This is a genomic window from Bartonella sp. B12(2025), from assembly GCF_053795135.1.
Genome location: NZ_CP200031.1, coordinates 1,157,501 through 1,388,186, shown reverse-complemented (window position 1 = coordinate 1,388,186; position 230,686 = coordinate 1,157,501). Strand labels below are relative to the sequence as shown.

204 protein-coding genes, 3 tRNA genes, 1 other RNA gene and 8 pseudogenes (1 of these 216 only partly in view) are annotated in these 230,686 nt (G+C 39.8%); 123 read left to right on the top strand and 93 right to left on the bottom strand.

Annotated elements, in window-relative coordinates:
- Positions 1-314 precede the first annotated feature (314 nt).
- The 4 genes from V3564_RS06200 to V3564_RS06185 all read left to right on the top strand — a co-directional run bounded on the left by V3564_RS06200 (position 315) and on the right by V3564_RS06185 (position 6,496).
- Positions 315-959 carry a hypothetical protein gene (locus V3564_RS06200; RefSeq protein ID WP_455480701.1) on the top strand — a complete coding sequence of 215 codons (645 nt, stop codon included), beginning with the start codon at positions 315-317 and terminating at the stop codon, positions 957-959.
- Positions 960-2,070: 1,111 nt separating this feature from the next.
- Positions 2,071-5,781, top strand: a complete 3,711-nt coding sequence (traA, locus tag V3564_RS06195; protein WP_455480700.1) for a Ti-type conjugative transfer relaxase TraA — start codon at positions 2,071-2,073, stop codon at positions 5,779-5,781.
- A gap of 59 nt (positions 5,782-5,840) precedes the next feature.
- On the top strand, positions 5,841-6,182 hold the full coding sequence (locus tag V3564_RS06190) for a type II toxin-antitoxin system RelE/ParE family toxin (protein WP_455480699.1): 342 nt from the start codon (positions 5,841-5,843) through the stop codon (positions 6,180-6,182).
- On the top strand, positions 6,182-6,496 hold the full coding sequence (locus V3564_RS06185; RefSeq protein ID WP_455480698.1) for a helix-turn-helix domain-containing protein: 315 nt from the start codon (positions 6,182-6,184) through the stop codon (positions 6,494-6,496). Before V3564_RS06190 ends, V3564_RS06185 begins: the two co-directional genes overlap by 1 nt.
- A 140-nt stretch (positions 6,497-6,636) precedes the next feature.
- Here V3564_RS06185 and virB11 (V3564_RS06180) read toward each other — a convergent pair whose 3' ends face one another.
- The 6 genes from virB11 (V3564_RS06180) to V3564_RS06155 are packed head-to-tail and all read right to left on the bottom strand — an operon-like array spanning position 6,637 to position 11,952.
- Positions 6,637-7,719: a P-type DNA transfer ATPase VirB11 gene (virB11, locus tag V3564_RS06180; protein ID WP_455480697.1), complete on the bottom strand. Its 1,083-nt coding sequence runs from the start codon at positions 7,717-7,719 to the stop codon at positions 6,637-6,639.
- 38 nt (positions 7,720-7,757) lie between these two features.
- Positions 7,758-8,201 (bottom strand): EexN family lipoprotein, encoded by a 444-nt coding sequence (locus V3564_RS06175; RefSeq protein ID WP_455480696.1) that lies wholly within the window; start codon positions 8,199-8,201, stop codon positions 7,758-7,760.
- 28 nt (positions 8,202-8,229) lie between these two features.
- Positions 8,230-8,955 (bottom strand): type IV secretion system protein, encoded by a 726-nt coding sequence (locus V3564_RS06170; RefSeq protein WP_455480695.1) that lies wholly within the window; start codon positions 8,953-8,955, stop codon positions 8,230-8,232.
- Positions 8,952-11,312, bottom strand: coding sequence for a VirB4 family type IV secretion/conjugal transfer ATPase (locus tag V3564_RS06165; protein ID WP_455480694.1), 2,361 nt, complete (start codon positions 11,310-11,312; stop codon positions 8,952-8,954). The genes V3564_RS06170 and V3564_RS06165 overlap by 4 nt, the downstream gene beginning before the upstream one ends.
- On the bottom strand, positions 11,309-11,635 hold the full coding sequence (locus tag V3564_RS06160; RefSeq protein ID WP_455480693.1) for a type IV secretion system protein VirB3: 327 nt from the start codon (positions 11,633-11,635) through the stop codon (positions 11,309-11,311). The genes V3564_RS06165 and V3564_RS06160 overlap by 4 nt, the downstream gene beginning before the upstream one ends.
- Positions 11,636-11,661: 26 nt before the next feature.
- Positions 11,662-11,952 (bottom strand): TrbC/VirB2 family protein, encoded by a 291-nt coding sequence (locus tag V3564_RS06155; RefSeq protein ID WP_455481471.1) that lies wholly within the window; start codon positions 11,950-11,952, stop codon positions 11,662-11,664.
- Between the two features lie 42 nt (positions 11,953-11,994).
- Between V3564_RS06155 and V3564_RS06150 the strand changes: the two genes are divergently transcribed.
- The 3 genes from V3564_RS06150 to V3564_RS06140 all read left to right on the top strand — a co-directional run bounded on the left by V3564_RS06150 (position 11,995) and on the right by V3564_RS06140 (position 13,284).
- Entirely contained in the window at positions 11,995-12,624 is a 630-nt protein-coding gene (locus tag V3564_RS06150) for a type IV secretion system protein (protein WP_455480692.1), read from the top strand.
- On the top strand, positions 12,563-12,859 hold the full coding sequence (locus tag V3564_RS06145; RefSeq protein WP_455480691.1) for an EexN family lipoprotein: 297 nt from the start codon (positions 12,563-12,565) through the stop codon (positions 12,857-12,859). The genes V3564_RS06150 and V3564_RS06145 overlap by 62 nt, the downstream gene beginning before the upstream one ends.
- A gap of 152 nt (positions 12,860-13,011) precedes the next feature.
- On the top strand, positions 13,012-13,284 hold the full coding sequence (locus V3564_RS06140; protein ID WP_455480690.1) for a hypothetical protein: 273 nt from the start codon (positions 13,012-13,014) through the stop codon (positions 13,282-13,284).
- A gap of 101 nt (positions 13,285-13,385) precedes the next feature.
- Here V3564_RS06140 and V3564_RS06135 read toward each other — a convergent pair.
- Positions 13,386-13,460 (bottom strand) — tRNA-Gly (locus tag V3564_RS06135).
- 194 nt (positions 13,461-13,654) lie between these two features.
- Here V3564_RS06135 and V3564_RS06130 point away from each other — a divergent pair.
- From V3564_RS06130 to V3564_RS06095, 8 genes and pseudogenes are all read left to right on the top strand, one after another.
- On the top strand, positions 13,655-13,897 hold the full coding sequence (locus tag V3564_RS06130) for a hypothetical protein (RefSeq protein ID WP_455480689.1): 243 nt from the start codon (positions 13,655-13,657) through the stop codon (positions 13,895-13,897).
- Positions 13,898-14,129: 232 nt separating this feature from the next.
- Positions 14,130-15,013 (top strand): annotated as a pseudogene (locus tag V3564_RS06125) (ABC transporter permease).
- 58 nt (positions 15,014-15,071) lie between these two features.
- Positions 15,072-15,197 (top strand): ATP-binding cassette domain-containing protein, encoded by a 126-nt coding sequence (locus tag V3564_RS06120; protein ID WP_455481470.1) that lies wholly within the window; start codon positions 15,072-15,074, stop codon positions 15,195-15,197.
- Positions 15,198-15,357: 160 nt separating this feature from the next.
- Positions 15,358-15,801 (top strand): hypothetical protein, encoded by a 444-nt coding sequence (locus V3564_RS06115; protein WP_455480688.1) that lies wholly within the window; start codon positions 15,358-15,360, stop codon positions 15,799-15,801.
- Positions 15,802-15,805: 4 nt separating this feature from the next.
- Positions 15,806-16,846 (top strand): DNA polymerase III subunit delta, encoded by a 1,041-nt coding sequence (gene holA, locus V3564_RS06110; RefSeq protein ID WP_455480687.1) that lies wholly within the window; start codon positions 15,806-15,808, stop codon positions 16,844-16,846.
- Positions 16,847-17,699: 853 nt separating this feature from the next.
- On the top strand, positions 17,700-18,632 hold the full coding sequence (locus V3564_RS06105; protein WP_455480686.1) for a prephenate/arogenate dehydrogenase family protein: 933 nt from the start codon (positions 17,700-17,702) through the stop codon (positions 18,630-18,632).
- 417 nt (positions 18,633-19,049) lie between these two features.
- On the top strand, positions 19,050-19,904 hold the full coding sequence (locus tag V3564_RS06100) for a YihY/virulence factor BrkB family protein (protein WP_455480685.1): 855 nt from the start codon (positions 19,050-19,052) through the stop codon (positions 19,902-19,904).
- Positions 19,905-19,914: 10 nt separating this feature from the next.
- On the top strand, positions 19,915-20,412 hold the full coding sequence (locus V3564_RS06095; protein ID WP_455480684.1) for a YaiI/YqxD family protein: 498 nt from the start codon (positions 19,915-19,917) through the stop codon (positions 20,410-20,412).
- Positions 20,413-20,414: 2 nt separating this feature from the next.
- On the opposite strand, the gene V3564_RS06090 is transcribed toward V3564_RS06095, so the two are convergent.
- Entirely contained in the window at positions 20,415-21,095 is a 681-nt protein-coding gene (locus V3564_RS06090) for a TlpA family protein disulfide reductase (protein WP_455480683.1), read from the bottom strand.
- A gap of 77 nt (positions 21,096-21,172) precedes the next feature.
- On the opposite strand from V3564_RS06090, the pseudogene argH reads away from it, so the two are divergent.
- The 5 genes and pseudogenes from argH (at position 21,173) to V3564_RS06065 (ending at position 27,601) form a co-directional block, all read left to right on the top strand.
- Positions 21,173-22,495 (top strand): annotated as a pseudogene (argH, locus tag V3564_RS06085) (argininosuccinate lyase).
- A 93-nt stretch (positions 22,496-22,588) separates the two neighbouring features.
- Positions 22,589-22,768, top strand: coding sequence for an LPS translocon maturation chaperone LptM (gene lptM, locus V3564_RS06080; protein WP_455480682.1), 180 nt, complete (start codon positions 22,589-22,591; stop codon positions 22,766-22,768).
- A 9-nt stretch (positions 22,769-22,777) separates the two neighbouring features.
- Entirely contained in the window at positions 22,778-24,052 is a 1,275-nt protein-coding gene (gene lysA, locus V3564_RS06075; protein ID WP_455480681.1) for a diaminopimelate decarboxylase, read from the top strand.
- A 116-nt stretch (positions 24,053-24,168) separates the two neighbouring features.
- Positions 24,169-26,577 carry a TIGR02302 family protein gene (locus tag V3564_RS06070; protein ID WP_455480680.1) on the top strand — a complete coding sequence of 803 codons (2,409 nt, stop codon included), beginning with the start codon at positions 24,169-24,171 and terminating at the stop codon, positions 26,575-26,577.
- 232 nt (positions 26,578-26,809) lie between these two features.
- Positions 26,810-27,601, top strand: a complete 792-nt coding sequence (locus V3564_RS06065; RefSeq protein WP_455480679.1) for a class I SAM-dependent methyltransferase — start codon at positions 26,810-26,812, stop codon at positions 27,599-27,601.
- 43 nt (positions 27,602-27,644) lie between these two features.
- Here the strand turns inward: V3564_RS06065 and V3564_RS06060 are convergent.
- Positions 27,645-28,331, bottom strand: a pseudogene (locus V3564_RS06060) (response regulator transcription factor).
- A gap of 48 nt (positions 28,332-28,379) precedes the next feature.
- Here V3564_RS06060 and V3564_RS06055 point away from each other — a divergent pair.
- The gene (locus V3564_RS06055; RefSeq protein WP_455480678.1) at positions 28,380-28,943 is read left to right on the top strand and encodes a L,D-transpeptidase family protein; all 564 of its coding nucleotides are present in this window, start codon (positions 28,380-28,382) and stop codon (positions 28,941-28,943) included.
- On the opposite strand, the gene V3564_RS06050 is transcribed toward V3564_RS06055, so the two are convergent.
- Entirely contained in the window at positions 28,935-29,369 is a 435-nt protein-coding gene (locus V3564_RS06050) for an EVE domain-containing protein (RefSeq protein WP_455480677.1), read from the bottom strand. The genes V3564_RS06055 and V3564_RS06050 overlap by 9 nt on opposite strands.
- 460 nt (positions 29,370-29,829) lie before the next feature.
- Positions 29,830-30,924, bottom strand: coding sequence for a tRNA (adenosine(37)-N6)-threonylcarbamoyltransferase complex transferase subunit TsaD (gene tsaD, locus V3564_RS06045; protein ID WP_455480676.1), 1,095 nt, complete (start codon positions 30,922-30,924; stop codon positions 29,830-29,832).
- Between the two features lie 382 nt (positions 30,925-31,306).
- Here tsaD and V3564_RS06040 point away from each other — a divergent pair, with 382 nt between their 5' ends.
- The 4 genes and pseudogenes from V3564_RS06040 to V3564_RS06025 form a co-directional block, all read left to right on the top strand.
- Positions 31,307-32,479, top strand: coding sequence for a COG4223 family protein (locus V3564_RS06040; protein WP_455480675.1), 1,173 nt, complete (start codon positions 31,307-31,309; stop codon positions 32,477-32,479).
- A gap of 11 nt (positions 32,480-32,490) precedes the next feature.
- A complete protein-coding gene (locus V3564_RS06035) occupies positions 32,491-34,056 on the top strand; it encodes a heme biosynthesis HemY N-terminal domain-containing protein (RefSeq protein ID WP_455480674.1) in 1,566 nt (521 codons plus the stop codon).
- 74 nt (positions 34,057-34,130) lie between these two features.
- A complete protein-coding gene (locus tag V3564_RS06030) occupies positions 34,131-34,883 on the top strand; it encodes a glutamine amidotransferase (protein ID WP_455480673.1) in 753 nt (250 codons plus the stop codon).
- Positions 34,884-34,925: 42 nt separating this feature from the next.
- Positions 34,926-35,350 (top strand): annotated as a pseudogene (locus V3564_RS06025) (DUF2125 domain-containing protein); the annotation flags it as partial.
- 17 nt (positions 35,351-35,367) lie between these two features.
- Here the strand turns inward: V3564_RS06025 and V3564_RS06020 are convergent.
- Positions 35,368-40,056, bottom strand: a complete 4,689-nt coding sequence (locus V3564_RS06020; RefSeq protein ID WP_455481469.1) for an NAD-glutamate dehydrogenase — start codon at positions 40,054-40,056, stop codon at positions 35,368-35,370.
- 258 nt (positions 40,057-40,314) lie between these two features.
- Here V3564_RS06020 and V3564_RS06015 point away from each other — a divergent pair, with 258 nt between their 5' ends.
- From V3564_RS06015 to rpsP, 4 genes and pseudogenes are all read left to right on the top strand, one after another.
- Complete coding sequence (locus V3564_RS06015; RefSeq protein WP_455480672.1) at positions 40,315-40,971, top strand: carbonic anhydrase; 657 nt, start codon at positions 40,315-40,317, stop codon at positions 40,969-40,971.
- 216 nt (positions 40,972-41,187) lie between these two features.
- Positions 41,188-42,753 carry a signal recognition particle protein gene (gene ffh, locus V3564_RS06010; RefSeq protein ID WP_455480671.1) on the top strand — a complete coding sequence of 522 codons (1,566 nt, stop codon included), beginning with the start codon at positions 41,188-41,190 and terminating at the stop codon, positions 42,751-42,753.
- Between the two features lie 20 nt (positions 42,754-42,773).
- Positions 42,774-43,111: pseudogene (locus tag V3564_RS06005) on the top strand (chorismate mutase).
- A gap of 10 nt (positions 43,112-43,121) precedes the next feature.
- Entirely contained in the window at positions 43,122-43,487 is a 366-nt protein-coding gene (gene rpsP / locus V3564_RS06000) for a 30S ribosomal protein S16 (protein ID WP_455480670.1), read from the top strand.
- Positions 43,488-43,618: 131 nt separating this feature from the next.
- On the opposite strand, the gene V3564_RS05995 is transcribed toward rpsP, so the two are convergent.
- Positions 43,619-43,834 carry a DUF1674 domain-containing protein gene (locus V3564_RS05995; RefSeq protein WP_455480669.1) on the bottom strand — a complete coding sequence of 72 codons (216 nt, stop codon included), beginning with the start codon at positions 43,832-43,834 and terminating at the stop codon, positions 43,619-43,621.
- 84 nt (positions 43,835-43,918) lie between these two features.
- Between V3564_RS05995 and htpX the strand changes: the two genes are divergently transcribed.
- The 4 genes from htpX to purH all read left to right on the top strand — a co-directional run bounded on the left by htpX (position 43,919) and on the right by purH (position 49,916).
- Positions 43,919-44,965, top strand: a complete 1,047-nt coding sequence (htpX, locus tag V3564_RS05990; RefSeq protein ID WP_455480668.1) for a zinc metalloprotease HtpX — start codon at positions 43,919-43,921, stop codon at positions 44,963-44,965.
- A gap of 35 nt (positions 44,966-45,000) precedes the next feature.
- Positions 45,001-46,368 (top strand): RsmB/NOP family class I SAM-dependent RNA methyltransferase, encoded by a 1,368-nt coding sequence (locus V3564_RS05985; RefSeq protein WP_455480667.1) that lies wholly within the window; start codon positions 45,001-45,003, stop codon positions 46,366-46,368.
- 46 nt (positions 46,369-46,414) lie between these two features.
- Positions 46,415-48,142: a heparinase II/III family protein gene (locus V3564_RS05980; RefSeq protein ID WP_455480666.1), complete on the top strand. Its 1,728-nt coding sequence runs from the start codon at positions 46,415-46,417 to the stop codon at positions 48,140-48,142.
- Positions 48,143-48,299: 157 nt separating this feature from the next.
- On the top strand, positions 48,300-49,916 hold the full coding sequence (gene purH, locus V3564_RS05975; RefSeq protein ID WP_455480665.1) for a bifunctional phosphoribosylaminoimidazolecarboxamide formyltransferase/IMP cyclohydrolase: 1,617 nt from the start codon (positions 48,300-48,302) through the stop codon (positions 49,914-49,916).
- A 586-nt stretch (positions 49,917-50,502) separates the two neighbouring features.
- Here purH and V3564_RS05970 read toward each other — a convergent pair.
- On the bottom strand, positions 50,503-51,291 hold the full coding sequence (locus V3564_RS05970; RefSeq protein ID WP_455480664.1) for an SURF1 family protein: 789 nt from the start codon (positions 51,289-51,291) through the stop codon (positions 50,503-50,505).
- Positions 51,292-51,569: 278 nt separating this feature from the next.
- On the opposite strand from V3564_RS05970, the gene rpmB reads away from it, so the two are divergent.
- Both rpmB and V3564_RS05960 read left to right on the top strand, forming a co-directional pair.
- Positions 51,570-51,863 carry a 50S ribosomal protein L28 gene (rpmB, locus tag V3564_RS05965; protein WP_455480663.1) on the top strand — a complete coding sequence of 98 codons (294 nt, stop codon included), beginning with the start codon at positions 51,570-51,572 and terminating at the stop codon, positions 51,861-51,863.
- A gap of 120 nt (positions 51,864-51,983) precedes the next feature.
- Positions 51,984-52,670 (top strand): VUT family protein, encoded by a 687-nt coding sequence (locus V3564_RS05960; RefSeq protein WP_455480662.1) that lies wholly within the window; start codon positions 51,984-51,986, stop codon positions 52,668-52,670.
- Between the two features lie 107 nt (positions 52,671-52,777).
- Here the strand turns inward: V3564_RS05960 and cobT are convergent, their stop codons facing one another.
- From cobT to V3564_RS05945, 3 genes are all read right to left on the bottom strand, one after another.
- Positions 52,778-54,691 (bottom strand): cobaltochelatase subunit CobT, encoded by a 1,914-nt coding sequence (cobT, locus tag V3564_RS05955; protein WP_455480661.1) that lies wholly within the window; start codon positions 54,689-54,691, stop codon positions 52,778-52,780.
- A 14-nt stretch (positions 54,692-54,705) separates the two neighbouring features.
- Entirely contained in the window at positions 54,706-55,692 is a 987-nt protein-coding gene (gene cobS / locus V3564_RS05950) for a cobaltochelatase subunit CobS (RefSeq protein ID WP_455480660.1), read from the bottom strand.
- Positions 55,693-55,882: 190 nt separating this feature from the next.
- Positions 55,883-56,503, bottom strand: a complete 621-nt coding sequence (locus V3564_RS05945; protein WP_455480659.1) for a J domain-containing protein — start codon at positions 56,501-56,503, stop codon at positions 55,883-55,885.
- A 123-nt stretch (positions 56,504-56,626) separates the two neighbouring features.
- Here V3564_RS05945 and V3564_RS05940 point away from each other — a divergent pair, with 123 nt between their 5' ends.
- A complete protein-coding gene (locus V3564_RS05940) occupies positions 56,627-56,905 on the top strand; it encodes a BolA family protein (RefSeq protein WP_455480658.1) in 279 nt (92 codons plus the stop codon).
- Positions 56,906-56,929: 24 nt separating this feature from the next.
- Here the strand turns inward: V3564_RS05940 and V3564_RS05935 are convergent, their stop codons facing one another.
- Positions 56,930-57,898: a tyrosine recombinase XerC gene (locus V3564_RS05935; RefSeq protein WP_455480657.1), complete on the bottom strand. Its 969-nt coding sequence runs from the start codon at positions 57,896-57,898 to the stop codon at positions 56,930-56,932.
- A 3-nt stretch (positions 57,899-57,901) separates the two neighbouring features.
- Entirely contained in the window at positions 57,902-58,729 is an 828-nt protein-coding gene (locus V3564_RS05930; protein ID WP_455480656.1) for a SapC family protein, read from the bottom strand.
- Between the two features lie 130 nt (positions 58,730-58,859).
- Between V3564_RS05930 and rimM the strand changes: the two genes are divergently transcribed.
- The 7 genes from rimM (at position 58,860) to V3564_RS05895 (ending at position 64,954) form a co-directional block, all read left to right on the top strand.
- Positions 58,860-59,417 (top strand): ribosome maturation factor RimM, encoded by a 558-nt coding sequence (gene rimM / locus V3564_RS05925; RefSeq protein ID WP_455480655.1) that lies wholly within the window; start codon positions 58,860-58,862, stop codon positions 59,415-59,417.
- Between the two features lie 252 nt (positions 59,418-59,669).
- Positions 59,670-60,368: a tRNA (guanosine(37)-N1)-methyltransferase TrmD gene (trmD, locus tag V3564_RS05920; protein ID WP_455480654.1), complete on the top strand. Its 699-nt coding sequence runs from the start codon at positions 59,670-59,672 to the stop codon at positions 60,366-60,368.
- Between the two features lie 206 nt (positions 60,369-60,574).
- Positions 60,575-61,015, top strand: a complete 441-nt coding sequence (gene rplS / locus V3564_RS05915) for a 50S ribosomal protein L19 (RefSeq protein ID WP_455480653.1) — start codon at positions 60,575-60,577, stop codon at positions 61,013-61,015.
- A gap of 488 nt (positions 61,016-61,503) precedes the next feature.
- Positions 61,504-61,905: a succinate dehydrogenase, cytochrome b556 subunit gene (gene sdhC, locus V3564_RS05910; RefSeq protein ID WP_455480652.1), complete on the top strand. Its 402-nt coding sequence runs from the start codon at positions 61,504-61,506 to the stop codon at positions 61,903-61,905.
- A gap of 18 nt (positions 61,906-61,923) precedes the next feature.
- On the top strand, positions 61,924-62,310 hold the full coding sequence (gene sdhD, locus V3564_RS05905) for a succinate dehydrogenase, hydrophobic membrane anchor protein (RefSeq protein ID WP_455480651.1): 387 nt from the start codon (positions 61,924-61,926) through the stop codon (positions 62,308-62,310).
- A gap of 5 nt (positions 62,311-62,315) precedes the next feature.
- A complete protein-coding gene (gene sdhA / locus V3564_RS05900) occupies positions 62,316-64,160 on the top strand; it encodes a succinate dehydrogenase flavoprotein subunit (RefSeq protein ID WP_455480650.1) in 1,845 nt (614 codons plus the stop codon).
- 14 nt (positions 64,161-64,174) lie between these two features.
- A complete protein-coding gene (locus V3564_RS05895; RefSeq protein ID WP_455480649.1) occupies positions 64,175-64,954 on the top strand; it encodes a succinate dehydrogenase iron-sulfur subunit in 780 nt (259 codons plus the stop codon).
- Between the two features lie 1,386 nt (positions 64,955-66,340).
- Here V3564_RS05895 and virB11 (V3564_RS05890) read toward each other — a convergent pair.
- The 20 genes from virB11 (V3564_RS05890) to V3564_RS05795 form a co-directional block, all read right to left on the bottom strand.
- Positions 66,341-67,405: a P-type DNA transfer ATPase VirB11 gene (virB11, locus tag V3564_RS05890; RefSeq protein WP_455480648.1), complete on the bottom strand. Its 1,065-nt coding sequence runs from the start codon at positions 67,403-67,405 to the stop codon at positions 66,341-66,343.
- Positions 67,377-68,534, bottom strand: coding sequence for a type IV secretion system protein VirB10 (virB10, locus tag V3564_RS05885; protein WP_455481468.1), 1,158 nt, complete (start codon positions 68,532-68,534; stop codon positions 67,377-67,379). The genes virB11 (V3564_RS05890) and virB10 overlap by 29 nt, the downstream gene beginning before the upstream one ends.
- The gene (gene virB9, locus V3564_RS05880) at positions 68,534-69,340 is read right to left on the bottom strand and encodes a P-type conjugative transfer protein VirB9 (RefSeq protein WP_455480647.1); all 807 of its coding nucleotides are present in this window, start codon (positions 69,338-69,340) and stop codon (positions 68,534-68,536) included. The genes virB10 and virB9 overlap by 1 nt, the downstream gene beginning before the upstream one ends.
- Before the next feature lie 14 nt (positions 69,341-69,354).
- Complete coding sequence (locus V3564_RS05875; protein ID WP_455480646.1) at positions 69,355-70,053, bottom strand: virB8 family protein; 699 nt, start codon at positions 70,051-70,053, stop codon at positions 69,355-69,357.
- Entirely contained in the window at positions 70,050-70,193 is a 144-nt protein-coding gene (locus V3564_RS05870) for a TrwH protein (protein WP_455480643.1), read from the bottom strand. The genes V3564_RS05875 and V3564_RS05870 overlap by 4 nt, the downstream gene beginning before the upstream one ends.
- A gap of 174 nt (positions 70,194-70,367) precedes the next feature.
- The gene (locus V3564_RS05865; protein ID WP_455480645.1) at positions 70,368-71,240 is read right to left on the bottom strand and encodes a type IV secretion system protein; all 873 of its coding nucleotides are present in this window, start codon (positions 71,238-71,240) and stop codon (positions 70,368-70,370) included.
- A 156-nt stretch (positions 71,241-71,396) separates the two neighbouring features.
- Positions 71,397-72,032, bottom strand: coding sequence for a type IV secretion system protein (locus V3564_RS05860; protein ID WP_455480644.1), 636 nt, complete (start codon positions 72,030-72,032; stop codon positions 71,397-71,399).
- A complete protein-coding gene (locus V3564_RS05855) occupies positions 72,029-72,172 on the bottom strand; it encodes a TrwH protein (protein ID WP_455480643.1) in 144 nt (47 codons plus the stop codon). The genes V3564_RS05860 and V3564_RS05855 overlap by 4 nt, the downstream gene beginning before the upstream one ends.
- Positions 72,173-72,346: 174 nt before the next feature.
- The gene (locus V3564_RS05850) at positions 72,347-73,219 is read right to left on the bottom strand and encodes a type IV secretion system protein (protein ID WP_455480642.1); all 873 of its coding nucleotides are present in this window, start codon (positions 73,217-73,219) and stop codon (positions 72,347-72,349) included.
- Positions 73,220-73,362: 143 nt separating this feature from the next.
- Positions 73,363-74,118 carry a type IV secretion system protein gene (locus tag V3564_RS05845; protein ID WP_455480641.1) on the bottom strand — a complete coding sequence of 252 codons (756 nt, stop codon included), beginning with the start codon at positions 74,116-74,118 and terminating at the stop codon, positions 73,363-73,365.
- Positions 74,115-76,586, bottom strand: a complete 2,472-nt coding sequence (locus tag V3564_RS05840; RefSeq protein ID WP_455480640.1) for a VirB4 family type IV secretion/conjugal transfer ATPase — start codon at positions 76,584-76,586, stop codon at positions 74,115-74,117. The genes V3564_RS05845 and V3564_RS05840 overlap by 4 nt, the downstream gene beginning before the upstream one ends.
- A 2-nt stretch (positions 76,587-76,588) precedes the next feature.
- Complete coding sequence (locus V3564_RS05835; protein WP_455480639.1) at positions 76,589-76,897, bottom strand: type IV secretion system protein VirB3; 309 nt, start codon at positions 76,895-76,897, stop codon at positions 76,589-76,591.
- A gap of 12 nt (positions 76,898-76,909) precedes the next feature.
- A complete protein-coding gene (locus tag V3564_RS05830; protein WP_455481467.1) occupies positions 76,910-77,230 on the bottom strand; it encodes a conjugal transfer protein in 321 nt (106 codons plus the stop codon).
- 137 nt (positions 77,231-77,367) lie between these two features.
- On the bottom strand, positions 77,368-77,688 hold the full coding sequence (trwL, locus tag V3564_RS05825; protein ID WP_455480638.1) for a VirB2 family type IV secretion system major pilin TrwL: 321 nt from the start codon (positions 77,686-77,688) through the stop codon (positions 77,368-77,370).
- Between the two features lie 151 nt (positions 77,689-77,839).
- Positions 77,840-78,151 (bottom strand): VirB2 family type IV secretion system major pilin TrwL, encoded by a 312-nt coding sequence (trwL, locus tag V3564_RS05820; RefSeq protein ID WP_455480637.1) that lies wholly within the window; start codon positions 78,149-78,151, stop codon positions 77,840-77,842.
- 151 nt (positions 78,152-78,302) lie between these two features.
- A complete protein-coding gene (gene trwL, locus V3564_RS05815) occupies positions 78,303-78,611 on the bottom strand; it encodes a VirB2 family type IV secretion system major pilin TrwL (RefSeq protein WP_455480636.1) in 309 nt (102 codons plus the stop codon).
- Between the two features lie 153 nt (positions 78,612-78,764).
- Positions 78,765-79,082, bottom strand: coding sequence for a VirB2 family type IV secretion system major pilin TrwL (trwL, locus tag V3564_RS05810; protein ID WP_455480635.1), 318 nt, complete (start codon positions 79,080-79,082; stop codon positions 78,765-78,767).
- Positions 79,045-79,344, bottom strand: coding sequence for a KorA family transcriptional regulator (gene korA / locus V3564_RS05805; RefSeq protein ID WP_455480634.1), 300 nt, complete (start codon positions 79,342-79,344; stop codon positions 79,045-79,047). Before korA ends, trwL (V3564_RS05810) begins: the two co-directional genes overlap by 38 nt.
- A 122-nt stretch (positions 79,345-79,466) precedes the next feature.
- On the bottom strand, positions 79,467-80,120 hold the full coding sequence (locus V3564_RS05800) for a trwN protein (RefSeq protein ID WP_455480633.1): 654 nt from the start codon (positions 80,118-80,120) through the stop codon (positions 79,467-79,469).
- Complete coding sequence (locus V3564_RS05795) at positions 80,117-80,761, bottom strand: hypothetical protein (protein ID WP_455480632.1); 645 nt, start codon at positions 80,759-80,761, stop codon at positions 80,117-80,119. Before V3564_RS05795 ends, V3564_RS05800 begins: the two co-directional genes overlap by 4 nt.
- A 127-nt stretch (positions 80,762-80,888) precedes the next feature.
- On the opposite strand from V3564_RS05795, the gene V3564_RS05790 reads away from it, so the two are divergent.
- Positions 80,889-81,176, top strand: coding sequence for an H-NS histone family protein (locus V3564_RS05790; RefSeq protein ID WP_455480631.1), 288 nt, complete (start codon positions 80,889-80,891; stop codon positions 81,174-81,176).
- A gap of 669 nt (positions 81,177-81,845) precedes the next feature.
- Here the strand turns inward: V3564_RS05790 and V3564_RS05785 are convergent.
- Positions 81,846-83,129, bottom strand: a complete 1,284-nt coding sequence (locus tag V3564_RS05785) for a ubiquinone biosynthesis hydroxylase (RefSeq protein ID WP_455481466.1) — start codon at positions 83,127-83,129, stop codon at positions 81,846-81,848.
- Positions 83,130-83,607: 478 nt separating this feature from the next.
- On the opposite strand from V3564_RS05785, the gene V3564_RS05780 reads away from it, so the two are divergent.
- From V3564_RS05780 to V3564_RS05755, 6 genes are all read left to right on the top strand, one after another.
- Complete coding sequence (locus tag V3564_RS05780; RefSeq protein ID WP_455480630.1) at positions 83,608-86,058, top strand: DNA translocase FtsK 4TM domain-containing protein; 2,451 nt, start codon at positions 83,608-83,610, stop codon at positions 86,056-86,058.
- A 112-nt stretch (positions 86,059-86,170) separates the two neighbouring features.
- Entirely contained in the window at positions 86,171-86,779 is a 609-nt protein-coding gene (locus tag V3564_RS05775; protein WP_455480629.1) for a LolA family protein, read from the top strand.
- Positions 86,780-86,809: 30 nt separating this feature from the next.
- Complete coding sequence (locus V3564_RS05770; RefSeq protein WP_455480628.1) at positions 86,810-87,619, top strand: exodeoxyribonuclease III; 810 nt, start codon at positions 86,810-86,812, stop codon at positions 87,617-87,619.
- A 64-nt stretch (positions 87,620-87,683) separates the two neighbouring features.
- A complete protein-coding gene (locus V3564_RS05765) occupies positions 87,684-89,168 on the top strand; it encodes an efflux transporter outer membrane subunit (RefSeq protein WP_455480627.1) in 1,485 nt (494 codons plus the stop codon).
- A complete protein-coding gene (locus tag V3564_RS05760) occupies positions 89,165-90,391 on the top strand; it encodes an efflux RND transporter periplasmic adaptor subunit (protein ID WP_455480626.1) in 1,227 nt (408 codons plus the stop codon). Before V3564_RS05765 ends, V3564_RS05760 begins: the two co-directional genes overlap by 4 nt.
- Before the next feature lie 3 nt (positions 90,392-90,394).
- Positions 90,395-92,377 (top strand): MacB family efflux pump subunit, encoded by a 1,983-nt coding sequence (locus V3564_RS05755; RefSeq protein ID WP_455480625.1) that lies wholly within the window; start codon positions 90,395-90,397, stop codon positions 92,375-92,377.
- A gap of 1,013 nt (positions 92,378-93,390) precedes the next feature.
- On the opposite strand, the gene V3564_RS05750 is transcribed toward V3564_RS05755, so the two are convergent.
- From V3564_RS05750 to V3564_RS05730, 5 genes are all read right to left on the bottom strand, one after another.
- The gene (locus tag V3564_RS05750; protein ID WP_455480624.1) at positions 93,391-94,062 is read right to left on the bottom strand and encodes a YdcF family protein; all 672 of its coding nucleotides are present in this window, start codon (positions 94,060-94,062) and stop codon (positions 93,391-93,393) included.
- 4 nt (positions 94,063-94,066) lie between these two features.
- Positions 94,067-95,020 (bottom strand): cell division protein FtsX, encoded by a 954-nt coding sequence (locus tag V3564_RS05745; protein ID WP_455480623.1) that lies wholly within the window; start codon positions 95,018-95,020, stop codon positions 94,067-94,069.
- Positions 95,013-95,672, bottom strand: a complete 660-nt coding sequence (gene ftsE, locus V3564_RS05740; RefSeq protein ID WP_455480622.1) for a cell division ATP-binding protein FtsE — start codon at positions 95,670-95,672, stop codon at positions 95,013-95,015. Before ftsE ends, V3564_RS05745 begins: the two co-directional genes overlap by 8 nt.
- 509 nt (positions 95,673-96,181) lie before the next feature.
- On the bottom strand, positions 96,182-98,140 hold the full coding sequence (acs, locus tag V3564_RS05735; RefSeq protein WP_455480621.1) for an acetate--CoA ligase: 1,959 nt from the start codon (positions 98,138-98,140) through the stop codon (positions 96,182-96,184).
- Between the two features lie 233 nt (positions 98,141-98,373).
- The gene (locus V3564_RS05730) at positions 98,374-99,066 is read right to left on the bottom strand and encodes a YggS family pyridoxal phosphate-dependent enzyme (RefSeq protein ID WP_455480620.1); all 693 of its coding nucleotides are present in this window, start codon (positions 99,064-99,066) and stop codon (positions 98,374-98,376) included.
- 152 nt (positions 99,067-99,218) lie between these two features.
- Here V3564_RS05730 and leuS point away from each other — a divergent pair, with 152 nt between their 5' ends.
- Both leuS and lptE read left to right on the top strand, forming a co-directional pair.
- Positions 99,219-101,861: a leucine--tRNA ligase gene (gene leuS, locus V3564_RS05725; protein WP_455481465.1), complete on the top strand. Its 2,643-nt coding sequence runs from the start codon at positions 99,219-99,221 to the stop codon at positions 101,859-101,861.
- The gene (gene lptE, locus V3564_RS05720) at positions 101,848-102,438 is read left to right on the top strand and encodes an LPS assembly lipoprotein LptE (RefSeq protein WP_455480619.1); all 591 of its coding nucleotides are present in this window, start codon (positions 101,848-101,850) and stop codon (positions 102,436-102,438) included. Before leuS ends, lptE begins: the two co-directional genes overlap by 14 nt.
- On the opposite strand, the gene fsa is transcribed toward lptE, so the two are convergent.
- Positions 102,435-103,088, bottom strand: coding sequence for a fructose-6-phosphate aldolase (gene fsa, locus V3564_RS05715; RefSeq protein ID WP_455480618.1), 654 nt, complete (start codon positions 103,086-103,088; stop codon positions 102,435-102,437). The two genes, lptE and fsa, sit on opposite strands and share 4 nt — an antisense overlap.
- Positions 103,089-103,602: 514 nt before the next feature.
- On the opposite strand from fsa, the gene V3564_RS05710 reads away from it, so the two are divergent.
- The 8 genes from V3564_RS05710 (at position 103,603) to V3564_RS05675 (ending at position 114,162) form a co-directional block, all read left to right on the top strand.
- Complete coding sequence (locus tag V3564_RS05710; protein WP_455480617.1) at positions 103,603-105,813, top strand: primosomal protein N'; 2,211 nt, start codon at positions 103,603-103,605, stop codon at positions 105,811-105,813.
- Positions 105,814-106,350: 537 nt separating this feature from the next.
- Positions 106,351-106,935, top strand: a complete 585-nt coding sequence (gene atpH / locus V3564_RS05705) for an ATP synthase F1 subunit delta (RefSeq protein WP_455480616.1) — start codon at positions 106,351-106,353, stop codon at positions 106,933-106,935.
- Positions 106,935-108,470, top strand: coding sequence for a F0F1 ATP synthase subunit alpha (gene atpA / locus V3564_RS05700; protein ID WP_455480615.1), 1,536 nt, complete (start codon positions 106,935-106,937; stop codon positions 108,468-108,470). Before atpH ends, atpA begins: the two co-directional genes overlap by 1 nt.
- A gap of 20 nt (positions 108,471-108,490) precedes the next feature.
- Entirely contained in the window at positions 108,491-109,384 is an 894-nt protein-coding gene (locus V3564_RS05695) for a F0F1 ATP synthase subunit gamma (RefSeq protein WP_455480614.1), read from the top strand.
- A gap of 19 nt (positions 109,385-109,403) precedes the next feature.
- A complete protein-coding gene (atpD, locus tag V3564_RS05690; RefSeq protein ID WP_455480613.1) occupies positions 109,404-110,996 on the top strand; it encodes a F0F1 ATP synthase subunit beta in 1,593 nt (530 codons plus the stop codon).
- A gap of 60 nt (positions 110,997-111,056) precedes the next feature.
- Positions 111,057-111,473, top strand: coding sequence for an ATP synthase F1 subunit epsilon (gene atpC, locus V3564_RS05685; RefSeq protein WP_455480612.1), 417 nt, complete (start codon positions 111,057-111,059; stop codon positions 111,471-111,473).
- A gap of 23 nt (positions 111,474-111,496) precedes the next feature.
- Entirely contained in the window at positions 111,497-113,158 is a 1,662-nt protein-coding gene (locus V3564_RS05680) for an MFS transporter (RefSeq protein ID WP_455480611.1), read from the top strand.
- Positions 113,155-114,162 carry an HlyD family secretion protein gene (locus V3564_RS05675; RefSeq protein ID WP_455480610.1) on the top strand — a complete coding sequence of 336 codons (1,008 nt, stop codon included), beginning with the start codon at positions 113,155-113,157 and terminating at the stop codon, positions 114,160-114,162. The genes V3564_RS05680 and V3564_RS05675 overlap by 4 nt, the downstream gene beginning before the upstream one ends.
- A gap of 486 nt (positions 114,163-114,648) precedes the next feature.
- Here the strand turns inward: V3564_RS05675 and V3564_RS05670 are convergent, their stop codons facing one another.
- Entirely contained in the window at positions 114,649-114,939 is a 291-nt protein-coding gene (locus V3564_RS05670) for a hypothetical protein (protein ID WP_455480609.1), read from the bottom strand.
- 243 nt (positions 114,940-115,182) lie between these two features.
- On the opposite strand from V3564_RS05670, the gene ispG reads away from it, so the two are divergent.
- Complete coding sequence (gene ispG, locus V3564_RS05665) at positions 115,183-116,424, top strand: flavodoxin-dependent (E)-4-hydroxy-3-methylbut-2-enyl-diphosphate synthase (RefSeq protein WP_455480608.1); 1,242 nt, start codon at positions 115,183-115,185, stop codon at positions 116,422-116,424.
- 92 nt (positions 116,425-116,516) lie between these two features.
- Here ispG and V3564_RS05660 read toward each other — a convergent pair whose 3' ends face one another.
- Entirely contained in the window at positions 116,517-117,419 is a 903-nt protein-coding gene (locus V3564_RS05660; protein ID WP_455480607.1) for a polyprenyl synthetase family protein, read from the bottom strand.
- Between the two features lie 297 nt (positions 117,420-117,716).
- Between V3564_RS05660 and rpmF the strand changes: the two genes are divergently transcribed.
- On the top strand, positions 117,717-117,896 hold the full coding sequence (gene rpmF, locus V3564_RS05655) for a 50S ribosomal protein L32 (RefSeq protein WP_455480606.1): 180 nt from the start codon (positions 117,717-117,719) through the stop codon (positions 117,894-117,896).
- A 513-nt stretch (positions 117,897-118,409) separates the two neighbouring features.
- Here the strand turns inward: rpmF and V3564_RS05650 are convergent.
- The 3 genes from V3564_RS05650 to V3564_RS05640 form a co-directional block, all read right to left on the bottom strand.
- Entirely contained in the window at positions 118,410-118,994 is a 585-nt protein-coding gene (locus V3564_RS05650) for a CarD family transcriptional regulator (protein ID WP_455480605.1), read from the bottom strand.
- Positions 118,995-119,300: 306 nt separating this feature from the next.
- On the bottom strand, positions 119,301-119,639 hold the full coding sequence (gene fdxA / locus V3564_RS05645; protein ID WP_455480604.1) for a ferredoxin FdxA: 339 nt from the start codon (positions 119,637-119,639) through the stop codon (positions 119,301-119,303).
- Between the two features lie 21 nt (positions 119,640-119,660).
- Positions 119,661-121,226: a hypothetical protein gene (locus V3564_RS05640; RefSeq protein ID WP_455480603.1), complete on the bottom strand. Its 1,566-nt coding sequence runs from the start codon at positions 121,224-121,226 to the stop codon at positions 119,661-119,663.
- Between the two features lie 546 nt (positions 121,227-121,772).
- On the opposite strand from V3564_RS05640, the gene V3564_RS05635 reads away from it, so the two are divergent.
- Entirely contained in the window at positions 121,773-122,684 is a 912-nt protein-coding gene (locus tag V3564_RS05635) for an RNA polymerase factor sigma-32 (RefSeq protein WP_455480602.1), read from the top strand.
- A gap of 184 nt (positions 122,685-122,868) precedes the next feature.
- On the opposite strand, the pseudogene V3564_RS05630 reads toward V3564_RS05635, so the two are convergent.
- Positions 122,869-124,320 (bottom strand): annotated as a pseudogene (locus V3564_RS05630) (M48 family metalloprotease); the annotation flags it as partial.
- A gap of 221 nt (positions 124,321-124,541) precedes the next feature.
- Between V3564_RS05630 and V3564_RS05625 the strand changes: the two are divergent.
- Genes V3564_RS05625 through V3564_RS05615 form a run of 3 tightly spaced genes read left to right on the top strand, consistent with a single transcriptional unit; the run spans position 124,542 to position 127,489 of the window.
- On the top strand, positions 124,542-125,222 hold the full coding sequence (locus V3564_RS05625) for a thiamine diphosphokinase (RefSeq protein WP_455480601.1): 681 nt from the start codon (positions 124,542-124,544) through the stop codon (positions 125,220-125,222).
- A 45-nt stretch (positions 125,223-125,267) separates the two neighbouring features.
- A complete protein-coding gene (locus V3564_RS05620; protein ID WP_455480600.1) occupies positions 125,268-125,666 on the top strand; it encodes a hypothetical protein in 399 nt (132 codons plus the stop codon).
- Positions 125,666-127,489, top strand: a complete 1,824-nt coding sequence (locus V3564_RS05615) for an ABC-F family ATP-binding cassette domain-containing protein (RefSeq protein WP_455480599.1) — start codon at positions 125,666-125,668, stop codon at positions 127,487-127,489. The genes V3564_RS05620 and V3564_RS05615 overlap by 1 nt, the downstream gene beginning before the upstream one ends.
- 6 nt (positions 127,490-127,495) lie before the next feature.
- Here the strand turns inward: V3564_RS05615 and V3564_RS05610 are convergent, their stop codons facing one another.
- The gene (locus V3564_RS05610) at positions 127,496-127,753 is read right to left on the bottom strand and encodes a DUF2312 domain-containing protein (protein ID WP_455480598.1); all 258 of its coding nucleotides are present in this window, start codon (positions 127,751-127,753) and stop codon (positions 127,496-127,498) included.
- Between the two features lie 234 nt (positions 127,754-127,987).
- Here V3564_RS05610 and V3564_RS05605 point away from each other — a divergent pair, with 234 nt between their 5' ends.
- Complete coding sequence (locus V3564_RS05605; protein ID WP_455480597.1) at positions 127,988-128,521, top strand: DUF1036 domain-containing protein; 534 nt, start codon at positions 127,988-127,990, stop codon at positions 128,519-128,521.
- Positions 128,518-129,954, top strand: a complete 1,437-nt coding sequence (gene pyk, locus V3564_RS05600; protein ID WP_455480596.1) for a pyruvate kinase — start codon at positions 128,518-128,520, stop codon at positions 129,952-129,954. Before V3564_RS05605 ends, pyk begins: the two co-directional genes overlap by 4 nt.
- 724 nt (positions 129,955-130,678) lie before the next feature.
- On the opposite strand, the gene V3564_RS05595 is transcribed toward pyk, so the two are convergent.
- Positions 130,679-131,056, bottom strand: a complete 378-nt coding sequence (locus V3564_RS05595; protein WP_455480595.1) for a cell division protein ZapA — start codon at positions 131,054-131,056, stop codon at positions 130,679-130,681.
- Between the two features lie 12 nt (positions 131,057-131,068).
- Positions 131,069-131,344, bottom strand: coding sequence for a DUF4164 domain-containing protein (locus V3564_RS05590; RefSeq protein ID WP_455480594.1), 276 nt, complete (start codon positions 131,342-131,344; stop codon positions 131,069-131,071).
- Between the two features lie 327 nt (positions 131,345-131,671).
- On the opposite strand from V3564_RS05590, the gene tkt reads away from it, so the two are divergent.
- The 5 genes and pseudogenes from tkt to V3564_RS05565 all read left to right on the top strand — a co-directional run.
- Positions 131,672-133,678, top strand: coding sequence for a transketolase (gene tkt, locus V3564_RS05585; protein WP_455480593.1), 2,007 nt, complete (start codon positions 131,672-131,674; stop codon positions 133,676-133,678).
- 168 nt (positions 133,679-133,846) lie between these two features.
- On the top strand, positions 133,847-134,854 hold the full coding sequence (gene gap, locus V3564_RS05580; RefSeq protein WP_455480592.1) for a type I glyceraldehyde-3-phosphate dehydrogenase: 1,008 nt from the start codon (positions 133,847-133,849) through the stop codon (positions 134,852-134,854).
- Positions 134,855-135,193: 339 nt separating this feature from the next.
- Positions 135,194-136,387 (top strand): phosphoglycerate kinase, encoded by a 1,194-nt coding sequence (locus V3564_RS05575; RefSeq protein WP_455480591.1) that lies wholly within the window; start codon positions 135,194-135,196, stop codon positions 136,385-136,387.
- 103 nt (positions 136,388-136,490) lie between these two features.
- Positions 136,491-137,522 (top strand): class I fructose-bisphosphate aldolase, encoded by a 1,032-nt coding sequence (locus V3564_RS05570; protein WP_455480590.1) that lies wholly within the window; start codon positions 136,491-136,493, stop codon positions 137,520-137,522.
- A 25-nt stretch (positions 137,523-137,547) separates the two neighbouring features.
- Positions 137,548-137,855: pseudogene (locus V3564_RS05565) on the top strand (class I fructose-bisphosphate aldolase); the annotation flags it as partial.
- 1,400 nt (positions 137,856-139,255) lie between these two features.
- On the opposite strand, the gene rpmE reads toward V3564_RS05565, so the two are convergent.
- Complete coding sequence (gene rpmE / locus V3564_RS05560; protein WP_455480589.1) at positions 139,256-139,477, bottom strand: 50S ribosomal protein L31; 222 nt, start codon at positions 139,475-139,477, stop codon at positions 139,256-139,258.
- Between the two features lie 189 nt (positions 139,478-139,666).
- Between rpmE and V3564_RS05555 the strand changes: the two genes are divergently transcribed.
- Positions 139,667-141,457, top strand: coding sequence for an ABC transporter transmembrane domain-containing protein (locus tag V3564_RS05555; RefSeq protein ID WP_455480588.1), 1,791 nt, complete (start codon positions 139,667-139,669; stop codon positions 141,455-141,457).
- A 278-nt stretch (positions 141,458-141,735) separates the two neighbouring features.
- Here V3564_RS05555 and V3564_RS05550 read toward each other — a convergent pair whose 3' ends face one another.
- The 4 genes from V3564_RS05550 to V3564_RS05535 all read right to left on the bottom strand — a co-directional run bounded on the left by V3564_RS05550 (position 141,736) and on the right by V3564_RS05535 (position 145,170).
- Positions 141,736-142,527 carry an inositol monophosphatase family protein gene (locus V3564_RS05550; RefSeq protein ID WP_455480587.1) on the bottom strand — a complete coding sequence of 264 codons (792 nt, stop codon included), beginning with the start codon at positions 142,525-142,527 and terminating at the stop codon, positions 141,736-141,738.
- A 15-nt stretch (positions 142,528-142,542) separates the two neighbouring features.
- On the bottom strand, positions 142,543-143,115 hold the full coding sequence (gene efp, locus V3564_RS05545; RefSeq protein WP_455480586.1) for an elongation factor P: 573 nt from the start codon (positions 143,113-143,115) through the stop codon (positions 142,543-142,545).
- A gap of 326 nt (positions 143,116-143,441) precedes the next feature.
- Complete coding sequence (locus V3564_RS05540; RefSeq protein ID WP_455480585.1) at positions 143,442-144,491, bottom strand: tetratricopeptide repeat protein; 1,050 nt, start codon at positions 144,489-144,491, stop codon at positions 143,442-143,444.
- A gap of 22 nt (positions 144,492-144,513) precedes the next feature.
- Positions 144,514-145,170 (bottom strand): thiamine phosphate synthase, encoded by a 657-nt coding sequence (locus V3564_RS05535; protein ID WP_455480584.1) that lies wholly within the window; start codon positions 145,168-145,170, stop codon positions 144,514-144,516.
- A 95-nt stretch (positions 145,171-145,265) separates the two neighbouring features.
- On the opposite strand from V3564_RS05535, the gene opgC reads away from it, so the two are divergent.
- From opgC to tolB, 11 genes are all read left to right on the top strand, one after another.
- Positions 145,266-145,493, top strand: coding sequence for an OpgC domain-containing protein (gene opgC, locus V3564_RS05530; protein WP_455481464.1), 228 nt, complete (start codon positions 145,266-145,268; stop codon positions 145,491-145,493).
- A gap of 595 nt (positions 145,494-146,088) precedes the next feature.
- Positions 146,089-146,241, top strand: coding sequence for a hypothetical protein (locus V3564_RS05525; RefSeq protein WP_455480583.1), 153 nt, complete (start codon positions 146,089-146,091; stop codon positions 146,239-146,241).
- Between the two features lie 315 nt (positions 146,242-146,556).
- Complete coding sequence (locus tag V3564_RS05520) at positions 146,557-147,075, top strand: DUF1465 family protein (protein WP_455480582.1); 519 nt, start codon at positions 146,557-146,559, stop codon at positions 147,073-147,075.
- Positions 147,076-147,217: 142 nt separating this feature from the next.
- The gene (gene ruvC / locus V3564_RS05515; protein ID WP_455480581.1) at positions 147,218-147,736 is read left to right on the top strand and encodes a crossover junction endodeoxyribonuclease RuvC; all 519 of its coding nucleotides are present in this window, start codon (positions 147,218-147,220) and stop codon (positions 147,734-147,736) included.
- Positions 147,733-148,347: a Holliday junction branch migration protein RuvA gene (gene ruvA, locus V3564_RS05510; RefSeq protein WP_455480580.1), complete on the top strand. Its 615-nt coding sequence runs from the start codon at positions 147,733-147,735 to the stop codon at positions 148,345-148,347. The genes ruvC and ruvA overlap by 4 nt, the downstream gene beginning before the upstream one ends.
- A 12-nt stretch (positions 148,348-148,359) precedes the next feature.
- The gene (gene ruvB / locus V3564_RS05505; RefSeq protein ID WP_455480579.1) at positions 148,360-149,454 is read left to right on the top strand and encodes a Holliday junction branch migration DNA helicase RuvB; all 1,095 of its coding nucleotides are present in this window, start codon (positions 148,360-148,362) and stop codon (positions 149,452-149,454) included.
- 194 nt (positions 149,455-149,648) lie between these two features.
- Entirely contained in the window at positions 149,649-150,089 is a 441-nt protein-coding gene (ybgC, locus tag V3564_RS05500) for a tol-pal system-associated acyl-CoA thioesterase (RefSeq protein ID WP_455480578.1), read from the top strand.
- A 143-nt stretch (positions 150,090-150,232) separates the two neighbouring features.
- Positions 150,233-150,946, top strand: coding sequence for a protein TolQ (gene tolQ / locus V3564_RS05495; RefSeq protein WP_455480577.1), 714 nt, complete (start codon positions 150,233-150,235; stop codon positions 150,944-150,946).
- A gap of 13 nt (positions 150,947-150,959) precedes the next feature.
- On the top strand, positions 150,960-151,415 hold the full coding sequence (locus V3564_RS05490; protein ID WP_455480576.1) for an ExbD/TolR family protein: 456 nt from the start codon (positions 150,960-150,962) through the stop codon (positions 151,413-151,415).
- 77 nt (positions 151,416-151,492) lie between these two features.
- Positions 151,493-152,626, top strand: coding sequence for a cell envelope biogenesis protein TolA (locus V3564_RS05485; protein WP_455480575.1), 1,134 nt, complete (start codon positions 151,493-151,495; stop codon positions 152,624-152,626).
- 40 nt (positions 152,627-152,666) lie between these two features.
- Complete coding sequence (tolB, locus tag V3564_RS05480; protein WP_455480574.1) at positions 152,667-153,989, top strand: Tol-Pal system beta propeller repeat protein TolB; 1,323 nt, start codon at positions 152,667-152,669, stop codon at positions 153,987-153,989.
- 386 nt (positions 153,990-154,375) lie between these two features.
- Here tolB and V3564_RS05475 read toward each other — a convergent pair whose 3' ends face one another.
- Positions 154,376-155,122 (bottom strand): YebC/PmpR family DNA-binding transcriptional regulator, encoded by a 747-nt coding sequence (locus tag V3564_RS05475; protein ID WP_455480573.1) that lies wholly within the window; start codon positions 155,120-155,122, stop codon positions 154,376-154,378.
- A gap of 362 nt (positions 155,123-155,484) precedes the next feature.
- Here V3564_RS05475 and V3564_RS05470 point away from each other — a divergent pair, with 362 nt between their 5' ends.
- Together V3564_RS05470 and pal are read left to right on the top strand one after the other, a co-directional pair.
- Complete coding sequence (locus V3564_RS05470; protein ID WP_455480572.1) at positions 155,485-156,177, top strand: DUF1013 domain-containing protein; 693 nt, start codon at positions 155,485-155,487, stop codon at positions 156,175-156,177.
- Positions 156,178-156,385: 208 nt separating this feature from the next.
- Positions 156,386-156,907 (top strand): peptidoglycan-associated lipoprotein Pal, encoded by a 522-nt coding sequence (gene pal, locus V3564_RS05465; RefSeq protein ID WP_455480571.1) that lies wholly within the window; start codon positions 156,386-156,388, stop codon positions 156,905-156,907.
- A 153-nt stretch (positions 156,908-157,060) separates the two neighbouring features.
- Here pal and V3564_RS05460 read toward each other — a convergent pair whose 3' ends face one another.
- The gene (locus tag V3564_RS05460) at positions 157,061-157,525 is read right to left on the bottom strand and encodes a hypothetical protein (RefSeq protein ID WP_455481463.1); all 465 of its coding nucleotides are present in this window, start codon (positions 157,523-157,525) and stop codon (positions 157,061-157,063) included.
- Between the two features lie 744 nt (positions 157,526-158,269).
- Here V3564_RS05460 and tilS point away from each other — a divergent pair.
- The 3 genes from tilS (at position 158,270) to glmM (ending at position 163,813) form a co-directional block, all read left to right on the top strand.
- Entirely contained in the window at positions 158,270-159,700 is a 1,431-nt protein-coding gene (tilS, locus tag V3564_RS05455) for a tRNA lysidine(34) synthetase TilS (protein ID WP_455480570.1), read from the top strand.
- Between the two features lie 114 nt (positions 159,701-159,814).
- Positions 159,815-161,971, top strand: coding sequence for an ATP-dependent zinc metalloprotease FtsH (ftsH, locus tag V3564_RS05450; protein ID WP_455480569.1), 2,157 nt, complete (start codon positions 159,815-159,817; stop codon positions 161,969-161,971).
- 459 nt (positions 161,972-162,430) lie between these two features.
- Positions 162,431-163,813, top strand: coding sequence for a phosphoglucosamine mutase (gene glmM / locus V3564_RS05445; protein ID WP_455480568.1), 1,383 nt, complete (start codon positions 162,431-162,433; stop codon positions 163,811-163,813).
- Positions 163,814-164,296: 483 nt separating this feature from the next.
- Here the strand turns inward: glmM and V3564_RS05440 are convergent, their stop codons facing one another.
- Together V3564_RS05440 and V3564_RS05435 are read right to left on the bottom strand one after the other, a co-directional pair.
- The gene (locus V3564_RS05440; RefSeq protein ID WP_455480567.1) at positions 164,297-164,740 is read right to left on the bottom strand and encodes a hypothetical protein; all 444 of its coding nucleotides are present in this window, start codon (positions 164,738-164,740) and stop codon (positions 164,297-164,299) included.
- Positions 164,741-164,743: 3 nt separating this feature from the next.
- Entirely contained in the window at positions 164,744-165,070 is a 327-nt protein-coding gene (locus tag V3564_RS05435; RefSeq protein WP_455480566.1) for a DUF883 family protein, read from the bottom strand.
- Between the two features lie 775 nt (positions 165,071-165,845).
- Here V3564_RS05435 and V3564_RS05430 point away from each other — a divergent pair.
- The 3 genes and pseudogenes from V3564_RS05430 to V3564_RS05420 all read left to right on the top strand — a co-directional run.
- Positions 165,846-166,709 (top strand): MotA/TolQ/ExbB proton channel family protein, encoded by an 864-nt coding sequence (locus tag V3564_RS05430; protein ID WP_455480565.1) that lies wholly within the window; start codon positions 165,846-165,848, stop codon positions 166,707-166,709.
- Positions 166,706-167,233: a biopolymer transporter ExbD gene (locus tag V3564_RS05425; protein WP_455480564.1), complete on the top strand. Its 528-nt coding sequence runs from the start codon at positions 166,706-166,708 to the stop codon at positions 167,231-167,233. Before V3564_RS05430 ends, V3564_RS05425 begins: the two co-directional genes overlap by 4 nt.
- 49 nt (positions 167,234-167,282) lie before the next feature.
- Positions 167,283-167,657, top strand: a pseudogene (locus V3564_RS05420) (biopolymer transporter ExbD); the annotation flags it as partial.
- Between the two features lie 54 nt (positions 167,658-167,711).
- On the opposite strand, the gene dut reads toward V3564_RS05420, so the two are convergent.
- From dut to V3564_RS05400, 4 genes are all read right to left on the bottom strand, one after another.
- Positions 167,712-168,272, bottom strand: coding sequence for a dUTP diphosphatase (dut, locus tag V3564_RS05415; protein ID WP_455480563.1), 561 nt, complete (start codon positions 168,270-168,272; stop codon positions 167,712-167,714).
- A gap of 128 nt (positions 168,273-168,400) precedes the next feature.
- Positions 168,401-169,210, bottom strand: a complete 810-nt coding sequence (locus V3564_RS05410) for a VIT1/CCC1 transporter family protein (RefSeq protein ID WP_455480562.1) — start codon at positions 169,208-169,210, stop codon at positions 168,401-168,403.
- A 1,478-nt stretch (positions 169,211-170,688) separates the two neighbouring features.
- Positions 170,689-171,261, bottom strand: coding sequence for a disulfide bond formation protein B (locus tag V3564_RS05405; RefSeq protein ID WP_455480561.1), 573 nt, complete (start codon positions 171,259-171,261; stop codon positions 170,689-170,691).
- 12 nt (positions 171,262-171,273) lie between these two features.
- On the bottom strand, positions 171,274-171,882 hold the full coding sequence (locus V3564_RS05400) for a YqaA family protein (RefSeq protein WP_455480560.1): 609 nt from the start codon (positions 171,880-171,882) through the stop codon (positions 171,274-171,276).
- A 171-nt stretch (positions 171,883-172,053) separates the two neighbouring features.
- Between V3564_RS05400 and V3564_RS05395 the strand changes: the two genes are divergently transcribed.
- A tRNA-Leu gene (locus tag V3564_RS05395) sits at positions 172,054-172,138 on the top strand.
- A 945-nt stretch (positions 172,139-173,083) separates the two neighbouring features.
- Here V3564_RS05395 and V3564_RS05390 read toward each other — a convergent pair.
- The 4 genes from V3564_RS05390 to V3564_RS05375 are packed head-to-tail and all read right to left on the bottom strand — an operon-like array spanning position 173,084 to position 174,317.
- Positions 173,084-173,302, bottom strand: a complete 219-nt coding sequence (locus V3564_RS05390) for a hypothetical protein (RefSeq protein ID WP_455480559.1) — start codon at positions 173,300-173,302, stop codon at positions 173,084-173,086.
- Positions 173,283-173,498, bottom strand: a complete 216-nt coding sequence (locus tag V3564_RS05385; protein ID WP_455480558.1) for a hypothetical protein — start codon at positions 173,496-173,498, stop codon at positions 173,283-173,285. Before V3564_RS05385 ends, V3564_RS05390 begins: the two co-directional genes overlap by 20 nt.
- Positions 173,431-173,658 (bottom strand): hypothetical protein, encoded by a 228-nt coding sequence (locus V3564_RS05380; protein ID WP_455480557.1) that lies wholly within the window; start codon positions 173,656-173,658, stop codon positions 173,431-173,433. Before V3564_RS05380 ends, V3564_RS05385 begins: the two co-directional genes overlap by 68 nt.
- Positions 173,655-174,317: a lysozyme gene (locus tag V3564_RS05375; RefSeq protein WP_455480556.1), complete on the bottom strand. Its 663-nt coding sequence runs from the start codon at positions 174,315-174,317 to the stop codon at positions 173,655-173,657. The genes V3564_RS05380 and V3564_RS05375 overlap by 4 nt, the downstream gene beginning before the upstream one ends.
- 118 nt (positions 174,318-174,435) lie before the next feature.
- Here V3564_RS05375 and V3564_RS05370 point away from each other — a divergent pair, with 118 nt between their 5' ends.
- Positions 174,436-174,561, top strand: a complete 126-nt coding sequence (locus tag V3564_RS05370) for a hypothetical protein (protein ID WP_455480555.1) — start codon at positions 174,436-174,438, stop codon at positions 174,559-174,561.
- A gap of 354 nt (positions 174,562-174,915) precedes the next feature.
- Here the strand turns inward: V3564_RS05370 and V3564_RS05365 are convergent, their stop codons facing one another.
- Positions 174,916-175,794, bottom strand: coding sequence for a YopJ/AvrA family T3SS effector serine/threonine acetyltransferase (locus V3564_RS05365; RefSeq protein ID WP_455480554.1), 879 nt, complete (start codon positions 175,792-175,794; stop codon positions 174,916-174,918).
- Between the two features lie 1,476 nt (positions 175,795-177,270).
- Positions 177,271-177,816, bottom strand: coding sequence for a hypothetical protein (locus tag V3564_RS05360; protein WP_455480553.1), 546 nt, complete (start codon positions 177,814-177,816; stop codon positions 177,271-177,273).
- Positions 177,817-178,934: 1,118 nt separating this feature from the next.
- On the opposite strand from V3564_RS05360, the gene V3564_RS05355 reads away from it, so the two are divergent.
- Positions 178,935-179,168: a hypothetical protein gene (locus V3564_RS05355; protein ID WP_455480552.1), complete on the top strand. Its 234-nt coding sequence runs from the start codon at positions 178,935-178,937 to the stop codon at positions 179,166-179,168.
- 558 nt (positions 179,169-179,726) lie between these two features.
- Here the strand turns inward: V3564_RS05355 and V3564_RS05350 are convergent.
- The 4 genes from V3564_RS05350 to V3564_RS05335 form a co-directional block, all read right to left on the bottom strand.
- On the bottom strand, positions 179,727-180,074 hold the full coding sequence (locus V3564_RS05350; RefSeq protein WP_455480551.1) for a hypothetical protein: 348 nt from the start codon (positions 180,072-180,074) through the stop codon (positions 179,727-179,729).
- Positions 180,075-181,475: 1,401 nt separating this feature from the next.
- The gene (locus V3564_RS05345) at positions 181,476-182,090 is read right to left on the bottom strand and encodes a hypothetical protein (protein ID WP_455480550.1); all 615 of its coding nucleotides are present in this window, start codon (positions 182,088-182,090) and stop codon (positions 181,476-181,478) included.
- A 50-nt stretch (positions 182,091-182,140) separates the two neighbouring features.
- Positions 182,141-184,099 carry a toprim domain-containing protein gene (locus V3564_RS05340; RefSeq protein WP_455480549.1) on the bottom strand — a complete coding sequence of 653 codons (1,959 nt, stop codon included), beginning with the start codon at positions 184,097-184,099 and terminating at the stop codon, positions 182,141-182,143.
- A 1-nt stretch (position 184,100) separates the two neighbouring features.
- A complete protein-coding gene (locus tag V3564_RS05335; protein ID WP_455480548.1) occupies positions 184,101-185,138 on the bottom strand; it encodes a YdaU family protein in 1,038 nt (345 codons plus the stop codon).
- 477 nt (positions 185,139-185,615) lie between these two features.
- Between V3564_RS05335 and V3564_RS05330 the strand changes: the two genes are divergently transcribed.
- From V3564_RS05330 to V3564_RS05315, 4 genes are all read left to right on the top strand, one after another.
- On the top strand, positions 185,616-185,933 hold the full coding sequence (locus V3564_RS05330; protein WP_455480547.1) for an XRE family transcriptional regulator: 318 nt from the start codon (positions 185,616-185,618) through the stop codon (positions 185,931-185,933).
- Positions 185,934-186,245: 312 nt separating this feature from the next.
- The gene (locus V3564_RS05325; RefSeq protein WP_455480546.1) at positions 186,246-186,635 is read left to right on the top strand and encodes a hypothetical protein; all 390 of its coding nucleotides are present in this window, start codon (positions 186,246-186,248) and stop codon (positions 186,633-186,635) included.
- A gap of 6 nt (positions 186,636-186,641) precedes the next feature.
- Positions 186,642-186,839 (top strand): hypothetical protein, encoded by a 198-nt coding sequence (locus V3564_RS05320; RefSeq protein WP_455480545.1) that lies wholly within the window; start codon positions 186,642-186,644, stop codon positions 186,837-186,839.
- A gap of 619 nt (positions 186,840-187,458) precedes the next feature.
- Positions 187,459-188,235, top strand: a complete 777-nt coding sequence (locus V3564_RS05315; RefSeq protein WP_455480544.1) for a lambda exonuclease family protein — start codon at positions 187,459-187,461, stop codon at positions 188,233-188,235.
- A 109-nt stretch (positions 188,236-188,344) separates the two neighbouring features.
- On the opposite strand, the gene V3564_RS05310 is transcribed toward V3564_RS05315, so the two are convergent.
- Positions 188,345-188,419, bottom strand: a tRNA-Thr gene (locus V3564_RS05310).
- A 162-nt stretch (positions 188,420-188,581) separates the two neighbouring features.
- Between V3564_RS05310 and V3564_RS05305 the strand changes: the two genes are divergently transcribed.
- Together V3564_RS05305 and murA are read left to right on the top strand one after the other, a co-directional pair.
- The gene (locus tag V3564_RS05305) at positions 188,582-188,734 is read left to right on the top strand and encodes a hypothetical protein (RefSeq protein ID WP_455480543.1); all 153 of its coding nucleotides are present in this window, start codon (positions 188,582-188,584) and stop codon (positions 188,732-188,734) included.
- A gap of 145 nt (positions 188,735-188,879) precedes the next feature.
- Positions 188,880-190,175 (top strand): UDP-N-acetylglucosamine 1-carboxyvinyltransferase, encoded by a 1,296-nt coding sequence (gene murA, locus V3564_RS05300; protein WP_455480542.1) that lies wholly within the window; start codon positions 188,880-188,882, stop codon positions 190,173-190,175.
- 139 nt (positions 190,176-190,314) lie between these two features.
- On the opposite strand, the gene V3564_RS05295 is transcribed toward murA, so the two are convergent.
- The 7 genes from V3564_RS05295 to purE all read right to left on the bottom strand — a co-directional run bounded on the left by V3564_RS05295 (position 190,315) and on the right by purE (position 196,575).
- A complete protein-coding gene (locus V3564_RS05295; RefSeq protein ID WP_455480541.1) occupies positions 190,315-191,136 on the bottom strand; it encodes a TIGR00282 family metallophosphoesterase in 822 nt (273 codons plus the stop codon).
- Between the two features lie 18 nt (positions 191,137-191,154).
- Positions 191,155-191,763, bottom strand: coding sequence for a 5-formyltetrahydrofolate cyclo-ligase (locus tag V3564_RS05290; protein ID WP_455480540.1), 609 nt, complete (start codon positions 191,761-191,763; stop codon positions 191,155-191,157).
- 147 nt (positions 191,764-191,910) lie between these two features.
- Positions 191,911-192,071: non-coding RNA, 6S RNA (gene ssrS, locus V3564_RS05285), on the bottom strand.
- A 113-nt stretch (positions 192,072-192,184) separates the two neighbouring features.
- Positions 192,185-192,955: a tetratricopeptide repeat protein gene (locus tag V3564_RS05280; RefSeq protein WP_455480539.1), complete on the bottom strand. Its 771-nt coding sequence runs from the start codon at positions 192,953-192,955 to the stop codon at positions 192,185-192,187.
- Positions 192,956-193,059: 104 nt separating this feature from the next.
- Positions 193,060-193,185, bottom strand: coding sequence for a type B 50S ribosomal protein L36 (gene ykgO / locus V3564_RS05275; RefSeq protein WP_455481462.1), 126 nt, complete (start codon positions 193,183-193,185; stop codon positions 193,060-193,062).
- Between the two features lie 1,700 nt (positions 193,186-194,885).
- The gene (locus tag V3564_RS05270) at positions 194,886-196,076 is read right to left on the bottom strand and encodes a 5-(carboxyamino)imidazole ribonucleotide synthase (RefSeq protein WP_455480538.1); all 1,191 of its coding nucleotides are present in this window, start codon (positions 196,074-196,076) and stop codon (positions 194,886-194,888) included.
- Between the two features lies 1 nt (position 196,077).
- On the bottom strand, positions 196,078-196,575 hold the full coding sequence (purE, locus tag V3564_RS05265) for a 5-(carboxyamino)imidazole ribonucleotide mutase (protein ID WP_455480537.1): 498 nt from the start codon (positions 196,573-196,575) through the stop codon (positions 196,078-196,080).
- 974 nt (positions 196,576-197,549) lie between these two features.
- On the opposite strand from purE, the gene V3564_RS05260 reads away from it, so the two are divergent.
- The 5 genes from V3564_RS05260 (at position 197,550) to yacG (ending at position 201,265) form a co-directional block, all read left to right on the top strand.
- Positions 197,550-197,702, top strand: a complete 153-nt coding sequence (locus V3564_RS05260; protein WP_455480536.1) for a DUF5993 family protein — start codon at positions 197,550-197,552, stop codon at positions 197,700-197,702.
- A gap of 10 nt (positions 197,703-197,712) precedes the next feature.
- The gene (locus tag V3564_RS05255; protein ID WP_455480535.1) at positions 197,713-198,294 is read left to right on the top strand and encodes a disulfide bond formation protein B; all 582 of its coding nucleotides are present in this window, start codon (positions 197,713-197,715) and stop codon (positions 198,292-198,294) included.
- 1,539 nt (positions 198,295-199,833) lie between these two features.
- Positions 199,834-200,052: a translation initiation factor IF-1 gene (gene infA, locus V3564_RS05250; protein WP_004857577.1), complete on the top strand. Its 219-nt coding sequence runs from the start codon at positions 199,834-199,836 to the stop codon at positions 200,050-200,052.
- A gap of 180 nt (positions 200,053-200,232) precedes the next feature.
- The gene (locus V3564_RS05245; RefSeq protein ID WP_455480534.1) at positions 200,233-200,931 is read left to right on the top strand and encodes a Maf family nucleotide pyrophosphatase; all 699 of its coding nucleotides are present in this window, start codon (positions 200,233-200,235) and stop codon (positions 200,929-200,931) included.
- A 25-nt stretch (positions 200,932-200,956) separates the two neighbouring features.
- On the top strand, positions 200,957-201,265 hold the full coding sequence (gene yacG / locus V3564_RS05240; protein WP_455480533.1) for a DNA gyrase inhibitor YacG: 309 nt from the start codon (positions 200,957-200,959) through the stop codon (positions 201,263-201,265).
- 529 nt (positions 201,266-201,794) lie between these two features.
- Here yacG and V3564_RS05235 read toward each other — a convergent pair.
- Positions 201,795-201,923, bottom strand: a complete 129-nt coding sequence (locus V3564_RS05235) for a hypothetical protein (protein ID WP_455480532.1) — start codon at positions 201,921-201,923, stop codon at positions 201,795-201,797.
- A 1,073-nt stretch (positions 201,924-202,996) separates the two neighbouring features.
- Here V3564_RS05235 and clpB point away from each other — a divergent pair.
- The 12 genes from clpB (at position 202,997) to V3564_RS05175 (ending at position 220,237) form a co-directional block, all read left to right on the top strand.
- Positions 202,997-205,576, top strand: coding sequence for an ATP-dependent chaperone ClpB (gene clpB, locus V3564_RS05230; RefSeq protein ID WP_455480531.1), 2,580 nt, complete (start codon positions 202,997-202,999; stop codon positions 205,574-205,576).
- An 880-nt stretch (positions 205,577-206,456) separates the two neighbouring features.
- The gene (locus tag V3564_RS05225) at positions 206,457-206,774 is read left to right on the top strand and encodes a hypothetical protein (protein WP_455481461.1); all 318 of its coding nucleotides are present in this window, start codon (positions 206,457-206,459) and stop codon (positions 206,772-206,774) included.
- Positions 206,775-206,796: 22 nt separating this feature from the next.
- Complete coding sequence (locus V3564_RS05220) at positions 206,797-208,122, top strand: PBSX family phage terminase large subunit (RefSeq protein ID WP_455480530.1); 1,326 nt, start codon at positions 206,797-206,799, stop codon at positions 208,120-208,122.
- Positions 208,122-209,975: a portal protein gene (locus tag V3564_RS05215; RefSeq protein WP_455480529.1), complete on the top strand. Its 1,854-nt coding sequence runs from the start codon at positions 208,122-208,124 to the stop codon at positions 209,973-209,975. Before V3564_RS05220 ends, V3564_RS05215 begins: the two co-directional genes overlap by 1 nt.
- Positions 209,976-210,029: 54 nt before the next feature.
- Positions 210,030-210,830: a hypothetical protein gene (locus V3564_RS05210; protein WP_455480528.1), complete on the top strand. Its 801-nt coding sequence runs from the start codon at positions 210,030-210,032 to the stop codon at positions 210,828-210,830.
- A 367-nt stretch (positions 210,831-211,197) separates the two neighbouring features.
- Positions 211,198-212,316: a N4-gp56 family major capsid protein gene (locus V3564_RS05205; protein WP_455480527.1), complete on the top strand. Its 1,119-nt coding sequence runs from the start codon at positions 211,198-211,200 to the stop codon at positions 212,314-212,316.
- A 98-nt stretch (positions 212,317-212,414) separates the two neighbouring features.
- On the top strand, positions 212,415-213,110 hold the full coding sequence (locus V3564_RS05200; protein ID WP_455480526.1) for a phage adaptor protein: 696 nt from the start codon (positions 212,415-212,417) through the stop codon (positions 213,108-213,110).
- On the top strand, positions 213,111-214,574 hold the full coding sequence (locus V3564_RS05195; RefSeq protein ID WP_455480525.1) for a hypothetical protein: 1,464 nt from the start codon (positions 213,111-213,113) through the stop codon (positions 214,572-214,574).
- Positions 214,575-214,759: 185 nt separating this feature from the next.
- The gene (locus V3564_RS05190) at positions 214,760-215,218 is read left to right on the top strand and encodes a hypothetical protein (RefSeq protein WP_455480524.1); all 459 of its coding nucleotides are present in this window, start codon (positions 214,760-214,762) and stop codon (positions 215,216-215,218) included.
- Entirely contained in the window at positions 215,215-216,339 is a 1,125-nt protein-coding gene (locus tag V3564_RS05185) for a tail fiber domain-containing protein (RefSeq protein WP_455480523.1), read from the top strand. Before V3564_RS05190 ends, V3564_RS05185 begins: the two co-directional genes overlap by 4 nt.
- Before the next feature lie 682 nt (positions 216,340-217,021).
- Positions 217,022-217,267 carry a hypothetical protein gene (locus V3564_RS05180; protein ID WP_455480522.1) on the top strand — a complete coding sequence of 82 codons (246 nt, stop codon included), beginning with the start codon at positions 217,022-217,024 and terminating at the stop codon, positions 217,265-217,267.
- A 2,526-nt stretch (positions 217,268-219,793) separates the two neighbouring features.
- A complete protein-coding gene (locus tag V3564_RS05175) occupies positions 219,794-220,237 on the top strand; it encodes a hypothetical protein (RefSeq protein WP_455480521.1) in 444 nt (147 codons plus the stop codon).
- Between the two features lie 564 nt (positions 220,238-220,801).
- On the opposite strand, the gene fdhE is transcribed toward V3564_RS05175, so the two are convergent.
- Positions 220,802-221,746: a formate dehydrogenase accessory protein FdhE domain-containing protein gene (gene fdhE, locus V3564_RS05170; RefSeq protein WP_455480520.1), complete on the bottom strand. Its 945-nt coding sequence runs from the start codon at positions 221,744-221,746 to the stop codon at positions 220,802-220,804.
- 788 nt (positions 221,747-222,534) lie between these two features.
- Here fdhE and V3564_RS05165 point away from each other — a divergent pair.
- On the top strand, positions 222,535-223,251 hold the full coding sequence (locus V3564_RS05165) for a DUF4167 domain-containing protein (protein WP_455480519.1): 717 nt from the start codon (positions 222,535-222,537) through the stop codon (positions 223,249-223,251).
- A gap of 43 nt (positions 223,252-223,294) precedes the next feature.
- Here the strand turns inward: V3564_RS05165 and V3564_RS05160 are convergent, their stop codons facing one another.
- From V3564_RS05160 to V3564_RS05145, 4 genes are all read right to left on the bottom strand, one after another.
- Positions 223,295-223,744 (bottom strand): hypothetical protein, encoded by a 450-nt coding sequence (locus V3564_RS05160; RefSeq protein WP_455481460.1) that lies wholly within the window; start codon positions 223,742-223,744, stop codon positions 223,295-223,297.
- Between the two features lie 49 nt (positions 223,745-223,793).
- Positions 223,794-224,159, bottom strand: coding sequence for a hypothetical protein (locus V3564_RS05155; protein WP_455480518.1), 366 nt, complete (start codon positions 224,157-224,159; stop codon positions 223,794-223,796).
- Positions 224,160-224,402: 243 nt separating this feature from the next.
- Entirely contained in the window at positions 224,403-225,416 is a 1,014-nt protein-coding gene (locus V3564_RS05150) for a sensor histidine kinase (protein WP_455480517.1), read from the bottom strand.
- 20 nt (positions 225,417-225,436) lie between these two features.
- Positions 225,437-226,231 (bottom strand): response regulator, encoded by a 795-nt coding sequence (locus V3564_RS05145; protein WP_455480516.1) that lies wholly within the window; start codon positions 226,229-226,231, stop codon positions 225,437-225,439.
- Between the two features lie 168 nt (positions 226,232-226,399).
- On the opposite strand from V3564_RS05145, the gene V3564_RS05140 reads away from it, so the two are divergent.
- The 3 genes from V3564_RS05140 to V3564_RS05130 all read left to right on the top strand — a co-directional run bounded on the left by V3564_RS05140 (position 226,400) and on the right by V3564_RS05130 (position 228,814).
- Positions 226,400-226,603: a NepR family anti-sigma factor gene (locus V3564_RS05140; protein WP_455480515.1), complete on the top strand. Its 204-nt coding sequence runs from the start codon at positions 226,400-226,402 to the stop codon at positions 226,601-226,603.
- Between the two features lie 7 nt (positions 226,604-226,610).
- The gene (locus V3564_RS05135; protein ID WP_455480514.1) at positions 226,611-227,165 is read left to right on the top strand and encodes an RNA polymerase sigma factor; all 555 of its coding nucleotides are present in this window, start codon (positions 226,611-226,613) and stop codon (positions 227,163-227,165) included.
- A 224-nt stretch (positions 227,166-227,389) separates the two neighbouring features.
- On the top strand, positions 227,390-228,814 hold the full coding sequence (locus tag V3564_RS05130) for a sensor histidine kinase (RefSeq protein WP_455480513.1): 1,425 nt from the start codon (positions 227,390-227,392) through the stop codon (positions 228,812-228,814).
- Positions 228,815-229,208: 394 nt separating this feature from the next.
- Here the strand turns inward: V3564_RS05130 and V3564_RS05125 are convergent, their stop codons facing one another.
- On the bottom strand, positions 229,209-230,686 hold the 3' portion of the coding sequence (locus V3564_RS05125) for a M23 family metallopeptidase (RefSeq protein WP_455480512.1). The gene runs 511 nt beyond the window's last position; only the last 1,478 of its 1,989 coding nucleotides appear in the window; its start codon lies beyond the right edge, outside the window — the gene reads right to left on this strand; the stop codon is at positions 229,209-229,211.

Below are 230,686 nucleotides of genomic sequence, written 5' to 3'. Positions count from 1 at the left end.
TGGAACATGTTGAAGAGCATCTAATATTTTAATTGTTCCTTAGATAATAAAGTACAATTAATCTCACAAATTATACCATCTGAGATTACAGACGATTTAAAAAGTTACTGGCTGATGAATGTCAATGTAAATTGCACGTTACTTTTCACTTTATTAGAACAGATATTAAATTTGTTAATTGTCAAGATTATCGCCGGTTTTGAAGTAATATGATGCACGGTTTTTTCATTCTGTATTACGCAACAGTGCTGCTTGAATTTGATTGCAAATGCGTATGCGTATAGTTATGTACAGCGTTTAAATAGGAAGGGACTTTGAAGAAGCGTTTTTTATCATCGGAACGGAGTATTGGATATACGCAAAATTTATATCGTGCTCGAGAAACTGTTACAAATCAAGTAAATGTTTTAGTGTTAGGTGCTATAGGTGGCTGTTCATCGGAGATGTTTACGCTTCTAATGGCGCTATCATTTGTATTAGGACTTTTTGCGGATATTCCCACAGGTATTTTGGCTGATAACATTAAACACAGTAAAACATTTATCTTAGGTATGTTTTGTGTTGCGATAGCACCAATACTTTTGTTACTCTCAATTCTCAGCGAATTTCCAGATCAAGTTGTTATTTTTATTGTTGTAGTGAATGCTATTTTATTAAGTGGCGGTAACAGCATATTATCAGGAGCTTATGAAGCTTATATTTTTGGTATGTTAGAAAGATTACAACCTGATTATGTAAGATCAGCGTTTAAGTTAATAGGGACATCGCAATTACAAAAATTTGGGGCTTATCTTCTCTTGCTTATACCATCTATGACTATAACTGTAGCGCTTATTTTAGAGCGACTTTATTCATTAGGCTACTTAAATCTCTGTGTTCTCCCTATTATTTCTTTATGGCTTTTATGGTACGCAATTATTCCAGAAAAAAGTCCCAACTTGGATAGTAAAAAAGTGTAGAAAAAAGCTCTCAAGCTAAGTTTGTCTTTTCATTAATACCTTTTATCTTTTTACTTGCTTTGTATCAAATTATAATCATTCATGCTAACGCGTACACATTGGTATCTACGGCGCGAATAGCTTCACTTCATTCTATGAAGACTTCTGAATTTTTAATGCTTCTTTTTGCCTCATCCAGTTTTTCTATCGGATATGCTGTTAAAGCACGAATTGGTAATCTACTTGTGAAAAAATACCTTTTGAGAGATTGCTTTATATACTTCCTGCTGCGGCAGCTTTTTTAGCTTTCTTTTGCTGGGTTTTAGTGCTCAACACGGGAGAATTTGTACCCCTTTTTCTATTTGGAATATTTTTTAGGTTGCTGTATTCTACGGCGCAGGAATTAGTTATGAGTTATATTTTTGAGCATCTTCCTAATAATTTTAGAGCAACAGTACTTAGCGTCGCTAGGACTTTTTCAGTAGGAGGATATGCTATTTTACAATATTATTGCAACGCCGATACGTCAAAGTTTTCGCGTCTGCGTTTCATGTTTAAGCCATATTACGAGGAAATTTAGTGAAAATATATATTTGATAATAATAGGAGATAATACGGAAATTCAATGTAATGGTTAAAAATATAATTTTACTACTGATAAGCTTAGTGAAATTGTTTCAGCCATTATCGGTGACAAAGTAGTGGTTGTTTCGGTAAATGGAATGATAATAGATAATAATGAAGTAAATAATTGGACAGTTAATTCTGATGACAGTGCTCTTATCATTAAACCAATGTAAGGTAGATAGTTTAGTTATCCTGTAGTTTTATAATTTTAGCTGAATTTATATTTATCTATTTTAAATTTAAAGAGGGGGAGATATAACATTGAATAATTTTTCTTGGTTAGAATGTGGAGCTACTGGCCATTATGATAAACAAATTCTACTCTCACAAATAGGAAAAGAAGGGTAGGAGCAACTTTTGCATCAAAGGTACTGATATTGTGCAGGGGGAGTGGGATCTCCTGTCATTGCTTATCTATTTTTATGTTTATCAAAAAGTATTGCAAATAACAATAATATTTATTGCGCATTCATGCGCTCCTGAAAAAGTCTTTTAAAAAAGACTTTTGAAGGCGCGTTTACAAGCTAAAATAATTGGTTCTGGAAAGTCTGCAATTTCTGCTGCTGCTTATCGCCATAGAACAAGGATGTTTGATGAATTAGAAGGATCTCATACGCATAGGTATGATAAAGATAAAGACCTTGTTCATTCAGAAATTAATATTCCAGAAGGTTCTTCAAAGTGGGTTACACAACAACTTAGTTATTTTAATACAATTGATAAAAAGAGTGAATGGTTGTGGAACACTGTACAGAATAATGAACGTGTAAATGGTCAGTTGGCAAGAGAAATAGTTATAGCGTTGCCATTAGAGCTATCACGAGATCAAAATATTTCTCTTGTACGAGATTTTATAAATGATAATTTTTCATCACGTGGTCTTGTTTCTGATTGGGTTTATCATGATAAGCAAGGAAATCCACATGTCCATATTATGCACACTTTACGTCCTATTGTAGAAAATGGTTTTGGGCCAAAGAAAATAGCTGTCTTAAATGAAGATGGAACAGTGAAAAAAACTCTTGTTACTATTCACGATAAAGAAGGTAATGCGATAAAAAAAGAAGAGCGGATTGTTTATGAAAATGTCATAGGCAGTAAAGACGCATTGAAGGATTTACGTAAATCGTGGGGTGAGATTGCTACAAGACATCTTGCCATTGCTGGTCATGATATAAAAGTAGATATGCGCTCTTACAAAGATCGTGGTTTATCAATAGAGCCAACCATTCATTTGGGTCAATCTGCTCACGCAATGAGAAAAAAAGGTCTTGTAAGCAGTGCAGTACAAGCCAATGAAAAAATAAAGCAGAAATCTGTAGAGAGAATTAGAGAAAATCCCGACGAAGTATTGAAATTGATTTCATTCGAAAAATCGACATTTAGTCGTCGTGATCTTGCTAAAATAATTAATCGATATGTTGATAATGTAAATGATTTTAATAATATTATGGCGCGTTTAGAGCAAAGTGAGAATCTTGTAAAAATTAAAGATCACTCTCATCCTCATAAAGTGATTTATTCAACAAAAGAAATTATAAAAACTGAATATGATATGATGCGTAGTGTTGTTTCTTTATCTCAAACGAAAGGACATGGCGTTCATTCTAAAAAAGTTTTATCCGCAATAAAATCTGTTGAAAATAAAGATAGTAAGCATTCCTTCAAATTTGCAGAGGAGCAAATATTAGCGGTTCAGCATATTACAGACGATAAGGGTATTGCAGCGGTTGTTGGTTATGCTGGTGCTGGAAAATCAACTCTCCTTGAAGCTGCCAATGTCGCTTGGATTAATGATGGTAAACGCGTATTTGGTGCTGCTCTTGCAGGTAAAGCTGCGGAAGGACTCGAGAAATCTTCTGGGATAAAAAGTAGAACTCTTGCTGCTTGGGAGTTGTCGTGGAAAAATAAAAAAGATCAACTCCGTGTTGGGGATGTTTTTGTCATTGATGAAGCAGGTATGGTTTCTTCAAAGCAGCTTTCCCATTTTGTCCAAAAAGTTGAAAAATCAGGAGCTAAAGTTGTTCTTGTTGGCGATCACATGCAGTTACAACCGATTGAGGCGGGAGCGGCTTTTCGTGCTGTTCTCGATAATATAGGTTATGTTGAGCTCTCTGGTATAAGAAGACAAAAAGACGAATGGGGGCAGGAAGCTTCACGTCAGTTTGCTCGTAGTCAAGTGAAAGAAGCTTTAGAAAAATATAAAGAGAGGGGGTTTATTCATGAGACTAAAACACATGGGCAAGCGATAAGCACTATTGTTAAAGATTGGATGGATAAGCGGAGAATAATAGAAAAGAAATCTATAGAAGAAGGAAAATCTTTAAAGGGCGATGAATTGCTTATTCTTGCCCATACGAATGCAGCTGTTAAAAAATTGAATGAAGAAATCCGAACAGCACTTAAAGATGCTGATTTACTCAAGTCAGAAGATGTGGCAGGTGTAACAAATTTTGATACTATGAGGGGGCAACGGGAATTTGCTGTTAATGACCGGATTATCTTTCTTGAAAATGCTCAGTTTGAGGAAAAGCATGCACCAAAATTGGGAAAACAAAAAGTTAAAAACGGTATGTTGGGTACTGTTTTATCAGTACAGAATGAAAGAGGAAAGCCTCTTTTAAGAGTGCGTCTTGACTCTGGCCAAGAAGTTGTTTTTTCCAATCAAACGTATCAAAATGTTGATTATGGATATGCGGCTACTATTCATAAAAGTCAGGGTGTGACCGTTGATAATGTTTTTGTTTTAGCTTCACCTTCTATGGATCAGCATCTTTCTTATGTTGCAATGTCTCGACATAGAGATCAATCTCATCTTTATGTATCCGAAGAAGATTTTAAAAATGTGCGCTTACATGAACACAAGCAAGTTAAAGGTACCATCATTGGTGAACTTGTCGAAGCAGGGTATACTTCCTTTAATGAAAATACAAAAAACAAAATACCCTATGCCGATATAGCAACACCACGTGGAATTGAGCGTGTTTATGGTGTGAATTTACCTTCTTCTATAGATGGTTCTCATATTGAGCTTGGTGATAAGATATCTCTTCGTCAAGAAAAAGAGACCGTTGTTGTTAATAATAAAGAAGTCAAAAGAAACATTTTTAGTGTTAATTTAATAGAACGCGGTGATCCTTCTCTTGGTGGTGGTATCAAGCAATTTGAGCATGCAAATACATATGAAAAACTGGTAGCAGCTCTTTCCAGATCTGGTGTTAAAACAACAACGTTTGATTTTACTGAATCTCCTGATTATCGGGATTATATTGCTCAATTTACAGAAAGCAGAGGGATTGATGTTTCTAGAAGTGTTGGGGAGAGAATTTCCTCTTACATTGAGACAAATAAAGAATGGCTGCAAAAACAGAAAGAAAAGATTGAAACCCTTTGGGAGAGAGCAAAGACAGCTTTTAGCAAACTTGAAAAAGAAGAGCTAAAAGTTGAGCAATCACAAGGTGTTCTAAATGTAACTTCAAAGGCAACAGAACAAGCTCCTTACCTCGCTGCTTATAGGGATACTTCTAATTTAGAACAGAAGGCGCTAAATGCTCTTAGAAATGAAAAATCTTACGTTGAGACTTTTAAAGAATTAAATGATCGGTTGAAGTCTATCTATAAAAACCCCCAGGTTGCAGCACTTAAGATTGAGCAAACGATTTTAGCAGGAAAGGGTGATAAATTACCCGATATTTTAGATAAAGCACCTAATAAAGCTGGCGAACTACGTGGATCAGATCGTCTCCTAGATCGGTTAAAGACAGCAGGAAAGGAACGTAAAGCTGCGCTTTATGATGTTCCTCTTGCAATCTCTACGATTAAAAAGCTTCAATCCTTTTATAAAAATTCTTATGAACAACATATGGACAGGCTTACACGCGAGCGTGAGCAATTAAAAGTTGTTGTGCCTTCTCTCTCTCAAGAAGCTGTCACTTATATGAAAAATGTTGAAGCTGGCCGCGCTACTTATTCAACTATACCAGAGAACATTAACAAAGAATTTTTGAATCTCCAAAGTGCTTTAGATAAGCGTTTTGGGCAAGATGCCATTCATAAGCAGGATTTTGACTTGTCAAAAGCAATATCACAAAAACAGTCTCAGGATAAAAAGCTTATGCACGAGTTTCAAACGGCTATAAAATTTCTACAACAGAGACATACCCAAGAGCAAAACAATGCGATAGCGCATAAAAAGTCAAAAGACGTCACGCGGTAATTAAGGGTGATTTATATTTTTGCTTGACAATATACGGGATACCCGTATATTTAAAGTGTATGCAAACGGTCATTGAAACAACGGCTTATCTAACCTCTGCAAAAGATGAAGGTATATCGTCTGATGAGCTCTTTGATATAGTCTCTTTTATTGCCGCTAATCCAGATGCCGGTGATCTTATGCAAGGTACAGGCGGTGCTAGGAAAGTTCGGTTTCCGACAAAACATAAAGGTAAAAGTGGCGGATATAGGATTATTACTTTTTTTGGTGGTCAAGATATTCCGGTTTTTCTTTTAGATGTTTACAGTAAATCGTCTCAAGGAAATTTGACAAAGGCTGAAAGAAATGAGCTTAAAGGAATTTTAACCGCGCTCTTAAATGAATATCGAAAGGAAAAATAATGGAGAAGGAAGGTAAAGCAGGATCGCGTATATTACAAGGTGCACGTGAAGCTCTTTCCTATGCTAAAGGTGAAGCTGATATCACAAAATTTGGCATTCATATTCCTGCAAACGTTGATGTGAAAAAAATTAGAAAAAATATTGGTTTGACACAAACACAATTTGCGGCACGGTTTGGCTTTTCTGTAGGTCGTATTCGTGATTGGGAACAAGGTCGATATTCTATCGATATGCCTTCTCGGATATTGCTTTCTGTTATTGAAAATGAACCAGAAGCTGTAAACCGCGCTCTTAAGAAGGCTTTATCGGCATGAGGAGGTTTTGATATGTTGAGTGAAGAAGAAATTAAGAATCGTTGCCGCAATGCTAATAATTTACAAAATTAGTGGTAATCAATTGCGATTTGAGCGTACGGGAACGCATTCGGATTTGTTTAATTAACTTCAATCACTTTTTAGAAGGTATCTCGACGCTTAAAAGGATCATAATAAATTTCTGTCACACGAAATTTTCCTTCAATGCGCTTACATTGGATAATGACATCAATCATAGAAATTAATAAGCCACGGATATCATCACGCGCTAAACTACTCCCACCATCACTTTCTTTCACAAGAAGTGTCATTTGTTCAAATGCTGCTAAAGGAGATGAAGCATGAACCGTTGTGATTGATCCTGGGTGGCCAGAATTGACATTGCGGATATAATAAAAAGCTGTACCATCACGCAACTCTTGTAAAAGTATTCTATCTGGCCGCATACGTAATCCAGATTCAAGTAGCTCTTTAGCTCCCGTTTTTGCTAGCCCTTGATTATCTTTCGAATAAAAAAGTTGTACTTTGTTTAAATGAGGAACGACGAGCTCTGGGGTATCTTCAATGGTTAAAATTCGTTCATGTTCGGGAATTTTCGCAATCAAAGCTTTAGAGAGTGTTGTTTTACCAGAGCCGGTTTTGCCAGATATTAAAATATTTTGTTGTGTAATAACTGCTTTTTCTAAAAAATTACAAAAATCTTTGGCCGCAAACAAATCTATTAATTCTTTATCGGTGTCAACAAGCTCGGCCAGCCGTTTTGTCATTTGTTCAATAGGTGTAAAACTGACATTTTTTGTAATGGAAAACAAATGGTTTTCGTGTAAACTTTCAAGAGAAAAAGCTCGTGATGAAGGTTTACGAATTGTCATGCTTATCGTACCTTGTGCAACAGCGGGGGGCATAACAATTTGTATACGCTCGTTATTTGGAAGTGTTGCTGAGAGAACTGGACTTTCTACACTAATCTTCTGTGGAGCGTGTGTTGCTAATGTTATAATGATGGCAAGTTTTACAGTTGTTGCCATAAATTCCCACATTGGCATAGAAGAACGGCCGTAAATCGTATTGTATCCCAGAAAAATTATGTAGAGCGTGCAAGATGCAGTAAGAGGACCAGATAAACCATTTGAAATATAGTCAATGGTGTTATCCATTATCTTTGTAAGAGGCTGCATTAAAGCGGCTTCGGTTTTAGCAAAAAAGTCTGTATTTTCTAGCATTATTATACATTCACTGGATCAAATTTTTGGGACTATGGTTATTTTCTACCAAAGGTTTCTGCTTGTATTTTTTTGACTCTTTCGATTGTTTCTTGCATCTTTTTTTTACGTTCTTCTTCTATTTCTTTTGCTTTTTGTTTCATTTTGATTAGCCATTTTTCATGTCTAGCTTTTTCTTCAGCTTCTTGTTTGGCTCTCTCTTCTTCGGCTTTTTTGCGTCTTTCTTCTGCTGTTCTACGCCATTCTTCTTCTTCTTTACGAGCTCTCTCTTGCGCTTGTTTTCTGCGTTCTACATCGATTTGATGTTGTGCCACTCGGACATTTTCACAGTTTTTCGAATGTCCTGTCCATCCACATCTGACAATCCATTCTTCACGTAATTTTTCATCTTTTTTAAAATTGGCTACGCTATAGGTTTTTTCGCATCCAGCAGCGATAATTCCGGTGCAAAGAAGCAAAGTTGTTATAGTGATTTTTTTCATGAGTTTTCCCCTCTTTTTGCTTTACACTTTAATTGCCTAACAGTTGTCTTGCATAATCTTTGTATCGCGCGTTAAATTCTTCTCTCTCGCGGATTTGTGCAGCTTTTTCTTGCGCTTGTTGAATCATGGCGGCTGCTTGCATTTGTAGGAGTTGTGCTTGCAATTCTGCTTGCACAGTTGATAATTGTGTTTGAACGTCCTGGACTTGAGCAGCCGTTTTAGCATTTTTAAGTTTTTCAGAGAGCTTTTTAACCGTTTTTTTGATTTCAACGGCCTCTTTGTAAACCGATTCACCTAATGCTGCTTGCCCTACATTACGATTATGCAGTTTTTCGACTTCTTGCTGGTAAAAAGCATCGACTGCTGCTTTTGATCCCGCACCGCCTGATGGCTCTTTGTAGAGGAGTTTTTCTGTCCATTTTCCAGTATTTCCACCGCTACCGCTACTGCCACCGGTGCCATCTATGGATTGTTGAAAATGATTAAAATCAGAAGGCAAAGCGGAATTATTACCTTGTTTATTGAACATTTCTTGTAAAGTAGACAAATCAGTGGCGCCGTTTAAGGAACCATATAATTTTTTCATTTCATTAATTTGTCCCTTTAATTGCTCAAGCTGCTGTTTCCCTTGTTTTAATTGGTCTATCATTTTGGCAACAGTTGCGGCATCAAATGTAGGTATTACTGCAAGTGCATTTGTGTTTAATCCAAAAGAAATTGCACAAAGAGCCGTTGCTAATAAAAACTTTTTCATTGTTTTGATCTTTCTTGAAAAAGGGGTAACCATTTTTCTGGAGTTTCACCGACTTCACCAATAATGGTTTCTAGTAATTCAATATTCTTAGTTGTACCGCTTAAGATAGCTATTTCGTCATCAAATCCACGTAAATTCAGTTCTGCAACAACAGAACTTTGTCCTTGCTTGATGAGAAAACGTCGTGACTCTCTGGTTAATTCTGTTTGTATAAGATTAAATTCTCTGTCTGATAATTTAAAACCTTCCACATAATCAGAATGGTTTCCTTTTTGGTTCGGAAAATAAATCTGTGTTGGGCATTGTTCTATAATGGTATGTGCAATTGTCGAGTTGATTGCATCTTTGGGTGATTGCGTAGCGAACAACATCAAACCATTTTGTTTACGGATTGTTTTGAGCCTATCTTGTGCAAAGGCTTTAAAAGAATCGTCTTCTAATACTTTCCAGAATTCGTCAATGACAATGATAATGCGACGTCCGTCAATGAGGGAGAGTATTCGATGAAAGAGATACATCATTAGTGGAGGACGAATTTCGTCATTGTCCAAAAAATCAGTCATATCATAACCAATAAATTTTGCATCAATGCCAATATCGTCATTAGGATTATCAAAAACCCACCCTAATGTATTATCTTTACACCACTTTTCTAAACGCCCGGATATGCCTTCTTTATGGGTAGCATCGAAAAACATTTGTAAGGCGGAGATTGTACGTTGTTCTTTAGGTAACAAGGCGAGTTGTTCAACAGCAGCAGAAATATCTTGCTTTTCTGTTTCACTAATTTTTTGATCCTCAGAAGAGACAAGTTTTGTAATCCATTGCCGCAAGAATACTTTATCTGCCGGATTATTATAATCCAAGCCTTTAAGTGGCGCTATTCCTGTTGGTTTCCCATTTTTTAGTGGCATATATTTGCCGCCGCCCGCTCTTACAAAGAGTTCAGCTCCACGATCTTTATCAAAAAAAATCATATTGGGATTATGTTTTTGAAGTTGTGCTAAAAGAAAATTGACAATAACGGTTTTACCAGAACCAGATGGACCGCAAACAAAAGTGTTGCCTAAATCACCAAAATGAAAATTGAAATAGAAGGGTGAGCCGGCAGATGTTTTCATTAAAGCCACTGCGGGGCCCCATTCGTTACCATCTATTTTCCCCACTGGAAATGAATGAAAAGGGGAAAGTGCTGCATAGTTACGACTTGTAATTGCACCAGAGCGTGTGCGATAGGCATAATTTCCAGGAAGCTGTGCCCACCAAGCCGCTGCAAGCCCAAGATCTTCACGTGCAATAATAGCACCACCATCTGTAAGACAAGAACGAGCTTTGGCAAGATTATCCGTAAGCTCTTGTGGGGTATCAGCAAAAACTGCTAATGATAAATGATGTTCTCCTAAAACAAAACGATTTGATTCAAGGTCATCAAGCGCATCATCAAGTTCTATAATTTGTGATCCGGCGCGGTCTCCGGCATTGACCATTTGGTTTTGTTTACGTCCCATAATTTGTTTGGCAATATTTTTGCTTTTGAAGACAAAAGATTGGGTAAAAATAAATTCAAAGGGAAGTGTTAACAGACCATCTGTCATGCCTAATTTTGTTTTTGCTGGATATTCTTTCCAACCAAGCATTCCTGCAAATCGTTGTCCGGCCTCGTAGCGTATTTCTATGATTTCTTTCCCAAAAATAAGACGATCTGAATAGACAGCGGATGCTATTGTGCCCCATGTAAGCGGTATACGTTCACGGCGGCCACCAACCAGTTGGTGAATAAATTCACTTTGTTCAGAAAAAATATTTCCGTCATATTCATAAAGGCTAAGCCTTTTTGCGCCGTAACGCTCTAAATTTTGAATAAGATCTGTTGTGATGTTTTCAAGTTTACGAATGGATTCTTTATCAACTTCTGTCTTTGTTTTTTTTGCTTGTCCCAAACGCTTAAAAAAATCAGCTAATTTATCAGCTTTATCAACGTGGGGATTCCATATGATGGAAAGATAAAGATCGTTACGATACAGTTCCTGAGAGATCATTCTTTCACGGTATTTGTCATCTAATTGTTTGGCAAATGTTGATCTAAAAGTGCCATCCGGATAAACTGTTTCACGCTTTCTGATAATATGACTGTAAATTGCTATGCGTTCATCAGCGATGTTTTTAAACAGGTTATTTAACTGTTCGTGAAGCACGTTTAAATCAATAATGTCAGCGGTCTCAAAATTAATACCTTCAAGAGCAATGACAGTCATAAGCGCGCGTGAATCTAGTGCGATGACGTGTTTATTTACATGGCGTACATAAGGTATGATGGATTCTGGCAGTTTTTCATTCTTGTAATGATTTTTTTTCATTTTAATTCCTCATAATCGCGGATTAACCGCAACGGAGAAAGACTTGCTCCACCCCATAAATGAGAATTTCTGGCAAAAATGCGTGTTTTTTGCCATGCAAGAAGGATACGAACTTTATTATGATCGTGTTTAAGAATTTCCTTAATGATGAAATGTGCGATAATACCGAAGGTGATATAGAAAATATTACTTGTTATAATAAACAATATAAGCGTTGCCATAGCGTTTAAGCCCATAGCTTCTACTGGCACACCTGCAATCATTGCAGGGCGGGTACACGCAAGAAATAAAGTATCTTCTATTAGCTTATCGCGCTTTTCCATAACTTTTAAATGCTGGAATAAGGAAGTTATGAGGAAAGCGCTGTAACAATTTGTGGTGCACCAAAAACAATGCCAATACCAACACAAACAAAGAAGGTTTTACGCAATTCTATATAACCGGCAATCCATGCAATACCAACACCGGCAACTGAAATTGTTGCAATAGCTTTTGCAATAGGTCCTGTTAAAGCATTTACTATTTGGTCAAGAGAGCTTTCAATTGTTCCGAAGCTTTGCGCATATGCTGGATCGCTTAATACTATAAATGCACAAAAAAAATGGCTCACTACAATGCTTATGCTTCTTATTGCATTTATAGTATTAAGCGATCCAATATATGTGCAAAGTTTCTTAATGAAATGAAAAAACTATATGGTTCCTTAAACGGCGCCACTGATTTGTCCGCTTTACAAGAAATGTTCAATAAACAAGGTAATAATTTCACTTTATCTTCTGATTTTAATCATTTTGAACAATCGATAGATGGCACCGGTAGCGGTGGAAATACTGGAAAATGGACAGAAAAACTCTTCTACAAAGAGCCATCAAGCGGTGCGGGATCAAAAGCAGCAGTTGATGCTTTTTACCAGCAAGAAGTCGAAAAACTGCATAATCGTAATGTAGGGCAAGCAGCATTAGGTGAATCGGTTTACAAAGAGGCTGTTGAAATCAAAAAAGCGGTTAAAAAGCTCTCTGAAAAACTTAAAAATGCCAAAACGGCTGCTCAAGTCCAAGACGTTCAAACACAATTATCAACTGTGCAAGCAGAATTGCAAGCACAACTCCTACAAATGCAAGCCGCTGCCATGATTCAGAAAGCGCAAGAAAAAGCTGCACAAATCTGCGCTAGAGAAGAATTTAATGCGCGATACAAAGATTATGCGAGACAACTGCTATGCAAGCGCAAAACAAAGAGAGGGAAAAATCATGAACAAAACCACCATAACAACTTTGCTTCTTTGCACCGGAATTATCGCTGCTGGGTGTGAAAAAACCTATAGCGTAGCCAACTTTAAAAAAGATGAAAAATTACGTGAAGAATGGATTGTCAGATGTGGATGGACAGGACATTCGAAAAACTGTGAAAATGTCCGAGTGGCACAACATCAAATCGATGTAGAACGCAGAAAACAAGCGCAAGAAAGAGCTCGTAAAGAAGAAGAACTTAAACAAATAGAAGAAATGAGAGCTAAACGAATAGCAAAAGAACAAGCTTACCACTAAAAATGGGAGAGAGAAGCTGAGAAACGAGAAAAAGAAGCAGAAGAAAGATGGAAAAAAAGCTGCAAGAACTCACCGAGAAAGTCGAAAAAACACAGTCACAGCTATTTAATCAAGAGTAATCATATTCCCAAAACGTAATCAAGTGAATATATATGATGCTAGAAAATGCTGATGCACACGTTTTTGATGCAGCAAATCAAAACACTGGATGGATTGAAATAGGAATGTTTATTGTTAACTGGGCAGCTGGTATTATTTGCATAGCTATTATTGCTATATTTTGCACGGTTGGTTTTATCGTCTCAATGTTAGCACAACTTGGCTTATTTCTTGTTATATCGTTAGGACCACTGTTTAAAGGAAAGTCTGCACTTTTAGAAATTACAGAAAAAGGAGCTTTTAAAGTTCCTTTGAAGACCCCTTAAAAAAACTGTGAAAAAAATGAATTGGTGCAAAACAAGGTAGCAAATAGTGCAAAACGAGGCGGCAAGCTACAAATAGCTGGTTAATAAATGCAAAACACCTATGGAGCGGGCGATGGGATTCGAACCCACGACCCCAACCTTGGCAAGGTTGTGCTCTACCCCTGAGCTACACCCGCTCACCGATTCGAAACATATTTTGCTTCAGATATTGCTTGTATGGCGTAGGCTTTTGAGAATTGCAACAAAAAAATAACATTTTAGTTTGATTTATTTTGCTGATGTTTCAAAAGAGGAAATAAAGATTGATTTTAAGAGTCTCCCTTTAAATAAATTGCCTTCTACGATTATTACAAATGTGGGGGGAGTGACGATGTTTAGAGTAGTCAGTTTGTATGTTGATGTTACAGCTATTTTTACAATGAATAGCTTTGCAAAGCCAACGGAGAAAGTTAAAGTGGCAATCACGCGAATTATGTTGCATCGTGCTGCGGATATAGTTCGCAAAGGGGTAGGGGATGTTATCGAAGAAAATGGCTATAAAATGGTGAAAATTTCGAGCGCCTTTTTTATCAGTACAGAGCAATATTTCTACAGCAATGCAGGTTGCACGTAATTTTATTGGTGATAAACCTGATGTGATTGTTACAATTAGCACATCTTCAGCACAAGTAGTGCTTGTGGTAGCAAAACAATTCTTATTGTTTTTGCTACAATTTTTGATCCTACCGGAGCCAAAATAATGTTTGTGAGCGGTTATTGAATGCGCGACAAAGATTCTCAGTAGATTTCCATTAATATGGCGTTGCTACAATAAAAGTGCGTTAAATTTTCATGAGGATCTTTGGATGAGTGTATTTACGTTTTCTGGTGCTATAGAATTAGGCGGCCTTAATTTATGCGTTTGTTGAACTTGGAGTTATTTTTCATTTCGCGTTTTATATTTTCCTGATTTAAACTGTAGGTGATTTATTTTGTCTTGGATCATCGGTGTATGATATCTTGGTTCTTCCAGGTATGTCATTATGGCACGCGCTTTTTGTATGGTATAATGACATGTTCATTAACAGCTTTGCTGAATTTACATGTTGGCATTTAAAACCTCTTAGCTTCAATTTTAACAATGTCAGTTACTTTATACAATTAATCTTCGTATTATGAGGATTATAAAAGGCTCTAATGTTAATTTGGCACTGGCTGATACTGCTTTAACACTCTCGTATAATCTGTTCGGTTTGCCTGATATTTTTGTGCATTCTCTTTTTGATGGTACGGTATTACTGGTCTGTGGCATTTTTTATTTGGTGCTTTTGAGAAAGTAAAACATGTCTTGCTGTAAGAATTGATGTTGATTCACAAATAGCTACGGCGCAAGAGATTCATATGTTAGCGTTGATTTATTTGGTATGGATTTTTCAAATGCGTGTGTTGTACTTGGTGGTTCTCTTTATATTCAAACGGTGATTGTTATTGATATATCGGTGGAGCTGGTATGATTGTTGTCGGTTCGGCGGCACTTAGTTATCGGTGGAACTTTATTTTGTATGTGCAATATTTTTGGATTATTGTCAGTTGTCTTGTGGAATCTGTGCTTTACTGCGTTACAGTGCAATTTGCGTTTGAGGGAAATAGGACTGGTACTGATATGTCGGCAGATTTTCAGTTAAACATGGTACTTTTAGTTGTTTCAATCCTTATATCACGGCAATTGGGAAGGCATAAACGTGATTGAGTTTTCTCATGTCGGGGTTGCTTTTAAATCGCAGATGCTTTTGGAAAAATAAGTTTTAATTGATATTAACCTCAAGGTTTATAGGGACAGTTTTTTTGCGATTATTGGTTTAAATGGCGCTGGTAGATCAATTTTGCTCTATGTTTTATCAGGCGCAACTCTCCTTAAAGATGTCAAGTGGTGATAATGGACAAAATGTTTCTCGACAATTGATGAGCAAGTGAGCTGGGAGAGTTGCTTGTATTTTTTAGGATTTGTTAATGGAAAGCTGCGGGTCTTTAACAATTGAGTGAAATTTTGCTCTTGTAGTTTTTCGGGAGCGTTATCGTGGTTTATATTCAGCCTTGAATCATGAGAAACGGCAATTTTTTCAAAATGAAATTGTCCAACTAGACATTGGTCTTGAAGCGTGTATCCATAATTCATGGACAGTTTGTCAGGTGAACAGTGTCAAGCAGTTTGCCTTATGGTGGATGGCTACTTTAGTGCATGTGGATGTTTTATTGTTTGATGAATGTACCTCAACATTAGATTCAGGAATGGCTGGTTTTGTGATGCGGTTGATCGAAAAAATTGTTGAAGAGAAAAGATTAACAGCTATTATGGTGACACATTCTGTGTGTCAAGCTTTTGATCACGGAGATTGGATACTGATGTTACATGCTGAAAAAGTGATTTTAGATATGTGTCAAGAAGAACGTAAATTTTTAAATGTAAATGATTTAATTGGCATGTTTCAAAAAGTTTGCGAGAAAGCTCTTGATTATGATGAACTTTTAATGGATTAATATTTTGGCTCAGAAAAAAGCGCATGAAGTTGATCATTTTTTGACGCATTTTTCGCGTTCTTTTCCTATTGTTCTCATTTACGGTTCAGATCGCGGTCTTGTTTGTGAACGTGCGCAACGCTTTGCTAAGCTTACACAGATAGCGATAGAGGATCCATTTTCAACTATTCGTTTGGATGCAGCTGAGATTGATAAAGACCCTGCCCGTTTGGAAAATGAAGCGCGCACTTTATCGCTTTTTGGGGGAGATCGTTTGATATGGATCTCTAATGGTGCGAACCAAAAAGGTTTTCTTAAAGCCTTGAAGCTTTTAATTGAGGAACCACCAGAAGCGTGTTTTATTCTCATTGAAGCAGGAGATTTGAAAAAAGGAACAGGGCTGCGCAATGTTGTGGAAACGACAGCAAAAGCGATGGCTCTTCCTTGTTTTGCAGATGACGCTCGTTCTCTTGATGGTCTGATTGATGAGGTTTTAGGTGATTTTAAGAAGACTCTTTCTTTAGATGCGCGCAAGTGGTTGCACGAAAGTTTGGGAGGGGATCGTCTTGTATCACGGAGTGAATTGGAGAAGCTTTGTCTTTACGCTTCGGATGTTCATATTAGTCTGGAAGATGTGAAAGTTATTGTGAGCAATGTGAGTGCTCTTTCTCTGGATGAAGTGATAGATGCTCTTTTGTTGGGTGATGTACGAGGTTTTGAGACTCATTTTAGCCAACATGCAACGTTGCATGGTACACTTTTTTTTATTTTGAGTACGGCACAAAGGCATTTTCAACAATTGCAGCTTTTGCGTTATCAAGTTGAGGTTGAAGGGAAATCTCCTTTTACAGTGATTGCTCAGGCACGGCCACCGATTTTTTTTCAACGGAAAAGAACGGTTGAGCAAGCTTTAAAATATTGGAAGTTAGAACATATTTCCTACGCAATGGAAAGAATTCAGAGTGCTGTTTTAGACAGCCGTAAAAACCCACTTTTAGGAGAAGCTATCATTCGCCAAGCTTTGCTGGGACTTACAATTATTGCGCGGCGCCAAATGGCTGCTTAAAATATTTAATTGTATTTGTGAAAGTCTATTTTAAGACCTTGAAAATTTTATAAAATGAATTTTTCTCTCAAGATTTATTTGTTTTTTGAAAGAGCAAGGTGGTGGTCTTCAAAAGGTAGAAGTGACGTAGTTTGTATCTATCATTTTTGTAATCTGTTATGATAAAAGCGAGAGACCTATGGAAAGAAAGTTTTTTGTTTTTATGAGCTTTGATAAAAGGTGAATGCTGTTTTTATCAGCGAATTTATCTAACAATAAGGATGTTAAAGGTATTATTGTTTTAAAACCTTCTTGTTTGCAGAGCCAGTTTACCTCATATGGATTTGATTTATAAAATCGTGGGAAGAAAAAATTCTTTTAGAATCACAGTATCTTTTTGCACGATTTGTTTAGTGGAATTTTCAACATTCGAAAAACTTGTGTTATTTATTGCTGCCGTAAGGCTTTGCACGGTATAACTCAAGCACTTTATGGAGAAGTAACATCTGCTTATATTTCAGGGGAGCTTTTTGAAATAAAATCGGTGATGTTTTGTGCAGAACGGTTATTCTTATTGCTCAAGAATTTGAAAGAGAGCATTTGTATTTTGTGCCGTGATGCATGCTTGTGAGCAATGAATTTACGGGTTTTATGGTTTGATATTATATTGTCTGTTATTAATCTTTTGGTGTATTTTCAGGTAAAAATGATCTGTTAGTGGTTTGTACAGGTGATTATTGGGTGATTCGTAACTTTATTATTTATTCTTTTTTCGGTTGTAGTTTTTAAAATGTTTGATACATAAACCTTGAACAAACAGATGAACAAATTGTAGCTTTGTTGCCGTTTTCCAAGAGTCTTTAAAAGGTGAAAGATGCTCCATATTCAGTTTGACAAAATAACACTTATTGGGATCGGTCTTATTGGCTCTTCTTTAGCAAGAGTGATTAAAAAGAAAAATCTCGCAGCTCAAATTTCTATTGCAACGCGTCGGCAAGAAACATTGAAAAGAGCGCGCGAATTGGAACTTGGGGATTTTTATACAACGAATAATGCAGAAGCTGTTGAAGGAGCAGATTTAGTTGTTATTTCTGTTCCTGTTGGGGCGAGTGCGGAGGTAGCAAAGACTATTCGTGATCATTTAAAGCCAGGGGCGATTGTGAGTGATGTTGGCTCTACAAAAGCATTGGTTATTGAAGAAATGGCGCCTTTATTGCCAAAAACGGTTCACTTTATTCCTGGTCATCCGATTGCAGGAACAGAATATTCAGGACCGGATGCCGGTTTTGCTGATTTGTTTCTGAAACGCTGGTGTATTTTAACGCCTTTTGCTGAAAGTGATGCTGTGGCTATAGCGCAATTGACAGCGTTTTGGGAAGCTTGTGGTGCACGTGTTGAAAAAATGGATCCTAAGCGTCATGATCTTGTTTTGGCTGTTGTCTCGCATTTGCCGCATTTGATTGCGTACAATATGGTTGGGACAGCTAGTGATTTAGAGAAGGTGACCAATTCAGAAGTGATTTCTTATTCAGCTTCAGGCTTTCGTGATTTTACCCGTTTGGCCTCTTCTGATCCTGTTATGTGGCGGGATATTTGTTTGCATAATAAGAATGCTATCTTGGAAATGCTGAGCCATTTTAATGAAGGTCTTGCGTATTTAGAGCGCGCAATCCATCAGGGAGATGGGGATGCACTGTTTAATTTTTTTACGCGCACACGGGCAGTGCGGAGCAGCATTATTGCTGCTGGACAGGAAATTGATGTACCTGATTTTGGACGCCATGTGGTTCGTAAAGAGAATATATAAAGTAATGATATTGTTTATCTTGAATTCGCGGCGAGATTTTTTTGTGAACAACCCTGTGTGTATTTGTGTTTAATTAATCTCCAGGGGTGATGAGAGGACTTTCTTCAAGATGGGTATGTCCATGTTTGTGTATGCAATGAGGGTTTGTCGTTGTTTTGTTATGGGTAATGGTGAGGATAAAGGTTGTAGTGATTGTATACACGATATTGTGAGGCGATTATGCTGCGACACTCTAATCGTTTTAGATCATTGACGAGATCCATTAATGCATCTTTTGTGGTCTGATATAAATTGATTGCACTTGATTATAATTGTTCTTGCTTTTTGTAAAAAAATATTTTGTTTATAAAGTATATATAAGCTTTTTATAATTTATTTTTCTTTTGAAGAAAGGTTTTTTAAAGAAAGTATTAAACTTTGATAAAAAATGTATTTAGATATAGTTATCGTATTCTTGTAAATGCAGTAAGCCATTATTTGCGTGATAATGGAAATGCTTTTGCGAGTCATATTGCATTGTCGGGGCTTTTGTCGTTTTTTCCTTTTTTCATTTTTGGAACTTCTCTTGCTAGTTTTCTCGGGGCTTATACGTACACACCGCAAAAAATCAAAGCGCTCATACAGTTATTGCCGGATGCGATTGCAGAGCCTTTGTCTCAGGAGATTATCAATGTTTTAACCACTCAGCGAAAAGGTCTACTAACGATTTCTATTGTTGGAGCAGCATATTTCGCCTCTAATGGGGTGGAAGCTTTGCGTACGGCCTTGAATAAGGCTTATCGCGTTGTTGATCGTCGTAGTTTGTTATTTTGTCGTTTGCAAAGCTTATTTTTTGTGATCATTGGAGCAATCGGTCTTGTGGTGCTTAGCTTTTCATTAATTGTGGTGCCTTTGTTGATTAAAATTATGCGAAATCATTCTTCTTTCATTACTGAATATATTGGAGTAGTTCGTTTATGGCACTATGCAATTGTATTGGTTGTTCTCTTCATAAGTCTTTTAATTGCTCATAGATGGTTACCGGCTGGGCAGCGCAGATTTATAGATATTTTGCCAGGAATTTTGGCGACAATCTTCCTGTGGTGTGTGGCTTCCATTGCCTTTGCTCAATATCTCGCAATGTTTGATTACATTTCTACCTATGCAGGGTTAGCGTCTATCATGGTTGCCATTATTTTTCTTTACATGTTGAGTGCGATTTTTATTTTTGGAGGTGAAATTAACGCGGCAATCATGTTTTATCGCGATCATTTACAACATTCAAATGAATGAAAGAATTTGCATGTTGAGTGAAAGTAAAGATACGGATGCACGAACAAAACCTGTCATCACTTTGTTGGTTGATGCTGATGCTTGTCCTGTAAAGCCTGAAATTTATCGTGTTATGAGCCGTTATCAGATAAAAACGTTTATTGTGGCAAATCGTTTTTTGGTTCTTCCGGATGAAGTGCTTCTTGAAATGGTTGTTGTCGCTGAAGGGCCTGATTGCGCAGATAATTGGATTGTAGAGCATGTATATGAGGCTAGTATCGTTATCACAAGTGATATACTTTTAGCGGCACGTGTTGTACAGGCTGGAGGAGGGTGTCTTTCACCGACAGGACGCGTTTTTGATACAGGTTCAATTGGTCAAGCTTTAGCGATGCGCAACCTTATGGAAGATTTGCGAAGACAAGGCAATATGACAGGAGGTCCACGTCCTTTTTGTCGCAAAGACCGTTCTATTTTTTTGTCGGCACTGAATTTAGCTATACAGCGTTTAAAAAGACGTGGTTATTAGGCCTATTGTGTTTCTTTAATAACAGCTTTTATGAGTGCTTTGGCATCATCATTGGCCCATGGAGCCGAACCATTGAATGAAGCAATGAGATGGCCATTTTTATCGATCAAAAATGTGATAGGCAATCCTACAGCGAGTCCTTGTTTTCTAAGGTTGTTGAAAATATTCATTGTTTTATCGCGGTAGTAGTCTAGATTATCGGCATGAGCATCATGTAAAAGTTTCTGAATTTTTTCAGGAGAAGCAGTGGCATCGATATTAATAGCCATGACATCGAAGTTTTCTCCACCCATTTCACGTTTTAACTGCCCAAATTCTGGAATTTCTGTGCGGCACGCTATACACCAAGTGGCCCACAAATTGATAAGCATTGGTTTTCCAGTAAATTCAGCAAGTGTATGGTCTTTACCTTCAATATCCTTAAAAGAAAGTTTGGTCATATCATAGGGAGTATCGGCGAATCGCATGTGGGTAAAAAAGCCTTTAGCTGCTTTTCTTATTGCTGCCATTTTTTCTTCTTGTGTTTTGCCGGCATTTCTTTCTTGTGCTGTTGCCACTGAAATAAAATTAGAAAAGAGGGACTCTTTTTTGTTATGTTGACTTATTATTGCGTATAAACTCAAAGCAATAAAAGATGTGATGAAAAGCTGTGTTTTTTTACTGATAAGAGTTTGAGAAATCATAATTTTTGTCCTTTTAATAGGGCTTTGTGGGTATGATGAATAAGAAGTTTAACAATCAAATATGGGGTGGTTAGTTTATAGCAGGACTTTTTGCAATTATGGAAGAAATTAACGCTTCAATTGATTTTGATCAGAAACCTTATTGGCAAGATATTGAAGGCTCACTTTCTTGTGCAAATATGGTAGCGCAAATAAAGGTCATTTTACAATCAGATTATGAAAAAATTATTCATTGTTTAAACTTATTCATTAAAAAATTGAGGCGGTACATTTATTTTTTCACGAAAGCTTGAAGATATTCATATGAGTATTGAAGTGTGGCTGAGTAAATTGATTTTCCCTGTGGTCGGATGTTTGCATATGGTGCAGTGCGTTCACACGATGATAAAGTTGCCGTTAATTTTCGTTTGTGGATGTATCAGACCTTGCAGAGAATGGCGCAAGCTTTGTTGATAAAGCACATTGCTTGCTCGAGCAGAACAACGTGTGTCGATACTTTTATGCTCTAGCTTTACGCATTTACAATTGGTACAGCTTGTAACATTTGGTTATTATATGATGGCTTCTATTGAAATGTTTGGTCGAGATTTATTACGGATGTGTAATGTGGTTGAGCGAATGCATGAATTGCCTTTAGAGGTCGTAGCTTTGGCAGGAGAAAGCTTTCCGATTGGTTGTTTTATGACAGCAGAATCATGAGGTTTTCGAGAACCGACATGTAATTCGATTGATAGTGTTTCTGATTGTGATTTTGTGTTGGAATTTTTAAGCGCTGGTACTTCTTATGTAAGGCGTTTTTCGCATTTAGCCGAAGAAATTGTTCTTGTTTCAGATGAATAATTTCATTTTATTCGTTTATCGAGCGCTTTTCTCACCAGTTTGTCCATGATGCTGTAAGAGAGAAATTCCAATGCTGTGGAACTTATACATGCCAAAATAGAGCAAATGGATGATGCCTTGATTGGGTTGTTAACAGTGATGAAAGGGGATTTCCTTGCTTATTCAAAAGAGATGCAGGAAGATAAAGAATATGTGTTTGATGAGGCTTTTGTTTAGAATTATCGCTGGTAGCAATGACAGGGATTATTGGTGATCTTGAAGTCAATAAAGAAGCTATGAAACAAATAGCTGATTCTGGTTATGCAACTGCAACTGATTTTGCCAATTAGCATGTGCGTGAATTAAAGCCTCCTTTTTGTGAAGCACACCATATTACGGAGTGTGCTGTAGCTTGGCAGAAAAAGAAAAAATAGTGTGGTTTAAATAATTTGTTATTTGTTGAGCTTTAAACGATATGTCTAGATATCAATGCGGCACTTTTTGATTTTTTGACAGTTGAAAAGTCAGTTAAAAGCCGTAAAAGCTTTTGTGACACGGCGCTTTTAGAAGTACTTTATTAAATTGCCTATTGAAAAAACGCCTTGTAACTGTCTGAATAGCTTGATTGTAAATCCAAAAAATGAAAAAAACATCGATAAGAGAGAGAAGGGCATATGAAAATCATTTTAAAGAATTTAACAATTGTCCTTTTGGGATGTGTTGTTATCGTTGGGTGTGGGCGTAAAGGGCCATTGGAGATGCCTTCTTCAAGTTTGGAAAAGCCTGAGCAAAAGACATCTGTTTCCAAAAGTAAAGAAGATAAATCTTTTGTTCTTGATCGTTTGATACAGTAGGAAGAAAGTATGCATTTTTTTCCCTATTATAAAGGCATACTCCACGCTGAAGGCTTTTCGCTTTCTACTCTTGCGCAGGATGTGGGAACACCTTTTTATTGCTATTCAGCTAATGCATTGATTACACGTTTTAAAGACTATCAAAATGCATTTCAAGGGATACCCAGCTTGATTGCTTATGCGGTCAAAGCCAATTCCAATCAAGCAGTTTTACAGCTTTTAGCAGCAAATGGATCAGGAGCTGATGTTGTTTCAGAGGGTGAGTTGCGGCGCGCGCTTGCTGTTGGTATTCCTGCGCATCGTATTGTTTATTCTGGTGTTGGTAAAACAGTGAGAGAGATAGATTTTGCCCTTGCTCAAGATATTTATTGTTTTAATGTTGAATCAGAGCCAGAACTTGAACAATTGTCGCAACGTGCTGTTGCACTTTCAAAAACAGCACGTGTTTCACTGCGCATTAATCCAGATGTTGATGCAAAGACTCATAAGAAGATTACAACCGGAAAGTCTGAAAATAAATTCGGTATTCCATTGTTGTTCGCAAGAGAGGCTTATAAAAAAGCCGCTTGTTTACCTGGGCTGCATGTTTGCGGTATCGATATGCATATTGGTAGTCAGATTTGTGATTTAAAACCGTTTGAGGAAGCATTCCTTATCATCGCAGATTTTGTGCGTCAGTTATGGAATGATGGTTATACGATAACGCATATAGATATTGGTGGTGGGCTTGGTATTGCATACGGTTATGAAGAACATGCTGTATCCTCTATTTTTGATTATGCAGCGCTCGTAAAGAAGCATATTGCACCTTTAGGGATCAATATTATCGTGGAACCAGGGCGTAGCATTGTTGGCGAAGCTGGTGTATTGGTGACATCTGTTCTCTATTTAAAAAAGGGAGAAGGGCGGAATTTTGTGATTGTTGATGCAGCGATGAATGATTTTATACGCCCAACGCTTTATGATGCTTGGCAGAATGTGGTACTTGTAAAACAAGCACCAGCAGATGCATCGCTCATTCGGGTAGATATTGTTGGTTCAGTTTGTGAAACAGGCGATTATTTAGCATTAGATCGCTGTGTGCCAATCTTGGCACCAGGTGATCTCTTGGCGATTACGGGGGCAGGTGCTTACGGTGCAGTGATGGCGAACACCTATAATAGCCGACTTTTGATACCAGAAGTTCTTGTTCAGGATACACGTTATGCGGTCATTCGTCCACGTCTTGATTATGAGCAATTGATAGGGAATGATCATGTTCCAGACTGGATTGAGCGTTCTTAAGTGTTTTTGGTCTTATTTTTACTAAACTTTGATGAAACAATTTATTTTCTGGAGATTGTCTTGTATGGGTTCTATGATTTCAACTCATTACTATAAAAGGGGACAAGTGCTTGTCTATGAGAAATGAAAACATCAAAAGTTTTGCAATAATAAAGCTTTTGTATGTACGCATTTTTATGTGGTTTATCCTCTTTTTTGAGCGGATATGGGTACGGTTGCTGCCGTTTTTCCTAGTTCTCAGTCTTTTTTGTTCGCTTAGTTGGTTGGGTATTTTTGGCATTTTGGGTTATTGGCCACATTTGCTCTTACTTGGGCTTATGCTTTTTTTTTCTGTGGGGAGTTTGTTTTTTCTTGTCGGTTTTCGATTTCCCACAACTAGGGATGTTAATCAGCGTCTTGAACGAGTAAACGGCCTTAAAAATCAGCCTTTAAGCGTTCAAACAGATCGTTTATGCCCCGAAAATGATAAAGATTTCAGTGCGGTTGTTTGGCGTGAACATCAACGTCGCATGGCAAAACAATTATACAATTTAAAAACCGGGTTTGCTTATCCTAATAGTGCGGTTTGTGATCCTCTGGCTCTGAGAACTTTATGTATTCTCTTTTTTGTGTGTGCTTTTAGTTTTTCTTTTGGTCCTTTAGGGGGGCGTTTAGCAGATGCGTTTGATTTACGTCCTATAGTCGATGAAACATCAATGCGGGTTGATGCTTGGGTAATACCACCTACTTATACTGGTGTTGCACCTATTTATTTAACAAAAAGTGAGAAAACACAGCTGGAAGTTCCTGAAGGGAGTGACGTGGTTGTACGCGTTGTTAATGGCTCCGGCATTAAAGTAACGGCAATATCCGAAGAGGATGCACACGAAGTTTTGTTTTCAAAGAAAAATGAAAAAACAACTTTGAATGATCCAATCGTTCAGTTTGAAACACACTTAGAACATTCAATAAATTTGTTTGTATCATCACGTCATAAGCAACACCAGTGGCATTTGCAGATGATTAAAGATAAAGTACCGACAATTCATTGGTTGGAAAAACCAGGGCGGATTTTGACTGGTTCCTTAGAACTTCAGTATGAGTTGGATGATGACTATGGAGTGACAAAGGCTTTCGTTGAAATAGAGCCTTTTTTTAATCAGCAAAAGAGCACTCCTTCTCTTTATAAGGCACCTGAAATAAAGCTTCTTTTACCACGTGGTGGAAAGGGTAAAATGCGGACGGTACAAGATGTATCAGCTCATCCATGGGCTGGCTCGGAAGTCAAAATTACTTTGTTGGCAGAAGATGGTGCGGGGCAGCAAGGCCGTAGCAAAACTTTTGTCATGACGTTGCCACAGCGTGTTTTTTCGAATCCTGTTGCGCGTGCAGTGAGTGAATTGCGTCGTTTACTAGCTCTTGATGCTTCTGCGCAAGAGCATGTGCTCGATATGCTTTCTGCTTTGCTTGTGCGTCCAGAAGAAGGGCTTCAAAATGTCACACATTTTCTTGTTCTACAGAGTGCATGGACAAGGCTTTCTATGGCAGAAACAGAGGATGATTTGTATGGTGTGGTCGATTATTTATGGCAAATTGCTTTGGGTATTGAAGGCAATCAGTCTGAATCTGTTCAGAAAAATTTAAAACAAGCACAAGCTGCTTTACGTGATGCACTTCGTTATGGTGCTCCAGCTGTAGAAATTGAACGGCTTATAGCAGATTTACGTCAAGCTATGGATGAGTATATTCGTGCTTTGTCTGAAAAAGCACAAGATGATAGCAATCTTATTAGTCGTCCCAATCTTTCAGAAGATTCATTACAAAAAAAGTTGAATTTAATTGAAGAAATGGCCAAGATGGGCTCCTCTTTAGCAGCTGAGCAGCTCTTAGCTGAAGTTGAACAGACTCTTGATCATTTGCAAGTTCAAAAAGGCAATCAAGGTGGAGAGCAGAACCAGTCCGCACAAATGAAAGAAAAAATGGATCAGCTTGGAGATTTGATGCGTCGTCAGCAAGAAGTTCTCAATGAAACACATCAATTAGAAATGGAACAACAACGTGGAGAAAATGCACCAGAAAAGAAAAGAAAATCTTTAAAAAAACGCCAGGCGGAGTTACAGTCTGAATTATCAATATTAGAAAAAGAATTGTCAGCGCAAGGTTTTGAACCGAATAGCGCATTCAAAAAAGCAGAAGAGAAAATGAATTCTGCAGAAGATGCTCTTGAGCACGGAAACAATCAAATATCTATACAAAATCAGTCAGATGCTTTAGAATCTTTACGGCAAGGTGCGCAAAATGTTTTAGAAAAAATGCGTGCAATGCTTAAAGAAGCTGGAGACAATCAGAATGCTGCTTCGGGTTCTGAAGATCCATTAGGACGTCCACTTTCTTCAACAGTGGATCAAGAAGGTGCGATTATACCACAAGAAAGTGATCAAATGCGTGCACGGCAGATTTTGGAAGAAATTCGCACACGTCTTGGTAAAGAACATATTCCAGAAGCAGAAAAAAATTATCTTGAGAGGCTGCTTCATTTTAATTAACCGCTGTGTTTTTCTTTTAACTGATGTCAAAAGAAACGCGCTGGAAGCCTTAATAGGGCGCAAAGTTCAAAGATAAAGAACATGATCAAAGTGCTTGTAAAGGAGTGATCATAAAAATTTTCTGTACGGCTTTTTCGTCATTTGGGTTTAAAATATGAAATATTAAAGTTTTTCCCATTGCGGAGAAAAGGTAAAAGTCCATATAAGTGGGGTATATGAGAACCTGTGATGTTTGAAGTTTTTTTCTACACGGTATGTTGAGTTGGATATAGTCACACTGAAAGATTTTTACATTTCTACACTTGGGGTGCGCGTGCAGGGGACACTGTGTGACCAATTAAATTTATGGTGGCCTGATCTTACTGATAAACGGGTTATGGGGTTTGGGTATGCGCTTCCTTACCTTTCTGCGTTACGTACACGTGCGCAACAATGTTTCGCTTTTATGCCTGCGGCTCAAGGTGCTTCGCCTTGGCCTTGTGCTGAGAAAGTTGCTACAGCACTTGTTTTTGAAGAAGATTTGCCGCTTCCCGATGCTTCGGTCGATTGTATTTTATTGGTACATGCACTTGAATATACAGAAAATTCACGTGAAACCCTGAATGAAATATGGCGAGTTTTAGCTCCCAATGGCAGCTTGATAGTTATTGTTCCTAATCGCTCTGGCTTTTGGGCACGCAATGGTTGCACACCTTTTGGTTACGGTGAACCTTATAGTCGGCAACAGATCGCTCGTTTGTTTGAAAAAACAAATTTCATTTCTGGGCCAGTGCAAGAAATTGTATATTATGCACCTTCTTCAGGTTATGCTTCGCGCTTATTCTCATTTTTTTATGAGCCGTTTGCACGCCATCTTTTGCCTTGTTTTGGTGGACTTTTAATGTGTCAGGCGCAGAAACGTGTTTATCAAGGCTTGCTTGTACAGCGTCGTCAATCTCGGCGTGTTTTTATTCCTGCATTATCGCCACAAATTTGTGAGAGCTTTGTTTCATCTCGGACGCATTTTATTGCAGAAAAAGATTGAGGGTATCAAAATTGTTTTTGGATCAGTCAATGTCAAAGAGGCTTTAAGGGTTTAAACAATAGCTGCTTTGATCAGGAGTGAGAATTTGTGTATTGGAGGTCTTTTTTGTTTTTTTCTGTAAACGGTAGAGATAGGTCTCTAATGTATGGGTGATACTATTTTCATTATAATTCCAAATTTATTCTAGCAGTATTTCACGGGGTACAATTTTATCATTAGTGTAACAGAGGTACTTAAGAATTGTCGCCTCTTTTTCTGTGAGGCGTGTTTTGTTAATCAATAAAGAGTTTTTATCCGAATTTAAAAGTATAGGGATTGACGTCAAACTGCATCGTCATTTTGCTCATATTGGTGCAATTGGGCGCGAATGCGTGCCAATAGCGCTGCAAAGTGGAAGGTTTTGTTACAGAAACATTGGCGCTTACTTCAAGATCCAAAATGGTATCGCAGTCTGTATCATGATTCGTGATCATGGTAATGGGAGTACAAAACTCTTGAGTGTATAATTTTTGAACGGCTTTGCGGCTATCAATTCAGAAAATTCAATATCAAAAATGGCTAGATTAACACTTTCTTCTTAGATATTGTAATTCCTACTTTAGCCATTTTCGCTTGGAATATTTCAAATTCTTTATACATTTTGCAATTGTTCTGGCAAAGTAGGGTACAGATCATCATCTTCTGCAACGATTAAAGGGTATAGCGTTTCATTTTTTTCTTTATAAAATATGCTGATGCTATGATTTGTGGAGAGTGGTTTCATGAAAAATGAGATTTCATGCAAAGAAAATTAAAAAAGAAAGCTTCTAAAAAACAAACTTTTGTCGCTTCTATGGTCGTTCGTCAACAAGTAGGTAATTGCGCGCGAGGTATTTTGCGCGTTGGTCAGAATCATTTTCTTTGTGCTCTAGGGCGGAGCGGTATTTCTGCTTTTAAGCGTGAAGGAGATGGCGCAACGCCTTTAGCACATATGCGCTGTTTAGGAGGATTTCACGGTAATTCTTATTGTTCCTTTCCACGCTCTGCTTTGTCTTTTCGTCGCATTCGAGTGCAAGATGGTTGGTGTGATGCAAGTGGTGATGCCAATTATAACCGTTTGGTGTGTCTTCCTTATAGCAACCGTGCTGAAAAAATGCATCGTGAAGATGGGCTTTATGCAATTGTTTTAGTTTTGGATTGGAATATTACAGAACGAAAAATGGCAAGAGGGAGTGCTATATTTATGCATTTAGCACGAAAGAATTATGCGCCAACAGAGGGATGTATTGCGCTTGCCCGCCGTGATATGGAGCGTCTCTTGCCGCACATTAACCGACGGACAAAAATTATTGTTTTAAGATGAAAGCATTTCTATTTTAAGGTTGCCCATCAAACAGACTTCTCTCCATTCATCTTCTGTCACGGGTTGTACTGATAAGCGACTAGCGTTGACCAGCACCATATTTCCCAATTTTGGATTTGCTTTGATCTGCTTTAATGAAACAGGCGTTGGTATATCACAGAGTGCACGGATATCCACACATTCCCAGCGTGGATCAAGAGTTGTAGAATCATGATGTGCTTCAGCACATACTTCTACAATGCCTACGATTTCTAATCCTTTATTTGAGTGATAAAAAAAGCCTTTATCACCATATTTCATGGCGCGCATATTATTACGAGCCTGATAATTACGTACACCATCCCACTGTTCACCATTAGAACCTTTTTGTTTTTGCATATCCCATGACCATTTATGGGGTTCAGATTTAAAAAGCCAATAAGCCATGAGATCTCCTTTTTTATGAGCTGTGATGTATTGCACAAGTTATATCTTTATAGCATCATCCAGTACAATTTTTAAAATGGGATAAAGAGTGCACGTTATCGATTTGTTTCTTCTTTTTTAGAAGTAATCGAATTATGGTAGAAAAATGAGCCATATTTTTTACCTGTTTTTATAGGGTGCATGAAGATATCTTTCCTGCATTTTCTTCTCGGAGGAAGGTGTGTGCGCGGATTGAAGAATAGGCTTAAAGGGAACCGTTCATCATGGGCAGTTTAGTCATTTTTTTGACTTTGGTCTAGAAAGGTCAGTCAATATAATCGCGTTGATTTGAAAAAAACGATGCAAGAAAATTGGTTCCAAAAAGCTCAAATACTACAATGATAAGAGCAACAGGTAAAATGTTAAATGACAAGGGTTCATATTGTGCTTCGTGGATAACATAAGCGTCAATCTATTTTTCTTATGCTTTTGTTCCACGGCGCCCCATCCCGATCAAGGGGGTAGATTTTTCATCCAATGGCCAGCGTGAGCGAGGAGCAATATCAAGGGAGCTTATTTCCCCCCGTGCGAGCTTTTGTGCACCGGCAAAAGCAATCATTGCAGCGTTATCAGTACACAAAGAAAGAGGGGGAGCTATAAATTCAAAACTATGTTGATGTGCAAGTTGTTGCAGTGTAGATCGAATAGCTTGGTTGGCGGCAACTCCACCCGCGACAACTAAAGCAGGAGGTCGACATCCCTGATAATAAGATAAGGGATATTGGTGGATAAAGTTTTGCAACGCTAAATCAACGCGATCACGCACTGTATCGGTAACTGCTTCTTGAAAACTTGCTGCAATGTCAGCAACATCGCTTTCTGTAAGAGGCGCCATGGCTGTCGCCACTTGCCGAACGGCAGTTTTGAGGCCAGAAAAAGAAAAATCTAATCGTTTCTCACCTTTTAAAGGTCGTGGAAGAGGGATCCGATTTTTATCGCCCAATAAAGCCGCTTTTTCAAGTGCTGGGCCGCCAGGATAAGGAAGGCCTAAGAGTTTTGCTGTTTTATCAAAAGCTTCCCCTAATGCATCATCAATGGTGGTTCCTAAACGCTGATAGTTGCCTAGTCCGTGAACAAGAATTGTTTGTGTATGGCCGCCTGAAACCAACAACAGTAAATAAGGAAAATTGACATTATGTGTTAGCACGGCTGTTAAAGCATGGCCTTCCAGATGATTTATGGCAATAAAAGGTTTTCCAGTGGCAAGAGAGAGTGCTTTTGCACTCATGACGCCTACCAACAGTCCTCCTATCAAACCAGGACCACTGGTGGCTGCAATGCCATCAATATCTCTTAATTTTGTGTTCGCTTCTGTAAGTGCTTTGGAAATCAAACTATCGAGAATTTCAACATGAGCACGAGCAGCAATTTCAGGAACAACACCACCGTAAGGTGCATGATGATCGATTTGGCTCCAAACAATATTGGAAAGAATTCGGCTGTTTTCTTCCTTGTTGTATTCAACAACAGCAGCAGCAGTTTCATCGCAACTTGTTTCTATTCCCAACAGGCGCATTTCAAACAAAACCTTATATTGAAGATTCTTTATCTATGTGAGTACCATGAACAGGTAAAGATACAAAGAAACTTCTCTTGGAGTTGATTTTTCTATGAAAAAGTGCATTTTAGCGCTTTCTCTGAATATAACGGCGATATTAACTAAAAATTAAGCTGTGTTTTTCAGTATAAAATGCTTATGTATTTTTAAAAGCTTGTTTATTAAAGTATATAATTATAAATATTTCTGATAAAGATCCCGTATTGAAATTTGATGAAATTATACTTTTTAGAAAAGAATGTAAAAAAAGATATAATATTCCAGAACAGCTTTATTTTTAAAACTTTTTTCATTTCATTATTTTATCTTTAAAGGCAAATTGTGCACAAAAGTGACTAAGATGGCAGATTCTTCAAAACCAAAAGCTAAGCAACATTATGCGAAGATTCGTCGTAAAAAGCCAGTGATTGAACATGAAGTTATGGATTCAGAGCAAATAACGCAAAACTTTGTAGAAGCAGATACAATGGAGAAGAAAAGCATACCAAGGAAGAATATGTCTGGCTTTACTTGGCTTTTCTTGCCTATTTCAGGAATTTTTGGTGGTCTCATTACCTTAGGTCTTTTGATGGGGCTTCAATGGACGGGTTTTTTTTCTTCTTTTTTGGTGGGCAATCACGATGGAGGAGAAAAAGCTTTGCAGATTGCTGAGACAGCAAAAAGTCAAGGTGAAAAAACAGGGAAGCAATTAGAGCGTGTGCTTCAAGAAATTGATGCATTGAAAACAGAGTTTTCTTCTTTTTCATCACAACAGGTTGAAACAGCTCAAAATGATGAAACATCGCAAAAGGAAAGCAGAAAAACTTTTGTAGCTCTAGAGGAAAAAGTGAAGGATCTTGAAGAGGCTGTGCAAGCTTTAGTTGGTGTATCAAAAGAGATAGAAACAGCTTTGTCTGTTGGACAAAGCAATGCAAATGACCTTTCTGTATTAAAGCAACGGTTAGAAATTATGCAGGAAGAAATTTCTGCTAAACATACTGAGAAAAAAGAAATAAATACTGCACTATTTACTGCAATCAGTTCGCTGAAAAACGCTGTAGAGCGTGGTGGATCTTATAGCAATGAATTAAAGCTGTTACAGCAATTATCGCCTTCAATTGATGGACTTGATTTGTTGCAAAAGACAGCCACTTTAGGTCTTCCAAGTTCAGCGCAACTTTCAGCTGACTTTGCTCGTATTGCAGATGCAATCGTTGGGACGCAAAACATTGTTACCTCAGATGCTGGTTTTTTTGAACGGATTTTAGCATGGATAAAAGGTCTCATTGTTTCGCGGCCTATTGGAAATGTTGAAGGTATGACGCTAGGAGCGATTGCGGCGCGGATGGAAGTTGCTATTCAAGCGGGGGATTACGAAAAAGCTTTAAGCGAATGGCAAACATTGCCCCAAAGTGCAAAAGATGTTTCGGTGCATTTTGTGCATAAACTTGAAACACACATTGCTGTCTATCATTTTCTGCAGCAGTTGCTGATGTCTGTGCAACAAGGATCTTTTAAGGCAACAAAGATGTAAATAGGCTCAAGATGATACGTGTTTTGATTTATATTTTTGTTGTATGTGCGCTCGGTTTAGTTTTCGGGTGGTTCGCTAATCACAATGGTGTTTTTGTCCTAACATTTTTGAACTTTAGGTTTTCTGCTTCATTGCTCACAGTGTTAAGCGTGCTTATTTTATTTTTCGCAACGCTGGTGCTTTTATGGTGGCTTTTGTGTGTAATTTTTTCTATACCTAGAACTCTTTCTAATTATTTTTATAAACGTCATAAAAAGCGCGCTTATAAAGCCCTTTCACAGGGGATTCTTGCAGTTTTTGCGGGCGATGGTGTTTTGGCGCAACAAATGGAGGCTCAAGTTGTAAAATATCTTGCAGACCAACATGAACCGTTGGTGAAACTCTTACAAGCTCAAATTTTGTCTTTGCAAAATGATTCAGTCCGCGCCATTAGTCTTTATGAAGAGATGAGAAAAGAAACACCAACAAAATTGGCGGGGCTTTACGGTTTGTTTCGTGAAGCTATGAAGAGCAAAGCTTATGAAGCAGCGCAGCAATACGCAGAAGAAGCGTTGGCCTTATCACCAACACTTTTGTGGGCTCATCAAGCTGCGCTTGAACAGCTCAGTAGGAGCGGACAGTGGGACAAAGCACTTGCTATTTTTGAACGTGCGCAAAAAGCTTTACCACGTGGTGTCCGTTCAACTGCAGAGCGCCAACATATACAGGCTTTGCTGTTAAGTGGGCAAGCTCTTCATTTGTTTGAGACACATCCTGCAGAAGCACGTGCAGCCATTTTGAAAGCACATAAATTGGCGCCTGATTTTGTTCCAATAACAGTCATTGCTGCTGATGTTCTTTATAAATTAAATGAAATGCGTAAAGCTGATAAAATGATTATTGCAGCTTGGCAGAAAGAACCTCATCCTGATTTAGGAGCGCTTTATCTTGAAAGAGAAGAAGGAGCCGTTGGGCGATTGAAAAAGGCTAAAACACTTGCTTCTTATAATAAAGACACATTTGAATCAGCTTTTCTTATTGCTAAAGCTGCTTTGGATGCTGGTGAAACGGTATTAGCAAGGGAACAGGCTCAAAAAGCACTTCACTATCATCCACGGGAGAGTGTCTATTTATTGTTGGCAGATATTGAAGAGGTACAGGGGAATAATCAGGGAGCAGTACGTCAATGGCTTTCTTTGGCACTTCGTGCCGAACGCGATCCAGTGTGGATGTGTGACGGTACCATTTTTCCTGCTTGGGCAGCGGTTTCTCCAATAAGTGGACGTTTGGGTTGCTTTGAGTGGAAAGCGCCTCCCAGCAGCTCTCCTCTCACATTAGAGGCTGCCAATATTACTGTGTCGAAAAAACAAGATAAAGAAGATATTGTGGGAAAAAGTGCTGGTGTTGAAGATAAGGCGCTTGAAGAATTACCTCCTGTAGAGGACTCTCTTTTGCATAATGCGCAGATGGAAAAACAAGATACAAAGGAACAAGATGCCAAGGCATTCAACCAAATCCGCTTAAACGTTGATGATCCAGGAGTTAAAACAGAAGAGGAGGAGGCACCTTTGTCGAAAAAAAAATTTCGTTTGTTTTAAAAAAGAGAGTTGTAGTGAATATTGTGCGTAAAAATTATTCTCTTAATTTTGTTGCAGATGTGATTGGTTAAAAAATGTTTTTAATACAAAGGTGTTTTGGCAAAAAGCAAAGAAATAGCAAACCAAGAATTGCGGTCGTTATTCATCGTCGATCTATATATACTGGTCATTTGGGAAAATTTTTGCAACAAAGTGGTTTTGTTCTTGATATTTATCGCCCTATTTTTGGTCAGAAGCTTCCCGATACATTGGCGCATTATACTGGTGTTGTCATTTTAGGGGGATCGATGAGCGTGAATGATAAGGATGCGTATATTCGTGAGGAAATTGATTGGATTTCTTTGGTACTGAAAGAGAATAAGCCGTTTTTGGGTATTTGTCTTGGAGCACAAATGTTAGCGCGAAACCTGGGAGGGCGTGTTGCTACAAGAAGTGATGGAACTGTTGAAGTTGGCTGGTATCCATTGGAAGCGACCTTGCAAGGAAAGGCATTGATGAATTGGCCAGAAATGGTCTACCATTTTCATGATGAAGGTATTTATGATTTACCTAAAGAGGCAGTGCTTTTAGCAACAGGTCAGACATATCCTACACAAGCTTTCCGTTATGGAGATAGTGCATGGGGCTTGCAATTTCATGCTGAATTCACGCGTGCTATGATGCGGCGTTTAGTGGTTCACTCAGCATACAAATTGACTGAAAAAGGTGCTCAACCCGCTTCTGCACATTTGAAAGGTCGTTTAATTTATGATCAAGCTTTGAAACAATGGTTTGAAAATGCATTGCAACAGATTTTTGTGTACCCGTTACACACGTGTGAGAGTTAAGAATTTTGACCATCATCATGAGATAAAAAAGTTTTAATGTTATCTATGTTTTTTATACCTTACTTTGTTTATTTTCCAAAAGTTAATGGAAAATTGACATGAACTTTTAATGATGTATCTCATCTGTTTGAAAATAGAGGAAACAGTTGGAAACAGCATTTGTATGGGAAAAGCGGTGTTTAAAAACGTGGCGAATTTATTTTTCATACAGGTAGTATATTGCGTGTCAGTGAGCCTTTTCCCTTTGATGATGAAGAATATTTGAACTTGTTTTTGTTCAGCATAAGAGGTTTCTTACGACTATGCAGGGCTTGTTTTTCAAGCAAGCTAAAAATCTTCAAGCTTTGTTTTTTATTTTGAGCGTTATGCCTAAAAATGCAGACAGCCACCCTATTTTACCCTTGTTGATTATTCATGAGTGGGTAAAATTAGGGTGTTTAAAACTTGGCCGTCTTGCACCACTTTAAGTCTGAAAGACCGTATTTTAAAGTTGTGCAATCATACCTGCTGCAAAGGTAAAGCGAGAAATATTGAGATCGTTTTCAATGAGGGCAGCAATACGATTTGTTACATTGTGAATTTTATCTTCTTGTGTTTTACTCCAAGCTGCAAATGGATCATTTTTTTCTCCATAATTTTTCAGCACTTTCATAACAATTTTCCGTAAGCTTTCAGCAATATTTTCTTTTGCTTGGCTTAAGGCCATACTATCATAATAATCAAGTACAGGAATTGTTCGACTTGCTTCATTAATACGGTTTATACGAATGATTTGAGCAAGTGAGAAATAGATCTCTGCGGTTTTAATAAGATCGCTGTCGGTTTGTTTTGCAATCAAAGAAATATCACAAATTATTGGAGCAGCTTCTAAGAGAGCCAATTGTTTTGCTAGAACTTTTGGCGCCCCTTCTTCATTATAATGTACCTCTTTTTCTTTAATTTTTTGATTAATATCTTTATCATTAGATTGTGTAAGCAGTTTTTCGATCACATTACGGGCTTGCTTCATTGTTTTCACAAGTTCTTCTAATGGAACAGAAAGATCCATATTACGCAAACCCCAATTGGCTGCCTCAAAAAGCATCGTAGTAATGGCTGCATAGAATTTGTTTTGGACAAGACCGGGGATCTTATTATCGAGCTTATCAATCTGATCAGACAATTTGGGTATTTCAAAACCATCGCACAGTGTGATGAAAACGCGAACAATATTTTCAACCTTTTGTTCTGTTGCATCTTGTAGTCGATTAACAAAAATAGGCCCTCCACGATTTACAACCTCGTTGGCAATGAGGGTTGCGATAATATTGCGACGCAATTGATGGTTAATAACTTCTTTTTCAAATCTTTCTTGAATTTGAGTTGGGAAATAGTGCAACAAGATTGAATCAAAATAGCGATCATCAACAATGGGGCTGTGAACGATTTCTTCTTTCAGGACTAATTTAGCATATGCCAAAATAACGGCAAGCTCTGGACGTATAAGACCTTGACCTTGCGCTATTCTTTGTCGCAAAACTTGTTCGTCAGGAAGAATTTCAACTCTACGATCCAGAAGTTTTTTCTGTTCAAAATCATGCATAAAGCGTATTTGATAAGGCAAATCAGCAACGCTTTGGCTTTCAGCTAAGGAAAGAGCAAGTGGTTGCAAATAATTGTTGCGCAGGACTAATTGTTCAACCTGTGGAGTCATTTTTTTCAAGAGTTCATTGCGTGCTTCGCGGGTAAGTGTTTTTGCATGAAGTGCTGATGCGAGAACAATTTTGATATTGACCTCGACATCTGAACAATTAACACCTGCGGAGTTATCAATGGCGTCCGTATTGCATCGTCCACCGTTTAAGACATATTCAATTCGACCGCGTTGTGTAACGCCAAGATTAGCCCCTTCACCAATAACTTTTGCACGAACTTGTTCACCAGTAATGCGTAGTGCATCATTCGCACGATCTCCTACTTGTGCATCAGTTTCTGTTGTTGCACGGATATAAGTGCCAATGCCGCCAAACCATAAAAGATCAACAGGTGCTTTGAGAATAGCAGAGATAATTTCAAAGGGTGTTCCCGTTTGTTTTTCAAAGCCAATGGCTTGTGCTGCTTCGGGTGAGAGAGTGATGGTTTTCGCTGTGCGCGAGAAAATACCACCGCCTTTTGATAATTTTGTGTGATCGTAATCCTGCCAGCTTGAACGAGGAAGTTGAAAGAGGCGCATACGTTCTGCGTAACTTTCAGCTATGTTTGGATCTGGGTCGATAAAGATATCACGGTGATCAAAGGCAGCGATAAGTTTTGTTTGTTTGGAGAGTAACATTCCATTACCAAAAACATCGCCAGACATATCACCAACGCCGACGCAGGTGAAGGGGATTGTTTGAATATCGTGATTAAACGATTCTCGAAAATGTCTTTTAACCGCTTCCCACGCGCCTTTGGCTGTAATCCCAATGGCTTTGTGATCATAGCCTGCTGAGCCTCCAGAGGCAAAAGCATCATCGAGCCAAAAATGGTTTTCTTGGCTGATTGCGTTGGCAGTGTCAGAAAAGGTTGCAGTACCTTTGTCTGCAGCGACAACAAAATAAGGATCATCGCCATCATGGCGGATGATATTGTCAGGTGCGCTTACTTTTTCATTTACTAGATTATCAGTAATGGAAAGCAAGGCTGTGATAAAGTCTGTATAAGCTTGTCGTGCGGCTTCTACCACAACGGCTCGGTCATTGGTTTGGGGGAGGCGATGAGGATAGAATCCACCTTTTGCACCGACGGGAACGATAACTGCATTTTTGACCTGTTGTGCTTTGACGAGGTCAAGTACTTCAGTACGATAATCCAATGCACGGTCAGACCAACGAATTCCACCGCGGGCAATAGAACCAAAGCGTAAATGAACGCCCTCAACTTCTGGTCCGTAAACAAAAATTTCTCGATAAGGACGTGGTTCCGGTAAACCTTCAATTTGGCGTGGATCTAATTTTGTTGCTAAAATACGCCGTGGACTACCATCTTGAAGAGGGGTAAAGGCATTGGTTCGTAAAGTTGCATTGATGAGATTGCGATAACGGCGTAAGATGAGGTCATCATCTAAACCAAGCACCTTTTGCAATTTTTCTTCAATGCGTTGGTGAATGATTTGTTGGTTTTTTTCTCTCTCTTTTTCCGTATGGCTTTGATGGAATTTTAAATGAAACAAAGCATAAAGATCTTTGGTAATATCAGGATAAGAATTTAAAGTTTGAGCAACACGCCCTTGTGAATAAGGAATTCCAGCTTGTTGGAGATACCGTCCATAACAGCGTAAAATGACAATTTCACGCCAATCAAGTTGTGCTGTTTGGGTTAAGGCATTAAAAGCATCATTGTCAGCATTCTGAGCCCAAGTGGCTTCAAATGTTTCAGCGTGCTTTTGACCGGTCTTATCGAAATCGATATAAAGTTGGAAGGCGCTTTCGAGTTGCATATCATGAAGATACACAGACTGTCCGTTGCCATCTGGTAATTCAAGTGTTTGTTCAGCAATGACTCGAAACCCCATATTTTCAAGAAGCGGAACACGTTTGGAAAGAGCTAGTGCTTTATGGCGGTGAAAGAGCCGGAGAGAAATTATTCGTTTTTCTTTATTATGCGAGTGATAAAAAGTAACGAAAAGCGGCTTTTTATCATTAAGACTTAAAATATGCCCGGCATCTTCAATGGCGTCTTCAGTTGAAAATAAGTCACGATAGCTGTTAGGGAATTGGCTGGCCAAACGCGTTTGTTGCTCTGTTGTTTTGCGGGTAAGAGCTATGCTTTGAACACTATCTTCCCAACTTCGTGCTATGAAACGCACATGTTGTTCAAGCGTGGTGCGCTCGATAAAAGGAGCACTTTCGCTCCCTTTGCGATGGATGATATAATAGACACGTGTAAGGGTACTTTCCAAAAACAGCGGATAGGACTCAAAAAAATCACCTTTATAGAGTTCAACAAAATACTCACCAACTTTTTCGCGAATGTTGCTGCTGTATTGGTCACGGGGTACATAGACAAGTATAGAAACAAAGCGCCCAAAAGAATCGGTATGGGCAAGCACTCGCAAACGTGGACGTTCGTCTAATTGCATGATAAGTTTTGCATTTTCTGTCAATGTATCAATGTCGGAACGAAACATTTCGTCTCTTGGATAGGTTTCTAAAACACTGATGAGCGCTTTTCCAGAATAGTCAGTACGATTGTGTCCAAGGCGTTGAATAATGATTTTGGCTTTTTCTTTTAAGAAAGGGATTTGCAAAATAGAGCGTGTGTAAGCTGAGGAGGTAAACAACCCTACAATGCGTAACTCTCCACGTAGCAAACCTTCTTTATCAAAGATTTTAAGACCAATATAATCGAGCCAAACAGGACGGTGAACTTTTGAGCGACTATTAGCTTTTGTCACAATCAGCAGATTATCACTTTCCATAAAGGATAAGATTTCTTTTGGTGGTTCTTCTACGCGTGCATCGCCAATAATACGAATAGAGGCATCGGTCAGAATACCCAGTTCAGTACCGCTAGCTCTAAAAGCTTTTGTAGGCTCTTGGTCTTTTATGAAATCATAAGTACGCATGCCAAGAAAGATGAAATTATCGCTCATTAACCAATTGAGAAACTCAATGGCTTTTTCACCTTCTTGTTTATAATTTGATGGGAGACTGGTTTGATAGGTGTGGATATGCTTTTCAACTTCTTTAAGCATAGGTTTCCAGTTTTGCACAGCGGCATTGACCTGTTCAAGAACTAAGGTGAGTTCGTCTTTGAGCTTTTGTATCTGCTGTTCGTTTAATGGCTCAATATGAATTTGTACTAAGCTTATGCGTTGTCCGGAAGCACAATCAAGGATGGGATGGGCAATTAAATAAATGTGATTCTTGTGCTGATTGAAGACATTTAAAACAGAATCAAGAAGGAAAGGTTTGTTATCGTTGACGAGCGTAATAACGGTTATGGGCCTGTTATCGCGGGTCAAGTTTTGTTCAAAGCAGATGGTGCTTTTTCCTGTTTTATGGAGATTAAGAGCATCAATGGCGGTGGTTGCAGCTTTTTGAAGTTCTTTATTTTCATAACAGGCAATATCTTCTTTATCGGTATGAACAAAAAGAATTTGCTCTATTTCATCTTTTTTGCTTTTTATTTCTAGTGCTTTTTGTTGTAACACAATAATCTTCCCTTTATTGTTTTTAGGCTCTTTGTCTTCATAGGCACAAGCCATTATTATATGCAATATTTGCAGTGTAGCACCTTCTCCCTAAAGAGAATAGTTATTTATTTGGATGAGATAAACTTGTTTTTTCTATTTTGCAGTAATAATTTGCTTATTCTAAGGAAATAGCTTGCGTTAATAAAAGGATATTTTTAATAATTTTGGATGTTAATGGTCTGTTCTTTAAATGTACAAAATGAAAGTAAATAGAGAATGACACATTTGCCAGAAAGACTTTTAAGTGGTTATCAATCCTTTATAAAAAATCATTTTTCATATAAAATTGCACATTATCAGCAATTGGCAATTGAAGGACAGAAACCTGAAGTTTTGGTTATTGCTTGCTGTGATTCGCGGGCAGTACCAGAAACGATTTTTGATGCTAAGCCAGGTGAAATTTTTACTTTACGCAACGTGGCAAATTTAGTTCCCCCTTTTTCTCCTGATAACCAATATCATGCAACATCAGCAGCTATTGAATATGCCGTGCAATTGCTTGAGGTTAAGCATATCGTTGTTTTTGGTCATGCTTATTGTGGGGGGGTGAATACTGTTCTTAGGGAAACGTGTAAGTCTTTATCGTCAAATGATTTTATTGGTCAATGGATCAGCCTCTTGACATCAGATGCGGAAACAGTTGTTGGCAATAAATCGCTGACCGTGCCAGAGCAGCAGATCGCATTAGAGCAACTTTCTATTCGTCATTCGTTGAGGAATTTAGAGACATTTCCGTGGATAAAGGCACGCAAAGATCGGGGTGTTCTGACATTACACGGGGTTTGGTTTGATATTTCAAGCGGTGAATTATGGAGTATGGAACAGGAAACAGGTTGTTTTGTGCGTGTTGAGGTCGGGAGTTTTAAAATGTAACGTTTGCTATCTTTTAAGGTATTGAATGATAAACCTTGACAAAGTAGGGGTTTTATTGTTTGAAAGAATGTGCTTTCAGTGACAAAATTAACTTGGAGCCACCGACTGAGACCCCAGTGTAAGGGTATAAAGAGATCTCGGAGGTCAACATCCGACGGCGCGATGCGTTCTCGGATGCCATTTTGGTTTGTTTGTTATGCAGCAATGAGGTAGATAATGTTTGAATCCTTACAAGATCGGCTTGGCTCTATACTTTCTCATTTGACAGGGCGTGGAGCTTTATCGAATCAGGATGTAGAAGCGGCACTGCGCGAAATTCGTCGCGCTTTATTGGAAGCCGATGTTGCACTTAATGTCGCGCGTTCTTTTACCGATAGGGTTCGTGAAAAAGCTGTTGGAGCCGCAATTGTTAAATCAATTAAACCTGGCCAGATGGTTGTTAAAATTGTTCATGACGAGCTAGTTAATGTCCTTGGAAATGAAGGCGTTCTGAGTGATTTAAATGCACCGGCACCTGTTGTTATTATGATGATTGGTTTGCAAGGTTCCGGAAAAACAACGACAACAGCAAAGCTTGCAAAGCGTTTAACCGACAAAAGTAATAAAAAAGTTCTCATGGCGTCATTAGATACACGCCGTCCTGCAGCACAGGAACAACTACGTCAATTAGGAGAGCAGGCAGAACTTGCAAGTTTGCCTATTATTGCGGGTCAGTCTCCCGTTGATATCGCGTCACGTGCGGTACAGGCAGCCAAATTAGGTGGTTATGACGTGCTGCTTCTTGATACGGCAGGTCGTAACCATATTGATGAAGCTTTGATGCTTGAATTGGCTGAAATTAAAGCTTGTTCTCTTCCTCATGAAATTATGTTAGTTGCTGATAGTCTTACTGGGCAAGACGCTGTTCACCTTGCACGTTCTTTCGATGAGCGTGTGGGAATTACAGGAATTATTTTAACACGTATGGATAGTGACGGCCGCGGTGGTGCGGCTCTTTCAATGCGTGCTGTTACGGGGAAGCCGATTAAAGCTATTGGAGTCGGTGAAAAAATAGATGCTTTGGAAGAGTTTCATCCCCGTCGCATTGCCGATCGTATTCTCGGGATGGGCGATATTGTTTCTTTGGTTGAAAAAGCTGCTGAAACGATGGATCATGAGAAAGCTGCGGCTTTTGCAAAAAAGATGCAGGCTGGAAAATTTGATCTGAATGATCTTGCAGAACAATTACAGAAGATGAAAAAGCTTGGGGGTATGGGCGGTCTCATGGGAATGTTGCCGGGTTTGGGTAAGGTAAAAGATCAGATTGCTGCTGCAGGGCTTGATGATCGTTTATTTAATCGTCAATTGGCTATTATTTCGTCAATGACGCCCCTAGAGCGTGCTAATCCTGAGCTTTTGAAACATAGCCGTAAACAGCGGATTGCTAAGGGCTCTGGTACAACTGCTGCTGATATTAATAAGCTTTTGAAAATGCATCGGCAAATGGCTGATATGGTAAAAGCTATAGGAGGTAAGGGGAAAAGAGGTTTGATGGAAAAAATGTTTGGAGGGGGTGGTTCTAAGATGGGGCTTGGTGGTATGGGAGCTGTTAGAGGTTCTGGAGCTCTGCCCGATTTATCGGGGTTTGATCCAAAGCAGTTATCAACACTTCAAAAGCAGATTGAAAGTGGTAATGGAGGAAAGGTTTTACCTGGTCTTCCAGGGCATGGACTTACATTTCCTGGTCTTTCCAATGGTATTGCGGATAAGGGAAAATTTCCTCAGCGTTCCAAGAAAAAATAAGGTGCAAAGAGGAAGAGAGTATGGTGCAGGAAAAAGTATTGGATGAATTGATGCATTTACGAGCATCGATTGATAATTTTGATGCAACGTTGGTTCATATTTTGGCAGAGCGTTTTCGTTGTACAAAGGCAATTGGGTATTTAAAAGCCCGTTATGACTTACCTGCAGTTGATCCTCTGCGTGAGCAGCGTCAAATAGCGCGGTTGCGGCAATTGGCTACAGATAGTCATCTTGATCCTGACTTTGCTGAAAGATTTTTGAGGTTTGTTATTAAAGAGGTTGTGCATCAGCATGAAGTGATTGCTGAAGAGAAAAAATAAAGCAAATCAATTTAAACGAAAGCCAGAACTGGCAATAGGAGATAAAATATGGCATTAAAAATTCGTTTGTCCCGTGGAGGTTCAAAAAAACGTCCTTACTATCATATTGTTATTGCGGATGTTCGTAGTCCGCGCGATGGACGGTTTCTTGAACGTGTTGGTGCATGGGATCCAATGTTGCCTAAAGATGGACCGCGTGTAAAACTTGACGAAGAACGGATCCAATATTGGCTTAGTCAAGGTGCTCAGCCAACAGACCGCGTTTTACGGTTTTTAGATGCGGCTGGCTTAAAAAAGCGTCCAACCCGTAATAATCCACGCAAAGGGGAACCTGGCAAAAAGGCACAAGAACGTATAGCTGCAGCAAAACAAGCTGCTGAAGAAGCGGCCGCTTTAGTATCAGAAGAAACATGATTGCTCTTAAAAAGAGTCAATTATGCTTTTAAAAGCTTCTATAGAGAAAAGTCATTACATCCGTTTTTGACAAATAAAATGGATTTTCTTTAAAAGGGTATCTGATTTCTTTTAAAGTTAACGTTTGTCTTTTAGAAATCAATGGCGCGGCCTTTAATTTCCCAGTCTCCGTAACGTGAAGGGTCTTTGCCGCCGCGTCCACCATTTTCTAAAGGTTTTTCTTCATTTATTTCATGTTTACGTCTTTCTTCAGCTTCGTTTAAGGCGCGTTGTGCTGCAGGAGAGAGGGATTGCTGTTTATTGGCAATTGCATTTTTTTTGCTTATTTTCTCATCTTTTTTATCCATTTTACACCTATTCCATTGAAGAAGCAGAAAGAGAACCCCATCATATAACATTGATTGTATTTTATCATGGAGTTTTTTTGAATAATGAACATCATGCGTACGGCAATGCTTTTGGCTTTTATGACTGCTCTTTTTATGGGGGTTGGTTATCTTGTTGGAGGGGGCGGTGGCATGATCATTGCACTTTTGATGGCAAGTGGTTTTAATTTTTTTTCTTATTGGAATTCGGATAAAATCGTTTTACGCATATATGGTGCGCGTGAAGTTGATCAGCATTCGTCACCGGTTTATTATAAGATTGTAAGTAATCTCGCTCAAAAAGCTTCTCTTCCCCAACCAAAAGTTTACGTTATTGATAGTGCGCAGCCAAATGCTTTTGCTACGGGACGTAATCCTCAAAATGCAGCTGTTGCTGCGAGTACCGGATTGTTAAAGCAGTTGAATACAGAGGAAATTGCTGGAGTTATGGCACATGAGCTAGCACATATTGAGCACCGTGATACGTTGACGATGACTCTAACATCAACGATTGCTGGGGCGATTTCTATGCTTGGTAATTTCGCTTTTTTTATGGGGGGAAGGCGTAATTCTTCAGAACATTCTCATGGTATGGGGGGAATTGGGGGTATTATTGCTCTGCTTGTGGCTCCTTTTGCGGCTATGCTTGTGCAAATGGCTATTAGCCGTACGCGTGAATATGCTGCTGATCGTCGGGGGGCTGAAATATGTGGTAACCCTTTATGGCTAGCTTCGGCGTTGCGTAAAATTGCAGATAGTGGATCTAGGGTGTACAATGAAGAAGCAGAGCATAATCCAGCAACAGCACATATGTTTATTATCAATCCCTTGAGTGGTGAAGGAGCTGATAGCCTTTTTTCTACGCATCCGGCGACTGCAAATCGCATTGCTGCTCTTTGTCGGCAAGCGGAAGAGATGAATGGAAAAATGGTCAAAAGCATGGGATGGAATGAAGAGAGTGGTTTGCATGAAAAGAGCAGAGGTCTAGATTATGGAGATCTAGACCGTAGTGCTCAAAGTGTGGCAGGGAATCAAGAAACTGGTGCTGTTCAGCGCGTTACAAAACGCCCTTCCTGGCTTCGTTATGAAGATTCAAAAAAGTCTCGATCATAGAGCTCTTAAGGGAAAAAAGGCATAAAGGTGTTGTTTTGAAACACAAAAAAGTGGGGCGTGTGTCCGAAAAGAGTGTTCCGGGATTAGGCGTTCGGCAGTTGTGTGTTCGTCTTTTAGGAGCGGTGCTTAATAAGCGCGCGTCTCTTTCGGGCTTAACGGATAATGAACATGGGCATCCACAATATTTAGGGCTTTCACAGCGGGATCGTTCATTGTGCCGAGCCATTTTGGCAGCAGCATTGCGTCATCGGGAGCAGATTGCAGCTGCTTTATCACGCTTTTTAACGTGTCCTTTGCCTCCGCAAGCATTTTCACTTCAACATCTTTTGCATATCAGTGTAGCACAAATTCTTTATCTTGATATTCCCGATCATGCTACGATTGATTTAGCCGTGCGTTTGGCTAAACTTGATTCCCGTATGCGTCGTTTTTCGGGGGTAGTGAATGCTCTTTTACGCAATGTTGCACGTGATGCGGTATTTTTACGTCAAAAAGCTCCCAGCATTGAAGGGATTCCGGTATGGTTCAGCCAGCTTTTAGTGTCAACTTATGGAATAGAAAAGGCTGAACAGATTTTAGCAGTTCAAAGTGTTGAGCCTCCACTCGATTTGACAGTTAAATCTGATAGTTCTGGATGGGCTAAACGGCTTGGGGGTGTCGTTTTGTCCAATGGTTCTGTTCGGTTGAGTCGCTTGGATTGTTCCGTTTCTGATTTACCAGGCTATGCAGAAGGAGCTTGGTGGGTTCAAGATTTTGCTGCAGCTTTGCCTGCTTGTTTACTTGGGAATATTCAGGGCAAAAATGTTGCTGATCTTTGTGCGAGTCCTGGGGGGAAAACTGCACAATTGGCTTTGCAAGGGGCTGATGTGACAGCAATTGATATGTCTGCTAATAGGGTAAAGCGTTTAAAGGCAAATATGGAGCGGCTTCATTTTTCAGTTCGCACTTGGCAAGGGGATGTGAGAAATTTTTATCCCGAACAACTTTTTGATGCTGTTCTTCTTGATGCTCCTTGTTCTTCTACAGGAACGATACGTCGTCATCCGGATATTTTATGGACGAAATCGATGGACGATATCGTCAAATTAGCAGCATTACAATATGATTTACTTTGCGTGGCAATTGCTTTGGTAAAGAAGGGTGGACGCATTATTTTTTCCAATTGTTCATTGGCAAGAGAAGAAGGGGAAGATCTCATTGAAAAAATTTTATCAGCACGCAGTGATATTATTTTAGAGCCTATTTGTACAGAAGAAATGAGCGCTATGGCGCATTTGCTTTCTGTTAAGGGGACTTTGCGTACAACGCCTGCAGATTTCTGTTGTGAAAATTTTAACGCCGAAAGAAATGTGTTTTTGGGAATGGATGGTTTTTTTGCAGCGCGTTTCCGGAAAGTGGCTTAATTAATGATTCATTTACTAAAATGGTCGAAATTGTGCTCGATTCAGCATGTATGGAGACGAGATTGTGGCGGTTGCGGTAAAAGATCCTCAGGTAAAGGCGGCGGCCTTTATATATATGGCACACAAATTTATACGGCGTTTATGGGTTGGACCACTGTTTTGTTGGCGGTTTTCTGGGTTCCGTCCCCATAAAATTTTAGCGCATCCCATTGATTTGTATTTAGCTGATCCAGTGATGGCACATGAGTTTTATCATGGTCGTTTTGCTTTTGCGGGTCATACTGTTCATTCTGGTGCTGTTTCTCCCTTTTCATTGGTTTCACCAACGCCGGAATGGGAAGCAGCTCTTCATGATTTCCATTGGTTGCGACATATGGCAGCAGCAGAGAGTGATTTAGCTACGGCACATGCGCGCGCGCTCTTAGAAGATTGGCTTGACCATAGCGGCAAGAAGGTAAAAGGGCTTCCTTGGAGTGGGCCAGTTGTAGCACGGCGTTTGATTTCGTGGATTTGTCATTCAAAAATGTTGTTGCAAGGGGCAAGTGAGCGGTTTGAAAAGCGCTTTTTGCGTGCACTTGGTTTCCAATTTCGTTATTTGCGTGTCGCCATTGGCAGTATGGAAAACAATGATCAGCGTTTACAAGCTGCAGCAGCTTTGACATTCGCATCTCTTGCTTTACCTGTTTCTGCAGCAATTAAGAAAAAGGTGCAAACCCTTCTCATTGAGGAGCTGTCGCGTCAGATCTTGGTTGATGGTGGCCATATTTCGCGTAGTCCTGTGCTCTTGCTCAATTTGTTATCGGATTTATTGTCTTTACGTCATCTTTTTATGCACAGCAATGAAACGGCACCGCGTGTTTTGATTGATTCTGTTGAGCGTATGTTGCCAGCTTTACGATTTTTTATTCATGAGGATAAAACATTAGCGCATTTTAATGGGGTCGGCCCCCTTGTATCTGAACGTTTATCGACACTTTTAAAACTTGATGAAACAGTGGGGCATCCTTTTAGTTATGCACGTTATTCAGGGTTTCAGCGTTTACATGCCAATCAAACCACGGTGCTTGCAGATACAGGAAAATTTCCACCACGCTCCGTTGCAGAGCATGCTTGTTCGGGGTGTTTGTCTTTTGAAATGTCTTCACATGGAAGTCGCTTTATCATAAATACGGGTGTTAATCCTTATGGGCGTGAGGAGTATCGACATTTAGGGCGTGTCACCGCAGCACATTCAACAGCGACGATTAATGATTGTTCGGTGGGCACTTTTTATAAAAAAAAGAAAAGTGGTGCTTCATTTTTGCTTGAAGGGCCAACGGATGTTAAAGTGTCCCGTATAGAGGATTCAGAGAAAATTGGTTTTATTGCGAGCCATAACGGTTATGTGCGGCCTTTTAATCTTGTTCATGAGCGCGGTCTCATTTTAGCGACAAATGGAGCAATGATTGAGGGTTTTGATCGCTTTTTTACGTCAAAAAAAGGGTTTTCAAAGAGACATAAGGTAGCTCAAAATGAACAAAATAATGTTGCCGTTCGGTTTCATCTTCATCCGCAAGTTGAAGTTAATTATGATGGTAAGCGTGTGCGTTTAGCCGTAGGGGATGGGCAAGTGTGGTATTTTGTATCACCGGATACTGATATTTATCTTGAAGATTCGATTGATTTTACTGGATTAACAGGTCCACAACGCACACGACAGATTGTTTTATATTTTCGCCCTGCATTTCAAGAAAAAGTGCGTTGGCGCTTTGTTCGCCGTCAGTTAGAACAATGACTTTTTTCTTTATAATACGGACAAAGATAGAATTATTCTTTGTGTGTTAAAAAAAGACATCCTATCCTTTGAGTGTATTTTGATAAAGACGTGTGCTATTGAACGCATAAGTTTATTTTACTTGGATTTTAACCATTTTATTTTTAGGATTCCTGTTATGGGGGTTGTTGCGAAAAATTTTTCTATACCGGATCTTTGTCGGGTTCGTCGTGTTCTTTTCTCTGTGTCTGATAAAACAGGCGTGGTCGCTTTTGCACAAGCGCTTCATGCTTATGGTATTGAATTGATTTCGACAGGAGGAACGGCAAAAATATTAATGGCTGCTGGTTTGCCAGTGAAAGATGTTGCTGAAGTTACTGGATTTCCGGAAATAATGGATGGGCGCGTCAAAACGCTCCATCCCTTGGTTCATGGTGCTTTATTAGCTGTAAGACAAGATCCTAGTCATGTGGATGCTATGGAGAAGCATGGCATAAATGGAATTGATCTTCTGGTTGTGAATCTTTATCCCTTTGAAGAGACTTCCCAGTCTGAGTCTGATAGACAAACAATTATTGAAAATATTGATATTGGTGGACCAGCAATGATTCGCGCCGCAGCGAAGAATCATGCTTATACTGGCGTTGTAACAGCGGCTAGTGATTACGATATGGTTCTCGCTGAATTGAAGCAGCATGAGGGGTGTTTAAGCTTTTTTATGCGACGTCAGTTAGCAATGCGTGCTTATGCGTATACGGCTGCTTATGATTCGGCGATAGCAGCGTGGTTCGCACAGGATTTACAAATTAAAACGCCGTCTTGGCAGAGTTTTTCTGGTCATCTTAAAAGTGTTATGCGCTATGGGGAAAATCCACATCAACAGGCGGCATTTTATCGAAATAGTGATAAACGTTTTGGTGTTGCAACAGCAAAACTTTTGCAAGGTAAAGCACTCTCTTATAACAACATGAATGATACAGATGCGGCTTTTGAACTTGTGGCAGAATTTGATCCCCAAAAAACCGCTGCTGTTGCTCTTCTTAAACATGCTAATCCTTGCGGTGTTGCAGAAGGGCGAAGTTTGAAGGAGGCTTATTTAAAGGCTCTTATGTGTGATAATGTTTCAGCATTTGGTGGAATTATTGCTTTAAATCAACCTCTTGATGAAGAGTGTGCTGAAGAGATTATTAAAATTTTTACGGAAGTGATTATCGCTCCTGATGCGACAGAAGCAGCACGTGCAGTCATTGCACAGAAAAAAAATCTTCGTTTGTTGATCACTGGTGGTTTACCTGATCCCCGTTGTGGAGGGCTTATTGCTAAAACGCTTGCGGGGGGAATCTTAGTGCAGTCGCGTGATAATATGGTTGTTGATGATCTTAAACTGCAAGTGGTGACAAAGCGGGCACCAAATCAAGATGAAATGCGGGATCTTCAATTTGCTTTTCGTGTTGTGAAACACATTAAGTCAAATGCTATTGTTTATGCAAAAAATAGCGCAACAGTTGGGATTGGTGCAGGCCAGATGAGTCGCATTGATTCAGCTAAAATCGCTGCACGTAAAGCTGAAGAAAGTGCACAAAGAGCGGGCTTAACAGATGTTCCTACTAAAGGATCTGTGGTTGCATCAGATGCATTTTTTCCTTTTTCAGACGGTTTACTAGCTGCTGCTGAAGCTGGTGCAACAGCGATTATTCAACCGGGAGGATCAATACGTGATGAAGAAGTTATTGCCGCAGCTGATGCGCAAGGGTTAGCCATGGTTTTTACAGGTGTACGGCATTTTCGCCATTAAATGTTTTAATTTTTGTAGTTGATCTTCTTAGACAAAATGAATTTTAAATGAGCTTCTCGTATTTCAGATGCGTGTTGTCTATGCAACTATACTGCAATTCTCTTTTGTAATTTGCTCTATCTTGTATTCTCAAGGATGTAAGATAAGGTTTTGAGAAAAGATGTGAATATTCTATGTTCTTATAGTTCCTGATACTTTTATCATCGTATAATGAATGTGTTAACTTATTTTTCGAAATATAAACCAAATGCTTGATATTAATTGTGGTGATACTGATTCAATTGCGTAGCACTGCTTTCTTAAGTCTTGTTAATTTTTATAGGTACTTAACGGTGTATTTTATTATTGTTCATCATCTGATGTTTGATTGTACGGGGGGGTTGTTGCAGGTTTACAAGTCTCGTGATGGGATCGGGTATGTTCTCATATCTTTTAGTAAGGCTGTTGTTGCTATTGCATTTAGAAAGACAAGTGTAAAATGTGTCGTATTTTCAGCATGATAGCTTTATAATTCTTTGTTATGAAAATAGGTTCTTTAGTAAAAGTGCCCAAGAGCTTGTTTCTGGGTATAGAGTGTTTGTGTGTCTTATTCAGTTTTTTGCCATAGCAAAAAAAGAGAGGCACCTAGGACGCCAACAGCTAAAACAAACCACGTGATAGCATAAACAAGATGATTGTTTCGAAAATGTATAACAGTTAAGCCCGTGATAGGAAAATTTTCCTGCGTAGCTGTTTCTTTCCCGGCATCAATAAAATAAGGAGCGACAGTGGATAGGCCAAGCTTTTGTGCCATAGTGGGAAGATCGCGTGCGTACCATAGGTCGTGATCGGGATTATTTTTGCGTGGAAAAAAACCATTTTTTTCGCTCATGCGTAATAGACCTACAATCGTAGTTTGCTCTGTGTTCTTAGTAGAATGTTGATGAGATATATCGTTCGTGTGTGACTGTTCTGAGTATTGAAAGTGACGGCGTGCATCCATGGGGATAAAACCACGATTCACAAAGGTCAGTGTGTTATCGGCTGTTTGTAGGGGAGTCAAAACCCAGTAGCCACTGGTATTTTGAGCGACAGCAGTAACAAAAATGTTTTTATCTTTTAGCAGTTTTCCCGTAATGATGACAGGTCGATATTCATCTTTCTCAAAAGTTATATGTTTCCATTGATTTTTGGGGGGGGCTTTGATGGGAGGCAAATGAATACGTTGATTAGCACTTGTGATGAGATTCGTTTTCCAGTTTAATCGTTGTATTTGCCAGACACCTAGTGCGCTGAAGACGAGAAAAGCACAGACACATAAAGTGCTGAACAGAATAGAAGAAAGATTGATGCGTTTGTGTTGGAGCTCTGTCGCGGGATTATGTGTTTTTCTCATGATTAACGCTTCCTTTTATACAGTGAGCATTCTTTTAGCATGGGGTGTATTAAAAAAAAACATTTTGCATACCATATCATCCCTTATTACGGGAAAAGATTAAGAAAATTAGCTAGCAAGGGATGCAAAAAGCTTTACAAAAGACTTGACCTTTTATTATCGACACCCTATTAGGAACATAACTTCTCAATAATGCCCGTTCAAGGCAGTGTTTTGCGTCCATTCTGTTTTGTGGGTATTGGGATTTAAGAGTTTCTTAGAGTTTAAAGGTAAAGTTTATGTCTCGTGCTTGCGAATTGACAGGAAAAACCGTTCTTTATGGCAATAATGTTAGCCATGCGAACAATAAAACCCGTCGTCGTTTTTTACCAAATCTTTGCAATGTGACATTGATTTCGGAAGTATTGCAGCAAAGTTATCGCTTACGCGTTTCAGCAAATGCTTTGCGTTCTGTTGAGCACCGTGGTGGACTTGATAGCTTTTTGGTCAAAGCTGATGATAAAGAATTGTCGCAACGTGCACGTTTGTTAAAACGCCAAATCGTTAATAAAAAAGCTGAGCAAGCAGCGTAGTAATTGTTTTTGTTTGTGAAAAGCAAGATCATCTGTTCATCATTTTAGAGGCATGCTGTTTTGGGGCTTTTAACTTTTTGATCACTGTAGTTTATTGGTTTTGTTACCAAGGTGAAAAAAATGTTCTCAGCATGCGGTTTTGTATCAGCACAGCAAAAGAGAAAATATATTGTTTTTTCTAGTTTTGCGATGTGTCTTGCTGTAACCACTTCTAATATTTTGGTTCAGTATCCCATCGATTGGTTTGGTTTGAATGAGCTCCTGACTTATGGAGCTTTTACGTATCCGATAGCTTTTCTGATCAATGATTTGACCAATCGTTTTTATGGTCCAGCTGCAGCAAGGTGTGTGGTTTATGCTGGTTTTTTTGCTGGTTTTTTTGTTTCTTGGATATTGGTTACGCCGCGGCTTGCAATAGCTTCTAGCTCGGCCTTCTTATTTGGGCAGATCCTCGATATTGCCGTTTTTAGTCCTTTGAGGCGTAAAGCATGGTGGAAGGCGCCTTTAGCTGCAGCGTTGGTCAGTTCGGCTTTAGATACGGTTGTGTTCTTTGCGCTTGCTTTTTCTAGCTCTTTTGCCTTTATCGACCAAATGGCAGGTTATGTTAATAATTCACTTACCGAGAGTACTGTTTTCTTTGGACTCGAGGTTCCAGTTTGGCTCTCGCTTGCTTTTGGCGATTTTTCGGTAAAAATAATTATGAGCCTGTGCATGCTGATTCCCTATGGAACAATCCTCAGAAATTTGAAGCTTCCTCTTTATCAAAGCAGTTCAAAAGGCAATACATCTTTGATTTGTGATAAGTAAGAATATTTATCCTCTTGTACTTTTAACATAAAGAAGGATTTTTATCGTGCTCCGTGAGAGCGGCATGTTTGCTTACAAGGTTTATTATATAACCTCAAGCTGTTGATTTAGGGAGCTTGTTCTAAAAATCCTTTACAAGAATGAGGTTTTTTATCACTAAAAAGCGCTGCTAATTGTTTTGTTACAGCGTTGGCTAGTTCTTCGGCGTTCATAATTGTTACAGCACGTTGATAATAGCGCGTGACGTCATGACCGATTCCAATGGCAATGAGTTCTATAGGCGAATGTGTTTGGATTTCTTGAATCACCGCGCGTAAATGTTTTTCAAGATAATGGCTGGAATTAACAGAAAGTGTCGAATCGTCAACAGGCGCTCCATCCGAAATAACCATGAGAATACGACGTTGTTCACGCCGTGATAAAAGACGCTTATGTGCCCAAATCAGTGCTTCGCCATCGATATTTTCTTTCAGCAATCCTTCCTGCAACATTAAACCTAAATTGCGCCGTGCTCGACGCCATGTTGTGTCGGCTCTTTTATAGATGATATGACATAAATCATTAAGGCGTCCAGGATTATTAGGTTTATGTTGGTTGAGCCATTTTTCGCGTGATTTTCCTCCTTTCCAAGTTTTAGTGGTAAAGCCTAAAATTTCAACTTTTACTCCACAACGTTCAAGAGTTTGTGCTAAAATATCCGCACAACTTGCCGCAACAGTGATCGGTCGCCCTCGCATTGATCCTGAATTATCTATGAGTAATGAAACAACAGTGTCCCGAAATTTGGTATTGCTTTCCATTTTAAAAGAAAGTGGTTGCATTGGATCAATAATAAGGCGTGTAAGTCGTGCTGTATCGAGATATCCTTCCTCAAGATCAAACTTCCAACTACGATTTTGTTGTGCCATAAGGCGGCGTTGTAGGCGATTTGCTAAGCGTCCTACGATGCTTTGGAGGTGATTGATTTTCTTATCAAGACAATGACGCAAGTGATCCAACTCACTTTCAGAACAGAAATCTGTCGCTTCCAAAACTTCGTCAAATTGACGGGTAAAAACCTTATAACCATCAAGTCCCTCCATTTGTTCTGAAATAGCGAGAAGACGTTTAGGGTTATTTATTTTTTTTTGCCAATGGCTCTCTTGTTCTTCTTCGGTTTTATTATTGTTGTTTGATTGAGTTGCTTGCGTTTTTCCTTTGTCTTGCACATCGCTTTCTTGTTTGGTTGTTGTTTGTTTTTCACTTTGGGAGTGTTTTTCGTTATTGCTTTCTTCTTCTGCTTGGTTGGTAGGTTTGCATCCGTTTTTAAGTTTTTTCTTGTTTACACTGTCAGAAATTTCTTCTAGTTGCACTGACATTTTTAGTGCAACTAGCATTCGACGAACAATCCGTGCAAAAGCATGCTGATTATGAATATGATGTGTCAGTTCATTTAGTTCTGCTGCGGCTTTTTGTTCGATTGAGTGACGCCAGAGCTCCAATACATGTTCAGCTTCTTTTGGGGGAGGGCGCTCTGTTATTTTTTCACGCAATAAAAGCGCAATCGCTTCTTGGAGGGGAGCTTCACTTTGGGTGCTAATCTTATGATAATTGGCTTTTTGATATTTATTGGCGAGCATTATATCAAGATTTTGTGCAATTCCATCCATGGCTAAAGTGCCGATTGCTTCAACCCGTGTTTGCTCAAGAGCATCAAATATGGCGCGTGCTTCTGATTCTACTGGAGCATATTGCGTGTGAATACGGCTATCATGCCATGCTTTGCGTAGAGCCATAGAATCGCCTAATCCGCGGGTGATAGCTATGTCTTTATTTGTTGTGCGGTGTGGTAGTTTCGGTAAATGTGCGTAATTTTCGTTCAGGGATGGTTTGTTGTGACTAAAGGAAACTTCAAGGTTGCGCGTACCAGCAATTGCGCGAATACAGGTGGAAATAGCTTTCTTAAAGGCTTCAGCATCAAGAGAGGTGGTGAGAGAGTCGTGTGTTAGATTTTGGTTGGTATCGCCAGCTTTTGCGGCCATGGTTGGTGTATTCCTTAAGGCAAGGCACGCTGTGCAAACGATTCTGGAAGCTCTTGTCCAAAAGCACGTTGGTAAAATTCTGCGACAGTGGAACGTTCGAGTTCATCACATTTGTTGAGAAAGGTTAACCGAAAGGCAAATCCAACATTTTTAAAAATTGTGGCATTTTCTGCCCAAGTGATGACAGTGCGTGGGCTCATGACCGTTGAAAGATCACCATTGATAAAAGATTGCCGTACCATATCAGCAACATGCACCATTTGTGAAATTGTTTTTTTCCCTTCGGTTGTCTGAAAAGATTTAACTTTTGAACAAACGATATCAACCTCTTTATCATGAGGTAAATAATTTAATATTGTCACAATGGACCAGCGATCCATTTGAGCTTGATTAATTTGCTGTGTGCCATGGTAAAGCCCTGTTGTATCACCAAGACCAACGGTGTTTGCAGTTGCAAAAAGACGAAATGCTGGATGAGGAGCGATGACACGACTTTGATCAAGCAAGCTTAGTTGTCCAGAGGCTTCAAGGACGCGTTGGATGACAAACATAACATCAGAACGACCTGCATCATATTCATCGAAAACAAGAGCAATATTGTTTTGATAAGTCCATGGCAAAATGCCTTCTTTAAATTCAGTGATTTGTAATCCATCTTTTAAAATAATAGCATCTTTTCCGACGAGATCAATGCGGCTGACATGACTGTCGAGGTTAATTCGGATACAAGGCCAGTTGAGGCGTGCAGCAACTTGTTCAATATGTGTAGATTTTCCAGTGCCGTGATAGCCGGAGATCATGACACGGCGGTTAAATGCAAAACCTGCTAAAATCGCTAAAGTTGTTTGCAGATCGAAAATATAATCAGGATCTATATCGGGAACGTGGGGGCTTTTTGTGCTAAAAGCAGGTACTTTCATATCTGTATCAATATTGAACAGATCACTAGCACAGAGTGTGATATCGGGTATATTTTCGACTGTAAACTTTGTTTTTGTCATTATTTTTCTGGAAGAGAAAGGACACTATTTATTTTATTCAGTAAAAAACGGTACAAGAGTTAGAGTACTTATGCAATGGTTTACAATGAGAATTTTGGATATGAAAGAGTTCCTTTACTGCATGTTCCATAATGTCTTGTGAAAACAATAATAGTTTGTACGAAAGTAGATTTGTATGGGCAGGGATTCCTTAGCATAGACCAGATTTTTTTAACAAATTATAAGCGTGCAAAACATCGCGAAAACGCTCTTCTGAAGAACGATTGCCACCATTGGAATCAGGATGGTGTTTTTTTACCAGCTCTTTATATTTTGTTTTGATATCTTCAGCGGAAGCATTCGCTTGTAATCCCAATGTATCAAAAGCTTTGGCTTCTAAGGGTTTTAATTTTCGTGAGAAATTGTTAGTTGAATGACGTTGGGTAAACATCGTAAATGGATCGCGCATACGATTTTGATAGGCAGCTGTGCCAGAACGAATTTTAGCATAATCAGTAGCTGTTTTTTTCGACACGCCATTACTAAGATCTGTAGGCCATGTTGGGCGATGTCCTGTAAGGGCATCTTTTTGGAACTTTGCGACATCTTTATCGCTAAGACCAGAGAAATAATTAAAATTTTTATTATAGGCACGCACATGATCAATGCAAAAGTGCAGATATTGCCCTTCGTGATTTCGTCCTGCTGGAGCCTTATGAGTTCCTGCTTTTTCACAGCCTTCCCATTGACATTGTTGTGCCTGTGGTTCAGCCCGTTGTTTTTTATTGGAGCTGATTCGAATTGAGTCGAATAATTTAGATGTTATTGCCATATGTTTTGTTTATGCAAAATCGATCGATTTGACAAGAATTGACTTTTGAAAAATTTATTTTCACACTGTGTTTGGTAATAAAAAAGGCTCATTGCATTATTTATTTTGTGAAGGAACAAAAAAATGTCTACTGCAATTCAAACAACGATCAAGATAAAGCTGCGGGATGCTTTTTGTCCGCAAAAGCTTGAGGTAATTAATGAGAGTCATCTTCATGCTGGGCATCGTCATGATGAGCACGCTTTTGACGGTAAAGGAGAAACGCATTTTCGGGTAAAAATTCTGTCTTCTTCTTTTGCAGGCATGACGCGCGTGGAGATACATCGAGCAATTTATCAAGTTTTGCAGAAAGAATTAGCAACCTGTGTTCATGCTTTAGCGCTTGAGGTTGCATCTGTTTAGTTTCCCTTTTCGTTCAAAAATTTTTCAAGAACGAGGGTGCGCTTTTTGATAAACTTCTAATAAGCGGTCTGTGTCAACATGGGTATAGACTTGTGTAGTAGATAAACAGGCGTGCCCAAGAAGTTCTTGAATAGTGCGCAAATCGCCTCCACGCGATAAAAGATGGGTGGCAAAAGAATGGCGCAGTGTATGGGGGGTAGCAGTTTCTGGTAAACCAAGAGATGTGCGTAAGTTGCGAACGGCTCGTTGAATAATGGCTGGCTGTAAAGGGCCACCTCGGGCACCGCGGAACATTGGTTTGTTATCATCTAAAGGATATGGGCAGCATTTTAGATAATTCTGTACGGTTTCGTAAACAACTTTGATGAGGGGGACAAGGCGCGTTTTCCCTCCCTTTCCGATCACGAATAAACTTTTTTTTTCGGGATCAGCAAATTGTTCTGGTGTGAGTGCTAGGGCTTCTGATATTCGCATTCCACAGCCATAGAGGAGCACTAAAACAGCAGCGTCACGGGCGGTGATCCATGGTTCATTTTCCTGTTGATTTTCTTGTTTGACTAAATGCAGTGCTGATTTTATCGCTAAAGGCTTTGGAAGCGATTTTGGTTGTTTTGGGGTTCGGATAAGTTTAGCAGCAGGGATGTTGACAATCCCTTCGCGAGATAAGTAGCTGAAAAAAGAGCGCAAACCTGCCATTCCTCGGCTTAAAGAGCGAGCACTTATATTGCGTGCGCGGCGATAAGCCAAATAAGCACGCAAGTCAATAACACGCAAACTGGCGAGATCACTAAAGGTTGGCTCGTGTCCTAAATGTTGACAAAGAAAAGACAAAAATTGCCGTGTATCACGTTCATAGGCTTGTGCTGTTTGCACGGCCATACGACGTGTTTGCAAAAGATTATCCAGCCAGTTTTTTCTTGCGGCTAAAATGGCATGATCTGCTGGGATGAGAAGGATATTTTTATCTTTTCTCGTGTCATCTTTTATGGACATTGCTTAATTGAGAGTCTCTTTCTTCTTTTTTGTAGGTTTTTCATCTTTAGAGCGATCATTCTTGTTTTGCGGTTGTTCTTCACGGTCAGCGAGCTGCTTTTCACCTTTTAGGGAAAGTATTTTTAAAAGATTATTCGTTGACATAAGATGTGCAAAGATTAACCCTAAAAAGCCATTTTTATGGAGTTTAGCCAGCTGGTGTGCGGATAATTTATTCAATTTTTCTCCATCGACAATCCAGAAATGTTCTAATTGCGCTGAGAGACCTTGGTCGTTTTTCACATTGATTGACTTTTGGCTTAGAAGATCCATCTCTACAAGAGTGTCAATAAATTCAGCTGTTTTTTCCATAGCGATTTTAAAGCTTTCAAGAAAGCGAATACGCTCTTCCATAAAAGGAGAAACAGATCCATCGGAATTAAAAAGTTCTGTGCCTGTAATCTCATTAAACATGCCTGATTGTTGATCAAAGCAAACAGAAAGCTCTTTTTCATTTTTAATTTGCGCAAGAACAAAAGGATAGCGACGGACAAAAGCTGGAATATAAGTATTTGTTTTCCAATTTTCATCAGAGGCGATATAGTCATTTTCGTCGTTAGAAAGACCTACAAGAGCAGCGGATGTATAGTGCCGTTTCTTTTGTTCATCTTCTGCGGACATAAACAAAATGGGATAGTCTAGAGCAGCTTGAAAATATTCACTACTTGCTAAAGGAATCCAGTGAGTATCTTTTGCGAAAGACATATTACTTGGAGGAGAAAATTTTAGATTTTTATGAAAAACTTTGTTGATTGGGGTAATATCTTTGTAAAATAGCATAACATTTGCCATAAGACTTCTCCTTATTGAATTTGTTTTTGTTACCAAGAAAAGCCTTTTTTGAAGATTTTTGGTATGGCAACAAGATTAAATAGAAAATTACAAGATTGAAAGCTTCGTTTTTAAGAGATAATACTTGTGCATGGAGTATAGTAAAGAAAAGCTTAAAAATAAAGTCTATCTTGCCACTATTGGTTTGCCTCATGGCATAAAAGGGGATGTTTTTGTTAAGGTCTTAAGTGCGGAACCACAGCGTTTAAAAAGTTACGGTACTCTTTATGACGATATGGGGCGTTCTTATAAAATTGTAACCCTTCGTGTGCAGAAAAATAACGCAATTGTGCGTTTTAAAGGGATTGATGATCGCAATGCTGCTGAGAACTTAAAAGGGATTCGCCTTTATGTTGCCCGTAATCAATTGTTGGATGATTTGGCTGAGGATGAATTTTATCAAGTCGATTTAATTGGGCTTCGTGTCCAGAATTGTGTTGGTAAAATCTTAGGGGAGGTGAGTGGTTTTTTTAATTTTGGGGCTGGTGATTTGCTTGAGATGCGTTTGAATACGCGCAAAACAGTGCTTATTCCCTTTAGCAAGGCAGCAGTGCCAGAAATTTGTATTGCTTCTGGTTTTCTTGTTGTTGATCCAGTGGCCGCTGGTTTAAGTGATATGGAAGAAGATGATACAGAAAAAATGGCTTGAACCAAAAAATGAAGCGGAAAGCGAAGGAGTGCGAGAAGAAGTTTCCAAGCACGTATGTTGGTAATTTATCTTGAAATGTTTTTTAGGTTTTTGGGTTATTCTTTAGCAGGGCAAGCTTTAGAGTTAGGGATATGAACGTTGGGTGCAGAGCAGATTCGTGATTTTATTTTGGATAAAATAGTATTGATGATACCGCCGGTTGGTGCTGATTTGGTAAGAATTGGGCTCAGAAAATGAGGATGAAAGAATAAAATGAAGTTTCAGGCGCGTATTTTAACACTTTATCCTGAAATGTTTCCTGGATTTTTGGGTTATTCTTTAGCAGGGCAAGCTTTAGAGAGAGGAATATGGGCGCTGGATGCAGTGCAAATTAGAAACTTTGCTTTGGATAAGCACCATAGCGTTGATGATACTCCAGCTGGTGGAGGAGCAGGTATGGTGATGCGGGCGGATGTGTTAGCGGCTGCACTTGATAGTTTTCCGCATGATTCGCCAAGGTTGTTGATGAGTCCGCGTGGGCGGCTTTTTAACCAAACTTATGCGCGCTCTTTGGCGCGTGAATCGGGAGTGACATTGGTTTGTGGACGTTTTGAAGGCGTAGATGAGCGGATAATAGAAGCGCGGAAGTTGGAAGAAGTATCTATTGGTGATTATATTCTTTCAGGGGGGGAAGCTGCTGCGTTGGTTCTCTTGGATACTGTTATACGTCTTCTTCCTGGAGTTATGGGCAATGAGGATTCTGGAAAGTATGAAAGTTTTGAGAATGATTTGCTGGAACACCCTCAGTACACACGTCCCTCTCTTTTCGAAGGACGGAGTATTCCGCCAGTGTTGACATCGGGTCATCACAAAGCTATTGCGGATTGGCGTCAACAGCAGTCCGAGCTGTTAACACGTCAACGTCGCCCTGATCTTTATGCCCGTTATGATAAAAATCGTCAGAAAACTTGATTCATGTTGTAAGGTGGTGTATTGCATGGCTCTCTTTTAGAGAGTTTTTCTGTAAAGGGTTTTCTGTAATTCCAAAATTAAGGAATGGTGTATTCGCTCCTGTGTAGAACATAGCCTAAAGAAGTTCTTTTCTTTTTGTGAGAAGGTTTTTTCGGCAAGAGTTGAGCGCTCTGACTGTTCGATAAAGAACACGAAGGATAAAAGAAATGAATATTATCGCGCAGCTTGAGGCTGAACAATGTGCAAAAATTGAAGCAAAACGCCAACTGCCAGCCTTTCAGCCAGGGGATACAGTACGTGTTATGGTGCGTGTGACAGAAGGTACGCGCACACGTGTTCAAGCATATGAAGGAGTTTGTATCGCACGTTCAGGTGGTGGGTTGAATGAAACTTTTACAGTGCGCAAGATTTCTTATGGCGAAGGTGTTGAACGTGTATTTCCGATTTATTCTCCTTTGATTGAAGGTGTTGAGCTTGTGCGTCGAGGTAAAGTGCGCCGTGCAAAACTCTATTATCTTCGTAGTTTGAGAGGTAAGGCTGCGCGTATTGCTGAAAAAAGAGATTACCGGAAAAAAGGTGAAAAAATTGCTGAGAGAGCACAAGCAACAGCTGTTAGTGCGGATGCCACAACGCAAATCGCTGAATAAATACTGCATCTGCTAGAATTTATAAAAAGCGGCTTTCTCGTCATTTCCGTGATTCGTGTTTGCAGCTAAAGAGGTAGCTTTGAGTGTGCATAAAAATATTGAGCTTCTCAAGTCTGCGTTTTTTCTCTTAAATCATGATTGAAATTTAGAATCTCAGAGGGCATGTTACTTGTTCAGAAGCGGGGATAAACACTTGAAGAAGGTATGTTTATATTTGAGAAAAAATGTTAGACCTTTGACGTGAGGGTGAAATTGTATTAGATTAAGGGCGAATTTTACGGTTCGTGTCTGTGGGACAATCGGTTTTTTTTATGCGCGACCTTTAATCCGTTATTTGAGATGACCGACCTGTGAGTATTGGCTCGTTAGATGCCGAATTAAGTGGGAATGATAATGTACTTAAATAAAAACAATGATAGAGCTGGTTGTTTTGTACGAGTCTTTTCACTTATGATGCGGTTGCAGTTAAAGTCAGGTCAGGATATTTTATGACAGAGAAAATTAGGATAAAAGAGCGCCCTCGTTCTCCTCATGTGAGTATTTACCGTTGGTCTATCACTATGGCGATGTCAATTGGGCACCGTATCACTGGGATAGCTCTTTATTTCGGAATGGTCTTTCTCGCTATTTGGTTAATTTCAGTTGCTTGTGGGGCTGAGACGTATAGAGTAGTTCATGAGATTTATGGTTCTTTTCCTGGGCTTTGTGTCTTGTTTCTCTATACGCTTGCTGGAGTTCATTACATGGTTGGTGGTATTCGCCACATTGTTTGGGATATGAATCCTTGCCTTTTGGATAAAAAAAAGGCAACAGTAACGGCTTGGGCGACAGTTTTTATTTCTCTTATTATTACTTTTATAATTTGGATTATTGGATATAGTATTGTCTAGCTGGGGGTGGAAAGAGATATGAAAAAGGATTTTCGAACAGAGCTTGGGAAAGTGCGCGGACTTGGGAGTGCACATGAAGGAACAGAGCATTTTTGGCTAGAGCGTTTGACAAGTTTCATTAATTTGCCGTTTTTTGTTTTTTTTATTGTTCTCATTCTTTCACTTGTTGGAAATGATTATAGCGTTGTGCGTGCACGGCTTTCACATCCTTTTGTTAGTATTTTAATGGGATTGCTAACTTTTTCAGTCCTTTATCATATGAAACTTGAAATGCAAGTTGTTATTGAAGACTATATTCGGCATGAAAGTATGCGGATATTACTTTTAGCGTTGAATGTTTTATTTTGTTATGTTCTTGGTGGTGTAATCATTTTTTCTCTTTTGAAAATTGCATTAGGGGTTTAAATAATATGATGGGTACTGGATCGTCTCTGGGTGCTAGAGTAGGTAAGGCCCCTTATCGCTATGTGGATCACAAATTTGATGTTGTTGTTGTTGGAGCGGGTGGTGCTGGTTTGCGTGCAACACTTGGTATGGCCGAACAAGGGTTAAAGACAGCGTGTATCACAAAAGTTTTTCCAACTCGGTCGCATACGGTTGCGGCACAGGGTGGCATTGCAGCGTCACTTTCTAATATGGGGCCTGACAATTGGCAATGGCATTTATACGATACGGTAAAGGGGTCTGATTGGTTGGGTGACACCGATGCAATGGAATATTTGGTACGTAATGCACCTGCCGCTGTGTACGAGTTGGAACATTATGGAGTTCCTTTTTCGCGTACGCAAGAAGGAAAAATTTATCAACGGCCTTTTGGAGGACATACGACAGAGTTTGGTGAAGGTCCTCCTGTCCAACGTACTTGTGCAGCGGCAGATCGTACGGGGCATGCGATCTTGCATACCCTTTATGGGCAGAGCTTAAAACATAATGCGCAGTTTTTTATTGAATATTTTGCGCTTGATTTAATCATGACTGATGGTGTGTGCACGGGTGTTGTGGCATGGAACCTCGATGATGGCACGATACACCGTTTTTCTGCTAAGATGGTTGTGCTTGCTACTGGGGGATATGGACGTGCCTACTTTTCGGCGACATCAGCCCACACTTGTACGGGCGATGGTGGTGGAATGGTTGCACGTGCTGGATTGCCGCTTCAGGATATGGAATTTGTTCAATTTCATCCTACAGGTATTTATGGTTCTGGCTGTTTAATCACAGAAGGTGCACGCGGTGAAGGAGGATATTTGGTCAATTCTGAGGGCGAACGCTTTATGGAGCGATATGCGCCTTCCTTTAAAGATTTGGCTTCGCGTGATCTTGTTTCGCGTTGTATAACGCTTGAAATTCGTGAAGGACGCGGTGTTGGTCCGAGAAAGGACCATATCCATTTGGTTCTCAATCATATTGATCCCGCTATATTGCACGAGCGTTTGCCGGGGATTTCTGAATCAGCACGGATTTTTGCAGGGGTTGATGTGACGAAAGAACCTATCCCTATCCTTCCAACTGTTCATTATAATATGGGCGGTATTCCTACCAATTACTACGGGGAAGTTCTCAATCCAATGGCCGATTCACCTGATCGTGTTCAACCAGGTTTGATGGCGGTGGGTGAAGCAGGATGTGCTTCTGTTCATGGTGCTAATCGTTTGGGATCAAATTCATTAATTGATCTTGTTGTGTTTGGCCGTGCTGCTGCTATTCGTGCCGGTGAGGTGATTGATCGAGATACAGAAATTCCTCCTCTTAATGAGGTTGCTGTTGACGAAATTATGGCTCGTTTTGATCGTTTACGCTTTGCTCAAGGGGCGACACCAACGGCTATATTGCGTGAAAAAATGCAACGCACTATGCAGGAAGATGCTGCTGTCTTCCGTACAGAAGATTCTTTACAACAAGGATGTCAGCGGATAAGCCAAATCTGGGATGAATTGTCAGATATTAAAGTAACAGATCGTTCGCTGATATGGAATTCTGATTTGGTTGAAACATTAGAGCTTGAGAATTTGATGGCCAATGCAATCATGACTGTTTATTCTGCAGAAGCACGTTTAGAAAGTCGGGGGGCTCATGCACGTGAAGATTATCCAGAGCGTGACGATAAAAATTGGCGTAAACATACGCTTTCGCATTTGTCAAAAGATGGTAAGGTGACATTATCGTATCGGCCTGTTCATCTTGATCCGTTAACAGCTGAAGCAGATGGCGGTATCGACTTAAAGCGCATTGCTCCTAAAAAACGTGTTTATTAAGGGGAGAATGAATTATGGTACAAATTAAGCTTCCCAAAAATTCGCAAGTGAAAGCTGGAAAAGTTTGGCCTAAGCCTGAAGGTGCTACGCAACTGACAGAGTTTCACGTTTACCGTTGGTCACCGGATGATGAGGAAAATCCACATCTGGATACCTATTATGTAGATCGTTCCGCTTGTGGTCCGATGATTCTTGATGGGCTTTTATTCATTAAAAATCATATTGATCCAACTTTGACACTTCGCCGATCATGCCGTGAAGGTATTTGTGGTTCATGTGCGATGAACATTGATGGGACTAATACGCTGGCTTGTACCAAAGGTATGGATGATGTAAAGCATCCAATTAAGGTATATCCTTTGCCTTCCATGCCGATAGTTAAAGATTTGGTTCCTGATTTAAAGCGCTTTTATGCGCAACATCGTGTGATTGAACCTTGGTTGCAAACCATTTCGCCTGAACCTGCAAAAGAGTGGTTACAAAGTTACTCTGATCGCCAAAAAATCGATGGCCTTTATGAGTGTATTTTGTGTGCATGTTGTCAAACATCCTGTCCAAGTTATTGGTGGAATGGCGATCGTTATTTGGGGCCAGCTATTTTGCTCCAAGCTTATCGTTGGATTGCTGATTCACGTGATGAGATGTGTGGTGAGCGTCTTGATAATTTGGAAGATCCTTTTCGCCTTTATCGGTGCCATACGATTATGAATTGTGCGCAGACTTGTCCAAAGGGATTAAATCCAGCTAAGGCAATTGCTGAGATTAAAAAACTCATGGTTGAACGTCGCCTTTAAAAACTTACCAGTTGATGAAGGTAACGTGAGAGACGAGAGATTATACATGAGTTTGCGCTCTTTGAGGATGACGCACGGGGCTCAATCTATAAAAGCTTATTGGCTTTTTATGAGAATTTAAAAATCGCTATCATTGCCTTTTAAAAAAGGATATCTAACCTTTTGGGCAAAATGGATGCTTCATTGAGAAAATGTGTTTTGAATATGAATAACACGCTGCAATAGATTGGTGTTGCCTAGAAGAATACAATCGTCATGAAAATTATACTTAGTTCTGATGAAACTTCATAGGCACTAACTTTGTATTCTTTCACATTTATCTATGAAAAATAGAAACTTTTGCTATAGCTTGGTTTTTCGTTTTGTCATTGAACTCTATTGTTTCTTGTATAAAAGCGCGAAAAACTTGTTTTAGCGACAGAAAGTGCTCGCTTATTTTTCAACATGAAAGAGAAAACTTGATAGCAATTATCAATGAAACATAACCAACCACTGTTTGTTGTTTGCATTGTTCATGATAAGGTAATTAAGAAGCTTTTTGTTTTATTGCTTTCATTTTCTCACAATCTTTTAGCGGGATATAGGTTGTGTATGATTTTAGAATAAAAGCTTATACGCCAATCGTTTCGATGATTAGAAAGTGATCTGAAGCACTGCAAAATTATGCTAAAAAAGAAGCCATAAAATGGGGTGAGTTTGCGTTAAGAGGTAGCAGAATTGGTTTCAAGATATTTTCAGATGCAAGTTTGGTTTGCTACAAAAAAGTAGGTTGTAAGGAAGATTTCAGTGGCAATTGCCCGTAATTACGCGATAACGAGGCTAGAATGTATTATGCTGTTACGCTATCCATTACCGAATTGGAATATGATTTGTTGATGCTATATTGGAATTTATAATGCAGTAAACTGTCTGTTTTGGTAGAAGTATAAGGTTTTTTGGTTCAAAAAATATGGCGTTGATGCTTAGCAAATGGAACGTAGAATTTTGAACGATAAGTCTGTCTTTATGACGACAATTGTTTATGGTTGTTGAGTGCGAGTATTTCATAGAGCTTTCGTTGATATGCGAATTGAAAGCTGTTCTTTTTGCTGAACTATTTATTTTGTAATGATTTTTCTTCTTTTGCATAAAATGTACACTTCTAAAAAATAAATGAAAAAACTATCAAAGATAATAAAATTGTATACGATAAGAATCTTGTGCGTGATTTTGTTTTTCTGTGGAGTTGTTATCATCAACCTTTCATCTTTTCTGTTGTAAGAGCATGAAAAGCTCACAGAAAAACAAGAGGGGGAGGAAACTTGTTTCAAAAGGTTAAATAAAAAATTATGATAGATTGTTACGGCTGTTGTTATCTGTAGGATCCTATTGAGAGAAGAGTCTCACTTAAACTATCTTCGATTTAGAGAAAATTGGATCGTAAAAGACTTCAGAGAGCTTTCGATCCTTGAAGAATAATACCACATCCACTGTAGTATAAAGTACCGTTTTTATCATTTTTAGGTCGAGTTGACGGCCAATTTCTGATCTTTTGATCAGCGTGGCACATCGTTCGAATGTTTGCAAAGCACTGTTAGCGTGTGTTGTTGTAATTGATCCAGGATGCCCAGTGTTTAATGAGTTAAGATATTCCCACGCTTCGTTGCCACGCAGTTCTGCAAGAAAAATGCGGTCAGGTGACTGACGCATACAGGCGTCTAGGCACTCATCAGCAGAAACACGACCTGCACTGTTGCCATAAAGCATATGTACATGGTTAGGATGATTCGGTAGAAAAAGTTCATGAACATCTTCAATCGTGATAATGCGTTCTTCTACCGGCACCTTTTCAATTAAAGAGCGAGCGAATGTCGTTTTACCTGATCCTGTTTTGCCTGCGATAATGATATTGCGTTTGTGAAGTACGCATTCTGTCAAAAATTCGAGGATTTTCCCCTCACGTTTGAGCCTCAGGAGTTGAACTTCAAACGACTCCAACCGCGTGAAATCCTGCTTTGATAACAGGCTATTTGCTTCTTTTTCCGAAAGCTTATTGAAACTTACATCAGTAAAATCATCAAATGCACCTTCCTCGTTGAGTTTTTCTAGCGTTTTAACCGTGAGAGAATGCTTACGAATCATAACGGATAGTGCGCCATCGATGACAGCTGGTGTTTGTATAATTGTGGCACGTTGTCCACCGGGCAGTAGCACATAATTAATGCTTTTGGGAGCCATGCCATTATAAACGATAATGGCTGTGATAAGTGTCTGCAAAAAAGAGGTTGTTAACTCTGGTACACTATGTACTTGCCAACCCTTGAAACTTTTTGTCCACACTTCACAGGGGCGGCAGATTGATAATTCAGTAACTTTGGAATCTTCTAAAAAACGGTCAAGCGGCTGCAGAAGCTGCGCAACTGCTTGATCTTTCTGTATTCGATTAGCGTGTAACGAGGCTGTAAACATCACTGAAATCCAGATCTCGAGCAACCAAGATATTCACTCGCTCACCTTGGTTTTTGTAAAGTGTTGGCGCAATGTTTATTGAGTTTTGAAGAACGTCTGTCACCACCGACTCAGCATTTTGCACATTTTGAGATTGTACCTTTTCCTTATTTCCATGATTAATTTTGCTTTTCACCCATTCTCCCAAATCACTGATTATGCTAATCATGATTGCACCACCGAACCGTTGCCAAAAATGTGTATCGATCCAACCATCGATACCAGCTTCACCAAGAGGGCCAGTGCCGGGTGAATCAAGATTGACGATAACACCAGTAGGCGTTTCAATACGCGACCATTGTACGAAAACGCGCGTTTGTCCTTGTTGTATGCCGCTTTGGTAAAAACCCACAACTTTAGAACCACGATCCAGCAAAACAACACGACCGCTTGTAGAATAAACATCACGCGTTAAATGGCATGTCGTCATTCCTGGTTGTGTTGTGACAATTTTTGTTTCCAATGCGCAATCTATCTGCGTTCCCTGCGTAATTAAGAGATCACGATTAATAAGTTGGAGTGCACGTGATTGACCTAAGCGTATAGGCTGAAGCTGATCGAATAATATGCCGCTATTTCTATCTTCAAGTGTATTATTTCTTGAATGTTCTGTAGAGCTTTCGCTCGTGCTACCGTTGTTCAGACCAGAGTTGAACATACGTTTGCGTGCTAATTCTTCAGAATCTTTGATCAAATGTGGAGGAATCGTTGTTTGAAGAAGCTTAGCCAAGGCTGGTGGAATCTCCAATGCTTGCTCCTCTGTTTGTGTTGGCTTTTCCGCTTCTTCTACAACTTTTGGTTCTTCTATAATCCGAGGGGTATAGCTCGGTATAATTTGCTGCACTGTTTGTTGAGGCTTTTCTTCATCAATTTCTACGGCATTACGCATTTTTAAAGCTTTCCAAGTCAAAGCAATTGGTACCGCTATTATGACAATGAGGCCTACCATTAACAATGCACGTGCACCAGGAATTGTTGGACGGCGTTCTAAACCTAGTTCGGAGCTACCATACGCACCTTCAATACGCCTTTGTTCGGTATAGTCCAGTTTTTCGCTTGTGTTAATCTCATCTCCTTTCTGATTGTCGAACATCATTTGTCTCCTTTATTAATGCGATGAACCACCGAAGATACTGTTCCAGTTGTGTTTGGTACACCATTAGGGTCATAGGCTTCATTGAAAACAGCCAAAGCGCGTTTTCCAAGCCGTATGAGCCACTTGGGATTGACCTTATGAACGGCGATAATATCATTGGCACTGCCTACAACAGTACGCGGTATTAAGCTTTCATTGCCTTCGGCATCCACTACGTAAATTGATGGCATATCCACGTTGGCAGAAAATTTGAAATAGGTGATACGTCCATTGTCCCAAGCGTTTATTGGAGCAATATCTTGGTTACCGCTCATGGTGTATTTGAGATTATAACCCTTCACGCCTTGGTGAAAACCACGTTCAATGGCAAGGCTTTGGTCATTTTCCTCTAGCTTTTGGGTATTTGTATCTGGATAATGGAAAGCTAATTCGTAGGTAGCTCCAGCACGGTCATTTCGAAAGAGTAGTCGGAATTTGTAGCTACGTTTGTCGGTTACAATGATGAGATTCGTATTGGCAAGTTCTGCTTTTGGTTTAATAAAGATATGCCGTCCCTTATGTGCAAAAGCATATGCATCTGAATCACCAAAGGCATGGGTAATATACTGTTCTCCTTCTTCAAGGATAATATGCGTTGCCACACCGAGAACAGTTTCAATTTGAACTACATCAGCCACGTTATACGTTACATAGCGAATGCGGTGATCATATTGTGAACTGGATGGGATTTTAAGCGCTTGCACGGGTACTGTATAAAAAGAGGAAAACAAGGATAGTAAGGCAACGAACGCAAGTTTTTTCATAATAATTCAATTCCTTAATTATTCAACAGTATTTCCGGGTCAGCACGGTAACTTGTAACTTGGAAACCAAGGGGGTTAAGCAATCGATCAGATGATTTCATTGGTGCACCGACATAGGTGTAGCCAATTGTTGCGATTTGGTGTTGTTTTATTCCAACTGCGCCGCTGCTGTCATGTTGTTGCGTTGTAAAACGCACCGTCGCCTGACCACGTCCATTCGACTGGATTGATCGTACTTTAACTGTGATGCGTGCTTTGTTGGAAAGCACTTTGTCACGCGCATTTTCACCCTCATAAATTTTATAAAATTCCTGTTGAACAGTCGGTGCACTTAAAAGTGCCGCAGTGTCATAATTCAGCTGAATGGTGTCATAGTCGTAAGTTTCACGGTTAAGTACATATTGATTGAGCCAGTATCTGTCTACGACTTCACCATAGCTGGTTTCATGTTCACGCATTACAGAGATAACATCGACTGCGCCAGTTGTGTTATCAACGCGTAGTACTAAGGGAGTGGGAGCTGGTTGGGAAAAGCCAACAACACCGCATATCATGCCGAATAAGCCAAAAATGCCAACAGCACCTGCCACACGCCATGCTGTTCTGCGCGACTTTACGAATTCATTGATGAGCTCACGTTCCAAACCTCGGCTCTCTTCATAATAATTGTTGAGTCGTTCGGCTTTTACTGGTTTAGCTTGTTTCTTTATCATGTTGCGCCTCGCTGAATTTCGGCAGGAATTGTTTTATTAATGGGTACACGGTTCCAATTATTTGGTTGTTTAAGTTTTGGTTCCGATGCGCAAGCCGATAAAAGACCCGTAATCAAAATTGTAAAAATGATAAATTTCATTTTAACACTCCTCTTTTTCGACTATAAAATTTTGTCTAACACTTTTTTATCGATATTTCAATTTTGATTATAAAATATATTGTTTTTTACTTGCCTTTATTTTCTTAATTTAACTTTTACGGAAATATTCAGTTGCAGTACGGGTACCTTTATTGGGTGATCGAGATATTTTGGTTATTTGACTGTACGACTGCTTCGAACAGCTGTATTTAGTCTCCATAAATGCCCGAATGTAACGCCTTTTGCCAAAGCATTGGCAATTTTTGACATTTTGCACAACAGTACAATGGAAATAATGGATAAGATGAGGGCACCACCAAGCGAATAACCCACGTTCTGTTTTCCATCGAATTTCAGGTCGGTCATATAATTTGCAAAGATATTCATCATCAGACTAAACACGGTGGCTAGGAGTATAAGGAGAATTATATAGCTCAAGATTTGAGTTATCCATTGTTCGAAAAAGCGATAGGTTGGCTGCCAGAGCAATGTAACGATAAAGAATGGTCCGAGCCCGACGAGAAGGACAAGTGCGATTTTTGTTAGCAGAATGAATGCACCACCGACTGCAGCTAGGAAGCTTGTTGCGAGCAAGATGAGGATACCAAAGAGGCCATAAAGGAGCCCCTCGCCTTCCCAAAAGGCAGCTTCTTCAAAAGCTTCGCTTACGAAGTCGAAACCTCTTTCAGCGACTTTGTCAACCAGAGTGACTAATTGCTTGCTGTTTGGTGGGTTGTTCATCAGTGCACTTAGCAAGTTGTAAGGTGTTTCTATTATCAAACTTGCAATTTCGTTTTGGTAAAGTCCTGCGGACAGTGCAATTGAAGTAATAATACTCACTTGTAGACAACGGCTCAGAAAGCCAGAGACTGGCATGTCTACTGCACCACGAATGATGAGCCATCCGTATATGATGAAAGCAATGGTAAGGCCGATTGAGACGATGGGTGTAATGATAGTAATTGCTTTTAAGGAAACATCCGTGACATATGCTTTTGTTGCCTGATCAATGTGATTGAAAAGCTGCGTAAACATTTTGAAGTCCATGGCATTCCTCTTTAACGAATACTTGGTTTTCCATTACCTTGGAACATAGACGCGTGTTGTGTGCTTCATTTGCATCTATGCAATCCACCATAAATACTTGTGTTGAAGTTGTTTTGAGGTGGGTGATGTTGGTATAAAATGCTTCATCTTACACACCTACCGTATAGCTGGCATTTTTGTATTTTTTTTCTGAAGAATTTGCACATTGCGCTTACGTTTTAGCCGGTCGATAAGTACTTTCTCAGTGTTGCGTAGATATGAGACCATTTGCAGTTTTGTTGCTTCATTCTGGATCATAGCTAGCATACCCTTCATACGCACTTGTAATTCAGCAATGCCTTTTAAATCTTTCATTTTTTCAATATCAGTTAATATTCTTGAAATTTGTTCAAAACGACTTTCCGTTTCCTTAAAAGTCTGCAAAGCTACGACTTTATCTATGACTGCTGCATATTGACTGCGTTCATCAATAGATTCACGCGCATCCTCCATGGAAGATTCATAAAGGCTATTTTCATTTCTTATGATTTGGCCAAATAACTTGGGGATCTGTTGGGCAATTTCTGTTTGTTTATCCTGGTCATAGATGTATTGTGGATTTGGGAATAGTAAATCTCCACCTTGCTTCGGCATTGAGGTTGCTGTTCGACTACCCGTTATAGAATCATGTATTTTTTCTGTTAGTGTTAAAATATTTCCTTCTTCAGGACTAGCCATTTCCTCTGAACTTCTTGCTAAATTTAGCGTTGCAAAAATTGCGCTTATTATGACTATAATACTTAATTTTCTCATGTTGCGCCTCGCTGAATTTCGGCAGGAATTGTTTTATTAATGGGTACACGGTTCCAATTATTTGGTTGTTTAAGTTTTGGTTCCGATGCGCAAGCCGATAAAAGACCCGTAATCAAAATTGTAAAAATGATAAATTTCATTTTAACACTCCTCTTTTTCGACTATAAAATTTTGTCTAACACTTTTTTATCGATATTTCAATTTTGATTATAAAATATATTGTTTTTTACTTGCCTTTATTTTCTTAATTTAACTTTTACGGAAATATTCAGTTGCAGTACGGGTACCTTTATTGGGTGATCGAGATATTTTGGTTATTTGACTGTACGACTGCTTCGAACAGCTGTATTTAGTCTCCATAAATGCCCGAATGTAACGCCTTTTGCCAAAGCATTGGCAATTTTTGACATTTTGCACAACAGTACAATGGAAATAATGGATAAGATGAGGGCACCACCAAGCGAATAACCCACGTTCTGTTTTCCATCGAATTTCAGGTCGGTCATATAATTTGCAAAGATATTCATCATCAGACTAAACACGGTGGCTAGGAGTATAAGGAGAATTATATAGCTCAAGATTTGAGTTATCCATTGTTCGAAAAAGCGATAGGTTGGCTGCCAGAGCAATGTAACGATAAAGAATGGTCCGAGCCCGACGAGAAGGACAAGTGCGATTTTTGTTAGCAGAATGAATGCACCACCGACTGCAGCTAGGAAGCTTGTTGCGAGCAAGATGAGGATACCAAAGAGGCCATAAAGGAGCCCCTCGCCTTCCCAAAAGGCAGCTTCTTCAAAAGCTTCGCTTACGAAGTCGAAACCTCTTTCAGCGACTTTGTCAACCAGAGTGACTAATTGCTTGCTGTTTGGTGGGTTGTTCATCAGTGCACTTAGCAAGTTGTAAGGTGTTTCTATTATCAAACTTGCAATTTCGTTTTGGTAAAGTCCTGCGGACAGTGCAATTGAAGTAATAATACTCACTTGTAGACAACGGCTCAGAAAGCCAGAGACTGGCATGTCTACTGCACCACGAATGATGAGCCATCCGTATATGATGAAAGCAATGGTAAGGCCGATTGAGACGATGGGTGTAATGATAGTAATTGCTTTTAAGGAAACATCCGTGACATACATTTTTGTTGCCTGATCAATGTGATCGAAAAGCTGCGTAAACATTTTGAAGTCCATGGCATTCCTCTTTAACGAATACTTGGTTTTCCATTACCTTGGAACATAGATGCGTGTTGTGTGCTTCATTTGCATTTATGCAATCCACCATAAATACTTGTGTTGAAGTTGTTTTGAGGTGGGTGATGTTGGTATAAAATGCTTCATCTTATAGACCTTATTGGAGGCATTTCTTTATTTTTACTGCTAAGAATTCTCATATTGCGCTTTTGCTTTTGTTGGTTAATAAGTGCCTGTTCTGCATTACGCGAATGCGCTACCATTTGCAGTTTTGTTGCTTCATTCTGGATCATAGCTAGCATGCCCTTTATGCGTGCCTGCAATTCTGCAATACCTTTTAGATCGGCTGTTGTATTTATTTGTTTCACTAATTCTGAAATTTGTTTAAAACGATTTTCTGTTTCTTGAAAAGTTTGTAAGCTTACAGCTTTATCAACAGCGGCTGCATGTTGAAGGCGTTTGTCGATAGAATCACGAGACTCACGGACAGAAGTAGGAATTTCTTCTTCTTGTAAAATATTTGTAAGGGATGCAGATATAGTTGGATGGGTGCTTTTATTGTAGACTAATTGTGGATTTTTGAGAAAAAAACTGCTGTGATCTGTTTGTACAGCTCCAAGTTTCTTAGTACCAAAATTTCGATTCTCTGTTATAGATTTGTGTATTTTTTCTGTTTGCTCAAGCTGTTTTTTTACTAAACTGATGAGCTCTACATAGTGTTGTGGTGGAGAAGGTTTTTTGGGTGGTGTTTTTTTGGGTGGTGTTCCCCAAGAGAACCAATTAGATAGAGGCGGGACCGATCGCTCCAAATCTGCTGCTCCCGCTCCTAAAAAAGCCATTGTTTGGCTCGGTGTTCCTAAAGTTATTGCTATTGCTATTGAGATGATTTGCTTTTTCATGTTGTTCTCCTCTCAGTTTTTACATGTTGTAAAAAAACTGGCAACCATACTGCCGGATCATCACCTACTTCAGAGATAATGTTTTCGGCTAACTCTGCGTTGTCAGGTGTACCTGATAACACCAAGAGTTCGTCACTAAAGTCATGCTCGATGGTTTTTCCATCGACTACTACATGGAATTTACCGAGATTTAGCTCTGCAAGTGCGGATTGGTCACCCTGCTTGATAAGGAATTTATGACTAAACTCACCAAGTCCTTTGACCAGTTCAAATTCAGCATCTGTTAGTTTAAAGCCTGCTGTATAATCTTCATAATTTGCTTTGGGATTGGCTAGAAAAATATAGGTTGCGCATTGCTGAATAAGTGTTTTGGCAATATTGCTTTCTAGGGCATCGCTAGGTTCTTGCGTGGCATAAACAAAAATACCATTTTGTTTACGGATAGTTTTTTGTTTGTTCTTTGCCAAATCCTCAAAGTACGGGTCTTGCAAAGGCTTCCAAAATTCATCAAAGATATACATAAACCGTTGTCCACTGATCATTCCCTCTGTGCGGTAGAGCAAATACATCATCACCGGAGTACGAGTCTCTGTGTTATCTAGGAATTCAGTAATATCAAAGCCGTAAATTTGATGTGTTGAGAGGTCAAGTGCATCATTGGGATTATCAAATAACCACCCATAATCACCACCTTCGCACCATTTTATCAAGCGAGCGTGAACAGATGGACGTGCATTATAATCATTTAAGTGTGGATTTGGTAAAAACTGCACCAGAAAAGATAAGCGGCGTAGTGACTTGTCAATGTTGCTACTCATAATCGATATGACGGCTTGGTTAATTTCCTCTTCGTCGTGGTGCGTGACTTCACCACCAGCTTCCACCAATTTTTTAACAAATTGTTTCAGAAAAATCAGATTGTCTTGTGTGGGAGGAAGTTGAAACGGGTTAAAACCACTTGGCTTACCAGCTTTGAATGACAGATATTGACCACCCATCGCCCGAATGGCAATTTCCATCCCACGATCTTTATCAAAAACAACGGTTGTCGGTTTGAATTTTTGCGCTTGCGCTAACAGAAATCCTAACAATACAGTTTTACCAGAACCAGATTGCCCGATGAGTGCGGTATTCCCAAGTAATCGCTTGTTCGTTGAGTCTTCTTCAAGTTTGGAAGCATGAAAATTGAAATAAAGTGGTGTTTTACTTACTGTTTTAAGAATTGTGACCGCTGGCCCCCATGGATTTCCAACTGGTTTGCCTGACATAAAGTTATGAAAGGACGAGAATGACAAAAAGTTCAGTGATGTAATTGGCGCGGGACGTGGTCGCCATTTCCAATTTCCAGGAAGCTGTGCCCAATAACCAGCCTCTATAGCTAAATCTACAGGTTTTGGTAACACTGCAACATCCAACATAGCTGCACTTGCTTTTGCCATATGGTCGCGGATCTGTTGAACTGTGTCACCATAGATAGTCAATGTACAATGATGCTCACCCATGACAAAATGCCCACTTATAAGCTGATTAAGGGCTTCGTCAATTTGCTCAATTTGGCTTGTTGCCACATCACGAGCATCGATAAGATTACGCTGATGCCGCTGTAAATAATCCTTTGCTGCATGTCGTGAGAGTACAGAAAAGCTCTGTGTCAACACGAATTCAAAATCACTTTCTAGCAAAATATTGAATTGGCCTGGTTTAGTTGTTGCGTCGTATTCCTTAATTTCCAGCATTCCAAATCGACGTATTCCACTGGTTGTACGCAATTCGCCAAAAGCACCCCATTTTGAGAAAAAAGGTCGATTAACAGATATATAATCAGAAAAACGGTCGTGACAGATCGGCATAGGTCGATATTCACCGTTGACCAGCATTCCAAGAAACTCAAGCGCAGAAGAATAAGCATGGCCATTTTTTTCATAAGCACCAAGAAGTTCTGCACCATAACGTTTAAACGATTGACTTAAAGTACGGTTGATATCATTGAGAGCTTTTATACACGATTCCTGCCGCATTTTTTTTTGATCGAGGGTTTCGCGTTCATGCTGAGAAAAGAAGGACATAATTTTATCAGCTACCGGTTGAAAAACAACAGTCAGATATAGGTCATTGACCATCAGATTATAACCAGCAAAGCTTTGTCGATATTTTTCATCAAGCTGATAGCAAAACATTTTATCAAATGTTGAATCGGGATATTCATACACACGGCGGCGCACAATATGAGTCCACAGTGATAGGTTGGCTGATGCAACACCGCGTAGGGTGTTGTTTAGCTCTTTCGTCCACTGAAAAATATCTTCTTCTGAAGCACTTTGATGCGAACGTCCGTCAATCTTCCAGACCGATAAATATTCTGCGTTTTTGGTAGAAATAATCGTATCTGTGACATGGTGTGAATAGGGTATAAACAGGCTTACTGGTGTCTCTGATGCGAGGCGCTTGCTGCTCTCAACAGCTATCATGGTTATCTCCTTTTGCGGTAGTTAGAGGGACTGTAACTTGATGCGCCCCAAAAGCCCTTGTTGTGATTGCGGAATTTGGTATCAATCCACAACCACCAGATCCGGAATGCCTTATCATCATTTTTGGTGACTTGTGCCATAATGAACCATAATGGTGGTGCGATGATCCATAAAAAGATATTTATCGTCATAGCAATAACGGCAACACTCATAACCATCACCATGAGCGGGATCATGGGCACTCCCCAAATTGTTGGAACACGGGTTGCTCCCTTGAATAAAGGAAATGCTTCATGTCTTTGTGGTTTCATAGGCTACTCCGGTTAGTCAACATGAAATAATATATGGCTAATGTAGAATGCCGCACCAGCGATGATGGTACTGAATGCCCACCGTGTAAATGTCGTCTTTGCAATGATACGACACATATAAATGATCAATAGAAATACAAGAATGAAAGCAGCAATAATGGGAACAATTGTACCTAGCCCGTAGTGCATACCTGTTAGAACATCTACATCCTTAATTGTTTTTTTGGCATATACAGATTGAGTTTTTAAAAATATGATTGCAGTTACAAAAGCAATACTCACCTTGCTACAAATCTGGGATTGAGAAGTATTTGATTGTTTCACACTTTTCATCCTCATTATGATTGAATTTGTCATAAAAAAACCCCTCCTTACAGTGTTAAATAAAAACATTATTAGCGTGCATTTAATTACCGGATACGAAGTTTGTCTTTGAAGAAAAAGAAAATATTGTGCTCTATAACTTTTAATCAGCCTCCATTCTTACTAAACAACAAAGTGGTTATTTCGAATGCTGAACCGGCAATGACAACACCAATTGCCCACCGTAAAAATGTGCTCTTTTCGATAAAGCGTCCAGCATAACTGACTGCTAGGCATAAAAGTATAATGGTAGCAGCAATGGGAACAATTTTTGTTAGCCCACTTTTTAGTTCATTTAGAGCCCCCTCAGCCTTCTTCAGGCCTTGAGCATATGCAGGAGGATTGTTTATAAAAAAGATGGTTATAGCTGCAGTAGTTGTGATGATACTGTTGCTAATTTTTGATTGAAAAGCGTTTAACTGTTTCATAATTATTTGCCTGATGAAAATTAATTTTGTTAAAAGTAAATTATTTCTATGTAGTAAAAGTGATGCAATCACCGATCTTTTTAAATTGCTAAATGTGTATTTTATAAAATTTAATAAGAATGTTTTGTGTTATATAGCCTCATACTTAGCTTCAAGGCTTCCCGAATAACATGTAGGCAATTTCAGCTGCTGAACCAGCAATGACAACACCAATTGCCCACCGTAAAAATGTGCTCTTTTCGATAAAGCGTCCAGCATAACTGACTGCTAGGCATAAAAGTATAACAGTAGCAGCAATGGGAACAATTTTCATTAGTCCTTCTTTTGCTTCTTTTAAAACCCCTTCAGCCTTCTTTAGGCCTTGAGCATATGCAGGATTGTTTATAAAAAAGATAGTTATAACTGCAGTAGTTGTGATGATATCGTTGCTAATTTTTGATTGAAAAGTGTTCAACTGCTTCATAATTATTTGCCTGATGAAAATTAACTTTGTTAAAAGTAAATTATTTTTACGTAGTAAAAGTGACGCAATCACCAATCTGCTTAAATTGCTAAATGTATATTTTGTGGAACTTAATAAGAATGCTTTGTGTTATATAACCTCATAATTAGTTTCAAGCTTGTCCGAATAACATGTTGGCAATTTCGGCTGCTGAACCAGCGATGATGACACCAATCGCCCATCGTATAAATGTGCTTTTTTCGATAAAGCGCCCTGCATAACTAACTGCTAAGCACAAAAGTATAACGGTGGCGGCAATAGGAATAATAGTTTTCAGACTATCCCGCAGCTTCTCTAGAACGCTTTTAGCTCGATCCAAGCCATCGGCGTAGGCAGGATAAGTCATAAAAAACATAGTCACAGTTGCACTGGTCGTGATGATTTTATCATTAATTTTCAGGATAGCATTTAAGTATTTCATGTCTTTACATCTCCGCAATGCTCTAAGTTATAAATAAAACTTCTCTTTTGCAGCATAAATAACGTTCTCACGGATAGGTTTAAAATCATCGAAATGTGAATCTTCTTTTTACATAAAGAGAACATTTTACGCTGTGTAATCTCATAATTAATTTCAAGGTTTTCCGAATAACATGTTGGCAATTTCGAATGCTGAACCGGCAATGATGACACCAATTGCCCATCGTACAAATGTACTTTTTTCGATAAAGCGCCCTGCATAACTAACTGCTAAGCACAAAAGTATGATGGTGGCAGCAATAGGAATAATTACATTTAATTGCGTTCGCACATTTTCTAGAACGGTTTTGACTCTTTCCAAACCTTTTGCTTGGCTATATACAGGATAAGTCATAAAAAATATCACTATAGACGCCCTAGTTGTAATGATCTTATTATGAACTTTTGTTTGAATAATATTGAATTGTTTCATGTTGCTTTTCCTGATTAAGACTAAAACTTCCGCAAACAACTCCTCTTTCATGAAGAAATTTAAAGAGATATTTCGGATTAGCCCAAGTCCTTAATTTCCCTCTCTGCGTAAGAAGCGTATACTTGTTTGGTTTGCCGGTTATTGGATCATCTGCAACAAACGTAAAATACCATTCTCTCTCTGAGTGCATCACGATTGTAATTTCACGTGCTGCCTTTTGATTAAATGCTATATCAACGCTGCTTTGCTCTATCATTTTCATTATTTTGCCCTCAATTAGAATAGATTCTGTCCAATCTTACTAATTAGAGCTTTATATTTTCTTATCTACCTTTCATCACTATATCTTATCAAAATTGTAGTTCTAATTTGTAAATACAGTAATCATCGTTCCTGTTGTTTTTCCAATGAAGAGGAATCTTCTATTGTAAAAGCATCACGGAGATCACTTGATGTGTGCGTAAATGCATCAACAAGTTCTTCAGAAGAAACGAACTCTTCCTTAATTGTTTGTTCTGACTCTCTTTTGTGAAGCTGTACAGGCTTTTGCGATTCTTCATATACAAATGCAGGAGCTTTTACTCCAACATGTGAAGAGACTTTCTGCATAGAAGCATTGATAAAACCATTTCTAAAACTTTCTGCGTCGTAAAAATTCAGCACAGTTCGCAATGCAGTCTGTTCAGAATTGCACTTCAACATCGCTCTTTTATAGCAGTGCGTTAAAGTGGGTTGCACAACTCTAAAATTTTTGCAAATATCGAACACATCAGAGAAAGACATGCCAAACAAATTCAGATTGTCGACACTAGTTTGTCTCAAAAATACATCAAAATTATGTTCACTTTGTTCAAATTGTTTAGTTATTGCAATTTCTTTTTTCAATGTGGACAGTTGATGCGATAACTTATGATTATCATTCACACTTGTGCCATCAATATTGCCCTGTAGTCCTTGCATGATGACAGCTGAAAGTGTTGTAGAGTATGTAGCTGGTGTGCATGTGGCAGCGAGCATTATGAAATTTGAAACAGTCATAAGCAATACACCTGATGATAAAAAACTCTATTAGCGTGAGCATAAATTCTGTGTGGTTTTTCTGATTGCTGCCATACTGTATTCTTATGAATCCGCGAAGTAAGATTGTTCAGCTCAGAATATTCCTTGCGACCACAAACTTGACCTCTTCCGAAAACATTTTTAACATATACTAATATCCGATTAGTCAAATAAATGTGTAAGACAGACCCGAATACATTACGCCAACCAATACCACTATGGTCATCATATTCGTGGAAAGAGAGGTTGTTTTCAAATGATAACCGTTTTTGGGATTCTATTGAGGTTGATTGTTTTGCATAACTTTCTGATTGTCTTAATCTTTCTGGAGAGCACTGTGAAACAAAAAACCGTTGTATGTGAGGGTATTGCTTAGTGTTAAAATAAACTGCATTACCATTATGCGTGGAGGGCTTGTTCTTTATCACGTATTGCCATAGTTTATAGACTGGTGACTTATATTCACTTTCGACCGCTGGTTCATGAGAGCTAAATGGTTCATGAGAGCCAAAGAGTTGGAATGAAGCCTGCATACTTCGCTTACCAATTCCAGTGATTGAACTGAAAAAGGATACGGCTGTGACAACTGAAACAAAAATAAACAATTCTCCACAGTTCAAAGAACATCTCCGTCAAAGTGATATATTCATCGTAATTTTAATTTCGATAATAAATAGACAGAAATTGTCTATAATTATGTTCAAAATATGACAAAGCACAATTCTTTTTTGCAAGGGGAGTAATAAGGTGAATGATCTCAAAAACATGAATTTTGATGAGCTACAAGAGATGCGTGTCAAAATCGATGTGGAATTGAAAAAACGGCAAGCAAAAGAGAAGCAGAATGCACGGCGAAAAATTCTTGAAATTGCTAGTGCACATGGAATTGATATAGCTGATCTTGTGTACAAGGAGCGCCATTACAGAAATCCCAATAACCAATGGGAATTATGGAATGGACGTGGACGTAGACCTAAGTGGATTAAAGAATGGTTGGAGAATGGTTATACGCTTGAAGAGCTAGAAGTAACATGACACATATGCAACATTGCAAGGTGTGAGGATATCAAGAGATATGAACTCAAGTAGTGCGCTCTTTTCGGTAATTCGATGTATAAAAGTTCTAAACTAATGCGTCAAAGGGTTGAGTGCTCGAATAAAACATAGGAAACACGAACGAGTTCATTTAAGTGTAAAAAGTATATTACTGTACGCATGCCCTTATGTTTTTGATAATCTATAGAATAATAGCGTGATATTTTTATGGATTTTTTTCTGATCTTTCTCTTGTAAGATTATGTACGCTAGGTATCAGTTTTATTTTTTATCTGTCGTATGGTTGAGATTAGAGAGTGTTTTGAAAAATAAAATTTCTCTACGACTGATATTGGTTTTGATATGTTTTTATGAAATGTTTTGAAGTGTTTGTTATCAAAGTTCGCGATGTGCACCGATGAATAAAGAGCGCATTGAAAACGAAAAGGTTTGGCAATTTTTAAACGTCTGTCTATTTTCTGTGATGTGTGTGTGTGAGGGAAGGTTGCACGCATAATTCATCAAAGGCTGTGGTGATAGGTTGCGGGTAACTTCATTGTATCATAATAGGATTTTCTTAAGACATTGATATTTCCAAAAAAGAGCTTATCTTTATAAAAGAGAGCTTGTATCCATAAATTACAAAAAGTGAAATGGTACGACTTTTTCTCAAAGTGGGAGTCCGTGTAGCAGACGTGGGGCATTAGGAGTAAGACCGGCAGCTTCTTGAATGAAATATTTTTTTATTTTTGGTGCCTGATTAACAATGCCGAGGCCGGTATTGCGGAGCATGCGCAAGAAGAGATTATCATTAGAAAATAGTTGATTAAGCCAGTCATTACTCAAAGCCATTCGTACAACTTCAAAACGTCTCCAGCTTTGATAGCGTTCGAGGGCAGTAAGGGATCCAATATCAAGACCCAATCGCGCTGTTTCAATAATAACTTCAGCGAGTGCAGCGCTATCGCGTAATCCTAAATTGAGTCCTTGTCCAGCAATGGGGTGGATTGTGTGGGCAGCATCTCCAACGAGAACAAAACGAGGTTTAATGCATTGACGTGTTAAAGAAAGGCTCAAGGGAAAAGCTTGACGTTGGCCATTCCAAGAGAGTTTTCCAAGCTGATGACCAATGCGTTTTTCGAGTTCTGTTTCAAAAATAAGAGGATCAGCTTTGAGATAATATTGCGCAGTTTTATGGTGTTCATTCCATACAATGGCGGATCGGTTGCCTTGAAGAGGGAGAAGAGCGAAAGGTCCGGTAGGTAAGAAATGTTGAGTTGCTTGGCCATGATGGGGCTTTTCGTGTTCAATCGTGCATATGATTGCTGTTTGTTTGTAAGCGTGAGAAAAGTTTTTAAGGCCTGCCTTTTCACGTAATTTCGAATGTGCTCCGTCGGCTGCAATAAGTAACTTTGTTTGCCAAATTTCTTCATTGCTTAAAGTGACAGTTGTATGTTGGTCTTCTTGTTGATCAAAATCAACGACACGCATATTTGTAATGACAGGGATATGTAGATCTTTTACACGCTTTTTTAAAGCACTGATGAGCTTTGCATGTTCTACCATAGCAGCAAAGGGCTCGTTTGGGGTAACATCTCCTTCAAAGGTTAAAAGAGTTGGTTTGACAGGATCATTTGTATATGCATCCGTGATAACCATTGAATGAATGGGTTGGGCATGGGGTTTTATATGTTTCCAACATTGCAATTGTTTTAACATACGAATAGAAGCAGCAGCAAGGGCGAGTGTTCGTATATTGGAAGCGGGAATATCTTCTTGAGGAGTAGCATCAACGATATTGATTTTCAGATCAGGTGCTGCTTGCTTGAGCGCTATTGCTAGTGTTAGTCCGACAACTGCGCCTCCTGCAATAAGGAGATCGCATTGTTTTATGCTTTTATTGGTGCTTGTCTTTCTATTGGGTTTTACATTTTTATTGGGATAAGAATACACAACGCTGCGTTCCATTGTTCGTGGTTTGTTTGCTCTTAAACGAAAAGGATATTTTTCTTTAATATTACCTTTTACACAATATTTAACTTTCTCTCTTCTCTAAAGGATGAAGCTTCCTCTAGCGTTGGTTCATAAACAGGGAGACTTCTCTCTGTTGATTCCTATTGCTGATCACTTACGTGTTTCACTGCATAGGTTCTTTGGGTAAGTTCTGCCCTGAACCTCTACTCAATTTCACTATTCTATACTTGGTTGATGCAAAAGAAAACTGAAATCAGATATAGAGGATATTATTGTATTTTAAATTATACATGAATGTGCCTTATGTCATCGTTTTGAAGAACAATGTTTTATGACACTACAGGTAAGGAAATTGTTGTGGTTGTGATGGTTAAAACTGTATTAACATTTTTATGTTATAATTTTATTACTCTTTAAACTATGAAGTACGCAGAGTTTTTATATTTGGGATTGATGGATGCATCGAAGTTCTTCGCCTTATGATTTTTTAGAAACGCCAACCTCTCAAGGTTCGTGGCTTATTGAGATGTTTTTGCGCCAGATTGGTGTTTTCATTGGGCTTGGGCTTTTGGGCTTCATTGTTTTTTGTGTTTTTGCTTTGGCAACTTGGAATGTTGTAGATCCCTCATTAACGCATGCAAGTACAAATGAGATTACAAACATTATGGGATGGCCAGGTGCAATTTTTTCAGATTTTGTTATGCAATTTTTTGGTCTGGCAAGTCTTTGTGTTTTGTTGTCGCCATTATTCTGGTCATTTCTTTTGCTGGCACAAAAGGATATCCATAATTTGATGTTTCGCCTTGTTTTATGGGTGATATCGACGATTTGTTTTCTCGTTTCTTTTGCTCTTATGACTCCTATTATTCCTTTTACGTATTGGCCATTACCAATGGGTTTGGGAGGGGTTTTGGGGGATAAAATTTTAAGTGCTGCTCATTTAATCTTTCCTGTCTTTCTTTCTCCATTTCAGAATGTGCTCTTGGGAATTGCTCTTGCGTTTTTAAGTTTTTTTATGGCCGCTTTTGCTGGTAATGTTGTGTGGCGATGCCAAACAAATAAAAGAGAGGCAAAAAATAACCAAAAGGCCGCAACAGAAATTTTGGATTCGGTTTTCGATGTGCCAGAAGATATAGAAGATACAGAAGATGCTGCGGATGAAGTGCAGCACGGTTTTTTTGTTACGACTTGTGGAGCAGTTTTGCATCTTTTGTATTTTTTACAAGCACAGTTTTTTCGTTGTTTTTCGTCAAGCCGTCAGTCTGAAAAACAGGAAAAGTCATTTGATCGGATTGAACCAGTTTTCTTTGACGAAAGAGTAAAAGGTAAGGGTTCTCAAACTAAGGCATCTGTTTCTCCTATTAAAGGCCGTGTTTTTAAGCCTTTAATGGCTTCTTCAAAAGAAGGTTTTCTTCTTCCACTTTTGGATTATCTTTCAGTTTCTCCACCGGCTGTAAGGGATGCAAAACTTTCTCCTGCTGCCTTACAAGAAAACTCTCATGAACTTGAGGGTGTTTTATCGGATTTTGGGGTTAAAGGAAAAATTATTGATGCGCGCCCTGGTCCGGTGGTAACTTTGTACGAATTTGAGCCTGCTGCTGGCATTAAGTCTTCCCGTGTTATAGGTTTAGCAGATGATATTGCACGCTCGATGCGTGCGATTTCAGTGCGTGTTGCTGTGGTTCCAGGACGCAATGTGATAGGGATAGAATTACCTAATGCAACGCGTGAGATGGTTTATTTGCGGGAAATTTTGCAGGCACAGGAATTTGTAGATAGCAAAGCAAAACTGGGGCTTGCTTTGGGCAAGACAATAGGGGGTGAAACGGTTATCACGGATTTGGCAAAAATGCCGCATCTTTTGGTAGCAGGTACAACAGGATCGGGAAAATCTGTCGCCATTAATACCATGATTTTGTCGCTTCTTTATCGGATGACACCTGAACAATGTCGCTTAATTATGGTGGATCCGAAAATGCTTGAACTTTCGGTTTATGATGGCATTCCACATTTGTTAACACCAGTGGTAACAGATCCCAAAAAAGCAATAATTGCTCTTAAGTGGGCTGTTCGTGAAATGGAAGAACGCTACAGCAAAATGTCAAAAGTTGGTGTCCGCAATATTGATGGGTTTAATGCGCGTCTCAAGGAGGCAGAAAGTCAGGGTGAGACAATGACGCGTACAGTTCAAGTTGGATTTGATCATGAGACTGGAGAGCCCCTTTATGAGACGGAAACACTCGATTTAAATCCCATGCCTTATATCGTTGTTATTATTGATGAAATGGCGGACTTAATGATGGTCGCTGGTAAAGACATTGAAGGAGCAGTTCAACGTTTAGCACAAATGGCGCGTGCTGCCGGTATTCACGTGATTATGGCTACTCAGCGTCCTTCGGTGGATGTGATTACGGGAACGATTAAAGCCAATTTCCCCACACGTATTTCTTTTTCTGTGAGTTCAAAAATCGATAGTCGAACAATTCTTGGTGAGCAGGGAGCTGAGCAATTGTTGGGGCAAGGAGATATGCTCTTCATGATGGGAGGAGGGCGTATCCAGCGTGTTCATGGGCCCTTTGTGGCTGATGAAGAAGTTGAGCAAGTTGTGGCACATCTCAAAACGCAAGCACGGCCTGATTATTTGGAAACCATTACGCAAGAAATTGCAGAGCATGGTGCTGATGTTTCTTTGACTACCCCTTCAGCAGATGATCCTTACAGTCAAGCTGTTGCAGTTGTTCTTCGTGATCGTAAGGTTTCAACTTCTTACATTCAACGCCGTTTAGGCATTGGCTATAACCGTGCTGCTTCGCTGGTTGAGCGTATGGAAGAAGAAGGCATCATTAGTCCAGCTAACCATGCGGGTAAACGAGAAATTTTGGTGCCTGATGAAGAAGAATTCTTTTGAGAGAAAAATCTTTTGATAGTTTTTTCAAACAATAACCTTTAAAGGAAGATATTCATTTATCATTTGCTGCTCTATATTTAAAATAAAGATTGGATTGCTTGGGAGCATTTTTATGAGAGCGTTTTTTTTCCTGTGGAGAAGAGTATTTGGTTGTGCTGGGATTATTGTCTTTTTATGCATGGCCTTTCCTGCTTTTTCGCAATCGTCTAAACAAGTGGCACAAGCGCAGAATATTGCCAATCACTTAGCAGCGATTAAAACAATGACAGGTGATTTTATTCAATTTAGTCCAAAGGGAAAAATCACTGAGGGAACATTTTATTTAGAGCGTCCAGGAAAAATTCGTTTTATTTACAAAAAAGTACCTCTACAAATCATTGCAGATGGTCAATTCGTAGGGATTAACAATCGCGCGTTGAATACTTGGAGTTTCTCGCCGCTTTTTCAGACGCCGATGAAGTTTCTGTTGGCTAATAAAATTGATATATCATCTGGGCGTTTATTGGCACTTCGTGAAGATCCAGGGGCGGTGACAATTATCTTGCGTGATAAAAGCATTGGCAGAGGAAAAATAAGAATGGTTTTTGATTCTAAAAGCTATGCCTTGCGCCAATGGACAATTGTTGATCAACAGAATTTAGAAACTACTGTTCAAATCATGAATGTGCGGATGGGGGTGCGATTTGCTGATGGTATGTTCACACTTCCTTCAAAGAAATAGTGCGGTATTATACCATTGGAATTGAAACAGATGTTTTTTCGTATTGCTACTTGGAATATTAATTCTGTCCGTTTGCGTCTTGCGCAGATTTTTCAGTATTTGGATATATTTTCTGCAGATGTTTTATGCTTACAAGAGACAAAATGTCCAGATGCTTTATTTCCACGTGAGGCTTTTGAAGCAGCGGGTTATAAGCATATCGCATTGAGTGGACAAAAATCTTACAATGGGGTGGCGATTGTTTCGCGTTTGCCTTTTAAAAGTGTTGAAAAGCGTTGCTTTTGTCAAAAGCAAGATTGTCGTTACATTTCGGTGATTGTTGAAGCTTATGGCAGGGGAATACGGATTCATAATTTTTACATTCCCGCTGGAGGTGATGTGCCGGATGCTGATGTGAATGAAAAATTCCGTCATAAACTTGATTTTCTGGAAGAAATGTCTTCTATCCAAGCTTATCAGGGAGATGGTCTCTCTTCTCTTTTGGTAGGTGATTTGAATATTGCTCCTTTGCCAGATGATGTTTGGTCTCATCAACAACTGTTAAAGGTTGTGAGCCATACACCAATTGAAACCGAACGTTTACAAGCTTTATGTTGTCAAGGTGGGTGGGTTGATCTGATGCGTATGTATTTTCCTGTTCCTACCAAACTTTATACATGGTGGAGTTATCGTGCACGTGATTGGGCACTTGCTGATCGTGGGCGGCGTCTTGATCATATTTGGTCTTCTCCAGATCTAGCTCCTTTTGTTGCAGATCTTTCAATTTTTCGCAATTCACGGGGGTGGAAGCAACCTTCAGATCATGTCCCGGTACAAACTGTATTTGATTTTTCACGCTAAGTTTGAAATAAGAAATTACTAATAAAATATTAATAAGTTGATTCTGAAAATTGCGGGAGAGTGGATGCAGATCAAAGATCTAAAGCAGAGTGGTTCGAATAGCTTATTTTACAGTGTTTTTTTATGTTTTTTTATGTTGTCAGGATGTATGGTTGGTCCCAATTATCATAAGACATCCTTTCGTGTTCCGTTAGTTTGGGGACAACAATCTGCACAGATGCTCGAGCATTCGGTTGAGCTTGCAGGATGGTGGCGGCGTTTAAATGATCCTATTTTAAATGAGTTGATAAATTACGCGATTTCTGGAAATAATAATGTTGCTATTGCGAAAGCGCGGGTTCGCGAAGCGCGTGCTGGTGTCGGGCAAGTTGTAGGATCTCTTTTGCCAAGTATGTCAAGTTCAATTTCAGGAACTCGTAGTGGTTCTGGGAAATCTGATGCTTTTTTAAGCCAATATCGTAGTGGTTTTGATGCGAGCTGGGAGCTTGATTTTTTTGGTGGACATAAACGAGCGGTTGAAGCAGCGCATTATGGTCTTGAGGCGGCAGTAGAAGATATGCGCGCTACAATGGTGACGTTGTTAGGAGATGTTGCAACAAATTATGTTCAAATGCGTGGTTGGCAACAAAAATTGTTTCTTGTACAGGAAATTGCTTCATCACAACGTAAAACTTTTGATTTGGTGCGTGCCAAATTAATGGCTGGTGATGCTTCAGAGCTTGATGTTTCAAATGCGCAAGCGCAGATGGCGAATACAGAAGCGGACATATCACAGATGGAAGCTAATGTGGAAATGAGCATTCATCGTCTTTCCGTCTTAACCGGTTATGTGCCTGCAGCTTTGAGGAATCTCTTGCAAAAAAGTGCAAAGGGAGCAAAGATTCCACAACCACAATGGCCAATATCAACAGGAATTCCGGCTGATATTTTATTAACACGTCCAGATTTACGACGAGCAGAGCGCCAATATGCACAAGCTACAGCGCGGATTGGTCAGCGTGAAGCAGATCGCTATCCATCACTTACTTTAACCGGTAATATTTCGACAGGGGCAACAGCAGTTGACCAGTTATGGAAAAATTCAACGATTGGGTGGTCTTTTGGACCCAGTCTTCGTTTTCCCTTTTTTAATGGAGGTCAGATCGCGGCTTCTGTTGCGGTAGCACGTGCGCAGCGTGATCAAGCTTTTATTACTTATCGTGCTGCTGTGTTGGGAGCTTTAGAGGATGTAGAAAATGCGCTTGTAAGATTGAATAAAGAACAACAGCGTTTAGAAAAGCTTATCGTTGCGAATACAGCTGCTCTGCATTCCTTAAAACTTTCACGAAGCCTTTTTGAAAATGGAAATACCAGCTTCCTTGAATTGTTAAGTGCTAATCGTTCTTATTATTCTGCGCAAATGGCGCTTAAGGATAGCCGTATTTCTTTGGTTACTCAGTATATTGCGCTGATGAAAGCGTTGGGTGGTGGCTGGGATGGCGTCGTTGATGTGTCACGTCCGGAAGTAGTCGATAGCGCAACTCGTTTGCGTACAAAGGTAAAGCAATGAAAACAAGTTTCATCAAAAACTTCATTACAAAACGCAAAAAACTTTCTTTATTTTTAACTGCTGTATTCCTTCTTATTTTTTTGTTATGGGTGCGGTCTGTTTTTTTTGGAACACCAGCGCCGCTTTATATGACAGCGGTGGTGAAGCGTGGTGATATCGAGGAAAGTGTTTTGGCTTCTGGCCTTGTGCGTCCTTATCGGTTAGTTGCTGTTGGTGCACGTGCAACAGGACGTGTAGTGTCAATGCGCGTTTTCCCCGGTAGTATCGTGAAAGAAGGGGATCTCTTAGCAGAAATTGATCCTACAGATCAAGAAAACGATCTGAAAAGAAAAAAAGCAGCATTGTCCCACCATTATGCGAGCTTGAAAGAACAAGAAGCCTATCTCGCTCTTGCACAGAAAAACTTAGAGCGTCAGAAACAAATGATCAAAATACATGCGACTGCACAGTCTAACCTAGATGATGCTACAACACAGGTGAAAATACGCGAAGCGCAAATTGTTCAGCTTCGAGAGCAAATTACACAAGCACAAATTGATGTGGAAAGTGCAGAGGTCAATTTAGGATATACGCGGGTGACCGCTCCTTCAGCGGGAACAGTTTTAGCAACGGTTGTAGAAAAAGGGCAGAATGTTAATGCTGTTCAATCGGCACCAACAATTGTTATTTTGGGTGATTTGTCAAAAATGACTGTCAAAGCACAAATTTCAGAAGCTGATGTTCTTAAGGTTCAAGCTGGACAACCCCTTTATTTTACAGTTTTGGGTGATTCACAGCGTCGTTATGAAGGAACTTTAGAAAGGGTAGAGCCTGCTCCTGAATCAATCCGTTCTGATGTAAGTATTAATCCCGGTATGATAGGAGGCTCTAACTCTTTAATGACATCGGCTATCTATTATAATGGGATTGTGCATGTCGATAATAAAGATAACTTTCTGCGAACTTATATGACCGCTCAAGTTCATATTATTTTAGGGCGTGCTCAAAATGTTTTGTTGGTTCCAAGTGATGCTTTACGTGATGAAACAAAAGAGCGTAAAGCATGGGTTTCTCTTTTGGTGGGGAAAAATAAAGTGGTTGCAAAACAAGTGACTGTTGGGCTCAATAACAAAGTTATGGCAGAGATTGTTTCAGGGCTTCATGAGGGTGATGTGGTTATTACCGGTTCGCGCGACGGGACGATGCCAGATGTGCCTGACGAACACAGCGAAGATGAGAGCTAAAGCATGAAAGCAGAGCAAGAAGATGCTATCCTCATTTTGGAAAATATCGTGCGCAAGTTTCCTGCGGGAGAGACATTTGTCACTGTTTTGAAAGGTATCAATCTTACTATTAAACGTGGTGAAATGGTAGCAATTGTGGGAGCTTCCGGTTCAGGAAAATCCACGTTGATGAATATTTTAGGCTGTCTTGACCGAGCAAGTTCTGGTCGTTATTGGATTTCAGGGAAAGAAACAGCTTCTTTTTCTGCTGATGAATTATCAGCTTTGCGGCGCAATCATTTTGGATTTATTTTTCAGCGCTATCATTTGCTGAGTGAATTGACAGCGCTTGGCAATGTTGAAATTCCAGCTATTTATGCCGGATATGCACCGGAAAAACGAAAAAAACGTGCTCAAGATCTTTTAACACGCTTAGGTATGGGGGATAGGATAAATCATCGTCCAAACCAACTTTCAGGCGGTCAGCAACAACGTGTGTCAATTGCACGTGCTCTCATGAATAATGCGGAGGTTATCCTTGCTGATGAGCCAACCGGTGCATTAGACAAACAGAGTGGCCAAGAAGTGTTGCGTATTTTGGATGAGCTTCATCAAGAAGGGCGCACAATTATCATGGTAACGCACGATATGCAGGTGGCTAAAAGAGCAGATCGTATTATCGAAATTAGTGATGGAGAGATTATTGCTGATAATGGGTTAAAAGTTAAAAAAACAAAGACGAAAGGCCAATCTTTTCATGGAGAACAAAGTCTAAAAAATGAACAACCACTTGGTTTTTTTCGTTCTTTTACCGAGCGATTTCGTGAGGCATTTGTTATGGCGTTATTGGCAATGAATGCGCACCGAATGCGGACTTTTTTAACGATGCTTGGAGTGATTATCGGTATCGCTGCGATTATTGCAATGGTTGCTTTGGGGAATGGTACACGAGAAAAAATCTTAGAAAATTTTAAAAGTTTGGGTTCTAATACATTGACAATTTTGCCTGGAAAAAGCTTTTCTGATCCACAATCAGAGAAAATAACCAGCTTGGTTGAAGCTGATGCAGAGGCTCTTTCCGGATTGCCCTATGTTTCTGGTGTAACACCTCAGATTTCAGCAAATTCTACGGTACGTTTTGGTGCAATTGAGGCCAATGCTGTGATTGCAGGGGTGGGAGAACAATTCTTTCAGACACAAGGACTCAATGCTGTTCAAGGAAGCTTGTTTGATCAGAAAAGTGTGCATGATCGAGCAGTTGATTTAGTGATCGAAAAAGAGGCGCTTTCTGTTCTTTTCCCCCATAGTCATGAGAGTCCACTTGGGAAAGTGGTGCATGTTGGAAAGGTTCCAGCACGTATTGTTGGTGTGGTAGATCCGCAACACACTGGGGGCACATCGAATACGTTGCAAATTTATTTGCCTTATACAACCGTACAAACGCGTTTTCTTGGAACAACGCAGGTTCGTGCAATTACGGTTAAGGTTGCTGATGGTGTTGATTCAAATTTGGCGGAGACTATGGTACGGCGTTTTTTAATTATGCGCCATGGTAAAGAGGATTTTTTCATTAGAAATTCTCAGCTATTTCGTGATCGTATCATGGAAAGCACACATATTTTAACGCTTTTAGTGTCTTCAATTGCAGCTATTTCGCTGATCGTTGGAGGTATCGGAGTGATGAATATTATGCTGGTTACTGTTTCGGAGCGGATCAATGAAATTGGGGTGCGTATGGCAGTTGGTGCACGTCAGAGTGATATTTTGCAGCAATTTTTAATTGAAGCAATTTTAGTTTGTATCATTGGGGGTAGTTTGGGAATTCTGTTTGGACTTTCTATTGGTGGTTTGTTTTTTCTCTTTAATGCACCTATCTATCTGATTTACACAACTGATTCGATTATCATATCTCTTACTTTTTCGACTCTCATCGGGATATGTTTTGGCTTTTCGCCAGCGCGACAAGCTTCACGGCTTGACCCCTTTGTTGCTCTTTCGCGTGATTAAGCTTCGACAATTATGGAGAATGTGGTTGTTGTTGCGTGTTCATGCTGGATGTAGGATTGACCAAGAAGGAAAGACTGTGTGGAATGCATGCTTCAATAAAACAGCTTGTAAGCATGGCAGGTGAAGTAGATGTTTTTTCTGCTCTTTATTGCGGTGATTGAAAAGTGTAAGAAGCGACCTCCACAAAGTTCCTATACAAGGGGCATTTGTACTCTTTAACGGCAAATATTCGTTACAAACTTCCTTTGATGAAGAAGACTTTATAGTAAGATACTTTCTCTTTTAATGATTTCAGCAATCGAGCGATCCTTATAAAACAGCATCTGGCAAATCATCATAATTGTTAGCGTAAAATCCCTTAAATCTTTTTATTGTATCGTCTAAAGGGATGTGTTTGTTGGGAGGGTATCATGAAGAGCATACATATCTTAATTCTTGTCGTGTTTTTGATTTGCAGTCATTGCAATGATTATAGGCGGTACAGCTAATATAAAGTTTGTATCAATAGAAAAGATTGTGAAGAGAATATTCAATTTTATAAGTCTATTCCACAAGAAGTTTATCATCTTTAGAAAGTTTATGTATTCTAAGAATAGTCATAATATTTTATGTAAAATGATTTGAATATGACAAGCAACAATACAGACTCTTCATCTACGATTAATAGGTTCAATATAGGTGAGAAGAATCAAGAGGCTTGCAGCATACTCTCCCTTTTCGGTAATTGAATGCAAAAGAATTGTTTTTATTTTCAAATTTGAGAAACTGTCGTAGGCGAAATTTATACGGGGGGTGTTATTTTTGTTTTGGGCAACAATTTTAAATTTTTGTACGAAAATTAATCTGAGTGGAAAATGATTCAGACTCAAACGGATTGGTATGAAGAGGGTACGGTTTTAGTGATAACTATCGTGTAAAAAGAAGTTTATTGTGTCTGTGATCTAAAATGCTGTATGAATACAGTTTATAGAGTGAAGAGCTGGGGAAGATTTTTAGAAAACCAGTTGTGCAGCTTAGAATGCGGTTCTTATGTACACTTCGATAGTTTTGACATATTGGAATATAAGAATGCGTATTTGATTGATCTGTTGTATTGTGCTTTTAATTTTGCTCTTTTTAACAGGATAGGCGATGAAATTGATGTCAGGCCTTAAATATTTAAGTTCACGCAAAGAGCGCCATATGTGGTAATCGTGGGTAACGATATAAACTGTTTGATAGTGATGTTTTTTGATCCAAGCTGCGCTTTCTTTGGCGTTTCCTTTTGTATTAATCGCTTTACCGATGTCAACGCAACATGCAAAAAGCTGTGGACTAATATGCATGCTGTGCATGAAACTTTTCAGATTTGTTGTCGTGTTTACCCCGCTGATTAAGAGTCGTAACCCAAGCCCCTGCTGTAAGAGATTTAACCCTGTCTCTATTCGGTTTTCTCCCCCTGTAAGAACGATGATTGCATCAGCTTTCGGCAAAGGATTTGGTGGTTGAAGCTGTTCGGTTTTTTCAGAAAAAACAACGAAACTGGCACAAAAGATGAGAATGATTATTAAAAGAGCAAGTGTTGTCGGTGGAAAATAGCTAAACAAGCAGCGTGAATACCATGGATTGTATACGGTATACTTTTTCAGGGGATGCTCTAGATTATCGTGCGTCAATGATTTGGGACTATATGAGTCGTGAGTCATAAAATTAAAATAAGCCGTTTTCGCATTGGTCGATTTTTTTAAGTTGTGTTAGAATAGTTATCCGGTTTGTAAGCATGGTAAGAAAAGAAACGAAAAAAATAAGGCCAATGATTTTTCCGTAAGGGATGGAACTTATAGAAAAATGTCCAAATAAAGCAGTTACTTGGCTAGTTTCCACTCTCCCTAGGTTGTAGTTTGTCCAAAAGACAAAAGCAGCGAATAGGAATGTGCTTGTAACACCGCCGTATAATGCACCGCGTAGTGCAGTTTTAAAAAAATGCCAGTCAAATTGTCGCGCAATGAAAAAAGTTTCAGTTCCGAGGAAATATAAGACATTGATAATATGTGCATTCTCTGCCAGTGCATTGCATGTGGCAAAGATAATCGTGAGTATCAGTGAACCTAGAACCAATGTTAAAATTGCAAAACCAATGAAAACAGTTGTGTGTGCCATTGTTGCAAGACGGTTTATCCAAACACGGTGACTATCAAACTGACTTCCTGGAATTTTTGTTTTTATTGCATGATTGATTGCACGAAAATTGATTTTTTCATTCTCTTTCAATGTTACGATGATTAGTCGGGGAAGTGGCAATTCACTTAAATCTAAACCTGTTCCAAGCCATGGTTCGAGCAACTTTTCAGTGGCGTTTTTGTCAATAATCGTAGCATCTTTTACACCAGGAAATGTTTTAACTAATTTAACTGCATCATGGAGGGCTGTTTCGATATCAATATTTTCAATGGGGCGTATTTGAATCGTTGCTTCATAGCTAATTTGATTGCTCCAACTGTTAGCAGCATGCTGTATTAAATCAACACCGATTAATGTGAGGTTTGAGAGAAATGTCATAATAGCAATCACTGCAACTAGTGCTTGTCCAGAAATGTTGCCGCTGGGAATAATAGCAGTAGTGTTTTTTTGATCGCTTGTAAAAATTGGGAAAGACTTATTCATGAATTGTCATCCGTCCATTATGGAGAAGCATCCGCCGTGCTACAACTTGTTCCATCAGTGCAATATCATGGGTGGCAATGATAACAGCTGTTCCAAAACGGTTTAATTCAATAAACAAGCGTAGCAAACGTTTTGCCAAAGGTGGATCAACGTTTCCTGTCGGTTCATCGGCAAGAAGGATTTCAGGTTGATCAATGAGCGCACGTGCAATAGCTGCTCTTTGTTTTTCCCCACCAGAAAGGACTGGTGGTAAAACATGAATATGATCACCAAGGCCTACCCAACAAAGAAGATCTTCAACTTCACTGCGATAAGTTGCTTCTTCTTGCCCCTTAATACGTAAAGGCAAAGAGACATTTTCATAAGTGGTCATGTGGTCGAGTAAACGAAAATCTTGGAAGACGATACCGATACGTTGTCGTAGTGCGGGGAGTTCCTGTCGTTTAAGTAATGCTGTATCGTTTCCAAATAAATCAATATGACCGCGGGTTGGTTTGAGCGCCAAAAACATAAGACGCATTAATGATGTTTTCCCTGCTCCAGAGGCGCCAGTGAGAAATTGAAATGATCCGGGAGGAATATGAAAGCTAATATCACGCAGAACCTCAGGGCCCATTCCATAGCGCAGACCGACGTTTTCAAAATGAATCACTTTTCGTTCCCACTTTTGCTTTTATATTGCATCATTATAAAGACCTTTGCTTTCATTGCTTTAGGCTCTTGTTAGCTTCATACTTCATAGTTCTCAATAATTTTTATCGTTTCCAGTTTATTATTGAGAAGTATTATCTGTAAAAATACTATCAATTCTTGCATTTCTCTTTTTACCTATATTTATGATTTTAGCAGGAATTCCAAGGTGTTTCTAGAAGAAACATGAGAACTACTATGTCTGTTTTTTTGCTCAGCAGTGATTTTTCTCGTTTAGCGGTTAGCAAAGATACTTTGTACTTATTGCTTTGGTACTTGTTAGAATTCATACTCCATAGTTTTAAAGATTTTAGCTGCAATCATTTTTTGTTTGTTATTGAGAAATAGTGTCTGTTTTCAGAAACATTAAAAGTCTCCTTGATTGTTACGTTCCCCTTTTTACTTTCACCGATGATTTTAACGGAAATGCTAGGATAACAGAAAGGCTAAAGCTATTGTTAATGTTTTGTGTTAAGTAGTAGTTTCTTTATTTTGGCGATTGGCAATCAGATCATCAATGACTTGTGGTTCGGCAAGGGTTGAAATATCTCCTAGATTATCAAAATTGTTTTCGGCGATTTTTCGCAAAATACGTCTCATAATTTTTCCCGATCGTGTTTTTGGTAACTGAGGGGCAAATTGAACTTTATCCAATATGGCAATAGATCCTATTTCCTTTCTGACATGTTGAATGAGGTCTTTCTGCAACTTTTCATTTGGCGTTGTGCCTTCCATTAAGGTGACAAAACTGTAAATTCCCTGTCCTTTAATGGGATGAGGATAACCAACAACGGCCGCTTCTGAAACAGTGGGATGAGAAACAAGTGCTGATTCAATTTCAGCTGTTCCTAGCCTGTGTCCAGAGACATTGAGAATGTCATCAACCCGCCCTGTAATCCAATAATAGCCATCACTATCGCGTTTACAACCGTCGCCTGTAAAATATTTCCCTTTATAGATAGAAAAATAGGTTTGAATAAAGCGCTCATGATCATTATAGAGTGTGCGCATTTGTCCAGGCCATGAATCTACGATACAGAGATTGCCTTCTGCTTCACCTTCCAGAATATTTCCTTGGTTATCAATGAGTTGAGGTTGAATACCAAAAAAAGGGCGTGTGGCTGATCCTGCTTTGAGTTGTGTTGCACCGGGTAGAGGCGTAATCATATGCCCCCCTGTTTCTGTTTGCCACCATGTATCGAGAATGGGGCAGCGATTGTTTCCAACTGTATGATAAAACCACTCCCATGCTTCTGGATTAATAGGTTCGCCCACGGTACCTAAAAGACGCAAGGATGTTCTTTCAGAGTGCTCAACAAATGAATTTCCTGCACCCATTAACGCGCGAATAGCTGTTGGTGCGGTGTAGAGCGTATTGACTTTGTGTTTATCGACAATTTCCCAGAATCTGCCATGATTGGGAAAGGTTGGTGTCCCTTCAAACATTAAAGTGGTAGCACCGTTGCATAAAGGTCCATAAATCAAGTAAGAATGACCAGTAATCCAGCCAATATCAGCAGTACACCAGTAAATTTCATCAGGATGATAATCAAAAACATATTGGTGTGTCATAGATGCATACACAAGATAGCCACCTGTTGTATGCAAAACACCTTTTGGTTTTCCTGTTGAGCCAGAGGTATAAAGAATAAAAAGTGGCTCTTCAGCGTTCATCTTTTCTGCTGGACAATCTGTTTTGGTATGAGCTATTTCCTCATGGTACCAAAAATCACGTCCTTTGACCCAATTAATTGTTCCACAGGTACGCCGTATGACCATGACTTGATCCACATGCACGTTGTGGTGGGCTGCTATGTTAATAGCATGGTCAACATTGTCTTTTAAGTTAATCTGTTTTCCTCCACGCAAGCCTTGATCGGCAGTAATGACAAAGGTTGATTCGCAATCAATAATGCGTCCTGCTATTGCTTCAGCAGAAAAGCCAGCAAAGATAACCGAATGAACAGCGCCAATGCGGGCGCAGGCGAGCATGGCATAGGCTGCTTCGGGGATCATCGGTAGGTAAATGGTAACCTTGTCACCTTTTTTTACGCCGTGGTTCTTTAAGATATTGGCAAAACGACAAACATATTCATAAAGCGCATTATAAGTTATCTTTTTATCATGATAGGGGTTATCTCCTTCCCAAATCAGTGCAATGTTGTCACCACGGGTTTTTAAATGGCGATCAATGCAATTATAGGCGACATTTGTTATTCCATCCTCGTACCATTGAATTGATACATCTCCGTCGAAAGAAGTATTTTTTACTTTTGTATAAGGTTTAAACCATTCAATACGTTGCCCATGTTTTGCCCAGAAGGTTTCTGGATCATGGATGCTTTCTTGATACCACTGTTTATAGGTATCTTCATTGATAAAGACATTTTTTTTGATATCAATTGGTACTGGATAGATTTTTTCAGACATATTCCCCTCCCTTGAGTTTATTGTTTGGAAAAATTAACCACTGTACTTTTATTTTTGGGACAAAACTCCGCAGTAGGTCTCTGCTCAAATTAAAAGCTTTATTTTTAGATTTAGAATATACTATATAGATCAGAGCGGCAATTTTTAAAATTTTATACAGGTTATCTTTCAAAGAAGCATTTTACTGCTGTTTTTGATGCTTAAATGCAGTACTTTCATTCATTAAAATTGGATCAAGCGGAATGTTTTCTAAACAGAGCTGAGCCAATGCGAAGAATGTTAGAGCCAAATTGAAGAGCAATTTTGAAGTCGCTGGACATTCCCATAGAAAGTTTTTGAAGACCGGCTTTTTTTGCAAGTTTTGCTAAAAGGGCAAAATAGGGACCAGGGTTTTCCTCTACTGGCGGGATCGCCATAAGACCGATAATGTTGAGTCCATATTGATTTTTGCATTGGGTGACAAAAGGGATCACCTCTTGCGGTGCAAGGCCGCTTTTTTGCGGTTCTAACCCGATATTAACTTGAACATAGCAGGGAAGATGTCTTTTTTGTTTCTGCATTTCTTTAGCTAAATATTTAGCTATTTTTTCGCGATCAATCGTTTGAATGACATCAAAAAGTTTGACAGCTTGTTCTGTTTTGTTGGATTGTAAAGGACCGATAAGATGAAGTTCAATGGGATCAAATTGTTGACGCAAGCTAGGCCATTTTGCAGCTGCTTCTTGCACACGGCTTTCGGCAAAAAGAGACTGGCCTGCTTGCAAAAGAGGAATAATGTTGTCTGCAGATACAGTTTTTGAAACAGCTAGAAGTTGAACCTCTTCTAAGGAACGATGCGTTTCTTGACATATTTCAGCAATGTCTTTTTGAATATTTTTCCACGCTTCAATAGAGGACATATCAGGAGCGGTATAGAATGTGTTCATATATTTGCATTCTTTCTGTTTTTTTCAGGAATGGAGCAATGATTTGTAAAAACTTTGTAAAAGAGTTACTGAAAATGTTGACGGTGGGCTTAATCCATGGTGAAGCATAATACAAGTTTTTGGTTCAATTTTATTTAAAGAGTATAATGGGAATGACGATTGAACGTTATAATGTAAGCGAACGCTATAATCCACGTGCCCGAGAACAAGAATGGCAAGCGATTTGGGATGAAAAGAAAACTTTTCAGACAGTTCAAGAGGATCGGCGTGAAAAATATTATGTTTTAGAGATGTTTCCCTATCCTTCTGGGCGTATTCACATGGGGCATGTGCGCAATTATGCGATGGGGGATGTTGTTGCACGCTATAAACGTGCAAAGGGGTTTAATGTGCTTCATCCCATGGGGTGGGATGCTTTTGGTATGCCAGCTGAAAATGCAGCTATGCAAAATAAAGTGCACCCAAAAACGTGGACCTATCAAAATATTGCAGTTATGCGCGGGCAATTAAAGCGCTTAGGGTTTTCTCTGGATTGGTCGCGCGAATTTGCAACTTGTGATGTAGACTATTACCACCGTCAACAAATGCTGTTCCTTGACTTTTATGAAAAAGGGTTGGTTACGCGCAAAGTGGCTAAGGTCAATTGGGATCCTGTTGATCAGACTGTTTTGGCAAATGAGCAGGTTGTTGATGGGCGTGGTTGGCGCTCTGGTGCATTGATTGAGCAGCGTGAATTGACGCAGTGGTTTTTCAAAATTAGTGATTTTAGTGAAGATTTATTGGCAGGGCTTGAAAAACTTGAACAGTGGCCAGAAAAAGTCCGCATTATGCAAAAAAACTGGATTGGAAAGTCACGAGGCTTGTTGATTCGTTGGGCTTTAGAGACAGTAGAGGTGACCAATGATGTTTATGAGGCGTTTAATGAAGTTGTCTGTTACTCAACGCGACCTGATACGCTCTTTGGAGCTTCTTTTTTGGCGCTGTCTGTCGATCATCCCATCGCGCAAGCTTTAGCGCAAAAGGATAAAGCGCTTGGTGCTTTTATCGAAAATTGTCTATGTGGTGGAGTGACAACTGAAGCACTTGAAACTGCTGAAAAACAAGGGTTTCGCACATCGTTTTTGGCTGTTCACCCTTTTGATAAAACAGTGCGTATTCCCGTTTATATCGCCAATTTTGTTCTCATGGATTATGGAACAGGCGCTATTTTTGGTTGTCCTGCCCATGATCAAAGAGATCTAGATTTTGCACGCAAATATGATCTTCCAGTGCGACCAGTGGTGTTACCAGAGGGAACTGATGCCAAGGATTTTATGATCGCTGAAACGGCTTATACTGGTGATGGGGTGATGATAAATTCAGGATTTTTGGATGGTTTAACACCGCAACAAGCTTTTGAAGCTGCGGCAGACTGTCTTGAGAAACAAGTGCTCCATGGCCAGCCTCAGGGAAAAAAGACAGTGCAATTTCGACTACGCGATTGGGGGGTTTCGCGTCAACGTTATTGGGGATGTCCGATTCCTATGATCCATTGTGCTGCCTGTGGGGTGGTTCCTGTGCCGCGCGCTGATTTGCCTGTTGTGCTACCTGATGATGTGACTTTTGATCTGCCTGGCAATCCTCTTGTACGTCATAAAACATGGCAAACAGTTGTCTGTCCTTCTTGTGGACAGCCTGCTAAACGCGAAACTGATACAATGGATACATTTGTTGACTCTTCTTGGTATTATGCGCGTTTTACTGCACCTTGGGTACAAGAACCAGTCGACCAAAAGGCAATAACTGAATGGTTGCCTGTGCAACAATATATTGGTGGAATTGAACATGCAATTTTACATCTTCTCTACGCGCGCTTTTTTATGCGTGCCATGAAATTGATCGGCCATGTAACTCTTGATGAACCCTTTAAGGGGCTTTTTACCCAAGGTATGGTTGTTCATGAAACCTATCGGGATGATCAGGGGTGGGTTTCGCCAGAAGAAATTTCGATTGTTGAAAAGGATGGAAAACGTCGAGCTTATAAATTAACCGATCAAAGTGAAGTGACGATTGGTTTGATTGAAAAAATGTCAAAATCAAAAAAGAATGTTGTTGATCCTGATGATATTATTGCATCCTATGGAGCCGATACCGTGCGCTGGTTTGTTTTGTCGGATTCTCCTCCTGAGCGGGATGTCATCTGGACAGAATCTGGTGTTGAGGGAGCATATCGTTTTGTACAGCGTGTTTGGCGCTGTGTAGCTTTGAGTGCTCCGATTTTAAGGGATGTGGTACCTTGTGCAGGGCATCAGGGTGCTGCTTTGAAACTCTCAAAAGCAGCGCATCGCGTGCTTTGCGCCGTGGAAGATGATTTGGAAAAATTTGCGTTTAATCGGGCGATTGCACGCCTTTATGAATTCTTGAATATTTTGGCGCCATTGTTGAACAAGGTAGCAAGTGTTGAGGATGAAATGAAGGCAGCTTTACGTCAGGCAATGGATTTTTTCCTTGCTATGATTGCACCTGTGATGCCTCATTTAGCAGAAGAATGTCATGCTGCTTTAGGAGGAGAAAATCTGATTTGTGAGCTTCCTTGGCCTGTTTATGATTCCGCATTAATCATTGAAGAGTGTTATACTTTGCCAGTACAGATTAATGGTAAAAAGCGCGGTGAGGTGACTGTTGCAGCAACAGCAAGTAAAGAGATGATTGAAGAAGCTGTTTTAGCTCTTGATTTTGTACAGGCGAATCTGGTCGAAAAATCTGTAAAAAAAATGATTATTGTTCCACAAAGGATTGTGAATGTTGTTCTTTAAAACTGTTGTTCCTTTGGTTTTAGCTGGTTTGTCCATACTTTTATGTGGGTGCAAAGTTGAACCCCTTTATCGTCAAGTGTCGCAGATTTCGACGACAGGGAATGCAGTAGATGCTATTTCTTATGGTCGGTCTTCGGACAAAAATTCTTTGGGGCTGACTGAAAAGCTTGCATCCATTATCGTTGAAGAGCCTTCAGATCGTTTTGGTCAAATGGTGCGCAACCGTTTGTTGTTTCTTCTGTATGGAAATGGGAGTAAACCTTCCGCTTCAGCTTATCAATTGGCATTGCAGACATCCACGTTTACAAAGGAATCTATGCAGATAGAGGTTGGTCTCGATAAAAATGGAAGTGGGCGGAATTCCGTTGGAACTGTGGTAAGCAAAGCTTTCTATGTCTTAAGGGATATGAAAGATACTCCTGTTGCCAAAGGAATGAGAACAGTGAATGTATCTTTTGAACGTCCTCGTCAGGAATATGCAACGACACAAGCAGAAGAAAATGCGCAAAAGCGCGCAGCTGAAGAGTTAGCTGAACAAATTTTTATGTTGCTTTCAAAAGACCTTTCAAAACATTAAGCGATATTTTGTCCGGTTTTTTTCCAATCATCGAGGAATATTTGCAAGCCTTTATCGGTTAAAGGATGCTTGATTAGTGCTTTTAAAGTTGCTGGTGGAACAGTTGCAACATCTGCACCGCTTAGTGCTGCTTCTTTGACATGATTGACGGTGCGGATTGACGCTGCCAAAATTTGTGTTTCAAAACCATAATTGTCATAAATTGTACGAATTTCATGAAGCAGTTGACTGCCATCCACTCCACAGTCGTCGATTCTTCCAACAAACGGTGAAACAAATGTTGCTCCTGCTTTGGCTGCCAATAAAGCTTGAGTGGCAGAAAAACAAAGTGTGAGATTTGTTTTTACTCCTCGTTGTGTCAGGGCTTTACATGCTTTCAGTCCGTCAAATGTTAAAGGAAGTTTGATGCAAATATTGTCGGCAATTTTTTCTAAGATAGCCGCTTCTTCCATGATATTGTAAAATTCTGTTGCTGCAACTTCGACAGAAACGGGACCATTGACAATGTTACAAATTTCTTTTGTAACATCAAAAATATTGCATCCTGATTTCAAAATGAGGGAAGGGTTTGTAGTAACACCATCGACAAGACCAAAATTTTGTAATTCTCTGATTTCGTCAATATTGGCGCTGTCCACAAAAAACTTCATGTCCAATCTCCTTGTTTTTTAGCTCTTTGATTCAAAGTCTTTAATGTTTCATCCTGTTTTTGTTATGCGCTATTGTTTATCGCAAAAGCAAGAGAAAGGATATGATAAGTTGAGACATAAATTGGGAATGGGGCAAAATGTGTGAAGGGTTTGTTTATAGTGCTAGCGCTTACGGTGTTCGTATTAAATTCATTTTGAAAATGCTTATCGTTGGCAAAGAAATTGATATGAAAGATTCGGTACAAAAATAAAACAAATGTAACAGAAAAAAATGTTTCGACTTTAGTGCTTCTTTTTGTTGCTGATACTTATCGTTATGAAGCACTATCTGCTAAAAGAGATGTAGCGCTTTTGTTTGTGTTTTAGTTATGAGGCGCGTTGAAAAGAATCATTATTGATAAGGTATTATCGGTAGGGGTGGAAAGATAAACTACGCAAAGGATTCTTCAAAACAGTGTTAAAAGATAAGCTGTAGAGATGTTCTATAAAAGGTTCGTATAAAAGTTGGTATAAAATGAAGCCAAAAGTGACAGAGAAAAAGATTGTTTCAGTATTAGTGCCTCTTCCTGTTGCTCATGCTTATAGTTATGTGGTTCCATCTTCTATGGAGGTTGAAGTTGGTTCTTTTGTTCGTGTTCCAGTGATGGGACGCAAAGTTTGTGGTCTTGTGGTGGACGTTGGAGAGCAGACAGCAAAGGATGGGCAAAGTTCTGTAGCTGTGGCGCATGAAAAATTACGCTCTATCCTCTCTGTTTTTGATTGCCCACCATTAAAGACAGAGATGATTACATTCTTGCGTTTTGTTAGTCAGTATACGATGACTCCTTTTGGTCTCATTGCACGGTTGGTTTTGTGTGTGCCGGCTGCTTTAGAACCGGAAGCACAGATGCCAGGGTTGCAGTATTGTGGGGGGGATGTAAGACGTTTAACACCAGCGCGATTACGGGTTTTGGAATTGGCACGCGATGGTAGGGTTTGGACACGTTCTGGTCTTGCGCATGCGGCAGAAACTTCTGTTTCCGTTGTTGAAGGGTTAAAATCGCTTGGGGTTTTTAAGGATGTTATGATACCTGCTCCTGCTCTTGTTGCGATGCCTGATCCTGATTTTTGTCCCCCCGTATTAGAGGGAACGCAGAATGAAGCAGCAGCATTGTTACGAGAAGGTGTGTTATCTTCTCAGTTTCAAGTTTTTTTGCTTGATGGTGTTACTGGTTCAGGAAAGACGGAAGTTTATTTTGAAGCGGTTTCTCAAGCGCTCATGTGTGGCAAGCAGGTTTTGATTTTATTGCCAGAAATTGCTTTAACACAGCAATTCTTAGATCGTTTTCATGCGCGCTTTGGAGCATCGGCGGCAGAGTGGCATTCAGATTTGGCACCGCGTCGTCGGGAACGTGTGTGGCGGCAAGTTGCAGAAGGACGAGTGCGGGTTGTGGCTGGAGCACGCTCGGCGCTTTTTCTCCCTTTTCATGAGCTTGGATTGATTGTTGTCGATGAAGAACATGATGGTGCTTATAAACAGGAAGAGCGCATTTTTTATCATGCGCGTGATATGGCGGTTGCACGGGCTTCTTTCGAGCATTTCCCTGTTATTTTATCCTCAGCGACACCGTCGATTGAAAGTCAGGCTAATGTTTTAAGAGGTCGTTATCAAAAGGTGCATTTGCCATCGCGTTTTAAAGAAGCAGCACTTCCACAGTTGCGGGTGGTTGATATGCGTCAAGGGGAAGTGCAAAAAGGGCGTTTTATTTCTTCTGCTCTTGAACATGCTTTGATACAAACACTCGAGAAAGGTGAACAGGCACTCCTTTTTCTCAATCGCCGTGGTTATGCGCCTTTAACTTTGTGTCGAGTTTGTGGATATCGTTTTCATTGTAGAGACTGTTCAAGTTGGTTGGTTGAGCATCGTTTGCAAGGGCAACTTAAATGTCATCATTGTGGGTATTCTCAGTCTCTTCCGGAAGCATGCCCTGAATGTGGGACTTTAGACCATCTCGTGGCTTGCGGACCCGGAGTAGAAAGGATTGCAGAGGAAACACGGGAGCTTTTTCCACAGGCGCGATTGTTGATTCTCTCAACTGATTTAAAAGGTGGGGTTCGTCAGTTGCGAAGTGAATTGCAAGCAATTGCAAATGGTGATGTTGATATTGTGATTGGAACACAGTTAGCCGCTAAGGGGCATCATTTTCCTGAGTTGTCCTTAGTAGGTGTGATTGATGCAGATCTTAGCCTTGCGAATGGTGATTTACGTGCGAGTGAGCGTACCTTTCAACTTTTGTCTCAGGTTACCGGAAGAGCAGGGCGTATGGGGTTAGAAAGTTTAGGATTATTGCAAACCTATCAGCCCGATCATCCAGTGATACAAGCCTTGCTTTCGCAACAACGTGAGGATTTTTATACGCATGAGATTGCCATGCGTCAGCATTATCATCTTCCACCTTATGGACGATTTGCCTCTTTGATTGTGTCTTCAGAAAAACGTCAAGCAGCAGAACATTATGCACGTGCGTTGCGCCAAGTTACACCACGGGAGAAAAATATTTCATTGATGGGACCAGCAGAAGCACCGTTGGCTCTTATTCGGGGGCGTTATCGTTTTCGGCTTTTGCTGCAAGGGCAACGTTCTTTCGATATACAAGGGTTTATTCGTGCGATGCTTGCAAGTGCGCCAAAAATTCCTTCTTCAGTTCGACTACAGATCGATATTGATCCGCAAAGCTTTCTCTGAAAGCAAAGCGATATAACGTGGAGGCTATTTGTTTAAAAGACGCTTTATTAAAAGAAGGATAATTTTAAGAAAAAATGACATTTTTTTCTTTTAAGGAGCACATCCGTTATTATCATTTGCTTAGAAACTTGAAATAATACATTTTTCTGTAGCGTTTTTTGGCAAAAGAGCATTTTCAGAAGAATGTCCTATTTTAAAATTGAAGAAGATCATTTTTCTTTTGGTTTCAGACAGTTTATGGAGCAAAAAGGCATTTGAAAAATCTGTTAGGGGATGTCAAAAAGAGACACAAAAAACTGTGGTGTTAAGCAGTATATTTTCAAAAAAAATTCCTTTTTTAAAAATATTTTGAATATTTTATTTAAAATTTTCAGAAAGCATCGATTTGGAGTATTGCGAGTCGGTAATGTCTATGCTAGAAAATCGGAAAGTTCTTTGTTCTGAGTTTTAAGAAGAAGATTCTTAGAATTTGGGATGTCTGATCCATTTCATCTGATAATTATCAGAGAGTCGCTCAAGGGAAAGAGGCGGTATTTCGTGTCGGATTCATTTTCTCTTATACCGCTGCCACTGGTAGATCAGCGCTATGCACAAGCGCTTTTTGATTTTGTTCAAGAAGCAGAGGTCGTTGAAAAGGTTGAAAAGGCAGTGGGGTCTTTTTTGCTTGTATTGGATCAAAATGAAGACTTAAAACGCTTTGTACAGAGCCCATTCTTTCCAGTAAAAGAGCAAGTTAAGGTGATGCATTCTGTTTGCGAGAGCATCAGATTTGCTGATAAGGGCGCTGGTCAGATTGTTTGTGATTTTTTGCGTGTTATCGCAGTAAACCGTCGGCTTTGTGCTGTGTTTGGTATTTTACATGCTTTTCAGCGTCGTGTTGCTTTATCTCGTAGGGAAATTTCAGCGCAGATTGTTTCTGCCTGTCCATTGCGTTCTGATCAGGAACAAGAGTTGCGCGTGGCTTTGGAAGGTATCGTTGGGGGAAAAGTTTTGCTGCACATCCTTGTTGATCCAACAATTCTTGGTGGATTGATCGTTCGTGTGGGATCGTCTCAGATTGATGCGTCTCTTGCAACAAAATTATCTTCGCTTAAGCTTGCATTGAAAAAAGAGGTCAGCTGATGGATATTAGACCATCTGAAATTTCAAAAATTCTAAAAGAGCAAATCAAGAACTTTGACCAAAAGGCTGAAGTTTCAGAAGTTGGTTGGGTATTATCTGTGGGTGATGGTATCGCCCGCGTTTATGGTTTGGATAATGTTCAAGCAGGTGAAATGGTTTCCTTTTCAAATGGCGTGCGTGGTATGGCCTTGAATTTGGAGATCGATAATGTCGGTGTTGTGATTTTTGGGTCAGATCGTGATATTCGTGAAGGCGATTGTGTTAAGCGATTAGGCGCTATCGTGGATGTTCCTGTGGGGCCAGCTTTGCTTGGGCGTGTTGTTGATGCTCTTGGAAATCCTATAGATGGTAAAGGACCTATTAAGGCAACAGAGCGTCGTCGTGTTGATGTCAAGGCTCCAGGAATTATTCCGCGTCAGTCAGTGCATGAGCCAATGTCGACTGGGTTAAAATCTATTGATGCGCTCATCCCCATTGGACGTGGACAGCGTGAGTTGGTGATCGGAGATCGTCAAACGGGGAAAACAGCGATTTTGCTCGATACATTTTTAAATCAGAAGCCGTTTCACGAAAATGGTGCGGGACGGGAACAGGACAAAGTGTATTGTATTTATGTCGCTATTGGTCAAAAACGTTCAACGGTGGCGCAATTCGTTAAAGTTTTGGAAGAACAGGGGGCTCTTGAGTATTCAATTATTGTCGCGGCTACAGCTTCTGATCCTGCTCCACTACAATTTATCGCTCCTCTTGCAGGTTGTGCAATGGGGGAATATTTCCGTGACAATGGTCAGCATGCTTTGATCGGTTATGATGATCTTTCAAAACAGGCTGTTGCTTATCGTCAGATGTCTCTTTTGCTTCGTCGCCCTCCTGGTCGTGAAGCTTATCCTGGTGATGTTTTCTATCTTCATTCTCGTCTTTTAGAGCGGGCTGCAAAGTTGAATGCTGAAAATGGTTCCGGATCTTTGACAGCTTTGCCAGTCATTGAAACACAGGCGAATGATGTTTCTGCTTATATTCCTACAAATGTGATTTCGATCACCGATGGGCAAATTTTCCTGGAAACTAATTTGTTTTATCAGGGAATTCGTCCTGCTGTGAATGTTGGTCTTTCTGTTTCGCGTGTTGGTTCAGCTGCGCAAATTAAGGCGATGAAGCAGGTTGCTGGTTCTATCAAAGGTGAATTAGCACAATATCGAGAAATGGCCGCTTTTGCACAATTCGGTTCGGATTTAGATGCTTCAACGCAGCGCCTTTTAAATCGTGGTGAACGTTTGACAGAGCTTTTAAAGCAGCCACAATTTTCTCCATTGAAAACAGAAGAACAGGTTGTTGTTATTTTTGCGGGTGTGAACGGTTATCTTGATTCCTTGGCTGTTTCTGATGTCACTCGGTTTGAACAAGGGCTTTTAACTCTCCTACGTAGTAGCCAGCAAGATCTTTTGAAGGCAATTGCTGACAAAAAACAGATAACCGATGATATCAAGAATAAGTTGATTGCTGTTCTTAATACTTACGCGAAAAATTTTTCGTGACGAATTGATGGAATGCTCGAATGGCATCACTAAAGGATCTTAGAGACCGTATTGCCTCGGTTAAGGCAACACAGAAGATTACCAAAGCCATGCAAATGGTTGCGGCGGCGAGGTTGCATCGTGCGCAAGAGGTCGCGCAGTCCGCGCGTCCTTATGCCGAGCGGATGGATGCTATTTTAACCAGTGTTGCTGCTGATGTTGATACAGTTGATGCGCCTCCTCTTATGCGTGGTACTGGTCGAGATGATGTGCATCTTTTGGTTGTGTGTACTGCGGAGCGCGGTTTGTGCGGTGCGTTCAATGTGCAGATTGCTCGTCGTGCACGCGAACAGATTAAGACGCTTCTTTCTGCCGGTAAAGCCGTTAAAATTTTAACCGTAGGCAAAAAGGGAGCAGATATTTTATCGCGTGATTATAAAGCTTTGATGGTTGATCACATTGATTTGCATTCTGTAAAGCGGATTGGTTTTGCAGAGGCGGCGATGATTAGCCAACGGATCATTGATTTATTCAATGAGGGGCTCTTCGATGTGTGCACCCTGTTTTACTCTGAATTTGTTTCAGTAATTAATCAGCGTCCAACAGCTTTTGGCTTGATCCCAATGGCTTCTTTTGGAGGGATTATTGGAAAAACAGATAAAAGCGGAGATCTACAATCGATTGTTTATGATTACGAGCCTGATGCAGCTTCTCTTTTGGATGCGCTTGTACTGCGCAATCTTTCTGTGCAAATTTTTCGGGCTTTGCTTGAAAATGTTGCTGGTGAGATGGGTGCGAAGATGACTGCTATGGACAATGCATCGCGCAATGCAGGTGAAATGATTAATAAATTGACCGTAGCTTATAATCGCCAGCGTCAGGCACAAATCACGACGGAATTGATCGAAATTATTGCGGGCGCTGAAGCGCTTTAAATTGAAAAGGTAAGGATTGATGGTAAAAGCAGTGACGTCAAGCAAGGAAGCCACAAAAGTTGAGAAAAAGAAATCAGCTGCTCGTTCAGGTGTGAAAAAAGTCGCCTCGAAATTTCAAGCTGCCGTAAAGAATTCTTCTAATCCTGTTCGTACTTCTCGTAAAGACACGCGTGAAAAAAAGGCAGTTGGTGAGATCAAACAGGTTATTGGTGCTGTTGTTGATGTGCAGTTTGAAGGTGAGTTGCCAAATATTCTCAATGCATTAGAAACAGAGAATTTAGGCAGTCGATTGGTTTTAGAAGTTGCTCAGCATTTGGGTGAAAATACAGTGCGCACGATCGCCATGGATACGACGGATGGTCTTATCCGTGGTCAAAAGGTTTTTGATACAGGAACACAGATCAGTGTTCCTGTTGGAGAGGCAACGCTTGGGCGTATTATGAATGTGATTGGAGAGCCAGTTGACAATGTTGGACCAATTGCAGCAACTAAAATGCGTTCCATTCACCAAGAGGCCCCTGAATATGTTGAGCAATCAACAGTGTCAGAAATTCTTGTCACTGGTATTAAAGTCGTTGATTTGTTAGCGCCTTATTCTAAAGGTGGTAAGATTGGCTTGTTTGGTGGTGCTGGGGTTGGTAAAACCGTTCTCATTATGGAGCTTATTAACAATATTGCAAAAGCGCATGGTGGGTATTCCGTGTTTGCTGGCGTTGGAGAACGTACACGTGAAGGAAATGATCTCTATTATGAAATGATCGAAAGCCGTGTGAATGTGAATCCAAAAGATAATAATGGTTCAACGGAAGGATCAAAATGTGCGCTCGTTTATGGGCAAATGAATGAGCCACCAGGAGCGCGTGCACGTGTTGCTCTTTCAGGATTGACTATTGCAGAAAGTTTCCGTGATGAAGGCCAGGATGTCCTTTTTTTCGTGGATAATATTTTCCGTTTTACGCAAGCAGGAGCAGAAGTTTCAGCTCTTTTAGGGCGTATCCCTTCTGCTGTGGGTTATCAGCCAACTTTGGCAACGGACATGGGCGCTTTGCAAGAGCGTATTACCAGCACGAAAACAGGGTCTATTACCTCTGTCCAGGCTATTTACGTTCCTGCTGATGACTTGACTGACCCAGCGCCTGCGACATCTTTTGCTCACTTGGATGCAACAACGGTTCTTTCGCGTTCAATTGCTGAAAAGGGTATTTATCCAGCAGTTGATCCACTCGATTCTTTCTCACGCATGTTGGATCCATTGGTTGTAGGTGAAGAGCATTATACGGTTGCTTGTCAAGTTCAAACCATTTTGCAACGTTATAGAGCTCTACAGGATATCATTGCTATTCTTGGAATGGATGAACTTTCTGAAGATGATAAGTTGCTGGTGGGGCGGGCGCGTAAAATTGAACGTTTCCTTTCGCAACCTTTCCATGTCGCTGAAGCTTTTACTGGTTCACCTGGGAAACTCGTACCTTTGGAAGACACAATCAAAGGCTTTAAAGGTCTTTGTGCTGGCGATTATGATGATTTGCCGGAAGCGGCTTTTTATATGGTTGGTTCGATTGATGAAGCCATTGAAAAAGGAAAGCGTCTCATTGCAGAGGCTTCTTCATAAGAAGAAATCTGTAATGAATGCTTGTTGTAAAGAGAACAACCAAGCCTCGTGGAGATTTTTGTGGAAAACGATAGAGAAGAGCATTTTTTGTTTGAGCTTGTGTCACCTGAAAAAATTGTGTTTTCAGAGAAGGTGATATCTGTTGTTCTTCCTTCAGCGTCAGGTGCTCTAACAGTTATGGCGTATCACGCGCCTTTAATTGCAGGTATTGTGTTGGGGAGTGTGCGCGTTCGCACCTCTGCAGGGGAAAAGTTGTTTGCTGTCTGTGGAGGTGTTGCTAATATTACCCTTTCAGGATGCTCTCTTTTGGCAGAGAGAGTTGTTGCTGTTGAGCATCTTTCTTTTGAGGTGTTGGAACAAAAGATTTTGCAAGTTCGAGCAACATTAGAGGGGGATTCAAGTGATGAGGAGAATCATAAGGTAGAAGAATTTTTTCATCAGTTGACAGCTATTGATGCTGTGTTGACAGAGGCATAACGGATTATACAGGAAAAGGCGACATGAGCGGAAGAAAGAGTACGGTTGTGTCTGCTAAAAGAGGAGGGAAGCCTTTTCCTCATCCTGGTGTTGTCTTTGCAGGGCCTTTGCCAAAATGCTTTGTTTATATTTTTGCCTCTTTTATTTTGCAATGGGCTTATGGTTTAGGAGCCAATGTTGTTCAATCTAACATTTTCCATCTTACGGGTGACTTTCACGCAACTCTGACGGAAACTACATGGTTAGTTGCTGCCTATATGGCACCAAATGTAAGCGTTGCGATCATGTTGATCAAGATCCGCTACCAGTTTGGGCTTCGTGCTTTTGCTGAATTATCAATCCTTGGTTTCGTTTTGGTTTGTGTTTTGCAGTTATTTGTGACGGATTTGCGTTCCGCTCTGATCATTCGCTTTTTTGCTGGTATTGCCGCGGCACCTTTGGCTTCACTTGCGCTTCTTTATATGATGGAGGCTTTTGCACCAGCAAAGAAGTTTACCATTGGTCTTAGTTTGAATTATATGAATGCAGCTTTAGCAGCACCCTTATCACGCTTGATTTCGCCTGATTTGTTGGAAAGTGGTGGTTTTTCGAGTCTTTCAGCGATGGAAATGGGGTTGGTTCTTATCAGTTTGGGATGTATCTATGCTCTTCCACTGACTCCTGTTGTGCGCAGCAAGGTTATTCAGAAGTTAGATTGGGTGAGTTACGGTTTGATTGCACTTGGTCTTGGACTCAATGCAATGATTATGTCTGTTGGCACATTGTATTGGTGGTATGAAGCACCGTGGATTGGTTGGGGGCTTGCGCTCGCTGTTTTTTCTTTGACCATTGCGACTATTCTTGAACTTAATAGAGAAAAACCGCTGATTGATTTACGTTGGCTTTTCAGTAAAGAAATGGTACAATCCGTTTTTATTTTATTTGTTTTTCACGTTTTTTTATTAGAGCGATCAAGTTTAGCAGCAGGCTTTTTTCATCTTATGGGTTTGTTAAATCGTGAGATGATGCCTATGCATTTTGCTGTTGTATTGGGCACCTTTTTAGGGGGAGCGGTTTGTGTCTTTTTTTTACGTGCTGGGCGTGAGGATTATTTTTATCTTTTATCTTTAGGTTGTTTGGCGCTCGGAACTTATTTAGATAGTTATGCAAGCCATTTAACGAGTCCGCGAGATATGATGTTGAGTCAAGGGCTGGTGAGCTTTAGTTATGCACTTTTTTTGCCACCTGCTCTTTTCAAGGGATTTGTTATAGCTGGTGAGCGAGGACCACGTTACGTTTTAAGTTTTATTGCTATTTTTCTGTTGACGCAAGTGACGGGGGGGTTAATGGGTTCGGCTTTTTTTGGCAGTCTTCAAATTTTTTTCGCCCATAAGAATTTTGAGTCCTTAACACAAGGTATTGCTGTCACAGATCCCCTTATTTCAGGTGGGGGGAGTACCCTATTTTCATCCTCTTATGCTGTTTCTGCTCCTGATGTTTTGGGGAGTGAGCAAGCTGTGTCTAGACTGATTGAGAAGTTAAAATTAATGGCAAATATTTTTGCTTATGATGATGTTTTTCGTCTTTATTTTTATATTGCAACGGTTGTATTTGCTATTTTTCTTGCCAAAATACTTTTAAAATCACGCTTTTGGGGTGCATTCGAAAAACGGAGCTCTATCATGGAAGAGGAGTGCAAAAAATGATAAAAGCATTACGATCAAAAGCGACGATTGTTGCATTCCTGTCAGGTGTTACGGGTGTTTTGCTGATTTTATGGGCTTGGAAGCTTCCTCCTTTTGTCAGTACCATTCAAGTAACCGATAATGCTTCAATTAAGGGCAATGTTACCCTAGTCAGTTCACAGATCTCTGGGGTGATTTCACGGATTTATGTTCAAGATTATCAAAGAGTTGAAAAGGGAATGCTGTTATTTGAACTCGATGATTCTCTCTTTCGCCAACAGCTTGCACGGGCACAGGCTGTTTTAGATTCAAAAAATGCAAAACTTGCAAGTACTAAGTTGCAGGCTCAGATTTTACAGGGAGAAATTAATACAGCAGAAGCAGAATTGGCGCGTTCGCGAGCATTTTCCAATGTTATTCCTGGAAGCAGGAAGCTAAACTTTAGTGATGCTTCGAGTTCTGTTTCTCGTCCTCTTTCGCAATTATTAGCAGCCCTTGAAACAAAACGTCAATTGCAAAAACAATTGGATCTTGAACGGCAAAATTTACAGTCAGAGGTTGCAGGAGCAAAAGTTGGTGTTGAATTGGCTAAGCTCAATCTGGATCATACTAAGATTTTATCTCCTAGAACAGGCTATGTTGGGTTGGTTGGTGCACGGGTAGGACAATATGTTTCGCCTGGTACGCAGTTGGTGTCGGTCATTTCTGATGATATTTGGATTATTGCCAATTATAAGGAAACGCAACTTTTTCAGATGCGTGTTGGACAACCTGTTATTTTTTCTGTTGATGCATTGAACAATAAGAAATTAACGGGGCGTGTGGTTCGTTTTGCACCTGCGACAGGTTCAGAATTTTCATTGTTAAAAACGGATACTACAATTGGCAACTTCATTAAAATTGCGCAACGTGTTTCGGTGCGTATTGCTTTGGATCCTGGTCAGGAGGGGGCAGAAAAGCTGATTCCTGGTATGTCTGTGGTTACGTATGTGGACACTTCACAGCGTGCTGTTTCTGGAGGTTAAAACTTTGGGTTTTTTGAATTTTATTTTTATGCCCTTTACTTATAGCAAGTGGGTATTCACTTTAGAAGATTTCATTTGGTTTGTTATGATGCACTTCTTTAAACTCTTATTTGCAGTGTCGTAAGGCAAAGCATTGTCCTTTAGTACCTTGATATAAGGCATATTCATGCATATTAAAGACACAATGTCGTTTATGTCTACTTTCAGTCTTCTTTTGCATAAACCAAGGATAAGATAGTAAAGGAAGATTTTCAGGCATGACTTGGAGAGCCTATGAAATGAACTATATAAGTGGTCAGCAGTAGGAATCTATAGAGAGAAGTTGGTTTGTTTATAAATAAGTACTAGAGGAGGATTCGTCCTTTAGGGCGTGAAGAAATCGTTTTTAAACTGAAATGGTTATGGTGTTTTGTAGCATTTTAAAAGCTATAGAAGAATGCCCGCTTTGAGTCGGGCATTATAAAGAGGCTGGTTGTTGGTGTGTTATTAATTTTTGCGTATCAGCAAGAAACCAGCTAAAGCTATTCCTGCGGTTAATGCAATGGTTGTTTTAGGATTCTCTTTTACTTTTTTTTTCAATTCTGTAGCATGCTCATTGAGGTGGTAAAGCGCGTGACAGCCTTTTTGTTTCCATGTATCAAGTATATTAGAGAGATTATCAAAGCTGTTGTTATCATGAAAACGCCAATGGTTGTTCACTGGTACGAGTTCATTTTTTAATTGCGCAATGCGTTTTTTAATTTTAGCATTTTTTGAATGAGGCGAAAATAGACACATTTGTTAACTCCTTGATGTTTACATTATACTACGTGAAGACAGTTGAAGTTGTGTTTGGGGCTTTTGTATAACGGCTTGAAGATTAAAAGGTTGCATCGATTGCGTTCCTTAGTGGCCAATGGGAAAAGCCAAAAGTTGTTACTCGATGAGATAATTCTCTTTAATTTATTTTTTTTTGAATTGTGCTTTTATTTTGCCAAAATTATGTTTGAAAATGCAAATTTTGAAAATTTGAGGATGTTAATGAGCACAGCATGTTATTTCTCTAAACCTTTTGAACGTCGTTGGTCTGTTCCTGTTGCGGTGGGCGGTGTAATGGTCGGTGGTAATAACCCGATAGTTGTTCAGTCAATGACAAATACTGATACTGCCGATGTTGATGCAACAGCTGAACAAATTGCTGCCCTTTGGCGAGCCGGTTCGGAACTGGTTCGGATAACCGTTGATCGTGATGAAGCCGCTGCTGCCGTACCCAAAATACAGGAGCGATTAGAACAGTTAGGCGTTGTTGTGCCAGTGGTAGGGGATTTCCATTATATTGGCCATAAACTTTTAGCAGAAAATCCTGCATGCGCTGAGGTGCTTGCAAAATATCGAATCAATCCTGGAAACGTTGGTTTTGGCGTAAAAAAGGATCGTCAGTTTGCGGAAATTATTGAGATTGCCTGTCGGTATAATAAACCTATTCGCATTGGTGTGAATTGGGGATCCCTTGATAATGTATTGTTAACACGGCTTATGGATGAGAATGCTAAGCAGGAAAAACCTTTATCTGTCATTGAAGTGATGCGGGAAGCTGTCGTTCAGTCGGCTCTTCATTCGGCTATTTGGGCTGAAGAGTTAGGATTAGGACGTGATAAAATTATTCTTTCTGCTAAAGTGAGTGATGTACAAGATCTCATTGCTGTTTACATTGCCTTGGCAGAGCGTTGTGATTATGCGCTCCATTTAGGATTGACAGAAGCAGGTATGGGAACGAAGGGTATTGTTGCTTCTTCGGTGTCTATGGGTATTTTATTACAGCAAGGGATTGGAGATACGATCCGTATTTCATTAACACCTGAACCTGGGGGAGATAGGACACGAGAAGTGAGAGTTTCTCAAGAGCTTTTGCAAGTTATGGGATTCCGACAATTTTTACCTGTTGTTACGGCTTGTCCTGGATGTGGTCGTACGACCTCGACAGTTTTTCAGCAATTAGCGCAAAAAATTGAAATGAATTTATACAAAAATATGCCTGTATGGCGTAAAAAATACCCTGGTGTTGAAGGGTTGAAGGTTGCGGTTATGGGTTGCATCGTCAATGGACCAGGAGAATCAAAACATGCTGATATTGGGATTTCGTTGCCTGGAATGGGTGAAAATCCAGCGGCTCCCGTTTTTATTGAGGGCAAAAAGGTGAAAACTTTGCGTGGCAACCATATTGCTGAAGAATTTGAATCTCTTCTAAGTGATTATATTCATACACGCTTTGGGCAAGGTTGAAACAAGTCATTGAATAGGGCTGAAACAAGGTAACCCCTTTGTTTTTAGCCCTTTTTGCTTTGTGTTTTGCTGCTGGTGTAGCAGGTGAACTTTTAATTTTTGCGTGTTGCACTAAAGAGAGTTGCTTGTTGGAGCAGTTTTGCTTTGGCACCAAAAGGGCGTAAAAGTGTTTCTGCTTTAGCGATGAGCTCGTCTCGTTTTTTTTGCGTTTCTTGAATGCCATAAAGACGAACAAAAGTGGCTTTTTGTGTCGTTTCATCTTTACCAGCAGTTTTTCCCAAAGCTTCGGTACTGGCGGTCACATCCAGAAGATCATCCGTCAATTGAAATGCTAAACCAAGATATGTTCCAAAAGTGGCAAGTTTTTCTGTTAATTCTTTAGGAGCATTGCCGATGATTGCTCCTGCTTGGCAAGCAAAGCTTATAAGGGCGGCTGTTTTCATTCGTTGTAGGGTGATGATGTGGGCGCTATCTTGCGATTTTTTTTCCGCTTCAAGGTCAAGCATTTGACCGCCTAGCATTCCACCAAGTCCTGCGGATTGTGCAAGGGTTGTAATCAGCTTTATTCTGGTGTCAAAAGGGAGTGCACAGGCTTTATGTGCAATGATTTCAAAGGCAAGAGTCAAGAGAGCGTTGCCTGCTAGAATTGCTGTTGCTTCATCGAATGCTATGTGGACGGTGGGTTTTCCGCGTCGAAGTGTGTCGTTATCCATAGCAGGAAGATCATCGTGAATGAGCGAATAACAGTGGACACATTCTAAGGCACACGCGATATCAAGAGAGTGTTCAGCAGGAACATTAAAAAGTGCTGCACTTTGAATAACAAGAAAAGGCCGCAGGCGTTTTCCACCATTCAGTACACCATGACGCATGGCTTTAATCAAGATTTCAGGACGAGCAATTTCGCCATTTTGGACTTGAGCACTTAACAGTGTATCAAGTCGCTTTTCAATAGCGTGGGCATGTTTCGCAAGAAGGGTGGTAAATTCGTGCATTCTTGCTTCCTTTGTTCTTTGCAAAATAAAATCTTGGAATTTACAAGATAGAGGCTGTCGCTTTTTCTTGTTTTAGTCGATCTGCATAGGTTTTTATTAAAAAATCAATTTTTTTTGATGCTTATACCCACTATATGCGGGAGTTCTCGTTAAAGCTAAACAAAAAATTAAATGAAAGTCTAGCCAAAAGGTTATATTCAGTGTATAAGTTTGTAAAATTTTATGGTGTTTTTGATAGAAGCATTGTCATTTTTTGGCATTGCTTTTTCTGTTTTAGTGGATTCGGAGTATCTTTTTATGGCTGTACCTAAACGAAAAACCTCTCCATCGAAGCGGGGTATGCGCCGTTCGGCTGATGCCCTCAAGGTACCAACTTATATCGAGGATAAAAATTCTGGTGAACTGCGTCGCCCTCATCATATTGATTTGAAAACAGGGATGTATCGCGGACGTTCAATTTTGGTGCCGAAGGATTGAGAGTTTTATCTTTTTACTAAATGGTAAATTCATTTGATTCGTAGAAAAGTGCGTGCATGGGCAGGATATGCTTTTCGGTTATTCTCTTAACAGAGGGTATCGGGGTGTGGGTTTTTCCCTAGTTATGCGGTGGGTTTTCTTATACTTGTTATCGTGACAGATAACTCGAGCGATTGTGTGTGCGCTTTTTTTGGAGTATGTTGTGTGCGGGTTCGGTAAAAGTTCTCTGTCTGTGTCGATGAAATAAGCTTGGTAGCGGAATCATTTTCCTCAATATATTCTTAGGATGTATTCGATAGAGAGAGCTAAAGGAAGATTACAATATCAATTTTGTTACGAGATGCGAGATTGCAATGCCACTTATAACCCTGTTCAGTTCTGTAAATATACTATTGGATGGGAAACTTTGACAGTTTTCCTTTCAAATGTTCTTCTGTCTATGAAGGTTCATAGATAAAAAAACCAGCTATGTGCTGGTTTTGTTTTTATTATAAAAATATCTTGGCCTATTTATTATGCAGCGTAGACAGCTTTACTGTTTGCGTTTGTTTCATCTCTCTCAGCGTTAAATTCACGCTTTGACTTGTTTGAGAGGTGCATCTCTATGAGATTGACAGCTTCTGTTTCAGAAAGACTATTAATAACAGCAATTTCGCGAGCCATTCTGTCAAGTGCAGCGATATAAAGCTGACGCTCAGAATAAGATTGTTCGGGCTGTAGATTTGAGCGAAAAAGGTCACGCACCACTTCAGCAATACAAATAAGATCTCCAGAATTTATTTTAGCATCATATTCTTGAGCGCGGCGTGACCACATGGTTCGTTTAATTCGTGCTTTTCCGTGCAAGGTTTTTAATGCGCGTTCAACAGAATCAACAGCGGATAATTTGCGCATTCCAACGGAAAGGGCTTTAGCAATTGGCACTTTGACATCCATTTTATCTTTTGCAAAATGAATGACAAAAAGTTTTAATTTATGTCCTGCAACTTCTTGATCTTCAATCGCTATAATCTGCCCTACTCCATGGGTAGGATAGACGATATATTCAGAGGTTGCAAATCCTTTAGCGCTGGAAAACGTTCCGTGTTGGGATGCCATATTTTACTTTACTCCCTTTATGATCAACAAATATATCGGAAAACAGGCTATAAACCTGAACGCTGAGTGTTCTTTAACCAAGTATATTATACCAATTGAGTGAGCATAAAAGTTGAGTACTTTTAAATCCAACAAAAACTTATTGCTTTATAAAAGAAAGCAAAGAAAAATACCTAGAAAGATGATCATGTTAAAATAATATTAACATCAAAATTCAAAATAATCAATCAGTTCGCTCAGGAATTTTCATTTTTACAAGGGAATGCTCTCAATTTTTGAAGGGATGTTATGTGCGTTGCATTGTTATTATTCACCGCTTCCTGAATTTTCTGAGAAATACTTTTCTAATTTATTTGGAACGCCATCCATTTCTTTTGCTTGAGGAAGAGGATCTTTTCGGGTGGTCAAATTAGGCCATTTGTTTGCATAATGAAGATTAAGCTCTAACCATTTTTCTAGATCTGGCTCTGTATCAGGTTTAATGGCTTCCGCTGGGCATTCTGGTTCGCAGACACCACAATCAATGCATTCATCTGGATGAATGACGAGCATATTTTCACCTTCGTAAAAACAATCAACAGGGCAAACTTCAACGCAATCAGTATATTTACAATGAATGCAGTTGTCGGTTACTACATAGGCCAAGATCGAACTCCATTTGTTATTTTAATGATCTTTAGAGGGAAGTGTATGTGTGTCTTTATTGTTTGTAAGTTGATCGCGTAGCGCAGCTAATTTTGCAAAGGGTGAATGAGGATTAAAACGTTTTTCTTTTTGAAATGATTTATTGTTTGTACGTTTGGTGTGGGGGGTATTGGATTTATAAGAATGTTTTGTGTGTGATGTGGACTTTTGAGAGGTATTTTCATTTGTGCTTGCCCCTTTTTCAAAAGTCTTTTTTGGTTTACTTTGCCACCTATGTCCAGATTTATCACGTTTTTTTTGTGTGTTATGGTGAAATTGATGGTTATAATGCCAGAGCAAAACAATTTTATCTTCTGCTGCAACGCGCTTTTTCTTGACAAAATCGCCAACAGGTTCAGCTGCATGTAAACAATTTGTAGTATTGGGTTGTATTTTAACACAAGTGGGCAAAGCGCCTTTTGCTTCTTGTGTTGTTTCCAAGGGTTTCATTGTTTGCCATTGATCGCCAACACATTCTGCTGCGGGAATACCTTGTTCTGGTGTACATGTAAGGGAAGAGGCTTTGTTTTGAAGGAGTTTTTGTTCAAGAGCAGCACTACTATAGGGGTGTGATCGATAGCCAAGTCCTTTTAGAATTTTTTCCATATCTGTTCCATTGGCTCCAAGAATAGACATCATTGTTGGAGTCACAAAGAAACTTTTGCCATCATAGGCCCCATCGGGTTTGGGTTCATTTCCTTGTTTCCAATGAAGTGCGGAGCGGATCAAGTTCGCAAGACGTTCTAAAATATCAATGCGTACAGCACGCTGCCCTAAGATTTGATAGCCAGCCAATTGATAAAATTGGCGATTATATGTAGGGTCAACAGCCAAGGAGGTCTGTCCAGCAGACAAAGCCGCAAAAATTTTATCAAAACCAGTTTGGTCATGCCCCTCATTTTGAAGGTTCCACAGCAATGTAATGGCTTGAACCGGAGCTGGTTTAAGCATTCCTGCAACATAGATATGGAAAGCTCCAAAACGCACACCTAGCCGTCGTAGCACTGCACGTGATTCTTGATTAAGATTTTTGACAACTTCGGCTATTTCTCGACGCGGTAAAATTCCTAAAGAGTTGACCAGTTGTGAGGCAAGACTGCTTGTTGAATCCGTTAAGTTATCGGCATTGCGCAGATCAAACAGTGGTTTTAGGGTCGTTTCGAAATGAAAAGTAACAAAACGTTCTAGTCGTTTTACTACATTATCACGGGCTTCTCCCGTTAATTGTGTATCTGCTAAAACAATGAGTTTGGGTTTTAAAAAATCCTCTGTTGCAACAAGTTGCCCCACGGGTTGACCAATCCAGCGCACAATTCCATCAGAACTGAGTGTAAAATCTCCATTGGCAGAAGCACAAAAACGTGTTGCACGTTTGGAAAAGGCAAGAATTAAACTTTCATTATCTGCTAAGTTTTGTGTGCCAGCTGCTTGATCGGTATTGTTCTTGTCGGCGTAAAAACGAAAACCTTCAAACTTTCCACTTTCGTGTTTTTCAATCAGAACACCATCCTGAAGAGTATCATTCTGTTGAACAATCTTGCTATCCATGATTATTTTCTTTCTTAGTGCTACACTGGTAAAAAGTCTATTTTCGAAAATTCCATTAATTCCATTATTGTGCTGCTTCTTTAACACGTTTGTTGCATTTGCTTCAATCACTCTTGTTGTTTTTTGACGCTTCTTTTATCACTTTAATTGTTGGTATTCCTTGTTATCTGTTTTGGATGCTTTGTGCGTGTTATTTACACGTGTTGGTTGTATTGTGAAGCTGGAAGAATAAAATAAACCCTTCACTAAAAGGTAGGTAAGTCAATAATTAAACAAAGCAGCATTTGTTTTGTCATGAAACTATGAAGAACAAGCTTTCTCGAGCATTTCTTGCCGGTGAAGGGCATCTTGCATAGCCGTTTTGTAGGTGAAGCTGTATCTCATGACAATAAGTTTTACGATTACAAGAAAAAAACAATTGCGATTATAAAAATACACGTTAAAGTAGTGTTTACGTAAATAAACAACTTTTACGTTCTTTTTTGAGAAAGAACGACGATGTGGTTGGCAAATCAATTTTTATAATTTTAATCGCAAGGGGCTATTATGGGTAATCTTTCAAATGCCGTTTATAAAAGCAGTAAAAATTATAGCGATGCAGACAAAAGCTTGGGGCGTGATATGATGCGTTCTGCTATGCAAGCACCTTATCTTGAACGACAAAAAGAGCATGATTTGGCTTTGCGATGGAAAGATAAACGTGATGATGCTGCTATGCATCAAATTGCAGCTGCTCATATGCGCTTGGTGATTGCGATTGCGAACCGTTTTAAACGTTTCAAAATGCCGTTGGGGGATCTGGTACAAGAAGGTTATGTGGGACTGCTGGAAGCCGCTGCGCGTTTTGAGCCCGATCGGGAGGTGCGTTTTTCGACTTATGCAACATGGTGGATACGTGCTTCTATTCAAGATTATATCCTACGAAATTGGTCTATCGTTCGAGGAGGAACCAGTTCTTCACAAAAAGCGCTTTTCTTTAATCTTCGGCGTTTGCGGGCGAAATTAGTGCAAAATAATAGTGCTCTAACAAAACAAGATATCTTTCGCACAATCGCTGAAAAACTTGGCGTTTCAGTTCGTGATGTTGAAACGATGGATTTTCGTTTTTCTAGTTCTGATAACTCTTTGAGCGTTTCTGTTTCTGAGAACAGCGATAATTCTGTTGCAAAAATGGATGTTCTTGTGGATGAGAACCCTCTTCCTGATGCTTTAATTGAGCAGGTGATTGATGGTCAACGGCGCACACAATGGCTTTACGATGCGTTACAAATTCTTAATGAACGGGAGCTTGAAATTATTCGTTTCCGTCGCTTGAATGAAGAGGGAGCAACTTTAGAAGTTTTGGGGGAAAAGTTGGGAATCTCAAAGGAGCGGGTGCGCCAAATTGAAGCACGGGCTTTGCAAAAACTGCGCTCTGCATTGCTTACGGTTCATCCAGAAGATGCCTATGATATATAAGAAGTTGAAGGTTTCTCGAAAAATAAACCTGGAGTAGGGTGAGAAATTGGGGAATGTGTGAAAGCACGGTGAAGTTGCTTTCAAAAGTTAATAAGATCTGTGCGGGAAATGCTTTAGAGTGCAGGGGATAATGAAGGGGGTGGGGTGGAATCAAAAGTGCAGAAAATTACGGAGAAAGCTGGATCTACTCTGTAATAATTTTAACGTCTGTACCTGCGCGTAAAATTTGGGTTGGTGAGAGCGCATTGAGAATGCGAAAGAGTTTTTCTTTATGCGTTGTATTTTGCATTTTATTTGCAAGGGTTTCAACGCTTTCTCCTTGTTTAACGCGCACAACACGGATTCTCAGGGGTTTAAACTTTTTTAACTGTGATGGTGAAAGGGGATGAAAGCTTTGTACCGTTCTTTGGGCAATCGCTTCAAAATTTTGAGAACCATGTGGGCCTGCAGTAAGGAAACGAAAAACATGTTTGTTGAATAGAATGACAACCACATCAAATTGCCACTTTTCATTGGCCGCATAGGCGTGAGCTCCAGGCAGACCTTGAATCGTGATTGGGCGGATAGATGATTCGTCCAGTCCTACAATCCATCCGCTTTTCAAATAATCACGCGCAGATATTTCATCTGGACGGGAAACAGCATCAAAACGAATAGCAATTTCACCTGGCCCACTGGCCCAAACAGTGTGCACTGAATTTTCTATTGTGAAATTGTTAGGAACGGAAAAAGTTATGCGCAATTGCGGGTGAATAAATTGGTTCCCTCGCACAAACCCTGTGTGAGAGCTTCCTCCAAAAATCATACCATCAATGCTTTTGAGAAAAGAGTTACGATCGGTGTTTCCAATGTTAACTGTACTGATTTTATGTGCTTTTTCTATGGCAAGCCGAATCCGTTGCGGAGTGGTTGGATGTGTTGCTAAAAAGTCTAAGGAGGCATTTTGGGTGCCCGAGATATTACGAAAAACGTTATAGGCTGCCATTGATTGGAGAAAACGCGAGGAAGAAAACGGATCATATCCTGCTTTTTTGAGCATTTCGAGTGCAATAGAATCGGCTTGTAGTTCCTGATTGCGTGAAAATTGTGCGAGTTTTTGCTTGTCTTCAATGGGGTTGTGAAGTTTTCTTCCGGCGTGCGAGAGAAGATGTGATGACATGTGATTTGTCATCTTTAATTCGGCTTCTTTTTGCAGGCGTAAAATGCCGTGATTGGCAGTAATATGAGCCATTTCATGAGCTAAAATTGCTGCGACTTCTGAAGAATCATTGGCCAATGCTAGCATGCCACGGGTTATGTAGATAAAGCCATTTGGGTGAGCAAATGCATTGACTTTTTGTGAGTTTAAAATTGTTACAGAATAGGTTTTGTGAGAATTTTGTGACGCAACAGTTAGTTTATGTACAATATTCGCTAACAGACGTTCAAGTTTTGCGTCATGATATGCGCCGCCATATATTTGTAAAATACGAGAGTGTTGTAAAGCGCTTAATGCGACATAAATATCATTTTTGCTGGCATGTTTGATTGTTCCAGAAGAAGCTATCTCATTTTGGGAAAAACGTGTATGACAAGCTGAAAGGAGAAGCATTAAGCTGATGAGAGTTGCTCTATACATTTTGATGCAAAAAAGAAATATTTGTTAAAAAAATCTAGTGTTTTTAATCATTGTGCCCCCCCTCGTTTTTTTGCTGCATTTCGACGAATTTTATTCGTATCTTTGTACGCGCTTTTTACAACGAGGAAGTTTTTTAGAAAGGATTCTTTTGGCTATATCACGGTTATTGTTTATAAAAAATGGCTATTTTTATAAAAGGATGCTATTAAGAGGAGACATTGTGAAAGGTATAATGTGGCATGACGACATTTACAATATTGTTAAACGGAGATATTTGTATCACAGATCGTTTGCGTAATCAAACTCGCAACAGCCGGGTGATTGCTGCCGATGGTGGAATGCGTCATGCAGAAGCGCTAGATGTGATGCCTGAGTTGTGGTTGGGGGATTTCGATTCATCTGATCAGGCTTTAGTACATAAATATAGTAATGTTCCGCGTGAGGTTTTTCCCTCTGATAAAGATATGACCGATTGTGCTCTGGCATGTGAGAAAGCTCTGCAAAAAGGCGCTAAGCAGCTTATTTTGTGTGGTACTTTTGGAGGTGAAAGAAGCGATCATGGTCTTTCTCATATGACACAAGCACTGCTGATGGCCGAAAAAGGCATCTCAGTGCTGTTAACGAGCGGTTTTGAGGAAGGGTGGCCGGTTTTGCCAAAGCCTTTTTCGTGTGATTTACCTGATGGTTGTTTGTTTAGTATTATCGGTTTTTCTGATTTACAAGGCTTAACCTTATCAGGTGTAAAATGGCCTCTTGATGATAAAAACATATCATTTGGATCTTCTTTGACACTTTCTAACCGTATTTGTGGAACCTTTTCTTGCCATTTAGGTTCTGGAAAAGCTATATTGTTGGCGTTTTTACCTATTCCACCAAGCTCTTCTGGTATATTCGAACATGGCAGAGAGAGGATAGAGTGATTAAGTGCTGGCATGAATTTGATCTTGAGAAGGAAAGGTTTTTATATGTTAAAATCAATTTTGAAAGTGGCCGTTGTTTCAGCCGTTGGTTTAAGTTCGGTGGCTTGTTCTGTTAATGATCAACGCGTTGCGCGTTATGGTGTTGGGGGAGCAGCATTGGGCGCTTTGGCAGGAACCGCAATTGCTGGAGGTTCTCCTGAAGCGGCGCTTACTGGTGCAGCAGTTGGCGCTGTTGCAGGGTCAGTAACAGGTGTTGCTGTAAATCAGAAAAAACAGCAGAAAAAAATTGCTGCTCAGCACTCATCGTTGTGCACGTATCGTACCCGTAGTGGTCGAATTTACCAAGCCCCTTGTACTCAAAAAATGCGGACGCCACAATTATGCACTTACCGTGATGGAAGAGGTGTAATGTATCAGGCACCTTGTCATCGATACGTTCGTTAATGGCGGTACCGCTTCTGCGGCTTGACCGCATTTTCCTAACCTTTGGAACAACTCCGTTGCTCAACCAAGCTTGCTTATCGGTTGAGCAAGGAGCGCGTATCGCGCTGGTGGGTCGTAATGGTTGTGGAAAATCAACATTGTTAAAAATTGCCGCTGGAATGATAGAGCCAAGTGGTGGGGAAATTTTTTGCCACCCTCGGGTCACCGTTCGTTATGTTTCACAAAACCCTGATTGTTCAGGCTTTGAAAATATTCAAGCTTATATAGAAGCTGGTCTGGACGATGCGCCTGATGTGCAATGGATAAACACACTTTTGGCAAATCTTGGTTTCTCAGGAACTGAAAAGTTAGCGACGCTTTCAGGTGGTGAAAAGCGGCGCGTTTCATTATTACGAGCTATTGCGGCAAAACCAGATATTCTTCTCTTAGATGAACCAACCAATCATCTTGATTTACCAACCATTGAATGGTTGGAAGGTGTTTTATGTTCTTTGCGTTCAGCGATTGTGGTGATTTCGCATGATCGGCGATTTTTAGAAAATGTCACGTGTTCAACAGTATGGCTTGATCGTGGTACAACCAAAAGACTGGAAATGTGTTTCTCGAAATTTGAGAAATGGCGTGATAAGGCGCTTGAAGAAGAAGCGCGAGATCAGCACAAATTGGGGCGACAAATTACGCGTGAAGAACAATGGTTACGCTATGGGGTGACGGCTCGGCGTAAACGTAATGTGCGTCGTTTGTCGGCGTTAAAAGAACTACGACAGCTTCATAAAACTTATAAGGGGCCATCTGGGAGTGCGCTTTTGGCAGCTGCAAAAAGTCATGATTCTGGGCAATTGGTGCTTGAAGCGAAGCGAATTTCAAAATCTTATGGTGAGCGTGTTATTGTGAAAGATTTCTCTTTACGCGTTCAGCGTGGTGATAGGATCGGTTTGGTTGGTCCTAATGGTATCGGAAAGACAACTTTGCTTTCTATTCTAATCGGGCAGGAAACAGTCGACAGTGGTACGGTAAAGCATGGATATAACCTATCTATGGCACTTCTCGATCAACAGCGTACTGTAAATGGAGAAGAAACTTTAGCGCATTATTTAACCAGTGGTAGAGGAGATACTCTTCTGATAAATGGGCAGGAGCGGCATGTTGTTTCTTATATGAAAGACTTTTTGTTTTTGCCTGAACAAGCACGTACACCACTTAAGGAATTCTCAGGTGGAGAAAGAGCTCGCCTTATGCTTGCTCGCCTTCTTTCGCGTCCTGCAAATTTTTTGATTCTTGATGAACCGACCAATGATTTGGATATGGAAACATTGGATTTGTTGCAAGAGTTTATTGCCGATTTTTCTGGAACAGTGTTGCTGGTTAGCCATGACAGAGACTTTTTAGATCGAACTGTGACCCATATGTTGGCACCCCAAGGCGATGGTCATTGGATTGTGTATGCTGGCGGTTATAGCGATATGATGACACAAAACAAGCAAGCTGCACTGTTACAACGTAAAGAGTCACCAAAGCCTCGTGCGCGGGAGCGTACAAAAAATACTTCATCATGCAAAAAAACAACATCATATAAATTGTCTTACAAACAAGTTTATGCGCTAGAAAAGCTGCCAGAACAAATTGCTACGTTGCAAAACGAAATTAAAAAAATTGAGCAAGAACTTTCTGATCCAGCACTGTATTGCTGTGATAAAAATCGTTTCGAGCGTTTATCGGCAGCACTGGAAGAGAAGAGAAATGCTTGCACGCAAAAAGAAGAAGAATGGTTGGAACTTGAACTTTTACGTGAAGAGAGAGAAAAAGACACGGGTTCGTGCTAACGCTTGCTAACTCATGCCAAGTGCATTTTTATAAAGTTGAATGATTGCTTCTTCTTCCATTCGTTCATGATCTTCTTTTTTACGCAACCGTATAATGCTTCGAACGGCTTTACTATCAAAACCAGAGCCTTTAAGTTCGGCGTAAACCTCCTTAATATCATCGGAAATGGTTTTTTTCTCTTCTTCTAGCCGTTCGATACGTTCGATAAAAGCACGTAATTGGTTTACAGATATAGCGTTTGTTTGATCGGTTACAGTATTCATTGTATTTTTCTCCGGATTATCTGTTTTAAGCTCTTTTTTTGATGATAAATTTCTGTTGAAGAAAGCCTGAAAAATAAAAAGTCAATCAGACTGTACACTTTCTTTACAAACTGACTTTAAATATTTTGTAAAAGTTTAAAATATGTGCATTGATAAAAAAACTATCAGAAGCAGAAAAGAATAAAAATGTATTTATATAGATTTGAAAGCTTTTTAAAAAAAGAAAAGGGATGTATGTTTTGTTTTGATGGTTTCCGTTTGAAAGGAAGTTTTGTGATTGCCAAAAAACAGCAATGGATGTTTCAGAGAGGATTAAGGGTTTTTCTCTTGAGCGTTTTGCTCTTGTTTTCGTTTGTTATTTTTGCAAAGGCTGACTTTAGGGTTTGTAATACGACTCAACAGCCCGTTGGTGTCGCTCTTGGTTATCGTACGCTTTCGGGTTGGGTGAGCGAAGGGTGGTGGGTGGTACCAGTGACAGGGTGTAAAACCTTAATCGAGGGGCCACTTTCTTCGCGGTTTTATTATTTTTATGCGGAGGGAGCACAGAAAAAAGGAACCTGGTCAGGTTCTATAACCATGTGTGTGCAAGATAGCCAATTTGTCATTCAAGGGGTTCATGATTGTTTCCCCCGTGGGTATCAAAAGGCTGCGTTTAAGGAAATTGATACAGGCAATCAAACCAGTTGGATGGTACAATTAACGGATATGCCTTTATTCAACGATTCGGCTGTACACTCTCCCCCTCTTTCAGGAGATTCTCTATTGTGAAGCGTGCACGTAAAGTAAAAATTATCGCCACTCTTGGCCCTTCTTCTTTTTCCATTTCAATGATTAAAAAGCTTTTTATGGCGGGAACGGATGTTTTTCGTATTAATATGAGTCACACTGACTGTGCAACGATGTGTGATTTGGTAAAGCACATCCGGGATGTTGAAAAAATTGTTCGTCGTCCAATCGGTATTTTAGTGGATCTACAGGGACCAAAATTGCGTGTTGGTCGTTTTGCTAAAGGTCAAGAGGATTTGCGTGTTGGGCAAAGGTTTACATTAGACGATCGTGATGTACCTGGCGATGCACAGCGTGTTTTTTTTCCACACGGGGATGTATTAGCAGCTGTTAAACCAGGAGATCGCCTGTTGATTGATGATGGAAAGCTGGAACTACGTGTTGAAGTGTGTGATGGTCATTCTGTTCATTGTTGTGTAGTTGCTGGAACTCGTATTTCTGATCGAAAAGGAGTGAGTTTTCCCGATACGGTTTTGCCTTTTGATTCGATGACGCCAAAAGATAAAGCTGATCTTCAGGCTCTTTTGGAACAGCCTGTTGATTGGGTCGCACTTTCTTTTATCCAACGTCCGGAAGATATTATGGCGGTGCGTCGGTTGACAAAAAACAAAGTGTCTTTGATGGCTAAAATCGAAAAGCCTCAAGCCTTGGAGCACATAGATAAGATTATTGATGTTTCCGATGGTATTATGATTGCACGGGGAGATCTCGGTGTGGAAATGCCGTTAGAAAGGCTTCCTGCACTTCAGATAGAGCTGATAAAATCCTGCCGTTTAGCGGGAAAGCCTGTTGTGGTGGCTACACAAATGCTCGAGTCAATGATTACATCTTCTGTTCCGACACGCGCAGAGGTGTCTGATGTCGCTACGGCAGTTTATGCTGGGAGTGATGCTGTAATGTTGTCTGCTGAATCCGCATCTGGTCTTTATCCTGAAGAAGCCGTACTTATGATGGATCGGATTGCTCGGCAAACCGAACAAGATCGCACTTATGCAGCGATAGTTGGGGCGCATCATGCCACACCAGAGTCAACGGGAACCGATGCGATTTCTCTTGCAGCACGGCAGATTGCCGAAACACTTCAATTAGCGGCCATCGTTGCTTATACCGCTTCAGGCACAACAGGGGTGCGTGCATCGCGTGAACGTCCAAACAGGCCTATTATTGCGTTATCGCCCATCGTGGAAACAGCACGGCGCTTGGCTTTAGTTTGGGGATTGCATTGTGTGGTTACAGAAGATGCGCGGGATTTGGAGGATATGGTTGATCGTGCGGCAGCAATTGCTTTTCAAGAAGGCTTTTGTTGTGGAGGGGATCGATTCCTTGTGACAGCAGGCGTCCCACTTGGCACGCCTGGTGCTACGAACTTATTGCGAATTGCCTCTGTTTCTCAAGATGGGAAAAAAGGCGTTTGAATGTTTGTGCGCAATGCTCTTTTCTTTTTCTGTTCTGGGGAAGTCGTGTACGCGCAGAAGTCTTTGATGTACGTACAGCGGTTTATGTTGGGGCAATGCTGTAATGTTGTCTGCTGAACTCGAGGCTTGTCTTTATCCTGAAGAAGCTGTGCTTATGCTTATGATGAACCGGAGTATTTTAATTGAGATGTTTGTGGCAAACTGCTCTTTGATTTCTTCTTAGATATTTTTCATATAGCTGTCTCTATTATACGATCAATACATTGATTTATAATGATAGTTTATTACTTATTCAACTTGAATAAGAACCAAGCATATAGGAATATTTTCTCATTTCAAATCCTTGTATTCAGAATCGAAAAAACATTTATTTATGTGCTATAAGAGGAGTTGGCGTGTAAATAAAAACTGTTTGAAAAAGGAGTCGATATGCCTCTAATAAATCGTCTAAATGCACGAGCCGTCGCAATATGGAAGTAGATGAATAAAATGATGCTGCTGGTTTATTCATTTATAAGTGTTAAAAATAGCAGTGTCTAACAGGTCTTGCATGATACCATCGGGGAGACACTTTTAATGTGGTGACAGCAATTCATGTGGAACACGAGCACAGCTTTGTTCTTGGAACACTTCGTTTGTTTAGTGTTGCAATTTATGCGATTTTTTACAGTTGTACTGGTCTTTAAAAATTATATTGCTGGTTGGTTTAGGAACTGATGTGCATTTATGAATTTTCCTGTTCTTGAATATTAATATTATTTTGCTCATCTTTGAGCAATTGATTGGTGAGCTTTTCAATTCGTTCAGTTGTGTCTCGCATGATTTTCTCCATGGTGCGATCTCTTTCATTGTGTAGTCGTAAAAGAGTCTCGTAGTCTTCTTGTAATTTTTTATTTTCTCGTTTTATTTCTTCCATTTCATCGATAACCATAATTCCGGCCATAACCGATAAGCGATGGTCACCAATTTCACCAAAATTTTTCTTCAAATGTGCGATATATTTATCTAATTGAGCTGCAAGCTCAATTAAATGATGCTCTTGTCCTTCATCACAAGCCATGCGATAAACTTTACCATCAATTGTAACGGAAACAGTTTCCATACATTCAAACCTTTATCTATCAATTACAACACGAATTGTTTCCATTGCTTTAATCAAACGTTTGGAAACTTCTTTATTCACCATCTCTAGCCGCTCGACGTGGGCTTCGGCTTTGTCAAGCGCTTGGGCAAGATGGCTACGATCAGCATTTATTCGTTGGATCTCTTCTTCCCATTCGTTATTTTTATCAATCACGGCATTGCGGTTTATAATGGTGATCTCTAAAGTTCTTAGTGCTTTTTCTAGTTGTTCTAAAGCGTGTGGTAGAACCGTAGTCTCTTGGTTCATGATGCTTTTATCCTTTGGGTGACTGTATCCTTTATCAGTTTTTTATAGAAAAGCGAATCACTCGTTTTCTTTTCTTGCGTGAATTTTATTTTTAAGTATGTAAAACATTTTAGCAAGCAAAGCAGGGAATACATGTTAATTAAAAGCTGGATTTTTTGAGAGTATTGGCATAAAGGATGTGTGGGGAGAGTGTTATTAATTTTTCCTTAAGCGATAGCAAGAAGTTTTACGCTAACGATTTAAAAAATTGAAAAGTATTTCTCAAAAAATTAAGAGAATACAGGAGAAGCAACAAAATAACGTGTTTAAAGAGATGGTCTATCATTCATGACAAATACTGAACAACAGAATCGGATGGCTAATGCTATCCGTTTTCTTGCTATTGATGCAATTGAAAAAGCAAACTCTGGTCATCCTGGTTTGCCAATGGGGGCAGCTGATATTGCAACCGTTCTTTATACAAAGTTCCTTGCTCATGATCCCAAAAATCCTCGTTGGCCCAACCGTGATCGCTTTGTGTTGTCGGCTGGGCATGGGTCTATGTTGCTTTATGCCTTACTATATCTCTCTGGTTATGAAGATATCTGCCTTGAGGATCTCAAAAATTTCCGCCAAATAGGGTCAAAACTTGCTGGACATCCAGAATATGGGCACGCTGCAGGAATCGAAACAACCACTGGACCTCTTGGACAGGGGTTGGCCAATGCTGTGGGGATGGCTCTTGGTGAGCGCTTGCAAAATGCGCGTTTTGGCGATCTCATCAATCATTATACTTATGCGTTGGTCGGGGATGGGTGTCTCATGGAGGGGCTTTCCCAAGAAGCTATTTCCCTTGCTGGGCATTTAAAACTCAATAAGCTTATTGTGTTGTGGGACGATAATAATATTTCCATTGATGGAGAGATTTCTCTCGCTGACAGTACAGATCAGATGGCGCGTTTTAAAGCGTCTGGTTGGGATACGCACAAAGTTGATGGGCATAGCCAAACAGCAATTGCACGAGCCATTGAGGCGGCACGAGATTCCGATAAACCAACTTTGATCGCTTGTAAAACAACGATTGGTTTTGGAGCACCCAATAAAGCAGGAACTAATAAAGTCCATGGAGCCGCTTTAGGAGCACGAGAAGTTGCTGAAACTCGTATCGCCTTAGAGTGGGATGCTGAGCCTTTCGTTATTCCAGCTGATATTCTTGATGATTGGCGCTTGGCTGGTTTGAATGCTGCTAAAAAACGGCAAAAATGGGAAGAAAAACTGGCAGATCTTCCTATGTCAGAGCGGGTGGAGTTTGAAAGGTTGATGCGGGGTGATCTCCTAGGTGGATTTGATGGCGCTATTGATGCTTATAAACAGCAACTCATCAAAGAGCGTCCTTTTGTTGCTACGCGCAAAGCTTCTGAAATGGCTCTGGAAGTTATCAATGAAGCCGTTATTGAGACCCTTGGTGGTTCTGCCGACTTAACCGGATCCAATAATACAAAAAGCAGCCAGATGAAAAGTATCACTGCTGAAGATTTTTCAGGGCGTTATCTGCATTATGGAGTTCGCGAACATGCGATGGGAGCTGTAATGAATGGTCTTGCCCTTTATGGGGGCTTTATTCCTTATGGGGGAACCTTTTTATGCTTTTCTGACTATATGCGTCCTGCAATGCGTTTGTCTTCTCTGATGGGATTGCGCGTAATTTATGTCATGACCCATGATTCCATTGGTCTTGGTGAGGATGGTCCCACGCATCAACCAGTGGAGCATTTGGCTTCCTTACGTGCACTTCCTAATCATCTTGTTTTCCGCCCTGCTGACGCTATGGAGACAGTTGAATGTTGGCAATTGGCTTTGAAAGCACGCACGACACCTTCCACTTTGGCTTTGAGTCGACAAAATTTACCGCTTTTGCGTCAAGAGTATGAAGAAGAAAACCTTTGTATGCTCGGTGCTTATGAATTACTAACGGCCAGTGATGATGCTCAAGTTACTCTGTTTTCTTCCGGTTCAGAATTGCAAATTGCGGTAAAAGCACATGCGGTGTTAGAAGAAAATGGCATCCCAACGCGTGTGGTTTCCGTGCCTTGTTTTGAACTCTTTGCACAGCAATCTCCTTCGTATCAGTGTGCTCTCATTGGGAATGCACCAATTAAAATTGCCATTGAAGCTGCTGTTCGGCAAGGATGGGATCGTTTTATTGGCTGTGATGGTGTGTTTATTGGCATGGACGGGTTTGGTGCGAGTGGGACGATTGATGCGCTTTATGCACATTTCGGTATCACTTGTGAGAATGTGCTCGCTACTGTTGAAAGAGAGTTTGCAAAAATCCATAAGGGACATGTGAAATGACTGTGTGTGTTGCGGTTGATGAGTTTTGTCATATTGGGTGCAATGTTTTGTGCACCATTGTGGAAAGTGGACGATAAGATATTGAGGTTTTAGCAGTTAATGATTTGGGATTAGTGAAAACGAATACCCATTTATTGCGCTACAAAAGATCGATGAGGAAAATGTGAAATGACTGTTCGCGTTGCAATTAATGGGTTTGGCCGTATTGGGCGCAATGTTTTGCGCGCCATTGTGGAAAGTGGGCGACAAGATATTGAGGTTGTGGCGATTAATGATTTGGGATCGGTAGAAACAAACGCTCATTTATTGCGCTATGATTCAGTCCATGGACGTTTCCCCAGTACTGTTAAAGTTGTTGGTGATGCCATTGATGTCGGGTATGGTTTGATAAAGGTATACGCAGAGCGTGATCCGGCACAATTGCCTTGGAAAGCTTTGGATATCGATATTGCTTTGGAGTGTACAGGTCTTTTTACTGCGCGTGACAAAGCAAGTGCTCACTTGGATGCAGGGGCAAAGCGTGTTCTTGTTTCTGCACCTTCTGAAGGCGCAGATTTCACTGTGGTTTATGGGGTTAATCATCAGTTTTTGAATAAAGAGCATCGGGTTGTTTCTAATGCTTCTTGTACAACCAATTGTTTGGCGCCTGTTGCGCAAGTTTTGCACAATACGGTTGGAATTGAAAATGGTTTTATGACAACGATCCATTCTTATACGGGTGATCAACCTGTATTGGATACGATGCATCGTGACCTTTATCGTGCACGTGCAGCAGCTCTTTCTATGATTCCTACATCAACAGGGGCAGCGAAGGCTGTGGGGTTGGTCTTGCCAGAATTAAAGGGGTTGCTTGATGGCGTGTCGATACGCGTTCCAACTCCGAATGTTTCCGTTGTTGATTTGACATTTACCGCTAAGCGTTCCACAACGGTTGAAGAAATTAACACGGCTATTTGCACTGCTGCACGGGGTTCGCTTAAGGGAATTTTGGACTATACAGAGGAAAAGCTTGTGAGCTGTGATTTTAATCATAATCTGCATTCAGCCATTTTCCATAATGATCAAACCAAGGTGATCGATGGCAAGCTCTGTCGTGTTCTGGTTTGGTATGATAATGAGTGGGGTTTTTCAAACCGCATGGGTGATACGGCTGTGGCTTTTGCTAAGACAATATAAAAAGAGAGAATCTTTGGATCTTCTTTTTGTTTTTATAACAGAAAACAAAGTGCATTCTTTTTGAAAAAAAATGTGGTGAAGGTTGTTGCTTGTGCGTGAGAGAGAAGAGGCTGTCTTAAGTGATAGAGAGTACCTTCTGTTTTGGTTTGGTAATAGAATGTGTCTTTTTTTAACCGCATGAAAGAGCAAGGTTTAAAAGAGTGAGCCTTTGAATAAGACAAAGTTTGAAAAAACACAGAGAAGGGTCTTTTTGCGTAAAAGCGAGGAAAAGATTGAGTAGAGAGAAAGTGAAACAGGTGCGTTTTTATTTGAAACAACAGAAAGTGAAGAGGGGCAGTGATGGGTTTTCGTACACTTGATGATGTTGATGTTGCGGGGAAACGTGTTCTTGTGCGGGTCGATTTTAACGTTCCAATGGAACAAGGGAAGCTCTGCGATGAGACGCGTCTTAAACGACATAAAGAGACACTTGTTGAACTGCAAAGGCGTGGTGCTAAGCTTATTCTTCTTTCCCATTGTGGTCGACCAAAGGGACAGGTGGAGCCAGAATTTTCGCTGCACCCTGTTGTGCAAGTGCTGGAAAAAATAATCAACCAGCCAGTGGCTTTTGCATCAGATTGTATCGGGGAAGCAGCGCAGATAGCGGTTGAAGCGTTGCAAAACGGTGATGTTTTACTGCTTGAAAATATTCGTTTTCACCCAGGTGAAGAGAAGAATGATTGTCATTTTGTTGAGGCCTTAGCTCATAATGGGGATCTTTATGTCAATGATGCTTTCTCAGTTTCTCATCGTGCCCATGCTTCTGTGGAGGGAATAACGCACTTATTGCCTTCCTATGCAGGGCGTTCTTTGCAGCGTGAGTTGCAGGCATTAGAAAAAGGACTTGGCAATCCAACACACCCAGTGGTTGCTATTGTTGGAGGTGCGAAGGTTTCCAGTAAGCTTTTTGTGCTCAATAATTTGGTTGAAAAGGTTGATCACTTGGTGATTGGCGGGGGTATGGCCAACAGTTTTTTAGCAGCGCAAGGCGTCCATGTTGGAAAGTCACTGTGTGAATATGCGCTAATGGAAACGGTAAAAAAAGTTATTGAAAAAGCGCAAGAGTGCCAATGTGCGCTTCTGCTCCCTGTGGATGTGATCGTTGGATTTCGCTTTGAAAAAGATGCGCCGCATCATCTTTATAATGTTAGAGATATTCCAGAGGATGGGATGATTCTGGATATTGGTACGCGTTCTATTGAATATATCAATGCTGTGATTAATGAAGCTGCTACCCTTGTGTGGAATGGACCCCTTGGTGTTTTTGAGATGCCTCCTTTTGATCGAGGAACAATTGCAGTTGCACGCCATGCAGCAGAATGTAGTTTGACAGGGAAATTGGTTTCAATTGCTGGAGGGGGAGATACGGCTTTTGCACTTAACAAAGCTGGTGTTACCAATGATTTTACGTATCTTTCGACAGCAGGAGGCGCTTTTTTAGAATGGATGGAAGGTAAAGTGCTTCCTGGTATTTTCGCCCTCATGCAGGCTTAAAAAATTTATTTGAAAGAAGTTTAAAGAAAAGCTGTATTCGTGTTGTTATGTAAGGTGTGTTACTCACTTTTGGAAGTTAAGACAGGATAAAGAGGAACTTTTTATGAATGAACGTCTTGAAGATATAGCACTTGTTCTGGTGAGTGCAGGTAAGGGTATTTTGGCAGCAGATGAAAGTACTGCAACGATTGGAAAGCGTTTTGAAAGTATTGGTGTTGAATGCAACGAGGATAATCGGCGTGCCTATCGTGAAATGCTTTTTTCTGCAAAAGAAGCCATGGAAAGTGCTATCTCTGGTGTTATCTTATTTGATGAAACCATTCGCCAAAAAGCATCTAACGGGCAAATGTTGATGGATCTTATTCGTGATGCGGGTGCTTTTCCAGGTATTAAAGTCGATACCGGTGCCAAACCATTGGCAGCTTTTCCTCAAGAAACGATTACAGAAGGTTTGGACGGACTGCGTGAGCGTTTGAAAGATTATTATGCTTTGGGAGCACGTTTTGCTAAATGGCGTGCGGTGATTGCGATTGATGCACACACTCTACCAACGAGAGGGGCAATAAATCAAAATGCACAAGCTCTCGCGCGCTATGCCGCTTTGTGTCAAGAAGCAGGGATTGTACCGATTGTTGAACCGGAAGTACTAATGGATGGGCCATCGCGCCAGCATTCACTTATGCGCTGCTTTGAGGTCACACAAGCTGTTTTACACACAGTATTTAAAGAATTGTTTGAAGCGCGTGTTCTTCTCGAAGGCATGATTTTAAAGCCCAATATGGTGATCGATGGCAAGGATGCCAGGAATGCTTCACTGGAAGAAGTGGCTGAAAAAACAGTTCAGGCTCTTAAACGAACCGTTCCTGCTGCTGTTCCAGGAATTGCTTTTCTTTCTGGAGGGCAATCCGATGAAGAAGCAACGGCTCATTTGTCTGCTATGAATACTTTGGGAGCACTGCCTTGGAAATTAACCTTTTCTTATGGGCGAGCGTTGCAAGCGGCTGCCTTGAAGGCATGGGGTGGAAAAGAGGAAAATATTGCCGTTGCACAAAAAGCTTTTTGTCATCGTGCAAGGATGAACCATCTTGCCGCTTTGGGACAGTGGACAAAAGACCAAGAAAAATCGTGTGCTTAAAGAACAGAAAATTTCGTCCAATATGGGCCGCCAGCATTCATTTATGCGCTGCTTTGAGGTCAAACAAGCTGTTTTATACACAGTATTTAAAGAATTGTTTGAAGCGCGAATTCTTTTCGAAGGCATGATTATTAAAGCTCAATATGGTGATCGATGGCAAGGATGCCAGGAATGCCACTGGAAGAAGTGGCTGAAAAAACAGTTCAGGTTCTTAAACGAACCGTTCCTGCTGCTGTTCCAGGAATTGCTTTTCTTTCTGGAGGGCAATTCGATGAAGAAGCAACGGCTCATTTGTCTGCTATGAATGCTTTGGGAGAATTGCCTTGGAGACTTAATAGGCGGGCGTTGTGAGTGTCTGCCTTAAAGACATTGACTTTTCATTATAAATGATAAATTTATGTTGCTTCAAAGAGTTTAAGATCACTGCTTTTTCTTTTTTGTACATACTTTCCTGTAATCAATAAAAAGCACTCAATTGCAAGTTAAAGGCTGGAGTTGTAGGAGCAGCATGCGGCTTATGGATCGTGTGCGTGCTAAGAGCAAGTAGGGGCAAGTATTTGAAAGTTACAAAGGATGGGAGCTTGGTTTGTCTTTACATATATCTGTCATTCGTGAGGATAGTGGGGCTTCATGGATTTCATTTAGATTCATTCATGAGCGATGCCGTAAGATAGATAGGATTAAGAGCCTATAAAGAAATATCTCTTAAGTTTTCCTGAAAATCTTCTTATTCTGTTATGCGGTCTTGTTTTGTGTATGGGTAAAAATATTTACACAAAAGCAATAGTTCTCTGTTTTCTGGAGAAAATTTCCTGAAAATTTTAAAAACAATCGCTATTTTGTGCTGATTTTTAAACTGGTCAAGGGCTTTGAGGCTTTGACATGGGTGTGAATGCTCTTACAATGGTACTCAATGGCGCAGGCGCACAAAATATCCGTTGAACTAACAAGACAGTTTATGTAGCAGAAAAGACAGTGAAGACAATGTCAATTGATGATAGAATGGCGCACAGAATTGTCTTCTTTTTCCACTTTATGTGACAGTGAGTACCGTCGTTTTCACTTTTATGGAAGTATAAGTCAGTTCCATCATCCTATTTATCTGCTTTCTAATGTTGTGGTTGCTCTTGCATTTGGAAAATTCTCATAGAGGGGTATGTTCTATTCATTATAAAGCTGCTTTTCAGGTTATACACAAAATCCTTTATGAGCTTGTTACGGAATAGTTTTTTCTGATTTCTCATAAGTGTATTTGAGTAACGAAATATGGCAGTATAAAGGAAGTTAATTCAATATAATTAATGGTGATTTATTTTAAAATTAATGTGTTGTTATTTAACAGCGTGGCTGTATTTCTTTTAAAAAATATAAATTTGCCCAAAAATTAAAGCGCTTTTTGTGTTCAAACGATATTTGTGAAATGCATGTGTGTAGTCAAGAGCAATTTAGGTTGATGAGTTATTGTGCGCTATAAATGGAATCCAACACTAGACAGGTGTTACTTTCTTTTCTTTTTGTATAATCACTGTTTATATAAGTATAATCGTTCTACATTGTTTTCAACATGCAAAAAGCCCCGTCAAAAGCGAGGCATCTTATTCGCAGTCTCTAAGGTATTTTTCATGAAAGCTTTTAAAGTGCGTTTCTTTCTTAGCTCCAAACAGGCTAATCGCTTTCAATGTACAATAACTTTGCTAGAAATTTTTTCGCAATTCGCAATCAGAAGTAGGCTTTTACATGCCAAGATTACCAAAACGATTTTTAAATTTAGAAACACGACCACCGCGATCCACGAGTGTTTGAGATCCACCCGTCCACGCTGGATGGGTTCTTGGGTCGATATCCAGATTAAGGACATCCCCTTCTTTTCCCCAAGTGGAGCGCGTCGTATACTTGGTACCATCCGTCATAACAACGGTAATTCTGTGATAGTTGGGATGAATATTCGCTTTCATGCGTCAAACCTTTTACGTATATAGAATGAAATGGCACTTGCTTTGTTTTTAAAGTGCGCTTCCTTTGTCTTTGTTGATAAATTGATTAAAACATCATTTTTATAACTGAGCACGTATCAAAAAACAAGTCTTCATGATACATCATGACATCAAGTATTATAGATAACCTAATACAGTGAGCAAAACTCTATGAATCTTTTCAATCGTTCAGAAAAATCTGCAAAGTCTTCTACTACAAAGCCTTCATTCTCTTTGTTTACAACTTTTAGCCCTTATCTTGTGCGCTATTGCTGGTTGTTTGTCTTTGCCTTTCTTGCGTTGCTTCTCGCTTCTTTTGTTACGTTGGCTTTACCCATTGCTATTCGTCAAATGCTTGATCATGGTTTTTCTGCTTCAAGTCATGGCAATATTAATTTTTACTTCGGTATTTTATTTATATTAGCCTTGCTTCTTGCGCTTGCTTCAGCCTGCCGTTATTACTGTGTTATCACCTTGGGAGAACGGATTGTTGCCGATTTACGGCGTGATGTTTTTGTGCATATTATGCAGCTTTCTCCTGCTTTTTTCGATAAATCACATTCTGGTGAACTTGTTTCACGGTTATTAACAGATACAACGCAAATAAAATTGGCCGTTGGCTCGACCGCCTCTACGGCTTTACGTCATTTGATTGTGGTGATCGGAGCAATCGTGATGATGGTTATTACCAATGCCAAATTATCCTTTCTTGTTTTGCTTGCTATCCCCTTTGTTGCTATTCCGTTAGTTGTCTTTGGGCGCAAGGTTCGTACACGTACACGCGCTGCGCAAGATCGTTTAGCAGATGCCAATGCTTTAGCAACGGAAAAGGTAAGCGCTATTCGCACTGTACAAGCTTTTACCGCTGAAAAACTTGTTTCTGCACGTTTTTCACAATTGATAGAACGAGCTTTCCAAACAGCACGTGCTTCCGTGAAGCTCCGTTCCTTTTTTACGGGTTTTGCAATTTTTCTAGTTTTCAGCAGTGTGGTCGCTGTTTTATGGATTGGGTCTCAAGATGTTTTGAATAAAACCATGACTGGTGGAGAATTAGGTCAATTCGTTCTCTATGCAGTTTTTGGAGCTTCAACCTTTGCACAATTATCGGAACTGGGGGCAGAGTTAATACAAGCAGCAGGCGCTGCTGAACGGCTCGCTGAATTGTTGCAAGAACAGCCTGCTATTTTAGCTCCAAAAGCTCCCTCACCATTGGCTAAACCTGTCCAAGGTGCGATTGTTTTTGACAAAGTTGATTTTACTTACCCTTCTAGGCCAAAGGAAGAAATTTTGCGCTCTCTTTCCTTTTCTGTCAATGCGGGTGAAACTGTTGCTTTTGTTGGCGCTTCAGGTGCAGGGAAAAGCACCATTTTTTCTTTGATTCTTCGTTTTTATGATCCGACAAGTGGTCAAATTCGGTTTGATGGCACTGAAATAAATCGCCTTTCTCTTAAAGATTTACGCAGTTCAATTTCTTATGTTCCGCAAGATGTTGCTATTTTTGATGGTACGTTACGTGATAATATTATTTTTGGTACCGAAAATATCAATGAAGAGCAAATCATTGCTGCAGCTAAAACAGCTAACGCACTTGAATTTATTGAAGCTTTACCAAATGGCTTGGATACGGAAGTAGGAGAGCGCGGTACCATGCTTTCTGGCGGACAAAAACAACGCATCGGTATTGCACGTGCGATTTTAAGAAATGCTCCCTTGTTACTGCTTGATGAAGCAACGTCAGCCTTAGATGCAAACAGTGAAAAATTGGTGCAAGAAGCCTTAGAAGGACTGATGCAAAATCGAACAACACTGGTGATTGCTCACCGTTTAGCAACGGTTTTAAAAGCAAATCGCATTTTCGTGATGGATAAAGGTGCCCTTGTTGAAGAAGGAACACATACCGAACTCATCGCAAAAAACGGAGTTTATGCTTACTTAGCTAAACTGCAATTTTCACTGGAGTAAGCATGCGTCATAACGAGCAGCATTTTTCTGGTTCCTTGTCGTTTGTCTAAGAAAACACAAAATACCACTTCTACATTACCTTTTTTAAAAGAGTATTTCTTTTGAGTTTTTAATGTCTTTTTGAGGGTTTTTCTCATTGGATGCATGTGCTCAATGTAAAGCCAGTTATGGTATTTTTTACGAAACATCCGCATCATGACCAGTTTATTGTTGCTGGTTTAAAGGAAGTCGATAGTAGTGCTCTCCCTATTTCCTTTAGAGAATATTTCTTTTGAGGTTTAAATGCCTTTTTTGAGAGTTCTTTCTAATTTGACGCGAATGTGTTCATTGCCAGCGATGATATTTTTTTTGCAAAATATATTGTTACCGCCTTCTTTATCCGTAACAAAACCACCAGCTTCACGAACCATTAGCATTCCAGCAGCCATATCCCAAATTTGCAGATTATTTTCCCAAAATCCATCTGTTCTTCCAGCAGAAACATAAGCCAGATCCAGAGCCGCGGCTCCAAAACGGCGAAGTCCAGCAACTTCAGCCATCACATTGCGCAGTTCGATAAGATATGCTCCATGATTGGGACGACCCAAATGGGGCATGCCCGTTGCAATGACACAATCTTCTAATTTTCGTCGTGCAGAAACGCGACAGCGCCGGTCATTAAAGAAAGCACCACCACCGCGTTCAGCGGTAAACAGCTCATCACCAACGGGATTATAAATCACACCAGCAACGATTTTTCCTTGGCTTTCCAAGGCAATGGAAACAGCAAAAAAAGGAATGCCGTGGAGAAAATTTGTTGTGCCATCCAGAGGATCGACAATGAAACGATGCTGTGAATCTTCCCCAATAATTTCCTCAGACTCTTCCATCAGAAAACCAAATTTTGGTCGCGCTTTGCTCAATTCATTGAAAATAATTTTTTCAGCTTTGCGGTCTGCTTGGCTTACGTAATTTGCTGGTCCTTTCAAAGATACCTGCAAATTTTGTACTTCACCGTAATCACGTACTAGTGAGCGTCCAGCTTTCATTGCGGCTTGCACCATGACATTCATGATCGCAGAATGGGCCATCTTTTATTCCTTTATTTATCCTTTATCATTTGCACGGCGCAAATAAATCAACTCGTTGGTATCAACAATGACACGTTCACCAGCATTAATAAAAGGTGGCACAAGAATACGAATACCATTTTCAAGCATTGCAGGCTTATAAGAGGCTGTGACTGTTTGCCCTTTGAGTGCAGGGTCAGCCTCAACAATCATCACGCTAACTTGATCGGGAAGTGATATGCCGATTGGCTTTTCTTGATAAAGTTCAACGGTTACAGTCATCCCATCTTGTAGAAAAGCAGCGCGTTCACCTACAAAATCCTTTTGCAGTTCAAGTTGTTCATAGGATTGCGAATCCATAAAGACCAAAGCATCACCTTGTTGATAAAGAAAAGTAAAATCCTTTTGTTCAAGGCGTACTCTTTCAACTGTTTCGGCAGCACGAAATCGTTCATTGAGTTTTGTATTATCGATCAAATTTTTCATTTCGACTTGATTAAATGCGCCGCCTTTGCCCGGTTTTACGGCATTACATTTAACAGCTACCCACAAGCTTCCTTGATGCTCGATTACATTACCAGGGCGAATTTCATTGCCATTAATTTTCATTGTTTATATCCAATTCCATTTCTGAAAAAAGAGCTCTCTTTTTATCCTTACGGCAATCTTTTTCGTTGTCTTTACGGCAAGCTCTTTTGTTGTTTTGTGGCAAGCTCTTTTGTTGTTTTTATGGTGAGCCCCTCTTGTTTTTTTATCTTTATAGAGGGAAAATCCTAGAAAGTACTTCCCAAAAAGAGCTTCTATGTATTCTTACTTTTCAGTTTTTTGCAAGACCATAAAAACAGCTAAGACGCAAGCCCTTTAAAAATTTGCACAAAGATTTTTGTAAGAATTTATCTATTTGAAGTGAAGAATATTATTTTTTCAAGCATTTCTTAGAAAACAGGAAGGAGCTTTGTTGCTTCTTTGCGTGCACTTTCCAATTGTGCATTGTCCATACCTTGGAGCATTATTTCAAGATCAAGTGCTTGCACTTTTGCTTTCTTTGCAAGCATATACCATGCCGCTGCCATTATCGTATTGCCTTTTGTCCCTATCCCATCGCGATAAAGTCTTGCAAGAGAAATTTGTGCTGGTGGGATCATGTTGAGGGCATTGGTAAGAAGCAAATAAAAAGCACGTTGAAAATCAGTTTCTCCCCCACGGCCTTGCACAAGCCATTGTGCTAAAAGAATTTGAGCCATAGGATGTTTATTTTGGGCAGCAACTTCCATAAGTTTGCGTGCATTCACGTCATCCTTTGGCCGTGTTAATGTTCCCAAAGAAAGAATTTTTGCAGCAGCAAAAGCAGCTTCAGAATCACCAAGGGTAGCGCCTTTTAAAAACCATTTTAATGCTTGTTCTATCGCTTTATTTTCACGGCTTGGTGAAGTAACGCCTGCAAGAACTTGCTTTTCACGTGAAGCTTTATAAAGAATCAATTGTCCATAATGAAAATAGGCTTCTTTCACTCCAGCTTCTACAGCTTTTCGAATAAACTTTTCACCAAGTTCCTTATTTTGTTTGATAAAATTGCCGTCCAGCAACATAAAACCATAGTATAATTGTGCTTGTGGTTCGCCTTGTTTTGCTGCGCGCCCAAACCACAAAGCGGCGCGCGCGCCGTCAAGAGGAACAGCAGATCCTTCCATATAAATTCGGGCAACCAGAGTTTGTGCAAAAGGATCGTTTCGTTCAGCACGCCTGAGCGCTTCACGAAAGGCTTTCAAATAATAGCCTTGGACATAATAGTCATAAGCTTGATCGTATTGTCCAGCTTGTAAGGGGTGAAAAGGTTCTTCAGTTTTTGAAGTTTTTTGAATAGTATTAAGAGACTTTTCAAAGTTTAAAGATTCTTCGGTGGTTTCAGCAGAGTTTGCAATAGTTACAACGCTTGCAAACAAAATCACTCCCACGATAAGCAGCTTAATGCTTCTTTTGATCATGGATATTCCCTCTTCATCACGGCTAAGGATTTTTACATTTTTCTTTCATCATTTCAAGCAAAACCAAAGGATTGTCGTGTGCAAAAATAATTTCTTCGACAGCAATAAATTCACAGGTGGTTTTTAATATTTCATCAAAGGTTGCAAAATCGCTTCCCGCTTGAACAATGGCGGGGATTTCCATAATCTCTGCCCACCATTGTGCTAATTGGATATTGCGAGGGTGAGCGTGCGGTTTTTTATCAGCACCTAATTTTCCAAATAATAGATAATCGACGCCTGCTTCCCCTGCAATCATTGCACAATGACGATTACGCAAATTTCCAAAACCTATTATTTTTTGGTTTTTTTTCTGATTTTCGAAGTGCTCGAGAGCATTAAGATCACCCTCTACATGCAAACCATCAGCCTTTATTCGTCCAGCAATTCGGCTGTCACCAGCGATGAGAAGGGCGGCATTATTACGTTGAATATCTTCCACGTAGATTTGCGCTTGTTTTTGTAAAAAAAACGCATCATCCTTTGAACCCTGAGAATCATAGAGGATAACGCATACAAAAGACTTTGTTTGCAAGATTTGGCGCAAAAAGGTGGGCTGTAAGATACGCCGAACATCTAATGTCAAAACCAATTGAGGAAAAAGGTGGGGGTCAATTGATTTACTTTTTTGTTTTGTCATACAAAATCCTTGATTCTTAAAAATTAAAGATTCATCCTATTGTGTGTTTTTTGCTAAAGTAAACGGCTGTTTTTGTGACTTGTAGAGATCCATTTATGGGGTATCAGTGTGTTTTCAGCCATAATACGCATTCTTTTCATTGTGATATACGTATTAATGTTTTTTGTTCCTTAGCCTTATTGACGATTTTCATCAACCATATTCCCAGAATTTTATATGAAGTTATAACACATAAAAACTTTGGTTTTTCTGATTTAGCAGAAATATTTGTTTTACTTTTGGTGATTTTTCTTTGGCTGCGCTTTCATGCGTGGTTACATTAAGAGTCTTTTACTTTGTATTGTACACAAACTTTGGCAGAGAGCTTTTCAGCTTTATGAGGCATTTCACTACTTTTGCAACTTGAAGTCTTTTTAGGTGCTTTTTTATTGTGGCGTACAGAAAAAGTTTTATCGACGAACAATGTGGGCTTCTTTTTCACATAGCCTTTCACTTCATCGCATTTTCTAGCATCTTAAGTTTTAGACATTAATCGGGGTATAAGAATATTTTCCCGCCTTGTATTGTTTTGGTGCTTTTGTGCCTTTTGCACTTGATGGAAGTTGTAAACAAAAAAGCTATTTTTTTTGGTTTGTTCATACTGTACTTCAGCAGATTTTATGAAATTGCTTCACCTTCTTATCTTTTACAGAGGCAGTGATTTTTGAATCCTTTGTCTTGGCAATTCTATCATAAGGTTTGATCAGAACTTTATTCTTAAACAAAGAAAACAATTATCTTTCAGTATTTTTTGATTTTTTTCAGTAGGTTACCTTTTGTTTTCGCTATTATGGGTTTGCTTAAACTGGTGGGGGCATTGGGGGGTGGTGGCTTGGCCGGTCTTGCCCATTCATTAACTTTAATAAAACCTTTTTAAGTTTGCCGCATCTACTCCATATTGTTGCGTTATTATCGCTAATCCTTTGCTTGCACAATTTGTTTCGTGTCTCCAAGCGATATCTTTTAGCAATTTTAGGAGAATACAGTTTACCCGTCTTTGTAATGGAGATTGTTTTTGCGATATTTGGATAAATTTTAAAAACAGTGATGACAGGAATGCTTTTTTCCGATAGCTTATTAACCATAAGTGGTATGGCTATGCAGTTTGGGTCGCCATTATTGTGAAAAATGTCGATCCCTTCAGCAGTTTTCTCTGAGGAAACCTGCGAAGTTTATAAGAGCGTGCTTTTGAGATATTAACTTTAGCGTAAGAAGCTCGTTGCGCAAAAGTTTTGAAAGGGGTACTCAATACTTAAAAAAGCATTCTACACAGCAACAAAAGAAACTTTTAAACTCTCACTTCGTTAAATGTTTATAATTTTGTGCTGATATTTGGAGTATAAAAGCGTGAGCGCATATAAACGTCCATATGATGAACCCATTATCATGATTGAGCATAATGCTTTTGAAAATGCCTTTAATCGCCTCTATGAAGAAACGATGATGCTGATTGAAAAAACAGCAGCTTACATTGATACAGAAGGCAAATTAGCTGTACGCTCTCTTCCAGCAGAGGTTTCTGCACTCTATGCGAAAGAAGCGATGTATTTAAGTACACGGCTTATGCAAATCGCTTCTCAACTTCTCCTTATTCGTGCAGAACGTGAAGGAGAAATGTCACCAGAGCAAATACAAAAAGAAATTGCAAAAGTATCGCTTCATACACCGACGCTGAAACTAAAAAGTGCTCATTGGCAAGAGTTTCCAGAAGTTTTCCGCGACTTTGTCGTCCGTTCACTTCGTCTAGAAGCGCGTATGCAGTATATGCGCTATGGTAGAGAAGACGGATCTTCCTATATCTTAGAAGAGGACAATCCGGTGGGCAAACAAATCGAATTGCTTAAGATAGCGTTTAGACGTTCTTAGAAAATTTTGTATCTTGTTTCGTTTTCATTCTGTTGTATGTTTGCTTTCTTAAAACGCATTCTGATTAATGCCTTCTGTTTCCTCTGTTTTCTTTGCTGTGTGGCCTCTGTTCAAATGCGGAAAAAATGTATAGACTTATTTTATGGCAGAGGCGATTCGTATTATAGGCATTGATCCCGGACTACGGCACACAGGATGGGGCATTGTCGATCTCTCGGGGAATCGCCTTCAATTCATTGCAGCAGGGACACTTTCTTCTGATACACGATGCGACCTTGCTTCCAGACTCTGCCAGCTTTATAAAGGACTTTCAGAGATTGTGCATCAATTTATGCCCCATGAAGCTGCTGTGGAACATGTGTTTGTCAACAAAAGTGCTACGGCAACTTTAAAACTTGGTCAAGCGCGTGCTATTGCACTGCTTGTTCCAGCGCAAGCAAAGCTTCCAGTTTTTGAATATGCTCCAAATAAAGTCAAAAAATCGGTTATTGGTGTTGGCCATGGCGCTAAAGAACAAATTCATATGATGGTAAAAATTTTGCTTCCACGTGCTGAATTTGATAGCAGTGATGCAGCCGATGCGCTTGCGCTTGCGCTTTGCCATAGTACACATCGCAGCAGTAGCATCAACGGATCTTATCATTCAAAGGTTCTGGTATGATTGGCAAATTAAAAGGTATCCTTGAACACATCTTTGATGATCATATACTTATTGATGTTCAGGGTGTGGGCTATGTTGTTTTTGTGTCAAATCGGTTGCGTTCTTCTTTACCAGCTCTTGGTGAGAGTATTAGCCTCTTTATTGAAACACACGTTCGTGAAGATTTCATTCGCCTTTTTGGTTTTGCTACAAGAGTTGAACAAGAGTGGTTTTGCTTGCTGCAAAATGTTCCTAGTGTGGGTGCAAAGGTTGCTTTGGCAATTTTGGGCACTTTATCGCCGGATGAATTATCACAAGCAATTGCATTAAGCGACATTGCAATGATTAGCCGTGCTCCGGGTGTTGGTAAAAAAGTCAGTGAAAGAATTGTAAGTGAACTTAAAAGAAAAGTACCATCCTTTCACGAAAATGCAACCTATAGTGCTCCCCCCCATTTGGAGATGACAAATCAGCCAATTAATGATGCGCTCTCTGCTTTGATAAAACTCGGTTTTGAACGTGATCAAGCGGCCAAGGCTCTTGCTTTAGCGATGAATGCTCTTGAAGGGGAAACCGTTTCCTCTGCATTGCTTATTCGCTATAGTCTTAAATTGCTTTCTTCTTCCACTTAGCACAAGGTAACAATGAATAAAGATGAAGACAAACGCCTTCTTGGCAGTATTTCCCTTCCAAACGATCCTGATCGTTCCTTAAGACCACAAGTACTTGATGACTTTATTGGTCAAGAAGCAGCACGCGCAAATTTGAAAATATTTATCGAAGCGGCAAAAGCACGTCAAGAAGCGCTCGACCACGTTTTGTTTGTGGGACCACCCGGTTTGGGAAAAACGACGCTATCACAGATTATGGCTAAGGAACTAGGCGTTAATTTTCGCTCTACCTCAGGGCCGGTTATTGCCAAAGCGGGAGATTTAGCGGCTCTCTTAACCAATCTAGAAGAACGCGATGTCCTTTTTATTGATGAAATTCACCGTTTAAATCCGGCAATTGAAGAAATTCTTTATCCGGCCATGGAAGATTATCAGCTTGACCTTATCATTGGTGAAGGGCCTGCTGCGCGCTCGGTTAAAATTGATCTCGCCAAATTCACCTTGGTTGCTGCAACCACACGTTTAGGGCTCTTGACAACACCATTACGGGATCGTTTTGGCATCCCAATTCGGTTAAATTTTTATACCATAGAGGAATTGGAATATATCGTTCAGCGTAATGCTCGGATTTTTTCGGTAGAGATCAGTGATGATGGTGCCCGTGAAATTGCGCACCGAGCACGTGGTACTCCACGGATTGCAGGACGGCTTTTACGGCGCGTTTGTGATTTTGCACTGGTCAAACGAGCAAAAAAAATTGACCGAAAGATTGCTGATGAAGCTCTTTCTCGTCTTGAAGTTGATCATTTTGGTCTCGATCCGCTTGATCGTCGCTATTTGCTGCTGATTGCAGAAACTTTTTTAGGTGGGCCGGTGGGCATTGAAACGATTGCTGCTGCTTTATCAGAGCCGCGTGATGCCATTGAAGATATTGTTGAGCCGTATCTTCTCCAGCAAGGTTTTATCCAGCGCACTGCCCGTGGGCGAATTCTTACAGAAAAAACTTGGAACCATTTAGGACTTTGTGCTCCAGCTTCCACGGTTTCAACACAAAAACGTACTCAATTGTTCGATACACAGGACTATTCACCACTGCAAACAGCTTTATGGAATGGAGAAGATGAATAAAACATCTTTTTTAAAGCACAACCATAAAGATGTTTTTCATGTAAAACGGTTGCATTGTCCTTGGATGAATTCTGACAGCAAGAGATTGGAGTTGTTTAATATTTTGTGCCACAGGTTCCACGATTTTACCACAAAACACGCTCAATTACTCGATATTCAAGAGTATTTACCACAATGATTTTATGGGATGGAAGATGACTGAAAAAAAAACTTTTAAAAATAATCATACAAATGTTTTTCATGACTTTCAGATGCGCGTTTATGTTGCCGATACAGATTTTTCTGGCGTGGTTTATCATGCACGCTATCTAGAATTTTTGGAACGGGGACGTTCAGAATTTTTACGAGATACAGGTTTTAATAACAAGATGTTAGCATCAGGTGCTGAGGGTGAAAAACTGTTTTTTGTTGTACGCCATATGGAAATCAATTTTTCACGACCGGCACAAATCGATAATCTTTTAACAATCAAAACACGGATTAGTCGCATTCAAGGAGCGCGCTTTTTCATGGAGCAATATGTTTTGCGTGAGGATATGATGTTGGTAACAGCACAAGTGGAAATTGCTCTTATTAATGAGACAGGAAAACCACGACGTTTACCCAAGGAGCTTTTTTCAACAATTCTTGTTTGAAGGTGTACTCTGTTTAAAAGTGATATTGTATTGGCTCTTTTAAAAGAAAGAGGGGAGTTTGTTTTCTTAAATTTAGAGCCTATAAAACAATTTGCTTTATTAAATTTTAACAAATGAATCTTTCATTTAAAGGGACAAGCATTATGCCACACGTAGAACTAACAAATCCGGAAATGATTGGAGTTTTGAGTTTGTTTATGCAAGCGGGGTTGGTTGTTAAAGTTGTTATGATTGGGTTACTGTTGGCTTCCGTATGGAGTTGGGCAATTATTTTTGATAAAATTTTTACCTATCGGAGAATACGGCGTGAAATAAAACAATTTGAACGCATATTTTGGTCAGGGAAGGCTTTAGAAGATCTTTATGTAGAATATAAAATTCAGCACATCAGCAGTATATCTGCAGTTTTTATGGCAGCAATGGGGGAATGGAAAAAATCTCTTGAAAAAGGAATTCATACATCCATAAGCTTACAGAGCAGAATTGATAAGGCTATGGATCTTACTTTGGGACGCGAAAGTGCAAAAATAGAATCAAAATTAAGCTTTCTTGCAACACTTGGATCAGCAGGACCTTTTATCGGCCTTTTTGGAACGGTTGTTGGTATTATGGGGTCGTTTCTTTCTATTTCAGCATCTCAAAACACTTCGCTTGCAATTGTTGCACCAGGCATTGCGGAAGCGCTTTTGGCTACTGCTGTTGGTTTATTTGCAGCAATCCCAGCAGTTATTGCTTATAATAAATTGAACAATGAAAGTGCTCGGATAATCGCACAAATAGAAAATTTTGCCGATGAATTTTCGACAATTGTTTCACGGCGTATCGATGAGACACTCACATCTCATTCATCATTATAAAAGGAGGTTATTTATGGGCGTTTCTGTTGCTTCTTCTTCTTTTAGAAAAAATATGCGCAGACGGCATCGTTCACGCAGCCAACCGATAAGCGAGATTAACGTAACACCTTTTGTTGATGTCATGCTGGTATTGTTGATTATTTTTATGGTCTCTGCTCCGCTTTTGGTCAATGGTGTTCCTCTTGATTTGCCTTATAGTCAGGCTGGACCCGTGCAAACGCAGAATACTCCACTTACGGTTTCACTTGATGCGCAAGGACGCTTCGCTATTAATCAAGATTATTATGACACACCTGAAGCTTTGATTGCACAACTCAAAGTTCAATTAGAGACTGATCCTGCACAAAAAAAACAACGTATTTTTGTGCGTGTTGCTAAAACTGTTGAATATCAAAAAGTGTTAAAATTGCTTACCGATATTCAAAAAGCAGGTTTTTCACAAGTTGCTTTAGCCAGTTTGGCACAGTAAAGTTTATCATAAATTGTTACAGGTTATAGGTAAAAATAGCGGAAAATGATTAAAAATAAAAAATGCAAGGTATGGAGATGAGCAAAAACTCTTATCATAACATGAAACGAGGCTTGGGTTTATCTCTTGCAGGACATGTGATTCTCCTTAGTTTGGGGGCTGTTCATCTCGTCAGTCCTGTCTCCTTGCCACAACAATTGGAAGTTATTCCTATTACTCTTGCTCCTCTGGTTCAAGAGCTTTCTTCTCAACAGGGTGCATTGAATGCTCCTGTGCGTGCAATTGCTGCGGTGAAACCAACCATTAAACCACAAGAAAAAGAAGAAGCACATCACGTTGGAGAGGGACAGATAGATAGTCTTGCGCCTTTTAGACCAAAAGAAAAACTGCGGTCTGTTGAGATAACACCTCCATCTTCGGGAGAAGAGAAAGCATTGGAAAAATCTTCACCAGAGTTTACAGAACAAGAATTATCAGAAGCAAAAATAAAGGAGATTGTAGAAATATCTCAAGAGAATGTTTCAAAGGTTATGCCAGAGGAGTTTTTCGAAATTCACAAAAGTGAAAATGAAGAAGTGGTGTCATCACAAGAATCGGCTTCAACGGTACAAAAATTGCCTGTGAAGCAAGCAACAATACGTCAGCAGGATCCTAAAATTATGCTGCCAAAAAAATCTTTTCTTCCACAGTTTAAACCAAAGCCTGCCAAAAAATCCGCGATTCAAAATGCACAAGCATTGAAAAACAAAGAAATGACGAAGCAGACAATTAAAGATATTTTGGCAATGGAAGAAAACGATCTTCTCAATCGTGCACGCACGCAAGGAGGTGGAGCAAAACGCTCTAGTACGCCAGAATCTTTGGGTGGACGAAAAAATATTGGCGATATCACAAAAATGGCACAAACATTGGTCAATATTGTTGGGGGATGTATTCAACAGAAGCTTAAGCTTGTGGCGCTTGGGGGTGATTTTAGAAACCGTCCGATTGTGCGTTTGCGATTTTACCTAAGCCGTGAAGGAATGGTTATAGGGGATCCAATTATTGAATCCTTAAGCGGTACGGAGAGTCAGCAAGCGATTATGATAAGACAGGTGCATGCAGCTGTTTTTTCATGTCAACCTTATGCAAATCTTCCACGCGATCAATATGACTTGTGGGGGCAGGGGTTCGATTTTAATGTTGACCCTCTTCAAGGAATAACACGATGAAAGATATATTTTTTTCTTCAATGAAAGGATAGATGCCATCATGACTATGACGAGACACAAATTTTTTTCTTGGTTTATTGTCACTTGCGGTTTGTGGTTTTCGAGTTTTTCATCTGTTCATGCACAACTGAAGGGTACTATTTCTAGTGCTGACTTTAAACCTATTCCCATTGCAATTACGGATTTTATTTCCAATGATTCAATTGGGTTGAAAATAGCAGCTGTGATTACAGCTGATCTCGAGCGGTCGGGTCTTTTTTTACCGCTTGACAAGGCATCTTTTTTTGAAAAAATCTCTAATCCTAATAGGCAACCGTATTTTTCTAGTTGGCAAAAAATAAAAGCACAAGGGTTGGTCACTGGGCAAGTTATAAGAGAAGTCGACGGACGATTGAGAGTTGATTTTCGTTTATGGGATGTCTTTGCACATCGACAACTCAAAGGACGGCGTTTTTATACAGCTACAGAGCGTTGGCGGCGCGTTGCGCATATGATTGCAGATGAGATCTACAGTGAGATGACAGGAGAAAGTGGTTATTTTGATACACGAATTGTTTTCATAGATGAAACAGGCCCCCAAAATGCACGCGTTAAACGTTTAGCGATTATGGATCAAGATGGAGCAAATTTAATCTATATTTCTGATGGTAGTGAGTTGGTTCTTACACCGCGTTTTTCACCAAAACGACAAGAAATTACCTATATGGCTTATGAACATAATCAAGCGCCTCATGTTTATCTTCAACAAATTGAAATGGGGCAAAGGGAATTGATAGGGACCTTCGATAATATGACGATTGCTCCACGTTTTTCTTCTGATGGACAAAAAGTGATCATGAGTTTGCTGCAAAATGACGGTAGTGCGAACCTCTACACCATGGATTTACGTACCCGCACGATGACGCGGCTTACAACAACTTCAGCCATTGATACATCAGCTTCTTATTCTCCCGATGGGACACAAATCGTTTTTGCATCAGATCGTAGCGGAAAGTCGCAAATTTATACGATGAATGCCGATGGTAGCAATGTCCAGCGTATTTCTTCAAATGGAGGGAGCTATTCTACACCCATTTGGTCACCACGTGGTGATTATATCGCCTTTACAAAACAATCAGAGGGACAGTTTTCTATCGGTGTTATGCATCCTGATGGACAAGGAGAACGAATTTTAACTACGGATTTTCACAATGAAGGACCAACTTGGGCTCCTAATGGTCGCGTGCTTATGTTCTTTCGCAAAAATCCGGGTATGGGTCCTAAACTTTATACGATTGATATTACTGGACGCAATGAACGTCAGTTGCCCACACCTAATGATGCTTCTGATCCAGCATGGTCGCCATTGCTTACTGTACAATAAAAATAAAGTGCTCAATAAAAACAAACAGTGCGCAAATCATGAGATCAGGACAGCAACAAATCGCCTCCACAGTTTAAGAAAGGTGGTTTTCTACATTTACAATTGATTTTATTCGTCTGAATATATTCTAAAGCTTTCTGCTGTCTTTTCTATAAAACTTTCTTTGAGAAAAACGCCTTTATAAAAGAGTTCCTTTAAAAATTGAGAGAAAGCTTTTGAGTTTTTTATTGAAAGTATTTTAGAATCTAGATGGATCTATATGGGATGTCCTGCTGTTGAAGCAGGACTTTGTGTATGTTGCGGCAAAAATGAGAGACGATTGCACTTTTATGTAGAGAAAGGTTTTCATTGAAAAGAGAATTCACACAGTGATGATTGCGTAGGGATTATACAGATAATTTCGCCAAAATCTCATCGCTAACATCAAAATTGGCATAAACATTTTGCACGTCATCATCATCTTCTAATGTCGAAATAAGTCGTAAAACTGATAAAGCTTTTTCTTCATCTACTGGCGAAAGGGTGGTCGCTTTCCAAACAGTTTTGATCGATTCTGCTTCTCCAAGTTTTGCTTCAAGCATTTTAGAAACTTCGCCAATATCTTCAAACGCGCAGATAATATGATGTCCGGTTTCTTCTGACTGTACATCTTCGGCACCGGCTTCGATTGCTGCGTCCATGATGCTGTCAGTTGTTCCTGCGTCCGGCTTATAGATGATTTCACCAATTCGATTAAACATGAAGCTCACGGAACCTGTTTCCCCTAGAGCCCCACCTGATTTGGTAAAGGCGGCTCGCACATTTGAAGCGGTGCGATTGCGGTTATCTGTTAAAGCTTCGACAATAACTGCAACACCGCCTGGACCATATCCTTCGTAGCGCACTTCATCATAATGTTCGACATCGTTTCCTGAAGCTTTTTTAATCGCGCGTTCGATGTTGTCTTTTGGCATCGACTGTGCCTTAGCATTCTGGACAGCGAGTCTTAAGCGTGGATTCATTGCCGGATCAGGGGCACCTTGTTTAGCTGCAACTGTAATTTCACGTGCAAGTTTAGAAAATATTTTTGAGCGCATTGCATCTTGACGCCCTTTACGGTGCATAATATTTTTAAATTGTGAATGGCCTGCCATAGTTTTCTTTCCAGTTTTTGTTTTTTTTCTGGTTGGGCTGTCCCTTAAAAATTTAAGACTCTGAAATATGCATCCCACCAGAACAAATGTGCTGCAGCATAAGGTGAAGTGATCGAATAAGCCTTTATAAGAAAATTCACCTTAAAGGTAAAGACACTCTGTTGAGGATCATTACAAGACAGGTGTCTTGTCGTTCATCAAAAATCAGGCTATAACAAAATATGATTTCATGGAAAAGGTAGTTGATTCCATGCCTTGCTTTATTAAGAGTGAGTGACGAAAATCTGATGTATAAGCAGTGCTCTAGGGTGGGCGATAACCTGCCTCAATAAAAAAGAGGCGAATAAGAGGATATTATAGAGATGGCAACGCGACTTTTGATGCCTAAAGCGACAGCAGTTTGGTTGGTTGATAACACTGCTCTTTCTTTTGATCAGATTGCAGAATTTTGTAAATTGCATGTGTTGGAAGTAAAAGCTATTGCCGATGGTGAAGCTGCTCACGGTATTAAAGGTCTGGATCCAATTAGTTCTGGGCAGTTGACGCGCAGTGAAATTGCACGGGTGGAAGCTGATCAAACAGCGCGCTTAAAAATTTCCGAGTCTAGGGTTCGCGTTCCTGAAAAAAGACGCAAAGGTGCACGCTATATCCCTCTTTCTCGGCGTCAGGATCGTCCAAATGGTATCTTATGGTTGGTAATGAATCATCCTGAGTTGAAAGATGCACAGATTGCGCGGTTGATTGGGACAACAAAAGCAACTATTGAACAAATTCGCCTTAGAACCCATTGGAATAGTGCTAACCTAGTTCCTTTAGATCCTGTAGGGTTGGGGCTGTGTTTACAAATTGATTTGGATTTCGAACTCCAGCGTGCTGCAAAAAATCGCCCTGTCTCTGCAGAAGAAGATAGGTCTTTGCTTCCAGCATCAGTGACGGAAAATGTTGCCTTGAATGAAGATCAGGGGAAAGATGAGCTTAACAAAAGTTTTGATGCCGATAAAGTTTTTGCAAAACTGAATGCGCTGCAGAAAAACCGTCAGGATGATGACACATAAACAGGATAGTGTTATGGTATAAGTGTAAGTGCAATTTCACGTTGGTGCTGAAAGGCTGTGTGTGAAAAAACTATTGGAAACTTAAAAAATGATAAGAGGTAAAAACAGAGAAAATTTTGTTTTCATTAGGAATTAGCAACTATTCTTGAGAGCTATTGAAGGAATCTATCCTTTCGATTTTTATGTCTATAACAAGGAGAATCAGTATATGCATTCTACCAAAAATGTTGTCTTTTATCCCTTAACCGTGGTCTTTTTTTTCTCACTGATCTTGGTTGGTTGTGGCAAAAAAAATATCGGTGCTCTCAACGGTATGAATAGCACTTATTGGAGTAATGCTAGTTTTCATCAGGCGCCTTCAGGTTCAGGAAAGGAATTTACTGTTGACGTTGGAGATCGCGTTTTCTTTAGTCTCGATTCTTCTTCAATTGATTCTGATGCTGAAAGTATTTTAATGCGTCAAGCAGAATGGTTGCTTCGTTATCCTTATTATTCTATTATGATTGAAGGTCACGCTGATGAGCGTGGTACACGTGAATATAATTTGGCACTTGGGCAGCGTCGTGCTGTTGCTGTGCGGAACTATCTGATTTCCCTTGGTGTGTCTGCACAACGGATTCAAACGATTTCTTATGGGAAAGAAAGACCTGTAGCAGTGTGTGATGATATTTCTTGTTGGAACCAAAATCGGCGTGCTGTTACAGTTATTAACGACATGAACGGTAATTAAAAAATGAATGGTTTTTTTAAACTATTGAATTAGCTCTTAAGGGGAGAAAAGTATGTGGATGTATCGCAAAAAAAATTGGAAAACTGTCTTTTGTATAGCGGTTTTCATGGCTTGTTTTTCTTCGTTTGCTCAAAGTGCAGCGCGAAAGGCTTCTCAATTCTCTACGTATGATCCAGCTTCCGATGCTGTGGATAAGGCTCCTGATGCTGTAAAAAAGGCGCCTGATGCCGTAGAGGAAACTCCTAATGCCGTAGAGGAAACTCCTAATGCTGTAGAGGAAACTCCTAATGCTGTAGAGGAAACTCCTAATGCTGTAGAGGAAACTCCTAATGCTGTAGAGGAAACTCCTAATGCTGTAGAGGAAACTCCTAATGCTGTAGAGGAAACTCCTAATGCTGTAGAGGAAACTCCTAATGCTGTAGAGGAAACTCCTAATGCTGTAGAGGAAACTCCTAATGCTGTAGAGGAAACTCTTAATGCTGTAGAGGAAACTCCTGATGCAGTAGATGAAGCTTCTGATGCAGTAGATGAAGCGCCTAATGCCGTGGATGAAGCTCCTGGTTTTGCGGAATAAGGCTTCTGGTGCTGCGGGGGGTCGGATCTCTCTTTAAAGGTTATGATTGGGTAAACCTTTAGAGAGGATACGTGTGGTATTTGAGCATAATGATCTGAAGAATGTCAAAAAACAATTTTATTGGTTTTTTGATAAAAAGGCTCTTCTGTTTATTCTTTTTCTTTTGAGAGTGCTACTCTGGATGAAAGTTTTTAGACTATAAAGAAAGTGAGCAGGTGCTTATAACGGGAGATGGCCAGAACAGTGTTGTTCATGTGGAGAGCCTTATGAGGGTAAGGTGCAAAGCTGTAATCGTGAAAGCCGTTCGTAAAGAATAGGTGATTTCTTGAAAAGACTGTGAACATTTGAAGAAAGTGTATAATCGTTTAAGAGAAAACGCATGAAGAAAGCGATCATGCTGAAGTGTATTAGCGTGAAGATTTGTCTTTTCTCTCTCCCAAAACATTGTATAAAAAAGGTTACGACTTTATTCTTTTTGCTAACTATGTTGATGCTGAAAAAACTCTTTGTGCTTGTCGACATCATTATAAAAGATGACGTTTTTTTGTTACCAGAAACTTTTTTGGGGTAGAAACGCTATCATGGAGCGGCACAAGTTTCTCTCGCTATATGGTATACAGATAAAAGGATGCTCTACACTTCTAAGATTTTTCTGAAATTAGAAATGAATACGGTTGCTTTTGAGCAGGGCAAAGAGGCTTGTGCGCTTTTTGCAAAAAGATCAAAATGCTATAAAATGTTAGAGTCCGCCTTTTGTCAATCTCTTACAAGAAGCGGAGTCGTTTGCAGTGTGCGTTAGATTGGCAGGAAATCTCTTTAAAACATCGGATTTTATACAGTGTCAGAAGTTGATCCTTGCGGTCTCAGGAGGAGGGGATTCTCTAGCTTTACTGTTTTTGGTTCAGGATCATTTGAAAACTCTCTCTGTTGCTCCAGAAATGATTGCTGTCACCGTTGATCATCAATTGCGTAAAGAATCAGCTTGTGAAGCAGAAAGTGTTGCAAAAATTTGTCATGCCAATCACATTAAACATATCATTGTGCGGTGGGAAGGCGAAAAACCAAAGACGCATATTGCTTCAAGTGCCCGTATTGCACGTTATGATCTCTTGTTTAAAGAAGCACAAAAACAAGGTGCAACGCTTATTATGACAGGGCATACGCTTAATGATCAGGTTGAAACCTATCAAATGCGATCCCAACGTTTTCAAAAGAATATAGCTGCTTTGCAACAAGAAACCGTTGAGGGCACGCGCGGTGAGGTTTATTCTACAGAAACTGGAGAAAATATTACGCAAAAAAACTATGAGTTGATGTATGCGCGTGGTTTATCTTGTATCCCGCGCGAGGCATTATTGCGTCGAAAAATACGCTTGATTCGTCCTCTCCTTGGTGTAAAGCGTAAAACATTACGTGCCTATTTGTGCTTAAAGGGAAAAACATGGATTGATGATCCAACCAATGAAGATCTCAGTTTTGAACGCGTGCGTGTGCGGCAGTCTCTTCATCAAAAAAAATTTACCAGTATTGCTCAAAAGATTTATGAAGCTGGACTTCAGCGCCGTCAACAGGCACAAGATATGGCCGATTTGATCTTAGCTTTAGATATTGCTGTTGAATATGGACGTTGTTTTATTGCAAAGCCTGCGCCATTTTTACAGCAGCATTCAGGTTTTCCCTTTGTTGTTGGGCTTTTCGCGGTGTTGATGGGAGGGGGGGGGTATTTGCTTTCTGGTCAAAAATTGATCACTCTTGTCCAAAAGTTGCATTTCCATTCACCAGAAAAGCAACGCTTTACTCTGGCTGGATCTATTATTGAATATAACAGAAACGGAATCACTTTTTGGCGCGAATCTCGAAACATGAAAGAGGCGGTCGTTGAGCCAGGAAAAACTGTGTTATGGGATGGACGCTACCAGATTACCAACCATGAATCCAATGCCATAAAGGTTGGAGCAGCGGGTTTGGAACAGGTAAAGTCTTTGTTTCAAAGTGGCAGTTTTAATATTGAACATCCTCATTTCCCCTCTTTGCAATCGCTGTTAATGATCTCAAATGACAAAGGATGTGATATTCCAGAGTTGACTTATCAAGCTGTTTTTCACCCAAATATCATAATAAAGCGAATTATGGCTCCTTTCGATTGGCTTTTGTCACGTGAAGATGCTGTTCTTGTTAATGTTGTGGAACCTTTTTTTAATATAGAGGTAAAAAGATAAAGAAAAATCGCTCTAAAAGAGAATAAACATCCTCTCATACCTTGGCAAGGGACAGACAAGGTTATATGTTAAGGGGGAGTGTTTAAAATCTGTATTTGATTAAGTGGGCTGAATATGAATTCCAATTACCGCTCTCTCCTCATTTGGGGAGTTATTGCTTTGATTTTGATTGTATCGTTTTCTCTCTTTAATGGAGATAGTCAACGTTCTGGAGGTGGAGAGATCTCCTATTCTGAGTTTTTGCAAAAAGTCGAGAATAGTGAGCTGAAATCTGTGACCATTCAAGGTCAAAAATTAACAGGGCAAACTGTTGAGCACAGAGTTATTTCAACCTATGCTCCACGAGATCCAGGCTTGATACAAAAATTGGAAAACAAAAATGTTAATGTCAAGGCTATTCCTGAAAGCTCTGGAAACAATATCTTCCTGAATCTTCTCTTTTCCTTGCTGCCTGTTATTATTATTGTTGGGGCGTGGATTTTCTTTATGCGACAAATGCAAAATGGATCACGCGGGGCAATGGGATTTGGGAAATCAAAAGCAAAATTGCTGAATGAAGCGCAGGGACGCGTTACCTTTCAGGATGTTGCTGGCGTTGAAGAAGCAAAGCAAGATCTACAGGAAATTGTCGAATTTTTACGTGAACCACAAAAGTTTCAACGCTTAGGAGGACGTATTCCAAGGGGAGTTTTGCTTGTTGGTCCTCCAGGAACTGGTAAAACCTTGCTTGCGCGTTCTGTTGCGGGTGAAGCTAATGTGCCATTCTTTACCATTTCAGGATCCGATTTTGTTGAAATGTTTGTTGGTGTTGGTGCAAGCCGCGTGCGGGATATGTTCGAACAAGCTAAAAAAAGTGCGCCTTGTATTATTTTTATTGATGAAATCGACGCTGTTGGACGCCATCGGGGCGCAGGATTAGGAGGGGGAAATGACGAACGCGAGCAAACCCTAAACCAGTTGCTTGTCGAGATGGATGGATTCGAACCTAATGAAAGTATCATTCTTATTGCTGCAACAAACCGTCCTGATGTTCTTGATCCCGCTTTATTAAGACCAGGGCGTTTTGATCGGCAAGTTGTTGTGCCAAACCCCGATGTTTCTGGGCGTGAAGAAATCTTGAAAGTTCATGTGCGCAACGTACCTTTAGCCCCTAATGTTGATCTAAAAGTTTTGGCAAGGGGAACACCAGGATTTTCCGGTGCTGATTTGATGAATCTTGTTAATGAAGCTGCTCTTATGGCTGCTAGTCGCAATAAAAGAGTCGTGACTATGCAAGAATTTGAAGATGCTAAAGATAAGGTGATGATGGGGGCTGAACGTCGTTCAACAGCCATGACACAAGAAGAAAAAGAACTTACCGCTTATCATGAGGCAGGGCACGCTATCGTGGCTCTTAATGTACCTGTTGCTGATCCTGTTCATAAAGCAACAATCGTGCCAAGGGGAAGGGCTTTAGGAATGGTCATGCAATTGCCTGAAGGCGATCGCTATTCCATGAGTTATCTGTGGATGATTTCTCGTCTAGCCATTATGATGGGTGGACGCGTGGCCGAAGAATTGAAATTTGGAAAAGAAAATATCACGTCTGGTGCTTCCTCTGATATTGAGCAAGCGACAAAATTGGCACGTGCGATGATTACACGATGGGGCTTCTCTGATCTCCTTGGAAATGTTGCGTATGGTGATAATCAGGATGAAGTCTTTTTAGGTCATTCCGTTGCACGAACACAAAATGTCTCTGAAGAAACAGCGCGTATGATCGATTCTGAAGTGCGTAAGCTCATTGATGACGCTTATGCGAGTGCTACAAAAATTTTGAAAACAAAAAAGAAAGAATGGTTTGCTCTTGCCCAAGGTTTGTTGGAATATGAAACTTTAACTGGGGCTGAAATTAACGAAGTTATTGCAGGAAATCCTCCTTCACGAACACAGAAAGATGACAGTGCTTCTCCCCGCAGTTTCTCTGTGCCTAAGACTGGAGCAGTTAAGGCAGAGTCTGGTAAAACAACGGAAAATAAAACAGATGCTGGTAAAGTAGAGACAGAAAAAGCAGAGCCAAAAGCTGGAAAGAAAACAACAAAGTCCAGTGATGCAAAACCTAATGATGCTGGGTTTAAAGGAGTGCAATCTCGTGGGGTGGAGAAAAAAACTCGAAGCACAAAAAATACTGCCAAAGCAATCAGTCGCTCAAAAAATGAAGTTAGCGCTGAAAAGAAGTCAAATGCTGTAGGAGGTGATAAAGGAAAGCAGGAGCCTTCTAATGATGTTTGAGTGACTATGTTTTGAGGAAAACTCTAGGCAAAATTCTTTGGAAAGGCGCAAGCTTTGCTTGCGCCTTTGAAGCAATTTTTGGAGAATATGTGAACAGAAACGTTGGAAACCGTAAAGCTTTATAGTGTATATGGACAGAGACGTTGATAACTGCGAGAAGGGGTTTTGACAGAGCCTATGAGGTCATTTGGTTTTTTTAAAAAGGGAACCGATCGTATGTATAAAGCATATTAGAGGATCACATTGCTTGAGGTATGGGGTGTAAAAGCATAATTTGTGAAGTCGTGTGGTTTTATGGGAATCGGAGATTTGTTCTAGATGGTGGGTATGATAGGCAATTTTGATCGTCTGAAAAAGTAAAAGGGTGCAAATGATCTCTCAGTGTTGGGGGGCTTGCTGTACTAAGGCTTCTGTTTTGTCAGAGCTGCAAGAGAAGAAGTGTGTATAAAGGAAATAGGGATGGCACAAAAGTATTTTGGTACAGACGGAATTCGGGGAAAAGCCAATTCTTTCCCCATGACACCAGATTTTGCTATGAAAGTGGGGATGGCCGTAGGAGTTTTGTTTCGATCACAACGTCAGTCGCGTCGTGTAGTGATTGGAAAGGATACCCGATTATCTGGTTATATGTTGGAAAATGCTTTGGTTTCAGGATTTACGGCTGCTGGGATGGAGGCTTTCTTGTTGGGGCCTGTGCCGACTCCTGCTGTTGCTATGCTTTGCCGTTCGTTGCGCGCTGATCTTGGGGTGATGATTTCTGCTTCTCATAATCCCTTCTATGATAATGGAATTAAACTTTTTGGTCCCGATGGCTTTAAGCTTTCAGATGATGTTGAAGCAAAAATTGAACAATTGATCGATACAGATCTTTCAAAATCTTTAGCGGGTTGTGCCGAAATTGGCTATGCAAAACGGGTTGAGGGCGATATTTATCGTTATATCGAATATGCTAAACGAACTTTGCCGCGTGATGTTCGTTTAGATGCTTTGCGTATCGTTGTAGATTGCGCCAATGGTGCTGCTTATAAAGCTGCTCCACGTGCTTTGTGGGAATTGGGAGCAGAGGTCTTTGCTATTAATGATACGCCAAATGGTACCAATATTAATCAAAAGTGTGGATCAACCGATTTGGCCTCTTTAAAAAAGAAAGTGCATGAAGTGCGGGCTGATGTGGGGATTGCTCTCGATGGGGATGGGGATCGTGTTCTCATTGTTGATGAAAAAGCGCAAACAATTGATGGAGATCAGTTGATCGCTGTCATTGCTGAACATTGGCATAAAACAGGACGGTTACAGCGCAACGGTGTTGTCACAACCATTATGTCAAATCTTGGGCTTGAGCGCTTCTTGAAAAGCAAAGGGTTGGAGCTTGTGCGGACACATGTTGGGGATCGCTATGTGGTCGATGCAATGCGCAAAAAAGGGTATAATGTCGGTGGCGAAGTTTCTGGGCATATTGTGCTGAGTGATTTTGGGACAACTGGTGATGGATTGGTGGCTGCTTTGCAGGTTTTAGCTTGTATGCAAGAAAGCCAAAGCCCTATGAGTCGTTTGTGTAAGCGGTTTGAGCCTGTGCCACAAATTTTAAAAAATGTAACGATTAAAAACAAAAATGTGTTGAAAAAGGATTCGATCAAAACGGCAATAGATCAAGCAACGCAGCGTTTGGGAAAAAAGGCACGGTTAGTAATTCGTGCTTCTGGAACTGAGCCGGTAATTCGTATTATGGCTGAAGGTGATGAACAGCAAGTTCTTGAGGATGTCGTGGCAGAGATGATTGATGTTATCACGCATCATGATGTTCTTTCAAAAGTGGATGCTTCCAAGAAGCTTGGCTGTTGATGATTATCATCATCGTTGAAGAATAGTTAGAGACCTTGGATATATGATCGATGGGCTAGATCCCCTCGGGTTATGCCCTTGTAGACGAGCACTCTCTTTATTTTGTTGCGCATACAATGATAAAAGCGTTTTTGCTGTTTATAGAGTGATGAAAGCGATCAAGAAGCTTGGCTGTTGATGATTATCATCATCGTTGAAGAATAGTCAGAGACCTTGGATATATGATCGCTGGGCTAGATCCCCTCGGGGTATGTCCTTGTAGGCGAACACTCTCTTTATTTTGTTGCGCATAATGATAAAAGCGTTTTTGCTGCTTATAGAGTGATGAAAGCGATGTAGTTTTGTCTGTTCGCTTCTCGTCTACAAAAATTAACTCTTGAAGGATTAAGGTTGTTACAACATTGGTGGATGGAAAGCAAAAAAAGTGTTTTCTTTCTATTGAGAGAAAACACTTTGGAAATTAAAACAGTGGAGTGACATATATTAATTTGAAGGGTCGTCTTTTTTATCTTTTTTCCACAGAAAATAAGTCGCAAGTCCGAGGATCGGAACGCTCAATTTGGCAAAAGGTAGGTGTTGGCTTAGAAGTGTAAGGCTGGAAAGCGTTGCATCTGTCATAAGCTTATGGTGTTGTTCTTCCAATTTCTTTTGTTGATCGTAGCGTTGATACGCTCTGAGAATGCGACCAATGAAAACACCTAAGCCTGCAAGAAAAAACCAAATGAAAAACATTGTGCTGGCTGCTGCAAGAGGCTTCATGATCGAACATAACGCAATAAAACCGATGATACATAAAAAGAGCAAAGACATGAACAATGAAATGCCAATAATACCACAGCAAATTGCTTGAAGACGTACTTGCTTGACGGTGCTTTTTAGCCCTCCACCGATAAGATGGTTTAAAAGAGGAGCGATAAACTTATGCATTGCTTAACGATGCAATAATTGGGCAAGAATAAAACCAACACCTGCTGCAAACAGAACGCTTGTACCAGGGTTTTTACGAACGCATTGGTTCATGGTTTGTTCAAGATCGCCGATTTTTTCTTTTGCTTGAGACATAATGTCTTCACTATTTTCTTTCGCGGAATTATACAGTTTTTCGGCTTTATTTTTCGCTGTGTTCAATTTGCTTGCACCAAGATCCGTTAGTGTTGAGGTTATTCCTGAAATTTCATTGCGTAACTTCTCTAATTGTCCTTGTAGATCTTTTTCTGCTGCTGTTTTATTATTCTCTGTTGTCTTATTGTTTGCCATGATGCTCTTTCCTTTTCTTGACTCATCATTATTCATTTTATTCGTGTATTTACTGTGATCGTTTGCATTGGAGTAAAACTTTACTGCTTAGGTAACGTCAAACGGTTTTCGTAGTTCCATAGCTTTGTTAAAATTAAAGGTGTTTTTAATAAAATTAATCTTGCTTGCTTATAAGATCAGCTTTACACGCGAATGGTGTAACGTGGGATCCGTTGGGTACTCCCATTTTTCGCTGATAAGGGTATAAGTCGGCTTATCATGGTATTTTTTTCGGTTCTCAATATTACCTAGTCGTGCTCAATATTAGCTAGCCGTGTATGAAGGTAGTTTGGCATGTTGAGTCCTTTTTTAAAATGATCCTGTTGGTGCTTCTTATGGTGTGCAAGCAAACGGCTTTTATGATTTGTATCAGAAGGGGTAAAATGAGAAAATATTCCTGTCTTTTCTGCACTCACTTGTATGATATTTTAAATTATCTTTATAAATCAATATATTGAGTATATATGCAGTTTTCCAGTTAAAGCTATTTTGGCAATAAACTTATTTTTTGGGATAAATTTATTTTATTTTGTATAGAGAAAAATTTCTTGAAAAGTCCCTCTTGAAAGAGGTGTTTTCTGAAATAAAACTATACTTGATTTATCAAGTTTTATTCCTTAAATTGGACGCAGAGTGGTGTTAAAAGGGAAGCGGCATTGTGGGAGAGTGATGCTGCGCAGGGTGGTGATAGAACTGTAAGACAAAAAATAGAAGGCCACAACGGTGTGAAACAGAAATGGAATCTGAAACAGTACCCCTAGACAGCACGTTTGCTGTAGTTGCAGCGCATGATCTTTCTCCTTTTTCTATGTTTATGGCGGCTGATTGGGTTGTGAAAGCCGTTATCGTTATTTTGCTATTTGCTTCTCTTGCATCCTGGACAATTGCTTTTGTCAAAATCATTGAGATTGCTTTGGCAAAACGAAGAGTGCGCCAGGAACTGCGATTGGCTCGTAACGTTCAAACCCTCACACGTTTGGCTGCCAGCTTAAAAGAGAGCAAAGGAGCCGGTGTTTTTTTTCTTAAAGAAGTTCTTAAAGAAGTGTATCTTTCTACACAACAGGTGCATTTTAGCACTGAAAGAACAGGTGGAAGTTCTGCTGAAAGAGCCAGTACAAAACAAGGAACACAAACCTTTGCTGCTGAAAATGTTATCTGCTATGAGAAAATCGATCAGTATGAAGAGGTTGTGCGCGATATTAATGAGGGCGTAAAGGAGAGGGTTCATTCGCTTTTGTCGCGCTGCTTGCTGACTGTTATGCGGCGTATTGCATGTGGGAGCGCTGTTCTTGCAACCATTGGTGCTATTGCGCCCTTCGTTGGTCTCTTTGCAACCGTTTGGGGGATCATGAATGCTTTTATTGGTATTGCTGAATCTCAAACAACGAGGCTCGATGTGGTCGCTCCTGGAATTGCAGAAGCCTTACTTGCAACGGCTATCGGGCTCTTTGTAGCTATTCCCGCTGTTGTTATGTATAATAGCCTTATGCGTGCTCTTAGTGGTTATCGTAATGATCTAGGTGATATTGCTGCTGCGATTGAGAGGCTCTTGAGCCGTGAACTCGATAGACACAGACAACAGAAAAGTCATAAAAAATGAAAGCAACCTTTAATGATGATTGGGATAGAGATGAGAGTGGGTTGCACAACGAGATCAATGTAACCCCTTTTATTGATGTTGTTCTGGTACTGCTTGTTGTTTTCATGGTAGCTGCACCTTTGGCAACATCCGTTATTCCTGTTCAACTGCCTTCTATAACTCAATCCTCCGCTATGGTTCAACTTGATGCACCTCTTTATGTGACTTTGCAAAAAGATCGTTCTCTTTATGTTGGTGATAACCTTGTTAGTCAGACAGCGTTTATAGAAACTTTGTTGAAGGAAACAAAGCACAATTTAGACACAAAGATTTTTATCAAAGCCGATAGAGAAATCGACTATGGTTCTGTCGTGGATTTGTTAAATCAAGTACGCGCTACTGGATACACCAAAGTTGGTCTTATGGGGTTGCAAAAATCTTCCAATGTTGCTGCAGGGAGTGTGATGCGTGATGTTGCAGCAGATATGAAAAGTGATGCGGTAGCGGCTGTGGTGAATGATGCGGTAAACGGCAGTGGTGAATAGTGCGGTTGCTTTTTTAGTTTTGGTCCGAGCCTCTTTTGCAGTTTAGTCTGATGAACCTCTTTATATGACTTTGCAAAAAGACCGTTCTCTTTATGTTGGTGATAACCTTGTTAGTCAGACAGCGTTTATAGAAACTTTGTTGAAGGAAACAAAGCACAATTTAGACACAAAGATTTTTATCAAAACCGATAGCGAAATCGACTATGGTTCTGTCGTGGATTTGTTAAATCAAGTACGCGCTACTGGATACACCAAAGTTGGTCTTATGGGGTTGCAAAAATCTTCTAATGTTGTTGCAGGGAGTGTGATGCGTGATGTTGCAGCAGATATGAAAAGTGATGCGGCAGCGGCTGTGGTGGGTAGTGTGGCGGTGGGGGCAGTGAGTAGTTATGGTAAACGGGGCGATCAAATAGTCTTGTGGTAGAAAAGGTTTCTTCTACCACAGTATAATATACAGAAATTTGTCGTGCATTTATGCTTAGTCGCGTCCTGTTGAGCCAAAGCCACCTGTTCCACGGCTTTTTGCTTTATCTTGTGTTGGACTGCAGTTTTTTTGATCCGACTCAATTGCACAGACATTAACCTGAACAACCGGTGCGATTACCATTTGCGCAATGCGCATCCCGCGCCGAATGGAAAAGTCTTCTTGCCCCAAATTGATAAGAAGAACTTTGACTTCACCGCGGTAATCGCTGTCAATTGTTCCAGGAGCGTTTAGGCATGTGATGCCGTGCTGCAAGGCTAGACCAGAGCGTGGGCGTATCTGTGCTTCGTAACCAGGAGAAAGGTGAAAGATGAGACCTGTTGGAATAAGAGCGCGCTGCCCAGGAGTGAGGACAACCGTTTCATCTTCAGCAAGCGCTGCTCGTAAATCAAGACCAGCGGAGCCCGCTGTAGCGTAGTGAGGAAGTTCTAAACCTTGTCCATGTTCAAGGTGCTGAACCGGTAAGATCATCTGTTGTGATGGGTGAGAAGAACCATGGGAGGAAGAAGAATTCTCTTGGCTGTTCGGATGCGCGTTGGCTTGAGTATAAGGCATAATTAAGGCATTTCCAAAATATAAAAATGGACGCCACTCTAACAAAAGTTCCTCTACAAAACAAGTTGGTAAAACTCTATGAATGAAAGGTGGTTTTCAGCGTTTGTTTTGTAGAGCAAGTGTCTGTTTTATATGCTACCGATAAAGATTCCTGTGGCAAAAACCAGGGTTCCACCAATAATGACCTGTAAAGATGCTCGCCAAAAGGGCGTTGACATGAATTTATTTTGGATCCAGACTATGGCCCATAGTTCAAAAAATACAATGATGAATGCAATAATTGTTGCAACATAAAAAGAGTTTATCAAATAGGGAAGAGCATGACCTAATCCTCCCAGCGTTGTCATAACACCGCTAGCTATTCCTCTTTTAAGTGGAGAACCACGACCTGATAATTTACCATCATCATGGGCTGCTTCTGTAAAACCCATCGAGAGGCCTGCACCAACTGAAGCTGAAAGCCCTATCAAAAAGGTCTTGTGTGTATCACCTGTTGCGAAGGCTGCTGCAAAAATCGGTGCAAGGGTGGAGACAGATCCATCCATTAGTCCTGCAAGACCAGGCTGAACCCACGTTAAAAGCATTTGCCTGTGTTCTTTTGATGGCTTTTTTGTGCCTTTATTCACTGTTGTTGTTTGAGAATTTTCATGCGGGTGCTTGTTTTTCAAAATAGAAGATTGCTTGCACAATGAATCTGTAGCCTTTGCACGATTATTACAAAAAAGGCAAAGAAGTTGCTTATAATTTTCAAGCTCTTGGATGCCCATTGCTGTAAAAACTGCTGCTTGCTTGGAGGAATAAGGCTCTAAAGCTTTTGCGTATCTTAGATAGAGAGCTGCATGTTGTTCTTTTGCCTTGAGTGCTCGAAACATCATTTTTTGTGTCGAACGAAAGGGCAGATACTTACGTTGTACAAATGAAAAAAACGACTTTAACATTTTTTGTTCCTTTGCACTTTAGAATAATTCTAAGATATAAGAGAAAAAAAATGAAAGTCAATCTCAAATTTAAGAGTTGAAAAAAGATAGGAATGAAAAAAGAAGAGTGTTGGTGTGTAAAGAAAGTAAAAAAACTGGTTAGAAAACAAAATAAGTCGATAAGAAAAACTGTGTGGAAAAATTGAGGTAAAGGCGGTTAATTCTGTCGGGGAATCGTTCTGGTGGATTAGAGGGTATGTGAGGAGATGATGTGGTATTGGCAGAGGGGGACACCTGGAAGGGTGAGCGGGAAATTATGCCAGAGAGTGCTATGAGAGAAGAGAGGCAGGCCGAGGAAGTATAGAGTATTTGAGGAGATGGTGCAGTGTGTTGGTAGGAGGCTGGAGGATTGTACCAGAAAACCGTGTTAAGAGATCACATTAGAGGGATCGTTTTTTACAAATGCTTGAGAGAATGTTCTTTGTTCAATTTGATGAAAAGGATAATCTAGAAAATTATTGCTTCAACAGTACAGACACCATTTTATGTACTCAATTTACAAATGTTTTTAAAGAGGAACAATTGAGCATGAATATTGAAGGGGTTTCCAAGAAAAATATCTTAAAAAATTCCTTGAATAAGGTTCAAAAAAACATCTCAAATGACGAGGAAGGGGACAAACTCCTCTGTTCTAGTCTTCTTGCCCCTTAAGGGGAAGTGGGCACCATTGCTGGTGAATATATGGTGATAATAGACGCTTGTTTTTTAAAAGTTAAGAGTGTAAACGCAGCAAATATTTGAGAATTAGAGCTACAATTTTATTAAAATTGTCTCTGGATAATCTTGGAATAACATGCAAGAAACCTACATGACCTGCGGAAATTATTGTGGCGTAATTGCAGATAATCTACGCCTTTTTTATGTTCTATAAGATTATCGTGGGTAAGTAGCTGGATTATAAGGTTGTAATCTCGTCGTAAAAGGCAAAATATAACATTTTCATATAATTTTGCATTTTTAGAGAGCACTAGAATAAGCTGTTTTTTCCAAAATTTAGATAATATTGCATCATGAGGAAACTCGCACCAAAAGTTTTTCCGTAGTGCTGATTTGATTCGTGGTTTTATATGGAGTGGTTTTTTGTAAGGAGTAATTTAAATCATGCTCTCGCTATGCATTGTGGTTCCATCATGGCATGTGGTTCTTTAAATTGGCTTATATCTGAGAAGTAGGTGATGGGGGCAGGAGGCGTTGTATTCTTATCTTCAAGCATGGCAGACTATTCGTGTTTATCGATTCTTTTACTGTGTCTTACAGCTTTTCTATCGTGGGCTTCTTTCAAAATATTGCAAAGAGGTGAAACAGTAAAATGCACGCATCTGTTATTTTTGTCGTTTCAGCCCGGTGCTTGGTGAGGAAAGATGCTGGTACCGGAAGGGATGATGCGCATGTTTTGGCTGGAGAACACGTGTATCCGTGTTCTCGCTCTTGTTTTGCAGTTATGGCTTTTTATGGCCTGAAAGAAACCCTTTTGAAGCAATATAAAAGCTGATGAGCATGAAAAACAGGCTGGCAACGGCATTCCAACCGGCAAAGGAGAGAAAAAGAAAGCGCCAAGATGCCTCAGAACAAGAAGGAGGATGGATGCTGTTCAATTGGTTGAATAGCTGGTTAACGTCTGTTGTTTTTCTTATTGCAGCTGCACTACAGCCGGGAGGTCCTGGCCAAAAGCCATATTCAACACCTGCATGATACACCGCTAAAACAAAACTGATGGCCATTAGGACAAAAACACACCAAAATAAAAGTTGTAGCCAAAAAGACATGCGGGAGCACCATGCCCCTAAACCTGCTAAAATCAAAACTGGTATAGCGGCATAATAGGGAAAACGCTCAATGAGGCATAAATCGCAAGGAAGATATCCTCCAATATATTCAAAACCAAGTGCTAGACCTATTGTGGCAGAGAGACAAAAAGCGAGAAAAAAAGCCCATAAACTTTTCTCTTTTCTGCTTGGTTCAAGATGAAAATGCTTGTTTAAAAGATGCTGAGAAAACAAAAGATGTGTCATTAAGCATGTTCCTTAAAGTAAAAGCTGACTGTTCACAAAAGTTATCAAAATCTTATAGAACAGTAAGAGAATAACACAACCAATCAAGACAATCCATTTGAAATGGTGGAAGAAAAAATCCATTGCTTGATGTCCAAAACGCTGAATAAGCCACGCGAGAAGATAAAAACGAGCTCCCCGAGCAAAAACACAGCTTAGAATGAAAACTGCAAGATGCACACCCATGACACCTGCTAAAATCGTGACAATCTTGATGGGGGGAAGGTGTAAAAAACCTGAAGTTATGAGTAAAATTACAAGAAGTTGCAGTGTCGCGCTGTTTTTTAGCGCTTGAAAACTTTCAACTTTACCGTAAAATTCTAAAATCGGTTTGGCAAGAGTGTCGTAAGCAAAATGCCCAATAAACCAACCGAGAATTCCCCCCAAAACAGAACACACAGTAGCAATAAAAGCATAATGATAAGCCCGTTTGGGTCGCACAAGTGCTAGCGGAATATACAAAACATCTACCGGAATTGGAAAAACAGAACTTTCAATAAAGGCAATGAATCCAAGCCAGTGTGGTGCTGTACGCCTATTTGCCAAGGAAATTGTCCAAAGCTTTAGTCTTTTCAATATCATAAGGGCTCTCATAATTTTAAGAGGTAAAGACTTTATAAATTGTACTCCATAAATCCGATGAGGCAAAAATAATACGGATTCTTAAAAAATGAAAAGTCTGGTGTTGACGAATCTATTCTTCTTCATATAGTGCAAGAAGATAACGGGCAAGTCTGCCCTTTATGACAGTGTGCGGGTGTGGTGGAACTGGTAGACGCGCCAGACTCAAAATCTGGTTCCGAAAGGAGTGTCGGTTCGAGTCCGACCACCCGCACCATTTTAATGGGGACTTCCACTTATTCAGGAAGTTATACTTAAGTGCTGTAAAATATTTTCCTTCAAGACAGTGATGTAAGGCACATTCATGCGTATTAAAAATACAATGGCGTTTATGTCTGTCAGTTTTCTCTTTTGTATTAACAAGGTATAAAATCGCAAACTTGAATGAAAGATGTAGAGCAGGATTTGTCTGTCGAGTCTCTGAAATGAATTACATAAGGGGTCAATAGTAGGAACCCACAGGGAAAAAACAATCTGAAAAACAGGTTAGAATGAAAAGTTCAAGATGCGCATTCATGCTGCCCTTGTCAAAATCATGACAATCTTGATAGGGGAAGGTGTAAAAAAACTGAAGTTATCAGTAAAATTACGAGAAGTTACAGTGTCGTACTGTTTTTTAACGCTTGAAAGCTTTCAGCTTTACCGTAAAATTCTAAAATTTGTCTAGTACAGATTGATGGGGGGCGACGATCTTTATCCTCTAGAGCGAAGAGAAATAAAAGTTATACAATATTAAACAATCTGCCCACTTTGTGTAAGATTGTTATCGTGTTATCAGGTGAAGCTGTGATTTATGCAAAGTCGTGTCAAGACTTCCTTTGAGGCAATGAGAGCAAAATACATGAAACTTTGTGGTTTTACTTATCATCCGCTTTCGCTCAAGCGGATGATATTGGGTGGGAGAAATAACATCTACACCATTTGAAATTGCCAAAATGATTCTTGCTCATTTGGGAGGCAATTCGTTACAAAATCTTCCATGCAAATGGATTTTTTTAAACAACGGTGTGCTCTCTTGGATTCGTGCACCACATTCATAGTAGAAACGGTTTGATAAAAATTTTAAATAGCATATCGCTCATCTCTATCATAAATTGTGCAAACTTGATTTGTTGATTTCTTTCCCACCATGACGAACACTGTTTTACAGCACAATGAACTTTTAGTTTTTTGAGAGCCACTGCTTTAAATGTGTAAAAATATCCTCTATCGCATCTATGAGGCGTGCAAAATCAAGGATCAACAAAAAGATAAAAAATGCTATCCATTTCATACAACAAGACATCATTTTCACACTTTTGTAGGTAATGATCATTTCTTGAAGCATTTCTTTTTCCGTTTCTGTAAGCTCTATTTTTTTCTCAGTTTCTCTTCTGACCATGTTCCCATCCACACAGATGTTCACCCTGCTTATTATGCTTTAAGATATCTCGTGCTAAGCGCGAGCTGATGACGTTGAGATCTTGCTTGTCTAAGTAAATGGGCAACCAACCAACACAAGAAGAATGCTCATTTGTTGCGCAACCAGTTAGCGAGATCAGCACGCACATCAGCGTCACTTTTTTTATTAATTTCATTTTCTACCTCAAGCCTTGTTGTTACTAACTTTAGAGCTTTTTCTGTTTGCTTTTGTTGTTCAACCTTTTTTCCAAGAGTAAAAACTTTTGCTAACATGATAAAAAAAGCGGCTAAAGCCGCTCCTATCATTGTTAAATTTTTTTTCATCCACCGTATCATAAGCGTTGCTCCCAAAACCTTTTAGCAACAAAAAGAAGGCCGGTACATGCTGCTAAAATCATAAAAAGTGCTAATGCCCATTGCATCGGACCATCGCCTGCAAATAAACCTCCAAGCCCCGAAAAAGAACCAATGATTGGGGCAAGAGCTTCTGCTTTGAGAAGCCCCATTGGCTCTTTGGTCTCCACTGTTTGATAATTGGAAGAAACATAAGCCCCTTTAGCCCATAACCCTGCTTCTGCTGCACGACGATGGACGAGACCCTGCAAACGTTTGCCCCCCGCTTTTGTCCATTTCTGTAATTCGGTTGGTACAGCTTCATAATCACCGTTATTAAGCTTCTTTAAAAGTGTAGAATTGCAAAATGCTTCTATTCCAACATTATAGCAAAAGGATACTAATGCCGTGAATTGATAGTGATTCAAAGAGACGATAACAGCTTGTTCAACAGTGTTTTCAAATTGCCTTAAATCTTGGCAAAGAAGCTCTTCTGCTTGCTTTTCAGTGATCGCCATGCCTTTGTGAACAAAAGGTTTTCCAGAGGCACTTGTATGTCCATAACCAATAGTCCACACACCGGTGGTATCTTTATAGGCACTCAAACGCAATCCTTCCCATTGTTTAATGAGTGCAAGTCCTTCTGATGATATTTTTCGCATAAACTTCTCCATAAAAAAAGCCTCACATTAAAGTGAGGCTGACTGACATAATAAAACTAACTTTCCCCGCCCTTCAGGAATAGAAGAGAAGGAAAACTTTGATTAAACCACGAGATTGGTGGATAATGAGGTTTCTGGTGAGTGGTTGTTTGTGTGGTTGGTTAGCAGTGGTGCCCCTCTGTGGGGTGGTGGTATTCTAACGGTGCTTATAGGGCTGAAATTGCAAAATATCCTTGGTGCGTAGGAGTTTGAAATAAAAAATTCTCATTCTAAAGGAACTTCTATAGAAGGAGCCTTTAAAAACACACATTACCTCTATTTATGCTCTTGAAAAAGCATTAAATATCCTGCCTATCCAGGCAAATACGCATTATCATCAAAAGATCCCTAGAACTTTGATATAGCGTTAAGATTTGTCTATTTTTTGATACAACAACTAAGTCTTGCCTTAATATGCAAATTGTTTATGCCATTTGCGTCTTATAAATCGAAAAAGCAAACGGATTCACCAACATTAAAAAATCCACTACCACCCATAAACCTGAATGGATAGTTGGATTTATCTAGGGATATTAGCCAAAAACGTTAAAAAATTGCATCATAATTTAAGTACGGATTTATATTCAATGATCCTTTTCTTGTGTGATGAAACAGAAACATTTTTGTCCTCTGCTTTAACTGAGTTCTTATCAAACCTTTGAAAAAGAGTTTCGCCCTTTTTGTTAACTTTTTCACTTTCAGCACTCGGATTTGATTTCACATATTCCTTGAGACGTCTTGTACCTTGCGTGTGTTTGTAAAAACTAGGTGGAAGATAATGATCTAACTTATCATAAGGTAACGGCGTACCCCGTTCACATAATACACCGCTAATATTATCTCTGTGCATTCTTTCTAATTTACTGGATTCGGTATAAAGCTTTTTGGCAAGAGCTAAACTAAACATTCCACATTCAGAGGCGCTTCGTTGAATATCCATTTCTACTATAGCAAAATGACAATTAGGCACTTGATGAGATTTAACGGCACTTTGTGTCCTTAATGCCAGCATCGCTGGTTGCATACTCTTAAGGGTTGTTGGTTCAAAAAATACCACGGACGTTTGGTCATCTATGGTTCTATGATCAATCACCGCAAAATGGATTCCTCCATCCTTTATGTTAATTATACATCTGGAAGATTGAACCCCGTCATCGATGGCTTTTTTCATTGAGTCAGCAAATTCGTGAGCTGTCATCGCGAAGCTAAGATTCATTCCTGGATATTTAAGGTTTGCCTGTTCCACTAAGGCAGGCATCATTTTAAGATCTGTGCTTGCATAATCAGCGTTCATCCAGTTTCCATCGACAATGTCAGTTTCTAAACCTGCAATAATATCCTTTAATTGTTCAGGACTGAAGGCAACATTTTCTGATTGATTGCCTTCTTGCATTTGTGATGAATGACTGGCGGTGTCTTTTAAATTTTGCGGTTTCATAATATTAATCTCCGTATTAATAATCGGCGTTAAATATTGTTTGTCTTAATTTTGGTAAAATAATGTTTTTCGTTGATTTCCTTAAATATTATTTTCTAAATTTTGGCAAAATAATGTTCTGCCTTGATTCCTTCTTTATCTTGAAAAGTAAGGGAACGAGGTTATGTTTTAAGTCTAAAAAAATTTTCGTAAGAAGATTTTCTAAACGAGAATTATAGATTTCTTAAAATCAAAAATCTGGATGTCTTCTGCATCTTCAAAATCTGTAAAATTGCAAGAAGCTTGAGTGCATTTGCAACTTTATCTTGGTGTTTTAAAATGAAAGCTTTGTATACTCTTTTTGCTTATCACGCTTTTATGCTGCATGGATAATAGCAAATTTTGCAGCATGCACATGTTTAAGATGGGTGCAGATCAGATGAAAAAACGCAGTGAATGGATTGTTTGGTCGAGGGTTTAGAACAAACAATTTGAAGGTGTTAAAAAATGGTATTCACAACGGTACTTTTGTTGCCATAATGCACATTGTTTTCGTGATAACTGCTTTCACCATTCCTTCCTTTTTAGAAAACGCTTTAATAACACATTTATCTAATTTCTTATTTTTATGGCCAATTATTCATTTGTTATTTAAAAAAATTGGTCTTACTCTTTCTGCTGAGAAAATCGTACTTCTCGCTGCTCCTTGTTCCTATTTGAAAAATGCCTCTCTTTAGATTCCATTGAGGGTTTTATCTCTTCTTGAATTCTAAGATTAACTGCCTTCTGGCCTTAAAGGACGAAGTTTCCCTCATTCCCATACCCTGTAAACAGGGTGGTTTCTCTCGGTAGATTCTTGCTACTTTATGTGATTCATTGCAGAGATTCTACGGACATCCTGCCCTGAATTCTCTATTCAAGTTTATTCTTCTATACTATTGATGCAAAAGAAAACTGAAATAAGACATAGATGCCATTGTATTTTTAATATACACGGACACGTCTTGCATCGCCGTTTCTAAGGACAATGCCTCACCGCATTTCAGGGAGAGGATGACAAAATTTGGATACAAAAAAACTTACTCCGCATCCGTCATTAAATACTATTTATCATATACTGTCAACAAAAAAGTGTGATCTTATGTTTTTATTTTAGCAAACCTACTAGTTATGCAACAAAGCTTGCTGTCTCAATTGGAAAGATTTTTCGGATGTAAAACAAGAACTGCTTTTCCTCTTTTTTAGAAAAGAGAAATGTACTGTTGCAAAGTTTAAACCATGAAGTTTGTTGCTGCATGAAGTTTGTTGCTGGTTGTGAAACTTTGAGTGCGGTGCTTGCTGGTAGGGTAGATCTTTTCTCTGATATTTTCAAAGCTCTCACGCTTCAATTTTGCAATGAATACTCAGGATGTCATTCCATTCATAGTCTAACACTGTGTGTATGGGGATAGAGTGCCTATTTACGCATGTGTGTTTTATCGGATGCTAATTCTTTGTTTAACCATTAAAATGTTTATGAAGCACATTAAGAATAATGCGCAGTGAACAGACAAGATAGGGGAGCGGTTGATCCTCTACAACAAGATATTGTAATGCGGCATGAAAGTTATGTTGGCGATGCAGGTGTTGTGCTTTTTTAATCGTTTCTTTCATGTTCTCATAGTGATCGGTTGCTCTTTGAAGCCATTGTTTTTGTGCCTTTTCATTTGATGCGTGCGTAAAATCATCATAATAGCCGTTTGGCAAACCTTTTGCACATAAATAGTCGTTTCTGATTTGTAAGTACTGCTGCGCAGTATCATATTGCTCTTTGCTGATGCCTGATGCATCCTGTTTATATCCAAGTAAGCAAAGTCGCCCAATATAAGAACTCGAAAGTGGATTTTTTGCTTCTTCTATGGTCAAGCCAAAGTGTTTAGCACGCATTTCAATCGTAGATTGAGTGGGAGATTTGTGTTGTCTTTTGGCACGTGAAATACGACCATTGGGTTCTCTTAGCTTTCCCGTTATTTTAGGTCTACCGCGTTTTTTATGCATTTTCATGAACCTACCGTTTGAATTAAAAAGGGCTGTCTCTTCAAAGGGACAGCGTCGTAAAAAGCACCCGAAAGAATGCTACAATTGAGGGGGCATAAGGGATAGTGGTTGCTGATGAAAAGCAAGGGCTGTAAAGTCGTTTTTTACTTCAAGTTAGAGTAATGCTTCTTGGATGGCACAATAATCCCTGTTGCAAGTTGTTTACCACCATTTTGATTTTGCCATTTACAGTTGATTATTTGCTTTCTACAGAGTTTTGAATGTGTGTTGAGAGATTGAAAAGAGCAACTTTTGCTAAATGCGAACAAGAAAATACAATGGCATTCCACTGTGTTTTTTGATGAGTTGTTTTATTTGCCTCTCTGCTCGAGGAGGTTTGACAGAGATTTTCAATCTCTGCTCTAGAAGTTATTGTTTTGCTGTTGGGCACAGTACCAAGATGCTTGATGCACATCACTTTGTTGAGCATATTTTTGTATCCCTTTTAAAGGAAAGTTTATCATATATTGAATAGAATAGGCCTTCAAAAAATAAACTTTTTCCCCTATTATAATACCACAACGTAGCTTATCGTTTCAAATGAAAATATCGATAATACGCTGAGAGTACAATATAAATAACAAAATTATCCGGTTATTCTTATCTCTTTTTGTATCTATCTTTTTCTTTTTAAAGTTATCATTTATAAAGGATAAATATAAATATGACCTTTTAATCTTTTCTGTTCTGTAGAAAGGCATGATCTTTATCATGAGATTGTTATAAAACTATGGAACATAATATTAAAATGGCTGTTTTATGGGTGAATATTCGTTTATAAATGGCGTATGCAGCCATGTTGAAAACATGTCACGTTACCTTTTGATAGAAATTTAAAAACTCTTTAAAATAGAGACTGAAAACTTTCATTTTTTCATGGAAAGATTATATCAGTATGTTCTTCATATCTCTATCACCATGGCTTTAAAAGGTCATGTTATATCACTTTCTTGCAAGATGATATGAGAGAGTGTAAACGAGTCGAGAATTGCGAATGCTGCCATTCTCTTTGTGTTGTTAGTCTTTGTGTCGGTATGTATTCTGGTAGGAACAGTATCTTTTTGGTGCTTTTGCTTTGTTGAGCGATGTTGAAACTTTGCAGTCTTACAGTCAAAGCTTTGCAGCAGGCGATCCGCCTGGCTTTGATGAAAGCATTAAAAAATCATCTTGGATATGCTGTTGTGTTGACTCAAAAAGTGGCAAAGATGGTGCAGCTTAGTTACAATTTTCTTGAACAGGTTGCAGAGAACTTGTCAGCTGAAGGTACAGTGGAAAGTTATCAGTATTTAGAGAGCCAGAGAGCCAGAGTTTTGCAATAAAAAAAGCTTACCATAGAAAAGCAGTCGATGCAAAAAACAAGAATTAAGGGCACAAAGATTCATTGTGTGCGGCGAGGAAAGGAAATAATGAGTGAAGTCAATGGGAAAAACTTCGCCACGATATTCTCTATATACAGGATGGTGAGTCACACTTTATGGATATAAAGATTGGTACGTAGAGCAATCAATTGTTAGGTACAACAAAGAGCCTAGAGAGATAAAAATAGTTCAAAAACTTAAGAAAAATGAAGAATAACAGAAAAACTTTAAAAGAGAATAGGCTAAAAGTTACTTGAATCTACAAAGTGGGAAAGTATAATCAATTTCAAATCTATCGTTATCCAGCCTGTGAAAAAAAGATTACTGCTTCATCTTTGATAAAAAACTGTTCATTATGTAGATGCAAGCATTATAGAATAGAGATCAGAAGTATATTATCGTTGATAAAAAGAAAAGCGAAGTAAAATCAAGGCCCCATCTTTGCCGGGACCTTTTCAATATTTAGCTTTGTAATATATTACAATGTATAGGCGGAGTCTTTAGAAATTGTTAGCTACCCTATCCTCTGTTCTCCGTAAAAAGCTGTTCTATGCAACACATAATAAGAGAACGCAAAAATCCAACTATTGCAGACAATAAGTTTTTTCCTTGTTGACATAAATCATCTATTCTTCTCTGTCTTGCTTCGCTATTATTGTGCGTTCCTAGTATATGCGATGCACCCAATGCACCTAAAGTTCCTAATGTGGCACTTGTTGGTTCAAAAAGCTGTAAAATATTTTCATCAACAGTATAGGGAGCAACAATAGGAGATGGTTGTTTATTAGTTATACGATCAGATTCTTGAATTGCAAGAGTTAAAGCACTTGTAACTGCACCTGCTATGAAAAAATATCTAATATTCATAGTTTTCCTCCTATATTTATTTATTAAAATAAATATCCAAAATGGATGATATATAAATTCACTTTAAATAACTATAGTAAAAATGCAACAATCACAAAAAAGAATAAATTTTGTCTACAATTTGACAAAATTTATTCTTAATTGACTCAATCAATTCTTTCAAATTCTGTTTTATGAATATGTAAAGTAAGGTTGAAGGTTTTATACATATAATCATTGCGAAAATGGGTGACAAAAATAATTGCTGGCAGTTTTCTTTTTTTGTGTCATGGCCAAGAGGCTCTAAAAGCGAAACATCCATATGAAAGAGCTGGGATGCATCCTGTGAGGGTTGGGATGCACTCCGTAAGGAGTTGGGTGCATCCTGTGAGGGTTTGGATGCACCCCGTGAGGGGGGATGGGGTGCATCCTGTGAGGGTTGGGATGCACCCCGTGAGGGGGATGGGGTGCATCCTATGGAGAGGGTTTGGATGCACCCTCCGTGGGAGGCATGTTTCGTGAGAACAATAGAGATAGCTAAGGAGATTTATATTTTCTGTATCTGATCTCGATTGACTATTATTATATTTGCTATGGATATTTATTTTGCATCCTCAATATTTGAGATGATTGTATGGTTAGCAAGTTGCTATAATGGCAAAAGAAGCTAAAAAAATCCGTAGTATAATTAGAACATTTTGATGCTTCTGTTTGGTTATTTCTTGTTTTTGTTTCATTTGCACAGGATTTATAACTTATGTTTTTATAAAGTGCTTTCGTTGCAGAAATAAACATAATGAAACAGTATATAGAGAAGAGGAGTTGTTGTTTTATTCTTAACTTATGCTGTGATATGTATTCTTAAATACATTTTATTCAAAATGTACTCTATAAATGATGTTTTAAAGTATTATAGGCAATAGGCTGTGGTTATGAAAAACACTTTTATTCTTTGTTAAAATAGAGTTTTAATGAAAAGAATAAGTCTGCAAATCTGTTTATGCGTCAGGAAAATGCTGAAAGTGATGCTGTTGGAGAATAATGGATAAAGGTTTGAAAGAAGATGCAAATTTTTGTAGGAGTGGAAGCACTTCAGTGAGCTTTATTTCCGATGGGGCAGCTTTCTGTTAGGTGGGAGTTGTTCGATAAAAGGACTCTGCATAAAGCAGAGCCGAATAGCATACTGAAATTAACTTTTATCTTTCTGCAAAAAATGGTTTTGCAAAGGTTGGATCACAAGGTTTGTTGCTGCTGAGAATGGTTGTCGGTGAGGGAGTCTCATGAAATTGGTTCCCAGTATTTCTTTCCGTTCTTCAGATCCATTTCGTGGGTGTTGCATTATCTCCATCGATGATGTTTTGTATCATTCAATGTTTCATGGGCTGTATGGTTGCTTATATGATGTCTCACTCTGCTGTCTTATTATTTTGGAGAGGGAGATAATTCAGAGCACTTACGGTTTGCGTATCCCCAATGAAATGCTAACAAGTCTAAACAATCTCGTAAATGATCAGCAAGAGAGTTTTGTTTACGTTTTGAGGAACTTAACTCTTTGATCGCTTGACCGTAACCAACAACCTGCTCAACGAGCGAATAGCCAAGAACACCAAGGTGAACCTTGATCGTTTTCAAATGATTGGATGCCTCTATTTGACGTTCAATGGGATGTGTGTAACCTTGGCTGCACCCAACCTTTTGACGTGTGTAATCAGGGCTCATATGGAGGTCAGCCTGACTTTGACGCCAGTAAATATAAAAGCGTTCTGCTGCTCTATATTGCGCTTTGCTGATATGCCCTTTTGCGTATAAAAGTGCAATGGGACGGCTTTGTACATTAATAATGGCTTTAACGGTGCGTGGGTTGTTGGAGCTTTCTGGATGGGTTTGCTGAAAATAAGGATTGCTCGTTTCAACAGGCACTTCTTGCGTTTTAAAATGGCCAATGTGGTGTTTCTCTTTATCTTGGCAGGAGAGAAGGGAAGTCTGTGTATTTCTTTTTTGTTCGCCTTTGTTTTCTCTTTTATTTTGATGGGTCATTTTATCTCCTCAAAGATTGTGGTTTGCTTATAAAAGAAATTGGATGCCGCTCAGGTATGCTCATGAAAAGAAGTTTTCATGCACGCTTCTTTTGGGACAGATGGCATCCTCGAAGATGGTGGTGTTTTGTCTGGATGCTCAAGATAACGACGTGAGGTTGAAGAGCGCTCAGAGGAACAGCGATAGCGATAGGTTTGTGGATCAAACCAAAGACCAATTTTGCCTTCAAAATCACCTGAACGTTGTTTCGCGATATTCATAATAACGCCTGGGCGTTTTGCTAAATCTGCTTTTTCTTTCATCAAAGATGCAGCACAAATTTTGTCTTCTAATGACCGATTACGCCAAATGGTGATGATGTTAAAAGCATTAGCACCAATTTCTGAGGCACCTTTAATATCTTCAGTCCCGGGGACATCTCTTTCTAAGCTGCCTTTGCGTGCATGGGCAACAAGATGAATGTGCACGGCGTTTAAAACAGCCCAATCAACCATTTTATAAACTGCTTGCTCTTGCCCAGCATAGTCATCAGAAGCGATGCCTAGCCGCATTAAACTGTCGATGATAAATTGATCGCATCCATAGCGCGCACGGCAATAGTCAAATACATCCAACAGTGTGTCGACGCTCGATTTACCAACATGCTCATAAAGAATAAGCCCATCATCTAAAAAATGCAGAATCTGTTCAATCATTTCTCTTGTTGGTTGTTCTAAGCCTCCTGTTTGTTTTGTTAAACGGCGTAAGGATTGTTCTCCTTTCATTTCCAGTGAAGCTAAGCAAAGACGACTCTTTTGGGCAATCCAATGCGGAATGCAATCTGATAATAACTGGCTTTTCCCAACACCACTCGCACCACTCCACAGCGTTAATTCTGCCGGACGGAAATGCAGTTTGCCGTTGAGTTTAGGGTAGGGAACTGTATAGCCAAGATGCTGTTCAGGCGTCGGCCAAAACAACCCTATGACTTGATCTTTATATTCTGAGGCACGTCGCAACCCTTTTGGTGCAAAACCTGTTGCTGACGAAAAGGCTGCTGCTATGGTGGCTGCATCAATGCCAGTGGTTAAACAATCATTGGCATCTTTACGGGGTAAGTGTACACGGTAGCAGCGGTGGCGACCAAGCCTGTTGGCAATTTCACATGCTGCTTCTTCACCTGGTTTGTCCATATCGGTGGCTAAAAAAATAGTTTCAAAAGATTCTAAATGATCAAATTCATTTTCAATCCAGTTGTGTTTGCCCCCAGTCCCTCCTCCAAACGGTACAGAAACCGCTGGATATCCATATGCAGCTAATGAAAGTGCATCAATTTCTCCTTCGGTGATGACAATTGTACGATTTGTCGAAGAAAAAGCTCTGTTTTTTGGGGGGGGAGCATGATTCGTAGGGGAAGGTACGCAGTCCGTGGAGGAAGGTGCGTGATTTGTAGGGCAAAGAGCTTGCCAGCCAAATAAAATCGGTTCACATTGCGCTGTTGTTGGTTTTGTTTTTGCTCCCGCTTGTGCAAGCCGTTCTTTTACCAAGGCAAGGGTACCGTTGGGCTTATAGAAGGGAAAAATGATTTTTTCGCCATCTTCCCCTATGCGGTAACGCTTTATAATCTCAAGAGGGATGCCGCGTTCTTTGTGCAGATAGGTTTTCACTAAATTTTGTGGTGTGCTCCCTGAAGGAGTCGGTGGACGTCGATAAGAACGGTGGGGTGCCATAAATGGTTTTGGACGTGTAAGATTGAGAGTGGCGCGGGCTTCTTCTAATGCTTGAGAGAGGCTGATTCCTTTTACTGCGCACCAAAGGTCTAAAAGGTCACCTCCACTGCCTTCCGCAAAATCATACCAAAGGCCGGCTTTACTGCCGCTCAAGCAGACCAATAAGCTTTGGCCAGCTTCACCGCGCGTGCTGCCAACAACCCAATCATTGCCTCGTCTGTGCCCCTGTGGGAGAAGCATTTCTGCTATCGCATCTGCTCGAGATGAAAGCTTCTGTTTGATCTCAAAAATTGTGCTCATGTTAATTTGTGTGGTAGTTGATAAGACTTCTGTAAAGAGCATCATTATCGCTGCAATGTGATGCTAGAGTGGAAGGAGAGGAAAAAACTGCACGCTTTTCCTGAGATTCTTTTATCCTCTCAATTTCACGACGAAACCAGTTGCGCCATGTGGCTTGCCAATCTGCTTTAAGTGCTTCTTTCCCGCTTTTGGCATGCCAGTAATCGCGAAATTTCTTTTCTTGCCAATGGGCTTGTTCTTTGCTCAAGCCTTCTGAAACCGCCGCTCGGATGTCTGCTTGCCAATCAGCAGGAAGAGGTTGTCCTTTGGGAACTGCTATGCGACTCTTGATTTTCTTTTTCGAGTCGGGTGTGTTTTTTGTCTTTGCGCTTAAGCTGGTAGGGGGGTCGATGCTTGCCATAAGGCTGGTAGAGCTTTCCGTGTTTGTGGGGGGGCTGAGAAGGTTCTCTGTCCTATCTTGTTCGCTGGATGTGAGGGGAGAACAGAGATTCGAAAATGTTGCCTCTTGCTCTCTCTTCTCTTCTTCCTTCGTCTTGATCAAAAAAAATTTCTTTTCTGAAACACCGTCAGGTGTTTCCTTTTCTTCTCCTTTCTGAGCTTCTAGATTTTGTTTATCATCTCTTGTACTCTCGTTGAGAAGCTGTTGAATCTTGTCATTGATTTTCTTGCGTTTTTTTGCTGAAGAACGTCCTGCAAAAGATTTCTGTTCAAGCAATTTTTCTCGCTCTTGAAATACATTTTCGCAACGCTTATTCCATAAACCTCCGGCTAAATTTAAGATCTTTCCTTCTTGAATCAGCATTTCTAAAACATTAACAAAAGTTCGCTTGTCACAACCGCAAAGACGCGCTAAACGTTCTACTGATAATTCTAGAGGACGACCGCGAGCATACATTTCGTTGAGAAGGATTGTGTAGATCCCAATTTCGTGTGCGCGCATTCCGCGAACTCCCCCTAGAAAATCATTTTGATACCAACAAACATAAGGAAGCCTAGACGATTCATAATGAGGAGTTTCATGTTGATTGGTGTGTTTCATGCTTCAATCTACTTTCTTCTTTTGTATATGTTTCTATTCACAATAAAACCGTGAACAGTGTTTGTATGCATTTATTGGTTTGTTATGTATTCGTTGGCATTCGATTAAAGTTTTTGTACTTTAAGTGAAGTGTTACGGTTTTGTTGCGGTTTGTTCTGTTAAATAACGGTTCTTTAGGTGTCTCTTTATGAAGTCTAACAAAATGATTGGGCGTGCTTGAGTGCGTGCGGCCTTACAGTTTGAGATTGCGTAGATGACAAAAGGATAATAGTACAATGCTTCTAAGCGCGTGGGCTTTCGGGGAGTACTTTTTGCATCCTTTGGGGTGATAAAGTGTTTTTTGACCCGAAAATGAACTTTTATCTCCCCTAAAAAGTAAAGTTTGTTCTCTTAATTTTATCCTTTTTAGAGGATAATGCAAGCCTGTTTTACAAAAAGGACGTGTTTTTTTTTAAAGACGCGCTATATGGTGAAACTATGAATATCGATGGTTGGCGTCAAAGATTAACTGTTGCACTTGAAAAAAGTGGTCGGTCAAAAAGATCTATTTCCCTTGCTGCTGGTAAAGGTGCAGGGTACCTTCATTCTATCCTTTCTGAAGGAAAAGAACCAACAATTGAATCTTTAGCGCGCATTTGTCACGAAATTAACATCAGTATGAATTATATCCTTTATGGACAAGGAGCGAGCCCTGAAGATAAAGAATTTATTGATCTTCTTTCAAAGCTTTCTCCCGAGGAGAGGCAAGCAATTTTGACTCTTTTGCGGCGACCAATTGGCGAAGCATCAAAATAAGATCTTTTTGTGTTTTTGAATCAAGAGTGCACCAGTATTGTATCAATTCTAAGTCACTCATTTTAGCTCTCCTGTCTGTTTGTGGTTGCGTTGAATAAGAACAAATAGAGAACAACACAAGAACATTCAGTGAACAAAATAGGACAAGTTTTTATTCACATATGTCGTTTGAGCGTCGTAAAGATTAAAAATATATCTGTTATTGAGGATAAAGTAATTGACATATCTCCCATAGAGGATATAAGACTAACGCTATATTTAGGCTTGTCAAGACAAAGCTGTGCTTTATCAACTGTCCAAAGGGGGAAAATCATGAAAAATATTCCATTCGTTAAAGAGGATGAAATGATTATCATTTTCTGTGAGGGTGAAAAGAGTGATGCCTATGAGGGACCGCTCGATCAAATCGAAGAAGTGCTCGAACTTGTTGAAGAATGTGAAAATGTTCAAAGACTCTTGCGCCTCGATCTCACAACACTTCATGCAGAGGATGTTAGCGAACAACTCGCTGATGTATACGTCGCAAATCATGAAATTGATGAACAAAATATGCAACTTCATCCATTCATTTTTAATAGCGATGCCTACCATGATTATTTAGATGAAAAAGCCGCACGCGATTATGAAGATAATCTCTATGGCTCTTACGAAAAACAGCATCGTTTGCGCCCGTGTGATGTATTGGCTGATTACTGGTGGTAAAAAATCATGGCAAGTTATCTTAAGACTTTTTATCGGGGGATTCCACTTTATTACGCTGGAAATGCTTACAACACAATCAGACTCGAACCACAAAAACACAATGCAGTACTCTTTACATCGCAGAAGGTTGCAGAGTGTTTTGCGAAAAATTTGGAGGAAGAATATCTCCGAAATGATTTTTCCGTCGTGCAACAACATGATTGAGAGGGGCTTTGAGCTATGCGTGTGAGGGCATAGACTTCAAGTGTTTTTTTTTCAATGAAGGCGGTAGGGCATACGGATCAAACTGTTTAAGGTGCTGTATGTCCCAGCTTTTCCGGGAAAAGGAAGAGTGTATTGGGGGGAAAGGTCGTGGGACGCGGGAAGGCATACCATGCCTAGGGGATGATTGAAGGGAGAAAGGTGAAGGTCTGCAGGAGAAAAGTTTCCATGGGAGCGAGAATGTGTATCTGGGGATAAAGGCATATGAACGAGAAAGAAAAACTGGTTGATGAGAGAGAGAAGAATCTTAGATCCAAAGAATCTTCGGTCACAAACAGAGGACAATGACCAGACATTTCTGTAAAGAATATGCAAAAAAGAGATAGCTTTTCATTCTCTTATGATGCGCAAAGAGTGCTTGCAAAATTCAGAAAAAAACAATCGACAGGCTTTCAAAGCAAGCAGAAGCGGCTTTTAATAAACTGTAAGAAAAAAGCTCAAGATTGATCAATTGCAAAATGATTCAAAAAGCCACGTACTTCAAAGAGTGGATATTTCAAGAGATCATGGGGGATGCTTCAATTAAAAAAAGCACCTCAAAGATAAGGGGAGATAAAATATTATGCCAATTATTGTTGATTGTGTTCAGGGAACACCTGAATGGCATCAAGCACGCAATGGCTTGATTACGGCGTCTTTGTTTGAAATGGTTGTTGCACGAAAAAAACAAGGACAAAAAACTTCAAAATATCATGCTGTTATGATGAAACTCGCTGGAGAAAGAATCACTGGAAAAACTGTCGATGAGGGGGCAACGCTTGCTATGCGACGCGGAACAGAATTAGAACCAAGTGCACGGCAGCTCTATGGTACACTCACCCATACAGAGCCTGAATGTATTGGATTTGTTCTGGCTGATGACCAAAAAAAAGGCTTTTCTCCCGATGCTTTTGTCGGAAAAAACGGACTGTTGGAAATTAAAACAAAAAAACCAGAAATTTTGATCCCTTATTTCTATCAAAGGGGTTTTCCAGAAGAACATAAAGCACAATGTCAGGGAGGTTTATGGATTGCTCAACGCGAATGGATAGATTTGATGCTCTATTGGCCTGATATGCCACCTCTGATTAAGCGCGCTTATCGTGATGAAGCTTATATCCGGAGGCTTGAAAATGAAATTAGCCGTTTTAATGAGGCCTTGGAGATCATGGTACAGAAAATTAAGAGTGCTGAAACAAGCTTTGGCGTGAGAATGGATAATGCCCTGGAGAGAGGAACAAAAGAAGCTTGGAGAAGAGCGGAGACTACGTTGGAGGAGCGTACAAGCGGGAGGCTTGGAGGAAGAACTGGAATAAGGTGTGGGAAGAAAAAGAGTAGAAGGGGATCCGTTCAGCATTGAAAATATGCAAAATACCTCAATAATGATGCCGCTAGGGAGCCAGAAACTTTTAGAAAAGGTATGGTGCCACAAGGGGGCGATGAGAATATTGTAAAAATACTGTGTGCAATGGTGCTGCGAGAGAGGATTGAACTCTCGACCTCTCCCTTACCAAGGGAGTGCTCTACCACTGAGCTACCGCAGCAGTTTTCAATCTTTGCGCGTCTTGTGCCATATTGTCATAAAATAGGCAAGAGAACATTTGTGCATTCTTGAAAGAAAACCTGTCTTGTGTCATGACATACATTTCTTATACAAAAGCCATGAGTTGCTTGAAAAAGCTCAAAAGTTCTCAAAAGGTTGCGCAATGACACAAATCTATCAAAAACAAAAGCAAGAAGAACTTAATCACCAAGACGAAAAAGTGAAACAGCGCCAAGAAAGATTGGCTAAACAATTGCGTCAAAACCTGAAGCGTCGAAAAGAGCAAAGTCGAAAAAGAGCGCAAACAGAGCTCTAAAAAATATTTTTTACGGTGTCTTTGCAACCAAACTTCTTAATGATTCGTTCTGGTATTTGGAATTCGTTTTGAAATCATAACAAAATAACTTCTCAAGGGGAAAATCTTTGGAAAGAAAGACGCAAAGGGAAAGAGGGAAAGCACTATGGATTCTATTCAAATTGTTGGTGGAAAAAAACTTGAAGGAACTATTCCTATCTCAGGGGCAAAAAATGCTGCATTGCCCCTTATGATTGCTGCTTTACTTACCGAAGAAACCCTCACTTTAGAAAATATTCCCCATCTTGCTGATGTTGAGCTGTTAATTCGTATTCTTAATAATCATGGTGTCGGATACGCTGTCGATGGACAAAAAGTCTACCACGATTGTGTGAATTCAAGAACAATCCATTTTACCGCTCAAAAAATAGCCACAACACGTGCACCATACGAACTCGTGAAAAAAATGCGCGCAAGCTTTTGGGTTATCGGACCATTGCTTGCACGATGCTTGGAAGCCTATGTTTCGCTGCCTGGAGGATGCGCTATCGGCACCAGACCCGTCGATTTTATCCTTGAGGGGCTCAAGACTTTAGGAGCCCGTATTGCTATCGAAAATGGATATGTACATGCTAAGGCTCCAAAGGGATTAAAAGGTGCTCACTACCGTTTTCCTAAAGTTACTGTCGGTGGAACACATGTTATGCTTATGGCGGCAACAATGGCAAAGGGAAAAACCGTTCTTGAGAATGCCGCTTGTGAACCAGAAGTCGCAAATCTTATTCGAACCCTCAACGCAATGGGGGCAAAAATAACCGGTGAAGGAACAGAAACACTCACCATCGAAGGCGTTAAAAAACTCAATGGTGCTAGAATACATGTCATTTCTGATCGAATTGAAGCCGGAACCTACGCAATGGCCGTTGCTATGACAGGTGGTGATGTGTTTCTCAAAAATGCAAACCATAACCATCTTACTCAAGTGCTCAAGGTTCTTCAAAAAACCGGACTCGATATTCAAATAGAACCTCAAGGAATTCACGTTAAACGAAACCCACGACAAACAAAAATAATGCCCGTGGACATTAAAACAGGGCCATATCCTGCTTTCCCAACCGATCTTCAAGCACAATTCATGGCGTTGATGACACGTGCTCAGGGAACTTCTCGGATCACTGAAACGATTTTTGAAAATCGTTTCATGCATGTTCAGGAACTTACCCGTTTTGGTGCTCAGATAAAACTTGATGGGCAGACGGCAACTGTCTATGGAACAGAAAATCTGCAAGGCGCACCAGTCATGGCTACTGATTTACGTGCTTCCGTCTCTCTTGTTATTGCTGCACTGGCTGCAAAGGGAGAAACAATCGTCAACCGCGTATATCATCTTGATCGTGGATTTGAGAAATTGGAAGAAAAATTAGCTCAATGTGGTGCTGTCATTCAACGTGTAACAGCCTAACCATCTTCAGCGCTCCCCTTCAATGGGGTATCTGGAGGTCTCTCTCTTTCTTAGAGGCAATGTTTGGGGACAAATTTTTCGGGAGCTTGAAGAAAAACTGCCAAAAAGAAACTCTTCAATAAAAAATACGCGAAGAATGTTACCAAAAATCTGGAATTTCAGGTTTTAAATGAGGCCCGATTCGTACCGACGAGATCTTTTTCGCTAAACCTGTGCGGTCTGAAAGCTCAACTGCTAAACCACAAAGTGTCGCAGGGCCGCACGCCGGCTCATAACGACCTTGCTTTTTCTTATAAAGAAAACGGTGTAAAGGTTCTTCCTTATCCATTCCAAGAGACGAGTTATAATCTCCACACATTCCCGCATCCGACAAATAACCGCTGCCGCCTTCTAAAATCTGTGCGTCAGCCGTAGGAATATGGGTGTGCGTTCCTACAATAACGCTGACACGGCTATCAAGAAAATGTCCAAAACATTGCTTCTCGCTCGTCGTTTCTGCGTGAAAGTCAAAAATAATCGCATCTGCTTGTTCCATCAAAGAGCACGCTAATAGAATATTTTCAGCGGTTTCAAACGGATCCTTCACCTTGCATGGCATAAAAACACTCCCCAAGATATTCGCAACAAGCACACGAGCTCCATTCTTTGCCGTGAAAATACCAGAACCCTTTCCAGGAGTTTCCTTAGAAAAATTGGCTGGGCGTAAAAAACGGTCGCTCTCATGAGCGTAGCGTAATGCTTCTTGGCACGAAAAAGCGTGATTTCCTGTTGTCACAACGTCAACACCAGCCATTAAAAGATCTTGATAAGTTTCCAGTGTGATACCAAAACCATTAGAAGCATTTTCACCATTCACCACAACAAAATCAAGCTGCCATTTTTTGATTAGCTGTGGAAGCTGTTCAAAGACAGCTGTACAGCCAGTTTTTCCAACAATGTCACCTAAAAATAAAAAACGCATAGGCGTTTTAATCACACTTTAGCGTTTTAAGAAACCTTTTTCTGTAAAAATTCCCTGCACAACCAGATCATGTTCTGTATGGGGAATGGATTCAACTTCCTGACACGAAAAACCTAAGCCCAATAAATTAATCCTATGCCCTTGTTTTTCAAGAACTTTAACAGTGCGATCATAATATCCCCCGCCATATCCAAGGCGGTGACATTGACTGTCAAACGCAGAAAGGGGAACAATAATAAAATTGGGTACAACAATTGCATTTTCTGCACTAGGTCCCACAGTGCCAAAGCGCATCGGCTCTAAGACTGTGCTCTGTGAAAATGCACGAAAAACCATGGTGGTTGAATCAATCACTGCTGGTAATGCTAAATCCCCACCACGTAACGCTATAGCATCAAAGAGAGGACGTGGATCTATTTCCGACTTGATCGGCCAATAGCCCGCCAGAATCATACGCGAAAAATCTTCCCCCTTCTGTTCAAGGCTATCAATTAAGTGGGAACAGGCGCGATGCGAAAAAAGAGCGCGCTCTTCTGATGAAAGGGCATCGCGATGGGATAAGCCTCTCTTCCGTAGTTGTGAACGAATCAATGAAGCAGACTGTTGGTGCTTTATGTTTTGTGTCATTATCTCTGTCAATTATTAAACTGTTGCGGATGCAACAAAATAAAGCCTTTTAAGCTGTCAAAAACTTTCACAAACCTCTTGAAAATATCACTGCGATTTGCTTCACGCAAAAAAGGAATATAATGATTTGCTTTTTATGCAAAAAATGAGTGATCCACAACAGCCGATGGAAAAAGCTGATCCCGGGAACCTACAAAAATAGGTGGGCGCCATATGAAAAAGCCCACGAGCTTTATCAGGGACAGCTCCCTTGGAGATCAATAAGGTCTCAGGAATATGTTATTTCCTGTCGAGAAGCGCAGAACACCCTTTCTCATTATAAAACAGTTTGAGATCTTCTTCTAGATATAAAATGACCTCGATTTTATCTATTTCTAATGCAATATTGAGGAGGAATGTTTCTGGAGGTGATCTTTCTCATTTAGAGGCTTTGGGGTGATTCTTTATCTAAAAGAATTTCAATACGCTTTTGAAGCTTTTGCATTTGTGGATAATATTCGAGAGCTGTTTTATAGGCTTTGATGGCAAGGTGTGGACGCTCCGTTGCTTCCATGGTAACTCCAAGCTCAAAAAATGCTATGTAATTGCGTGGTTCAAGTTCTAAAGCATGGTTAAGATCAAGCATGGCAAGTTTAAAATCACTCAGCTGAATATGAATCCAAGCACGCCTTACCCATGCTTCAGCATAGGTGGGTAAGAGCGCAAGAGCATTGTCGATGTAATCAAGGGCAAGACCATAATTGTCGGTGCTGATAGCATTTTCAGCCCACGACATTAAAAGATCAATCGTCTCACTACCAGATTGTGACCATAAACGCTGAAGTTGCTGACTTATCTTTTTTGCTTCACGAACATCAGCACAAAATTTCAATTCTTTGAGTAAGCGTGAAATTTCTGCCTCTTTGCGTTGTTTAGCTCTGTCAGCATGGAAATGGTGTGGTGAGTCAACATCTTCAAAAATGGTTGCTGTTGAATCAGATGTCGCCGGTGCTGAAGGAGGCTGGCTGGGTATTAGATCATCCAGCGGCAAAAGCAATTGTGGAGAGAGTGGATCGTGAGGTAGTGAAGGAGGACTTTGACCGTATCCAGTAGAAATTAAACAAAAACTACTGACGAGAAAAAACAAAAAACTTTGTCGGAAAACACAAAAGCTCCGCAATTGCAAAACCTTTAAGAAGACAAAAAAATTCATAAAAACAAGCCCTCAAACGATAAATTATCAAACAACGGACCTGTAAAAAACAAACTTTCAAGAGACAAAGAAGCCTTATGCTTGCAAAAAGCAAGCATAAAATATCAGCCTTGACGTGCTCTAAAACGTGGGTTCGTTTTATTGAGGATATAAATACGTCCCTTGCGACGCACCAAACGATTGTTACGATGGCGCTCTCTTAATGCTTTAAGCGAATTTTTAATTTTCATCATACTCACCGTTTATACATACTCATGTAACGCAATGTTATAACTTCAATATTGTAACCTTAACATTGCAACACACCACCACATTATATAACACCGTGTCATAATATCATGATTACATCAGAACATCATGTTACACACTTTTTCACTGTGATTGCAAAAAGAAAACATACTCTTAAGATATAAACGTACGTTAACATACTTAAATTAGCACAACGAATAAGTGAAAATTCCAAAAAAAACTGAGGCTCTTCTAACAAGGAGTCTTCTTCTTGTCAAGTGCGTATCCCCTACAAATTCTCTATGGTGCGTTAAATGGAAGAGAAAAAAAGATATGGGAAAATCTAAAGGTCTTTCATCTTTAATCAAATGATATGTAAACAAAGCGAGTCTAACATGGGTTACTAGAACAAGACGATATACAGAAAGGTGGTGATATTTTAGAGCTTGTGTTAAGTGTTATTTTGTTTGCATAGCCCCTTATAATGCTAACACTAGATTTTTAGCTCCATAGCGAGATTGGGGCTAAGAGTGGATCTTCCTTTAAAACTCTGAACATGTTACACAAGATATACCAAGTTGTGCAGATGTTTCAGCGATTGATAAATTAAGTGATGCGGTCACATCTTTATGTAAGAGTTCGTCAAAGTGGATAGGGCTTTTTATCATTGTTTACCGTTGCTTTGCAGTAATCAATTTATGCTAATATGACATCTGTACCGTTAAAGTAGAATATTCTGCGCTAATTTATATTCATAGAGACTAGATTAATATCTCTTGAAATTATCCTTTAGTGGGGGATCACTGGATGCCGTAGAAAGGGTGGGGGGACGGTGATATGGTTGCAAATATACTGAGAATAAGCCTTAATTTTTGAAAATGGTGGGATTTTGAAAATGGGTGAATTGAGTTCCTTGTGTTGTATCAATCAGTATTGTAGAAGGCTTCAAGATCTTTATAAATTTTATGACCATATATCTGTACAAAGTACAATGAAACTTGATTCATTGTAGCTAAAATCAAGTGTTTTTTCGTTAAATAGTGGGAGTGAAGGGATGACATTCATCATCATATCATGGCTTTATGTGCTGTATAAGGAGGGTAAAACAAACCGTTATGTTTAAGGATGCCGTGAGGCACTCTCATAAAAGAGGTTTCCTTGATTGAAGAAAAGTTTGTTAGGGTTTCGTTAAGCGCAGATCTGATGTCATGACTTAGAGAGGGAGACAGAGGGTTTGAGAAGTGGCAAGTCTCTCATTCTTGGTGAAATTACCAACAAACGAAGTGAGCTCTAATGAAAGAGTTCATATCATAAGAAGCTGTGTGAAACGCAATAAAAATACGCTGGTGCAAGATGCAATAAGAGTGTGTCATAAAATTGATTGGCATATATATGGTCGCCATGAGGTCTTCATAACTTTAAAGAAACGGAAAAAAATTCGGAATCAGGGATACTTTATGTGTGCCAAGAGGAGAGTTGGTATGCTGTGAAGGAAAACCTTGAAAAGATGTTTGGAGCTGGTTTTTGGAAAAGTGTTTGAGGTATCTTTGAGGAATGTGTTTGGGAGGGCTCTGAGAAAAAGCTCTTGAAAGCTGTTGTTTAGAAATGAAAAATGTTCTTGAAAAAATGCCGCAAAAGTCGCTTTATTGGCTTTTTTCTCTGTTCCTTGTGTGTGGAAGCGTTTTGTTGAGAGACACTGCTGTCAAGATTTGGTGACTGGTCCTGTTAATTGGATGACATGCCCCATTTTGCGCAGTGATTGAACAGAGCTTTTGCCGTATAAATGAACCGATGTGCGCTCTTGCGTAAGAAAATATTTGAAATCGTTCAAATTGTTGCCAAGAAGATTGGTCATCTGACAATTGCTGTGGCGGTATGTGCTGCCCAAGGGGAGGCCGCAAATAGCACGGATATGCTGTTCAAACTGTGAAGTTACGCACGCCTTTTGTGTCCAATGGCCAGAGTTATGGACGCGAGGAGCCAATTCATTCACTAAAAGACTACCATCTATTAAAACAAAAAATTCAATGCAAAGAACACCAACATAATTTAAGGCATCCATGACTGTTACGCTTATTTCTTGTGCAGCCTTCTGCACCTCAAGCGGAATATGCGATGGGACAAATGATTTGTGAAGAATGCCGTTTTTATGCTGATTTTCAGGACAATCATAAAAAATATGTTCCCCTTGCTTCGTGCGTGCTGAGAGGACTGAAATTTCCGATAAAAAAGGAATAATTTCTTCCAAAATCGAGGGTTGATCCTGAAAAGTTCTTAAGGCTTCGTCAAGGGTTTGCTCTTGTGGGTGATCCAGCAGTATCTGGTTTTTCCCATCATAACCAAGACGGCGTGTCTTCAAAAGACCACGCCCACCTAACGCTGAAAGTCCTGAACGGAGAGAAGAAGAATTGTCAACAGCATGCCATGATGCTGTGCGGACGCCCAGCCCATGCAAAAATTGCTTCTCAAAAAGTCGATCTTGCGTAATTTCTAATGCCTTGGAAGAGGGGTAAACACTTTTGGCTTTCTCTACATATTGAGCCGTTTGAAGCGAAAGATTTTCAAACTCATAGGTCACAACATCACACAAAGAAATAAAGCGATCTAATGCCGAATAATCATCATAAGCTGAAATAATGTGGTCATTTGCTGTTTGTGCAGCTGGGCAATCCGTTTCAGGGCAAAAAACAATCGTTCGAAATCCTAGCTCTGCTGCTGCTATGGCTAACATGCGTGCCAATTGCCCTCCACCCATTAAGCCGATCACGCTTTTTGAAGGCAACATAGTGGGTGCAGAAGAGGCATTAGATGCAGGGGATGCATTAGATGTAGAAGATACGTTAGATGTAGGGGATGTGTTAGATGTAGGGGATGTGTTGAAAAAGTGTTTCATTTTAAACCTTTGTTACAGGAGTGTGCGCAACACTGGCACTTTGTTGCTGACGCCAATCTTGTAACCGCTGTGCTAGATTATCATCGTAAACCGCCATAGCTGCTGCAGCTAAAAGCGCTGCATTAATAGCACCTGCTTTGCCGATCGCTAATGTACCAACTGGTACTCCTGCTGGCATTTGCACAATTGAAAGTAAAGAATCTTGACCCGATAAAGACGATGAGTGCACTGGAACGCCAAAAACAGGAAGTGGAGTGAGAGCTGCTAACATACCAGGAAGATGCGCTGCACCGCCTGCACCGGCGATCAAAATTTTAAAACCTGCCGTTTTTGCACCTTTCGCAAATTGGTAAAGTCGTTCAGGAGTTCGGTGTGCTGAGATAATATGCGAAACATGAGAAATCCCAAGACATGTCAAAATATCCGCGCTATGGCACATTGTTGGCCAATCCGATTGGCTGCCCATTAAAATCGCTACATCGCACGATTTTTTAGTCATTCTGCATCCTTTTCAAGTGTTCAATGCGATTCTTTTCCCTTATTCTTTAAGAGTTTTACACTCTCTTTGCAAAGTCAATTATATAGAGCAACAGTTTTTTCAATTTAGTTTTAGGGTAGGCTATAGTTTTCATAAATGTACTCTTTCAGAAGTTGAGTAAAACGGTGATGGATCTTTTTTTATATCAATGGTATTTTATGGCAGAAAATACTTTTTACAAAAAACTTAAGGGTGTGCATGCATAAAGCTTAAGGATCAAGCTCGTTTACTATGTAATGAAAAAACAAATATTTTTATGGAATGGTGTTTAAAACAAACTTTGAAATGAAAGTGAAAACTTTTCGTCTTGGTTTTAGAATAAGTAGTGCTTAGCTCGATTGATTTAGGAAAATGATCATGCGAATTCAATAAAAGTACTTCTGTTTTGACTTCCGATTTATTGCCATGGGTATGAGGTTTATCAAAATATATGATGAGAGTTTCAGGAGATCATTGGCGATAAATAATAGTTGCTGGGAGGGTGATGTTTGTAAGGTTTCCAGAAGGTTTCGTCATTTCTCGTTTCTCAAAAGAGAGTGCAAAAACATAAATATGCAAGAGGGATAACAATTTAAACCGTTGCTTGTAATGAATAAAGAAATTTTAGTGGCAAAAGCAAGAAAAAAATTAAGAGTGTTTATTGAAATAGATAAGATATAAAAATCTTAATCTTTAGAAAATGATTATTATTTTGCTCTTCAAATGATTCCTTTATTGTCAGGAGAAAATAGGCTCTTTTTCTTGTTAGGAAAGAGAAACAGGCGATCAAATGCTTTCGTTAATATTTGCTGTTCTTTTTTACAGTTATTTAAGGGTAACGAAATATAATGGATGAATTGTAAATAATGAGCCCACGGTCTCTTTTTTGCCCAATTTTGTAATATGTTACGCGTCAATAATTAAGGCGTTAATAATAGGAAAGGAGATTTTAAGCCATGTTTGTTCCATTTTTAATCGCTTTAGGTACAGCAATAACGGCTATATATGGCAAAAAAAACATAAGTTACGCCTTGTGGGCAATTTTGTTAGTTGTCATTCTTCTTACTTTTAATCATCACGCAACTTCTACTTTAAACCTGTCTTTTTGAGAGAATAGCCATGGAACGTGTTGAACAAAAAAATCCCCATTTCGTCGTATTTATGAATACTCTAGGGCTTATTGGGTTATCCATTGTCCTAGTAGTGGCTTTTTATTATCAATTGGTAAAGTTTGAACTACCTTGTCCCCTTTGTCTTCTCCAGCGCGTTGGCTTGATACTTGCAGGGTGTGGGTTTTTATTGAATATTCACCATAAGGTGAAAAATACCCATTATGGTATGGTTATTTTTGGTTGTATGGTAACCAGTATCATTGCTGCTCGGCAAGTGTTTTTGCATATCACACCAGATGACTTCGGATATGGTTCAACATTCTTTGGGCTGCATTTTTATACTTGGGCATTCATTATTTCAGTCCTTTGTATTTTTGCGGTTTCCTTTATCATGATTTTAAGTGAATTGGCACACAAAATTAAAATCTTTTCTCCTTTGCCAATGTTGAACAGAATGGCAAGTTTCTTGTTTGTGTTTTTGATTGCAGCAAACTTGATTTCTACTATACTCGAATGCGGAAGTGGCCAATGTAGCGATGATCCCGTAAGATATGAGCTGTTATCAGGTTGGTTTTCTTCTTCGTCTTAAAGAGTCTTTTCAATGAGCTATATTTATAATTTAAAGAGGCGGAAATATTGAGAATCCTGCCTCTTTTTTTGAAAAAATTTAATCTGGACTTTTAATCTCTTATGCAGAGTCTAGCTTTCATCAGCGTGTTCGATTGATCCCATGATTCTTCGCCACAAAGAGCATTGTGGAGAGCTAAAAACTTTTATTCTCAAAAAACTTGATGATAATTTTGTGTGAGAAACTCTTTAGGTTAAAATCTCTGCCTTTAATAAGAAAACTTTCTCTGAGTTGTAAAACAGTTTTTCTCTTGCTGCTTTTTAAAATTCTATATTAAAGGAAACTATTCATTTTAGCACTTATAAAGTGTTTTAAGACTGCTGAAGTGTTGGGTTTTAAATTTAGAAAGTTATTGCTAAATTACTTTCTGTGAAGGCTCGTTTTCAATGAACAAATCTCTTTTATTGTGCAGTTTTTTCTGATCCCTCAATGCTTCGTTAGTTTGTAGATGCGGCAATAGAGTGTGTTCTTTTCCGCTTTCGTGTTTAAATTCTATTTAAGCTTTTGCTTTAAAGGGAAAAAATATTTTAATGATGCTTCTTACGGTAGCAACAGGGAGGACAAACAATGTGTCTCCATTATTTTGATCGTGTCCTCCTAAAAAAACATCAAACACAAGCAACTTTAAAGTGTGTAGAATGTGGTGGTGCTGTTCATGTTGATAATGATGCATTTCATATTTTAAATATATTGTTGATGTGTGTGCTCTCTGGTTGCTCCCAATTTTATTCACAACGGTAGTTGTGGATGCTACTAACGTAAAATCCATTGGGTATTACCATCTTTATGTTTATGAAGGTGTAAGCTGCATCATCATTCTATTGTCAGCTCTTAATTTTGCGACTGTTTTTGCATTTAGACGGTTTATGAGAGGTATATTAAGTTTGTTCTCAAACAGTTTTTACCCAAACGCTCATTCCACTTTTGAACATGCAAGTAAACAGTTTTTATTGATTTATCATAAGAGAGCTTGAAATGAGAAAATCTTTAAAGAGAAGCTATAGGAGTTAAAAATTGCCGTTTCAGCTTAAAGACAGCCGTTTAAAGTGCTCTTGTGTCATACGCTTTTCACAGATTTGCTGTTTTTCTGTAAAATTGTAAAAGCATAAAAATGTGAAGCTGTAAAAGGAAATGCAGAAAAGTTATCTATTATGAATGCTTCTGTCAATGCAATGAACGTGTTGGTTGGAGGGTTCGTAAGGGGGATGAAGAATGCGCAAATAAGTTGAAGATGGCTGAAGAAAGGTGAATGCGTGGCGCAAAAGCTGAGTTGAAAAGAGCGTTGGAGAATGCTCAGACGAGTTCATCATGGATCTGCTCAAAAGGTCATGTTAACACATCGGATAAAACTTTTTGAGAGCGTTGGTGAATAAACATAAAAAGAAAAACCTTTTCCCTTTCGTTGAATTCTTGTTCACAAAACCAAGAAAATAGGGTATGAACGCTAAAAAATAACGCATAGCTCAAAAAATAAATCCACTATAAAGGAAATTATTGTTTATGTCAAAAGAAGAAGTTTTAGAATTTTCTGGTATCGTGACCGAACTTTTACCAAATGCGATGTTTCGCGTGAAATTGGAAAATGATCATGAAATTATTGCCCATACCGCAGGGAGAATGCGAAAAAATCGTATTCGTGTGTTAGCTGGTGATAAAATCATGGTGGAAATGACACCTTATGATTTGACAAAAGGGCGTATCACATATCGCTATAAGTAAGTTATTAAGTGGTTTTCGTTTTCTGTAAAAGTTGGTAGTATCGTTTCTAAAATGTCTTTATGTTTCTTCTAAAAGTGGAAAATTAAAATGATCTTAGAAATGTGTGAAGTCAATGTAAAGGGTATCCGTGGCGCCAAAACAAATTGGGTGGTGGTTTAAAATCATTCTGAGGGGGCAAAAATGGGAAACTTAAAGAAAACTCTCTTAGGAAAAAAGCCTTTGAGAAAAAATCCTTCCGAAAAAGTCCAGTTGGTGCTTGCTTCTGCTTCGCCGCGTCGTTTAGCGCTCTTAGCGCAGATAGGCCTTGATCCTCATGAGGTTTATGCAAGCAATATCGATGAAACGCCAAAATTAAGAGAACACCCTGCAAATCTTGCAAAACGTTTGGCAAAGGAAAAAGCGCTTAAAGCGCAAAAGATTTTGCTATGGCGCAGTCAAAATAACCAAGAAGAAACGTCAGCACAGAAAATTATCATCTTGGCTGCTGATACTGTGGTTGCTGTGGGGCGCACTATTCTTCCTAAGCCAGAAGGTGAAGACGAGGCTTATGAATGTTTGCGTTTCCTTTCTGGACGCTCTCACAAGGTATATGGTGCTATTTGTGCGCTTAATGAATGCGGGAAAATAACCGTAAAACTGGTCGAAAGTCGCGTCCGCTTTAGACGGCTGACTTCTACCTTGATGGATGCCTACCTCGCTTCTGGAGAATGGGAAGGAAAGGCAGGTGGCTATGCTATTCAAGGAAAAGCAGGGGCTTTCGTGGTTCATATTACTGGCTCTTATTCCAATGTGGTTGGTTTGCCGTTGGCTGAAACAATGGATCTTTTGACAGCTTATCAGTACCCACTTCTCTCTCATTGGGCTGGAGAAACGCTTTAGAGAAACTTATCGACAGGCAAAACCAATGGAACAGTGTAAAAAACAACAAAAAGGGGAGAGGCAAAATGAAAAAAAGGAAACAGAAAAAAAATTAGGCAAGGCGCACAAACAAACAACAAAGACACATCAGACGCTAACAGAGCCAAATTTAACGCAAACAGAAATAGCGCCAACCTGTCGTCCTCCGCATCCTTGTCCAATTTGTGGTCAGATGTCACAACAAAACGCCTATCCTTTCTGTTCAACACGATGCCGATCTATTGATCTTAATCGGTGGCTTTCGGGTGCTTATATTTTGCCACCACCACCACAAATAAGCGATGAAGAAGAATAACAGAGGATGGCAAGGCATTTCAAAACGTTAAAACGGGGCTTTGGGTGTGAAAGAAGAGGATGTGTGAAGTCAGAGGGAAAACTCGGGGGTGTGCTGCAAAAAAACTGAATATTTGCAAAAGGTGAAGTGGGTGATTGAAGTTGAGGAGAAAAGCTGAACGCTTTCGTGAATTCTTCTCTTTTGTAAAAGAAAAAACAAAGGCTTTTTAAAAGCCAACGTGACACTTTATCCCGAAAAAATATTCATGAAAGTGAGACAACAGTGGTTGGGAAATGAAAAACAATTCCGCACTGCTATTTGTTTTCAAAGTGGAGCTGTGAGGACTTTCGTCCTTTTAAGAAGGAGGTTGCTTAGTTTGTTTTCATAGTTTTCCAGACTGTCCCATAAGCATATATATGATCTGCTGATTTGTGGTGACCTTTCGTATGCTGTGATTAACGTGAAGTGAGAAAGAAAAAATTGCGCAATTGTCCACAAAGATTGATTTCTATTTAAGTGAACCAAGAGGTGGAAAGGAGATATTAGGTTTTCAAAAACCATTTTGCAAAAGAATGGCGATAAGCTTTTCTTTTTTCAATGCATTAAAAGCTTGTGCAGACAGGTCTTTTCTGTTGGCAATGCTGCCCACCCCAGTGTAGTGGGTGATGCTAAAAGCCAAAAAGGTTGCTTATGATCTTACATGATGCTTGAACGATCTAAGGGGCTTTTCGCTTCCTTGAGCAGAGACACTTCATAGCGCTTCGATTTTGTTATTGGTTATAAGCTTGAAAAAGATTGAACTTTGCGGACTCAACACAAAACAAGATAAAAAATGCCTCTTCTAACGAGAACGGGTTTCAATAAAATGTCAAGGTTTATGAAGTTTGCCAAATGGCTTGGAATTTCGATGACATTAACTGTCGTTGCTTTAGGCCATAAGGTTGGTTATTATTCCTGTAACTAGATTTCTATTCCTGAAAATACCTCATTTGTATCGATATTCAATCTCTTATGGTAACTCAATTTCGCATTGCACTCTTGAGTCTTCGTGGGTAAAATGCTTGGCTTACCATTCTTCCATTCCATTGTATTTTAAGAGAGAAAAGCGAATAGTGTGGGCGCTTTGGTTGAATAAAGCAATATATCTGCTTTTTCCGTTTTAGAACTGAAACTAATTTTCCTAGAAATATGTAAAATCAGGTTCACCATCATAAGTTATTGGCAGAAAAAAGAGTGTATCGAATAATGCATTGTGAGGTCATGCGTGTTGCATAGTAATAACTTTATCGGCAAATTGGCATAGCTTTGTTTGCTTATCAGAAAGTATTTATAACGTTTTTTATGTTGCGATACATTCTTAACCTCCTTTAATTTAAGAAAGACAGCGTAAATGTATCAATAAACATACATTCAATATTTTTGTGAAAAATACTTTTTACGGGTCGTAAGGCGCTGCTTTGTTTCAAGCAAAAGGCATGTTGGTGCGCTACCCTTAGTCGTTCAAATCCAATCCTTAAATCATTGTGCATTCTAATGGTCAGGAACTTTATAGAGAAAAGTTGCGGTTTTGTTGAAAAATGATATCACCTCTTCTTCTTGCTCTTGCTATGGGGCTTATGAGAACCCATATTCGTTTTAACACTACGGTTATTCGTTATGCTGCCTCGTTCGCGGTGTTTTATGAGGTTTTCTTGATCCTTGTATGTGTCCTAGGAAGCTAAAGTGCGGTGGTAGTGCAAGAAAGGAAAAAAAATGAATTTGGAGAAATATAGCGAACGGTTGCAAGGTTTTTTGCAAACAGCACAAAACAACGCTCTCTCTTCTGATCATCAGCAGTTTGTGCCTGAGCATTTTCTCAAAGTGCTGTTAGATGACTCTCAAGGATTGGCGGCCTCGCTGATCCAAAAAGCTGGCGGGGATCTCTCTCTTATTCAAAAAACTCTTACAGAAGAGCTCAATGCTTTGCCAAAAGTGCAAGGCGGAAATGGGCAACTCTATTTGTCGCAGCCATTGGCAAAAGTCTTCGCTATGGCAGAAGATCTCGCACAAAAAGCCGGTGATCAGTTTGTAACCGTGGAGCGTGTACTGCAAGCGCTTATCATGGAAAAAACCGCAAAAACAGCTGATATTTTAACAAAAGCAGGCGTGACCCCGCAAGCGCTTAATCAAGCCATTAATGCTCTGCGCAAAGGAAAGACAGCGACAAGCCCCCATGCCGAAAGCCAATATGACGCTTTGCAGAAATATGCCCGGGATCTCACAAAAGATGCGCGGGAAGGGAAGTTGGATCCTGTTATTGGGCGTGAAGAAGAAATTCGTCGAACTATTCAGGTTCTTTCACGACGCACCAAAAATAATCCTGTCCTTATTGGTGAACCTGGAGTTGGGAAAACTGCAATTGTTGAGGGATTGGCGCTGCGCATTGTTAATGGCGATGTGCCAGAAACTTTGCGCGATAAACAGCTTTACGCGCTGGATATGGGAGCGCTTATCGCTGGTGCAAAATATCGTGGTGAATTCGAAGAGCGCCTCAAGGCTGTGCTTGCTGAGGTGCAAGCCGAAAACGGTCAAATCATTCTGTTTATTGATGAATTGCATAATCTCGTTGGAGCTGGAAAGTCCGATGGCCCTATGGATGCTTCCAACTTATTAAAACCCGCTCTTGCACGCGGAGAACTCCATTGTGTGGGCGCAACGACGCTTGACGAATATCGTAAATATGTCGAAAAAGACGCTGCACTCGCACGCCGCTTCCAGCCCGTCTTTGTTCCCGAGCCAACGCTTGAGGATACAATCTCTATCTTGCGTGGTATCAAAGAAAAATATGAACAACATCACAAAGTGCGTTTGGCAGATAGTGCTTTGATTACTGCAGCTCGGCTCTCTAACCGTTATATTACTGACCGTTTCTTGCCCGATAAAGCTATTGATCTTATCGATGAAGCTGCGGCACGGTTGCGTATGCAAGTTGATTCAAAACCTGAAGAACTCGATGCTATCGATCGGCGAATCTTGCAGTTGAAAATCGAACGCGAAGCTTTGAAAACAGAAGTGGATTCAGCGGCAAAAGAACGCTTAAAAAACGTGCAGGCTGAACTAGAAACATTGGAACAACAGTCTGCTGAAATGACAACTGCTTGGCAGGCCGAAAAGCAAAAATTAGGGCATGCCGCGGATTTGAAAAAACAACTTGAAGAAGCACGCAATGCTTTGGCTATCGCTCAGCGCAATGGACAATTCCAAAAAGCTGGAGAACTCGCTTATAGCGTCATTCCTCAGCTCGAAAAACAATTGAGTATGGCTGAAAATGATGACCAGAAAAATCATCTCGTTGAAGAAACTGTGACCGCTGAACATGTCGCACAGATCATTTCACGGTGGACCGGAATTCCTGTTGAGCGTATGCTCGAGGCAGAGCGAGAAGCACTCTTGCGTATGGAAGACGAAATTAGCATACGTGTTGTTGGACAGGGCGAAGCCGTTCAAGCCGTGTCACGTGCTGTGCGGCGTGCGCGTGCAGGGCTGCAAGATCCAAATCGCCCTATAGGTTCCTTTATGTTCTTAGGACCTACCGGTGTTGGAAAAACTGAATTAACCAAAGCTCTCGCGGCTTTTCTCTTTCAAGACTCTAACGCAATGCTGCGCATCGATATGTCGGAATATATGGAAAAACACGCCGGTGCTCGCCTGATTGGGGCACCGCCCGGATATGTCGGATATGAAGAAGGTGGGGTGTTGACCGAAGCCGTGCGGCGGAGACCTTACCAGGTCATTTTGTTCGACGAAATTGAAAAAGCTCATCCCGATATTTTTAATCTCTTGTTGCAAGTTCTTGATGAAGGACGCTTGACTGATAGCCAAGGACGAACCGTCGATTTTCGCAACACCTTGCTGATTATGACTTCAAATCTTGGGGCTGAATTTTTAACCGCTTTGCCTGAAGGACAAACAACCGATCAAGCAAAAAATGATGTCATGAATGTCGTAAAAGCGGCTTTCCGTCCCGAATTTCTTAATCGTATTGATGAGATTATTCTCTTTCAGAGATTGCAACGGAAAGATATGGAAGCAATCGTTGATATTCAGATACAACATTTGCAAAATTTGCTCAATGAACGCAAAATAACTTTGCATATCAAACCAGAAGTACGACAATTCCTCGCGCACAAAGGCTATGATCCTCTTTACGGGGCGCGACCTCTTAAACGCATTATCCAAAAAGAAATTCAAGACCCCCTCGCAGAAAGGATCTTGTTTGGACAAGTTCGCGATGAATCAACCGTGACAGTTGAAAAAGAAGCTGATCAGTTGATTTTCTCGTCTGAAAATTGAGAAAATGTTCAGAATGCTTGAGAAAAATGATAATGAGAATATAAAAGTTGACAAGGTAAATCTGAATGTGTATCATAGTGAAACAATCGGAATTGTGCGCTTCGCAAACGGATGAAATGGTGTTGGTCAGCAAAATTTCATTACATCAGATGAGTTCTTTGTGAATGAAGTAGCGCTTGTTTCATAAAACTTTCCAGATTTTTTAGTTCTTCAGATTCTGTGGTTTCTTAAGCGATAAGTTTTATGATTTCTAGTTGCAGGTTTTCAGTTATATGCGGTGATAACTTTATGATTCCTTGAATTTTGTTGAATCATAGATCGAGTTTTGTCGTATAATCAATAAGTTTTCGTGTGGCCTATAAGAGAGAGTTCTAAGGGATGTATTTCTCTGGAAAGGGGATATGGCTTAGGTAAGCTTTGTGTGATTGTGCATTGTAGGTAATATTTGCTGGGTGATTAAGCGAAGACATGGGAGCGTGAGTATAGATTTTTTCTCTTTTGTATAAGGGAATTATACTTTTATTCTATATCAGGCGCTTCACCTTCTATAATGTTGTTATTCTTTTTATCTTCTATTGCTATTATATCTTTTATCTATCCTTTGTTTGTGATGTAAGGGGAAGGCTTCTTTGTCTCTTTAGAGGATAAGAGAGGCATCGTTATGAGAGGAAGAAGCTTATGATAAAAAGGCAAAAAGACTTTTTATCAATTATCCAGCAAAGGATTACTCAAAATGCGTTATTATGCGCAGATTACATAAGCCATCTTATGTGTCTTGATCTCTAGTCAAAAGGCTATTGTTGTTCTTGAAATTTTATTGCTGATTTTCATGCCATTTTTTATGGTGTGGGATCAGTTCCTATTTATTTGAAGGAATATGATGGTGGCAGATGAACGTTGTCTTCCTTTACGCCGAAGAGGGCGGCCAAAAGGTGCTTTAAATAAAACAACAAAGCGCTTTAATGAAGCCCTTCTTACAGCTGCTGAGCAAGCTGGATATCAGTATGGTGAAGATGGGCTTGTGTCTTATCTCCAATATCATGCACTTAATAATCCTGTGCCTTTTTTTTCGCTTCTTGCAAAAGTTTTGCCTCTGCAGGTTACCGGAGAAGCGGGGGGTGATGTTAAAACAATCTCACGTGTTGAGATTGTGCCGGTGAATTCAAAGGATGGCGTGTCTGGAGATCGTGAGGTCTAAAAATTGTGATGTTTGAGGATTAATGACAACTGCGCAAATTGCTCTTATTCCAAAGCTTGTTCCCGTTTTTACTGGAAAAGCTGATGTGCGTGCCGCTTGGGGAGGACGGGGATCTGGAAAAACGCGTTCCTTTGCTTTGATGTCTGCCGTGATCGGATATCGGCATGGAAAAGCTGGAGAACAGGGTATTATTCTCTGTGCACGACAATTTCAAAATTCACTCAATGAAAGTTCGTTGGAAGAAATTAAACGGGCAATTCAGACCTACCCTTTTCTACAAGACTATTATGAAATCGGTGATAAATATATTAAGTCAAAAGATGGACGTATCGTCTATGTTTTCGCTGGTCTTGATCGCAATATCGCAAGTATTAAATCAATGGGTCGCATTTTCCTCTGCTGGGTTGATGAGGCAGAACCTGTTACCGAGACTGCTTGGCAAACTCTCATCCCAACTTTGCGCGAAGAAGGAAAAGATTGGAATGCTGAATTATGGGTGACATGGAACCCTTGCCGTGAAAATGCGCCCGTGGAAAAACGCTTCCGAAATGTGAATAACCCCAATATCAAAGGTGTTGAAATCAATTGGCGCGATAATCCTCAATTTCCCGAAAAGCTTAATCGAGATCGTAAGGATGATTTGCAGCAAAGACCCGAACAGTATAACCACATTTGGGAAGGTGGATATCTTCAAGCTGTTCAAGGCGCTTATTACCAAAAAGCACTTCTGGAAGCTGAACAGGAAGGGCGCATCACTACTGTTCCCCGTGATCCTCTGATACAAATCAGAATCTTTTGGGATATTGGGGGAACAGGTGCAAAGGCTGATGCTACAGCTTTGTGGGTAGCTCAATTCATTGGACGTGAAATCCGTGTCCTCGATTATTATGAAGCCCAAGGACAGCCTCTCTCAGAGCATGTCGGGTGGGTGTTCCAAAGGGGATATGACAAGGCTCTTATGGTTTTGCCACATGATGGTGCCACCAAAGATCGTGTCTATAATGTGAGTTTTGAAAGCGCTCTCCAACAAGCCGGGTTTCAAACAAAAGTTATTCCTAATCAAGGAATAGGTGCTGTTAAAATGCGCATCGAAGCCGTAAGGCGGTTGTTCCCTGCCATATGGTTTAATCGTGAAACAACGCAAGCCGGACGAAAAGCGCTCGCGTGGTATCACGAAAAACGCGATGAACAGCGTAATATCGGATTGGGTGCTGAACATGATTGGGCAAGTCATGGCGCTGATAGTTTTGGACTCATGTGTGTGGCTTATGAACAGCCACATACCCGACCCAAAAAACATGTTTATCGTTTTTCTCACCATTCTCAAACTTCATGGATGGCTTTTTAATGAATAGTTCTACAGATTCTTTTAATCAACTCGAAACGCTTGAATATCAGGCGCTCTTTAAAAAACTTGTCAGCTGGTACTACGATGATATCATTCATGTTGAGCAATGGCGAAAAAATGCCCAAGAAGACTATGACTTCTATAATGGGCGGCAATGGAATGAACAAGATCTCGCCGTGTTGCGCGAACAAAACAGACCGGTCATGACCTTTAACCGTGTTGCTCCTTTGATCAATGCGGTGATTGGTGCAGAGCGCAATAATAAACGACAGGTGCAATTCATTCCACGCCAAGAGGGTGCAGCCTTTGCTAACCAGATTCTCACCGGAGCAGCTGAATGGTTTCGTGACGAAGCTGATGGAGAGTACGAAGATTCTGATGCTTTTCAAGATGCCATCATTTGTGGAATGGGCTGGACAGATACCAGACTTGATTATGAAGAAGATCCGCAAGGAAAACCCGTGATTGCACGATTAGATCCCATGAAAATGGTTTGGGATGCAAGTGCCGTGAAACCAAATTTGGTTGATGCACAGCGCGTATGGTATATCGATGAAAAACCTTTGACAGTTGCTCAAGAAATGTTCCCTCATGTCCATTGGAGCGATCTTAATGCCGATTGGGTAAAACATCATACATTTTTGCACCAAACCAGCAATGGTGATACGCAAAGCTATCATCCAGACGGGGATGATGCGAGCAGATCTCAACGTCCCAAAATGGTCACATTGGCTGAATGCCGCTGGTTCGAACGCGAGGTTGTTTATAAAGTTCTCGATCCCCAAAGCGGGAAGTTTATCGATTATTCGGAGCAAGATTTCCAAAATTTGAGCAAAGATTTCCCTTGTCTCCAAGCAACGAGATTGACTAGAAAAATTGTCAAACGAGCCTTTTTGGGTAGAAAATTGCTCGAAGTACCCGATAAACCCTTGGTGCCACCAAATCAATTGGGATGGGAATGTATTACCGGCACTTTTGATAAGTTAAGCCGGCAATTTTATGGTATTGTAAAACCAACAAAAGATCCGCAACGCTGGGCAAATAAATATTTTAGCCAAATTATGCATTTGCTCAATAGTCAGTCAAAAGGCGGAATTATGGCTGAACGTGATGCTTTTGATGATGATCGTCAAGCCATGGAAAGTTGGGCTAGAGCAGATAGCATTACTTGGCTTAAAAGCGGGGCTGTTTCTGGTGGAAGAATCCAGCCTAAACCTGTTGCGCAATTCCCACAAGGCTTTTTTCAGCTGTTTAATGAAGCAAAGAGCGCTATCGAACAAGTAACCGGTCTATCCTCTGAATTTGTTGGAACACGAGCTGTTAATCAACCAGGAGTTCTTGAAGAACAACGTCGACAATCGTCACTCAATTTATTGGCTTCCTTTTTTGATGGTCTGCGTCGGTATCGGCAACGACAGGGAAAAATTATTCTCTATCTCATTCAAAATTATCTTTCCGATGGACGATTGGTGCGTATTGTTGGTGACGAAAACGCACAGTACGTTCCATTGACACGCGAAATGATCACCAGTTTGGAATATGATATTGTCGTCGATGATGCTCCAACAAGTCTCAATGAAAAAGAGCGGACATTTGCTATTATTATGCAATTGCTTCCTTTGATGCAAAGTTTCACAACTCCAGATATTATGCTCGATCTTTTACGCTATTCGCCTTTACCGGCATCACTTATCCAAAAAATTGCCATCAAAGCGCAAAAGCAGAGTCCTTTCCAAGAGAAATATAGTGCTCCATTGCATGACAGCGATAATGCTGGAGTAGAGCATAGCGGTAATGCCGGAGTAGAGCATATGGTCCAGACCATTTTGCAAATGGCAAATGCGCAAAAATAAGCTGCTTCATTTGAAAAAATATATCTTAATGTCCAAAAAGGGAAGGCTAACAGTATGGATCAAGAACACTTAACGCCAGCAGAACAAAACCAATTAAAACAGGGTTTGCTTCCAGAAGCTGAACGGGAAGAAGACAGTGGAACTGGAGCGGGAGAAAAAGCAAAAACTTTTGAAGAAAATTTCCAAGGGCGTCAAGATTTACATCAGCAACAGCGCTCATTACAAGAAGGCACGCAGTCACAAGATGTGCAAAAGGCGCTAGAGGGTGATGCGCCCCCAGATCCGCAAAAAGATTTTATGGGTTATATGCAATGGTTGGGAAAAACACTCCACAAACAGGGATTGCTGCATACCAAACAACAACAACCTTCTACTGTGTGTGAAGCAGAACAGTTGCACACTTTTTATCAACAATCTGTGGCCGCTGTTAAACAAAAGCATCATGATTTTGATAAAGCTGCCGATTTTATTTATGATACGTGGGCGAAACAGTTGGCTGCTTGTGCTTCGCTCTATCCTGAAATGGCAGATCCAAAAGCCGTTGATGCAGTGATCGGTGATGAATTGAAGCAGATCTTGCGCGATTGTGCGCAAAGAAATCAAAATCCTGCTGAAGTGATCTACACTATTGCGGAAAGAATTGGTTACACAAATACCCCCAATAATATTGGTGAGAATTTGCAAGAAAGGCACAATTCTGCACGCACGCTTGCTGCCTATAATGGTTTGACTCCAAACGGACCCATTTCTTTGGATATGCTCGACAAAATGTCGGAAGCAGAATTTAGTAGTTGGATTACTGATCCCAAAAATAAAGCTGCCTTTAATCGCTTAATGGGTGGGGGAGAACTCTAAAAGCGGAAATACGTGGGGCTGAGGTAGATGCTTTGGGGGGCTGAGGTAGATGCTTTGGGGGGCTGAGGTAGATGCTTTTGGGGGGGTGAGGTAGATGCTTTGAGGGGGCTGAGGCAGATGCTTTGGGGGGTGAGGCAGATGCTTTGGGGGGGTGAGGCAGATGCTTTGGGGGGGTGAGGCAGATGCTTTGGGGGGGATTTGAAGTGGGATGGGATGAGGAGATTTCTCAAAGAGGGAGGCAAAAACTATCAACAAAAATCATATAAAACACGCAACAATTGATCCACTATTTGAAAATAAAAAATGTGGAGTATCAATAACCGGTGCTTTGCCGGTTTTTTTATGTCAATAATCTTAAGAGGATAAAATGGCCGTAACTTATATCGGACTCAATGACCCAATGGCAGTGCGCACATGGTCTAAACTGTTGAATCAAGAAGTATCAAAAGCAATCCCTATCGCACCGTTGATTGGGAATGATTCAAACAGTATTATACAATTAAAAGATGAAACCAATAAAGCAAGCGGTGATGCGATTAGCTTTAACTTGCGCGTACAGCTGTTCGGCGATGGGGTGAGTGAAGGGGAGATGCTTGAAGGCAGTGAAGAAGCCTTGCAATTTCTCAATGATCGCTTGGCAATTAATGAACTTGTCCATGCTGTACGTGTTAAAAATGAAGGTACGATTGATCAGCAACGTGTCCTGCACGATTTGCGTACTGAAGCTAAAAATGGCTTGGTCGATTGGTATGCTGATCGTCTCAGTATGATGTTCTTCATTCAAGTTTGTGGATATACCTCAAATACCATTAATTTTGAAGGACGTAACATTAGACTCAAACCTGTCCATTACGGGTTTAATGCACCAACTGCACCAACCGATAAACGTATCGTGCGCCCCAATGGAAAAACAAAAGATGAAGACTTGCAAGAAAATGATGTCTTTGATCTCAAACTGATCGATAAAGCTGTTGAACGCGCTAAGCTTGCAAATCCAAAAATTAGACCAGTGCGTGTCGAGGGCGAAAGTGTCTATGTGCTTTATCTGCATCCAACGCAGGTTACACAATTGCGAACCAATACAGATGCTGGGCAGTGGCTCGACATTACCAAGGCAATCTATAGTGGAAACCGTCTCAAAAACCCGCTTTATGATGGGTCGCTTGGTATGTACAATGGTGTCGTCTTGCGCGAAGCTGAACATGTTACCGAGGGGGTCGAGTCAAGTGCAGCAAAAAGAGCTGTACCAAATGTTCGTCGCGCTGTTTTGCTGGGGGCACAAAGTGCTGTCATTGCTTTTGGAAAAGATCGTGGCTCTACACGCTATAAATTGGTGGAAGAACTCTTCGACTATGAACGAGAGTTCGGTGTCGCAGCAAAAACCATTATTGGTATGAAAAAAACTTGCTTCAAGTTGCCAGAAGGCACACAAGGGACGCAGGATTTTGGAACCATCGTGATCCCAACTTATGGAGCACCAGCCTAAAGGCTTTCGTGCAAGCTTTCAAATCCTTCCCTCAACAGAACACCCTCGTTGGGGGGAGATATATAAAATGCTTCATACATAAAGGATTATGACTGCTCATGACCGTTTTTCCCACTGATAACGATGATCTCAATATCCCACAATTAGATCATTCTAAAACTTTTTCCTATATGGTCGCGCTCATTCAAGATGAGATTGATGATACAACAGCTGAATATTCCGTCCAAATTCAAGATTCAATTTTGACCGCTTTGCGTTTATGTGAACGGGAACCCTTCTTCTTCAATGAAAAAAGAGAAGTGACATTCAAAACACAAAGTGGGAAAACATGGTATGGGCAAGAAGAGGGAATTTTTATTGAATCAGAAAAAGCTCTTGAATCCGTCCTTTTAGGAGCACATGCTGCAACACAAAAACAATTGTTCTTTAAATCTGTTGAGGTATTACAACAAGAATATGGATTACAGCCTTCGCAAGGAACGCCTCTCTTTTATACCTACCTGGATCACAAAATAGGACTCTTTCCAACACCCCAACAGGTTGAGACCGTACGTTTTTCTTATGTTCCTGTCCGTTTTAGAGATGGAAAGATGATGGAGGAGGATGATCCTTGGTTGATTCATGCATTTGATCTCATTAAAGCACGTGCAAAATACGAGCTCTACAAAAATATCCTCAAAGATCCTGAATATGCTGCTGTTTCTTTTAGAGATTTTCAAGAACAGCTCCAAGCTTTGCGATTTGAAACATCGCGCCGAAAAGGCTCTTCAAATATTCTTCCAATGAGGTTTTAAATGGCTTTTTTTCCAATCGCTGATTATCGGCCTGATGTTGCTAGCATCAACGGTATCTTCACAGATGAAATCATCAATGTGCTTCCAGCCGATGGCTCCTATATCCCTATATCTGGCTTTGAACCTTTCTCAAAGCCTTGTCCTGATCCTATTTTAGGAGCTATTGCTGTTAGAACAAAAAGTGGTGTGTTTATTATTGTCGGGACGGAGCAAAAAATTTACCGTTTCAACAATATCACAATGGAGTGGCAAGATATTAGCCAAGAAGGAAAATCCTATTTTGCTAATGTTGATGCTCCGTGGTCGTTCGCTTTGTTTGGCGATTATATCATTGCTGTCAACGCCAATGATAAACCACAAGTTCTCAACATTAATCATGATAAAAGATTTAGAAATTTAGGGGGAAATCCACCACAAGCGGGAATCGTTCGTGTGTGGGGAGATTTCGTTTGTCTGATGAAACTGACAAATTATCCAAGACGCGTTCATTGGTCAGGGTTGAATGATGCTGAATTTTGGACTGTTGGAAAAAAAAGCTGCGATTATCAAGATTTTCCTGATGGTGGTTTCGTGCAAGGGGCAACAGAAACAACAAATCCTATCATCTTTATGCGTTCTGCAATCTATGCTGGTTCTTTTATTCCTGGATCTAAGGTTATCTTCAGTTTCCAAAAAATACACGATAAACGGGGCGCAAAAAATGCACACTCTATCGTTTGTCGAGATAATCTTGCTTTCTTTACCGATGAAGGTGGATTTTATCAGATAACCAATGAAGGACAGATTACATCAATTGGTCTTGAAAAAGTAGACAGAACGATGTCGGAAAAATCTAATTCCGATAACTTATCTACTCTGTTTGCTGCTATCGATGGGATTTATAATCGCGTTTATTGGGTGATCGATTCTGATGAGGAATACCAAAAGCGCATCTTGCTTATTTATGATTGGGGATTGCAAAAATGGGCAAAAGCTCTTGTGGACGTCAAAATGATTCTGCCTATTTTCTCGTCTGGAATCACTTTAGAAGGACTTGATTGGATTACACAGAACATTGATGATTTACCCTTTTCTCTCGACAGTAAAGTTTGGAAAAATGAATCTCCTATTCTTGGGGCTTTTGATCATCAGGGAAGACTTGGCTCGTTTTCTGGTCCTCCTATGGCTTGTGTTGTGACCTCACAAGAGATGGGACAGACAAATGGTCTGGTAACTCGAATAAAAAATATTATGCCTCAAGTGGATAGCGGACAGTTTTATTTGTCTGTGGGAATGCGTTTTCGTCAATCACTTGAAGAGAAAACTGTTTGGTTGCCGGAAAAACAGCCTTCTCATAATACGGGACAGATTCATTCTCGCGCAAGGGCACGGTTTTATCGCTTTAAATTGCGGATTCCTGAGGGAGTGAATTGGTCCCATGTGGTGGGATTCGATGTGGAGTTGAAGCCTGCCGGCATGCGTTAGCATACCCCCTGATAATAAGGGAGTAATGCGTTAGCATGCCCCCTATAATAAAGGAGTAATGCGCTGGTAAGCTTCTTATTAAAAAGCGATGCGCTAAGCACGTTGCATAAATGAGCAATAGGTTTGTATGTTTTATAATTGGTCATAGGGTTCTATTTTAAGAGAAAGCTAAAAGAGCAAAAATCATGACATTGCAACAAGACAGTCAAAATTTTTATTCTGCTCATCTTACAGATCAGTGGTCATGGGAAAAAATAGCACGCTATCAAGATGCTATAAATGCTGCACTGCAAAAATACGCTAAGCGCTTTCCTGATGATGCTTGTTTGGCGACGATTGCTGAAGAAATCGCTATTGGAAAAGCTCAATTGTGGCTGATCTTGAAAAACAAAATCCAATTTAGTGCTTTTGCGATTACCAAAGTTGAAATAACCCATACAGGAAAAAAACGCGTCGTTCTCTCAGATCTTGCCGGAGAGGGAGGGCTGAAATTGGTCAAATTGATCGATAAGGTTGAAGAATGGGCGCGAACAATCAATGCTGAGGAAATGCATATGTTTGGTAGGTCTGGATGGGCTGAAACGCTTGCGCATCACGGATATTCTCGTAATCTTATTCATTATAGAAAGGTTCTTGTTCCATGAGTAGAAAAACAACACCTCAAGTGCAAACAACAACACAAACAAATGCACCACCCGCGTGGGCTGCAGATATCTTTAAAAACGCTAGTTCTCAAGCACTTGATCTTTATAATAAAGGTATTGGCGGAAACGTTTATCAGGGTGAGCGCGTCGCTGATCTCAGCAATACGACAAAAAATGCTCTTACCGGCTTAGAACAAGCTGCTGGTCAATATAGCAATCCAGCATTGACCCAGTGGTTTAATGCACCAACCCAAAGTGCTACAAATCTTTTAAGTATGGCTCAGGGAAACCAGATTGGAAACAATAGTAAATTTAATGCTGCGTTGCAAAATGCGCTCAACAAAACTTCTGATGCTATTAATCAATCTATGGCAGGAGCTGGGAGGTATGGATCTGGCGCCCATACGGAAGTGCTTGCCGACGAGCTAGGTGCATTGGCAACAAATGCTACCGCACAGCAATATAATCAAGATATTAATAATATGATGAATGCTAATCAGATGATTGATCGTTCATCGCGGGATCAGATTAATGCTGCTAACGCCTATTATCAAGGGCAAAGTAATGCGCAAAGCAATGCTTTGAAAGGCGGTATGATCCAAGATGCAAATCGTCAGAATGCTTTAGATGCCGAACGCCAAAAATGGACAGAACAAGATAATCAAGCATGGAATCAATTAGAACGCTTGTTAAAAGTAGGAACGCAAGCCGCAGGAAATTACGGAACGGAAACACAAAAATCCACAACAATGCCTTCCATTACAAAAGATCCGTTGCGCGATGCACAGAAAGTGCTTGGATTGGTCGGAGGAATTTTAGGACTTTCTGATGTGAGAGCTAAAGAAAATATTGTCTCTGTGGGCGAAAAAAATGGCTATCCACTTTATACCTTCAATTATAAAGGAGATCCGCAACGCTATCGTGGTGTTCTTGCTCAAGAAGTATTACGTTTGAAGCCTGATGCTGTTTATGTCAATGCAAAAACAAAATTATTGCATGTTGATTATGATAAAATTGGTTTGAAAATGGAGAAAATTACAGCGCATAAAAATAAAGTCGTTGCTTTCTTTTCTTCTTTCCTGGCTCATCTTCGTTTTTTGCCAAAAGGATATATTCTATGAGTTTGATTTATGATTGGTCGATTATAGCATTTGAAAATGCTTATGTTGATGGAATCATAAATTGGGCAGAAGGATAACCTCAAAGTTTGGTTATAGTGGTAATGCTCATGCTTTGATGCCTCGCATCAAAGAATATTTATGGAATAATGGTGGAGTGATTGAAAGAGAAGCATCAGCTTGAGACTTTCAACTTGTGTATCTTGAAGCTTTTGGTGGTAAGAAAATAATGGTGCTAGGCTTCTTTGACAAAGAATGAGGGCATGCAAAATTTCCACGACTTTTATCTATGGAAGATGTATTATGATGCTAATCTGTGGGAGGCATGTGTGTTTATAAATCCAGCACTTTCTTAAGAAACAATGCTTCTGCTTGCTAGCCAATTAACTTAAACAAGGATAAGATTGATGTTGGAAAGCACAGTGGTGAAAGATAACGATTGATGGAATGGCGCAAGGTGATCGTGCATTCCTGCTTTGATTTCAAATTGTGAGAGCATCATTTTTAGCGAGAGAAAAAAGTTGCGATTTTAAGAGGCTTCCTTTTTGAAGTGTCTTAGAATTTTTTCAAGAGCTTTTCTCAAGGATGCTGCGTGAGGTTTGCATTGTGCAAAAATTTTTCAGTGAAAATGCATTGAAGTCTGCTGATATGGCTGCTGTACAGTGCATCAAAAAGAGGGAATACAATGCTATTTTTTCCATTTTCTATTGCTGAGATTGATGATCCTGAACATATTCGCGTGGTTCTTTATGTTAACGGAAAAATGGGGCATGTCCCTTTGAATGCGTTGTTGAAACAGATATCTCAAGATATCAGGCGTTTCAATAAAAAACAAACCCAAGATATAACTACAATATCGCAGCGCATAGATACTTTAGAACAACAATTGAAAACAATTCTCCAAAATCTTGAGAATGTCAAACACAACTAAAATGCTAAAAGAGTACAACAGCCAATGACTCGTCTTGTTTGGCTCTTTGATTTTGACATTCTGCTGTCGGTAAAATTTGAGAAGTTATAAAAATGCGAAAAACTTCAAAAGAGAGAGCTTGTGTTCATTAAACAATAGAAGATCACTTGTAAGCTTATCAAGATTCCATGAATGTCTATATAATCGATGATGGATGTATCATATGAGTATGAAAATCTCTTCTCTAGAAAGGCATCTAGACTGTTCGGGATGGAAGGCAGATCACTGCTGCATAAGCGGAAATCATTCTACGAAGAAACTTGACATAAATTTTGAGAAAACTGTCAAATAGGCAGTGGTGCATTCTTTAATCGATAAGCAATGTCGCTCTTACGTTTTTTGGCCATAATGTGATGATGAAAACTTTTTACAATCAATAGTTCTCAAAAAACGTAAAAGGGAATGGGGAAGTTTTTTTTGCTGAATTGCAAAAATGAACGAAAGCGGAAAAAAATGCTTACAAGGTCGTATTCACTGGCGTATTGTTAGAGCAGCTTTGTGGATTACAGTTGCCACACTGCTTCATTGAACAGTGCATCTGTTGTTACAGTTTACATCAATAATAACTTTGTTCTCCATCAATCTGACAGATGTCGATAACACGCCTTTTTTCGTCTATTGTTTAGATGCTGGTCTTTTGTTGGATCTATTTTTCGGAGGAGATTTTGCCTCTTGAAGTGGAGAGCATGAGCCGTCTAATGTTCTTTCTTCTGTGAGTGGAGTTCTCGTTGAAATAAAAGTTTCTGTTTAAAATCTCGCTTTTCTATCTAGTAAAGTAGCTCTAAAAAACGCGAAAGAAATTGTAGATTTCATAAAAACCATCAGTTTTGATGAGTGGCATGTTGGATAACGATCATTGTAAAGTCTTGTGTGTCTTTATCCTAAGGGCTTGTGGAATGCATCTTTTTTATGCCTATGATAGTTGAAAGCCATAATGGATGGATTTTTGTAGTTGTTTATTGAATAGTTTTCTCCAAAAGCTGTGACAATACTTTGACTTCCAAGAAAGATAGCGCATCATACATTGGCAATAGCTGTGTTGTATGTTGAATGAACACCGTTGGGCATATAAGCATATTCCCGTAAAATAACATCATGGATATATACCAAGAAAATTTTTAAGAAGAGGGTTGTTGGGGGGCGAGTAACATCCATTTATTTGCATTTTGAATGTGTTCCCACACAACAGGGATATCAGTATTATCTCTTAACCGTGTGACTTGGATTGGATGGAGTACAGAACGTAGAATTTTTTGTGGTTGATATATCTTGGATGGATTGTGTGGTATGCGCATTTAGCATGCACGATAGCTTTATCGATAAGGTGAAGCTGTGTTGTTGGAGATTTGTTAAATTTTCATCATTGATGGCTCATGAGGTCATATGATTACTGGTTAGGGCAGTTGGTTTATTCAATCTATAATGGGATGAGCTTTGGAATTGAGTCTATGCTGTCTACGGTATAACCGCAGATTTGGAGGGAAAATATGATGTTGAGAAATTCGTTGTAACGTTGAACCAAATGACGTTCAGCATCTTATGGATTTAACATAGTTATTGTTAGGGAATGGACATCTTAGCTCTTCCCTCTGGATTTTATCATAAAAGAGCGGTTGTTCATTACCACTCAAAATTTTTTCTGAGTAAACGCCTCCTTTTTAATATTGAGACACATGGGTGAAAAAAATGGCAGTTTCACTTGTTTGTCTAGTTTTCGCTTTCAGTTGGATGATGCTGTCAGGTATTGCCTAAAAGGAGAGCGATAGTGATGCTCTCGTATTTTGTATCTTTTATAGGCATCTCAAAAGTTTTTCTTAATAGTATAGAATTACGAAAAATCGTCTCCACTAATTTTTTCGTGCCATAATTATGGTTAAATGATGCTAAAAACTTCTATAATAAATGAGATATTATTATTCCTTTGTTTTAGAGAGAGTTCTTTGTGAGGGGGTGTTGGCATTTATAAAAGAGCACAATCTCTTTTTATCAGGATTTTTCCAAAAAGAAGAAAAGCAGGAGCGTGTTTCGTTTCTGCTTTCTTTGCGTTGGTTTGGATATGAACAGCGTCGAAGGCAGAGTGAAATTTTTTCAGTATTATGAAGAGTGATATGGGCACATAAAGAACGGATATGAGGCGTAGATATCTCCATCATGAAAGTGGGTACGTTTTCTTTTGACAGTGCGTGTTTATCTCGAGAAGGAAATCATGCACATTACCTGTATAGGATTTTACTTCAGTAAAGCCTTATGATAGTGTTCCATACCTTTTCATAAAGTGGATGCAAAACGCAAAAAGTGTCCAATAGCAGTTTCAAATAACAAAGAGAATAAAAGTGTTAAGGGTATAGAGAAAAAGAGCTGTTTTGGCATAAGAAAATTAAGAGTATGCAGCTATAACATGTATTTTGTGCATTGATGCTTTTATCATTTTTTGCTGTAAAAAGCTTATCTTGGGGTATTTATGAGAGATTAAAGGATACGGTCTTTATGGAAAAAAGAATCCGAGCAAGGCAAAACGCTTATTTCAAAAGATTATGTCGCAAGGTCGCTTTTGTTTGCATGCTGTTCTTTTGTGTGTTGGCTCTTTGCTTTGGAATTGTAAAAATTGTCAGTTACTTTTTTCCTAAGAAACAGATGATAAAACAGGCTCCTGTTGAGTTGACTATTCCAATGTTTGATCTACGTGTGTATTGCAAAGAAATTTCTGCTTCAGTCGCGTCTGATATGGAGAAAGAAGTTTATCAGCACTGTATTAATTCGGAAAGTGAAGCCTATTTTGCTATTCGTGAAATGTGGGGTGTGCTTTCAGAGCGTGCAAAAGCAAAATGTGTGAAAATGGTGCGACCGGGAGATGGAAACTACTTTCTCTTACGAGATTGCTTTATCAATGAAAAAGAGAATAAAAAAGGTAAAGTACGCAATTATTTTTAAACTTTCACGCGGAAATTTAAGAGTACGCGAAGTTTGGTGAAAAGTGTACAAAAGCCAGCTTTCAAAGAATATCTCATTTTGTAAAGGCTGCATCTTTTAAAGTTACGATGGATGCTCGATGAAAGTTTTTTTCTAACAGTTCGAAAGATATTATAAAGCACCATAGAGATGAAGATACAAATGTAAATACTATTTTCGTCTTTCTTACTATAGAGAGAAGTGAAAAATGCGACCAAAAATACACCCTTTTCAATTTTAATTCAGGAAGCATGAAGATCTTTAATTTTTTGTGATGTAGCTTGTTCATTTTTAACCTGAAAAATGCTTCAAGATAAACCATAATACTGTCTTGTTTTTGGTAAGAAAATCGCTCTGGCGCGCGTTATTGCGTATTAGGTGGTAAAAGAGTTTTTATATTTGCTGTATTTCTCTGGGGTAGAATCCGTGTTTTTAAAATCTCCCGTCGTTGCTCCATGGTTTTTCGATGGCCTTTTTGCAGTTGACGGAGGAGTGGGGAGCTAGAGATTTTTTTATGTTAAGCTGTTTTGTTGAGAGAAAAACTGGTTAGCTTTTGCATTCCGCTAAAAAAGGATTAAAGATCTTATACTTAAAATGAGAAGAGGCTTTGTGCAAAAAGTCAGGTGTGGAGGTGCTGATATCATCGGCAAAAACATTCAGTGCAGGATTTTGGTGTTGATTGAATTGTTTGCAATAAGATCCACATGCAGTACAGGTTTCAAATAAAATGCCGTTGGGAATATTTTCGGGAATGTGGCTGGAAACATTCTGCGTTGTTTCACAAAAGGTGCATTGAGTGTGTGGGGTATGCCAGAGGGTGCCACAATAAAGGCAAGAACAAACCTTTATGACTTTGTGTGATTTCCAGTTGATAAGGAGACTGGCGGAATGTGTGCCGCTGCAGGCAGGGCAGAGGTTGTGTTGTTGTGGGGTTAGGCTTTGAGCATCAAGCTGTGAAGCGGCAAGAGAATAAATGATTTGCAATGCACCAGTAATAAAAATATGTTCTGCTAATTGCTGTTGGGGAAGTATCTGGTTTAACAGATTATGTCCCCACAGACGCCATTGGTCTTTTTTCTGTTGTGTGCAGCTTAAAGCTTCGTGCCTTGTTACTGAGAATTCTTGGGTTGACAAACGTTTTAAAAAATCTCCTACAATGCTTTCATATAAGCCCAAAATTAATAATTTTGATCGATCAAAAGGAGGGGTTGAAGGTGCACCAAAACGGCTAAGAGGAACGGCAAAGTCCTTAAATTTTTCTGTCGATTGTTGCTGGGCATTACAAAAATGAGCAAAAAAAAGGAGAGATTCTTTATCTAAGATTCTATTGGCATTTTGGGCTCTATTTACTAAATATGCAAAACGTTGTGCTCGTTTTGCAAATAAAGTTTTCTTGTCAGGAAGTATGACAAAGGGGAGGAAGTGCATGATGTTATTCTTGTTTATAGATATTGGGGTTTTTTTGAGGGGATTTTGAATTTTTTTTGGCATGGCATGTTGGGTATTTCTTTCTCATAAGTCTATGTTTTATATTTAGCTTTTATACCAAATTCGTCATAAACTACAGATCCAATTCACTTATAAATCCTGTGGAACTACACCAGAAATTTATAGTGCAATTTGGTTAGCTTTAACAAAAAGACTAATTTGTTGATGAACATAGGGCTTGAATAATGCTTCATGTTAATCTATGTATAGAAAGTAAGAGGTTTTGTGAAGTGTCAGTGGATTGTTGCTCACAAAAGGGGGTTGCTTTAGCGCAGAAGAGAGGCTATGTTCATGAAATTGAGAGAGTTCATGTAGCAACTCGTGGAGCATAAATACTTGTGAGTTAAGTGCGCGAGGGGGATAGGGAATATCGGCGTTTTAATGATCGGTGGTCCTAAGCAAAAAAGAGGGCTTCTATTTATTCTCTGGTGAAAGTTATTCGTTTGCTGGGGGTTTTGTGTGTGTGTTCTCGTTTTTTGTTTTTCCACAAGATGATTATTTTTTTTAATGAAATATGGTCTATTTAAAAAAAAACACTTGGCATTTTATGTGAACATCACTAGGTTTCTGCTGGTTGACAGAGAAAGAGGGAACTTTGAGCTTATGGTTTCCCCACGGTTTTTGTGATTTTCAAAAATAATATGCTTTTATCAAATATCAGTAGGTATCATTTGAGTGAAATAAAACGCGGATAGCCTGATAACCGTATTTTAAACATGATCAGCATTATTGAAAAATAATGCAATGAAGAAGAGTCAATTAAGACACATACACTCCAAAAAGGGATAAAAATGAGGCCACAACAAAATAGACGGGTACGCGGTCGCAATAACAACAATAGTAACAATCGTCGCGGCCCTAACCCGTTGTCTCGGAACTATGAAAGTAGCGGTCCGGATGTTAAGATTCGCGGAAATGCTCAGCAAATTGCCGACAAATACATAAGTCTTGCGCGTGATGCACAGGGTGCTGGTGATCGCGTTATGTCGGAGAATTATCTACAACATGCTGAACACTATTTGCGTATTATTTTAGCAGCAGCTGGGCAAATGTCTCAATCTGTTCGACGTGATGAAAACAATGAACAAGAATACGTTGAAACAAACGCTGAAGGTGAGAAAAAAGACACTGTCAATTGTGATACAAATGTATCACAATTGCAGTCGCAAAAAAATGGTAACGGTCAACACACCAAGGCACAAAATGGGCATACAGGTGAGGATGCATTAGAGGTTAACGCTTTGTCAGGTGGGAAAACAAACGAAGAGCAATCCGTTGCTGAAGAAAGTGTTGAATCTGTCAAAAAAACACGTCGACCTTCACGTCGGCGTTCTGTACGCGCTCAAGAAGAAGCATCTCTTGAGCTTTCACAGACGATAGCTGAAACTTCTAAAAACGGTGATGCTTCAACAGAGAAAGTTGTCTCTTTGCCTGTATTAGGTGAGGAAATACAGAGAAAACCACGTCGACGTCGGGCGGTAACATCTTCGGCAGAAGAAAATATTTAAACAAGAGAGCGCTGTTTAAGCGCTTGTAGGAGCTGTTCTCGGCTTAGTGGGGTAGGGTTATAGATGTTTCTTTTGTTGTTTCAACAGAAAGCACAGAAAGCAGTGCACCAGTATGATAATTGTAAATCATAAATTTTATTTTCCCATCTGGCGTTAAGATCTTCAACATAATATTGTGTTCCGAGAGGCTTTGCGACAAAATCTGTGTTTTTTCCGGTAAGGAGAGTGTATGGCGGACAATTTTTTGGCTTTGTTCGTTGGAGGAAAAGGGGGCTGTTTGTTTTTGAGCTGATTTCGTTACTATAGTTTTGTAAACAGCTAGAAATAGTATAACAAGAATAAGAATGAGCGTTATCGAAAGAGTAGTCATCATGAAAAGCATGAGTTTTTTTCTCACGCGTTCTACTGCAGGGTCCAAGGGGAGCTCTTGAGATAGAGCGCATTGCTCTGTGCGATGGTTTTGTGAAGTATGAATTTGCTTATTATCCATCAGGATTTACTCTTTCACTGATTATTTTTGAGAACCTGATGAGTCTATGCTTTTAAGGTTTTTTGTGCAAGAGGTTTGTGGAAGAAGAATATAGAAGAGGGAATAATGTAGGGAAAACATCTGCTTCGTGGACTTCGGATATCTTATCATTTATGTTTTGGCTTTTAAGCAGGAAATTCCCTCGGTTTGTCACGAACCAGGTCAGCTTTACTGCTTGTTGATGTAAATTTGTGTGTATGCTTGTGCATTGGGCAAAGATTTGTTGCCCATAAGATGCGATTTTTTTTGTGGATGGTACCATGGCTTGCTCACACGCTTGAGCTGTTGGGTAGGTTTTGACCATTGTATTGTTAGAGTAACAGCTGTTAAAGTCATCTGTACATGAAACCAATAAGAGGATAAAAACAAGGGTATTCATAAAATTTTTCCAAATAAGAGGCCGACAGTATGGGACCCAGTTTGTCAGCTTAGGGAGATATGAATAAACGTTTTGAAAGGTTTTTCGTTCCAGAAAACTGGATTTTAGAGGCTAAGTTCTCAGAGGCTAGTGGTAGGCTAGTTGTGTGGAAAAAGTGTCTTTGTGCTGGGCGATGGATGTTATGAGAACAACTCTTTTAGTGTGGGGTTTGCTTTTTCATTTTACGGTGTTTTAATCGCTTTTTTAAAAAAAGATATCAAAATAAGTATCAGGAACACACAAGCGATAAACAATCCCCTTTTCTGTCAATTTGAAAGAAGAGGAACCATTTACAGAGATGGGAACAATTTTTTCTAGGACAGCACTGCCAAAACAGGCTTTTTTATTGCTAGAGGGAAGAGCTCCTGTTTCAAAATTTTCATTCCAAGTAATGAGAAGCTGTGTTTTCCCATCCATTTTTGTATGGATTTCACAGCATACACAGATTCTTCCCTTTTCTTGTGATAAGGCACCAAAAGAAAGAGAATTGACAATGAGTTCATGAAAAGCCAAACCAATATGCAAAGCTGCATTCGGAAAAAGATAAGGATCTACACCTTCAATAGAAAAGCGTTCTGTATCTTTCATCAAATAGCCCAAAGCTTGCGAATGAACCAATTCGCGAAATTGGGCACCACGCCAATCAGAATCGGTGATGAGATCTTGAGAATGGGAAAGAGAATGGAGTCGTCCTTGAAATTTTCGTAAAAAAACCTGTAGGGATTCAGTATAGCGTGCGGTTTGGCTGGCAATACTTTGAATGATGGCGAGAAGATTTTTAGAACGGTGACTGACTTCTCGAAGTAATACTTTTAGCACTTGCTCACGTCGGTGCAGTCCTGAAATATTAACACCAGTAGTTATAATACCGATAATGTCTCCGTTATCATTGCGGTGGCAATCGATAGAAAATTTGTACCAAACAGCTTGTTTGGCCATATCCTCAAACCGTGCTTCAATAGTTTGCATTTTACCGGTGGCTAGAACCTGCAATTTGATTGTTTCCATACTGTCTGCAAGATCAAGCGAAAAAAAATCGCTGTCACGACATCCCATACACCATTTATTATGCAAATGTTTTGGGAGGTTTTCAGCCCATAAATAGACCAGATTGGTTGTCTGATATAAAACACAGATATCAGCACCACGAATCGCTTGCATGAGGGCGCTAAGATGTGATTTATCCATGGGTGGCTTTGAAATAGGAGTAACAATCATGATTGAGATGTTACTCTGTTCTAAGCTGCTTTGGAAGCGTTCTCTTGAAAAAACAAAGCCTGTGAAATAAGTGCTTTCACCATGTCAGGATTAAAGGGTTTGGTAACTAAAAAAGTTGGCTCTGGACGTTCTCCGGTCAGTAATCTTTCAGGAAAAGCAGTGATAAAGATCACCGGTATACGATCATTTTGCAAAATGTTATTGACCGCATCAATGCCAGAACTATTATCAGCCAATTGAATATCAGCCAAAATTAATCGCGGTTTTGCCTTATTATACATAATAACAGCTTCGTCGCGGGTTCGTGCTATCCCTATCACTTGATGGCCTAGGCTTTCTACCATTTGCTCAATATCCAGCGCAATAAGAGGTTCATCTTCAATAATCATAACTTGTGTGGCAATTTGTTGAGAGATATCAGTTGATGCTTGGTTGAGAAGCTTGCGGAACTTCTTTGCGTCAAGATTCATGATTTCACTGGCTTGTTGTTCATTAAACCCTTCAACGGCAATCAACAAAAATGCTTGGCGTGCACGTGGGGTGAGATACGATAATTTGGCACTGGCTTTTTGCTCAAGGCCAAATTGTGGTAATGGTTCGGGTATATTAGGCGTAGTTTGGTCAAAAAGATGACAAAAAAGCCAATAAGTACCAATGCGATCACTGGATGCTTTGGGAAAAATGGAAATATCAGCAATGAGTGCTTCCAACATTGCTGAGACATAAGCATCGCCAGATGATTGGCTGCCTGTGACAGATCGAGCAAAACGCCGAAGATAGGGAAGATGCGGTGCGATGCGCGTTGATAATGACATAATTTATAACTCCTTTGACCTTTGAAGCACTTTGTTGGTTGAAATCTTTAAGTGAGGAAAAAGTTCCTTTGCCCGTATGGAACTTTTTACATACAACTATATTTACAACCATGAGGCGAAAAATTCTTCTCGGTGCTACTGATATTATATGGATTAGGGGGATAAAAAATGAACGACCGTGATGAAAAAAATCTCACCAACCACTTCACTTTTGGCGATGATCTTCTTGGGATCAATAGCGAAATAGCACGAAAACTACGACAGTTTTACATGGAAATTCAAGAAGAAGCACTTCCTGTGCGTTTGCTGGAGCTTTTAGAGAAGTTGGAACGAGCAGAGCAATTTGGCTTAAACAATGTGAAAAAGGTTTGAACCTTTTATGGCAAAGGACGTGAAAAACTTTAAACAGGAATTACTTTTGGTTCTACCGGCTCTTCGGGCTTTTGCTATTTCTTTAAGTGGTAAGCACGACAAAGCCGAAGACTTAGTCCAAGATACTATTATGAAAGCATGGGCTAAGCAGGACAGTTTTGAAATGGGAACCAATCTTAAAGCTTGGCTTTTTACTATTTTGCGCAATGAGTTTTACAGTCAAATGCGCAAAAGAGGAAGAGAAGTTCAAGACACCGACGGCGTGTTTACTCAAAATGTGGCGATTCATCCTGCTCAATATGGGTCGCTTGATTTGAAAGATTTCAAAAAAGCCTTAGATATGCTCTCTGCAGATCAAAGAGAAGCCATTATTCTCATTGGAGCCTCAGGTTTTTCTTATGAAGATGCCGCAGCTATTTGTGGCTGTGCTATTGGAACAATTAAAAGCCGTGTTAGCAGGGCGCGTAATCGCTTACAGGAACTTCTTAACGTGGATGGTGAATCCGATTATGGCCCCGATTCTTATTCCGCTGGAAGTATATTGTGTTCATTTGACGGCTAAAAAAGCATAATAATTATAGTTGATAGCCTTGTTTTTTTTATTCCCGTTATAGCTATTAAAGTAAAGATCAGTATCTGAGGAAGTTCAGAGTATTTGGCTATCCCTTGAGGGAAATAAGCAAAGCCTGTGTGAGAGCATTCATTGGCTTTTGTGCTATGTTCCATAAGGCAGCCTTCCTTGTGTGCTGAAAAATGACGATTTTCAGGTTCGCCGATGGAAATTTTATGACAACAAAGAAGAATTTGCTTCCTCAAATGCCCTCTTCTGATTCAACCATATCAAGTTGGCGTTGGGTGGCAATTGTTGTTTCTCTTGTTATGGCTCTTTTGGCTTCGGTCTTTATTATATTGCTCTCAAATGCTGTTGATCGGGAAGTTGCACAGTTGAATACAAGTTCAGAATTGCGCGAACAGGCTGATCTGGTGCTCATTAGTTTGATCGATATGGCTGTTGCTGACCGCAGCTACGCAAGAACCCACAAAGCAGAAGATAAAGCACGCTTTGAAAATGCAGCGCGTGAGCTCGATGATATTCTCGATTATACAGAACTTATTGTTTATGCACATCCGCAATGGTATGAATGGTTCACTGCTTTTAAAAAAGAAGTCGAAGCACGCAAAGCTTTTATGAATGCCCATATACATGCTCTTGATGCGCTTCCTAATCAATCTCCTCAATTTTCTGCCTCTTCTGAAGTTCAAAAGATTCAAGTGGCACGTTTAGCCCAATTAATGACAAGCTTTATTAATGGCGATGATGTGGTACGGCAAAAACAGCGTGAAGGTATAGCACTTATACGTGCTGCCTTAACATTGGCGGCGATTGTTTCTGTCGTGAGTACTTTTATTTCTGCTTATTTTGTGATTAATCGTTTTCATCGCGATGTGCGCTCCTTAAAAATGTATCAACTGCTGCTTCATAGTGAAAATCTAGCCCTTGAAGCACGTGTGAAAGAACGTACACAAGAATTGGAAAGAGCGCGCAATCATGCCGAGAAAGAGCGTCAACGTGTTGAAATGTTGTTGCAGGATGCAAGCCATCGTATTGGCAATTCTCTTGGCACCGTCTCTTCTTTGCTTGGTTTGCAATTAAATCGTAGCGAAAATGAAGAGGTGCGTTCTGTTCTTGGTGCTGCACGCGACCGTATCCAGACAATATCTACAGCGCATCGCCGTTTGCGTTTGAGTGATGATATGGAAACAACTTTATTGGCAGAGTTTCTCAGTTCGGTGGTTCATGATGTCGAATTGGCGGTACCTTTTGAATTGCGCGAAAACATCACTATTCATACGTCTTTTAAAGATTGTCGCTTATCTTCAAGAGATGCGACAACGCTGGGCATTATTCTTGGTGAATTGTTAACAAATTCTTTAAAACACGCCTTTCCTGACCAGCGTGCTGGTCATATTTATGTCTCATTTGGCTCCCAGAAAGATGGACAATTGATGTTGATTGTGGAAGATGATGGTGTCGGCATAAAGCGGCAAACTTTAGAGCAAAAAGCAGGTCTTGGCCGTTTGGTTGTTGAACAGCTTTGTATGCAGTTTGGTGAAAAACCGCTTTTTGAAACTTCCGATTTGGGTGGAACAAAGGTTATGATTCCTTTGCCAAAACTCAATACAGATGGTTCAAAAGATACGTCTGCTTGATTTAAAAACACTGTAAGTTCTTTTTTGTCTTCTCTTCTTTTCCTTTGGGGAAAGGCGATGAGATATCGCTCGTTAGTTTATATGGATTTGTTCTTAGCGTGATATTCATCATGTACGAACGCCAATACAGTGCTCAATCTAAAAATTTGGTTTTGGCTTGCTCATGTCAGCTTATGGGGTAAACTTCTAGCCAAAGCTTTATATTTTGGTACAGTCAGCTTCAAAGTAGCTGAGAATTAACAGTGGTCTTTATCATAAATAGTGTGTTTTGCATATAATTTTCAAAGAACAACTGCCCTTTCTCTTTTTATAAGATTTTTCAACAATGTTTCTTTGTGACAAAAAATTGAAAGAAAAAACTCTTTATAGATTATAAAGGCGCTTTATGTATCGTTTAAGAAATATCTTCTGATGGCACTATGGGGCTGTTTAACAAAGAATCAATATTTCTTTTTTCCCGCAGGAATGCTTGCAGCTCTTGATTGGCTAAAGCTTTACTGTCAGGTATACGGATGCGCATGGGATCAACTTTTATGCCATTGACAATAATTTCAAAATGACAATTGGGGCCGGTTGCCATTCCTGTTGTTCCAACATATCCAATGATTTGTCCTTGATGTACTTTAGTGCCTGGTTTGATATTTGGTGCATAACGGCTTTGGTGTGAATAAGTGCTGACATATCCATTGCTGTGTCGAATTTCTGTATGTTTTCCATAGCCGCCTGTTACGCCTACTTTTGTGACAATACCATCTCCTACAGCAATAATGGGTGATCCTTTTGGTGCAGCCCAATCAACGCCCGTGTGCATGCGAACATACCCTAAAATAGGATGTTTACGTGGTCCAAAGGGAGAAGAAAAAGTGCCATTTGGAACAGGTTTGCGGAGCAAAAAGGGTTTTGAACTTTTTCCTTCTGAATCATAGTAATCGACGCTACCGTTTTTTGATTGATAACGATAATATTTATACGTTGTATTGCTGAAGGTAATGCTGATATAACGAATTTCAGGATCTGCGTTTGTGGGTGCTTTCTTTGTTTTCTGATTTTCTTTGTTGTTTTTTTCCGTATCGTTTTGTTGTGGCACGGCATAAAATATTTCGAGCTGATCGGTTGGTGTTATCCGGCTTTTCATATCAATGTTGGTTGCAAGCAGACGAATGAGACGCTGAGAGAGAGATTTTGACATATTATGGCTGAGCAGAGCAGTATGGATAGCATCATAAACCGTCGGTAATTGTGCTGTATTGACATAAGAATGCGGAATACCATTCCGAAAAGCGGTTTTAAGTGCATGGGACAAGATGGGTTCTGCACTTTCAATAAATTGCTCTTTATCATTCAGTGCAATTGTGAGAACATGATGCATCCCTTGATAAATGCTTGCTCGTACCAGATGATCTTGTTCTCCGGTTTGTGTGATGATACCAATGCGTAAAAGACTTCCCTCTTTAAGCGTATCCGAATGATACAATTTCGTTAAAGTGCTTACAACCTGTTCAATTTGCTTTTCTGTATAGTTGGTGTCTTTAAAAGCATCGGCTATCTTTTGTTTTTTACGAATAGGAATAATATCTTCAGCATAATTTTTAGTGAGATCAATGCGGTGAGTTTGAGGGGAAATGGTTACATTTTCTTGAACGATGCGGACTTCAGGGGTATCTGTAAATTGGGAGGTAGAAGACAAGTTTTCTAATTTTAAAGGGTCGATTAGCGTGAGGATTGAAAGGAGTTCGTTGCTTTTTTCTAAAGAAAATCCAGCTTTTTTTAACTCTTGTTGTGCTTCATCGTCCGTGAGAGTATCTGCGTCATCAAAGTTTATTTCATCAATTATAAAGTTACGGTTGCGTAAGATTATTTTTGTTTCCACCT

What these genes read in the sequence shown, in the direction of transcription:
- V3564_RS06190 (WP_455480699.1), top strand. Translation starts at nt 5,841, where the DNA reads ATGCAAACGGTCATTGAAACAACGGCTTATCTAACCTCTGCAAAAGAT.
- V3564_RS06185 (WP_455480698.1), top strand. Translation starts at nt 6,182, where the DNA reads ATGGAGAAGGAAGGTAAAGCAGGATCGCGTATATTACAAGGTGCACGT.
- virB11 (WP_455480697.1), bottom strand. Translation starts at nt 7,719, where the DNA reads ATGCTAGAAAATACAGACTTTTTTGCTAAAACCGAAGCCGCTTTAATG.
- V3564_RS06175 (WP_455480696.1), bottom strand. Translation starts at nt 8,201, where the DNA reads ATGAAAAAAATCACTATAACAACTTTGCTTCTTTGCACCGGAATTATC.
- V3564_RS06170 (WP_455480695.1), bottom strand. Translation starts at nt 8,955, where the DNA reads ATGAAAAAGTTTTTATTAGCAACGGCTCTTTGTGCAATTTCTTTTGGA.
- V3564_RS06165 (WP_455480694.1), bottom strand. Translation starts at nt 11,312, where the DNA reads ATGAAAAAAAATCATTACAAGAATGAAAAACTGCCAGAATCCATCATA.
- V3564_RS06160 (WP_455480693.1), bottom strand. Translation starts at nt 11,635, where the DNA reads ATGGAAAAGCGCGATAAGCTAATAGAAGATACTTTATTTCTTGCGTGT.
- V3564_RS06150 (WP_455480692.1), top strand. Translation starts at nt 11,995, where the DNA reads ATGAAAAAACTATATGGTTCCTTAAACGGCGCCACTGATTTGTCCGCT.
- V3564_RS06145 (WP_455480691.1), top strand. Translation starts at nt 12,563, where the DNA reads ATGAACAAAACCACCATAACAACTTTGCTTCTTTGCACCGGAATTATC.
- V3564_RS06140 (WP_455480690.1), top strand. Translation starts at nt 13,012, where the DNA reads ATGATGCTAGAAAATGCTGATGCACACGTTTTTGATGCAGCAAATCAA.
- V3564_RS06130 (WP_455480689.1), top strand. Translation starts at nt 13,655, where the DNA reads ATGTTTAGAGTAGTCAGTTTGTATGTTGATGTTACAGCTATTTTTACA.
- V3564_RS06105 (WP_455480686.1), top strand. Translation starts at nt 17,700, where the DNA reads ATGCTCCATATTCAGTTTGACAAAATAACACTTATTGGGATCGGTCTT.
- V3564_RS06095 (WP_455480684.1), top strand. Translation starts at nt 19,915, where the DNA reads ATGTTGAGTGAAAGTAAAGATACGGATGCACGAACAAAACCTGTCATC.
- V3564_RS06090 (WP_455480683.1), bottom strand. Translation starts at nt 21,095, where the DNA reads ATGATTTCTCAAACTCTTATCAGTAAAAAAACACAGCTTTTCATCACA.
- lptM (WP_455480682.1), top strand. Translation starts at nt 22,589, where the DNA reads ATGAAAATCATTTTAAAGAATTTAACAATTGTCCTTTTGGGATGTGTT.
- lysA (WP_455480681.1), top strand. Translation starts at nt 22,778, where the DNA reads ATGCATTTTTTTCCCTATTATAAAGGCATACTCCACGCTGAAGGCTTT.
- V3564_RS06070 (WP_455480680.1), top strand. Translation starts at nt 24,169, where the DNA reads ATGAGAAATGAAAACATCAAAAGTTTTGCAATAATAAAGCTTTTGTAT.
- V3564_RS06055 (WP_455480678.1), top strand. Translation starts at nt 28,380, where the DNA reads ATGCAAAGAAAATTAAAAAAGAAAGCTTCTAAAAAACAAACTTTTGTC.
- V3564_RS06050 (WP_455480677.1), bottom strand. Translation starts at nt 29,369, where the DNA reads ATGGCTTATTGGCTTTTTAAATCTGAACCCCATAAATGGTCATGGGAT.
- tsaD (WP_455480676.1), bottom strand. Translation starts at nt 30,924, where the DNA reads ATGCGCCTGTTGGGAATAGAAACAAGTTGCGATGAAACTGCTGCTGCT.
- V3564_RS06040 (WP_455480675.1), top strand. Translation starts at nt 31,307, where the DNA reads ATGGCAGATTCTTCAAAACCAAAAGCTAAGCAACATTATGCGAAGATT.
- V3564_RS06035 (WP_455480674.1), top strand. Translation starts at nt 32,491, where the DNA reads ATGATACGTGTTTTGATTTATATTTTTGTTGTATGTGCGCTCGGTTTA.
- V3564_RS06030 (WP_455480673.1), top strand. Translation starts at nt 34,131, where the DNA reads ATGTTTTTAATACAAAGGTGTTTTGGCAAAAAGCAAAGAAATAGCAAA.
- V3564_RS06015 (WP_455480672.1), top strand. Translation starts at nt 40,315, where the DNA reads ATGACACATTTGCCAGAAAGACTTTTAAGTGGTTATCAATCCTTTATA.
- ffh (WP_455480671.1), top strand. Translation starts at nt 41,188, where the DNA reads ATGTTTGAATCCTTACAAGATCGGCTTGGCTCTATACTTTCTCATTTG.
- rpsP (WP_455480670.1), top strand. Translation starts at nt 43,122, where the DNA reads ATGGCATTAAAAATTCGTTTGTCCCGTGGAGGTTCAAAAAAACGTCCT.
- V3564_RS05995 (WP_455480669.1), bottom strand. Translation starts at nt 43,834, where the DNA reads ATGGATAAAAAAGATGAGAAAATAAGCAAAAAAAATGCAATTGCCAAT.
- htpX (WP_455480668.1), top strand. Translation starts at nt 43,919, where the DNA reads ATGAACATCATGCGTACGGCAATGCTTTTGGCTTTTATGACTGCTCTT.
- V3564_RS05980 (WP_455480666.1), top strand. Translation starts at nt 46,415, where the DNA reads ATGTATGGAGACGAGATTGTGGCGGTTGCGGTAAAAGATCCTCAGGTA.
- purH (WP_455480665.1), top strand. Translation starts at nt 48,300, where the DNA reads ATGGGGGTTGTTGCGAAAAATTTTTCTATACCGGATCTTTGTCGGGTT.
- V3564_RS05970 (WP_455480664.1), bottom strand. Translation starts at nt 51,291, where the DNA reads ATGAGAAAAACACATAATCCCGCGACAGAGCTCCAACACAAACGCATC.
- rpmB (WP_455480663.1), top strand. Translation starts at nt 51,570, where the DNA reads ATGTCTCGTGCTTGCGAATTGACAGGAAAAACCGTTCTTTATGGCAAT.
- V3564_RS05960 (WP_455480662.1), top strand. Translation starts at nt 51,984, where the DNA reads ATGTTCTCAGCATGCGGTTTTGTATCAGCACAGCAAAAGAGAAAATAT.
- cobT (WP_455480661.1), bottom strand. Translation starts at nt 54,691, where the DNA reads ATGGCCGCAAAAGCTGGCGATACCAACCAAAATCTAACACACGACTCT.
- cobS (WP_455480660.1), bottom strand. Translation starts at nt 55,692, where the DNA reads ATGACAAAAACAAAGTTTACAGTCGAAAATATACCCGATATCACACTC.
- V3564_RS05945 (WP_455480659.1), bottom strand. Translation starts at nt 56,503, where the DNA reads ATGGCAATAACATCTAAATTATTCGACTCAATTCGAATCAGCTCCAAT.
- V3564_RS05940 (WP_455480658.1), top strand. Translation starts at nt 56,627, where the DNA reads ATGTCTACTGCAATTCAAACAACGATCAAGATAAAGCTGCGGGATGCT.
- V3564_RS05935 (WP_455480657.1), bottom strand. Translation starts at nt 57,898, where the DNA reads ATGTCCATAAAAGATGACACGAGAAAAGATAAAAATATCCTTCTCATC.
- V3564_RS05930 (WP_455480656.1), bottom strand. Translation starts at nt 58,729, where the DNA reads ATGGCAAATGTTATGCTATTTTACAAAGATATTACCCCAATCAACAAA.
- rimM (WP_455480655.1), top strand. Translation starts at nt 58,860, where the DNA reads ATGGAGTATAGTAAAGAAAAGCTTAAAAATAAAGTCTATCTTGCCACT.
- trmD (WP_455480654.1), top strand. Translation starts at nt 59,670, where the DNA reads ATGAAGTTTCAGGCGCGTATTTTAACACTTTATCCTGAAATGTTTCCT.
- rplS (WP_455480653.1), top strand. Translation starts at nt 60,575, where the DNA reads ATGAATATTATCGCGCAGCTTGAGGCTGAACAATGTGCAAAAATTGAA.
- sdhC (WP_455480652.1), top strand. Translation starts at nt 61,504, where the DNA reads ATGACAGAGAAAATTAGGATAAAAGAGCGCCCTCGTTCTCCTCATGTG.
- sdhD (WP_455480651.1), top strand. Translation starts at nt 61,924, where the DNA reads ATGAAAAAGGATTTTCGAACAGAGCTTGGGAAAGTGCGCGGACTTGGG.
- sdhA (WP_455480650.1), top strand. Translation starts at nt 62,316, where the DNA reads ATGATGGGTACTGGATCGTCTCTGGGTGCTAGAGTAGGTAAGGCCCCT.
- V3564_RS05895 (WP_455480649.1), top strand. Translation starts at nt 64,175, where the DNA reads ATGGTACAAATTAAGCTTCCCAAAAATTCGCAAGTGAAAGCTGGAAAA.
- virB10 (WP_455481468.1), bottom strand. Translation starts at nt 68,534, where the DNA reads ATGTTCGACAATCAGAAAGGAGATGAGATTAACACAAGCGAAAAACTG.
- virB9 (WP_455480647.1), bottom strand. Translation starts at nt 69,340, where the DNA reads ATGAAAAAACTTGCGTTCGTTGCCTTACTATCCTTGTTTTCCTCTTTT.
- V3564_RS05875 (WP_455480646.1), bottom strand. Translation starts at nt 70,053, where the DNA reads ATGATAAAGAAACAAGCTAAACCAGTAAAAGCCGAACGACTCAACAAT.
- V3564_RS05870 (WP_455480643.1), bottom strand. Translation starts at nt 70,193, where the DNA reads ATGAAATTTATCATTTTTACAATTTTGATTACGGGTCTTTTATCGGCT.
- V3564_RS05865 (WP_455480645.1), bottom strand. Translation starts at nt 71,240, where the DNA reads ATGGACTTCAAAATGTTTACGCAGCTTTTCAATCACATTGATCAGGCA.
- V3564_RS05860 (WP_455480644.1), bottom strand. Translation starts at nt 72,032, where the DNA reads ATGAGAAAATTAAGTATTATAGTCATAATAAGCGCAATTTTTGCAACG.
- V3564_RS05855 (WP_455480643.1), bottom strand. Translation starts at nt 72,172, where the DNA reads ATGAAATTTATCATTTTTACAATTTTGATTACGGGTCTTTTATCGGCT.
- V3564_RS05850 (WP_455480642.1), bottom strand. Translation starts at nt 73,219, where the DNA reads ATGGACTTCAAAATGTTTACGCAGCTTTTCGATCACATTGATCAGGCA.
- V3564_RS05845 (WP_455480641.1), bottom strand. Translation starts at nt 74,118, where the DNA reads ATGAAAAAGCAAATCATCTCAATAGCAATAGCAATAACTTTAGGAACA.
- V3564_RS05840 (WP_455480640.1), bottom strand. Translation starts at nt 76,586, where the DNA reads ATGATAGCTGTTGAGAGCAGCAAGCGCCTCGCATCAGAGACACCAGTA.
- V3564_RS05835 (WP_455480639.1), bottom strand. Translation starts at nt 76,897, where the DNA reads ATGAAACCACAAAGACATGAAGCATTTCCTTTATTCAAGGGAGCAACC.
- V3564_RS05830 (WP_455481467.1), bottom strand. Translation starts at nt 77,230, where the DNA reads ATGAAAAGTGTGAAACAATCAAATACTTCTCAATCCCAGATTTGTAGC.
- trwL (WP_455480638.1), bottom strand. Translation starts at nt 77,688, where the DNA reads ATGAAACAGTTAAACGCTTTTCAATCAAAAATTAGCAACAGTATCATC.
- trwL (WP_455480637.1), bottom strand. Translation starts at nt 78,151, where the DNA reads ATGAAGCAGTTGAACACTTTTCAATCAAAAATTAGCAACGATATCATC.
- trwL (WP_455480636.1), bottom strand. Translation starts at nt 78,611, where the DNA reads ATGAAATACTTAAATGCTATCCTGAAAATTAATGATAAAATCATCACG.
- trwL (WP_455480635.1), bottom strand. Translation starts at nt 79,082, where the DNA reads ATGAAACAATTCAATATTATTCAAACAAAAGTTCATAATAAGATCATT.
- korA (WP_455480634.1), bottom strand. Translation starts at nt 79,344, where the DNA reads ATGAAAATGATAGAGCAAAGCAGCGTTGATATAGCATTTAATCAAAAG.
- V3564_RS05800 (WP_455480633.1), bottom strand. Translation starts at nt 80,120, where the DNA reads ATGACTGTTTCAAATTTCATAATGCTCGCTGCCACATGCACACCAGCT.
- V3564_RS05780 (WP_455480630.1), top strand. Translation starts at nt 83,608, where the DNA reads ATGCATCGAAGTTCTTCGCCTTATGATTTTTTAGAAACGCCAACCTCT.
- V3564_RS05775 (WP_455480629.1), top strand. Translation starts at nt 86,171, where the DNA reads ATGAGAGCGTTTTTTTTCCTGTGGAGAAGAGTATTTGGTTGTGCTGGG.
- V3564_RS05770 (WP_455480628.1), top strand. Translation starts at nt 86,810, where the DNA reads ATGTTTTTTCGTATTGCTACTTGGAATATTAATTCTGTCCGTTTGCGT.
- V3564_RS05765 (WP_455480627.1), top strand. Translation starts at nt 87,684, where the DNA reads ATGCAGATCAAAGATCTAAAGCAGAGTGGTTCGAATAGCTTATTTTAC.
- V3564_RS05760 (WP_455480626.1), top strand. Translation starts at nt 89,165, where the DNA reads ATGAAAACAAGTTTCATCAAAAACTTCATTACAAAACGCAAAAAACTT.
- V3564_RS05755 (WP_455480625.1), top strand. Translation starts at nt 90,395, where the DNA reads ATGAAAGCAGAGCAAGAAGATGCTATCCTCATTTTGGAAAATATCGTG.
- V3564_RS05750 (WP_455480624.1), bottom strand. Translation starts at nt 94,062, where the DNA reads ATGACTCACGACTCATATAGTCCCAAATCATTGACGCACGATAATCTA.
- V3564_RS05745 (WP_455480623.1), bottom strand. Translation starts at nt 95,020, where the DNA reads ATGAATAAGTCTTTCCCAATTTTTACAAGCGATCAAAAAAACACTACT.
- acs (WP_455480621.1), bottom strand. Translation starts at nt 98,140, where the DNA reads ATGTCTGAAAAAATCTATCCAGTACCAATTGATATCAAAAAAAATGTC.
- V3564_RS05730 (WP_455480620.1), bottom strand. Translation starts at nt 99,066, where the DNA reads ATGAACACATTCTATACCGCTCCTGATATGTCCTCTATTGAAGCGTGG.
- leuS (WP_455481465.1), top strand. Translation starts at nt 99,219, where the DNA reads ATGACGATTGAACGTTATAATGTAAGCGAACGCTATAATCCACGTGCC.
- lptE (WP_455480619.1), top strand. Translation starts at nt 101,848, where the DNA reads ATGTTGTTCTTTAAAACTGTTGTTCCTTTGGTTTTAGCTGGTTTGTCC.
- fsa (WP_455480618.1), bottom strand. Translation starts at nt 103,088, where the DNA reads ATGAAGTTTTTTGTGGACAGCGCCAATATTGACGAAATCAGAGAATTA.
- V3564_RS05710 (WP_455480617.1), top strand. Translation starts at nt 103,603, where the DNA reads ATGAAGCCAAAAGTGACAGAGAAAAAGATTGTTTCAGTATTAGTGCCT.
- atpA (WP_455480615.1), top strand. Translation starts at nt 106,935, where the DNA reads ATGGATATTAGACCATCTGAAATTTCAAAAATTCTAAAAGAGCAAATC.
- V3564_RS05695 (WP_455480614.1), top strand. Translation starts at nt 108,491, where the DNA reads ATGGCATCACTAAAGGATCTTAGAGACCGTATTGCCTCGGTTAAGGCA.
- atpD (WP_455480613.1), top strand. Translation starts at nt 109,404, where the DNA reads ATGGTAAAAGCAGTGACGTCAAGCAAGGAAGCCACAAAAGTTGAGAAA.
- V3564_RS05680 (WP_455480611.1), top strand. Translation starts at nt 111,497, where the DNA reads ATGAGCGGAAGAAAGAGTACGGTTGTGTCTGCTAAAAGAGGAGGGAAG.
- V3564_RS05675 (WP_455480610.1), top strand. Translation starts at nt 113,155, where the DNA reads ATGATAAAAGCATTACGATCAAAAGCGACGATTGTTGCATTCCTGTCA.
- V3564_RS05670 (WP_455480609.1), bottom strand. Translation starts at nt 114,939, where the DNA reads ATGTGTCTATTTTCGCCTCATTCAAAAAATGCTAAAATTAAAAAACGC.
- ispG (WP_455480608.1), top strand. Translation starts at nt 115,183, where the DNA reads ATGAGCACAGCATGTTATTTCTCTAAACCTTTTGAACGTCGTTGGTCT.
- V3564_RS05660 (WP_455480607.1), bottom strand. Translation starts at nt 117,419, where the DNA reads ATGCACGAATTTACCACCCTTCTTGCGAAACATGCCCACGCTATTGAA.
- rpmF (WP_455480606.1), top strand. Translation starts at nt 117,717, where the DNA reads ATGGCTGTACCTAAACGAAAAACCTCTCCATCGAAGCGGGGTATGCGC.
- V3564_RS05650 (WP_455480605.1), bottom strand. Translation starts at nt 118,994, where the DNA reads ATGGCATCCCAACACGGAACGTTTTCCAGCGCTAAAGGATTTGCAACC.
- V3564_RS05640 (WP_455480603.1), bottom strand. Translation starts at nt 121,226, where the DNA reads ATGGATAGCAAGATTGTTCAACAGAATGATACTCTTCAGGATGGTGTT.
- V3564_RS05635 (WP_455480602.1), top strand. Translation starts at nt 121,773, where the DNA reads ATGGGTAATCTTTCAAATGCCGTTTATAAAAGCAGTAAAAATTATAGC.
- V3564_RS05625 (WP_455480601.1), top strand. Translation starts at nt 124,542, where the DNA reads ATGACGACATTTACAATATTGTTAAACGGAGATATTTGTATCACAGAT.
- V3564_RS05620 (WP_455480600.1), top strand. Translation starts at nt 125,268, where the DNA reads ATGTTAAAATCAATTTTGAAAGTGGCCGTTGTTTCAGCCGTTGGTTTA.
- V3564_RS05615 (WP_455480599.1), top strand. Translation starts at nt 125,666, where the DNA reads ATGGCGGTACCGCTTCTGCGGCTTGACCGCATTTTCCTAACCTTTGGA.
- V3564_RS05610 (WP_455480598.1), bottom strand. Translation starts at nt 127,753, where the DNA reads ATGAATACTGTAACCGATCAAACAAACGCTATATCTGTAAACCAATTA.
- V3564_RS05605 (WP_455480597.1), top strand. Translation starts at nt 127,988, where the DNA reads ATGTTTTGTTTTGATGGTTTCCGTTTGAAAGGAAGTTTTGTGATTGCC.
- V3564_RS05595 (WP_455480595.1), bottom strand. Translation starts at nt 131,056, where the DNA reads ATGGAAACTGTTTCCGTTACAATTGATGGTAAAGTTTATCGCATGGCT.
- V3564_RS05590 (WP_455480594.1), bottom strand. Translation starts at nt 131,344, where the DNA reads ATGAACCAAGAGACTACGGTTCTACCACACGCTTTAGAACAACTAGAA.
- tkt (WP_455480593.1), top strand. Translation starts at nt 131,672, where the DNA reads ATGACAAATACTGAACAACAGAATCGGATGGCTAATGCTATCCGTTTT.
- gap (WP_455480592.1), top strand. Translation starts at nt 133,847, where the DNA reads ATGACTGTTCGCGTTGCAATTAATGGGTTTGGCCGTATTGGGCGCAAT.
- V3564_RS05575 (WP_455480591.1), top strand. Translation starts at nt 135,194, where the DNA reads ATGGGTTTTCGTACACTTGATGATGTTGATGTTGCGGGGAAACGTGTT.
- V3564_RS05570 (WP_455480590.1), top strand. Translation starts at nt 136,491, where the DNA reads ATGAATGAACGTCTTGAAGATATAGCACTTGTTCTGGTGAGTGCAGGT.
- rpmE (WP_455480589.1), bottom strand. Translation starts at nt 139,477, where the DNA reads ATGAAAGCGAATATTCATCCCAACTATCACAGAATTACCGTTGTTATG.
- V3564_RS05555 (WP_455480588.1), top strand. Translation starts at nt 139,667, where the DNA reads ATGAATCTTTTCAATCGTTCAGAAAAATCTGCAAAGTCTTCTACTACA.
- V3564_RS05550 (WP_455480587.1), bottom strand. Translation starts at nt 142,527, where the DNA reads ATGGCCCATTCTGCGATCATGAATGTCATGGTGCAAGCCGCAATGAAA.
- efp (WP_455480586.1), bottom strand. Translation starts at nt 143,115, where the DNA reads ATGAAAATTAATGGCAATGAAATTCGCCCTGGTAATGTAATCGAGCAT.
- V3564_RS05540 (WP_455480585.1), bottom strand. Translation starts at nt 144,491, where the DNA reads ATGATCAAAAGAAGCATTAAGCTGCTTATCGTGGGAGTGATTTTGTTT.
- V3564_RS05535 (WP_455480584.1), bottom strand. Translation starts at nt 145,170, where the DNA reads ATGACAAAACAAAAAAGTAAATCAATTGACCCCCACCTTTTTCCTCAA.
- opgC (WP_455481464.1), top strand. Translation starts at nt 145,266, where the DNA reads ATGGGGTATCAGTGTGTTTTCAGCCATAATACGCATTCTTTTCATTGT.
- ruvC (WP_455480581.1), top strand. Translation starts at nt 147,218, where the DNA reads ATGGCAGAGGCGATTCGTATTATAGGCATTGATCCCGGACTACGGCAC.
- ruvA (WP_455480580.1), top strand. Translation starts at nt 147,733, where the DNA reads ATGATTGGCAAATTAAAAGGTATCCTTGAACACATCTTTGATGATCAT.
- ruvB (WP_455480579.1), top strand. Translation starts at nt 148,360, where the DNA reads ATGAATAAAGATGAAGACAAACGCCTTCTTGGCAGTATTTCCCTTCCA.
- ybgC (WP_455480578.1), top strand. Translation starts at nt 149,649, where the DNA reads ATGACTGAAAAAAAAACTTTTAAAAATAATCATACAAATGTTTTTCAT.
- tolQ (WP_455480577.1), top strand. Translation starts at nt 150,233, where the DNA reads ATGCCACACGTAGAACTAACAAATCCGGAAATGATTGGAGTTTTGAGT.
- V3564_RS05490 (WP_455480576.1), top strand. Translation starts at nt 150,960, where the DNA reads ATGGGCGTTTCTGTTGCTTCTTCTTCTTTTAGAAAAAATATGCGCAGA.
- V3564_RS05485 (WP_455480575.1), top strand. Translation starts at nt 151,493, where the DNA reads ATGAGCAAAAACTCTTATCATAACATGAAACGAGGCTTGGGTTTATCT.
- tolB (WP_455480574.1), top strand. Translation starts at nt 152,667, where the DNA reads ATGACTATGACGAGACACAAATTTTTTTCTTGGTTTATTGTCACTTGC.
- V3564_RS05475 (WP_455480573.1), bottom strand. Translation starts at nt 155,122, where the DNA reads ATGGCAGGCCATTCACAATTTAAAAATATTATGCACCGTAAAGGGCGT.
- V3564_RS05470 (WP_455480572.1), top strand. Translation starts at nt 155,485, where the DNA reads ATGGCAACGCGACTTTTGATGCCTAAAGCGACAGCAGTTTGGTTGGTT.
- pal (WP_455480571.1), top strand. Translation starts at nt 156,386, where the DNA reads ATGCATTCTACCAAAAATGTTGTCTTTTATCCCTTAACCGTGGTCTTT.
- ftsH (WP_455480569.1), top strand. Translation starts at nt 159,815, where the DNA reads ATGAATTCCAATTACCGCTCTCTCCTCATTTGGGGAGTTATTGCTTTG.
- glmM (WP_455480568.1), top strand. Translation starts at nt 162,431, where the DNA reads ATGGCACAAAAGTATTTTGGTACAGACGGAATTCGGGGAAAAGCCAAT.
- V3564_RS05440 (WP_455480567.1), bottom strand. Translation starts at nt 164,740, where the DNA reads ATGCATAAGTTTATCGCTCCTCTTTTAAACCATCTTATCGGTGGAGGG.
- V3564_RS05435 (WP_455480566.1), bottom strand. Translation starts at nt 165,070, where the DNA reads ATGGCAAACAATAAGACAACAGAGAATAATAAAACAGCAGCAGAAAAA.
- V3564_RS05430 (WP_455480565.1), top strand. Translation starts at nt 165,846, where the DNA reads ATGGAATCTGAAACAGTACCCCTAGACAGCACGTTTGCTGTAGTTGCA.
- V3564_RS05425 (WP_455480564.1), top strand. Translation starts at nt 166,706, where the DNA reads ATGAAAGCAACCTTTAATGATGATTGGGATAGAGATGAGAGTGGGTTG.
- dut (WP_455480563.1), bottom strand. Translation starts at nt 168,272, where the DNA reads ATGCCTTATACTCAAGCCAACGCGCATCCGAACAGCCAAGAGAATTCT.
- V3564_RS05410 (WP_455480562.1), bottom strand. Translation starts at nt 169,210, where the DNA reads ATGTTAAAGTCGTTTTTTTCATTTGTACAACGTAAGTATCTGCCCTTT.
- V3564_RS05405 (WP_455480561.1), bottom strand. Translation starts at nt 171,261, where the DNA reads ATGACACATCTTTTGTTTTCTCAGCATCTTTTAAACAAGCATTTTCAT.
- V3564_RS05400 (WP_455480560.1), bottom strand. Translation starts at nt 171,882, where the DNA reads ATGATATTGAAAAGACTAAAGCTTTGGACAATTTCCTTGGCAAATAGG.
- V3564_RS05390 (WP_455480559.1), bottom strand. Translation starts at nt 173,302, where the DNA reads ATGGTCAGAAGAGAAACTGAGAAAAAAATAGAGCTTACAGAAACGGAA.
- V3564_RS05385 (WP_455480558.1), bottom strand. Translation starts at nt 173,498, where the DNA reads ATGAAATTAATAAAAAAAGTGACGCTGATGTGCGTGCTGATCTCGCTA.
- V3564_RS05380 (WP_455480557.1), bottom strand. Translation starts at nt 173,658, where the DNA reads ATGATACGGTGGATGAAAAAAAATTTAACAATGATAGGAGCGGCTTTA.
- V3564_RS05375 (WP_455480556.1), bottom strand. Translation starts at nt 174,317, where the DNA reads ATGCGAAAAATATCATCAGAAGGACTTGCACTCATTAAACAATGGGAA.
- V3564_RS05365 (WP_455480554.1), bottom strand. Translation starts at nt 175,794, where the DNA reads ATGAAACCGCAAAATTTAAAAGACACCGCCAGTCATTCATCACAAATG.
- V3564_RS05360 (WP_455480553.1), bottom strand. Translation starts at nt 177,816, where the DNA reads ATGAAAATGCATAAAAAACGCGGTAGACCTAAAATAACGGGAAAGCTA.
- V3564_RS05355 (WP_455480552.1), top strand. Translation starts at nt 178,935, where the DNA reads ATGTTGAAACTTTGCAGTCTTACAGTCAAAGCTTTGCAGCAGGCGATC.
- V3564_RS05350 (WP_455480551.1), bottom strand. Translation starts at nt 180,074, where the DNA reads ATGAATATTAGATATTTTTTCATAGCAGGTGCAGTTACAAGTGCTTTA.
- V3564_RS05345 (WP_455480550.1), bottom strand. Translation starts at nt 182,090, where the DNA reads ATGACCCATCAAAATAAAAGAGAAAACAAAGGCGAACAAAAAAGAAAT.
- V3564_RS05340 (WP_455480549.1), bottom strand. Translation starts at nt 184,099, where the DNA reads ATGAGCACAATTTTTGAGATCAAACAGAAGCTTTCATCTCGAGCAGAT.
- V3564_RS05335 (WP_455480548.1), bottom strand. Translation starts at nt 185,138, where the DNA reads ATGAAACACACCAATCAACATGAAACTCCTCATTATGAATCGTCTAGG.
- V3564_RS05330 (WP_455480547.1), top strand. Translation starts at nt 185,616, where the DNA reads ATGAATATCGATGGTTGGCGTCAAAGATTAACTGTTGCACTTGAAAAA.
- V3564_RS05325 (WP_455480546.1), top strand. Translation starts at nt 186,246, where the DNA reads ATGAAAAATATTCCATTCGTTAAAGAGGATGAAATGATTATCATTTTC.
- V3564_RS05320 (WP_455480545.1), top strand. Translation starts at nt 186,642, where the DNA reads ATGGCAAGTTATCTTAAGACTTTTTATCGGGGGATTCCACTTTATTAC.
- V3564_RS05315 (WP_455480544.1), top strand. Translation starts at nt 187,459, where the DNA reads ATGCCAATTATTGTTGATTGTGTTCAGGGAACACCTGAATGGCATCAA.
- V3564_RS05305 (WP_455480543.1), top strand. Translation starts at nt 188,582, where the DNA reads ATGACACAAATCTATCAAAAACAAAAGCAAGAAGAACTTAATCACCAA.
- murA (WP_455480542.1), top strand. Translation starts at nt 188,880, where the DNA reads ATGGATTCTATTCAAATTGTTGGTGGAAAAAAACTTGAAGGAACTATT.
- V3564_RS05295 (WP_455480541.1), bottom strand. Translation starts at nt 191,136, where the DNA reads ATGCGTTTTTTATTTTTAGGTGACATTGTTGGAAAAACTGGCTGTACA.
- V3564_RS05290 (WP_455480540.1), bottom strand. Translation starts at nt 191,763, where the DNA reads ATGACACAAAACATAAAGCACCAACAGTCTGCTTCATTGATTCGTTCA.
- V3564_RS05280 (WP_455480539.1), bottom strand. Translation starts at nt 192,955, where the DNA reads ATGAATTTTTTTGTCTTCTTAAAGGTTTTGCAATTGCGGAGCTTTTGT.
- ykgO (WP_455481462.1), bottom strand. Translation starts at nt 193,185, where the DNA reads ATGAAAATTAAAAATTCGCTTAAAGCATTAAGAGAGCGCCATCGTAAC.
- V3564_RS05270 (WP_455480538.1), bottom strand. Translation starts at nt 196,076, where the DNA reads ATGAAACACTTTTTCAACACATCCCCTACATCTAACACATCCCCTACA.
- purE (WP_455480537.1), bottom strand. Translation starts at nt 196,575, where the DNA reads ATGACTAAAAAATCGTGCGATGTAGCGATTTTAATGGGCAGCCAATCG.
- V3564_RS05260 (WP_455480536.1), top strand. Translation starts at nt 197,550, where the DNA reads ATGTTTGTTCCATTTTTAATCGCTTTAGGTACAGCAATAACGGCTATA.
- V3564_RS05255 (WP_455480535.1), top strand. Translation starts at nt 197,713, where the DNA reads ATGGAACGTGTTGAACAAAAAAATCCCCATTTCGTCGTATTTATGAAT.
- infA (WP_004857577.1), top strand. Translation starts at nt 199,834, where the DNA reads ATGTCAAAAGAAGAAGTTTTAGAATTTTCTGGTATCGTGACCGAACTT.
- V3564_RS05245 (WP_455480534.1), top strand. Translation starts at nt 200,233, where the DNA reads ATGGGAAACTTAAAGAAAACTCTCTTAGGAAAAAAGCCTTTGAGAAAA.
- yacG (WP_455480533.1), top strand. Translation starts at nt 200,957, where the DNA reads ATGGAACAGTGTAAAAAACAACAAAAAGGGGAGAGGCAAAATGAAAAA.
- clpB (WP_455480531.1), top strand. Translation starts at nt 202,997, where the DNA reads ATGAATTTGGAGAAATATAGCGAACGGTTGCAAGGTTTTTTGCAAACA.
- V3564_RS05225 (WP_455481461.1), top strand. Translation starts at nt 206,457, where the DNA reads ATGGTGGCAGATGAACGTTGTCTTCCTTTACGCCGAAGAGGGCGGCCA.
- V3564_RS05220 (WP_455480530.1), top strand. Translation starts at nt 206,797, where the DNA reads ATGACAACTGCGCAAATTGCTCTTATTCCAAAGCTTGTTCCCGTTTTT.
- V3564_RS05215 (WP_455480529.1), top strand. Translation starts at nt 208,122, where the DNA reads ATGAATAGTTCTACAGATTCTTTTAATCAACTCGAAACGCTTGAATAT.
- V3564_RS05210 (WP_455480528.1), top strand. Translation starts at nt 210,030, where the DNA reads ATGGATCAAGAACACTTAACGCCAGCAGAACAAAACCAATTAAAACAG.
- V3564_RS05205 (WP_455480527.1), top strand. Translation starts at nt 211,198, where the DNA reads ATGGCCGTAACTTATATCGGACTCAATGACCCAATGGCAGTGCGCACA.
- V3564_RS05200 (WP_455480526.1), top strand. Translation starts at nt 212,415, where the DNA reads ATGACCGTTTTTCCCACTGATAACGATGATCTCAATATCCCACAATTA.
- V3564_RS05195 (WP_455480525.1), top strand. Translation starts at nt 213,111, where the DNA reads ATGGCTTTTTTTCCAATCGCTGATTATCGGCCTGATGTTGCTAGCATC.
- V3564_RS05190 (WP_455480524.1), top strand. Translation starts at nt 214,760, where the DNA reads ATGACATTGCAACAAGACAGTCAAAATTTTTATTCTGCTCATCTTACA.
- V3564_RS05185 (WP_455480523.1), top strand. Translation starts at nt 215,215, where the DNA reads ATGAGTAGAAAAACAACACCTCAAGTGCAAACAACAACACAAACAAAT.
- V3564_RS05180 (WP_455480522.1), top strand. Translation starts at nt 217,022, where the DNA reads ATGCTATTTTTTCCATTTTCTATTGCTGAGATTGATGATCCTGAACAT.
- V3564_RS05175 (WP_455480521.1), top strand. Translation starts at nt 219,794, where the DNA reads ATGGAAAAAAGAATCCGAGCAAGGCAAAACGCTTATTTCAAAAGATTA.
- fdhE (WP_455480520.1), bottom strand. Translation starts at nt 221,746, where the DNA reads ATGCCAAAAAAAATTCAAAATCCCCTCAAAAAAACCCCAATATCTATA.
- V3564_RS05165 (WP_455480519.1), top strand. Translation starts at nt 222,535, where the DNA reads ATGAGGCCACAACAAAATAGACGGGTACGCGGTCGCAATAACAACAAT.
- V3564_RS05155 (WP_455480518.1), bottom strand. Translation starts at nt 224,159, where the DNA reads ATGAATACCCTTGTTTTTATCCTCTTATTGGTTTCATGTACAGATGAC.
- V3564_RS05150 (WP_455480517.1), bottom strand. Translation starts at nt 225,416, where the DNA reads ATGATTGTTACTCCTATTTCAAAGCCACCCATGGATAAATCACATCTT.
- V3564_RS05145 (WP_455480516.1), bottom strand. Translation starts at nt 226,231, where the DNA reads ATGTCATTATCAACGCGCATCGCACCGCATCTTCCCTATCTTCGGCGT.
- V3564_RS05140 (WP_455480515.1), top strand. Translation starts at nt 226,400, where the DNA reads ATGAACGACCGTGATGAAAAAAATCTCACCAACCACTTCACTTTTGGC.
- V3564_RS05135 (WP_455480514.1), top strand. Translation starts at nt 226,611, where the DNA reads ATGGCAAAGGACGTGAAAAACTTTAAACAGGAATTACTTTTGGTTCTA.
- V3564_RS05130 (WP_455480513.1), top strand. Translation starts at nt 227,390, where the DNA reads ATGACAACAAAGAAGAATTTGCTTCCTCAAATGCCCTCTTCTGATTCA.